Origin of the sequence: Paenibacillus sp. FSL P4-0113 (assembly GCF_038009305.1) — a bacterium.
Classification (GTDB): Bacteria; Bacillota; Bacilli; order Paenibacillales; family Paenibacillaceae; genus Paenibacillus; species Paenibacillus polymyxa_D.
The window spans coordinates 4,659,013-4,889,698 of the sequence record NZ_JBBPAZ010000001.1 but is presented as its reverse complement, the minus strand read 5'-3'; the positions used below and the strand labels follow the sequence as shown (position 1 = coordinate 4,889,698).

184 protein-coding genes, 14 tRNA genes, 3 rRNA genes, 5 pseudogenes, 1 riboswitch and 1 other annotated feature (2 of these 208 running past the window's edge) are annotated in these 230,686 nt (G+C 46.8%); of the genes and pseudogenes, 42 read left to right on the top strand and 164 right to left on the bottom strand.

Annotation, left to right across the window (positions count from 1 at the left end):
• The 4 genes from mmsA to MKX46_RS21265 all read right to left on the bottom strand — a co-directional run.
• Positions 1-1,120, bottom strand: partial view of a multiple monosaccharide ABC transporter ATP-binding protein gene (gene mmsA, locus MKX46_RS21280; RefSeq protein ID WP_029516133.1) — the 5' portion only. It extends 431 nt beyond the left edge of the window; 1,120 of the gene's 1,551 nt are visible here — the first part of the coding sequence; the start codon lies at positions 1,118-1,120; the stop codon falls past the left edge of the window.
• 32 nt (positions 1,121-1,152) lie between these two features.
• Positions 1,153-2,238: a multiple monosaccharide ABC transporter substrate-binding protein gene (chvE, locus tag MKX46_RS21275; RefSeq protein WP_029516132.1), complete on the bottom strand. Its 1,086-nt coding sequence runs from the start codon at positions 2,236-2,238 to the stop codon at positions 1,153-1,155.
• A gap of 409 nt (positions 2,239-2,647) precedes the next feature.
• Complete coding sequence (locus tag MKX46_RS21270; protein WP_340933875.1) at positions 2,648-2,980, bottom strand: nucleoside triphosphate pyrophosphohydrolase; 333 nt, start codon at positions 2,978-2,980, stop codon at positions 2,648-2,650.
• Positions 2,981-3,056: 76 nt separating this feature from the next.
• Positions 3,057-3,596, bottom strand: a complete 540-nt coding sequence (locus MKX46_RS21265) for a hypothetical protein (protein WP_318627016.1) — start codon at positions 3,594-3,596, stop codon at positions 3,057-3,059.
• Positions 3,597-3,949: 353 nt separating this feature from the next.
• Between MKX46_RS21265 and MKX46_RS21260 the strand changes: the two genes are divergently transcribed.
• Positions 3,950-4,297 (top strand): helix-turn-helix domain-containing protein, encoded by a 348-nt coding sequence (locus MKX46_RS21260; protein WP_029516129.1) that lies wholly within the window; start codon positions 3,950-3,952, stop codon positions 4,295-4,297.
• A gap of 42 nt (positions 4,298-4,339) precedes the next feature.
• On the opposite strand, the gene hcp is transcribed toward MKX46_RS21260, so the two are convergent.
• From hcp to MKX46_RS21240, 4 genes are all read right to left on the bottom strand, one after another.
• The gene (gene hcp / locus MKX46_RS21255) at positions 4,340-5,632 is read right to left on the bottom strand and encodes a hydroxylamine reductase (protein WP_028543172.1); all 1,293 of its coding nucleotides are present in this window, start codon (positions 5,630-5,632) and stop codon (positions 4,340-4,342) included.
• A 144-nt stretch (positions 5,633-5,776) separates the two neighbouring features.
• A complete protein-coding gene (locus MKX46_RS21250) occupies positions 5,777-7,078 on the bottom strand; it encodes a response regulator (RefSeq protein WP_341071762.1) in 1,302 nt (433 codons plus the stop codon).
• Positions 7,029-9,083 carry a cache domain-containing sensor histidine kinase gene (locus MKX46_RS21245; RefSeq protein ID WP_341071761.1) on the bottom strand — a complete coding sequence of 685 codons (2,055 nt, stop codon included), beginning with the start codon at positions 9,081-9,083 and terminating at the stop codon, positions 7,029-7,031. Before MKX46_RS21245 ends, MKX46_RS21250 begins: the two co-directional genes overlap by 50 nt.
• Positions 9,064-10,071, bottom strand: coding sequence for a substrate-binding domain-containing protein (locus MKX46_RS21240; protein ID WP_341071760.1), 1,008 nt, complete (start codon positions 10,069-10,071; stop codon positions 9,064-9,066). The genes MKX46_RS21245 and MKX46_RS21240 overlap by 20 nt, the downstream gene beginning before the upstream one ends.
• A gap of 218 nt (positions 10,072-10,289) precedes the next feature.
• Here MKX46_RS21240 and MKX46_RS21235 point away from each other — a divergent pair, with 218 nt between their 5' ends.
• Positions 10,290-11,516, top strand: a complete 1,227-nt coding sequence (locus MKX46_RS21235; RefSeq protein WP_165144524.1) for an acyltransferase — start codon at positions 10,290-10,292, stop codon at positions 11,514-11,516.
• A gap of 202 nt (positions 11,517-11,718) precedes the next feature.
• Here MKX46_RS21235 and MKX46_RS21230 read toward each other — a convergent pair whose 3' ends face one another.
• From MKX46_RS21230 to MKX46_RS21220, 3 genes are all read right to left on the bottom strand, one after another.
• Complete coding sequence (locus MKX46_RS21230) at positions 11,719-12,183, bottom strand: copper amine oxidase N-terminal domain-containing protein (protein WP_341071759.1); 465 nt, start codon at positions 12,181-12,183, stop codon at positions 11,719-11,721.
• Positions 12,184-12,628: 445 nt separating this feature from the next.
• Positions 12,629-12,898 (bottom strand): aspartyl-phosphate phosphatase Spo0E family protein, encoded by a 270-nt coding sequence (locus MKX46_RS21225; RefSeq protein ID WP_152526687.1) that lies wholly within the window; start codon positions 12,896-12,898, stop codon positions 12,629-12,631.
• 226 nt (positions 12,899-13,124) lie between these two features.
• Complete coding sequence (locus MKX46_RS21220; protein ID WP_318627019.1) at positions 13,125-14,522, bottom strand: helix-turn-helix domain-containing protein; 1,398 nt, start codon at positions 14,520-14,522, stop codon at positions 13,125-13,127.
• Between the two features lie 204 nt (positions 14,523-14,726).
• Between MKX46_RS21220 and MKX46_RS21215 the strand changes: the two genes are divergently transcribed.
• The 3 genes from MKX46_RS21215 to MKX46_RS21205 all read left to right on the top strand — a co-directional run bounded on the left by MKX46_RS21215 (position 14,727) and on the right by MKX46_RS21205 (position 16,440).
• Positions 14,727-15,176, top strand: a complete 450-nt coding sequence (locus tag MKX46_RS21215) for an AbrB/MazE/SpoVT family DNA-binding domain-containing protein (RefSeq protein WP_307348181.1) — start codon at positions 14,727-14,729, stop codon at positions 15,174-15,176.
• 170 nt (positions 15,177-15,346) lie between these two features.
• Positions 15,347-15,853 carry a DJ-1/PfpI family protein gene (locus tag MKX46_RS21210; protein ID WP_165144515.1) on the top strand — a complete coding sequence of 169 codons (507 nt, stop codon included), beginning with the start codon at positions 15,347-15,349 and terminating at the stop codon, positions 15,851-15,853.
• Positions 15,854-15,945: 92 nt separating this feature from the next.
• Positions 15,946-16,440, top strand: coding sequence for a hypothetical protein (locus MKX46_RS21205; RefSeq protein WP_029516121.1), 495 nt, complete (start codon positions 15,946-15,948; stop codon positions 16,438-16,440).
• 85 nt (positions 16,441-16,525) lie between these two features.
• Here MKX46_RS21205 and MKX46_RS21200 read toward each other — a convergent pair whose 3' ends face one another.
• Positions 16,526-16,996, bottom strand: coding sequence for a hypothetical protein (locus MKX46_RS21200; protein ID WP_341071758.1), 471 nt, complete (start codon positions 16,994-16,996; stop codon positions 16,526-16,528).
• 391 nt (positions 16,997-17,387) lie between these two features.
• On the opposite strand from MKX46_RS21200, the pseudogene MKX46_RS21195 reads away from it, so the two are divergent.
• From MKX46_RS21195 to MKX46_RS21180, 4 genes and pseudogenes are all read left to right on the top strand, one after another.
• Positions 17,388-17,629 (top strand): annotated as a pseudogene (locus MKX46_RS21195) (hypothetical protein); the annotation flags it as partial.
• A gap of 82 nt (positions 17,630-17,711) precedes the next feature.
• Positions 17,712-18,785, top strand: a complete 1,074-nt coding sequence (locus MKX46_RS21190) for a polysaccharide deacetylase family protein (protein ID WP_341071757.1) — start codon at positions 17,712-17,714, stop codon at positions 18,783-18,785.
• A gap of 176 nt (positions 18,786-18,961) precedes the next feature.
• A complete protein-coding gene (locus MKX46_RS21185) occupies positions 18,962-19,897 on the top strand; it encodes a hypothetical protein (protein WP_029516118.1) in 936 nt (311 codons plus the stop codon).
• 75 nt (positions 19,898-19,972) lie between these two features.
• Positions 19,973-20,209, top strand: a complete 237-nt coding sequence (locus MKX46_RS21180) for an NHLP leader peptide family RiPP precursor (protein ID WP_013309068.1) — start codon at positions 19,973-19,975, stop codon at positions 20,207-20,209.
• Between the two features lie 100 nt (positions 20,210-20,309).
• Here MKX46_RS21180 and MKX46_RS21175 read toward each other — a convergent pair whose 3' ends face one another.
• A complete protein-coding gene (locus MKX46_RS21175; RefSeq protein ID WP_029516117.1) occupies positions 20,310-22,199 on the bottom strand; it encodes a sensor histidine kinase in 1,890 nt (629 codons plus the stop codon).
• A gap of 132 nt (positions 22,200-22,331) precedes the next feature.
• The gene (locus MKX46_RS21170) at positions 22,332-22,619 is read right to left on the bottom strand and encodes a hypothetical protein (protein WP_023987328.1); all 288 of its coding nucleotides are present in this window, start codon (positions 22,617-22,619) and stop codon (positions 22,332-22,334) included.
• Between the two features lie 183 nt (positions 22,620-22,802).
• On the opposite strand from MKX46_RS21170, the gene MKX46_RS21165 reads away from it, so the two are divergent.
• From MKX46_RS21165 to MKX46_RS21150, 4 genes are all read left to right on the top strand, one after another.
• Complete coding sequence (locus MKX46_RS21165) at positions 22,803-23,063, top strand: hypothetical protein (protein ID WP_029516115.1); 261 nt, start codon at positions 22,803-22,805, stop codon at positions 23,061-23,063.
• Between the two features lie 91 nt (positions 23,064-23,154).
• Positions 23,155-23,334, top strand: a complete 180-nt coding sequence (locus tag MKX46_RS21160; RefSeq protein WP_029516114.1) for a hypothetical protein — start codon at positions 23,155-23,157, stop codon at positions 23,332-23,334.
• Between the two features lie 101 nt (positions 23,335-23,435).
• Positions 23,436-23,706, top strand: a binding site (T-box leader).
• 89 nt (positions 23,707-23,795) lie between these two features.
• Positions 23,796-24,878, top strand: coding sequence for a bifunctional 3-deoxy-7-phosphoheptulonate synthase/chorismate mutase (locus tag MKX46_RS21155; RefSeq protein ID WP_029516113.1), 1,083 nt, complete (start codon positions 23,796-23,798; stop codon positions 24,876-24,878).
• A 227-nt stretch (positions 24,879-25,105) separates the two neighbouring features.
• On the top strand, positions 25,106-26,728 hold the full coding sequence (locus MKX46_RS21150) for a DUF1593 domain-containing protein (protein ID WP_341071756.1): 1,623 nt from the start codon (positions 25,106-25,108) through the stop codon (positions 26,726-26,728).
• A gap of 86 nt (positions 26,729-26,814) precedes the next feature.
• Here the strand turns inward: MKX46_RS21150 and MKX46_RS21145 are convergent, their stop codons facing one another.
• Positions 26,815-27,675 carry a TrmB family transcriptional regulator gene (locus tag MKX46_RS21145; protein WP_165176560.1) on the bottom strand — a complete coding sequence of 287 codons (861 nt, stop codon included), beginning with the start codon at positions 27,673-27,675 and terminating at the stop codon, positions 26,815-26,817.
• A 155-nt stretch (positions 27,676-27,830) separates the two neighbouring features.
• Here MKX46_RS21145 and MKX46_RS21140 point away from each other — a divergent pair, with 155 nt between their 5' ends.
• On the top strand, positions 27,831-28,733 hold the full coding sequence (locus tag MKX46_RS21140; RefSeq protein ID WP_341071755.1) for a DMT family transporter: 903 nt from the start codon (positions 27,831-27,833) through the stop codon (positions 28,731-28,733).
• A gap of 116 nt (positions 28,734-28,849) precedes the next feature.
• On the opposite strand, the gene MKX46_RS21135 is transcribed toward MKX46_RS21140, so the two are convergent.
• Positions 28,850-29,029, bottom strand: coding sequence for an aspartyl-phosphate phosphatase Spo0E family protein (locus MKX46_RS21135; protein ID WP_023987319.1), 180 nt, complete (start codon positions 29,027-29,029; stop codon positions 28,850-28,852).
• A gap of 150 nt (positions 29,030-29,179) precedes the next feature.
• Positions 29,180-30,412, bottom strand: coding sequence for an MFS transporter (locus MKX46_RS21130; RefSeq protein ID WP_341071754.1), 1,233 nt, complete (start codon positions 30,410-30,412; stop codon positions 29,180-29,182).
• 130 nt (positions 30,413-30,542) lie between these two features.
• Between MKX46_RS21130 and MKX46_RS21125 the strand changes: the two genes are divergently transcribed.
• Complete coding sequence (locus tag MKX46_RS21125; RefSeq protein WP_023987317.1) at positions 30,543-30,800, top strand: YqkE family protein; 258 nt, start codon at positions 30,543-30,545, stop codon at positions 30,798-30,800.
• Between the two features lie 330 nt (positions 30,801-31,130).
• Complete coding sequence (locus tag MKX46_RS21120) at positions 31,131-31,808, top strand: peptidylprolyl isomerase (protein ID WP_029516108.1); 678 nt, start codon at positions 31,131-31,133, stop codon at positions 31,806-31,808.
• 228 nt (positions 31,809-32,036) lie between these two features.
• Here MKX46_RS21120 and MKX46_RS21115 read toward each other — a convergent pair whose 3' ends face one another.
• Entirely contained in the window at positions 32,037-32,708 is a 672-nt protein-coding gene (locus MKX46_RS21115; protein ID WP_069010363.1) for an MgtC/SapB family protein, read from the bottom strand.
• A gap of 120 nt (positions 32,709-32,828) precedes the next feature.
• Entirely contained in the window at positions 32,829-34,262 is a 1,434-nt protein-coding gene (locus tag MKX46_RS21110; protein ID WP_069010362.1) for an N-acyl-D-glucosamine 2-epimerase, read from the bottom strand.
• Between the two features lie 186 nt (positions 34,263-34,448).
• On the opposite strand from MKX46_RS21110, the gene MKX46_RS21105 reads away from it, so the two are divergent.
• Positions 34,449-35,240 carry an SDR family oxidoreductase gene (locus tag MKX46_RS21105; protein WP_165144479.1) on the top strand — a complete coding sequence of 264 codons (792 nt, stop codon included), beginning with the start codon at positions 34,449-34,451 and terminating at the stop codon, positions 35,238-35,240.
• Positions 35,241-35,354: 114 nt separating this feature from the next.
• Here MKX46_RS21105 and MKX46_RS21100 read toward each other — a convergent pair whose 3' ends face one another.
• Complete coding sequence (locus MKX46_RS21100; protein ID WP_029516104.1) at positions 35,355-36,149, bottom strand: YwaF family protein; 795 nt, start codon at positions 36,147-36,149, stop codon at positions 35,355-35,357.
• A gap of 152 nt (positions 36,150-36,301) precedes the next feature.
• On the opposite strand from MKX46_RS21100, the gene MKX46_RS21095 reads away from it, so the two are divergent.
• Complete coding sequence (locus MKX46_RS21095; protein WP_013309048.1) at positions 36,302-36,514, top strand: hypothetical protein; 213 nt, start codon at positions 36,302-36,304, stop codon at positions 36,512-36,514.
• 94 nt (positions 36,515-36,608) lie between these two features.
• Here MKX46_RS21095 and MKX46_RS21090 read toward each other — a convergent pair whose 3' ends face one another.
• From MKX46_RS21090 to MKX46_RS21060, 7 genes are all read right to left on the bottom strand, one after another.
• Positions 36,609-37,880, bottom strand: coding sequence for a methyl-accepting chemotaxis protein (locus MKX46_RS21090; RefSeq protein ID WP_029516103.1), 1,272 nt, complete (start codon positions 37,878-37,880; stop codon positions 36,609-36,611).
• 263 nt (positions 37,881-38,143) lie between these two features.
• Entirely contained in the window at positions 38,144-39,484 is a 1,341-nt protein-coding gene (locus MKX46_RS21085) for a hemolysin family protein (RefSeq protein WP_341071753.1), read from the bottom strand.
• A gap of 141 nt (positions 39,485-39,625) precedes the next feature.
• Positions 39,626-40,285: an SGNH/GDSL hydrolase family protein gene (locus MKX46_RS21080; protein WP_318627026.1), complete on the bottom strand. Its 660-nt coding sequence runs from the start codon at positions 40,283-40,285 to the stop codon at positions 39,626-39,628.
• A gap of 168 nt (positions 40,286-40,453) precedes the next feature.
• Positions 40,454-41,371 carry a PD-(D/E)XK nuclease family protein gene (locus tag MKX46_RS21075; RefSeq protein WP_341071752.1) on the bottom strand — a complete coding sequence of 306 codons (918 nt, stop codon included), beginning with the start codon at positions 41,369-41,371 and terminating at the stop codon, positions 40,454-40,456.
• 116 nt (positions 41,372-41,487) lie between these two features.
• Positions 41,488-42,798, bottom strand: coding sequence for a galactokinase (locus tag MKX46_RS21070; RefSeq protein WP_341071751.1), 1,311 nt, complete (start codon positions 42,796-42,798; stop codon positions 41,488-41,490).
• A 189-nt stretch (positions 42,799-42,987) separates the two neighbouring features.
• The gene (locus MKX46_RS21065; RefSeq protein ID WP_341071750.1) at positions 42,988-44,511 is read right to left on the bottom strand and encodes a copper amine oxidase N-terminal domain-containing protein; all 1,524 of its coding nucleotides are present in this window, start codon (positions 44,509-44,511) and stop codon (positions 42,988-42,990) included.
• 101 nt (positions 44,512-44,612) lie between these two features.
• Positions 44,613-46,277, bottom strand: a complete 1,665-nt coding sequence (locus MKX46_RS21060; protein WP_340884569.1) for a PucR family transcriptional regulator — start codon at positions 46,275-46,277, stop codon at positions 44,613-44,615.
• A 244-nt stretch (positions 46,278-46,521) separates the two neighbouring features.
• Between MKX46_RS21060 and ald the strand changes: the two genes are divergently transcribed.
• Entirely contained in the window at positions 46,522-47,652 is a 1,131-nt protein-coding gene (gene ald, locus MKX46_RS21055) for an alanine dehydrogenase (RefSeq protein WP_340954532.1), read from the top strand.
• 81 nt (positions 47,653-47,733) lie between these two features.
• On the opposite strand, the gene MKX46_RS21050 is transcribed toward ald, so the two are convergent.
• The 12 genes from MKX46_RS21050 to MKX46_RS20995 all read right to left on the bottom strand — a co-directional run bounded on the left by MKX46_RS21050 (position 47,734) and on the right by MKX46_RS20995 (position 64,872).
• Complete coding sequence (locus tag MKX46_RS21050; protein ID WP_029516095.1) at positions 47,734-48,279, bottom strand: mismatch-specific DNA-glycosylase; 546 nt, start codon at positions 48,277-48,279, stop codon at positions 47,734-47,736.
• A gap of 14 nt (positions 48,280-48,293) precedes the next feature.
• On the bottom strand, positions 48,294-49,157 hold the full coding sequence (locus MKX46_RS21045) for an aldo/keto reductase (RefSeq protein ID WP_341071749.1): 864 nt from the start codon (positions 49,155-49,157) through the stop codon (positions 48,294-48,296).
• A 13-nt stretch (positions 49,158-49,170) separates the two neighbouring features.
• Entirely contained in the window at positions 49,171-50,412 is a 1,242-nt protein-coding gene (locus MKX46_RS21040; RefSeq protein WP_341071748.1) for a WD40/YVTN/BNR-like repeat-containing protein, read from the bottom strand.
• 149 nt (positions 50,413-50,561) lie between these two features.
• Positions 50,562-52,016 carry a PstS family phosphate ABC transporter substrate-binding protein gene (locus tag MKX46_RS21035; RefSeq protein ID WP_341071747.1) on the bottom strand — a complete coding sequence of 485 codons (1,455 nt, stop codon included), beginning with the start codon at positions 52,014-52,016 and terminating at the stop codon, positions 50,562-50,564.
• Positions 52,017-52,212: 196 nt separating this feature from the next.
• Positions 52,213-52,977 carry a class I SAM-dependent methyltransferase gene (locus tag MKX46_RS21030; protein ID WP_340954521.1) on the bottom strand — a complete coding sequence of 255 codons (765 nt, stop codon included), beginning with the start codon at positions 52,975-52,977 and terminating at the stop codon, positions 52,213-52,215.
• A gap of 209 nt (positions 52,978-53,186) precedes the next feature.
• Complete coding sequence (locus tag MKX46_RS21025) at positions 53,187-55,283, bottom strand: DUF6449 domain-containing protein (RefSeq protein ID WP_341071746.1); 2,097 nt, start codon at positions 55,281-55,283, stop codon at positions 53,187-53,189.
• On the bottom strand, positions 55,258-56,160 hold the full coding sequence (locus MKX46_RS21020) for an ABC transporter ATP-binding protein (RefSeq protein WP_025723753.1): 903 nt from the start codon (positions 56,158-56,160) through the stop codon (positions 55,258-55,260). The genes MKX46_RS21025 and MKX46_RS21020 overlap by 26 nt, the downstream gene beginning before the upstream one ends.
• A complete protein-coding gene (locus tag MKX46_RS21015; RefSeq protein ID WP_307348096.1) occupies positions 56,153-56,542 on the bottom strand; it encodes a GntR family transcriptional regulator in 390 nt (129 codons plus the stop codon). Before MKX46_RS21015 ends, MKX46_RS21020 begins: the two co-directional genes overlap by 8 nt.
• A gap of 163 nt (positions 56,543-56,705) precedes the next feature.
• Positions 56,706-59,381 (bottom strand): PAS domain S-box protein, encoded by a 2,676-nt coding sequence (locus MKX46_RS21010; protein WP_341071745.1) that lies wholly within the window; start codon positions 59,379-59,381, stop codon positions 56,706-56,708.
• Positions 59,382-59,566: 185 nt separating this feature from the next.
• Complete coding sequence (locus tag MKX46_RS21005) at positions 59,567-60,502, bottom strand: nucleoside hydrolase (protein ID WP_029516085.1); 936 nt, start codon at positions 60,500-60,502, stop codon at positions 59,567-59,569.
• 176 nt (positions 60,503-60,678) lie between these two features.
• Positions 60,679-62,823, bottom strand: coding sequence for a glycoside hydrolase family 6 protein (locus MKX46_RS21000; RefSeq protein ID WP_029516084.1), 2,145 nt, complete (start codon positions 62,821-62,823; stop codon positions 60,679-60,681).
• A gap of 549 nt (positions 62,824-63,372) precedes the next feature.
• The gene (locus tag MKX46_RS20995; RefSeq protein ID WP_340957554.1) at positions 63,373-64,872 is read right to left on the bottom strand and encodes an alpha-glucosidase/alpha-galactosidase; all 1,500 of its coding nucleotides are present in this window, start codon (positions 64,870-64,872) and stop codon (positions 63,373-63,375) included.
• Between the two features lie 264 nt (positions 64,873-65,136).
• On the opposite strand from MKX46_RS20995, the gene MKX46_RS20990 reads away from it, so the two are divergent.
• The 5 genes from MKX46_RS20990 to MKX46_RS20970 all read left to right on the top strand — a co-directional run bounded on the left by MKX46_RS20990 (position 65,137) and on the right by MKX46_RS20970 (position 71,592).
• Positions 65,137-65,982, top strand: a complete 846-nt coding sequence (locus MKX46_RS20990; RefSeq protein ID WP_029516082.1) for a Cof-type HAD-IIB family hydrolase — start codon at positions 65,137-65,139, stop codon at positions 65,980-65,982.
• Positions 65,983-66,211: 229 nt separating this feature from the next.
• Positions 66,212-67,210 carry a substrate-binding domain-containing protein gene (locus MKX46_RS20985; protein WP_318627037.1) on the top strand — a complete coding sequence of 333 codons (999 nt, stop codon included), beginning with the start codon at positions 66,212-66,214 and terminating at the stop codon, positions 67,208-67,210.
• Positions 67,207-68,622, top strand: a complete 1,416-nt coding sequence (locus tag MKX46_RS20980; protein ID WP_318627038.1) for a sensor histidine kinase — start codon at positions 67,207-67,209, stop codon at positions 68,620-68,622. The genes MKX46_RS20985 and MKX46_RS20980 overlap by 4 nt, the downstream gene beginning before the upstream one ends.
• A gap of 4 nt (positions 68,623-68,626) precedes the next feature.
• Entirely contained in the window at positions 68,627-69,964 is a 1,338-nt protein-coding gene (locus MKX46_RS20975; protein WP_029516080.1) for a response regulator transcription factor, read from the top strand.
• 227 nt (positions 69,965-70,191) lie between these two features.
• Positions 70,192-71,592: a sugar porter family MFS transporter gene (locus MKX46_RS20970; protein ID WP_029516079.1), complete on the top strand. Its 1,401-nt coding sequence runs from the start codon at positions 70,192-70,194 to the stop codon at positions 71,590-71,592.
• 113 nt (positions 71,593-71,705) lie between these two features.
• Here MKX46_RS20970 and MKX46_RS20965 read toward each other — a convergent pair whose 3' ends face one another.
• The 3 genes from MKX46_RS20965 to MKX46_RS20955 all read right to left on the bottom strand — a co-directional run bounded on the left by MKX46_RS20965 (position 71,706) and on the right by MKX46_RS20955 (position 73,121).
• Entirely contained in the window at positions 71,706-71,987 is a 282-nt protein-coding gene (locus tag MKX46_RS20965) for a hypothetical protein (RefSeq protein ID WP_318627040.1), read from the bottom strand.
• A 512-nt stretch (positions 71,988-72,499) separates the two neighbouring features.
• Positions 72,500-72,727 (bottom strand): hypothetical protein, encoded by a 228-nt coding sequence (locus MKX46_RS20960; RefSeq protein WP_318627042.1) that lies wholly within the window; start codon positions 72,725-72,727, stop codon positions 72,500-72,502.
• A gap of 16 nt (positions 72,728-72,743) precedes the next feature.
• Positions 72,744-73,121, bottom strand: coding sequence for a hypothetical protein (locus MKX46_RS20955; protein WP_340931500.1), 378 nt, complete (start codon positions 73,119-73,121; stop codon positions 72,744-72,746).
• 524 nt (positions 73,122-73,645) lie between these two features.
• Between MKX46_RS20955 and MKX46_RS20950 the strand changes: the two genes are divergently transcribed.
• Entirely contained in the window at positions 73,646-73,981 is a 336-nt protein-coding gene (locus tag MKX46_RS20950) for an HAD hydrolase family protein (protein WP_341071744.1), read from the top strand.
• Between the two features lie 367 nt (positions 73,982-74,348).
• Here the strand turns inward: MKX46_RS20950 and MKX46_RS25625 are convergent.
• From MKX46_RS25625 to MKX46_RS20750, 41 genes and pseudogenes are all read right to left on the bottom strand, one after another.
• A pseudogene (locus MKX46_RS25625) lies at positions 74,349-74,480 on the bottom strand (hypothetical protein); the annotation flags it as partial.
• 266 nt (positions 74,481-74,746) lie between these two features.
• The gene (locus tag MKX46_RS20945; RefSeq protein WP_264454097.1) at positions 74,747-75,145 is read right to left on the bottom strand and encodes a hypothetical protein; all 399 of its coding nucleotides are present in this window, start codon (positions 75,143-75,145) and stop codon (positions 74,747-74,749) included.
• Between the two features lie 15 nt (positions 75,146-75,160).
• Positions 75,161-78,628 (bottom strand): phage baseplate assembly protein V, encoded by a 3,468-nt coding sequence (locus MKX46_RS20940; protein ID WP_341071743.1) that lies wholly within the window; start codon positions 78,626-78,628, stop codon positions 75,161-75,163.
• A gap of 20 nt (positions 78,629-78,648) precedes the next feature.
• Complete coding sequence (locus MKX46_RS20935; RefSeq protein ID WP_341071742.1) at positions 78,649-79,077, bottom strand: DUF4280 domain-containing protein; 429 nt, start codon at positions 79,075-79,077, stop codon at positions 78,649-78,651.
• Between the two features lie 15 nt (positions 79,078-79,092).
• Complete coding sequence (locus MKX46_RS20930) at positions 79,093-80,517, bottom strand: hypothetical protein (protein WP_341071741.1); 1,425 nt, start codon at positions 80,515-80,517, stop codon at positions 79,093-79,095.
• On the bottom strand, positions 80,505-81,164 hold the full coding sequence (locus tag MKX46_RS20925) for a hypothetical protein (RefSeq protein WP_029516074.1): 660 nt from the start codon (positions 81,162-81,164) through the stop codon (positions 80,505-80,507). The genes MKX46_RS20930 and MKX46_RS20925 overlap by 13 nt, the downstream gene beginning before the upstream one ends.
• A 457-nt stretch (positions 81,165-81,621) precedes the next feature.
• Positions 81,622-82,533 carry an AraC family transcriptional regulator gene (locus MKX46_RS20920; protein ID WP_069010343.1) on the bottom strand — a complete coding sequence of 304 codons (912 nt, stop codon included), beginning with the start codon at positions 82,531-82,533 and terminating at the stop codon, positions 81,622-81,624.
• Between the two features lie 146 nt (positions 82,534-82,679).
• On the bottom strand, positions 82,680-83,339 hold the full coding sequence (locus tag MKX46_RS20915) for a TetR/AcrR family transcriptional regulator (protein WP_341038886.1): 660 nt from the start codon (positions 83,337-83,339) through the stop codon (positions 82,680-82,682).
• Positions 83,332-84,531, bottom strand: a complete 1,200-nt coding sequence (locus MKX46_RS20910; RefSeq protein ID WP_341071740.1) for an MFS transporter — start codon at positions 84,529-84,531, stop codon at positions 83,332-83,334. Before MKX46_RS20910 ends, MKX46_RS20915 begins: the two co-directional genes overlap by 8 nt.
• Positions 84,532-84,674: 143 nt before the next feature.
• Entirely contained in the window at positions 84,675-85,331 is a 657-nt protein-coding gene (locus MKX46_RS20905) for a DJ-1/PfpI family protein (RefSeq protein ID WP_039269397.1), read from the bottom strand.
• A 319-nt stretch (positions 85,332-85,650) separates the two neighbouring features.
• Entirely contained in the window at positions 85,651-87,489 is a 1,839-nt protein-coding gene (locus MKX46_RS20900; RefSeq protein ID WP_341071739.1) for an ABC transporter ATP-binding protein, read from the bottom strand.
• A complete protein-coding gene (locus MKX46_RS20895) occupies positions 87,470-89,206 on the bottom strand; it encodes an ABC transporter ATP-binding protein (RefSeq protein WP_341071919.1) in 1,737 nt (578 codons plus the stop codon). Before MKX46_RS20895 ends, MKX46_RS20900 begins: the two co-directional genes overlap by 20 nt.
• 244 nt (positions 89,207-89,450) lie before the next feature.
• Positions 89,451-90,587, bottom strand: coding sequence for a homocitrate synthase/isopropylmalate synthase family protein (locus MKX46_RS20890; protein ID WP_341071738.1), 1,137 nt, complete (start codon positions 90,585-90,587; stop codon positions 89,451-89,453).
• On the bottom strand, positions 90,565-91,329 hold the full coding sequence (locus tag MKX46_RS20885) for a HesA/MoeB/ThiF family protein (RefSeq protein WP_341071737.1): 765 nt from the start codon (positions 91,327-91,329) through the stop codon (positions 90,565-90,567). The genes MKX46_RS20890 and MKX46_RS20885 overlap by 23 nt, the downstream gene beginning before the upstream one ends.
• A gap of 94 nt (positions 91,330-91,423) precedes the next feature.
• Positions 91,424-91,813 (bottom strand): NifB/NifX family molybdenum-iron cluster-binding protein, encoded by a 390-nt coding sequence (locus tag MKX46_RS20880; protein ID WP_341071736.1) that lies wholly within the window; start codon positions 91,811-91,813, stop codon positions 91,424-91,426.
• A complete protein-coding gene (gene nifN, locus MKX46_RS20875) occupies positions 91,810-93,117 on the bottom strand; it encodes a nitrogenase iron-molybdenum cofactor biosynthesis protein NifN (RefSeq protein ID WP_341071735.1) in 1,308 nt (435 codons plus the stop codon). The genes MKX46_RS20880 and nifN overlap by 4 nt, the downstream gene beginning before the upstream one ends.
• Positions 93,107-94,468, bottom strand: a complete 1,362-nt coding sequence (gene nifE, locus MKX46_RS20870) for a nitrogenase iron-molybdenum cofactor biosynthesis protein NifE (RefSeq protein WP_341071734.1) — start codon at positions 94,466-94,468, stop codon at positions 93,107-93,109. Before nifE ends, nifN begins: the two co-directional genes overlap by 11 nt.
• Positions 94,469-94,548: 80 nt before the next feature.
• On the bottom strand, positions 94,549-96,078 hold the full coding sequence (nifK, locus tag MKX46_RS20865) for a nitrogenase molybdenum-iron protein subunit beta (RefSeq protein WP_341071733.1): 1,530 nt from the start codon (positions 96,076-96,078) through the stop codon (positions 94,549-94,551).
• Complete coding sequence (gene nifD, locus MKX46_RS20860; RefSeq protein WP_341071732.1) at positions 96,075-97,523, bottom strand: nitrogenase molybdenum-iron protein alpha chain; 1,449 nt, start codon at positions 97,521-97,523, stop codon at positions 96,075-96,077. The genes nifK and nifD overlap by 4 nt, the downstream gene beginning before the upstream one ends.
• A gap of 86 nt (positions 97,524-97,609) precedes the next feature.
• The gene (nifH, locus tag MKX46_RS20855) at positions 97,610-98,476 is read right to left on the bottom strand and encodes a nitrogenase iron protein (RefSeq protein ID WP_023987270.1); all 867 of its coding nucleotides are present in this window, start codon (positions 98,474-98,476) and stop codon (positions 97,610-97,612) included.
• A gap of 6 nt (positions 98,477-98,482) precedes the next feature.
• Positions 98,483-99,982, bottom strand: a complete 1,500-nt coding sequence (gene nifB, locus MKX46_RS20850; RefSeq protein WP_341071731.1) for a nitrogenase cofactor biosynthesis protein NifB — start codon at positions 99,980-99,982, stop codon at positions 98,483-98,485.
• 313 nt (positions 99,983-100,295) lie between these two features.
• Positions 100,296-102,743 carry a rhamnogalacturonan lyase gene (locus MKX46_RS20845; protein ID WP_341071730.1) on the bottom strand — a complete coding sequence of 816 codons (2,448 nt, stop codon included), beginning with the start codon at positions 102,741-102,743 and terminating at the stop codon, positions 100,296-100,298.
• Positions 102,744-103,082: 339 nt separating this feature from the next.
• Positions 103,083-106,343, bottom strand: a complete 3,261-nt coding sequence (locus MKX46_RS20840; RefSeq protein ID WP_341071729.1) for a DUF5704 domain-containing protein — start codon at positions 106,341-106,343, stop codon at positions 103,083-103,085.
• A 4-nt stretch (positions 106,344-106,347) separates the two neighbouring features.
• Positions 106,348-107,292 (bottom strand): stalk domain-containing protein, encoded by a 945-nt coding sequence (locus MKX46_RS20835; protein ID WP_341071728.1) that lies wholly within the window; start codon positions 107,290-107,292, stop codon positions 106,348-106,350.
• 436 nt (positions 107,293-107,728) lie between these two features.
• The gene (locus MKX46_RS20830) at positions 107,729-110,029 is read right to left on the bottom strand and encodes a beta-L-arabinofuranosidase domain-containing protein (RefSeq protein ID WP_445671746.1); all 2,301 of its coding nucleotides are present in this window, start codon (positions 110,027-110,029) and stop codon (positions 107,729-107,731) included.
• Between the two features lie 86 nt (positions 110,030-110,115).
• Positions 110,116-111,339, bottom strand: coding sequence for an NAD(P)/FAD-dependent oxidoreductase (locus MKX46_RS20825; protein ID WP_341071726.1), 1,224 nt, complete (start codon positions 111,337-111,339; stop codon positions 110,116-110,118).
• The gene (locus MKX46_RS20820; RefSeq protein ID WP_029516055.1) at positions 111,336-111,671 is read right to left on the bottom strand and encodes a (2Fe-2S)-binding protein; all 336 of its coding nucleotides are present in this window, start codon (positions 111,669-111,671) and stop codon (positions 111,336-111,338) included. Before MKX46_RS20820 ends, MKX46_RS20825 begins: the two co-directional genes overlap by 4 nt.
• The gene (locus MKX46_RS20815; RefSeq protein ID WP_318627062.1) at positions 111,668-111,982 is read right to left on the bottom strand and encodes a (2Fe-2S)-binding protein; all 315 of its coding nucleotides are present in this window, start codon (positions 111,980-111,982) and stop codon (positions 111,668-111,670) included. The genes MKX46_RS20820 and MKX46_RS20815 overlap by 4 nt, the downstream gene beginning before the upstream one ends.
• Positions 111,975-113,411, bottom strand: a complete 1,437-nt coding sequence (locus tag MKX46_RS20810) for an aldehyde dehydrogenase family protein (RefSeq protein ID WP_341071725.1) — start codon at positions 113,409-113,411, stop codon at positions 111,975-111,977. The genes MKX46_RS20815 and MKX46_RS20810 overlap by 8 nt, the downstream gene beginning before the upstream one ends.
• A 15-nt stretch (positions 113,412-113,426) precedes the next feature.
• Positions 113,427-114,314 (bottom strand): dihydrodipicolinate synthase family protein, encoded by an 888-nt coding sequence (locus tag MKX46_RS20805; protein ID WP_341071724.1) that lies wholly within the window; start codon positions 114,312-114,314, stop codon positions 113,427-113,429.
• Between the two features lie 63 nt (positions 114,315-114,377).
• Complete coding sequence (locus tag MKX46_RS20800; protein WP_341071723.1) at positions 114,378-115,379, bottom strand: proline racemase family protein; 1,002 nt, start codon at positions 115,377-115,379, stop codon at positions 114,378-114,380.
• The gene (locus tag MKX46_RS20795; RefSeq protein ID WP_029516050.1) at positions 115,376-116,584 is read right to left on the bottom strand and encodes an NAD(P)/FAD-dependent oxidoreductase; all 1,209 of its coding nucleotides are present in this window, start codon (positions 116,582-116,584) and stop codon (positions 115,376-115,378) included. Before MKX46_RS20795 ends, MKX46_RS20800 begins: the two co-directional genes overlap by 4 nt.
• 46 nt (positions 116,585-116,630) lie before the next feature.
• Positions 116,631-118,154, bottom strand: a complete 1,524-nt coding sequence (locus MKX46_RS20790; RefSeq protein WP_341071721.1) for an Ig domain-containing protein — start codon at positions 118,152-118,154, stop codon at positions 116,631-116,633.
• Between the two features lie 68 nt (positions 118,155-118,222).
• Complete coding sequence (locus MKX46_RS20785; protein ID WP_341071720.1) at positions 118,223-119,332, bottom strand: M24 family metallopeptidase; 1,110 nt, start codon at positions 119,330-119,332, stop codon at positions 118,223-118,225.
• Positions 119,333-119,499: 167 nt separating this feature from the next.
• Complete coding sequence (locus MKX46_RS20780; protein ID WP_209950065.1) at positions 119,500-120,426, bottom strand: carbohydrate ABC transporter permease; 927 nt, start codon at positions 120,424-120,426, stop codon at positions 119,500-119,502.
• Positions 120,423-121,328 (bottom strand): carbohydrate ABC transporter permease, encoded by a 906-nt coding sequence (locus MKX46_RS20775; protein ID WP_341071719.1) that lies wholly within the window; start codon positions 121,326-121,328, stop codon positions 120,423-120,425. The genes MKX46_RS20780 and MKX46_RS20775 overlap by 4 nt, the downstream gene beginning before the upstream one ends.
• Before the next feature lie 33 nt (positions 121,329-121,361).
• Positions 121,362-122,717 (bottom strand): ABC transporter substrate-binding protein, encoded by a 1,356-nt coding sequence (locus MKX46_RS20770; protein ID WP_341071718.1) that lies wholly within the window; start codon positions 122,715-122,717, stop codon positions 121,362-121,364.
• A gap of 122 nt (positions 122,718-122,839) precedes the next feature.
• Positions 122,840-124,432 (bottom strand): response regulator, encoded by a 1,593-nt coding sequence (locus MKX46_RS20765; protein WP_341071717.1) that lies wholly within the window; start codon positions 124,430-124,432, stop codon positions 122,840-122,842.
• Between the two features lie 16 nt (positions 124,433-124,448).
• Entirely contained in the window at positions 124,449-126,275 is a 1,827-nt protein-coding gene (locus MKX46_RS20760; RefSeq protein WP_341071716.1) for a sensor histidine kinase, read from the bottom strand.
• A 13-nt stretch (positions 126,276-126,288) separates the two neighbouring features.
• Positions 126,289-127,587 carry an alpha-glucosidase/alpha-galactosidase gene (locus MKX46_RS20755; protein WP_029514790.1) on the bottom strand — a complete coding sequence of 433 codons (1,299 nt, stop codon included), beginning with the start codon at positions 127,585-127,587 and terminating at the stop codon, positions 126,289-126,291.
• Positions 127,588-127,721: 134 nt separating this feature from the next.
• Entirely contained in the window at positions 127,722-131,747 is a 4,026-nt protein-coding gene (locus MKX46_RS20750; RefSeq protein ID WP_341071715.1) for a DUF5695 domain-containing protein, read from the bottom strand.
• Positions 131,748-132,272: 525 nt separating this feature from the next.
• Between MKX46_RS20750 and MKX46_RS20745 the strand changes: the two genes are divergently transcribed.
• Together MKX46_RS20745 and MKX46_RS20740 are read left to right on the top strand one after the other, a co-directional pair.
• Complete coding sequence (locus tag MKX46_RS20745) at positions 132,273-132,674, top strand: VOC family protein (protein WP_029514787.1); 402 nt, start codon at positions 132,273-132,275, stop codon at positions 132,672-132,674.
• 482 nt (positions 132,675-133,156) lie between these two features.
• Positions 133,157-134,227, top strand: a complete 1,071-nt coding sequence (locus MKX46_RS20740) for an SDR family oxidoreductase (protein WP_340931464.1) — start codon at positions 133,157-133,159, stop codon at positions 134,225-134,227.
• Positions 134,228-134,273: 46 nt separating this feature from the next.
• Here MKX46_RS20740 and MKX46_RS20735 read toward each other — a convergent pair whose 3' ends face one another.
• Complete coding sequence (locus tag MKX46_RS20735; protein WP_025685981.1) at positions 134,274-134,654, bottom strand: winged helix-turn-helix transcriptional regulator; 381 nt, start codon at positions 134,652-134,654, stop codon at positions 134,274-134,276.
• 195 nt (positions 134,655-134,849) lie between these two features.
• Here MKX46_RS20735 and MKX46_RS20730 point away from each other — a divergent pair, with 195 nt between their 5' ends.
• Positions 134,850-135,701: an aldo/keto reductase gene (locus MKX46_RS20730; protein ID WP_029514784.1), complete on the top strand. Its 852-nt coding sequence runs from the start codon at positions 134,850-134,852 to the stop codon at positions 135,699-135,701.
• Between the two features lie 117 nt (positions 135,702-135,818).
• Here MKX46_RS20730 and MKX46_RS20725 read toward each other — a convergent pair whose 3' ends face one another.
• On the bottom strand, positions 135,819-136,499 hold the full coding sequence (locus tag MKX46_RS20725; RefSeq protein WP_039269369.1) for a TetR/AcrR family transcriptional regulator: 681 nt from the start codon (positions 136,497-136,499) through the stop codon (positions 135,819-135,821).
• A gap of 137 nt (positions 136,500-136,636) precedes the next feature.
• Here MKX46_RS20725 and MKX46_RS20720 point away from each other — a divergent pair, with 137 nt between their 5' ends.
• Positions 136,637-137,989, top strand: a complete 1,353-nt coding sequence (locus tag MKX46_RS20720; RefSeq protein WP_340954442.1) for an MATE family efflux transporter — start codon at positions 136,637-136,639, stop codon at positions 137,987-137,989.
• A gap of 90 nt (positions 137,990-138,079) precedes the next feature.
• Here MKX46_RS20720 and MKX46_RS20715 read toward each other — a convergent pair whose 3' ends face one another.
• On the bottom strand, positions 138,080-138,202 hold the full coding sequence (locus MKX46_RS20715) for a hypothetical protein (RefSeq protein WP_274386749.1): 123 nt from the start codon (positions 138,200-138,202) through the stop codon (positions 138,080-138,082).
• A gap of 197 nt (positions 138,203-138,399) precedes the next feature.
• Positions 138,400-138,816 (bottom strand): TetR-like C-terminal domain-containing protein, encoded by a 417-nt coding sequence (locus tag MKX46_RS20710; RefSeq protein ID WP_341071714.1) that lies wholly within the window; start codon positions 138,814-138,816, stop codon positions 138,400-138,402.
• A 59-nt stretch (positions 138,817-138,875) separates the two neighbouring features.
• Between MKX46_RS20710 and MKX46_RS20705 the strand changes: the two genes are divergently transcribed.
• Positions 138,876-139,583, top strand: a complete 708-nt coding sequence (locus tag MKX46_RS20705) for an SDR family NAD(P)-dependent oxidoreductase (protein ID WP_340933864.1) — start codon at positions 138,876-138,878, stop codon at positions 139,581-139,583.
• A 46-nt stretch (positions 139,584-139,629) separates the two neighbouring features.
• Positions 139,630-140,460, top strand: a complete 831-nt coding sequence (locus MKX46_RS20700; RefSeq protein ID WP_340933863.1) for an SDR family oxidoreductase — start codon at positions 139,630-139,632, stop codon at positions 140,458-140,460.
• 455 nt (positions 140,461-140,915) lie between these two features.
• On the opposite strand, the gene MKX46_RS20695 is transcribed toward MKX46_RS20700, so the two are convergent.
• Positions 140,916-141,380 carry a hypothetical protein gene (locus MKX46_RS20695; protein ID WP_029514777.1) on the bottom strand — a complete coding sequence of 155 codons (465 nt, stop codon included), beginning with the start codon at positions 141,378-141,380 and terminating at the stop codon, positions 140,916-140,918.
• 496 nt (positions 141,381-141,876) lie between these two features.
• Here MKX46_RS20695 and MKX46_RS20690 point away from each other — a divergent pair, with 496 nt between their 5' ends.
• From MKX46_RS20690 to MKX46_RS20680, 3 genes and pseudogenes are all read left to right on the top strand, one after another.
• On the top strand, positions 141,877-142,245 hold the full coding sequence (locus tag MKX46_RS20690; RefSeq protein WP_341071713.1) for a hypothetical protein: 369 nt from the start codon (positions 141,877-141,879) through the stop codon (positions 142,243-142,245).
• Between the two features lie 60 nt (positions 142,246-142,305).
• Positions 142,306-142,471, top strand: a pseudogene (locus MKX46_RS20685) (IS110 family transposase); the annotation flags it as partial.
• A 14-nt stretch (positions 142,472-142,485) separates the two neighbouring features.
• Positions 142,486-142,710: pseudogene (locus MKX46_RS20680) on the top strand (oxidoreductase); the annotation flags it as partial.
• Positions 142,711-143,104: 394 nt separating this feature from the next.
• On the opposite strand, the gene MKX46_RS20675 reads toward MKX46_RS20680, so the two are convergent.
• From MKX46_RS20675 to MKX46_RS20595, 17 genes are all read right to left on the bottom strand, one after another.
• Positions 143,105-143,184 (bottom strand) — tRNA-Leu (locus MKX46_RS20675).
• 12 nt (positions 143,185-143,196) lie between these two features.
• Positions 143,197-143,273: transfer RNA gene (locus tag MKX46_RS20670), tRNA-Arg, on the bottom strand.
• A 7-nt stretch (positions 143,274-143,280) separates the two neighbouring features.
• Positions 143,281-143,355, bottom strand: a tRNA-Gly gene (locus tag MKX46_RS20665).
• Positions 143,356-143,365: 10 nt separating this feature from the next.
• Positions 143,366-143,446 (bottom strand) — tRNA-Leu (locus MKX46_RS20660).
• Between the two features lie 12 nt (positions 143,447-143,458).
• Positions 143,459-143,534, bottom strand: a tRNA-Lys gene (locus MKX46_RS20655).
• A gap of 7 nt (positions 143,535-143,541) precedes the next feature.
• Positions 143,542-143,627, bottom strand: a tRNA-Tyr gene (locus tag MKX46_RS20650).
• Positions 143,628-143,631: 4 nt separating this feature from the next.
• Positions 143,632-143,707: transfer RNA gene (locus tag MKX46_RS20645), tRNA-Thr, on the bottom strand.
• A 13-nt stretch (positions 143,708-143,720) separates the two neighbouring features.
• Positions 143,721-143,797 (bottom strand) — tRNA-Asp (locus MKX46_RS20640).
• A 26-nt stretch (positions 143,798-143,823) separates the two neighbouring features.
• Positions 143,824-143,897: transfer RNA gene (locus MKX46_RS20635), tRNA-Met, on the bottom strand.
• Between the two features lie 26 nt (positions 143,898-143,923).
• Positions 143,924-143,999 (bottom strand) — tRNA-Val (locus MKX46_RS20630).
• Positions 144,000-144,009: 10 nt separating this feature from the next.
• Positions 144,010-144,081: transfer RNA gene (locus tag MKX46_RS20625), tRNA-Glu, on the bottom strand.
• A gap of 20 nt (positions 144,082-144,101) precedes the next feature.
• Positions 144,102-144,193: transfer RNA gene (locus MKX46_RS20620), tRNA-Ser, on the bottom strand.
• Positions 144,194-144,196: 3 nt separating this feature from the next.
• Positions 144,197-144,272: transfer RNA gene (locus tag MKX46_RS20615), tRNA-Asn, on the bottom strand.
• Positions 144,273-144,276: 4 nt separating this feature from the next.
• Positions 144,277-144,352 (bottom strand) — tRNA-Ala (locus MKX46_RS20610).
• Between the two features lie 70 nt (positions 144,353-144,422).
• Positions 144,423-144,539 (bottom strand): 5S ribosomal RNA (gene rrf / locus MKX46_RS20605).
• A 151-nt stretch (positions 144,540-144,690) separates the two neighbouring features.
• Positions 144,691-147,616, bottom strand: a 23S ribosomal RNA gene (locus tag MKX46_RS20600).
• A gap of 403 nt (positions 147,617-148,019) precedes the next feature.
• Positions 148,020-149,575: ribosomal RNA gene (locus MKX46_RS20595) — 16S ribosomal RNA — on the bottom strand.
• Together the 16S, 23S and 5S rRNA genes with 14 tRNA genes alongside form the textbook arrangement of a ribosomal RNA operon.
• Before the next feature lie 1,620 nt (positions 149,576-151,195).
• Between MKX46_RS20595 and MKX46_RS20590 the strand changes: the two genes are divergently transcribed.
• Positions 151,196-152,512 carry an erythromycin esterase family protein gene (locus MKX46_RS20590; protein WP_341071712.1) on the top strand — a complete coding sequence of 439 codons (1,317 nt, stop codon included), beginning with the start codon at positions 151,196-151,198 and terminating at the stop codon, positions 152,510-152,512.
• Between the two features lie 441 nt (positions 152,513-152,953).
• Here the strand turns inward: MKX46_RS20590 and MKX46_RS20585 are convergent, their stop codons facing one another.
• The 3 genes and pseudogenes from MKX46_RS20585 to MKX46_RS20575 form a co-directional block, all read right to left on the bottom strand.
• A complete protein-coding gene (locus MKX46_RS20585) occupies positions 152,954-153,706 on the bottom strand; it encodes an alpha/beta fold hydrolase (protein ID WP_341071710.1) in 753 nt (250 codons plus the stop codon).
• 409 nt (positions 153,707-154,115) lie between these two features.
• Positions 154,116-154,803: pseudogene (locus tag MKX46_RS20580) on the bottom strand (formylglycine-generating enzyme family protein); the annotation flags it as partial.
• A gap of 288 nt (positions 154,804-155,091) precedes the next feature.
• Entirely contained in the window at positions 155,092-155,730 is a 639-nt protein-coding gene (locus MKX46_RS20575; protein ID WP_025720875.1) for a glycoside hydrolase family 11 protein, read from the bottom strand.
• 763 nt (positions 155,731-156,493) lie between these two features.
• Here MKX46_RS20575 and MKX46_RS20570 point away from each other — a divergent pair.
• On the top strand, positions 156,494-156,571 hold the full coding sequence (locus MKX46_RS20570) for a hypothetical protein (protein WP_340887063.1): 78 nt from the start codon (positions 156,494-156,496) through the stop codon (positions 156,569-156,571).
• Between the two features lie 164 nt (positions 156,572-156,735).
• Here the strand turns inward: MKX46_RS20570 and MKX46_RS20565 are convergent, their stop codons facing one another.
• The 14 genes from MKX46_RS20565 to MKX46_RS20500 all read right to left on the bottom strand — a co-directional run bounded on the left by MKX46_RS20565 (position 156,736) and on the right by MKX46_RS20500 (position 171,152).
• The gene (locus tag MKX46_RS20565) at positions 156,736-157,575 is read right to left on the bottom strand and encodes a hypothetical protein (RefSeq protein ID WP_341071708.1); all 840 of its coding nucleotides are present in this window, start codon (positions 157,573-157,575) and stop codon (positions 156,736-156,738) included.
• A 1-nt stretch (position 157,576) separates the two neighbouring features.
• Positions 157,577-158,590 carry a peptidase U32 family protein gene (locus MKX46_RS20560; RefSeq protein ID WP_029517539.1) on the bottom strand — a complete coding sequence of 338 codons (1,014 nt, stop codon included), beginning with the start codon at positions 158,588-158,590 and terminating at the stop codon, positions 157,577-157,579.
• Positions 158,591-158,594: 4 nt separating this feature from the next.
• Positions 158,595-159,419: a hypothetical protein gene (locus MKX46_RS20555; protein WP_165150043.1), complete on the bottom strand. Its 825-nt coding sequence runs from the start codon at positions 159,417-159,419 to the stop codon at positions 158,595-158,597.
• 3 nt (positions 159,420-159,422) lie between these two features.
• A complete protein-coding gene (locus MKX46_RS20550) occupies positions 159,423-160,658 on the bottom strand; it encodes an MFS transporter (protein WP_165150041.1) in 1,236 nt (411 codons plus the stop codon).
• Positions 160,659-161,897 (bottom strand): ATP-grasp domain-containing protein, encoded by a 1,239-nt coding sequence (locus MKX46_RS20545; RefSeq protein ID WP_141695515.1) that lies wholly within the window; start codon positions 161,895-161,897, stop codon positions 160,659-160,661. It abuts the gene before it with no gap.
• Between the two features lie 16 nt (positions 161,898-161,913).
• Entirely contained in the window at positions 161,914-163,572 is a 1,659-nt protein-coding gene (locus tag MKX46_RS20540) for a B12-binding domain-containing radical SAM protein (RefSeq protein WP_029517543.1), read from the bottom strand.
• Complete coding sequence (locus MKX46_RS20535) at positions 163,553-164,833, bottom strand: ATP-grasp domain-containing protein (protein WP_029517544.1); 1,281 nt, start codon at positions 164,831-164,833, stop codon at positions 163,553-163,555. The genes MKX46_RS20540 and MKX46_RS20535 overlap by 20 nt, the downstream gene beginning before the upstream one ends.
• A gap of 13 nt (positions 164,834-164,846) precedes the next feature.
• Entirely contained in the window at positions 164,847-166,214 is a 1,368-nt protein-coding gene (locus tag MKX46_RS20530) for a glutamate-cysteine ligase family protein (RefSeq protein WP_069012388.1), read from the bottom strand.
• 21 nt (positions 166,215-166,235) lie between these two features.
• Entirely contained in the window at positions 166,236-166,961 is a 726-nt protein-coding gene (locus tag MKX46_RS20525) for a class I SAM-dependent methyltransferase (RefSeq protein WP_029517546.1), read from the bottom strand.
• 3 nt (positions 166,962-166,964) lie between these two features.
• Positions 166,965-167,399: a pyridoxamine 5'-phosphate oxidase family protein gene (locus tag MKX46_RS20520; protein WP_029517547.1), complete on the bottom strand. Its 435-nt coding sequence runs from the start codon at positions 167,397-167,399 to the stop codon at positions 166,965-166,967.
• 22 nt (positions 167,400-167,421) lie between these two features.
• Positions 167,422-168,636, bottom strand: a complete 1,215-nt coding sequence (locus MKX46_RS20515) for a radical SAM protein (protein WP_341071707.1) — start codon at positions 168,634-168,636, stop codon at positions 167,422-167,424.
• A gap of 281 nt (positions 168,637-168,917) precedes the next feature.
• On the bottom strand, positions 168,918-169,670 hold the full coding sequence (locus MKX46_RS20510) for an amino acid ABC transporter ATP-binding protein (RefSeq protein WP_029517549.1): 753 nt from the start codon (positions 169,668-169,670) through the stop codon (positions 168,918-168,920).
• 15 nt (positions 169,671-169,685) lie between these two features.
• Positions 169,686-170,345: an amino acid ABC transporter permease gene (locus tag MKX46_RS20505; protein ID WP_029517550.1), complete on the bottom strand. Its 660-nt coding sequence runs from the start codon at positions 170,343-170,345 to the stop codon at positions 169,686-169,688.
• A gap of 39 nt (positions 170,346-170,384) precedes the next feature.
• Positions 170,385-171,152 (bottom strand): amino acid ABC transporter substrate-binding protein, encoded by a 768-nt coding sequence (locus tag MKX46_RS20500; RefSeq protein ID WP_341071706.1) that lies wholly within the window; start codon positions 171,150-171,152, stop codon positions 170,385-170,387.
• Positions 171,153-171,470: 318 nt separating this feature from the next.
• Here MKX46_RS20500 and MKX46_RS20495 point away from each other — a divergent pair, with 318 nt between their 5' ends.
• From MKX46_RS20495 to MKX46_RS20480, 4 genes are all read left to right on the top strand, one after another.
• On the top strand, positions 171,471-172,397 hold the full coding sequence (locus tag MKX46_RS20495; RefSeq protein ID WP_029517552.1) for an ABC transporter permease: 927 nt from the start codon (positions 171,471-171,473) through the stop codon (positions 172,395-172,397).
• A 1-nt stretch (position 172,398) separates the two neighbouring features.
• Entirely contained in the window at positions 172,399-173,349 is a 951-nt protein-coding gene (locus MKX46_RS20490; RefSeq protein WP_165150033.1) for an ABC transporter permease, read from the top strand.
• Between the two features lie 196 nt (positions 173,350-173,545).
• Positions 173,546-175,189 carry a peptide ABC transporter substrate-binding protein gene (locus MKX46_RS20485; RefSeq protein WP_069012387.1) on the top strand — a complete coding sequence of 548 codons (1,644 nt, stop codon included), beginning with the start codon at positions 173,546-173,548 and terminating at the stop codon, positions 175,187-175,189.
• An 89-nt stretch (positions 175,190-175,278) separates the two neighbouring features.
• Complete coding sequence (locus MKX46_RS20480; RefSeq protein WP_238437970.1) at positions 175,279-175,569, top strand: DUF3899 domain-containing protein; 291 nt, start codon at positions 175,279-175,281, stop codon at positions 175,567-175,569.
• A 300-nt stretch (positions 175,570-175,869) separates the two neighbouring features.
• Here MKX46_RS20480 and MKX46_RS20475 read toward each other — a convergent pair whose 3' ends face one another.
• From MKX46_RS20475 to MKX46_RS20390, 18 genes are all read right to left on the bottom strand, one after another.
• Complete coding sequence (locus MKX46_RS20475; protein ID WP_029517556.1) at positions 175,870-176,547, bottom strand: vWA domain-containing protein; 678 nt, start codon at positions 176,545-176,547, stop codon at positions 175,870-175,872.
• Positions 176,548-176,599: 52 nt separating this feature from the next.
• On the bottom strand, positions 176,600-177,145 hold the full coding sequence (locus MKX46_RS20470) for a hypothetical protein (RefSeq protein ID WP_029517557.1): 546 nt from the start codon (positions 177,143-177,145) through the stop codon (positions 176,600-176,602).
• A 337-nt stretch (positions 177,146-177,482) separates the two neighbouring features.
• Positions 177,483-178,583, bottom strand: coding sequence for a toxic anion resistance protein (locus MKX46_RS20465; protein WP_029517558.1), 1,101 nt, complete (start codon positions 178,581-178,583; stop codon positions 177,483-177,485).
• Positions 178,584-178,679: 96 nt separating this feature from the next.
• On the bottom strand, positions 178,680-179,360 hold the full coding sequence (locus MKX46_RS20460; RefSeq protein WP_341071705.1) for a hypothetical protein: 681 nt from the start codon (positions 179,358-179,360) through the stop codon (positions 178,680-178,682).
• Between the two features lie 58 nt (positions 179,361-179,418).
• Positions 179,419-180,450 carry an ATP-grasp domain-containing protein gene (locus MKX46_RS20455; protein ID WP_069012937.1) on the bottom strand — a complete coding sequence of 344 codons (1,032 nt, stop codon included), beginning with the start codon at positions 180,448-180,450 and terminating at the stop codon, positions 179,419-179,421.
• A 17-nt stretch (positions 180,451-180,467) separates the two neighbouring features.
• On the bottom strand, positions 180,468-181,304 hold the full coding sequence (locus tag MKX46_RS20450; protein WP_029517561.1) for an HAD family hydrolase: 837 nt from the start codon (positions 181,302-181,304) through the stop codon (positions 180,468-180,470).
• Entirely contained in the window at positions 181,301-182,452 is a 1,152-nt protein-coding gene (locus MKX46_RS20445; protein ID WP_029517562.1) for a cysteine protease StiP family protein, read from the bottom strand. Before MKX46_RS20445 ends, MKX46_RS20450 begins: the two co-directional genes overlap by 4 nt.
• Positions 182,449-183,795 carry a phosphoribosyltransferase family protein gene (locus MKX46_RS20440; protein WP_341071918.1) on the bottom strand — a complete coding sequence of 449 codons (1,347 nt, stop codon included), beginning with the start codon at positions 183,793-183,795 and terminating at the stop codon, positions 182,449-182,451. Before MKX46_RS20440 ends, MKX46_RS20445 begins: the two co-directional genes overlap by 4 nt.
• A gap of 52 nt (positions 183,796-183,847) precedes the next feature.
• Positions 183,848-185,035, bottom strand: coding sequence for an HpcH/HpaI aldolase/citrate lyase family protein (locus MKX46_RS20435; RefSeq protein ID WP_029517564.1), 1,188 nt, complete (start codon positions 185,033-185,035; stop codon positions 183,848-183,850).
• Between the two features lie 167 nt (positions 185,036-185,202).
• The gene (locus tag MKX46_RS20430) at positions 185,203-185,937 is read right to left on the bottom strand and encodes a TerC family protein (protein ID WP_029517565.1); all 735 of its coding nucleotides are present in this window, start codon (positions 185,935-185,937) and stop codon (positions 185,203-185,205) included.
• Positions 185,938-185,963: 26 nt separating this feature from the next.
• The gene (locus MKX46_RS20425; protein ID WP_341071703.1) at positions 185,964-187,232 is read right to left on the bottom strand and encodes a TerD family protein; all 1,269 of its coding nucleotides are present in this window, start codon (positions 187,230-187,232) and stop codon (positions 185,964-185,966) included.
• Between the two features lie 224 nt (positions 187,233-187,456).
• A complete protein-coding gene (locus MKX46_RS20420) occupies positions 187,457-188,038 on the bottom strand; it encodes a TerD family protein (RefSeq protein WP_023987194.1) in 582 nt (193 codons plus the stop codon).
• A gap of 31 nt (positions 188,039-188,069) precedes the next feature.
• The gene (locus MKX46_RS20415) at positions 188,070-188,645 is read right to left on the bottom strand and encodes a TerD family protein (protein WP_013308970.1); all 576 of its coding nucleotides are present in this window, start codon (positions 188,643-188,645) and stop codon (positions 188,070-188,072) included.
• Between the two features lie 47 nt (positions 188,646-188,692).
• Entirely contained in the window at positions 188,693-189,286 is a 594-nt protein-coding gene (locus tag MKX46_RS20410; protein WP_069012933.1) for a TerD family protein, read from the bottom strand.
• 28 nt (positions 189,287-189,314) lie between these two features.
• Positions 189,315-189,761 (bottom strand): tellurite resistance TerB family protein, encoded by a 447-nt coding sequence (locus MKX46_RS20405; RefSeq protein ID WP_013369616.1) that lies wholly within the window; start codon positions 189,759-189,761, stop codon positions 189,315-189,317.
• Positions 189,762-190,034: 273 nt separating this feature from the next.
• Complete coding sequence (locus tag MKX46_RS20400) at positions 190,035-190,982, bottom strand: ATP-grasp domain-containing protein (protein ID WP_341071702.1); 948 nt, start codon at positions 190,980-190,982, stop codon at positions 190,035-190,037.
• 58 nt (positions 190,983-191,040) lie between these two features.
• Entirely contained in the window at positions 191,041-191,589 is a 549-nt protein-coding gene (locus MKX46_RS20395; protein WP_341071700.1) for a YcxB family protein, read from the bottom strand.
• A 305-nt stretch (positions 191,590-191,894) separates the two neighbouring features.
• The gene (locus MKX46_RS20390; protein ID WP_209950004.1) at positions 191,895-192,926 is read right to left on the bottom strand and encodes a WXG100 family type VII secretion target; all 1,032 of its coding nucleotides are present in this window, start codon (positions 192,924-192,926) and stop codon (positions 191,895-191,897) included.
• A 198-nt stretch (positions 192,927-193,124) separates the two neighbouring features.
• On the opposite strand from MKX46_RS20390, the gene MKX46_RS20385 reads away from it, so the two are divergent.
• Positions 193,125-193,907, top strand: coding sequence for a Cof-type HAD-IIB family hydrolase (locus MKX46_RS20385; RefSeq protein WP_029517570.1), 783 nt, complete (start codon positions 193,125-193,127; stop codon positions 193,905-193,907).
• A gap of 89 nt (positions 193,908-193,996) precedes the next feature.
• Positions 193,997-194,785: a formate/nitrite transporter family protein gene (locus MKX46_RS20380; RefSeq protein ID WP_039272492.1), complete on the top strand. Its 789-nt coding sequence runs from the start codon at positions 193,997-193,999 to the stop codon at positions 194,783-194,785.
• An 89-nt stretch (positions 194,786-194,874) separates the two neighbouring features.
• Here MKX46_RS20380 and MKX46_RS20375 read toward each other — a convergent pair whose 3' ends face one another.
• The 24 genes from MKX46_RS20375 to MKX46_RS20260 form a co-directional block, all read right to left on the bottom strand.
• Positions 194,875-195,120 (bottom strand): HPr family phosphocarrier protein, encoded by a 246-nt coding sequence (locus MKX46_RS20375; protein WP_209950003.1) that lies wholly within the window; start codon positions 195,118-195,120, stop codon positions 194,875-194,877.
• A gap of 90 nt (positions 195,121-195,210) precedes the next feature.
• Positions 195,211-196,080: a DL-endopeptidase inhibitor IseA family protein gene (locus MKX46_RS20370; RefSeq protein WP_209950002.1), complete on the bottom strand. Its 870-nt coding sequence runs from the start codon at positions 196,078-196,080 to the stop codon at positions 195,211-195,213.
• 111 nt (positions 196,081-196,191) lie between these two features.
• Positions 196,192-196,425: a hypothetical protein gene (locus tag MKX46_RS20365; RefSeq protein ID WP_039272563.1), complete on the bottom strand. Its 234-nt coding sequence runs from the start codon at positions 196,423-196,425 to the stop codon at positions 196,192-196,194.
• Positions 196,426-196,600: 175 nt separating this feature from the next.
• A complete protein-coding gene (locus MKX46_RS20360; RefSeq protein ID WP_397376031.1) occupies positions 196,601-198,466 on the bottom strand; it encodes a rhamnogalacturonan lyase in 1,866 nt (621 codons plus the stop codon).
• A 157-nt stretch (positions 198,467-198,623) separates the two neighbouring features.
• Positions 198,624-199,181: a DUF1273 domain-containing protein gene (locus tag MKX46_RS20355; RefSeq protein WP_069012927.1), complete on the bottom strand. Its 558-nt coding sequence runs from the start codon at positions 199,179-199,181 to the stop codon at positions 198,624-198,626.
• A gap of 212 nt (positions 199,182-199,393) precedes the next feature.
• A complete protein-coding gene (locus MKX46_RS20350) occupies positions 199,394-199,735 on the bottom strand; it encodes an iron-sulfur cluster biosynthesis family protein (RefSeq protein WP_029517576.1) in 342 nt (113 codons plus the stop codon).
• 255 nt (positions 199,736-199,990) lie between these two features.
• Positions 199,991-204,043, bottom strand: coding sequence for an S-layer homology domain-containing protein (locus tag MKX46_RS20345; protein WP_069012926.1), 4,053 nt, complete (start codon positions 204,041-204,043; stop codon positions 199,991-199,993).
• The gene (locus MKX46_RS20340) at positions 204,040-206,976 is read right to left on the bottom strand and encodes an S-layer homology domain-containing protein (RefSeq protein ID WP_341071699.1); all 2,937 of its coding nucleotides are present in this window, start codon (positions 206,974-206,976) and stop codon (positions 204,040-204,042) included. Before MKX46_RS20340 ends, MKX46_RS20345 begins: the two co-directional genes overlap by 4 nt.
• Positions 206,977-207,171: 195 nt before the next feature.
• Positions 207,172-208,698 carry a glycoside hydrolase family 30 protein gene (locus MKX46_RS20335; protein ID WP_341071698.1) on the bottom strand — a complete coding sequence of 509 codons (1,527 nt, stop codon included), beginning with the start codon at positions 208,696-208,698 and terminating at the stop codon, positions 207,172-207,174.
• Positions 208,699-208,875: 177 nt separating this feature from the next.
• Positions 208,876-211,605 (bottom strand): beta-glucosidase, encoded by a 2,730-nt coding sequence (locus tag MKX46_RS20330; RefSeq protein WP_069012923.1) that lies wholly within the window; start codon positions 211,603-211,605, stop codon positions 208,876-208,878.
• A gap of 489 nt (positions 211,606-212,094) precedes the next feature.
• Positions 212,095-213,078: a Gfo/Idh/MocA family protein gene (locus MKX46_RS20325; RefSeq protein ID WP_029517581.1), complete on the bottom strand. Its 984-nt coding sequence runs from the start codon at positions 213,076-213,078 to the stop codon at positions 212,095-212,097.
• 200 nt (positions 213,079-213,278) lie between these two features.
• Complete coding sequence (locus MKX46_RS20320) at positions 213,279-213,773, bottom strand: GNAT family N-acetyltransferase (protein ID WP_165150013.1); 495 nt, start codon at positions 213,771-213,773, stop codon at positions 213,279-213,281.
• A 230-nt stretch (positions 213,774-214,003) separates the two neighbouring features.
• Complete coding sequence (locus tag MKX46_RS20315; RefSeq protein ID WP_341071697.1) at positions 214,004-218,971, bottom strand: DUF4132 domain-containing protein; 4,968 nt, start codon at positions 218,969-218,971, stop codon at positions 214,004-214,006.
• A gap of 15 nt (positions 218,972-218,986) precedes the next feature.
• Positions 218,987-219,406: a hypothetical protein gene (locus MKX46_RS20310; protein WP_165150009.1), complete on the bottom strand. Its 420-nt coding sequence runs from the start codon at positions 219,404-219,406 to the stop codon at positions 218,987-218,989.
• Between the two features lie 345 nt (positions 219,407-219,751).
• Positions 219,752-220,609 carry a MetQ/NlpA family ABC transporter substrate-binding protein gene (locus tag MKX46_RS20305; protein WP_029517585.1) on the bottom strand — a complete coding sequence of 286 codons (858 nt, stop codon included), beginning with the start codon at positions 220,607-220,609 and terminating at the stop codon, positions 219,752-219,754.
• A gap of 202 nt (positions 220,610-220,811) precedes the next feature.
• Positions 220,812-221,483 carry a methionine ABC transporter permease gene (locus tag MKX46_RS20300; RefSeq protein WP_340931424.1) on the bottom strand — a complete coding sequence of 224 codons (672 nt, stop codon included), beginning with the start codon at positions 221,481-221,483 and terminating at the stop codon, positions 220,812-220,814.
• Positions 221,476-222,201 (bottom strand): methionine ABC transporter ATP-binding protein, encoded by a 726-nt coding sequence (locus MKX46_RS20295; RefSeq protein WP_165150007.1) that lies wholly within the window; start codon positions 222,199-222,201, stop codon positions 221,476-221,478. Before MKX46_RS20295 ends, MKX46_RS20300 begins: the two co-directional genes overlap by 8 nt.
• A gap of 139 nt (positions 222,202-222,340) precedes the next feature.
• Positions 222,341-223,132, bottom strand: coding sequence for an energy-coupling factor transporter transmembrane component T family protein (locus MKX46_RS20290; protein ID WP_039272469.1), 792 nt, complete (start codon positions 223,130-223,132; stop codon positions 222,341-222,343).
• On the bottom strand, positions 223,107-224,558 hold the full coding sequence (locus tag MKX46_RS20285; RefSeq protein WP_165150005.1) for an ABC transporter ATP-binding protein: 1,452 nt from the start codon (positions 224,556-224,558) through the stop codon (positions 223,107-223,109). The genes MKX46_RS20290 and MKX46_RS20285 overlap by 26 nt, the downstream gene beginning before the upstream one ends.
• Positions 224,558-225,154, bottom strand: a complete 597-nt coding sequence (locus MKX46_RS20280; RefSeq protein WP_029517589.1) for an ECF transporter S component — start codon at positions 225,152-225,154, stop codon at positions 224,558-224,560. Before MKX46_RS20280 ends, MKX46_RS20285 begins: the two co-directional genes overlap by 1 nt.
• 250 nt (positions 225,155-225,404) lie before the next feature.
• A riboswitch (TPP riboswitch) is annotated at positions 225,405-225,514 on the bottom strand.
• A 43-nt stretch (positions 225,515-225,557) separates the two neighbouring features.
• Entirely contained in the window at positions 225,558-226,355 is a 798-nt protein-coding gene (locus MKX46_RS20275) for a TatD family hydrolase (RefSeq protein WP_029517590.1), read from the bottom strand.
• A 20-nt stretch (positions 226,356-226,375) separates the two neighbouring features.
• On the bottom strand, positions 226,376-228,985 hold the full coding sequence (locus tag MKX46_RS20270; protein ID WP_029517591.1) for a polynucleotide kinase-phosphatase: 2,610 nt from the start codon (positions 228,983-228,985) through the stop codon (positions 226,376-226,378).
• Positions 228,982-230,433 carry a 3' terminal RNA ribose 2'-O-methyltransferase Hen1 gene (locus MKX46_RS20265; RefSeq protein ID WP_165150001.1) on the bottom strand — a complete coding sequence of 484 codons (1,452 nt, stop codon included), beginning with the start codon at positions 230,431-230,433 and terminating at the stop codon, positions 228,982-228,984. Before MKX46_RS20265 ends, MKX46_RS20270 begins: the two co-directional genes overlap by 4 nt.
• A 21-nt stretch (positions 230,434-230,454) precedes the next feature.
• A protein-coding gene (locus tag MKX46_RS20260) for a nucleotidyltransferase domain-containing protein (protein WP_029517593.1) crosses the window boundary here: on the bottom strand, positions 230,455-230,686 show its final stretch. It continues 587 nt past the right edge of the window; the window shows 232 of its 819 coding nt (coding positions 588-819); its start codon lies off the right edge, out of view — the gene reads right to left on this strand; its stop codon occupies positions 230,455-230,457.

The following is a 230,686-nucleotide window of genomic DNA, read 5'->3' as shown; positions in this document are numbered from 1 at the left end:
TCAGCTTGTTCAGGCCAGTCAGCGAAATATTACGCTTGATATCATCCATCAAAATGAGGCCATACTCCTTGCGATCCTCTGTCACATAGGCAAAGCCGTTGTTGATCGCGTCTGTAACCGTGTTGTTCTGGATCGGCTTGCCGTCTTTAATCAGCTGACCGGAAATGTTGCGTCCGTATGACTTGCCAAACACGCTCATCGCCAGCTCGGTCCGTCCCGCTCCCATCAGCCCGGCAATACCGACAATTTCACCGCGACGGATGTTCAAATTCACCTGATCCAGCACCTTGCGGTCTGCATGATGCTCGTGATACACCGTCCAATCCTTCACTTCCAGAACGACTTTGCCAATCTCGGCATGACGCTCTGGATAACGGCTGGTCAGATCACGTCCAACCATCCCGCTAATGATCCGATCCTCCGTGACCTCATCCTTTTTCATATCCAGTGTCTCAATCGTCTTCCCGTCCCGCAAAATCGTAATTGAATCCGACACCTTTGCGACCTCATTCAGCTTGTGGGAGATGAGAATGCAGGAAATGCCCTGTCTTTTAAATTCCAGCATCAAATTAAGCAGATTTTCACTATCATCCTCATTCAACGCCGCTGTCGGTTCATCGAGAATAAGCAACTTTACCTTTTTAGAGAGCGCTTTCGCAATTTCGACCAGTTGTTGCTTCCCGACCCCGATGTTCGTAACTAATGTATTAGGATTCTCACTCAAACCGACCTTGGACAGCAGATCGCGTGTCCCTACAAAAGTCTCTTTCCAATCAATCACGCCGCCGCTGGCGCGTTCGTTGCCCAGATAAATATTTTCCGCAATCGAGAGGTACGGGATCAGCGCCAGCTCCTGATGGATAATGACAATGCCTAGTTCCTCGCTCTGCTTGATATCCTTGAACTCACACGTTTTGCCCTGGAAAACAATATCCCCTTCATAGGTTCCATGCGGATATACACCGCTGAGTACCTTCATCAGCGTCGATTTGCCCGCACCGTTCTCACCGCACAGGGAATGGATTTCGCCTTCCTTGACCTTGAGATTTACATTTTCCAATGCCTTCACGCCGGGAAAGGTTTTGGTAATTCCCTTCATTTCCAAAATGATTCCAGTCATGGGATACGCTCCTTTCGGTTGGATTCCTACTCTTATTTCAGTCCAATTTGCTCTTTGGTGTAATAGTGACTGCCGACAATATCCTTCTCCACATTCGTCCGATCTACCGAGATCGGATCAAGCAAGTAGGCAGGAATGACCTTTTTACCGTTGTTATAGGATTTGACGTCATTCACTTCCGCTTGCTTGCCTTGTAAAATGCTATTGGCCATCACGACCGTTTGCTCAGCCAGCTTGCGAGTATCCTTAAATACAGTTTGCGTCTGCTCTCCAGCCACAATCGACTTAATGGAAGCCAGCTCCGCATCCTGTCCTGTAATGATCGGCAGGGGCTTGTTCGCTGTTCCGTATCCGACCCCTTTCAGGGATGAAATGATACCGATACTGATTCCGTCATAAGGGGATAGTACTGCGTCCAGATTGGCCCCCGAATAGTAGGCACTCAGCAAATTATCCATCCGCGACTGCGCCAATGCTCCGTCCCACCGCAGTGTAGCAATCTGCGCCATCGTCATCTGCTTGCTGCGCACGACCAGTTTGCCGGAATCCACGTACGGTTTCAGTACGGACATCGCACCATTAAAGAAGAAATAAGCGTTATTATCATCCGGTGAACCACCGAACAGCTCGATATTGAAAGGACCTTTGCCTTCCTTGAGTCCCAACTTTTTCTCAATATATGCTGCCTGTAGCACGCCCACCTTAAAGTTATCGAAGGTCGCATAATACGTCAGATACGGTGTGTTGCGAATCAGGCGGTCGTAAGAAATGACCTGAATGCCTCGGTCGTGTGCCTTCTGAATCACATCCGTAAGCGTGTTTCCGTCGACCGAAGCGATCACCATAACATTGACGCCCTTGGTGATCATATTTTCGATTTGGGAGATTTGGTTTTCCACCACGTCCTCGGCGTACTGTAAATCCGTTTTATAGCCTTGCTCCTGAAACAACCGGACCATATTTTCTCCGTCCCCTACCCAACGCTCGGACGATTTGGTCGGCATGGAAATGCCCACATAGCCTTTTTCCTTGCTGCCCGTTCCACTCTCCGCCAGATTGCAGGCCGAAAGCATCAGGGCCAAAACCAGAAGCCATACGACAACAGCTCCTTTTTTCATATGAAGTTCCCCTTTCCTCATGTGATGCGGGTCAATTTGAAGGTAAGGATTTTGCAAATCCTCAGGTTAGTGCTAATTAGAGTTGAGATGAGATAGCGCTTACATAAGTGAGGCAATGAGTGCCTCTCCTTTTTTTATGTGCAAACACATGGTATCATTCCAGGCCGGGAAAGGTCTTTGCTGGTTTTGAACTTTTTTTATAAAATTTTAACCTTTGTGATGGGGGGAGTTAGAAGTTGGAGAAGATAAAATGAAACTCGTTGACTAAATAATCATATGGCTTGTAAATAAATTAAAATAACTTCCACTTTGTAAATTTTTCGCTATACTAGGTGCTTAAAAAGAGACAAAAAAGGTAGCTCCAATTATCAAGCTCCCCTTTTGAATGTGCTATCCTTGAAATATTTAGTTAACTTTTATCTTCATCTACATCAATTAAAAACACCCGCTCCTGAAAGCCACCCCGTGCCTCGGCTTTGTCTGCCCGCAGCTTGTCCAGCTCTGCCGCATTCGTCCCATGTACTTCTGCCAGCGCCCGGATGACTTCCAGCATATCCGCCAGTTCTTCCAGCGCTTCCTGATCTTTGTCCGCTTCAAAATATTCCCCGGCTTCTTCACGAAGCTTCGTTCGCAGTTCCTGCTTATATTCCTCAGGGTCCAAAATGCGTGTCCGACATTCCTTGCCCTGAGACATAATGAGGTGCGGAATCCGATCCCGCACCAGTTTGTTGTATGTAGGCATATGAAATAACACCCTTTCTGATGTGGAGGTGTTAGCCATCATCCAACATCTTCCTTTTCGTCATTATATCATTAGCTCAGAAAGAACCGGGTATTATTGATAAAAGATCTACCGATTCATTGAACGGACTTTCTTTATAAATCGATGGATACCGCTTAGACGGATCAGCTACGATCCGCTGTGACAGAGACTCTAGAATAGAGTCCGTTTTATAAAGCAACTTGTCTACTTCCTCCTGTCTCATCGTCTCCTCGGATGCTTCATCCTCTCCCGAAACCAGATAATGTACCGTACCGATAAACAGCACCATATCTAAATTGGGCTCAGCATCTGTGTGAATTAAAGGGAATAGGTCAGTCATGGATCGAATGTACGATGGAATGATTTGGTTTCGATGAACATACATGGCCTTAGCCATAGAAAACATCGCTCGATCACAAAGAATGAGGCAGTTTTGAAACTGATGATGGTCGCGCATCATCTGTGCAAGCTTGATCTGGTATTCGGCAAGCTTTTGAAAATCCATCATGCAATTGAATATGTAGGTGTCGCTGTACTTAGGCAATTTGAAATCAGAACCATTATGTAGTTGGGGACTTAAGGAGTAATGTTTCATGGGGAATCAACTCCTGAATTAAAATTTCATAAATAAGGGTTTTGCAAAATCCTGAAACAAATGTGAGCAACGTAGCACAAATATGTAACCATCAAGATGTATAATTTTCTAGCTACCGGACAAGCTTCCTAATAAATATTACTATATAGTAGTTTTTAATTCAATTTACTTACTAACACTTATTAATTAGATGTAACTCTTTCTCTACACTTCTAACTAGAGGATTTTGCAAAATCCAACAAGCGACTTCCAATAATAATATATAGGTCGTGATGATCTAGTTCGTCTATATATTGCACTTTGGAGCGATTGAAATCGATTTTGTAGAACCCTTACTATAGAGAGGTGTATTCATGTCAGAACTTTTGGAATTAGTCGGTACACGTATTCGAGATATTCGAAAGTCTAAAGGGCTTTCCCAAGAAGCTTTAGCCGAAAAAGCAGGATTCAATTCGAGTTATATTGGATTTATTGAGCGAGCGGAGAGAAATATATCTTTGAAAAATCTGGAGAAAATAGCGAAGGCATTGAACGTGGGCGTCTATCAGTTGCTTACATATGTGAAGGACAATGATGAGCTTACCGAAGAACATTCAAGTATAAAAACCATTTTAACTCTCCTAAGAACTCGTGAATCCAAAGATACTGAACTGGCATTAAAGATTCTTACGGACATCTTTATAAGAATCGATGAACGATGAAACAAAAAAAGGAACTGCGCTTTGCAGTTCCCCACCAATCTCTTACGACAATGCCAACATCGCTTTCATATCTTCCTCTGCGGTCGTAATTAGCTTCAAGCCAAACATCTCCACTAGTACATCCAGCACGCCAGAAGAAATAAACTCAGGCGGCTTCGGCCCAATGCGAATATCCTGGATGCCAAGGCTGAACAAGCCCAGCAGGATGGCAACGGCTTTTTGCTCAAACCAGGACAACACAATGCTGACAGGCAGCTCGTTCACCGTACAACCGAATGCATCCGCTAATGCCAGAGCGATTTTCACAGTAGAACCCGAATTGTTGCATTGCCCCAAATCAATATAACGCGGAATTCCTGTATCTCCAACGGTTCCATAATCCACGTCATTGAAGCGGAATTTACCACAGGATGTGGTCAGAATGACCGTATCGTTCGGCAAGGATGTAGCCAGCTCGCGATAATAGTTGCCGCCTTTGCCTGGTGCGTCGCAGCCTGCGATCACGAAGAAACGGCGGATATGTCCGTCTTTAACGGCCTGAATAATCTCAGGAGCCAGCCCGATAACTGTCTCATGATGATATCCCGTTGTAAGCACCTGCTCTGAATCTACATCTGCGGCTGGCAGAGCCAACGCGCGCTCGATCAATGGTGAAAAGTCGTCGTCCATGATCTTGGCTACTCCCTCCAGCCCGGCTACTTCATAAGAGAAGAAGCGGTCTGCATACGTGCCTTTAATCGGCATAACACAGTTCGTCGTAGCCAGAATTGCGCCCGGGAACTCTTCGAACAGTCTACGCTGATCGTACCAGGCTTTACCGATATTCCCTTTGAGATGTGCATATTTCTTCAATGCCGGATAACCGTGAGCAGGCAGCATTTCCGAGTGAGTATAGATATTAATGCCCTTGCCCTCTGTCTGCCGCAGCAATTCCTCCAGCGCATACAGATTATGTCCGGTCACGACGATGCATTGGCCTTCGATTTTATTTTGGCTGACCGTAATCGGCTGCGGAATGCCAAAACGATCCGTATGCGCACGATCCAGCACATCCATGATCCGTACAGCCGCATTTCCGACCTTCATCGCCATTTCCAAATGCTCTTGTACATTAAAGTTAGAATTGGTTAAGGTCATATATAACGCTTCATGCGTGATGCGATCTACCTCAGGATCGGTATAGCCCAACTGGCGAGCATGTGTCGCATAGGCAGCAATCCCTTTTAATGCAAAAATCATCGTATCCTGCAAGCTCGCTATCGTCTCATCTTTCCCGCACACCCCAACTACTTTACACCCGCCACTCGGCGTCTGTTCACACTGATAACAAAACATATCGTTTTCCTCCAAATATTGATAGATATTTGTTCGTTATCCCCAGCGTAACAAACCCCTGAATGCGTAGGTGTGATTACACACACATTTTTTAGCATTTATCATAATAAGGCAGTGTAGGACAATTCCTCACTCCAATTATTCCTATTCCAACGAATTTTCCTGGATTCCCCCACCTTTACGGTACTGCACAGGAGACACGCCCATGGTCTTTTTAAAAGCGGTGCTAAAATAGTGCTGACTGTCGTATCCCGTACGTTCTGCTATATCATAGATAGACAACGTCGTGGAATCCAGCAGTTGCACCGCTTTACGGATACGGGCACGCGTGACGAGGGTCACGAAGCTGTCGTTGAGCTCCTTTTTCAGCACACGGCTGAGATATACGGCGGATACTTGTAGCCGCGAGGCAAGGGCTTCCAGCGTCAGCTCCCGGTCTGCGTAGCCTTCCTGAATAAGCTGCCGAGCACGGCGTACGATGGGAGACAGCTGCGATTCGCCATACACCCGATCCCGACACATCCGGTACGCATCCATTGCGCCTTCCAGCCCACCCGCGTTGGATTCCACATGCGTATGAACCGCTATATTCAGGTAGCGTCCAATCGCCTGCTCTATGGAAGCGCCAATCGTCTCGGGTGCCTCCTGCCACAGGCATATGCCGATCAGCCCGTTCGCATCGCGGAACAACACATGCGGTCGGTCCTCCAGCAGTTCGCCAATAATATTCTCAGCGGCAAAAAGAAACAACTGGCGGTCATTCTCGCGCATAATCGTCTGCCGGGCCTCTGCCGCTGGCCACCGTACGACACCGATCTGAGCAGGCGGCCGCGATGGAAGCCGTAAAAACGCCAACTGCTCCATGACGTCTATGCCCGTATGTTGCCCTTCCAGCCATTCCAGGCAAAACCGCTGGCGCAACAACGGAATATTCCGCTCAATCTGCCCGGCAGCTTGTTCTACATAGGCGGCACGCTTACGCTCTTCCTCGAGCCGCTGAGCGAGCCGTGACAGCGCAGTGTGAAGCTGCTCAGCATTTACCGGCTTCAAAATATAATCCTCTACGCCAAGTCGGACAGCCTCCTGCGCATAAGCAAATTCATCATGCCCGGAAATGATCAGACAACGGCATTCCGGACGCTCTTCCCGCAGCCGCCGAATCAGTTCAATGCCATCCATGAACGGCATATTCATATCGACCAGCATGATGTCGATGCTAAGCTGATTCACCAGCTCCAGCGCTTCTTCACCGTCCTCCGCCTCTGCTGCAACCTCCATGCCCAGAGCCGCCCAGTCTATGCAATCCCGTATCCCCTCTCGGATGATCGGCTCATCATCTGCAATCAATACTTGGTAACGCTGTGCTGTCCCTGTTATCACTTCCGTTATGGCCTGGTCAATCAGACTCACCGTCGTTGAGTTGTCTCTGCCCTTTGATTTCGTCATCCTGACCCTCTCCTTTTTCATGCGGCTTCTTCAGTTGCGCCATATCCAGCAGCAGCGGATGAATGATCGTCACGCAGGTGCCTGCTCCTTCTTTACTATCCAGTACAATTCCATATTCCTCACCAAAAGACAGCCGGATACGCGCTTGTACATTCAGCATGCCGTAGCTTCTACCATTTGTACTAGCCCCACTTTGCTTCTGCTGTCCTTCCATCGCCTCCAGCGGTATTTCCAGCCAGTCACGCAGTTCACGCAGACGGTCTGCCGTCATCCCTGCGCCATCGTCACGTACCGTCAGCAGCAGCTTGTCGCCCTCAGCTTTAGCTTCTATCCAAATCGTGCCTGGGCCTCGTCTGGCCTTGATGCCGTGATAAATCGCATTTTCCACTACAGGCTGAAGCATTAACTTCAACACGAACAGATCCTTTAGCTCGTCGGGTACATTCAATTCCCAGCGAAGTCGGTCACGATAGCGGGTTTGCTGGATTTGCATATAGCTCGATATATGCTCAATCTCGGAGCGCAGCGGAATAAAGTCATCTCCCTTGCTCAGCCCGAGACGGAACAATCTCGATAGCGCTCCTACCATGTCAGATACGTCGTCTGCTCCATTTCTTCGGGCCATCCAATGAATCGTATCTAGCGTATTGTATAGAAAATGGGGCTTAATATGCTCCTGAAGGCTGCGCAGCTCGGCATCCCGTTTTTGCCGTTCCCTCAGTTCGCTAAGTGACATGAGACGGCGAATTTGCTCCAGCATCCGGTTAAAGCTCCGCCCCAGCATTCCAACTTCATCCCCACGGTCACTCCATTGGCGAACTGTAAGATCCCCTGTCTCTGCTGTCCGCATATAGGACATCAGCCGGAAAATTGGCTGCGCAATGGAACTCGACAATCGCAAGGATGCCGTTAAGCCAAATAGACATACAATGAAAACAAAACAGACGACATAGAACTGAATTTGTCGCACTTCCAGTGTAGATTCGCGTGCCGGGAATACCCCCACTGTTCTCCAGCCCGTGAATTCGGAAGCCCTGAACATGAACAGCAATTCCCTGCCCCCAGCTTCACGGGTGAACATCCCGCTGTCACCTGCCCCGAACCATTGCGGCGGAATGCGCTCAATCAAAGGCATATCCGGCCTGTACACGCTGCGTCCCTCAGCATCTGTCACCATTAAATACCCGCTTTTGCCCAAGGTTACATCTCTGGCGGCCTGCGACACAGCCCGTAGCTTGAGGTCAATCATTATCACGCCTAGCACGCGTCCGGTTTCCGAATCCGTAACCGAACGAACGACGGAGACAATTTCACTGTCCTTGTACCGGACATGAGTGGTCACATTACGGTGGCTCGGCTGTCCTAGCACAGTGAATATGCCTGCATGCTGCGCCGCCTGTTGGTACCAGTCTTCTTCCGTCAGGCTACGCATGCTTCGAGCATACATTTCGTTGCTGATATAGTCGCCTTTTTCGTTCACGATCAGAATCCCTGCAATTTCAGGATATAACGTAGTATAGCCCTGCAAAAATTGCTTCATTTTATACAGTGTATCCTGCTCCTGTACAGAACTTAATGCCTGCTTGGAGCTGAGAGCCTGATTGTACACCGAGTTCTGAGTCTGCTCCCCCTGGTTTTCCGGTGTTATTACATTCGTATGACCCGCGTGGCCGTCAGCCAGCGTCCGCCCTTTCCAGAACTCCCCGATATCGGGGTTAAAAGCAATCAGATACGTCATGTTTTGCAAATTTTCCATTTTGGTGTCCAGTGCTTCATTTACCTTGCCAATCAACTGCATCGTATGGTCTTCCACCTGCCGCTCAATAATCCGTTCCACCGTCCAATTGACCAGCAGACCTAATCCCAGCGAAGGTACAATGCCAAACAACAGGAACAGCAGCATGAGCTGATAGCGTAAAGGCATATTGCGCAAGCGTAATCGAGGCATCGTTTGGCGCACCCCTAATTGGATACGCTCCCAAAATTTATTTCGCATAATAATCATCTACATTCGCCCGGGTGACCACGGAAATCCCAGTATCTACCCGCACGGGCAGCGGAGTGTTGTCTCCAGAGGAAGAAGGTGCAGGAATTGTTAAATGATGATGCAGATGGAACAGATATTGAAGCGACCAATAGCCCATATTCCATGTTCCCTGGGCAATCGTTGCCGAGATCGTCCCACCACGAATCATATCCAGTGTCGCTTTATTCGTATCAAAAGAAATAATTTTCAGCGGATGGCTGTTTTTTTGACTCAGTACCGCTTCACCCACACCTGTTCCTCCCGTTGCATCGGTCACAAAAATGCCCGCCAGTTTCGGATAAGCTCTCATCAGCCTTTGCGACTCATCCCGGGAGACCATCGCGTCTGCGCGGCCATCTGCCACTTCCACCACCTTCATGGCAGGATACTGCCGCCTAATGGTGTCGCGAAAGCCACGCGAGCGTTCCTCATGATTTTGCTGACCGGGTAGCGTCAAAACAGCGACTTGACCTTCTCGTCCCAACAGCTCTGCCATTTTATCCGCAGCGGTCACGCCCGCCTTATAATTATCCGTGCCCAAAAAAGAATACGCCCGACTCCCCGGCGCTTCGGCATCAAACAGTACCACAGGAATGCCCGCATCCAGCGCCTTATTAATTACCGGAATCAGAGAGTGAGGATCAATCGCTGATATGGCAATCCCTGCGGGCTTACGAGCAATCGCCTGCTCAATAACGGTCGTCTGCTCCTGCGCATCATAACGGGTAGCTCCCCGATACTCCACAGTCACTCCCAAAGCATCTCCTGCATCCTCGAAACCCTTGAGCCCGCTTTTCCAATACTCCAAGCCAGACTGGAAGGTAATCATCATATAGGTTTCTCCGATGCTGCCTCGTAGCCCCTTATCCTCCCAAGTGCCATTCAACGGGCCAGTTTGTTCATACCTGAACACATAGAGAGCAAAGGCCGCAATCAACAGCATATATACCAGCAGCGTTTTTTTCATCCTTCCTCTCCTCTTCCTGGGTGTATCCTTAAGTTATAAATTCACTTTAATTTATTCTGGTTTCACTTAGATTGTAAACGCAATCATATTAAATTGGAACTACTTCACTCTTCTTACTTTCAGGTGGCGTTAATCCTGCACTAATGTTTCTACGTTACAATACCTACAATTGTGCTAGGAAAACCATGTGCGTATCTTGAGAAAAAGGAGTGATATGGATGAGCAAGCCGCGTATCGCGGAGTGGACAGAACTACGGGGCCTTGCCTACCTCGCTGTCGTGCTTCAGCATTGCATTGGCGAATATATTTATCGCAGCGACATCCAACAGCCAGATTCCGTTATGCTCGCGATGCTGTATCATTTGACACGTTTTGGCACACCGACGTTCGTTTTCCTGTCTGCGGCGCTGCTTTTTTATAATGGTAACAAACCGATTGGCTACCCTCGCTATATTGGCAGGCGGTTTCGAGATATTTATGTTCCTTTCCTCTGCTGGACGGTTATTTATTGGGTATGTACTCAAAACTGGTCAACGGCGCAGTGGGGAAATATTTATTTTTACAAAGGTATGTTCGAGGAAATGATCATCCCCGTCAGCGGATATCATCTATGGTTTGTAGTGATGATCTTTCAGTTTTATATTTTGTTTCCTTTATTTTCAAAAGCAGCCGGGCAGGTTCAAGCGTTTCTACGCCGTTACAGCACGAAAAGACGCAAACAGCTTGTTTTGGCTGTTATGCTGATTGCCGCTGCGGCTTACGCTTTGTTGTTACAATGGTCCTACTATGACATGTCTGCATGGAGCACTGGGTTGCCGTCCTTTTGGCAGACTCTGTTAGATTACCGCACTTATAACTTTGTTATGTATTTTTTCTATTTTATGCTGGGCGCAGTGTGCGCCTATATGACGGACACCTGGCGGGGATTGGCCCAACAGACGTTACCGTGGAATGTATTTGTCTTTATTGGTCTATTCATGCTTATGGGTCACACAATGCTGATCCAGTCGGGTGATACGATCAATCTCAATATTTCTACTTATTTGAAACCAAGCACCTTCGTGCTGATTGTCTCGCAGTTGCTTTTGTTGTATGGACTGCTGCTTCATTTGCAAAAAGATACGCGATCCGAGCCGTTTCGCCGTATGCTGAACTGGATCGGACGCTATTCCTTCGGAGGATATCTGGCCCATGCGCTCGTGCTGTCCTTCATATCCTACTACACCCGCCCGCTTGCACTGGGTGATCATCATTTTACAGCTACGCTCATTACGTTTGTCGTCGTGGCAAGTGTTTCTCTGGGCATCAGCTGGCTCTTTGCCCATCTGCCCGGCGGCAACTGGATTGTTGGCTCCAAAGGCAGACAGCGGTTGAACTGGCATTCGTTTCGTTTCCAGTTCCTTTCCTCCAAACGTGCTTCCAAAAGCACGCAGGAGCTTGGCTAATGGAAAAGGGTTGTTACAGCACTAGAAAAGGACACTCCCGATTCATTCCGGGAATGTCCTGCTCTAAGCTAAATTAAAAACAATTATCATATTATCTAAAGCTTTTATACAACCAGGATTACTAATGCGTTTACCATTTAGTATTATTGAGTCCTCGACTAGAAACATCTTATCTAGCAACTTCAATATTAAGACGGAATGATTAATTAGCCTTGGTGATATTTACGTACAGAGTCTCATCTTTCTTACTACTGTCTACAGTAGCACCCATAACTTCGGAAACAAATCTGAGTGGCACCATAACACGGTTAGGAGATACCGGCATTACAGGAGCGCTAGGCAGTATTTTCTGCTGTTCGTTCACATAAGCAACTTTGCTTCCAATTGTCAAACGCACTGTCTTACCATCTTCCGAACGGATTGTAACCTCTTTCTTTTCTCTGTTCCAGTTTACAGTCTCCCCCAGATTTTCTGATACAAATCTAATGGGAACATAAGTAGTATTCGTCGCTCTTTCAATATAAGGATTAGCATCGGATGTAACCTCAACATTGTTGACTTTAATCACAAGATTATACAAGTATTTAGGAAGAGCTGCATTGGCCTGATCTACTATCAAAAAGAAGATTAAGGAAAAAAGTAATGTGTTAACTGCCTTTCTTAACATAACGCATCAATCCTTTTCTAATCGAATTCATTGTTTGTAAAAAGTATACTTCTCTACATGATTTGAATCCTTGACATAATCAATTCGTCCACCATGATTCCAAACATCATCACTCAAATTGGTAACATTTTCGGGGTACTTGGTTCCAGCATTATTCATAGCTATAGCAGTTACTCTTTTAATGGAACTACCCGTCGTACCCAAACCATTAAGTTTGACTACATAGATATTATAGAATAGTTAATTTGCTCTCTAATAGTTAATGTAGGTTCATCCGATTTGCCAGCACAATTTTTAGTTGCGCCTCCACCAAACTTATTCAACCGAATCAGACTGACTACTATTGTGAATGCAGAGTATGTGGCTCCCCAAACTGATTAACATTTTATGACATGAATATGTATTTTATTTTAAAATAAGTCATTATATAGAATAATAATAAACATTACGTGGGAGAAGTCACAGTTTTGCATAAAGAGAAAGGGGAGGATGGACTGAACATAACATCGTCGTTGTTAATGATCTGATCCAAAACATGGTGAGGCTGCTTTCTGGTCTGATACATACGGTTGTACTGATTAATCAGTTCATCCAAAAGCATAGACTGTTCAAGTACACAAGCATGTCCGAAGCCATGCTCTGCGTAAAGATCATGCAAGTGTTGTCTGGCGTGTTCCATTTGTTGAATTAACGTTTCCGTTTTATCCCTGTTCATCCTGCATACCTCCTATTGAATCTTATTTTAAGGAGGGATGTCCAACTACTTAAGAACCTTTTTTGAATCAAAAAATTACAAAATAATACAAAAAAAGACCAGCAATAAGCTGGTCCAGGGTAATAAATTAGTGCTTGGTCAAGATCCACCAACGTGTCCTTGTGTTTGGATTGTGTCATGGCTTAGATTTCCAGCCTGGGCTGGTACTGTGAATACCAGTAAAAAGCTAGTTACCGTCAAGCAGAAAGCCATCCTTTTGATCATTTCTCTCCCACACCTCCTCATAAATAGATTGGAACTGAGCATGTGTTTCAGGAGCCGCATGTGTTTTGAAATGAGAAAATAGTCCAAAACAATTGGCAATAAGTAGTACGTGGTTAATTGTAACAGCTTTTTCAAAAGCGTTTATTAAACAATTGAAACCATATGGATATCTGCCTTTATTTAGGCTGTACTTAGCCATCTTGTACCAAAATCGCACGTATTCTTCAGGTAAAACTTGTTGTGTATACATGTCAGAAGATAACGGCTCCTGATACGCTGCAATTTGGGATTCAAAACGCTTAAGGATATGGTCTACATCTACATTGTACCGATTAGCCACTTCAATGACGTTTATTAATTCGGAAAAAATCTCTTTTTCGGCAGCCATATGTTCTACGTAATCCGGCAGAACACTGATGTCCCCGGACATAAGTCTATTGACGTACGTATTAATTTTCGCCCATTGCAGATACTGCTTCTTCCAATAGAGAGACTCGGAATCTTGTTCCTTCACCCAACTTAGATCGGCATAACCTCGAATATGTTCTAATGCCTGTTCATGATCGCCTTTTGCATCACAAGCATTAGCACACAGCAACTCGGAGTAAACTATGTATACAAACAGCGGCCTGCTTAGCCTTTTTCGCGGCTCTGTTCCTTTACGCTTGGAGTTATGAACCAAATTATATTGGATCTGTCCTAATTGACCCATCTGATGGGCAAATTCATACACCTTGTCCCACATACTTAATGATCTGTACACGTTAGCCAAATCTTTTAATGCATCTAATTGCTCTATCTCGTCTAAACGATCCACAAAAGGGGCAAATTCAATGGCAGCTTGAAGATTTACAGCTCTATCTTGTCCAATATTGATTTGGAACAAACGATACTGGCAGACCGCCAATCGCTCTGAATGCTGCTGCTTCTCACTTTCAGCCACCTTTTTGTAAAGGTATGCCGCTGCTTCGTTGTAACCGTCTTTGTATACATTTTCGGCAACTTCAAAGAGCGATGGCGGATAATTAGGGTTATCCAATAACATAATTACAACTCGCTGCAAGCAGTCGAGTCGTCCTAGTTCAATGCATCGGTATAAGAAAGGGCTTATTTTTTTCCAGTTTAGCGGAGATTCTTCAATGCATTCTTCAATATAACGTTCGTAAAAATAATCCGGTGGTAAATTCATTCCCGCAGTAATACTATCCAGTTGATGAACAGAAATAGATCGGTTACCAGTCACAATGCTACTAACTGTACCTACATTCAAATCAATCGTGTGACCAAACTTGGTCATCGTTAAGCCTTTTCGTTTCAGATAAGTTTGAATTTCTGCCTGTATCGTAGGTGTGATTTCCATGGACAAACCACCCTTTCAGCATTTTCATAGAATTTCAATTTCAATTTCAATAAACAATGTAGTTTGGAAACTAATGGTATAATTATTGATTTTCTTTCACGATAATACCATCTTTTGGAACAAACATAAATGCTTTTACTTTATTGATTTTTATATTTTTTTTAGGAGATCATTGGATGTTGGACAATGGAAGGAGAAGATCACTTGAAAAATACAGGTATGACACGTCCCTTGGATACGTTAGGCCGGATTGTTATTCCTAAGGAGATGCGAACCTCTATGGGGATTCAAGCTGGTGAGTCTTTAGAATTTTATTTGGATGTTGAAACAGGATTATTGAGCATGCGAAAGTATATAGGAGTCTGCTGTCATTTATGCTATTCGGTTCAGGATTTAAGCTATTTCAGGGGTTCATTTTTATGTAAAAAATGCATAAACGATCTGAAGGGAAACATAGGTGTGAGTCAAATGCCTGTCCCTGTTATTAAGCAACCTGCGTGCAAAGAAAAAAATGCACATCGGTCGTCTTCACAACATTTGGTTGAGAAGCTAAGAAGACTCATGCGCGAGCATCCAAACGCCAAGCAAGGCGAATACGCTGAACGGCTCGGCGTATCCCAAGGCCGTATTTCCCAGCTTAAAAAGCTATTATAGGTATCGCTCAACTCTTATTCTAGCAAAGCTAAATAACCAGTCGCTGGTTGATTTCTTGCGACTGGTTATTTCAACTTCCAAGCCTATATTTGCTGTAAATTATGGAATTAAACCTATCAAAGTGGTATATTGACTCAAAGCTAAAAACTAATGTTGAAGTAGGTGTATATATGAAATCACACGTTTTAATTTATGATGGTTATGTGAGTTTTGAGATTATGCTAGCAACCTATTTTATGAAAACCAAAGGGGACATTGTTACGATTGGAGTAACCAAAGACCCTGTAATTTCCTATGAGGATTTTAAAGTTACGCCTTCGGTAGCCCTTGATGAAGTGTCTGCTGTGGATATTCAACTCCTAATTATACCTGGCGGAGATAACACCCCATTAAAGACGAACAAGCAGCTTCTAGCTCTAATTAATACATTGAATAATGATCATAAAGTGATAGCGACCATTTGTTCTGCCACTGAACTACTGGAGATAGCAGGTGTCTCCTATAAAAATCCTGTGAATCATCCAACGGGTCTGGAGATACACAAGAATATCATTACGGCTAAACCAAATCAGTATGTGGACTTTGCAATTGAAATAGGCAAGGTGATGAACATTTATACTGATGATGAAGATTTAAAAGAAACCATTGATTTTTTTAAGCTCTTTAAAGATAATTGACTCTTCTGCTCTCCCACAACAATCACTTTATATATGGTGATATTTAGGATACTATAGTGAGGGAATTAGCATACATAAGAGGGGTAATTAAAATGAATGACAAATTAAAGGGGCTATTAGTGGGCTTAACCATTGGTATGATGATTACTGGTGCAACCGCAATGGCTGCATCTGGAACAAGCGTAAATGCTGTTGTGAAAAAGTTTGATGTATTTTTAGAGGGGACAAAAAAGAACACTGCCGATGGCTTGATTTACAACGGAAACACGTATATCTCTGTTAAAGATATTGGGATTGCAGAAAGCAGACAAATCAGCCTCATTGATAATAAACTGTATTTAGGTAAACAGCAAAAGATGATTACAGAAAATCAAGCACTCCATATTCTTTCTGATAAAATAAAAAAGGATGCTGTTAAATATAATTTAAACTTAATGGTTGAAGGTTTGGAAGGAACTAAATATTGTATAAGAGTTTACGAAGATTTCCCTGATCACATTGCAACTTATGGATTCTATTATGTAGATAAATACACCAGTAAAGTAACTAAATATGACATAGCACAAGATAAGGAAGTGGAAATTTAAGGATGGGTTTCCCCCATCCTTTTTTTATTGTCAAACGATCTACTCCTCGACTTATTCAAGAGCAGATATACCACGGTATCCCCGGCTAACGCTTCAATTGAGCTTCATTCGAAGCGCCGGACTTACGATCGAATGTAATCGGGCCTTTACGGTTCACAAGCCGTTTCAAGTCCACGGTCATTTCATTCTTCAACTTATCAATGAGCTGTTCCTCTTTGATGCCTTTGCTTTTAGCAACCTCGGCCAACGACTTCCCTTGTCCCAGCTCTTTCTCTAACTGGACAGGAGTGATGCCCAGCAGCTTGGCTACTTTCTCGTTAAGATGGTGATTCAAGCCGCCAGGACGTTTGCCGTGTCTATGTCTGTGCACATGCCCGTGTTCGTCCTGTGGTTCAGCATTCCATTGGCGGGCTGCCCCTTGGATAGAGTCGTTGGGAGTGAGAGTTTGCAACGAATTACTCGGTTCCGTCCCGGAAGCTCCAGCTGCACCCGCAGTGCCAAACATCATCACTCCTCCATACAGAATAGCAGCGGTCAATTTCCATTGTTTTTTCATGTTGCAGACCCTTCTTTCATCCTTTTTAAAATAATATTTTCTTTTCCCGCTATTTTTATTCATATTTTCGCCTGTTAAGTAATCATAAGACGGGAAAAAGAAATTATGAACATTGCTATCACAATTATACCCAACCTTCGATCTACACGCGCTCCTTGGGAACCCTATCCTGTAGAGTGAGCAAGAATGAATAACTATACTTTCTACAATATAACTTGAAATTTTTCAAGTTATATATTAAGGAAAATATGATAAAATTAAATTGTAAACGTTTACAATTTAATTTTTGGAAAGACATGTTGCATCAAGCTACTACAGAATGCACTGCATCATAGTGAAGCTACAGGAAGAAAGTCCAATGAAACAAAAAATAAGGTTATTTTTATGGACATCCAAACGCACGAGCAAAACCATATCGATCAGCGAGCACTTCAAAAAGTGGGAAGACATGGACAATATGTATGAATATTCACTTGCTGTAGAGGGATACCAAAACAGTCGAGTGCCAATGTAACTAGTAATACAATTACGATTGGCGGCAATAATGGCACCAGAAACCAAGAGATCGAGCTCGTTGTAACAGCCGATGACGGGACATGGGATGCTTATATTAACTATTTGGAGATCGAATAAAATTTCAAATCTAGTAAAGAGTTGAATCGGTTCGGAGTATCGGAACATCCATACTATATTAAAATAACTAGGAGGTAGACCCATGTTTATAGCTAAAGCAGGAAAATGGACGGCGATTATGTCAATCACCTTGTCTTTATTCACAGGCTCGCTGGTGATCTCGAGCAACCAGGCGCTTGCGGCTGATTGCTCGAGCGGTTATGTAGCGTTAACCTTCGACGATGGTCCCAATCCCTCTAACACCAAAGCGCTTCTTAGTGCTCTGAAGCAAAACGGTTTACGCGCGACGCTCTTTAATCTTGGACAAAACGCGCAGAATAATCCTTCGCTTGTACGTGACCAGCAAGCAGCAGGCATGTGGATCGGTAATCATTCATGGTCACATCCGCATATGACACAACTGAGCACATCGCAGATGTCATCGGAAATTACACGCACGCAGCAAACGATACAGTCCATTACTGGCACGGCACCAAAGTTGTTCCGTCCTCCGTATGGCGAGACCAACGCAACCCTCAAATCCATTGAGACCCAAAACGGTCTTACCGAAGTATTGTGGAACGTTGACTCCCAAGACTGGAACGGCGCCTCCACCGCACAGATCGTAGCTGCTGCGGGCAAACTTAAAAACGGCGATGTGATCCTGATGCATGATCAGTACCAGACTACACTCCAAGCTATTCCACAAATTGCACAGAACCTCAAAAATCGTAACCTTTGCTCTGGTATGATCTCACCAAGCAATGGCCGGGCGGTAGCGCCTGATGGCGGAAACGGCGAAACGCCGCCAAACAAAGGCACAAAAGTGGAAGCAGAGAATATGACCAAAGGCGGTCAGTATACTTCAAATATCAGCTCGCCGTTCAACGGAGTGGCTTTATACTCCAACAATGATTCAGTGAAATTCACACAGAATTTTACCAGCGGCACCCATAGTTTTTCACTCCGTGGTGCTTCAAATAATTCCAACATGGCCAAAGTTGACTTGAAAATTGGTGGACAAACGAAGGGTACCTTCTACTACGGCGGGAACAGTCCTGCGGTCTATACTTTAAACAATGTCAGCCATGGAACCGGAAATCAAGAGATTGAGCTTGTTGTAACAGCCGATAATGGGACATGGGATGCTTATCTTGACTATTTAGAGATCATCTAATTTAAAAAAACAAAATCCCGGCGGGATCTTCCTGGCCGGGATTTTTGTCGATATCCTTTTTACAACATTCTCAATGTAAAAATAACAAAATCTTGAAAATTGCAATCTGTTGTATAATGGCGGGTAACAACTAGAAGTCGCTATAAAAATATTCATAAGAGATGCAGGTGATGGCGATGGAATGGTATTTTGCATACAAAGACGAATTGGAAAAAGTATTTCGTCAAGCGGAGGAACGGACGTCCACGTTTCCAGCTCCCTTTCAGCAAGAGGGTTTGGACTATCTGGCGCGTTTTAATCCGTTGCGGGAAGACAGCACGCGTAATTACATATGCTATTTGCTTCCATTTTGGCTGCAAGAACTCACAGGACTGCCCCCCGAAACATGCCGCAGGCTGTCACTTGGCAACGTGTTCGTCATGGCTCACTATTTAATTCAAGACGATGTGATGGACACAGCAGCAGACAACCGTAAAACGCAACTCGCTTTAAGTCAACTATTCTATACCGAGTGTCTAAGCGTATATCGGGACCTTTTTCCGGCAACCTCTCCTTTTTGGTCATATGCCCGAACGTATGTTGATGAATGGGCCGTTAGTGTGATATCCGAAGGAACAGAGGACTATTTTCAAGGAGAAAAAAATAAGGTCGCGCTGAAAGCAAGTCCATTAAAAATGGCCGGAACGGGTGCTTTGCTGCTCGCAGGCCGTGCTGATCTGATTCAAAACATTACAAATATGACGGACTTGGCGCTACTCGTGCTTCAAATGTCGGATGATTGGGCGGATTGGTCAGAAGATTTGGTCGAACATAGCTATAACTGTCTTTTGTCCCATATCAGTGCCGAGCAAAAGACGGCTTACTGTGAAGGATTGGGACCCAAACAGATTCAGGAAGCGATTTATGTACGCGGTGCGCTTGCCAGCTATGTGAACATTGCCGATCAAGCAGTCCAACAGTTAGAGACCCTGGAGCCTTCTATCCACGGCCTACATAGCTTTGCACATTCTATCGCAGCTGAGCTGGGCGAAGTGGCGGCAGAAATTGAAGGCGGACGCTCGCATTTGAGAAGAGGCGGACTTGACTACTGGCTCTCCAAAAATATGAAATAATGCTAGATTTTTCTGAGCCCTTCGTGGTATACTGACTAGGTAAATATAACCAATTGAATGAGAGGGTGATTTTTGATGGCTACTGAAGTTCTTCAAACACAAGTCATTCAAAAAGCTTGGGAGGATGCCAGTTTCAGAGAGAAACTGATGACTGATCCCAAATCTGCAATTCGTGATGTGTTAGGAGTCGTGATCCCCGATCATATCCAAATCAAAACATTAGAAGAAACGCCTGATCAGTTTTTTCTGGTAATTCCTCCAGACCCCTCCGGCGTGCTCGCTGCATCCCAGAAACCTCGCTCAATGTGGTAGAATGATTGTTAATGCTTATTTAATCTAGATTCCTTAACCTCATAGGGGTGGGCTCAGCAAGCTTCCCTCCGTTTTCTCCGAACGCAAAAAAAGCCGGATATTATCCGGCTACGGGGAAGCGGATGGTCGCTTCTGTTCCCACCCCTTTTGCACTTGTAAAAGTTATTTTTCCATTCATCGTTTCAATAATCCGAAAAGTCACCATCATTCCTAAACCCGTGCCTTTTGTCTTATTCGAAAAATAAGGCTCACCTAGTCTGGATAAAGTCTGAGCATCCATCCCTTCACCATTATCCCGAATATGAATGACAGCTTCTCCGTTATCCACATAAGCCCATATATGAATAAGCCCCTGGTCTCGCAGCGCTTCAATACTGTTTTTGATGATATTGATGAACGCCTGCTTGAACTTGGAGGAATTCCCGCGTACTTTGATTTCCTGGGGAATATCCAGCGAAATTTTTCCACCTTGCAAATTAGCCATTGGACTGATGATTCCTTCAATATGCTTGAATTCGTCCAATATGGTCAACGTTTTGGTTTGGTCAAATTCTGGCTTGGCAAAGGTCAGAAAATCAGTAATAATCGCGGAAGCTCGATCCAGCTCCTCCAGAGCGATATGTAGATAGTCTTTGTTCTTACCATCCTCCTGCTTGCTCATCAACTGAAGAAATCCACGTGTAACTTGAAGGGGATTACGTACCTCATGAGCTACAGATGCAGCCAGATCGCTAATAATCTCCATTTTCTCCGAACGTTGAAGCTCATTATTGAACATTTCCAGTTCTCTGGAATACCGAACCACCTGCTTGTGCTTTTCTGCCAGTCTTCTGCCCAAAATCGCGATCAACGCCAGTACAAAACCGAACACGCCCCATTTCCACAAAAACATATTGTAGTGTCCGTCCAGAATGAAAAACCAGCTCAGTTCCCCGATAGAGATGACTGCAAAAAATGCAAAGCCTGTCGATAAGATGATCGCTTCGTGATCACCCTTAAGTGCCATGCGAACCGAAGCAAATACCAGCAGTATCATTAAGGCGACGAGTAATATACCCAGAATGACTACACTAAAAAAATAATATATGTTGTTCAACCGCTCCTGTGCTCCTAAATTCACAATCATCATGGTAAAGCAGAACAAAGAGTAGGCGGTTAACAACTTTCTGAATTTGCGAATCAGTATAATCGAATTGATGTTTTGCTCAAAAAAGAAGGCTAATGAGGGCAGCAGAATAAATAGTGCCACATCAAAAAGTTGTAAGTACAGCTTGCCATAGCCGCGATAGAATGTATACAAGAATGGTGAATACGTTACGATCATCAGACCAATAGACAATACAATCGCACTTAGAGACAGCCACATGGCCATACTCGGACGGAACAGAAAAAACGAGCAGATCAGCAGCACCAGGGCGATAAAGATAAACGTACTGCCCAGTACAATATCTAAAACATCCATTCTGACCAAGGTCCCCAACAAATCACGATAATCACCGGTCATCACATTACCGATGATGCCCAGTCTTTTCTTACTGCTTTCCGTCCATATGTATAATGTTTTACCGCTGTCTTCCGGCTTCAGCGGAATCAGAATACGATTATTCTCATAATTGTACCCACGGTAGGATTCGTAAAAATTGGTCCCATCCTTATACAGCGTAATATGCCTGCCATAAATATTTTCAAAAAGTATCGCTGGCGTTTCATCATTTAGCGAAGGTAACTTAATACGAATCCAGGCGGAGCCTATATTGCCGGGCTGCCTAAGCAGTTGTGTATCATCTTCAATATGCATCCAGATCTTGCTGGGATTCTTTACCTCATCTAAAGAGCCATCCTCGTCTACCTCTCCCCATCTCATATCCCAGGAGGGTATTTTATAATCCCCTTCCGGGGTCATTTTGGCCGCATAGGCGGAGTGACCCAGCGACAACAGCATCACAATGACCGCTAGCAGGGCGGCGACAGCTTTGGGCACATGCCTCATATTAAGCACCTCAAAGTTACATAGTAGGATTTACAAGTTTGTATACGTTTTAACATTTTTTACGTCCTGAAATTATATTATTCTATACGATGATGTGCATACCTTCTTCACAAGAAGGATATCATGTTCTTTTTACTCATTTTTTGTAAAATCTTCATATTGATTAATGATCATTTCCTGTTCGCGCCGCTCTTTCTGCTCTCTAAGCCCCAACCATGGTTCACAATCTTCATCTTCATAGATCGTCCAAATATCGGAAAATAAATAATCGCGTATTTCTACTATTTTTCCGGCCTGTCCGCCATCTGTCCAGTATAAGCCTTCCGGGCGCCTAATGAGGGTGCGGGAAAATCCCGGGGTAGATGCCTTTTGTCCTACGCGGATACGACTAATCATCGGACCAAACATGTACCATTCCAATTCATATCCCTCCCTATCTTCTTTATCATATCACAGCAGTTACCAAAAAAACGCTAATTGAGAATGGGCATCTCCCTATTCGCATGATTTTAACTTCCTACAGACACACTAACTGAAGGTTTAGCCGTTCCGCTGTTTGGGTAAGGTCGGAATAAGCAACAAAAAGTAAAGGAGCTGAGCAACATGGCAAATCGTGACGATCGAACTACTGAGCTACATGACAATGATTTTGAGCCTTCTCTGCAAAATGCAGAAACCAACTGGGAGAATCTGACCGAAGGGCCGGATACTCCTCTGGAGGACGTACCAGATGCCGATGAACTGACACCGAACAGTCCCGTTGATCCTTCTGCTCCTGCCGAATTCCTGCATGGTACCGATTTGCTGAATGGTACCGATGGGGATGAAGAAGATCAACTGGAAAGCGACGATATGCTGGATTAACCACTTCATTTTATCGAGTGAAAGAAAACGGTTACCCATTCTGCTATGCGGGTAATGTAGTGTATAACAGAAAGGAGTTGACTGATCTCCTATGTATAAAGATCCGATGTCTCAGGCCGATATGGAATACAAACGGTATAAAGCCTTGAATCCTGTGGAAGCAGACGACCGTAGGACTGCGGACAAGACGAATACGGACGATACCTCGACCGAAGATAACCCACGAGGAGTCGCATCTGCGAATCCCGAACCCAGGGATCAAGGAAAATAAAAGGGCAGCAATTCAAGGGAAAAAACTTGAACCTGATAATCAGGGCTTGCCTTCTGCACCTACTTTGTTTAAAATAAGGTCAAATCTTTTGAATACCATTAACAAAGACATCGACGGAGACAAGTAAACGTCTAACGGATTCCCACAGAAAGGTACGAATTGCTGAGAGCGTACCGCAATCCCGCGTTGAAATTCACTCCCGAGTCGAGCCTTGAACCGACAGAAGGATTCATTCCTTTGTCCGAGTAGAGGTTTCCGGAAGCCCCCGTTACGGGCATCAAGCTCAGAAGTTACTGCTGTCGACTGAACGACGTTGACGATTCGTATGTATACTTCTGTAATTAGGGTGGTACCACGGCATTCGTCCCTTGCGACGAGTGCCTTTTTGTGTTATTTTCTGCAAGAAAAGTTTATGGACTGACAGAAAAAACAAATTAAATTCGGGAAGGGTGTAGTACTGTATGTCTACAAATGAAAATTCTTTGGAGCTGCTGCGTGAACAACTCGATGCTACAAATTTGCAATTGCTGGAGCTGCTGTCCCAACGCGCTGAACTGGCCGGTCAACTTGGAAAATTGAAGGAAGCTCAAGGGGTACCTGACTTTGATCCGGTACGTGAGCAACAAATGCTGGACAAGCTGATCGCGGCTAACCGTGGGCCTTTTGACGATGCTACGATTCGCCAACTGTTCAAAAATATTTTCAAGGCTTCTTTGAACTATCAAAAAGAAGAACACAAAAAACATCTGATCGTCAGCCGCAAAAATCAACCAGATAGCACAATTATTAAGGTTAAAGATACGCTGGTAGGCGGCAAAGCCTCCATCATGGTCGCAGGTCCATGCTCGGTGGAAAGCTACCAGCAAACTCGTGAAGTAGGTGCGGCTCTCAAGGAAGCCGGTGTGCCGATTCTTCGTGGTGGCGCGTTTAAACCACGTACGTCTCCGTACGATTTCCAAGGACTGGGCGTGGAAGGACTGCAAATTCTCAAACGTGTAGGCGACGAGTTCGGACTGGCTACAATCAGTGAAATCGTCGATCCAAGACATTTGGAGGAAGCGATCCAATACATCGACATTATTCAAATTGGTGCGCGTAACATGCACAACTTTGAATTGCTCAAAGCTGCGGGTGAAACCAGAACTCCGGTTCTGCTCAAACGCGGACTGGCTGCAACAATGGAAGAGTTCCTTCATGCTGCTGAATACATCGTTTCCCGTGGTAACACGCAAGTCATGCTGATTGAACGCGGTATCCGTACGTACGAAAAATGGACGCGTAACACGCTGGATATTTCCGCTGTTCCGATTTTGAAAAAGGAAAGTCATCTGCCTGTATTGGTGGACGTGACTCACTCGACAGGACGTAAGGACATCCTGGCCCCTTGCGCCAAAGCTGCCCTGGCTGCTGGAGCCGACGGTATCATGGTGGAGGTCCATCCGAACCCGGCAGTCGCTTTGTCCGATGCTCAGCAACAGCTGAACATTCCTGAGTTCCACAACTTCCTATCTGAAGTCAAAGAATCCGGTTTATTCAAAGCGTAAAACTAATTTTATGCTGGGACTTATAAACCGCTTTCATTTTCTCGGACATTGATGTAAAATTGAATCAGGATTGTGACTGATCATGCAGGCAAAACCTAAATGTATATATGCTCGACTTTTGTTGAGACATATATATGTTTAGGTTTTTTTTATGCCTAAATCTTGAATATCTACATGGTTATAATCCTAAAAAAACATCATAGGAACGTTCAGAGAGGGGAACAGAAATGAGAGAAAGAAAAGGGTTAAGCATTTTTCTATTAGCCATGATATGTATTCTGATCATCAGTGGCTGCAGTGGTAAGGCGCCCGCCGTAGTGAAAGATGAAAGCGCTGCTCCAACAGAAAAACAAACGGAAAATAAAGTAGAAAATAAAACAGTCAAGGCCAGAACAGTGATCACTACTGATGGAGAAGTAGATGATATGAACTCTGTCATTCGCTTTCTTCTCTACTCCAATGAAATGGATTTGTCAGGGATTGTACTGACTAGCTCCGTATATCATTATGCAGGTGATGAAAAGGCTGGCATCAAACCATTTAGATGGACCGGAACACAATGGGTAACGGATATGATTGATGCCTACGGAGAGATTTATCCCAACTTAATCAAACATGCAGAGGGATATCCAAAGCCTGAATATATCAAGAGCGTTACCAAAATAGGTAACATTTCAAATAAAGGTGAAATGGACAAAGAAACGGAAGGCTCCAATTTCCTTAAAACGCTTTTTCTGGACGATGACAAAAGAGATTTATACGTTCAAACTTGGGGTGGAACCAATACCACGGCCAGAGCTCTAAAGTCTATTGAAGACGAATATAAAAATACAGATCAATGGGATACGATTCAAAAAAAAGTAAGTGATAAACTCGTGCTGTACATCATTCTGGACCAGGACGATAGCTACAACAATTACATCGCTAAAAATTGGCCTGACATCAGAATTATTAATGATCAATCTAACTTCTGGCATTTCGCTTATGCTTGGAAAATGCACACAGAAGAAGTAAACAGCAAGTTGCATGGGGAATGGAACTTCAAAAATATTAAAGATGGTCATGGCAAGTTGCTCAATATGTATGCCTTGATGGGCGATGGCAATATCATCAAAGGCGAGTTGGATGAAGAACAAAGAGGCAGTGAAGCCTACTTGAAGAAAAATCCACAATACGACAAGTATGACTTTATTTCTGAAGGTGATTCTCCATCCTTCTTCTATTTAATAGATAACGGATTGCGGAGTATGGAAAACCCAACCTACGGTGGCTGGGGAGGTCGTTTCGGTGTCGTTAACGATAAATTATTTAGAAATACCGTGTTGGATTATGATGTGCATACGAAAAAATTCGAAGCAGAATATTCTCTGATGCGTTGGTTTGATGATATTCAAAATGACTTTGCTGCTCGTGCAGATTGGGCTATGGCATCCGACTACAAAGATGCCAACCATAATCCAACGTTGACCATTAAAGAAGGAATAGACCTAACCGCTAATCCAGGGGAGAAAATAACCCTGCATGCAGAAGGAGCAGATCCTGACGGTGATCAATTGACCTATAAATGGTGGAGATATTTTGAAGCAGACACGTATGAAGATTCTAAAGTAAAACCCGCACAAGTTAAACCTGAATTGCTGGGGGAAATGCAGCTTGGGCTTCATCGTGAAGTAGCTAAAGGCGAGAAAGTAAACACGATTGACTTGCAAGGTAGTGATACGAATGCAGTTAGTTTCACAGTTCCTGCAGATGCTAAGTCAGGGAATACGCTTCATATCATTGCAGAGGTACAGGACAATGGAAAACATCCTTTAAAGCATTATCAACGTGTGATTGTAACCGTAAAATAATAGAACACAACATCCAATAAAATTAGGCTCATGGAATAACACTCCATGAGCCTGTTTATTTTTGCACATCGGACCTCAGACAATCTCTATACACGTTTAATGCTTTTTTCAGTCAAAGGAATATAATATCCTTTGCCATTTGGGCCCATAGCAAATTTATTGCGAAGATGAATTAGATTAGGGCCGAATTTCTCCTCTAATTGTTCACGGAACTCATATAGGATTTCCATGATATAAATATCATGAATAATCACCTCCGTAATCGGCATCACCAGACCCGGATGCAACGTCCATGCAGCGCGGCTGTCATCACCAAGTGAAAGTATGCCAGCTACGACCTCCCGGTCGTCTATGCTAAGTACAATCCACCGACCCCCAATTTCGGACGTAATCTCTTCACTCATATCATGGCGGTAAACAGTAGCGAAATCAAAGTTAAGCTCCCCATACGCTACAATGATCACTTCAATTCCTTGTTGGGCTACTTGCTCTAAGGCATCTCGGAACACCTCGGCATCCTCTTTCCAAATTTCCAATAAAATTCGGTGTTTTGCTCCTTTTACCCCTTCATTTATGCGATTGATAATGGCTTCATACCCCGAAATATTCCAAATATTCTCTCTGTTTTGAAATGATGCCGTGTACTGCTCCAAACTCTCTTGCGCCACATTGAAAATCTGCTCTGCTTTGCGTTTTCTCTGGGCAATCAATTCATGTGGCGGAAGCGGCACATACAGAGGCGTATTTTCTTGACTGACCATGATGTCCCCACGGTTGACCATTCCAGACAAAACCTCGTAAATTTTGGATCTCGGTACCCCGGAATTCAATGAAACGGCGTATCCCGAAAGTGGAGAGCTTTCCAATAAGGTCACATAAGCCTTGGCTTCATATTCACTAAAATTCAAATCCCGTAGAATTTCTAATATATTTGGTTTTGGTTTCATGACGTCTTCTCCTCAATTCGTGTTCATCCTTACTATATCACTTCCCCTTGACAAAAACTGATATACACACTATCTTTTTAGTAACGTTTTTATAGTAGTTACTATAGTAGCGACTATTATTATTTCACAGGTGATTACCTCAGGGAGGATTTAACTTGAACAAAGTCATAGCTCATCACAGCAAAAGCAACCGGATTTACTACGGTTCTACCATTCTGGCCCTATTAATCTGGAGCACATCGTTTATTGCCACCAAAGCAGCCTACACGACGTTCCCCCCTCTTACCTTGGGTCTATCCAGATTTATTATAGCTTCCGTTGTACTAGGTATCGTTTTGCTGATTAAAAAAGAACATGTCAAAGTAAAGCCAAAAGATTTGGCTACGATTTCGTTTAGTGGTGTTTTGGGAATCACTCTCTATTTTTCAATGGAGAATATAGGGGTTAGCCTGACTACCGCTTCCAACGCAGCATTAATTGTTGCATCCTATCCCGCAATTACATCGCTGCTTGAACTTATTTTTTATAAAGTGAAAATATCCAAATATAAAATTTGCGGCATAGCACTGGCCATGATCGGGGTATATTTCTTGACTTCAGTTGGCGAAAGTTCGGATAGTAAGAATCAACTCATCGGAAATTTAATATTAATCGGGACAGGTTTTGCGTGGGCGTTTTACACTTTCATGACGCGCAAGGTTGTGGACAAATATCCACCCGTGACGTTATCTTTTTATCAAACCGTTGCAGGGAGTATCTTTTTTATACCGTTGGCTCTATTAGAAAAGGATCGTTGGCAGGTTCCAACAACAGGATCGTTTATGTTGTTAGTATATCTGGGTGTATTCTGCTCCGTTATCGCGTTTTTGCTATATAATTACGGATTAATCAAGCTGTCACCGAGCAGTTCCGTTTCTCTGATGAATTTGGTTCCGATATTTGGAGTCTTATTTTCTGTGTTGCTTTTGCAAGAAACGATTACATGGCGCCAAATCATCGGCGGTTTGGTCGTTATTATCGGTGTTTTACTAAGTGCCCATCAAACAAACCGTACCTAAAATGATAGATTGCACACTAGTTAGAAAAGTTAAGACAAGCATCGTTGTTATAATTATCCGCGCTACAATACAAGGGCGAGTGACCTTACCAAAAGTTTCTCGCCCATCGGTTACATTTATGCCGTCGGTTTTTTTTCTTTTATATAAAAAAGGTGGTTATATTGATTGATGAGGTTATCCATAATTACAGACTGTCTGAGCACACTGGCATGATTAAAACCATGTTTTGCTTGCAAAATATACAGCTTTTGACGAGCATTCTCAAGCTGTTGACGCAAAATGTCGTCTCTTATCATAATATATCCCTCCTTGTCATATTATCAGTGTAGAGGGTTATGAATAAGTATACTAAAAGTAAAGGTTTGGGATAATTATCTAATCACGCAAAAAAAGACCTGCTCTAGGAGCCTTAAGCTTATGCCATTAGACAATCTGCTGTCATTCTCCTATCCGGCAGAATGAATATCCTGATCCGTGACGTTCTTCTTGGCTGAAACCGGAAAAACGTTTTTTCCCTTGGCCCATAGCAACAACGCTGCAAGCAGCAATATGCCACCGTTTAACACAAAGATCCAGCGGATTGGCATCCAGCTGCCAAGCATGCCGCCAATCAACGGCCCCGCCATGGTCGCGAGTTGGGTGGCTGATTGATTCAAGCTAAAGGCTCGTCCGCGAAACTCCGGCTTGGTGACCTCCACAGTCATTGCGTTGATAGCAGGCATGACGGACGTATAAAACAATCCATATCCAAACCGAAGCGCACCAAAACCAACGAAGTTGGTCACATAAAATTGTAAGATGTTCCCGATTCCCGAACCGATCAGTCCAATCAGCAGCACATGTGCAAATCCGGTCCGTCCCCCAATCCGTCCCCATTGAGGAGCCATCAACACCGCCGCAATGCCTACGGCTGAGAATACAATCCCGGAACTTAGAGACGCTTGGCTGCGGTCAACTCCCATCTCAAGTACATATACCGTAATTAACGGTTCCAATATCATAACGGAAAAGGTACTTATCCCAGCCAAAATAAGCAAAAAATACAATGGCCGGTTAGCAATAGCCTCCTTGATATCATCACGAACATGCGAGCGGGTACGGGTTCCCTTGAAGCTGTCCTCTCTAGCGCCAAAGGTCGCAATTAATGCAGATACCAGTACAAGAGCTGCAGAGAAGAAAAAGGCATTCCGATTGCCATAATAATGGCTCACTACACCACCGATCAACGGGCCTATAATGCTGCCTGTCGCCCCAGCGGTCGCCATTATACCGAGCGCATAGCCCGTTTTCTCTTCTGGCGAACCCGTTCCGACCAGCGCAATCGCAGCAGGAATAAACCCGGATAGAAGGCCTTGAAACAGTCGTACTCCTACGAACACATATGGATCTGTCACAAAAGCACATATCAGGTACAACACCGCCAGGCTAAAGCCTGAACGAATCAGCATCGGCTTACGTCCATATTTATCTGCAAGCGAACCCCAAAATGGGGCAATCAGCGCACTGGCTAAAAAAGTGACTCCAAAGGCAGTCCCCGACCACAGTTCCAAATGATCATTTACGCCCATTTCCGTATTCAGAAAAATAGGTAAAAACGGAATAGACACGGAATAGGCCATGCTGCAAAACAACACGCCAATCCACAAAATGACCAGGTTTCGCTTCCAATATAGATGCATGATGCCACACGTCCCTTCTGCTCATTCCATTATTACCCCCTCAATTAGAAAAGTCTACCGCCCCCTCATCCTTCCATCGTGGAACAACCGTGAAGAAGCTGATATAATCGAATGGAATGGAGATGATGACATGGCTAAGAAGAGAAATTCGTCTTCCCCTGCTCCTGCGGCTCAGGACAAACCTGCTACGTTAAAGGATCTGTTGAGTCAGGATGTGCTGAATAAGCTTAAGGCTCAAGCCAATGAAGCCCAAGCAGAACAGGACAAGCGTAAAGAAGACGAACGGCAGCGTGCCGTCGAAGCAAAAAAAGCTGAACAGAAGAAGCTGGATAACAACTTTGAGCATCTGCTGAATAACAGCAATTTGGACTGGCACAAATACAAATAAGCCAAAACCATAACGGTTTTGGCCTATCTTTACGCTTTATGTTATAGCCAGTCACGAATATGTTGTACTGAGTACAGCACCCCTACCCAAACCGGCAGACTGAACGCCATACCCCATATGAGACCTTTTGCCAGCTTTTTGTCTACCTCCATCATGATCCTGCCCCTTTCCTTGGGAATAGCAGCAGTATGGGTCAAGAATACGGCTTTCAAACCCGTATTTCCTTATCCCCAGCAAAAAAGGTATGATAGAAAATGGAAAAGTGTTCTGCGCTGCCCCCAAACTTTAAATTAGGATGTTACACCATCCAACCTTTCAGGAGGAATATCAATGAACCGAAAAACGATACGCCCATGGTACACGCTGTGCCTACTGGCCATCATGCTCGTGCTGGTTGCTGGATGCGGTACAAAAGCGGCCGATGTGGAAGCTGCCAGCCGGACAAGCACTTCAACTCCTGCTGCGACTAAAGACAAGAACAAGGCTGTTTCCCATCCGATTGTCACGATTGTCATGAATGATGGCAAGAAAATTAAGCTTGAGCTGTATCCGGAAGTAGCACCGAACACGGTTAACAATTTCATTTCTTTGGTACAAAAGGGAGCCTATAACGGCACCATTTTCCACCGTGTGATCCCAGGCTTTATGATTCAGGGTGGTGATCCGCAAGGTAACGGTACAGGTGGCCCCGGCTACAGTATCAAAGGCGAATTCAAGAGCAATGGTGTTAACAATACACTCAAACATACACGTGGCGTATTATCCATGGCCCGCTCAGCGGATCTGGATTCGGCCGGATCGCAATTTTTCATCATGGTTGCCGATGCGGACTACCTCGACGGTCAATATGCCGCTTTCGGTAAAGTAACGTCCGGGCTGGACGTGGTCGATGCTATCGTCAATTCCAAACGGGATAGCAATGACAAACCGATCCAACCGGCTACGATGAAAAAAGTAACTGTGGATACGCTGGGTAAAAAATATCCAGCTCCAGTCAAAGTAAAGTAAGACATTCAAATTATTCTTTCAAAACGGGATAACAGCAACGACCTTGCGCATACGCGTGAGGTCGTTTTTGCTTATCCCTTGATGCTCTCTAAGCTGCTGCCTCTATGATGTAGTAAGAGTATATACACAAAAGGAAGCGTTTTCAATCATTATTTTCAAAGTTTTTTTCCGTTATAAGAGCCGCCAGCGTTCGACAAAAAAACTACTGTATGAGCAGTAAATATTCGTCTAATTGGACTTGGCCTCGACTGAACGAATACCTTCCATCTCTTGCAGCAGTGACAGCAATTCCTCCACTCCCTCTGACCGGGACAGCTTTAGAAGCATATGAATAACCAACTGTTCACCGTTATTGATGCGCTCGGCGTGAAAACTGTGAATGGTCAGCTTCTTGTGCTCCAACAGTTCTTTGATCCGATTCAGTACGCCCGGTTCATTGTCGACCTGAACAACCACTTGTCGCGTAGACGGGGTAGCCATCTGATAAAACCGACTATGGAGCAAGGACTGAGCCGCTAAAATAAACAGCGTCACACCTGCACCAAGCCCATACATCCCTGCACCTACGGCTATACCGATTCCGGCGGTAGTCCAGATGCCTGCGGCAGTGGTCAATCCTTTGATTCTATTTTTTTGTGTGAAAATCATCCCTGCGCCGATAAAGCCGACTCCACTTATAACCTGCGCTGCTATTCTGGAAGGGTCCAGCGACAGGTTAGACCAGACGGCTTGATCCTGAAACCCATATTTGGATACCACCATCATGAGCGCTGCGCCAATACCGACAATGAAATGCGTGCGAATGCCTGCCTCCTTCATCCGACTCTTCCGTTCATAGCCGATTAACGCACCGCACAAGCCAGCGAACATGACCCGAATCAGATAATCCCAATCCCACATACTTTTTTCACTCCACTATTTATTTATGTTTTGAAAAGATGTTGCCTTAATATATACAACTCAATAATGCTACGGCAAATGAGCCGTTTATACAGCTGTTATTTTGTTATTACCCAAATTTTAAGGTATCTTCACTTCATGCTCTGGCAGATTGCGATGTACCTTTCTCCCCTTAAGCAGCCACAACTCCGGTGTATCCTGTACACCATCAAGGCGCAAGCTGAACGCCCCCGCTGGTAAATTGCGTATACGCAGCAATAGACGGTTTCCGTCTGCTACGGCATCCACAAGCTCTAACAACGTTAGTGAATCCTTCCTTAGGTGGCGGCTCAGGTCACGTGTTGTACCTGCTCTGTCCTCCCGGCTCCATATACGCAGCTCATCTACAGACGGTGTAGCAATCCGCTTGCTGAAAGAAATAACCACCTCATCTTCAGCTGATCGTTCCGCCTTAAGCGGTTTGGGCGGCTCATCGTACATGTAACCACCCAAATGGTATTCATAGGCGGTCCAGGCGTCGTACCCGCCCTCCAAGGCGGCAGCGCCAAACCGCCGCGTCCACTCATGGTCCCGAACCATACGCGCGAGAGAACCGATATCCGCCTGCACCCCGAGGGGCAGGCCCGGATAAGCGGCTCGTATCGACTGCGCGATGCGGGCGTAGCCGCGAGTATACTGCGGCGGCAGACGGCGACGCATCCAGTCCGGCCAATGGGTCTGGAGCACGTGCATATCCGGGGCTACGCACCCGATCATGGCTACCGCGTCAAGACCCTGCCATTCCCGTAGCTGGCCGGGGACATCGCCGCGTCCGCTCACAGCAAGCGACCATGTCGCCACACAGATGTCCGGTCGGACATCTCGCACACCACCCGCACCGTTTACCAGCTCGCTGATCAGGCCATTCACGGCGTCCACACGCAGATCAACCCACTGCGCGTACAGCTTCGGAACCTTCCGGTAATAATTCCGCGCATGCTTGTCGCGAAAATCCGGAATGTCCTCACCGCTACGCTCGCGAAAGGCGCGCTGTGCATGTGGCCCAATATCCCCGTACACTCCACTGCGCAGCCCGTTCCATTCGGGGAAATAAGGCTCCGCCACCTCGAACCCGTCGAACGGAATGTCGGTGACGAGCCGGGCAGCAGCTTTCTTTTTCCATTCCACATACTCCTGGGCAAAATGCGAAAGCCGCTGAAACCCGTCGTTCGGTTCGCGCAGCAGCTCCATGCGCCATCCTTTCCACTCCGGCGGCAGCTGGGACACGCCAAAAGAACCGTTGCCTAGCACCATCGCCCACACCGCTATGCCTCTGCGTTGAAAAGCAGCAACAAGCGCTCCATCCACTTCATTTTCACGCACGACAAAATAATGAACGGTCTGGTAGCCCGCAAGGGCGATCTCATCTGCTATACTGTCCCGCGAACGGTTCGCGTAATAGGGAAACAACGGATCGATTTGAATACTGGGGCCGCTCAGTGCCCACGGTTTCACTTTTCCGGTCAGTGCTATAGCGTCTGTCGATTCGGGTTGGTCATTTGCGTTATAGCTCAATTCGATCCACCTCCGTCACCCGGTCTTCCCCGATACGTGTTCCTGCTATAAGTTCCTGCTGGTTCCCTATGTTACCATATTTCGCAAATGGGGTGAAATCCAGCGGTGACTGTTTCACCATCAACGTACAGAGGTATGGAATAACGAGTCAGGTTTAGTTTATGAACGGAATGGGAGGAATAGTCAATGGCAGAGCAGAGATTGCAAGGAAAGATAGCAGTGGTCAGTGGGGGAGGTTCAGGAATCGGCAAGGCGACCGCGATCCGTTTTGCAGAACAAGGCGCCAAGGTGGTCATGCTGGATCGGACACCCAAGCATGCAGAGGAGACCCAAGCAATTATTGAGCAGGCTGGCGGTGAAGCACTTGTGCTGGAATGTGACATTTCCAAGCCAGATATGATACAGCAGGGGTTCGCTAAAGTCGTGGAAACGTACGGAAAGTTGGATATCGTGTTCGCCAACGCAGGCATTAACGGCACCATGGCCCCTATCGAGACACTGGAGCTAGAGGAATGGGACCGCACGATGAACATTAATCTTCGCGGCACCTTTGCTACTGTTAAATATGCCGTTCCTTACCTGAAAGAACGCGGCGGCAGCATTATCATTACCAGCTCCATCAACGGTAATCGAACCTTTTCGGGTATTGGATTCTCAGCCTACGCCTCCACCAAGGCAGCTCAGGTTGCGTTTATGAAAATGGCAGCGCTGGAGCTGGCACGTTACAAAATTCGGGTCAACGCGATATGCCCGGGAGCCATCGACACGCAAATTGACAATAACACATACCCTTCGGAAGACTTGAAGAAGGTACAAATTCCAGTCGAATTTCCGAAGGGCGGAGAGCATCCGCTAGAGGATGCCCCTGGTGAACCAGAGCAGGTTGCCAATCTGGTCCTGTTTCTCGCCTCAGACGAGTCATCTCATGTATCGGGTACGGAAATTTATGTAGACGGAGCAGAATCACTACTGCGTTAAGTATTAGAATGGAGAACGTTATCCCCAGGCGTACTATTGTTTAGGCATTCTTAGCATTCTTAGCAGCCTTATCCTTGGTCAGATACTTGTGGAGAAGGCTGCTTTCATATGGCTTTACAACGGCTTTGATGTCGACCTATCAGCACCATGCACAGCTCCTTTGCGAAAGCGGACATACAGCCTGCCTCCCGGGAGCACCTCGAACAACAGCATCAGAAGCGAAAAGAACAGCAGTGCAATGGCTTCTTCTGCCAGAATGTACAGAGGATATGGCCCCAAAACATCCAATATCGACGGTGTCGACGGCTTTCCGGCTAGAAACATGTAGTTAGCACCGAGAGCATCGTCTACGATCCACACTATCAGCGCCAAGCCATTCAGAAAAAGCATAGCTCCCCCCACACTCTTCCATGTCGGTTTGAGTCCTTCTATCCAGGTCATATACAAGGCTGCCAAAATAATAGCACTATGAGCTACGAAAAAATGGATAAAACGATAATGCGGAAAGGCATATGCCAAATTAGGCGTGAGTACTGCTTGGAGCGCCCCTCCAATTCCGGCAAAAAGGATGATCGGATATAACCAGCGGCTTCGAAAAATGAGCATCAGGATAGACAACAGCAGTGTCACACTACACAGTTCTAATGGCAATGAAGTCTGGACATCCCAAATATGCTGCATCACATACCAAATATTCAGAGTCACCTCTGACAGAATGAGGACTGTAATTAACAACCAGCGAATTCCCTCACTTACAGGCTTGTTCGACCGAATCCATCCCCTAGTCAGCCACAGCAGCAAAGCGCAAACAATGAGTCCCAATACAGCCAACCCATGTGACGGAGAAAAAGCCTCGAACCCTTCTGGCGCGTTGGCATCAAACCAAGGCCCTGACCACGACCTATCCATAGCTAGCCCCCTTTGATCTCTTTCTCGATCTCTTTCTCGCTTCATTGCATTCTATTTTATACCCAATAGCCAATTATGTTCTAGCCGCGTTTCTTGCTTGTTCAATACCTTACCTTTATGATAAAAGATATTATATTCAAAGGAGAACCCTCATGGCCATTAATCGCCGATTAATTACAGATCAGGATTTCAATGAGGCACTGGAACGTCATCTTCGTGTCCGAGTATTTCAGGATGACCAATTGATTGGCTCTGGCGGAATCATAATCCGTTTCGACGATCAAACCATCGTCGTGCAATCCAGCGTCAGTGATCTGGCTTACCACCCTAGAAAACAATGTGAGTTTTTTGAAATTAAAAAATAGCCGCTACACACCGGGAAACCATTTTGCTGCGTTTTCCGGTGTATAGCGGCTACATTTTGTTCGTATATATCATGCCTCACATGACGATTTCTGATTATAGTTGCATTCCACGTGTTTTCATCATGAGTTTATTCGTAAGCACTTTCAAATCCTCGGAAGAAGACGAAATTTCCTGCATAATTGCTGTCTCCTCATGAGCAGCTGTATAAATTTTGTGAGCCCCTTCAGAGAAGGCCCCAGACATTTGCTGAATACGATGGATCTGCTCAAAGGTTTGATCTACCCGATTCGTCTGCTCCGTCACGGCCTCTTCCATTAAACGGATGCTCTCGACAAATTCACGTACAATAGCGTTCAAATGGTTCAGCGTCTGATCCACAGAGCTTGTCCGTTCCGCCTCGGCACTGACCAATGACGTTTGCTGATGCATCAACTGCACTGTCTCTACGATTTGTGACTGCACACGGCTAACGATGGCATTTATTTGCTGCACAGACTCCGTACTTTGGGCGGCAAGTGCGCGAATTTGGTGAGCCACTACCGCAAACCCGTTCCCTTCTTCTCCCGCACGCGCCGCTTCTATAGAAGCATTCAACGCCAGCAAATGGGTTTGTTCAGCAATATCCTTCACGGTGCTTGTAATCGCTTCAATTTGGGAAGCTTCTTTTTCCAGTCGTGCAATTACCTGCTGCGAACGACCATGTGATGCTGTCAGCTCTCCCATTCCATCCATCAGGGATGAAAATACGGTCTGCGTCGAATCTACTGAATGCTCCATATGGCCTGACAGTTCCAGCATATGTCCCGATTTGCTACGCATCATTTTAAAATCGCCCAGCATTCGGTCTGCTGTTTTAATCGATTGGGCAGATGCTTGCTTTTGCTGCTCCACGCCATTCAAAATATCTTCTACCACCGAAGACATGGACTCAATTTGTGTGGTAGCCTGTACAATAGCCAAGCTCAGATTTTCCGCACTTTGCGAAGTGGTTCTGGTGCTGTACGAGATCTCATTGAACATATCTTTAATGTTCAGCATCATGTGCCGAAATGCATCATACAGAACTTTGATTTCATCCTCCGAGCGACGTTCAGGAATCACAACAGACAGGTTCCCCGCCGAAGCTTCCTCTGCCGCCTTCGCCAACCTAACAATGGGCCGCGTGAGTAATTTTGAGATCAACCAGCCCAAAATGCCACTCCACAGGACACCCAATAACAGAATGATCGAAGTGTACACCCATTCTTGTGTACCTTGAGCAAGCCAGTCCTTGAGTACAAAAATAAAAAAAGCGCTTGTTCCATAGGTTATTGCAGAAATTGAGACAAATGCAGTAACCATTTTCGTACCTAGTGACATCTTCATGTACTGTAGCCCACCCCAAAAAACTCAAATTTGATTCCATTTTACCATAAAATTGCTACATTTCTAGTAGAATTTTTCACAGACAGATATATTTATGAGCATAAAGATACAGAGTCTTAAGTCCCCTATCCTAATTACAAAAAACAATATGTTACCAGGTAGCAGCTTGCATCTTAAGATGGACAAATTGCGTTGCCACAAGCTTTACAGGCTATTCGTCACATCTTAAGCAAGCTGTTACTCGACAAAGCCATTTTCCATTATTAAAAATCATTGTCATTTTTCTGTTCAACGACTGCTTTCTTCATCGCTTCAATTGTGTCTATTTGGTGACTGTTTTTTTCCAGTACAGTAAACTCCCATAAACCGATGGTCAGCTTGTCTCCTTGCTGGATATCAAAACGCTCTGAAAGCATCCATCCACCAATCGTATATACGTCCCCGGCCTCAATATCCGTCTCCAAGCGCCGATTGACCTCATGAATGAGCGCCTGTGATTTGAGTATGTAGCGATGATCATCTGTTTTTGTAATGAGTGGAGTTAACGCTGCGGGGGTTTCGGTGTCGGTATAGGAAGGAATGTCTCCAACAATCTCCTCCATAATATCCTCCAGTGTGACAAGTCCAGATGTTCCACCATATTCGTCCACCAGCACCGCTACTGGAATGCGTCGTTTTTGCATCTGAATCAGCAGATCCCGAGCCTGAACCGTCTCGATAACCTGAAGCACCGGATGAATATAAGAAGCCATCGTCGTATTCCCTGTGCTGTGCCCACGTGCCAAATCATGCAGGGCTTCCTTAACGCGAATCATCCCGATAATACGATCCCGGTCGCCATGTTCAGCTACAGGTAGAAAATTATAAACTTTGTCCTCGATCAGCTCCATAAACTCGGCCACTGTTGCCTGGTGGGAGATGGAGCGGATGTGGATGCGCGGTACCATAATCTCCTGCGCTGCACGGTCGTCAAAATCAAATACATTGTTCAGATATCGATATTCTGTCGGTGTAATTTCACCACTACGAAAGCCTTCAGATAACGCCAAACGAAGCTCAGCTTCACTGAGTGCTGCATCTTCTTCAGATACTTTTTTGAGCCCAAAGAGACCTGTAATGACACGCGATGAACGACTAAGAACCCAATTCAGAGGATAGGTCATTTTATAAAATATCGTGATCGGACGGGCAAAAAACAATGCCATCGGTTCCGCAATCTGTATGGCGAATGTTTTCGGTACCAGCTCCCCAATGACCACCTCAAAATAGGTCAAGATCAGAAAAGCCAGCAAAAAGGAGAGCACTCCCGTCAGGCCTGCCGGAATATGAGCCAGCACAAACAGGGGGTGTAGCAGATGTTCAACAGTAGATTCCCCTAGCCAGCCTAGCGCCATTGAGGTTAATGTCGTTCCGAGCTGACAAGCAGATAAATACTCGTCCAGCCGAGACAGAATGTTTTTAACAGCTTTCGCATTTTTGTTACCTTCTGAGGCCAATTGATTGATGCGAGATACCCGCACACGAATAATGGAATACTCCGAGGCCACAAAAAAAGCAGTTAATGCGATAAGTAATATAACCAGAATGATATTTATCATTTCCATAGCCCTCTCTTGCTCCGTTCATGATGAAGCAAGAAGCACCCCCTTTGACATTCATTTTTGGATGGAACCATAACATAAGTAATGATGTCCATAATCGTGTATTACCCAAAAATGACAAGGAGTAGACTATGTATGACCCTGTTAGCGAATCGCCAGCGGACTCTTTTGCACGATATCTATCCATTGATCAGCTATCAACTGATGCCCAACCGCTGTCGGATGAACCCCGTCATGCAGCCAATAGGAGGCGTCCGCCTGGGTAGCGGCTTCGTTCAACATGCTCTGGAGCGGCACAAATACAGCACCAAATTCGTCCGCTAGCTGACGTACAATACGCTGATACCCCGTTATTTTTTCTTGCCAAATGTTCCATCGCGCTTCGGTAGCTCCTGTTTTCAAAATAAACGGCTCGCACAGCACGAGTCCCAGATCAGGCATCACTTCACGCGTTTCCTCCAGAAGGTGGCGATACGCTCGTTCAAATCGGTCCGTCACCCCGGACGGTTCCTGCTCGACGATCCGCCAGGCGTCGTTCACTCCGATTAGAATACTGAGCAGATCCGGCTTCAGGCTAAACATGTCCTCATTCCAGCGTGCATACAAATCTGAAACTCGATCCCCCGAAATTCCCCGGTTCACAAATTCTGGCTGTGTGGTCGTCAAACGGCTCCCCAATGCACCTGCGATCAGATACACATAACTCTGACCCAGCCAATGGTTCGCATCCTCATTTCGTCCCCTTCCTCCGTCTGTTATAGAATCTCCCTGAAATAGAATACGTGCGTGTTCTGTACTCGTCATCTTCCTAACTTCCTCCTTCATATTTTCCAATAATACCCTTATCATACCTCGCGTCATCTAAATTATAAAGCGGTTTCAAAATATAGAAGAATTATAGATTTGCCATATGGCCGGATTCACTAGCTTTAATTAGGGTAGGAATCCGGTGGCAAAGGCGATCAAGTCATTTCACACCGCTCGGTACTTACACACCTCACGAAAATTACAGCCTCCGCACGCTCTGCGTGAAGGCATCGGAGTGAAGAAAGACTCGGGCTTGGGGCGGTTATAGTAATCGTCATCGAGACAGGACTTCATTTCATCGATGTATCGACCGACATTACCAACCACTTTGTCGATATCCTCTTGCGCGGGACGATATACCTCATGCTCTCCTGTCATCAAATACTCCACACGTACCTCGATCTTCTCCAAAGGAAGCTGATAGTGCTCCTGCACGTAGGAAGCATACAAAAAAAGTTGGTCGGAAAAATCGCCTTCTTTGCCTGTTTTCCAATCCACGATGACCATGTCTCCATTGTCTCTACGGTAGAGCAAATCCATTTTGACATACACTTTCGTCTCATGAAGGAGCATCGTATCCCACTTTTCCACTTCTACAATTCGGGCCTTTCCCTGTTGCAGTTCACGCCAAACCGCAGTACGGTACAAATTGTGTATCACCGCGTGCTGTCGTTCCTTAATAAGGGCGATCCGTTCCGAAAGCACCTCGTCGTCGTAATAAACCTCCGCCAGCATGACGCGATTTTTCGGATCTTGTAGCCATAGCTCACGGTGTAGCGATTCCTTGTAGCTGTTATTCAACATGTTCTTCATCGCTGTCTCGAGGTATGCTGTGCGCGGGATAGCCCCTTTTTCCATCCATCCACGTATGACGGATTCACACATTTGATGCGTAATATTCCCGAATAAAATATATAAGTTGCTCAGTTGCTTGAGCCGATACAATGTAATTTGCTCTTCAGTGCCCTGTGCCGAATTCCAGCCATTATGCGAGCCGTAATAATGATAATAGTATTTGCGTAAGCATTCATCGAACGTTTGAGCCCTCGATTGCGAATAGGACCAGGACGGGTATATAGCCATGACAAGCCCTCCTTCATTAAAACTATCATCTCTTTATTATAACGCAAACCTGAGCTGTATCGGCGATAAAAAGGACGAAGACTTTAACCCATGGGTTAAAGTCTTCTACTGACTGACTAGCTTGTAAACTCGCAATGAGTCCGTTCAACATTGATCAAATCACTAACATTAACGGCACCGTCCTCACGGACGTTGACAACAAGTACCGGAGTTCCCAGCATGCCGCTAATCCACTCCTTATAATCATCCACATGATCATTCGGAAGAATCGTCAAGATGACACCAGCAAAGCCACCACCATGTACCCTACATGCGCTGTTATCTATTGACTTTAAATACATTTCGGTTAAAGCCAGTGCAACCGATACGTCTTGTTCCCGCGCAATCCCACTTCTATATACGTTTTGGAGCCATTTCCATGAGGAATTACCAGATTCGGTAACGAGCCTCAGGAAATCAGTAAAGCGCCCTTCCTCCAGTGATTTCACCTGTTCATCCACACGTCTATTTTCTTCAAAAAAATGCAATGCCCGCAGCACTGCACGGTCTCCTGCTTTTTCCCTGACCATCTTGAGGTTGGCATATAGATCCTCCGGCAATAAGTCACGGCAAACCGTTGCGCCTAAAGATTGTGCCACTGCACGCATTTCGTTGGGCACTGCCGCGTAATCGTCCGTTAAATCAGCATGATTTCCACCTGTATTTACAATAACAAGGGAATATCCGTTTTGTTCAAAATTCCAATGAACAGGATTTATGATCGGTTCCTTGGGATTTTCAAAGTCAATGGAAATCAAGCCGCCATACGCACAAGCCATCTGATCGAGCAGCCCCGACGGCTTGTTCCAATAGCCATTTTCTGCATACTGACCAATTTTGGATTTAGCAACAGCATCTAACGCTCCCTCGTTATAAAAATGATTTAATATCGTACATATCAACATTTCAAAAGAAGCGGAAGAGCTTAAACCTGAAGCAGAGAATACATTACTTGATATATAAGCTTGGAATCCCCCAATACGGTATCCGAATTCAAGTAGACCAGCGGCAATACCACGGACCAGCAGCATCGTACTGTCATCCTCCGGTTTTGGCGACAAGTCAGTTAAATCGATGACGTACTTCGTCTTGTAGCCTTCAGAAAAGAATGTAATTACAGATTCCTCCACTTTAGAAGCTACAGCGATGGTATCAAGTGTAATACTGCCTGCCAGCACCTTCCCGTGATTGTGGTCTGTATGATTTCCACCAATTTCGCAGCGCCCCGGAGCACTAAACAGTTCAATATCCCCTACACCAAAATGCTCCCGATACGCCTGTATAAGTGATTCATATCGAGTCGTTTGCTCAGAGATTTGCTGTTGACCGTACATTCGGGCAAGCACTATTTGTCCCTCTCTGGAATTCAATAGTTCCATATCTTTCATTGTATATCCCCCTAATTGTATGTGTTTTACTATGCTGGAATGATACTATCATTATCTCAATTCTCCCTGTATAAAAGTATGGCACTTTTAAAATTTGTAAGCGCTTATTTTAATCGCTTTACTGAGCATTTTATCAATATAACTAAAAAAGAACCAGCCCCTAATTGGGCCGGTTCCTTGAATTTCTTTTTAGTCGCGTTTCAGTACATATTCTCCATCACTGTTACGAGTTACTGTGGCGCCAAGCGCCTCGGCAACTGATTTGAAAGGAACATACAATGTGCCATATTCATCCGTATATGGAGCTTGTGGCAACGTCAATGTGCTTCCTTCCAATACAGCTTGTTTAGAGCCACTTTTCAGCTTAATCGTCTTACCTGTAATATCATCAATTACAGTAGTCTGTTTGGCAGCTGCATCCCATTTTAACTCGGAGTTCAGTTCGCTCGTCAGTTCACGCAATGGAATAAAGGCAGTACCACCACGATTCTCCAAGACGTAGTAATCGTCTTTAGGATCGAAAGTTGTTTCTACTTTTGTAATTTCCAAATCATTTTTTAAAATGTTGTAGATCGGAGAATTCGCTTCAAAATTGCGCAGCGTCGCTCCCGGAGTTAATTCAGCTTGTTTATTCAAGTCAATAACACCGTTAGAAATATCCACTTTATCAGCCGTCACACTACCATTGACGTTCCAAGATTGAGTTTCGGTCAGAATTGTGAAGGACTTCACCGGAAGACCATCCACATCTGGCAAAGCAACCGTCAGGTCTGTTGCCGCTTTGCGAACATTTCCTTTTTCATCAAAATACATGTCGCTTTTCAGAACCGTGTTAGCACTCAGGACCGTTTTGATTTCAGGGGACTGTGCATACATGGTGCTAACTCCTACATCATATTGATCAACAGCTATATCCAAATATTTTTTAACTTCGGTATAAGCCTCATTGACCATTTTTTCTTTGTTAGCACTCAGTTCCGCTGTTACTTTATCACTATCTTCAATATTCATGCCGGAAGCAATCGTCTTCGTCATATCAATGGCTTGCCCGATCAGCTCTTTCAAGCCTGCTTCGTCCTTGGCCAGATTCGCCAGGAACGGTTTTACCAATGTTACCAGCTCATCACCACGAAGTTCAGCATGCAGATGGGTCAGTTTCACTTTGTCTTTTTCACCGTATACTTCCTCGGTTACAGACGTTGCAGAAATGGTCGAAGGGTTAGGCGCATGCTTGAGCATAAGTGCAGCGGCTGTTTTCGTCAGTTCTCTCACGTCTTTGGAATATACATATGGATCAAATCCAGCAGGCAGACCGCTCAAACTCTCTTGCGAGTTCATAGATATGTAATAAGGTTTTTTGGCACCTTCCAGTTGAATAGCCAAACCTTGGCGGTCTAAAGCAAGTTCAAACGGTAAATTATACTTATCGATGTGCAATGTACCTTTGGCAGAAGCAAGTTCCTCCGATTGTACTTTGGCTTCATCCACAGTAACGGAAATCGAATTAATCAAATCTACGATTTCTTTATCTCCTTGCGTGATTCCTTCTTTGGGAGTCAACTTAAGAGAGATTTTCTCCGTTGTCTGCTGGGATTTCACATCAAGTGTTCCCAATAAATTTTTACTTACATCAAATCCGCCTACTGCCTGGCAACCTGTCAAAGCTACCATTAACAGAATAAGAGGGACGGCAATCCATTTTTTTATATTCATATTAATCCCCTTTCAAGATATTTCCGTAATCTCTTCTATTATCTCAGTGTTAACACGCATTGTAAATGAGTAGAATGGAAAATAGAACTAGTTATTTAGGATCAATTTTCAGCCTGGAGCATCCGGTAAGCCAGTAGTGCCATTTCCAGGCAACGACGTTTGTCAGGGTCTGCCAGATTTCCCTCTATGATTTCATTAATTTTATCCAGCCGATTATAAAGGGTCTGTCTGTGAATGTACAAAATTCCGGCGGTATCACGCTTGGAACCATGGGATTGAAAGTAGGCATCCAGTGTATCCAAAAGCTGCATATGGTGCTCACGATCATGCGCAATCAGTCCACCCAAATGATCCTCTACGAACTCTTGTAGAAAAGGAATGCGGGGCACCGCTTTCAATAACTGATAGATTCCGATGCTGTCGTAAAATAACCGATCCTTCATGACTGGGACGCTTCGTGCCACTTCAATGACCTCATATGCCTCTTCAAAACTGCGATCCGTCCCTGTCATGCGATGCCTTACCTTACCAAAGCCTGCATGAATGCGCACCTTATCAAGCTGTCCTGCGGCATAGTTCTGAATATATTGAACTGTATGGGCAAGCACTTTTTTCATTTGCGCTGCGGAACGCAGTGTTAATTCCTCCTTGGCACAAAGGATGTAGCATTGACTCCCCTTCATCATCAGCAGATTGTGCAACGTTTCTTTTTTCAACAATGAACGAAGTAGCACTAGCACATCCTGATTGATGGACTCCTTGCGTACCTGACTGGCATCTTTGTCCTGATGTTCCACCTCAATGACCCCTGCCCAAAATAAATACTGTCCCTTCGATAACAATCGCAGGCCCATTCGGGTCTGGGCCTGTTCTTCACTGGGAAGCTGCCCGCTCAGCACATCCTGAATCAATTCATTTTGATTACGCAGCAATCGGTCTTCAAGAAACTGTGTTCTCAGCACCAATGTAGCGGCTGCCTTGGCCGTGTAATCGAGCAGCAGCGACATTTCTTCTGTCGGCATTTCACCATGCAGCACCAAACCTACTGCGGAAAACACCTGACCGAAGCATACAACGGGCTGGAACAACACGGCAGTGGATTCATTCAGGTGAAACAGCAGATGCCCCTCCCGATCGGCGGTCATACTAGATTCCACTTCATGGGCATAAAAATCTGCAATACGGTCCGCTAGATCCGGCTGGACGGAAGGTACGAATCGATTGGTATCAATGGAAGACATGTAGATGACCTGCCGGGCTGCATAGTCATGGAGCACACGCAAGAGGGCGCTCATATCAGTACTGCGCAGGGTTTCCTGCTGAAGTTGACGTGAAAATCGTTCCAGATCTTTTAGGAGTTCATGATGTCGGTTAATAAGTAGGGAATGAATATCTTGTGTAATTTCAACAAAACGTACTGGCTGCTCAAATACGATGACCGGGAAGTGATGTCGTTCCGCCAACTCCAGAATTTCAGAAGGGATTTCATGAATGCTCGTGCCCAGCTCCACACACAATCCCGCAGCTTCCGAGCGGATCAGTTGCTCCATATACTCGGCGCGCTCTTCCCCCTTCCGGGTAAGCCACAGGCCGGTCGTCAAAATCAAGTCATGACGGCTCACAAACGGAGAGACATTTGTGATTTCTAGCACATGGACCCAACCCACACGGCGATGTACGCCCTGTTCCCCCGCCGCCAGCTTCGCCCGCCGGAAAACGGGACGTTCCAGCACATCCGCAATGGTAAATGTTTTTTTACCGTTCATCGGCATTCTCCTTATGTATATGTCTTTATGTCATTTTACATGACATATATTCATCAAAAAGTCGAGCCTTTAAGTCAGATAATCCGACAAAATGTATGATGTCAAGGAGCTTCACCCCTTGTAAACTGTACCTAATCTAACATGAATTGCATTTATCGGCTTGAGTCCATGTAACTAATCAGCAGGCTGCATAAAAATGATAGTGAAATTTTCTTAACCATTATTTTTAGGAGAGGTGAATGAAATGAAAATTGGGGTTCCGAAAGAGATTAAAAACAATGAGAATCGTGTCGCTCTAACGCCCGCAGGTGCAGCTCAAATGATCCAACACGGACATCATGTGTTTGTGGAAAGCCACGCAGGTGTTGAAAGCGGCTTTACGGATGGAGATTATGCCACTGCGGGTGCGACTCTTGTGCAGCAAGCTGCGGACGTGTGGTCCCAGGCGGATCTGATCATCAAGGTAAAAGAGCCGCTCTCCTCTGAATACGGATATTTCCGACCAGGATTGACTTTATTCACCTATCTGCATTTGGCCGCCGAGCCAGCACTGGCCCGCGCTTTAACAGACAACGGTGTAGCCGCTATTTCCTATGAGACACTAGATGTTGAGGGCAGCCTCCCGCTGCTTACTCCGATGAGTGAGGTTGCCGGTCGAATGGCTGTACAAATTGGAGCACAACTGCTGGAAAAACCAAAGGGTGGCAAAGGCATCCTGCTGGCAGGTGTGCCGGGGGTCAAACGCGGTAAAGTGACCATTATTGGCGGAGGGGTGGTCGGTACCAATGCTGCCAAGGTCGCCATCGGTCTCGGGGCAGATGTGACACTAATCGACCTAAGCCTGCCAAGACTGCGCCAACTGGATGATATTTTTGGCAATCAGCTCCATACGCTAGTGTCCACCCCGTCCAACATTGCTGAAGCCGTGGCGCAAAGTGATTTGCTGATCGGCGCTGTCCTAATCACTGGTGCCAAAGCTCCGCGGCTCGTAACGGAAGCCATGGTACAGACGATGCAGCCCGGTTCTGTGATTGTGGATGTCGCCATCGACCAAGGCGGCATTGTCGAGACGATTGACCACATTACGACACACGACCAGCCTACCTATGTGAAGCATGGCGTCATTCACTATGCGGTAGCAAACATGCCGGGCGCGGTACCGCAAACCTCGACGCTGGCCCTGACGAACGCGACACTCCCCTTTGCTCTCCAGCTCGCAGATTTGGGTGTGCAGGAGGCGCTTCGCAGAAGCAAACCACTGCTTAGTGGCACCAATGTCCTGAATGGACATATTACCTACGAAGCGGTCGCACGTGATCTGGGATATCCCTATGTTCCCGTGGAACAGGCATGGCAGGCGAAAGCCTTACAATAGAAACAGCTCAAAGAACCACACGCTCTTCCCAGCAGGGACCGAAGCGTGTGGTTCTTTTTGTACTAGCTATATTCACCGTACTTACTGCATTTCAGATATTTCTGACGAAAGGAACGTTTGAAGACGGCGATAAATATCTGTGATTTCTTCCAGCGACATGCGCACCAGTCCGCTAGACGAAGGTGCCACAAATTCATGCATCTCAGGAATTAGCGGTTCAGGCTGAAATCCCCAATCTACTTTGGATCTTTTACTGTATTCGGTGTACACGCCTTTGCCGACAAAGCAAGCAACCTTCGGGCGGTATTCCTTTAGCTTCTCGTATAGCTTCAGACGTCCTTCGGCGTATTCCTCGCGTGCAATGTCCTCCATTCCCCTCGTGGGACGGGAAACAATGTTCGTAAAACCAAAGCCCAGCTTCAGCAGCTCCCGATCTTCCGATGGATTGTACAAGCGAGGTGTCAAGCCTGCTCCCTCAAGTATGCGCCAAAAGCGGTTGCGCGGATTCGCATAATGATGTCCTACCTCGCCTGATTTCAGGCTGGGATTAAAGCCGATGAATACAACGGATAATCCATAATCCAGATGATCATCTACCTCATGCAGTTCTGTCTCTCGCTCTGTCATGGGCTCCTCCTTCCTCAAACCATATCCAGCGGCTGCTTCCGCATCGGCGGAGGAAAAGCTTCGTCTATTTGTTGAAGTTGTTCAGGGGTGAGCCGAATACTTGCTGCCGCTGCATTTTCTCGTACATGCGATTCCTGTACCGCCTTCGGAATGGCCCAGACATCACCGTCTCGTATGACCCACGCAAGCGCAATTTGCGATGGAGTTACCCCGTGGCTGGCAGCAATGTCTACCATAACAGGATGCTCCAGCAGGCCCCGTCGCAGGCGACCACCTTGGGCAATCGGGCAATAGGCCATCACAGGCACTCCATTCGCATGGCTCCATGGTAGCAGATCATATTCGATGCCCCGCGAAGCCGCGTGATACAGCACTTGATTGACAGCGCAGGCTTCGCCTCCACTCAGGCTCCATAGCTCCTCCATGTCGGACTTGTCCAAGTTGGACACTCCCCAGCTGCGGATTTTACCCTGCTCACGCAGTTTTTCCATACCTTCTATTGTCTCTTCCAATAGAATATTCCCTCGCCAATGCAACAAATACATATCCATGTAATCCGTTCCCATGCGGGTTAAGCTCGCTTCGCACGCTTGAGCCAGTCCTTGGCGGTCCGCATGATGAGGGTAAGCCTTGCTGACAAGATAGACATCGTCCCGGCGCCCCTGAATGGCCTCTCCGACGATCTCTTCTGCGCCGCCCTCCGCATACATTTCAGCCGTGTCCACCAGCAACATGCCCAGCTCGAAGCCAAGTTGAAGCGCACGCACCTCCTCCTGCCGAAGTGAGGCTTTTTCGCCCATATTCCACGTGCCCTGCCCGATGAGCGGTACTTCACGACCGTCCGTCCATGTGATCACACTTTTCTTATGTTGGCTCATATGCATTCCCTCCTTATGAGCCTGGTGTCACAGGCTTATCAAATACATGGCTCTGCGTCCAATGCTGTCCACCATCCGAGGTAGTGTACATAACTGGGGCCTGCTCTGAGTCCGAAAAAATAGCCCAGCCTTCTTTGGCATTTGCCATCCCGATTTGCTGACCGCCATAACCGTCAAAGCCTTGCTTTCCATTGTTCCACGTCTTGCCGCCGTCAGTCGTCCAGCCGATCGTATTGGGCTTGTCGCATGGTGCGCAGTAACCGCCCATCCATGCGGTACTGCTATTAACCGCATAGAGCATACCTGGTGCCGCCCCTTCATTTTTGGGAACCTGATTGTCTTGCTGGCTAATACCTGGTGCCGGACCACCGCCAGCGGTGGCATTCGCCAGTACAGGACGCCAGCTTTGTCCACTATCGGCAGTATGCCAAAGCGAATACGACGTCTGATTCATCCCCGTATCTCCAACCAGCTCGATCCATGCGTTGCCACGTTCTACCGAACGAATAATGGCTCCATTTAGAGGCGCCTCCGTTGTCCGTGACATGACAGTAGTCCACTTTTGGCCCCCGTTAACGGTATGTAAAATCTGGAATGAACGGTCTGTGTCCTGCGTAACCGCCCAGCCGTTTTGCCGATCATGGTAATATGGCTGTCCTACCATGTGGCCAGGCACAGGGAGCGAAGACCAGCTTTGCCCGCCATCCTTCGTATATTGGTTGCCACTGAACCCTTCCTTGGATGATACAAAGTGTAAAAAGCCCGTTTGCCCTTGCTCAGGTACAGTCCCAACAACCTCCCAGCGTTTGCCGCCATCGCGAGTGGCCAGCAGCGATCCGCTGTCTGCCATAACAGCCCAGCCTTGCTGCCCGTTCAAGGCAAAAATCTGCTGAACCGTACCTTGGCCCTGATATTGCACATTCCACGTCGATCCGACTGAACCGGATGCAGACGCGTCCGTTCGGGCAATCCAGCCATTTCCGCCGATCCAGCCGGATTGGCCGTCGATCAAACGCAACGCGGTAATATTGTCCATGCGGACTTTCGCTATAGTAGTGTCTGTGGTTGCTTGTCCTCCTATTTTCGGTGTATCTACAGTCGCTCCCGAACCATTCGCTTGTGCCGAGACGGCACCCTTTTGCTCATTTTGAGCCGTTTGTCCTGTTTGCGAACTTGTTTGTGAGCCTGTTTCACACCCCGCTGTCACTATGGCTACGGCGAGTAAAAGCACCCAGACCGATGTTTTTTTCTTCATTTTCGTTCATCCCCTTATGTTGGTGATATACATGGCTGTGCGGGTATTGTATTCACAGCCATGTATATTCTATGTATTACCCTGCTGTCTTCGTTTCACTCTTAAGGTGAATATACGGAATGGACTGAATGCAAACCAGCGTTACAGGATTACGAGTTTACAGGAACAAAGCCGCCTTTTTCGATGGCCCGAGTTCCTTCTTCACTTTGCAGCCATTCGAGTAATCGTTGCATCGAAGGGCTTGGTTTCTCACCTTCCCGTGTGACTACAAACAGTTGAGCTGTGAATGGATATTGCTTCGAGCGGATGTGCTCTTTGTTCGGCTTCACTCCATCAATAGACAAAAATTTGACCTCTTGACGATTATGCATCACATTTGCAAAATAATAAAATGAATATCCGAGCGCGTTGTGATCCTTGTTAAAATCTGCGACTGCATTAATCATACCACCCATAATGCCAATTTGTAGTTCACGTGGCGGGTCAGCCATTTCATGGCCTGCCATCACTTTCTTTTGCATATATGTCTGACTGCCTGAATTTTCTTCTCGCTGATAAGCAATGATCGGCTGGTCCTTGCCCCCTACTTCATTCCAATTGCGGATAGCCCCTTCATAGATACGGCGAACCTGCTCCGAAGAAAGTCCTCTAACCGGATTGTCTTGATGTACGAGAAAAATAAACGCATCCCACCCAATGGGTGTGAGCTTCATTTGTATTCCCCGACTTTTCGCCAGCCGCAGTTCCTCATCGGAAGGACCAGCCACCAGAATCAGATCCGCCTTCTTTTCGATCAAATTGACATATGCCTGATGGGTCGTGTTGAATCTCAGTTCGTGCGCTGCTCGCGCCTTGCTCATTCCGGTCAGTTCATGCAGCATATCCTGCGCAAACGGAATGGCCGCTGTAGCCCCGTCAACTACCGGAAAATCTCTCTCTGCAATGTATGGGCGTTGAGGAAGCATCAGTGTAATCGTCAGCACAATGACGAGCGCAGCAGATATCGCCGCAACAATCCATTGCCATCTATGATCCACCTTACCATTCTTGTCGTTTAGCGCTGGATAACGATTCACCCCAACTCCTACTACCATGCCAACTATCGGCAGCAGTGCAGCCAGTAGAAACCAGATTTCGCCATGCTGTGTATATGGACCCAATACCTCTAACACAGGCTCCGCCCAAGCATGATAGAATGAAAAGAGCCCCCACGCCCCTCCCGACACTTCAGCAGGTTGACCACCAGACCCTTGTATTCCTACAATCCACAACCACAGCCCACATAATAATGATAATAGCCCGGTCAGCATCAGCGAAAGCTTGCCCATGCTGGACATACGCGCACTCAAGGCACCATAAGCTGCAAAGATGAGACCGATAATCCATGCATATAGAAGCAGTATTACAATCACAGTTGTATCCGTTACACCTTCATGCCTCAGTAGAAGCTGCACTTGGGGTGCCACAACCATACTCCAAACTACATTAAACATGACTGAAAACAATCCAAACATAAACGTACCGCCCAACCATGGCCAAAACCATGCTGTCCGAACAGACTCATCCTTTTCCGGCTTGGTTATAACTCCCTTTGGATCAGACATGTACATCCCCCTATAACTAATTGAATGAAATGAGACAGAAGCCATTGCTTCTTCATTGTACAATTATGGTAAAGATTAGTATACGAGAGGAGGAAAAAAAAGCCTTATCCGATCTTCCCAGCGATGAATTACTCAAGCTGCGTATGGCAAAAAAGGCCTCCCCCACGGGAAAGGCCTTTTTGTCATCGAATCTTCTTTATATTGCTCTGGCATGGATCAAAAAACGGTGCTGCTTCACGTCCCAATAGCCATCACGTTTAATATCTAAATACAGACCATATAGCTGTTCTATATATTTCTCCGGCTGAAAGTCTGTAATCTGCCATTCGATTGCTTTTAAGTAATAGACAATCGCTCCAATATCGTAAAAGCGCTGTATCGGAAACTGTTCCTGCTGCTCTAAAATTTCGAAGCCATTGCTTTTCAAACCTGCAAGTGCTTGAGAAAGGGTCCAGTCCGCATACTCGTATTCAGGTGCTCCCAAACGGTCGTTGATGCCCGCACAATCCAGGCCCCCTACCTGTTGAGTCAAGAACGTCCCACCTGGTCGCAAAATACGCCGTACCTCCGTTGGCGAAAATGACTCATGCTTATTCAGCACGAGGTCGAACCCGGCATCGCCAAACGGAAGGGAATCGTCATCCTGTATAGTCATAACGCGCACACCCAGCGGCTCCAATCTTTCCTTGGCGATAGGAACATTCGGTGCATACGCTTCTGTCGCACATACGATCTCTGGAAAAGGGCGTAGCCGAGATAATAGCTCTCCCCCGCCTGTTCCCATATCCAGCATCGCCTTGGATGAATGAATAAACTTCATAGCCTTGCTGACATAAGACCATTCCAAGGGCTCGCTCGCCACACGTCCCGTATCCGAGATGAATGAAAAATCCCATCCGGAAAATGACTGCTTATAATTCTCCAAGAACTGTAGAAATTCACGATCTTCTGTATATTTCATATTATTTTTGCTCCTCCACCATTGAGCTGTACGTTATTGAACTCTTCTCTCTGTATGTTCTACGTTCTATCTCTCTGTGCATCTATTTTATGTCATCTCTAATGTGGAGGAGCTCTTGCCCGTCGGTGAGGTTGTTATATGTCGTGTCCCAACCATCCCATGTTCATCTACCTCCGTCCATATGCCATCCAAACCAGATGCTGTCCCACTTAAGGAACTGTCGGTAATGCCTTCGCAAGCTCCGGTGTCATATCGTTCGGAGTAAAATAGCAATAGCGTGTATGGGGGTCTGAACTAAATAAAGGTTTGATCTTGACCTGAACCAGGTAAGTGCCTTTCGCCATATTTGGAGTATAGCTATAGGGTCTGCGCTTTTCCAGTACAGTGCTCCAGAGCTTCGGATCTTCAATCGTTATTGCTTTATGCTTCTGTTGGATGCTTTTAAATAGCTTATAGTCTTCAATATACTGATTGGATTGATAAGGTTCAAGCTCTTCAGCAATAATAGGAACAGCCCGTATCGAAAAAATATCCTTGGAATCAATGATCACCTTATCAGCATACCCCTTTTGCTCTAGCCAACCTGTAAGCTTGTGATAGGAAGCCGGCCATTCAAATGAAAATTCACGATGCCAGCTCGGTTCGTTATTGGTAGAGGATGACTCTTTATTTGTAATAGAAACACTCCCCAATGGATATTTCTCTGATTGCATCTCGCTATAGCTCATATTTAATACTTCTTCTCTGAGTATATCTTCAAATTCACGAGTTTCTTTTGGATTGGTTAAAACCACTCGTCTTTCACTATCATCTACGGATTGGATATTAATCGTCTCTGCTTTTCCTTGCAGCTTATCCAGCCTGTATCTTACCGTTTTATAAGGCTCTGCTTCCATCACTTTAGTCAGTTCTGTCCGGAAAGGCTTCTCCGGGAATGTATAGCGGCGAGTCATGGTGGAACCATCATCCAAACGGTAGACTATGAATGCCGATTCGACGGCCAGGTTTTTGGACAACATTTTCTCGCCAGCTGCATGTGCACGTACGAGTTCTCGATGTAAATTCAGTACAGAGGCGATATAGGCCCTGTCTTGGGAGTAATAAGTTTCTGTCTGTGCATCTCCTTCTAGAGGCTCCTCTCGCCCGACATAAACTTTTTCTACGGAGTGTGCTGTTGGAATCTGCCCCTCATAACCCAACCAACCTGAAATCGGGATATATAGTACCAGCCCCATGATCACACCGTACACGACCATTTCCACCAAAGCACGAACACGCACAATTTGCCACGTCTTGCGGATGACCATCTCTACAACGATATAGCCTAAAATAGCTCCAAGTGCATACCCAAAAATCGACCAATTAGCTCCTCTTGTACCTGCATTATAAAAATAATCGCCTAGTACAAGCATGGCGCATAGTATAACCCCTGCCTTGAACAAAGGTTGAAAGAAAGAAAACGCTATAGCCTGAGTCGCCTTTTCGACCAAGCGTTTACGATACAAACCATAACTCAAGGCAACAAACAACAGAGAGATACCTAAATAGGCAAGTAGCTCCATGTAGGAAAAGGCGCGCTGCGGCAAATTGTCCATAATGCGTACAAACGGCGATAAGTTATCCCAGACATTATTACTGCTGCGAAACTCCGAGCCGTTAATATATTGAACAATGGTTTCTCGCACTTGCACATAACCGTATAAATTACGTTCCAGAAAACGCCCTATCATCATGGATAGAAACTGAGGCAATAGCAGCAAAACATACACTACTACGATCTGTAGCAACGATTGTCCCACACAAATCCCTACAAACACAGTAAAAGTAAACAAGAAAATCGTAAGGACGGACACGACCAAAGCCCACGATCCAACATCATTAATTTGAAAAATATAAGGCAGTTCGACTGACGTGTTAACCCAAGCAGTTACTCCCGCAGTCAGCCATACAGGTACAAGTAAAAGAATAAGACCGCTAATTAAATGTGACGTTAATAGATGCTCTCTACGCAAAGGTAGGCTGTGATACAAATCGGATGGCCCCTGTCGCTGAACAAAACGAAGCAGCATCACACCTGCCAGCACCGGTACAGTCATTAAAATCAATTTTTGCAATTCATTACCTGAGCTTGTGTTATCAAACAAGCTTTTTAAAACCACTCGTGGTTGTTCATCACCAATGCTCATAAACAATGGCAGCAGTACTGTAAACAGCAATCCTACCAAGTACAATAGACCGATCCAGCCATGCTGTCTCAGGCATTGGCGAATTACGCCGCCGCTACAGAAGAATCGGTTGGATGTCATAACCTGCGTCCTCCATTTCATAAATGAAAATTTCTTCAAGCGTCAACGGCAGCAAATCAAACACATGCGGCTCATACGCCTCAATCGTCTCTGCAATCCGCTCTCGTTCCCCCCGGATAATGAGCAGCAGAACACTGCCCCTCCGCTCCTTATGTACAACTGAAAGTTGTCCACATACGGTTTCCTCATGCGTGCTTTCACGAAAGGCAACCTGCACCTTATGCGTATCAGACTTGAGGTCGTCGACCTCTTTTTCCAACAGCATCCGCCCCTGGTGCATAATGCCGACGTGATCACACATGTCTTCTATTTCACGCAAATTATGAGATGAGATCACGACGGTCATCTCGCGTGCAGCGGTTTCCTGAAACAGTAAATTTTTGATCATTCTACGCATCACCGGGTCCAGCCCATCAATCGGTTCATCCAAAATGAGCAGCTCAGGCATACAGCTCAAGGCAAGCAAAAAAGCAGCCTGACGCTTCATCCCCTTGGAAAAACGGTGAAGCTTTCGTTTAGGATCTAGCTTAAAAATCTCCGTAAGCTGTATGTAGCGTTCCTCACTCCAGCTCGGATAAATGGAGCGGTAAAACCGGGCCATCTGACGAATTGTCGCTTGCGGAAAAAAATAGGGGGTGTCTGGCATAAACAGAATGTGCTGCTTGACTTCTGGCTGCTCATATACGGACTGTCCGCCAATCAGTACCTTTCCTGCATCCGGTCGGTAAATCCCGGCGATGATTTTGAGCAGTGTTGTTTTCCCCGCCCCGTTTGAGCCCAGCAGTCCAAAAATGGAGCCCTTCTTCACTCTAAGGGCGAGCTGGTCGACAGCCTTTTCTTCTGTAAATGTCTTTGTGACTTCCCTTAATTCAATCAAGGGACATCCCCCTTTCCTTTGTTTGTATAGCTTCCACGTACATGTCGTCCACTTCCTGCTGTGTAAAACCGAAATGGACGGCTACAATCATCTGTTTTAACAACGCCGCCCGAACCTCATCTCGCTTGATTTGTTGTGGCTGATGTTGGGCAGGTGTGACAAAGCTGCCTTTGCCCTGAACGGAATAAATGTATCCTTCTCGTTCCAACTCGCGATACGCCTTCTGAATCGTATTTGGATTCACCGTTAGCTGAGCGGACAATGTCCGCACAGAAGGCAATTGCTCATCCGGCTGAAGTGATCCATATACGATCATTTCCTTTACCCTGTCCATAAGCTGTTCGTAGATCGGCTTACGGCTGCGGATATCCAGCTCGAACATGGACTTCCTCCTTTCAAGACTTAATCTGATTCATTTGTATAAGCTCAGCTGTTCTAACTGTACTATAATTAATAGTACAGTTAGAACAGTTTGTCAATCTTTTCTTTGGGGATTTCTTACAAAAAAATAGCCGTGATGCATCATGCATCACGGCTATCTCTTTTTAGCCTTCCTTTGACTCATAAGGTCCATCACGGCTTATATTCGCGAGCGTTGAACCATCCGGCAGCTTAAGATCCAACTGGAACCGGAACGTCGCTCCTCTGGCCTCATCGCTATCCACACCAATGGAACCCCCCATCAGCTTGACCAAGTTTTTACAGATGGACAATCCCAGTCCTGTCCCTCCATATTTTCGGTTCAGTGCCGGATGAAGCTGGGAAAAAGGCTGAAACAATAGATGCTGGCGGTCTGCAGGGATACCGATTCCAGTATCAGTAACACTGAACTCAATCAGGCATCTATTTTTACGACGGCTGTAAGCCTTTCTCTCCACAAAGATATTTACACGCCCTCGCTCCGTAAATTTGATCGCATTGCTCACCAAATTCACCAGCACCTGCCGGATACGCACATGATCACCGACCAGCATCCCCGGCATTTCCTGATCCACATGCCATTCCAGCTCAATGCCTTTTTCCATAGCCTGCGTCATGAATAGGTCAGCCACACTGCCGACCACGTCATCTAGCACAAAGGATTCGTGCAGCAAAGACATTTTACCAGCTTCGATTTTGCTCAAATCCAGTATCTCGTTCAATATCTGCATTAAAGCACCACTGCTACTGGTAATAATGTCTATATAGCTACGCTGCTCCTCATCCAATTCAGTATCTGCGAGTAACCCCGCCATACCTATAATGCCGTTCATCGGTGTACGGAGCTCATGACTCATCACAGAGAGAAACTCTGACTTGGCCCGATCGGCGCGTTCGGCAGACTCCTTGGCCCGAATGATCTCCTTTTCATTCGTCCTGTCTACAAAAACCATCACAGCCCCTTTTCGCTCGCCATTATCCATCAAAGGGCTGATTCGATAGGAGGCCAGAAAGCTGGACCCGCCTTTTTTCCAAAATACTGCTTCCTCTGCCTGATAAGAGGCTCCGCTTCGAATCGCTTGAAGAATAGAGGACTGTTCGTCCGGAAAATGACTGCCAATTTCGTCAGCATGGCGGATCATGTCTATGCATGCGCCATTCAGCGGTTTGGCCGATCCTACGCCGAACATCTCGACAGCTGCCGGGTTCATAAAGCGGACATGTCCTTCGGTACTTAAACCCACAATTCCTTCGGATACAGCATTCAAAATAAGCGAATGCTCATTACTGAGCTTCTCAATTTGAGCAATGTAGCTTTTAAGAGGGGTAACATTTTCTATAATCCCGTAGCAGCCTACAATTTCCTCTTGCACGAAAATCGGGATATTCGTCATCTTGATAAATAGACGCTCCCCCTCCTTATGTATAAATTCCGATTCATAGGTTTGCGTCTCACCCTGCTTGGCCAGCTCCATGTGACGCTTGATTTTATCCTGTTCCTCAGAGGAAGCCATGATAAGTATGTCAGCCCCAAGCAACTCATCCTTCGTATAACCCGTAAGCTCCTCCAAGCTCGGATTCACACTTAAGATATGACCTTCCATATTCACGGCGCATATCCCGAGTGGATTATGTTGAAATAGTGACTTATAGCGGTTTTCACTTTCACGCAGGCGCTGCTCCATTTCCCGGTGCTCTGTAACATCCTGGATCATACCCACCACTTGAACGGGCTTGCCTGCATGCTCGTCCATTTCAGCTTCCCAGATTGAACGCAGTACCTTTTGTTCCCCATTCGGCAATACAATTCGGTAAAAGGTCTCTTCGTGTATTCCCTTCAATATAACGTTGGTGATAATCTGTTTCATGCGCTCTGTATCTTCTGGATGAACAGCCGCCATGAACGCGTCAATACTTGTTTCAACCGGCTTGACACAATAGCCAAATATGCTGCGAAATTCCTTGGAAAAATGCATAACATTGTTGACCAGATCCCAGTCCCATGAGCCGAACATCGCCAACTGTTGAGCTTTTGCCAGGTTCTCCTCGCTCTTCTGGCGCTCTGTGATATTTCGTCCGATGGATAGAACTCGCTTGATTCTGCCCCGTTCATCCCGAATAATGCGGTACGATACTTCCAGCCACAAATAGTGCCCGTCCTTATGACGAACACGCCGCTTCATGATGCCTGTTTCCTTGAACATTCCATGTACACGCATGTAATCGGCATCTTCGACATGGTAAAATTGCAATCGTTTTTTCCCAAGCATCTCCTGTTTCGTATAGCCTAGGAGTTTTTCCACCGAAGGAGAGATATATTGGAGTATGCCGTCCGCCGTGCTATATGAGATAACATCCGGCGTATTTTCCGTAATCAGCATATACAAATCCTCATTATCCGAGAGCACCTGCTCCATGTCCTTTTTCTCCGTGATATCCATTGCATACGCAATCAAATAAGATTGTTCGGTAGCCACATCATCAAATATGGTTAATTCCAGCGCTAGCCAGACGGATGTTCCCCGTTTATGTTTCAAACGCAACTCAGTCTTGTAGACTTGATCCGTAGCCTGTAGCCAACCTGCATAAGCCTCCCTCAACCCTCGCTGATCCTGAGCCTCTTTATACAAGAGATGGTAATATCGGATATCCAGTAATTCCTCCTGCTCATATCCGACCATTTTGCAAAAGGCGGGATTGACGTACAGGCACTTCCCTTCCCTCGACAAAATCACGATTCCTGTCGGGGCATGATTATACATATGTTCCAGCAAAGGTAGTCGTCGAGCACCAGAAAACACAATCAATCTCCTCCTCTGTAGTCTGGTATTTTTATCCACTTGTACATATTATAACATGATGTGGGATTTTTATAGCGGTGAGTCCACCTCTAGACGAAAGCTCTTAAAAACATGTATGCACAAAAGATTGCCGATGCAGATTCATCGGCAATCTTTGAATTATTTTTTTATACCATCCGGCTAATTTATACCACCCGGCTAAGAAAATGACGCAAAAATCGTTCCGCATCGACTTTAAGTGCCACATCAACCGTAGTCAGTGATTGAGCTTCGTTCTCATTTTGCACCTCACGGGTGCGACCAACCTCGGCGGAATCGCCCACCTCAACGGCAATGTGCATTGGACGCGTCTCCACAAAATTGGAGTCAATAGCCAACCCTACGGCTAAAGGATCATGCAAAGCACAGCCTGCAATACCAGGTCTGAAATTGCGATAAGCTTCCATATAGAAGTCTGTCATATCTGCCATAAACGCGCCCAGCTCGGTCCCTTGCTCACGCCATTTATCCACATCCCGCTGTGGAAGCAGGGTTTGCATCGTGACGTCCAGCCCAACGAGCGTAAGCGGAAAGCCCGCTCCCAGCACATAGGCTGCGGCTTCTGGATCGGCGTAAATATTCGCTTCAGCCGCTGGAGTTACATTCCCTTTCACTGTGACCGCGCCGCCCATGATGATCAGGCGCTCAAGCAATTGGGGCAATTCGGGACAGCGATCCAATGCAAATGCAAGATTGGTCAGCGGTCCCACAGCTACCAGGGTAAGTTTGCCCTCATAGCGACGAGCCTGTCCGATTATAAAATCAGCGGCATCCCCAGACGCAGCCTGACGGGAGGGCGCTCCTTTCAACTGATTGCCAATACCGTCTTCACCGTGAATATGCCGAGAATAAGGTTTGAACAGCTCCCGAGCATACGGCTTGTGAGCCCCAGACACGACCGGAGCCTCTACCCCCAGTTTTTCCAGCAGAATCAGTGAGTTACGTGTTGCCTCCTCCACCGAGATATTGCCAAAGGTGGTTGTAATACCGAGTAGCTCCAATTCCGGCGAATGGGCCGCGTACGCAATAGCAAGCGCGTCGTCAATGCCCGTATCTACATCTAAGATTAACTTTTTGCTCATGATGACCCTCCACAGTAGAAACAGCATTCTTTTTTTCATTATACACAATTTCAATGCTTATTCCCTTGGTCATCAAATTCTTTATTCGAAGACGTAAAAGAAGGCTACGACAGTTATGCCGTAGCCTTCTTTTACTACTTTTCAATCACTCAAGGGGCACATGTTCTAGCCGAATCCTATGGCTCGATTCCCCACACCAGCTTATCATTGTGGAACAACGTTACTTTGTTCCATTCTGCATAAGAGGTTTTAGTTGGATCAAAGGAATAATCATTGGATTCGTTCAGGTTAGACCAGTCGCTATTGTTCATGCGGATCTGAATATCACCTGTTTGCGCTCCAGCAGCAAGCGTGCCGGCAGCAGCACTGAAACCAATTTCAATATAGTTGTCTGTAATGGTACGCAGCACGTTATCATTGCCTACTTGCGCATAGTCTACTACGGATTGCAGCTCTTGGCTGCCATCCTTCGTAAAATAGTAACGTATTTTCAGCTCACTCAGCTTCACGGGTGTTGTGCCTTTATTTTTCAGGTTAAGGAAAGGCTTAACTGCGTTATTCGCTGGGTCGGTGTCCCCGGCCCGGTACATTACAACCAGATCACCCGCTGGTTCTGTTGGATCAGTCGGTGTACCTTTAGGTTCAGCACTTACCGTTGCAGAATCCTTACTTGTTCCTTTCGCATTCGTAGCACTTACAACATAGAAGTAAGTTGTTCCGTTCGTCAGTCCCTTATCTGTGTACTCTCTTTCCGTTACAAGAGGGGCAACGGCTGTAAAAGGACCTGCTTCGCTAGTGGCACGTTTTACCGTGTAGCTATCGGCACCCGTAGATGCACTCCAAGTCAGCGTCACTTGAGCATTACCAGCTACGGCCTTTAAGCCAGACGGTACAGCTGGAGCTGTAGGCGCTGGGTCCACACCACCAGTGGAAGGCACGATTGCAGGGTACGCATTTTGTACCAACATCACAAACTGATCATGGAACCATGCTCCTGAAATAGGTGCATTCGGCAAAGCATCTGTTAATGTGCCATCCTTGGTTGTATAGGTAGGATCACACATACGGTCAAAGCCTTTACCCTCATCGTTCGGAATGAGTGAGCTGGAACCATCGGAATCACCCGGAGGTTTCGCCCAGACATAGGCATCGATATGGCCAGCTGGAGCCGTTTGTGGCGGCGTTCCCATCCCTGCTCCGCTGCTATTACACCAGTTACCACGGTGCGAACGTTTGTCCACACGACCTGAGTTTACATAGGAGTTAATATCATTGCCGACTGCGGAAGTCGGACGGTTAGGTCCTCCCCATCCATTACGGCCGGTATCAATTAACATGCCGAGCGAGCTTGGCCAGCCTGCATTGACAAAATCTCTATGCAAGGACTCAGCGAAATCCGATTCATCGAAATTAGGATTCCATTCGTAGAATTTGGACGATTTGATCGGCTGCCCGCCAATATTCAGGTTGGGATCAGGCAGATTCGGTTCTGTCAACGGTGAAGTATTGGCTGTATTCGTGATAAAGCCATCCACACTGGACAAACCTTTGCTAGTATCTTTGAAGATAGTTGTAAACAGGGATACCGTTGCTGCACGGTTGTTATCCCAACCTAACCAACCAGAGTGACCGATATCCACGTATTTGTACACATTCGGAATCTCGTTCAGCTTATTCATTGTGTATTTAACGCCAGCCTCATAAATTCCTGTAGATTTGGCTTGTCCACATTGGGGAGTATCCAGATTGGTTACCAAATTTGGCAAACTGTCCGGTTCAATGATCGCTACGATACGAATATCCTTATATTTGGGATTTGCAAAAATAGAAGCAATTTTGTCAACGTAATCCTTTTTATAGGTTTCCAAACCTGCCTGGGTCAGCGGCAATTCACCATTGGAAGCCAAGGCATGACAATCCCGTCCGGGCAGATCATACACAATAAATTCCGCCGTGATCGGTGTGCTGCCTTTCTTTTGCGCCAATACTTGGTCCAAATGCGCTTCCAGACCAAGCTTGCCTCCACCGCCATTAATAGCAGCGATACGATCAAGCCATACGGCTGTCGGGAAAGTTTTGACCGTTTGCATTTTTGCTTTCAGATTGGCATCCGTAATTTTGGCAATCGATGTGTCGACACTAGCCGCATAATCAGGGTTAATATACTTTGTCGCTCCTTGGTAAGGATTGTCCACATGGGATTCTGCATGTATTTTATCCGTAAATCCTGCACCTGGTAGAAAGCTGCTTGCGACGAGTGATAGCGCAAAAGCATACTTCATGCTTTTACGAAGCACTTGCTTTGTTTTCAATTGCTTCACCTATCTTTCCGTGGATTTTGTTGAATCTTCCTATGTCGGCACCTGATTGTTACATGATTAATTGTGAGTTACGCCTACTCTACTCTTTCCAAAAAAAGTGGCGTTCATAGTTGCGAAAGGTAAGCGCTTTCTATTTGTGCATGCGCTCACATTTTCCCCTTTTTGTCACCTCCTATGTTAGATTATAGTGAGCTGGAAATCTGCTGTAAATTGAATAAATTAAGGACTACATTATTAATTAGGCATATGAATTGCCACCCTAGTGGTTCATCACGGCCCCTCTTTTTCTGAAGTCGGTTTCTTCATTTGTTGAACATCCCTGCTATAACAAGCTTTCGGGAGATTTAGGATCGACGGCAAAAGAGCAAATTCATAAAAAGCAAGACCGTATTCTTTAATTTCCGTCAGCCTAAATCGACAATGATAAACTCCAGCACGCCAACTATGCCAAATCGTTATATCTATCGACAGCAAAAGGGTGTTTTCAGGCCCTCATGACCGTGAAAACACCCTTTTATTGTTGTGAAGTCAATCTCTGCCCTTGTTGTTCTACACTTTTTCGCGATCCTTGCCCTTGTCGGATTGTCCTGCATTTTTATTGGCGGCATCCCGATCCAGTTGCATTTCTTCAACCGTCTTCACCTTAAGTCGTGCTGCTCCCTCATAAGGCCGGGTTGGAATCAGATCGCCTGCAGCCAAACGTTGGCGCGCCTCGGCAATCGCTGCTCCGTATTGCGGCAGCCATGCTTCCTGTGCCACTAGCATCTCATCGACCATCTGCCAAATTTCTTTGGGATTACACACCGCGCCCACTAACGGGTCCATCATAAACGCTTGCCGAAGTAGCATGTCGTCACCATGTACAGCTGCTTCGACAGCCAAACGCTGGACGGAAATACTTACATTGCAGACGGCAGCAGGACCGAGCGGAAGGTCTCCTACATGTGGCATGGAGATACCATTCCGATCCACATATCCAGGCGCTTCAATAATCGCATCGTCCGGCAAATTGGAAATCACACCGTTATTAACGACATTAAAATGCCCCCGGTATACACGTCCGGTTTCCAGACCTTCGATAATGTATGAACCATGCTCTTCACCGCGATTTTCCGCCTTGTACTCCAATGGCTCTTCTTTCATCCAGTTAGGGAAATCTGTTTCAAACCAATTACGTCCTTCTGTACATACACGCAGATAGCCGCCTGTTTCTCCGTTGATCCAGCTGCCTAGATCAATCCAGTCCATAATTTCATTCGGACGCTTCCGGTACCAAGGTACATATTCACTTAGATGACCATTCGACTCTGTGCTGTAATAGCCAAAACGGCGAAGCATGTCGATGCGCACCTTTTCGGTACGGCTATATTCGGGATGTTTTTCAAAAGCCTCCAGCAGCCCGGCTGTCAGATCCTTGCCTTCATGTGACGCCTGAATGTACCACGTCTGGTGATTGATTCCGGCGCACACAATGTCCACATCCTGCTTCTCCAGACCATACACCTCGGCAATTTGGTGATGCCCATGCTGTACGCCGTGACATAGACCGATTGTACGCACACCGCTGTATTTATTACAGGCCCACGTCATCATTGCCATGGGGTTCGAGTAGTTCAGCAGCAATACATCCGGTGCACTTAGCTCGCGGATATCCTTGCAGATGGCCAGCATTTCAGCAATACCACGCTGACCGTACATAATCCCTCCTGCACACAGTGTATCGCCCACGCATTGATCCACGCCATATTTCAGTGGAATATCCACATCGGTTGCAAAGCCCTCCAGCCCGCCAACCCGGATCGTACAAATGACGTATTTGGCATCCTTTAAAGCTATCTTACGGTCCGTAGAGGACTGTATTTGTATGGACAAACCATTCTCGCGAATATCCCGCTGGCACAGCTCAGTAACCATATCCAGATTGTGCTGACTGATATCCGTAAAAGCCACTTCAATATCATTAAATTCCGGCACCGATAACAGATCTCGCAAAATTCCACGGGTAAAACCGATGCTTCCTGCTCCAATAAAAGCTACTTTAAATGACACGGCATTCAACCTCCGGTAATTAGAATGGGTATATACCGTCATTGTAGCAATAGGCCTGTGGAAAGCGTTATCAAAATCATGACCAGTTTCGTATTTAGGTGTCAAAAATCCTAACTTTCGCGTGATCAGAGGGTTTCCCATTTCCATTTTGATCCATCCCACTTCTCTCTTTCTATCTAGTGTTTTTTCAGTTCAATATGTACTTTAAGTGCGGTAAATGTAGTAACATAAAAGAAAACATTGGAGAGCAAGGAGCAGCCTAAGATGAACAAAAAGATTATCTTTTTAGATATAGATGGAACGCTAGTGAATGATGATGGTATGATTCCCGAATCTGCAAAAACAGCATGTATCGAAGCGAGAAAGAACGGACATCTGATTTATTTATGCACTGGCCGATCCAAAGCGGAGATTTATGATTTTATCATGGAGGTCGGTTTTGACGGGATCATCGGAGCTGGCGGGGGCTTTGTAGAAATCGAAGGCGAGATGTTATATCACCACAAAGTATCGGATGAAGATGTTAGACATATGGTCGATTACTTTGATGAACATGATTTGGACTTTTATTTGGAATCGAACGGGGGACTGTTTGCGAGTAAAAACTTTCTGCCCCATGTGGAACGGCTTATCTATGGAGATGTGGACAATGATCCCGTAGCCAGAGAAAAAAAAGAACAACGCCCGCATCCTTTTATCACCGGCCTAACTATAGGAGAGGACAACCTGTACCGTAGTGACGTGAACAAAGCATGTTTTTTGGAAAATAAAAATGTTCCTTTTGAACAAATCAAAAAGGAATTCGCAGGGAAATTTGAGGTTATTCAATGTACTGTATCTGCTTTCGGGCAAGACAGTGGTGAGCTAATGGTTCCCGGTATTCATAAAGCCGTAGCTATTGAAAAGCTTATTGAGCATTTGGGAAGATCCCAAGAAGACACCATTGCTATCGGAGACGGGATGAACGATGCTGAAATGATTGAATATTGTGCACTAGGAATTGCCATGGGAAATGCCAAACCGGACCTCAAAGCCATTGCAGATGACATTACGGATGCTGTGGATGAAGATGGACTGTTTCACAGCTTTAAAAAGCATGGTCTGATTTAGTGAGGTTATTTTTATATACTTAAGCCCCTGAAGCAGTTTCTGGACTTAAAAATGTCCTAATCCTACTGGTAGGGGCCTATCTCCAATGCTATCTTTCCACGGAATTCATTTAGTGCCTGCTCGACTTCCATCTCCTCAATAATCGCGCTTATGCTGGCGATAGCTGCCTACGCTTCTTTGGTTACTGTATAATGAGTTAAGTCTCTAAATATTTACAAAGGAGCAAGACATGTCAAACCGTAAATGGACATTTATCCTTATCCCAGTCTTCCTGCTATTTGCCTGGCTGCTCTTTCAGTTCACTCTGTCTTCCTTTCAAATCCACCAATTTGCAGAACAATTGAAGACGGTTTCACCAAACGACGGGGGTTCCGATACAAAAGTGGTATTGATATCGCAAGAGCTAGACAATTATTACTGGCGGTCCATTGAACAAGGAGCCCGAAAAGAAGCGGAACAGTACGGTATGCGGCTCGATTATATCGGTCCAGACCGCATTAATCCGTCCGAGCAGATCAAACTGCTGGATAAAGCGATCGCTGCCAAGGCGGATGCAATTCTGGTTCAAGGGATAAATGATCCGGAGTATCGACGATTAATCGACAAAGCAGCCGGACTTGGCATACCTGTCATCGCGATCGATACGGACGAACCGGACTCCCGAAGGCTGGCTTACGTCGGAACGGATAACGAAGGAGCAGGAAAACAGATGGGCGCGCTGTTAGCGAAAGCCTCTGGAGAGCGTGGCGACATTGGAGTTATGATCAGTAGCGAGCACGTCGAGAATCAGCGACTTAGGCTTGCCGGATTTCGCTCCGTGATCAGCCGCTATCCCAATCTCCACATTGTGGAGATTCGCTCCTCAAATATTTCACGGCTTCAGGCAGCCCAGCAAGCCCAAAACATGCTCACCCGGTATCCGCAGATCCGCTACATGGTCGGATTCAGTGCGCTGGACGGCCTTGGCATTCTGGAAGCCTCGGAGCGGCGCGGCGCGCGGAATTTGCAGATTTTTGCTTTTGACGATATGGCTGAGACGTTGAAAGCAATCAAAGATCGCAAAATCGAACTGACCCTTGTTCAACAGCCAGAGGAAATGGGGGCTAAGGCCATAAAATTGCTGAATGATTATCTAAAGGGGAATGATCCCCAGCAACTAACATACACCAGGATATATGAAGTGCATGCGGACACTCCCGACAACATGTCCGGAGATGACAGACGATGACGATCAGAACGAAGCTGCTTCTGTTCATCCCTCTTCTAGTTGTGTTCGCCAATATCATCGCTTATTTTGTATTCCAAAGCGGAAAGGTCGTACAACAGAGCTACGATGAAATGCTTGGCCGCATTCTCCTCATCGAGCAAACCTCCGAATCGGCGGAGAGCAACTTAAAGCTCCTATATGCCTATCTGCTTAATCCAAGGGACGATAAGGCTATGCAGGGTCCGACAGAATACCAATTAATGCAGTTGAAAGGCAAAATCCAAGAAGTCTCCGACTCGACCGACCCTTCCTTCGCCGAGGAGGACTACGTGAATTTGTTGACCACATTTCTTGAACAGAAACAAGCCGCAGTTCTGGATGCAAATACACAAGATCCTCAATCGGCTTTTGAACATTATATTGAAGCGGAGAAAACCGTCAGCTATATTCATGAGGAGGGACAGCGACTGATCGATGCTGAACTGGCCTATTACCGGCCGATCATCGAGAACATTCGGAACAAAAATGAGCGAATGAACGTTTTAGGAGTGGCATTGTTCGGCATGAACGCGCTGATGGGGGTTTTGCTTGCAATCTGGATCTCGCGCAGCATTACTGGCCCTGTCGGCAGACTTGTCGGACTGGCGAAGCGAATCGCTACAGGTGATCTGAATATCAAGCCCCCACCGCGACGGGATGACGAGCTAGGCGTACTGTCGGACGCCATTTCGCAAATGTCCGCCGATTTGAGTATCCTCATTGAGAAGGATAAACAGAGTCTGGAAATGCGGCGGCTTGTGAAGGAACTGGAGCTTCTGGCTCTGCAAAATCAAATTAATCCGCATTTTTTATTCAATACCTTAAATGTGCTCTCCAAGCTGGCGATCCTGGAAGGGGCGGAGAAAACCAGCGACCTGATCGTTTCGCTGTCCAATCTACTACGGTACAGTCTGCAAAAGCTGGACAAACCCGTAACTCTCCAGGAGGAACTGGATCATATTCGCGAATACGTGACCATTCAGCAGGCGCGCTTCCGGGACAGAATTCTCTTTAATCTGCACTTTGACGCTTCCGTTCTTCAGCAGCAAATTCCGGCCTTGACGATCCAGCCATTTATTGAAAACGCTTTTCTTCATGGTGTGGCAGATATGGAGGATGGAGCCATTATCACGTTGACGTTGTCGCGAGCGAACGAGGATGTACAAATTGAAATCTCGGACAACGGAAAGGGTATGACGGAGGAAACCCGACTGTCCGTGCTCCGTCTTGAAGGCGAAGTCGAAAGTGGCAGTTCAACAGGACTTGGAATGCAAAATGTGTTTAGGCGGCTGCAGTTGTTCTACGGAAAAGAAGGAATGGTTGAAATCAGTAGCAGTACCGGACGAGGTACTACCATAACCATACGAATTCCAGTCAAGAAGGAGAGTGAGTAGACTGATGTATCGGTTGTTAATCGCGGATGACGAGGCTTTAGAGAGAGAAGGACTGGAATTGACAGTGGAACGGGCGATGCCGGGGATATTCCGGTTTATTCATGCTGGCAACGGTCGCATGGCGATTGAATGTGCGGAAGAGCACCGTCCCCATATTGCGATTCTGGATATCAATATGCCCGGAATCGACGGGCTTGCAGCGCTTCGTGAATTAAAGGAGCGGCTTCCCGATACCCGATTCGTGCTCGTCACTGCCTACGATTATTTTGCCTATGCCCAGAAGGCGCTCTCTTTGGGCGTAAAAGAATATATTCTGAAGCCGGCGAAGCGAGAACTGATCATCGGCACACTGAAACGACTGATTGAAGAAATTGAGTGCGAGAAGCGAGCACGTACGGAAGAATTGGAGCTTAGGCACAAAATCTCACAGCTGATGCCGCTCGCAGAAAATGAGCTGGCTTTAATGCTTATGGTCGACCAGACAGTGGATTCGAGCGCTTCCCAGCTATCAGAATGGCTGGACTTTCCTCTTGATCAGGGAAGCGCCATCATTGCCGCCTTTGACGGATATCCGGACGAGCAGGATAAAAAGAAAATTTACGATCATTTCCGAAGCTATGTAAAAACACATGGCCCGAATGCCATTGTAAGCTCCCTGATCGACCATCATGTAGCCACTTTTTTATGCAAGCCGCCTGCCACCAGCGAAAACGACTGGCGCCAGTTGGTTAAACACCTCGTTCAGCAGCTCTCCGAGCTTGCCCACCAGCAACTTGGCATTAAGACGGCCATTGGAATCGGATCGCTGCATAGCGGCGAGGAAGGACTTCGCAAGTCCTATTTCGAAGCCGTTTTTGCCTCCACCCTACGCAAGCGGGATGGAGGTTACTGCCACTTTGACGAACTGAAGTCGTCAGAGGCTGGAAACGCTTCTGTGCTTGCCGTCAAAGCGGAGAATGGAATGCTTCAGCAGACGTACGTCATGTCAGCACTGCAACGGATACGCGAACAGCGGGAGGTTCAAACACTGACTATGCTGGGCAGAGCGAAAATGTATATCGAGGAACGATTCAACGATGAGCTTTCGCTGGAAGAAGTGGCTGATTTTGTCCATTTGAATCCCCACTACTTCAGTAAAATTTTCAAACAGGAATACGGAGAGACGTTCATCGACTTCGTAACCCGGCTACGGATTGATAAAGCTATTTCTCTGATCAAGGAGGGTAACCTTGCTCTGAAGGAAATCAGCTTTGAAGTGGGTTATAAGGACCCAAACTATTTTAGCCGTGTCTTTAAGAAGATAACGGGGGTTCCTCCCACTGAGTTCAAAAGCCAAAAATAGTAGAAATTCATCCATGCCGACCATCGGCATGGATTTTTTTAAGCTCGAATGACAAGGTAATGCTAGATTTAGCTCCTCCGTCTCCAATTCGAGAACCGAAGCCAAAATCGTGCGTGAAAAGGTCCGTTTATTGAAGACGATAACCGGCCTTTCTTTTATAAGCGCATGTTATACTTCTCCTCGAAGAACGGAATGAGGTTTTAGGAATCTGGAGGGGAGATGATTATATGGGAGTAATCATTCATAATGAAAGCGCTCAACAGAAAGCGCTTCAATCGGAAAAACCCAATATGCTTTTCGTGACACTAGTATCCATCGTAGCTGCGCTTGGAGGGATACTGTTCGGTTTTGATATCGCGGTCGTTTCGGGAGCAGTTGAATTCCTACAGCAGCGTTTTTCGCTGAGCGAATTTCAGGTTGGTTGGGCGGTGTCGAGTCTGATTGTAGGGAGTATCACGGGAGCGGCTCTCTCTGGCTACATGAGTGAAAGGATCGGTAGAAAAAAGGTATTACTGGCCGCCGGATTTTTATTCGTCGTCGGCTCGATCTGCTCTGCGCTTCAAGACTCGTTCACCGGGTATGTTATCTTTCGCATGATCGGCGGCATTGGCATAGGCATCACTTCCACCGTTTGTCCGGTGTACAATGCGGAGATCGCTCCTGCCAAATACCGCGGCCGTTTGGTTGCTTTAAATCAGCTGGCGATCGTAACGGGCATTTTCCTGGTTTATTTTCAGAATTCGTGGATCGTCAGCCTGGGGGATGAAGCCTGGGGTGTCTCAACAGCCTGGCGCTGGATGTTCGGAGTGGGAGCTGTTCCAGGACTGATCTTTATGCTCTTGATGCTCTTCATACCCGAAAGCCCGAGATGGCTTATTAAACAGAATCGGCCTTATGAAGCGTTGCCGATATTGCTGAAAATTCACGGTGAAGAAGCCGCTAAGCAGGAAGTGCTTGATATCAAGGAATCATTCAAAAATGAGAACAACTCATTGAAACAATTGTTTGCTCCCGGTATTCGGGTCGCTCTCTTTATCGGTGTCATGCTCGCCATTATGCAGCATATTACCGGCATCAATGCCATTTTGTACTACGCGCCGGTTATCTTTAAAGGAATGGGACTCGGTACAGACGCTTCTTTGACCCAGACCATCTGGATCGGGTTGATCAATGTGTTGTTTACCATCGTGTCTGTATGGCTGATCGACAAAGCGGGACGAAAAATCCTGCTGATAATCGGCACCTCGTTGATGACCTGCTGTTTGGTCATTATTGGAGCCGCATTCAAAATGGGTTTGACCACCGGACCGCTCGTACTCATCATGATATTGATCTACGTGGCCTCCTACGCTATATCGCTTGGGCCAATCGTATGGGTCATGATCTCTGAGATCTTTCCGAACCGCATTCGCGGCAAAGCTGTAGCCATCGCTTCGATGGCACTATGGGCCGGTGATTATCTGGTATCGCAGGCATTCCCTCCTCTGCTGAGTTCAGCCGGTCCGTCCAATACCTTCTGGTTATTCGGAGCCATCTCGTTATTCGTCGTAGTCTTTATATGGCGCAAGGTTCCCGAAACCAAGGGGAGATCACTTGAACAGATGGAAAATATGTGGCTTGGGAAATGACCCAACTTTAGCTCTCAAGAAGCCCCGACACATGTTATAATGCTTTAAAATACACGCCCTCTGAGTCATACCGACCTAAATCGGCAATGGTTCAGAGGCTTTTTATTGCTCATTTATAATTTACCCTCCCGTTTCTCCTTAAATCGCTTGAAATTATGAATGGGCTGTTTTTGATTAATGGATAGCGGCAGCGTATCGTTGACTAACGCCGCCTGATAAGCCTGAATTGACATCAGCGGCGGCTCCGGAACGGGCTCCAGATCTACTACGAAAACAGGGCGTTTCGTAAGTTCATCCAGCTTAACTCGGGATGCACGAATATCCGTCTCGCCATCCATCACCATACTACTGCTGCCTCTTTGCAAATAGATGACCTTGCCTGCCGTAATGTCCAATGTGTTCTCATAGGATTATTTAGAGGATAAAATCCAAGCTTCAGATGTTTGACGCTCTAAATCATCAATCCATTAAAGTCCTTGCTGACCGCATCAGGCCGTCTTTCTGATCTGCTACATCCCTCAAATGTTCCGCCTAATTCAGTAACTGTTTAATTTCAGCTCTTATTTGAAAGTCTATACGTCCTGAGCGCTGCAACTCTGCCGCCTGTTCGGGCAATTCCTTGGCTTGCTGGCAGTAACCGCCAATTTCATTCATAAGCTGTTCATATGTTTTATGTGCCTATGTAAGCAGCCTCATCTGTTGAATGAATTGTTCACGTTTTGTCATATAGTTCAGTACCTCAGCTCATTTTCTGCATGCAAAAAAGCTCATTCCTACTCATGGTTCAAGTTGGAAAGAGCTTTTGAAAGTTTATTAAGTTGTTTGTTGATTGTATTGTACGTTCTTGTTGTTGACAATATTACAATACAATTATAATAAAATATATCTATAACCAAACAATGTGATCCTATTTATTACCCTTGTTCCGTTTTGTTAAACCCAACCTGTCTAATATATCGCTTTTATTAACATTTAATCGCACATGGTAGTCTCCAGATGGACATATAATACTTGGATGCATACCACTTTCTGCTTTTTGATAAAGAAGGATTTTCCCACAATTTGGACAGGGAACTTTTTCACCATTCAAGACCTTTCTATCAATATCATTCTTATCTTTATTATTGTTATCCATATTTTCCTCCTTAAAGTCAACGATACGGTAAATTCGAATAAAGAAGTTTCACTTCTTTGAGGATAGCACGAATTTCACTATATGAAAGATCTTCTTTTATATGCTTTGCTTCTCTTAAAAACGCAATAACCTCTTCGCGTTGAGTATAAATAGGATTTTTTAATGAATTATGTGTAACTTCATGGATAATTGTTTGAGTAGTCCTAGTAACAGACTCTGTTCCTTTTATATATATTCTTATAGTGTTTGTATTGACATTTGCAAATCCCAAGATTTGATTTCCAAAGTCATCTAAAGGAATTTCACCATAATCCAGTTTGATTTTTATATTATTCCGTTTTATTAAGTCTACTGTTTCTTTTCCTACATTTGACTTATTCAGTTCTCGATACAAATTTTTAGGTGCGATCCTCTGCCCATTTGGGGCAAAGGTATCTTCTTTGAATAGGTCAGTTGGTTTAGCATAACAAGTTCCCTAAGTCCCAATTTTCCCAGACTGTTGTTTCACTGAGACACTATTGGAAGATATTTTCACGGAGATTTGTTGTTTTCCCACCTGTGAGAAATATTGTTTGAATTCTGCTATGCTAGGGCCACCACCTCCGCCCCGTCCATCGAACACACAAGGACCTTCAGTCAGGTTAGTTAATGACATCCACCTTTGCTCTACTTAGATATGCCTTCTTTATTCGATAAAATCAAAAAATCCCCCGGATAGCTATTTTTCTAGTCACATTGACAGGAGCTACTTATCCATCTTCTAATTCCCGATTCCCTCTTTTCCTTGTTATATTTTTCAAATTCAATATATACCTAATATAAACATATTAGTAACATAAGAGAAAACATTCGAGAGCATAGAACACCTGAGATGAACAAAAAGATCATCTTTTTAGATATAGAATAGATGGAACACTGGTGGATGACGACAGCATGATTCCCGAATCTGCGAAAACAGCATGTATCCAGTCCATAAAGAACGAGCAGCTCATTTATTTATACACAGGCCGATCCAAAGCGGAGATTTATGATTTTAACATGGAGGTTGGTTTCGACGGGATCATTGGCGCTGGCGGGGACTTTTTAGAAACGGAAGGCAAAATGCTATATCATCACAAAGTATCGGATGAAGATGTAAAGCATATGATCGACTACTTTGATCTGCATGGAATGGACTTTTATTTGGAATCGAACGGGGGACTCGTTGCGAGTAAAAACTTTTTCCCCCATGTGGAGCGGCCTATCTATGGGTGATGTGGACAATGTTCCCGCAGCCAGATAGAAAGGAAGAGCGTTCGCATCCTTTTATCACTGGCCTAATTGTAGGAGAAGACAATCTGTATCGTAGAGATTTGAACAAGGAGTGTTTTTGGAAATCCTTTTGAACAAAAAAAGAATTTCAGGGGAATTTTGCAGTTATTCAATATACCATATCTGCTCTCGGCAAGGACAGCGGGTCATGGTTCCCGGTATTCACAAAGCCGTCGCCAGTGAGAAGCTTATTCAGCATCTGGGAATGTCCAGGGAAGATACGATGCGACTATTGTTCTTGTCTATCAGCATGGAACCAGGGCAAAAGGGGGGAGTATTTCCTATGGATGGACCCGAGGCGAACTGCCCCCTAAAATTCGTTGCCCATTGAAATATGCTCTAAAACCCGTTCCCAGATGCCAGCGATTTTCCAGCGGCGGAACCAGGTGTATAACGAGGACCAGGAAGGATAATAGTCTAGCATATTGTGCCATGGCATTCCTGTGCGGGTGACTCACGATATCGCTTTGAGCATCACCCGATTGTCTGTTTCAGGTCGCTCTGTGTTTTTTCATTCCGGTGGTAACGCGTCTTTAATCTTTTCTCACTGATCATCTTAGATTTCGATCGTCTTTTCATATTACTAATTATTCATAAATCAACATTTTTTTCAGTTTGAATATATTTATTCTCATTAGGGGCTTTTGGACACTTTAAACACCTATATAAACCCTATTATTTTATTCGAATTCAAGGAATTCAACTTGTCTAAAATACTGCTTTGAACGGAGGATGACCTGTCTCTTGATTTTGTAATATGCTAGGTTTGCGGAATCTTAAGCTTGTTTGAATTTTAAAAATTGCTACATCATCTTTTATCTCTTCAAAAGAAATATTCAACCAAATCGGTACTAAAGGAATTAAACCAGTAAGTAGTTTTATAACTTCTTCTAATTCTAGATACCTCCCATTAGTATTCTCTTTACTCAGAAGTGTTAATTTGATCCATTCATCTGTTGAATTTAAGTTTTTGCTACGCTCCTCCACAGGTTCAACAATAAACCTAATCTCCTGATTTATTAATTCTTTTTGTATTCTGATTTCATCAACAGTCTTTAATAAGTTTTCTCTAAAAAGTTGCTTATTCATTTGTGTTATATTTTCCAATTTAACATACTCCTATTATTTTATTTTTTTGCTTACCACTTTTTCAGCTTCTGTAAGATAACCCGATTTATTTATCTCAAATTTATATAATTCAATCCATCCTCCTTTTACTTTTACTCCAGCCTTTTCAAAGAGTTCTGGATACTTTGATGCTTCAGCTACTGTCGGCCGATAATGACCTGACTTATTGTCAATTCGTCTTACTTCTCCTTGTCCATTTATTTTCAATTGCCCTGCCGCAAGAACCTCATCTCGATTGCCTAGGGTATGATGCCTTTTCCCAATTACTAATTTCCCATTTTTATCTATAACAAAATCCACTTGCGTCCTGCCGTTAATTCCTTTAATCCTTCCATTCTCTAAAGTATATGTTAGTATTTTCCCGTCTTTGGGTAACCCTTCATCAGGAAATTTATTCTTGATTGTTGAACCAATATCAGTTTCCTCTAGTATCTTAGAATTCCCCTTAATAGCCCCTGTTCCTTTTGACATGCCGCGAGAAACAATACCAAGAGTCGGGCGGGTGCTCTGTCTTGATTGGAAAATAGATGCGGTGGAAATTATGAGTTCGAACTGTGCTTGAGAAATTGCGCTCTCTAATGCTATCTTCCCACGGAATTCACTTAGTGCCTGCTCGGCTTCCATCTTATCACTACTTGTAAGATGGGCAAACCATTCTTCAAAAGTCTGTTGTTGCTTACCCTTGTATAAATTTTGATACCATCGCCTTAGATCAGCTTCAGCTTGTTCTTTTTCCGCTTTTTTGGCTCCTGCATTCATCACAGTTTCTAAACGAACATCTGGCTCTGTTTTTCCTTTTAGCTCGGGATTTACTGGCCTAGGGTACGGATCCTTTTTATTTAAAATCAGCTCTACGAAGGCCCACTGGGCTTTTGTCTCCGAGTTACTTTCTACTTTACTCGTTTGTGTTAGCCTTGCAAACCAAGTTTCAAAATCCCTATTTGGATTAAACTTATAATATCTTTCATACTCATTCCTTAATCTTTCTTTTTCTTCTAAAAAACCTGTTTCTCCTTCACGCATCACCATTACATTCTTAACATATTCCTCAAATTCAAGATTTCTATTTTGGTCATTTTGATTAATGGAACCAAATTTCTCATCAAGAATTTTCTTCGCTCCGGTGGCATCTAAGGGTTGTAACTGTTCAACTTCCTTATTCCGCCAACCTTTTCTCACTTCAAGCGGAATTTTGTGATACTCCGTGTTCAGCTTGTCCATATTATGGGCTAGATTTTTCGCTAGCTCCCCTAATGATCTGGAACTAGCGACGTTGCGGGCTGCTGTCCATACTTTGCCCCTGTAAGCGGAGGCGTAGCGTTGTCCGACGCCGTTCTTTTTATAAGCAGCTACCCGGCGGCTAAAGGCTGCGGCTTCCCGCGCCAGATTCCTTCCGCCCAGCACAGCCCAGCCTCCTGATGGCACGCCTGCCAGCATGGATAAACCAGCGGCCGCATACTTCAAGGCACGGGTTGGCCCTCCCTTGGCAACGTCACGGCGAATCGAAGTGAGCTTGCTGTTCGCCATCCGGGCAGGCGTCCCCAATACGGGAACCGTACCGATGATACTCAGCGCCTTCTGAGCTACGTTTAGTATCCCCCCAAGCAGGTTTGCCTTCGGCGATGCAGGTGTGGTGGGTGAAGCACCTGTCTTCCTCGCCTGGCCACCACTTGAGTTTCCTCCGTTAGGTGAGCCCGCTCCAGATCCGCCAGTACTTTTGGGCGCATGAGCAGCCTGATAAGCCTGAATGGACATCAGCGGCGGCTCCGGTACAGGCTCTAAATCCGCTACGAAAACAGGGCGTTTTGTAAATCCATCCAGTTTAACCCTGGATGCACGAATATCCGTCTCGCCATCCATCACCATACTGCTGCTGCCTGCTTGCAAATAAATGGCCTCGACTGCCGCTATATCCACTGTGTCCTCCGCATGGATCGTCAGCTCCCGTTTGGCCGCAATTGAAAGCATATGGTCACTGTGTACCTGTATTCCCTTTGCATCAAGTGAAATATATACGCTATTCGTTTTAGCCGATACCAGCAGCTCTTGCGCGCTTAGCTTAACCAGCTTGTCATGAGGAGTGCCCCAGTATTTAATGTCCGGATTGCCTAACTCGGGTATAGGCTTGCCACTGCGCCTCACAGACCTGGCTGCAAAACTATCCGACTCCTGCAAAGTCGGGAACTGTACCTGCACCATGTCTCCTTTTTCGGGCATCACATACCAGCCGCTATGGCCCTCTGCACTATAGCCTGTTGCATAGGGGAGCCAGCATGCCTTTTCCCGTTCCTGTACAGCATCTATGGTGAGATGTACACGTACCTGATCCCGCTCAACTTCCAGTACCTGGCCCTCTAGGGAGGCCCCTCTCACTGAATGGTTCCAGATCGGCTTTTGCCGAATTTCATCTTCAGAAACCAGTGTATAGGTATGTAAAAACAACCCCCGGTCCATCCGGGACACGATATCCGCAACGAGCAGTTCCTTGCCTTGAAAAGAGAGTACATCTCCCGGGCGGAAATATCGTGCACTCTCCACAGTATAGAACGTACCATAGGGGGTGTTGGCTTCGTTATGGCGCATACCGATTTGAATCCCCGGCTGTCTTTGCCAAAGGTCTGCTCCTCCAGGCAATGCTCTACCCATGAAGCCATCCACGCTGACAGCAGATAGTCGCTCACTGCTGCTTGAATCACTCCAAAAATATTTTATTCCGTCGTCCACATGACCCGATCCTGGAAGAGGGCCGCCAAGGATTGCTGCGGCTTCGTACACCGACGATGCTCCACATGACAAACCGTCCCCGTCAGAAAAAGCCCCATCTGCGCCGACAAAGCTTTTTCTTGAACGATACGGGACCTCATCCAGTGTTGCGGGTCGCCCCTCGGGAATACCGAACCAGAACTTGGGGGCATCTGCGGCAGCCTCAGGCACAAGCACAGCTCCAAATCTGGAAGCCATCCTTTTCAAAAATGCCCAGTCTGTTTCTCTGTACTGCAATGTCAAAGCGCCCAGTTGAGCACCCCCGCTGACCGTATCAATCACATCTGCGCCTGTATAACCAGTAAGTACCTGCTTCAGCAGCTGCCCATACGTCATGGTATGATTTTGAAAAGACCGGGTCACAGGCCTCACATCGACCCGAATCGTATGCGATATGGCCTCTAACTGTACGTAATGAATACCGTGTACCTGCTTCAGCGTGATACGCGTCATTTGTCCATGAAACAACGTACGCAGCCGCTGGCCATCCTTGTCCTTTTCGATGACTTCAACCGGTTCGGCTTCATTCTCTAACTCCATAAACCGTTCCTGATTTTCCTCCGGCACGATACCACTTACTACCAAACGCACATGGTCGCCCAATCTACGCTCAATACGAATGTCTGTCATGGTTTGCAGCGGAACTTTACTCAGTAATTCCACATGACGGTAACCGGATGTTTCCTGCACCTTGTCCATTTGATGAGAAACCCCCACTATCATTCCAGATTCTGCCCGTCATTTTCAATCGTTATTGCTCCGCAATACAGGCAGGCATTGGTACAATACTCCAGCAAGGCAGGCTGTCCCTCGACGAGCACATCCTGCTTGCCCCCAATCCAGGGTCGAAGAATGACCGGAACACAAGGCGCCTTCTTCACACCGAAAATGTCCACCATCTCGCTATTTTGAACCGCCGGATTGGCCGAGCTAAAACAGTTACCAAACCCAGATATATGAACTCCCGGTTCGTGATCCCCCACATTCATCTGGGCCTTGTCCTTGATGTAAACACCGTGGCTAAACGGACGCTTGAGCCGGGTGGGTTGTGTACCACGGTTGCATTTCAAAATAGCCCCTGCAACCACATATCCTTTTTTTGCACCTGATCCGGCCTGAATGGTCATGGATGCTTTTTCTTTTGCCATGGTCTGCTTCCTCCGTCAATTCGTTTTGACTTCGCTGCCAACGACCGATGTGTCACCACCGAGTGTAATATGGCTGCTGCGGCTGGACAGGTTGATTTCCTGACCGGCGGAAATAGTCACCTTTTGCCCCGCCTCCATGTGGATGTTACCGCCTGCCGAAAAATGAATATCTTTGTTGCTCACCATATGAATACCGTCGCCCTGATTCAGCTTGATGAAAACAGCGCCATCCTTGCCGGTAATCACCACCTCGTCCGGTGTCAAGCGGATTTCCTTACCATGTGGCGTTCGGAAAATTTTTACGTCGGGATGCTTCAAATGATTGTGGCCGCCATCCCCCCGATCCTGCCGGACCGAGCTACTCGCGATGCCCTCGTCATCATGCTGGTTCGGGAAATAAATACGCACTTTATCCCCCAGCTCAGGCATCACATACCAGCCACTATGCCCCTCTGCACTATACCCTGTTGCATATGGAAACCAGTGGGCTGTATTTTTGTCCTGCTCCGGGTCGATATCCAGATGCACTTTAACCCGATCACGTTCGACAGCGATCACTTTTCCCTCCAGAGACAGACCCGTCAACTGCTCGTTATAATACGCTTTCTGTCGCAACCCCTTATGTGTCGTCAAGGTATATGTGTGCAGCAGTACTCCCTGCGTCATACGAGTTTGTGCCTCGTATACATATAGCGTTTTGCCACGGAATTGGATTTCATTGCCCAGTTCCAGCACCTGCTCTGTTTCAACGGTATAATCGAGAAAATCCTGCTCGTCCACCGAAGCTGTATCATTGCCTGCAAAGTAGCGATATGCCGAGATTCTTTTGCTTACCGTGTAATGATAATTGTCCAGTTGAACGGCTGTTCCACTTTCCTCAATGCCAAAATAGAACTTTGGGGTATCAAATATGGCCGCGGGCATAAGGGAGGTATGGTAATAGGAAGCCAGCCGCTTGAGAAAAGCCCAATCAGTCTCGCGGTACTGCACCCACATCCGCCCGATCGACGCTCCTCCGGTGGCCGAATCCATGATGTCCAAGCTAGGATAAAGAAGCGAAATACGACGCAGCAGTTCATCCACCTTCATATTTTTGTCCTGAAAAGAACGACTTTGGGGGCGTACATCCAGCCTGTAGGTATGCGACACAGCCTCTACCTCCAGGTAGTACACATCTCGTACCGCCTTCACTTCAATCGCCAGCACTGTTCCGCTAAACAAGGGAACCTCCGTGCCATCCTCAGCCAGCTGCGAGATTCCGACAGGTGAGTCAAATTTGGTCATATCCACATAAGTATCTTTTAGTTCCTCAGGCACGACAGCGGTAAAACGCAACCGAGTGTGGTCGTTCAGCTGCTTGACCAGGTAGAACTCCTGTACATTGATAAGCTGATAAGGCGTGATTTTCAGATTAGAATAGGTGGTGCTTATCTGCTCCATGTTCCTTCTCCTTCAGCCTCACTAGGCAGGATTTTTAGTGTGGTCATCATACGTTGAGCGACCGGACGCCATGTATCCATACGTTCCTCCGTACAGTTAAATGAGCATATAAGCGCATGCCCTTCCAGAGCTGCAAAAAAGGTCAGATTATACAGACGCGTATTCAAAGCCGGAGTCATAAATTCACAGTATCCGACCCGTCGTCCGTACACCTTGCACACACCGTCTGCATACCATTCCGTCAACTTTTGCGTGTGGTGCAAAATGTAGATCATCTCGCTGGTGAACGCCTCTAGCTCCTCATCCGTCAGTTCGCTTGGTGTCAGGTTAAAAGAAAAATTGATCTCCCCTGTTGGATCGGTCAAAATGAGCGGTGGGCGATAACTCGAAGGATATTTAAGTTCAATCTCCCGCTCACCCATCTCGGTGAAAGTCCGGGGCAACCATATCGAAATTTTGTCGTTCAGCAAAGGACGTTCTGCAAAAGCGATTCGTTCTCCGTCCAGCATCTTAAGTGGATAAAGTTCCAAGCCGCTCTCAGATTCTATGTAATTGTGTAAATCCGATTTCGGGAGACCAGATGCACCCTGTTGTTCCTTCCGTGCAGTATTAATCATGTCTGCAATTTGTTCATCCATATGTCCCATCCACGGTAAAACTCCTTTATATGTTCAATCTCAATATTCATTTCATGGAACTTTATAACATAATTGAATCCAAAGAACCATTTGAATTCCAATTTATACCTTACATTATAGGTATCATACGAAGTGTTTTTGTTATTGTCAATTTATAACTCTTATAAAATAATCAAGATATAAGACCTATTATCATGCATAAAAATGAAAAATTTACTATCATTCAGATTCTTTTTACCCAAAACAAGCATCCATACTTGTGAAAATACGTCTTCATTTTCAAAGAAATAAAGTTAATTCGCCTATGAACATCTTCAATTTAAAATAATCATATGAATTTCAATTCCCAAAAAATGATTCTTTTGAACCTGAATCCAATTGCCTATTTTCAAAATCAAAAAAAGCCTACCTTTTTATCAGGTAAGCTCCACGCGAATATGAATAAATCATAAAACTTCCTATATATTCAGTCCCCTTCCTCCTCCGCATAGTTCCTCACATTGCGCTCTACAGCAGAGCGGTATTCTACAGGGGTTTGGCCTGTGTGCTTTTTGAACAGCATATGAAAATACTGCCTGCTGGCTACGCCTACATAATCGGCAATTTCTTGAATGGGAATGTCCGTTTGCTGAAGAAGCATACGGGCCTTGTCCATTCGCAGCATTGTTAAATACGCGGTGAGTGTTAGCCCCGTATGTTTTTTGAAAATACGGTGCAAATAACCTGGGTGCAGATTCACGGCCGCCGCCATGTCCTTGACCACAATCTCTCGATCATAGTTCAGATGGAGAAATTCAATGCATCGTTTGATGTACATATCCGTTTGCTGCGTGTTGCTACGCTCTGCCTCTTCCCGTAGACGTGCAATTCGTACTAGCAATTGCATAAAAAGCATCTCTGCCATTGCACCCGGCTGTTCTTTTCGTTGGTCCAGCTCCAGCACGAGACTTTTCAGCGCATAATATACCTCTTCCGGGTCCGATAGTACCAGATACGGGAACGGACGTGACATGAGAGTCGTGACCTCCTGCTCCTCCGTTGCGATTTGTCGGATAGACGGCCCTACCCTCACCCCTTCCGTAAAACCAAACTCTACATTTAGCATCCGGCACGGTTGTTCTCCTTCCACCACCAGTCGATGCGGTACACCTGCGTCCAGCATAATAAACTCGCCTTTACGCAGCGTGATGCTTTCTTCCGTGTTCTCTCCCGTTTGTACATCTACCCTGCAAAAGCCGGAAATCATGTACATAATTTCAGTGGAATGATGATCGTGGTAAGACATCGTATAGTCATGCCATTGCTTGTAATAGTAAGCAAAAAAGCGGGGAATATAATCCCCGTCACGCAGCCGTGGCTCAAACAGACTTCCGTTCATCCCCGCACCTCCGTGAAATAGATAAGGCTAATATGGCAAGTATATGTAATCGCTCTATTTTCACAGTTTAGCAGACTGAGCCGTGTACTTCTATTTCGTCCATTGGACGATCTATAATCCTTTGGAATACAGCAGGCGACTCCTACCTAAAAGGTAGGGGGTTCATCACTTTCTGGACTTAAATACTGAATCAACATTCCCACAAATCGGTTAGCGATTTGTATATCCTCAAGTTCGTTATTCCAATCGCCCCTGGACGTCAGACTCATTTTCTGGAGTATACCCATCATAGAAGTGAAAATAAAATGAGCGGTCTTCAAGGGTTCTGTGTCGGACTTTAAAGATCCATCTTGGATTCCAGCTTCCAGAGCATCCATCAGGAAATGTCGTTCCTTTTCCCGGCTAACAAAATTGTTGTACTGTTCTTTGAGTTCTTGATTTGAATCATAAGCTTCGTAATGCAGATCGAATAAAAGAATAAACTTGATGTATTCCGGATGTTGCCATGCGTAATTAATCCATGCATCAAGCATCGAAGTAAGCATCACCTTACCGCTCATTTCGGCTGAAGGTGATCTTCTAACAAATTCGGTCATGCTCTCAAGGATTTCCATCTGGACCTCAAAGATCAGTTCGTTCATGGACTGAAAGTGCTTATAGAATGTGACCCGGCTTACACCAGCCACGTTGCATACATCCTTAATATTCACTTTGAGAAAGCTTTGCTTCATAAAAAGTTCCTTCGCAGCCGCAATGAGTTCTTCCCGATTTTTGTTTTTTAAATTCTGGTGCCAGTTCTCAGTCATTCACAACCATCCGTTTCTTATTTTTCGATTTTTGTAAGGTTAAGAAAAGGGCAGATGCAAGGATAAGTGCACCAAAAATATAAGGAATATGAATGTGTTTGTCAAACAACAAGCCCGCTAAAATGGGTCCCAATATATTGCCTAGGCTGGTATACGTCGTATTCAATCCAGCGGCATATCCTTGGCGATCACCAGCTGAGTTCGCGATCATTGTACTTACCGTTGGTCTTAGGAAGGCATTAAAAGCAAAAAACAGAGCAGATACCGCCAGCAAATAACCTAGATTAATCTTAATGATCATTAACAGTAAAGCGATGGCTGTCATGATCAAAGAAAGACGTATAAGCTTTATCTCACCAAGTCTCTTGATGAGATAATCAAGTAGCCATATCTGCACAACGATGCCTATAATTGCACCAACCGTAATGATCATTGAGATTTTAGTGGCATCAAAACCATATTTTCGTTCCACAAAAAGAGCATACACTGTTTCGTAATTCATCAAACCTAATGTCATGATCAGAATGAGGAGAAGATAACGAAAATAGGATGTCCGAAATGAATTTAGGATTTGGTTGCGAATGGGTTCCCGGCGGACCCAATGGCTAGCGGGTTTTCGTTTTTCCTTGGGTAATGTCTCTGGCATATACAAGCTAAGCAGCGTAGCAACAAGTCCAAGTCCACCAGCAAAAAAATAGGGCACCCTTATGCCAAACTCAGCGATCATACCGCCTAACCCCGGACCAAGCACCATCCCCAAATTCATGGAAGCACCCAAGTACCCCATTCCTTTAGCGCGAGTTTCAGGAGTGGTAATATCAGCAACGTAGGCCATATTGGAAGGAACCATTAATCCAATACCCATCCCCCCAATAAATCGGGCAATATATAAAAGGGGCAATGTCGTAGATACAGCAAACATGAGATCCGAAATGACCGTTAAAAACAGACCGGTGATGATCATGGATTTTCGACCCCATCTATCCGAAAGCTGCCCACCTAGGGGCGAAAAAATAAACTGTGCTGCTCCAAATGCGGCAATAAGATACCCCGCAGCAGCTCCTGCCGCATTAAATTGTTTCAGATATTCAGGCAGAATGGGAATCACCATGCCTTGACCCAATAAAGCAATAAACAAATTCAGCATCAGAATGAAAAGCGGAAATGTAGCAGACTTAGGTAAGCTGCTCATGTTTGTAACCCCCTCCAACCCTTTACACTATGTAATCCTTTACTATGTGTAAACTATATTAGTTGAAATAGGGGGCATTGTAAATAAAAATACAAACCTATTGAGCCTAGCTAATACCGAAAAGAGATCTTGTTATTCTTGATTTACACATGAGGCTCCCTTTTTGCAAACTCTTGTAACATACCTCTTATTTGTTCTACCAATATAGCAGGTGCTTTCTTGGGTGAACCCGTGTCAAACGGAGGCTGAGGATCGTATTCCAAAATCAGCTGGACTCCTTTACTCATGTCTTCTCCCAATTCCCATGCTATTAGCTGGAGTGCCATATCAATACCAGAGGAGACACCGGCTGCTGTAATGATTTTGCCCTGACGAACCACTCTCTCATCTGTTGGAATGGCTCCAAGAGATTGAAGCAGGTCTAAGGAGCCCCAATGACTGGTGGCTACGGTTCCATTTAACAAGCCTGCGGCGCTCAAAATCAGAGAGCCATTACAAACCGACGTGGTCCATTTCGTAGTTTCATGTATTTGGCGAATCCAGTTTAACGTTTCTTCGTCATTCATTGGAGTTTTATAATTTGGCGGACTGCAGCCTGGAACAACAAGAATATCAGCTGAAGGTACTTCAGAAAAACTGTAATCGGCATGCAAATAACCCATATTTGAGTCCAGTTTGACTAACCCTTTTTTCTTAGCGACAAACTTCACTTCACATTTCAGTGTAGCAGCAAATACATCATATGGACCTATGGCATCTAATGCTGTGATTCCATCGAAAAGCATGATTGCGATTTTCATGATGACTCTCCTTTGAAGTGGGATTTTATTCTTGCACACCCATACTAACATACATATACGGGGTATGGGTATATTTAATTTTGTGAAAACACTGCTCGGCTTTCTTCATAGACGATATTGCCCACAACCAGAACAGTGACCTTTTGAAGTAATAATACGCTTACCAGCGTAAAAGCCTCTGCCCTCAAGGGGGTATGTTAATTTCAAACATCTCTTGTCACCAAAAGGCATACTTAAAAAGGGCTACCCCCAGGGTAGTCCTTTTTAGCATCATAAAGCTTCTACATCTTGCCTACAAATCTGTGAATCGAGAGCCGGCTTAAGAGCTTTGCTTACTCAATTGACCATAATATAAATCACTGTAAAAGCCTTTGTGAGCCAGCAGCTCATCATGAGAACCCTGCTCCTCCAGACGGCCATCCTTCAAGACCAGAATCCGGGTTGCCTGACGAATGGTATTCAGCCGATGTGCGATGACGAAACTTGTTCGACCCTGCATAAGCCGCTCCAGTCCTTCTTGTATCTTCATCTCAGTAATGGTGTCGATGCTGCTGGTTGCCTCGTCGAGTACAAGAATGGAAGGGTTGGCCAAAATAGCACGGGCAATAGCCAGCAGTTGTTTTTGCCCTTGACTGATGCCGCTGCCGTTCGCTTCCAGCACCTTGTCGTATCCGTCCTTCATCCGCATGATAAAGGAATGGGCGTTGGCCAGTTTCGATGCTTGTTCAACCTCCTCATCGGTGGCGTCCAGTCTGCCGAAGCGGATATTTTCACGAATCGTCCCCTGAAACAGGAAGGAGTCCTGTAGCACAAATGCCATGCGGGAGCGCAAGCTTTCACGCTGTATGGTGGTGATATCGCGCCCGTCCAGCGTAATCGTTCCCTTGTCGGGGCTATAAAATCTGGAAAGAAGCTGAATTAGTGTCGTTTTTCCTGCCCCGGTCGGACCAACCAGCGCGATCATTTCACCCGGTTTGGCTTCAAAAGAGATACCTTCCAGCGTAGCGCTTCCCTCATCATAACCGAAGGAAACATCCGAAAACCGTACCTTCCCCTCCACATGCTCTACCTCCACTGCGCCGCGTTCATCCTTGGACTCTTCATCTTCATCCAATATTTCAAATACACGCTCAGCTCCGGCAACAGCAGACAGCAGGGTGTTCCACTGGTTAGCCAAATCGTTCAGCGGTCTGGTGAACTGGCGGGCATATTCTACGAATACAATAATTGTACCTATAGTGATGGAACCGCGAATGGCCAAAATCCCACCGATCCCTGCTACAATAGCAAAGCTGAGATTATTCAGTCCGTTCATCAGCTTCGGTATAAAGCCTGAAATCGTTTGGGCCCAGAAGCCCGACAGCCGAATACGGTCATTGCGCTCGCCAAAACCATGGATGACTCTTTTCTCCTGCGAAAATGCTTTAATAATCTGCTGCCCAGACAGCGTTTCTTCGATATATCCGTTCAGTTCGCCCAAATTCTTCTGGCGTTCTTTATATAAGGGCCCCGTGCGACGTGTAATCCAGCGCATCCCGGCAGCCATTAGCGGCACCACGATAAAGGTCAGCAGGGTCATCAGTGGGCTTAACCACAGCATAACCGTGAGTGTACCGATTAGCGTCAATATGCTCGAAAAAATCTGAATGGCGGAGCTGTTGAGCGTAGAACTGACATTTTCGATATCATTGGTCAGACGGCTCATGATCTCGCCCTGCTGACGTTTGCCATAGAAAGGAATCGGTAATCGATGCAAATGTGAAAACAGATCAAAACGCATGCGGTACACCGTCTCTTGGGCAATCTCAATCATCCAGATATTTTGCAGCCAGGAGGTTAGTGAGTTGAGCAGATATACAGCTCCTAATCCGATGAGAAAATAAATCCACGTGCGTCCCCCCGGACCTTCGAGAAAATCATCCACCGCTACGCCGACCAGATATGGACCCAGCAGAGCCAGCCCGGAACTGAGCAGTACCATGAACAGTACCAGCATCAGCTTGGCCTTACGGCGAGCCAGATAAGCCCATATCCGTCCTAAGGTGCCGGACCAGTTTTTCGCTTTGGCCTTGCGGCGTTCTTCAGCTCCCGCCGGATTTCGCAGCACACCGGACGGCGGTGTAGGCTGACGGAACGGTTCAATGAGTTCCTTGAACATGCGACTCCTCCTTTCCATATTGTGATTCATAGATACGTCGATACAGATCCGAGCTATCCATGAGATGCTTATGGCTTCCGCTTGCCATCAGACGACCCTCATCCAGCAGTAAAATCTGATCTGCCGATGCGGTCGAGCTGATTTTCTGCGTAATGAGAAATGTCGTACAGGACAGGCCATCGAGTGCATTCAGTAATGCTGCTTCTGTCCCTACATCCAATGCACTTGTGCTGTCGTCCAAAATCAGCACTGCCGGCTGGCGTACCAGTGCGCGGGCAATCGAAAGTCGCTGTTTCTGTCCGCCAGACAGATTGACGCCACGCTGCCCAAGCATCGTGTCATAGCCTTGCGGCAAGCGTTCAATCATATTATGAATTTGCGCCATGCGTGCGGCTTCCTTAATTTGCTCCAGACTGGCATTCTCCAGCCCCCAAGCAATATTATCCCGAATCGAGCCGGTGAATAGCAGTACCTCCTGAGGGACATAGCCAATGGCCTCTCGCAATATGGACGCATCCAGTTCACGGGCGTCCTTTCCGTCAAAGCGCACATGACCTTCATCCTCTTCATAGAGACGCGTAATCAACTGCACAAGTGAGGTTTTTCCCGAGCCAGTGGCCCCCATAATAGCTATCCGCTCGCCCGATTGCGCCTTAAAAGATATATCCTTTAGGACAGCCAGATCACTGCCCGGATAATGAAAGCTCACCCGGTCCATTTCCACCTGTCCCTCAATCCGTGTATGATGTGTTGAAACAGGCTCCAGCCCTTGCCTATCTTCATTAGATGTTTCCAATACCTCTCGAATCCGACCCGTAGATGCAGTTGCCCGGGAAAACACAACAACGATACCTGATAAGGCAGATAAGGCTCCAATCGTCCGCAGTGAATAATTGACGACTGCGACCACCTGTCCTACACTGGCATCCCCAGTGGAAATTTGGCCGCGTCCGAACCAAAGTACTGCAATAATCCCTGCATTCATCGTAAACAAAATGAACGGCATCGTCGTTTCTGTCCAGCGTAGAGCGGACACCGTCCCTTTCATCAATTCGCCTCCGTAATGGGCAAAACGTTCGATTTCATGCCGCATCCGCACAAAAACCCGGATGAGACGGATACCTGTCAGATTCTCCTGAATCACTCCGTTAACGTCATCTAGGCGACGCTGGACCCCCTTAAACAAAGTGACCGTTCGCCGCATCATCACCAACACAAACACGAACAGCACCGGGGCCATAACCGCCAATAATAGTCCAAGCCTGAAATGTACAACCAGTGCCATCACAATACTGCCGATGACTACAAGCGGAACCCTTGTCATAAACCGCAGGCTCATAAACACCGTATCTTGTACTTGCGTGACATCTCCGGTCAGGCGCGTAATCAGCGACGAAGTGGCAAAACGTTTAAACACAGGATACGAAAAGGATTGCACTTTACGGTACAGCTTTTCCCGCAAATCATAGCCGAAGCCCTGACTTGCATGTGAAGCAAAAAAAGAGCTGGATATACCCGCCATAAAGGCGATAACGGCACTCCCCACCAGTACACTGCCCCATAACCAGACGACAGACAAATCCTGCTGCCGGATGCCCTCATCAATGATTTTGGAGATCAGATATGGCTGCGATAGCTCTACCGTCAATTCCAGCAACATCATCACGAGTGCCGCGATGGCTGGAACCCGATATTTTTTTAGAAAAGAGAACATCATCCCCACAAGCATTCCTCCAATTGCCCATAGCCGTTCTTCCAGATCAGCGTGTAATGGTTATAAGATTCGAACCTTCCTGCTGTAAAACCATATATACGCACTTTATACAGCACTATATTTTATTATACCCTTCTGAACGGCTTCGTTTAACCAGCAAATTGGAGACTCCGGTTGTGAAATTAAAAGATATACAAGAAAGCGTTCCAGTCACGGTCACACTTACCTGACGGGAACGCCTTTTCGGTTATTTCGGTAGCTCTGCCGGATAATACTGCAGCCAGCGCCTTAAATCCGTGCTATGGATGACACGCTTGGGATCTTCACCGACTAGGCGAAGCCGCTCCAGCAGGAAGTTGATTTCACCGGAGCCTGCCTCGATTCCTTCCTGCTCCAGCATATATTGTACTGCACTTCTGCCCGAATGCTTACCGAGTACGAACGAATGGTCCGTTCCCAGCTCAGTCGGATCAAGGGCCTGATAGGCGGCGCGCTCCTTTAGCAGACCGTTGATATGTATGCCGGATTCATGGGCGAATACCATGTCTCCCACAATTGGCTTGCCTTCGGGAATGATTCGGTTGGAGGCTTGGGACACCAGTGCAGCCAGCGGGTTCAGCAGTTCGGGACGGACGCTGCAGGTTCCTTGATATAGGTCCCTCCACGACATCACCACCTCTTCCAGCGCCGTATTACCTGCCCTTTCTCCAAGTCCCGACACCGTGGTACTGGCCCAAACAGCTCCCGCCCGCAAAGCTGCCAAAGTATTGGCAAGCGCGAGGCCATAATCATTATGACAGTGAATCTCAAGCTCCACATCCTGCGGCACGCGCGATACAAACCTGTCTATACGGGCAGCTATGGCAGCAGGATGATGAACGGACAGCGTGTCGGCATATCTGAAGCGCCGGATACCATCTCTGTAGAGCTGATTCGCCAACTGCTCAAGGAACAGGTCATCTGCCCTTGAAGCATCCTCAAAGCCTACGGAAACAGTCAATCCTTTACACTGACCGTAATCGACAGACTTGCGGATCAGTTCCGTCACCTGCTCAGGATTCATACCCAGCTTGGCCTTCATCTGCACCGTCGACACGGGAACCGAAATATGGGCCCAGCCGACACCTGTCGATTCAGCTGCATCAATATCTGTGAACACCGCGCGATTCCAGGTCATTAGCTTCATCTGAAGTCCAAGAGCAGCAATTCTGGCAATAGATCTGCACTCCGCCTTTCCCATTGCCGGAATTCCGATCTCAGCCTGCTCCACCCCCGCCGAGTCCAGCATGATGGCAATTTTAGTTTTCTCCTCGGCCGAAAAGGCAACGCCCGGAGCCTGTTCTCCGTCACGAAGTGTCGTATCACAAATATGCAACTGACTCATCTGTATCCCCTCCCGTTCCGCAACACGGACAGCGTGGGTTGCGCTTGACCGCTATGGTGCAGCTGCTCATATCCAGCACATTCATACGGTACATGCGGTCAGTGAACAGATTACCCGCATCTGTAATCCATTTGACCGCTTCCAGTGCAGCCATGCAGCCAATCAAGCCGGAGGTGGCTCCCAGGACCGGGAATCCCAGAGGTTCCCAAGGCTGTCCGCCTTCCGGGTACAGACATTCCAGGCATGCCGTCTTACCGGGATCAATGGTCATCAATGATACTTCATAGGCGTACATGGCCGCTTCTATCATCGGTCTGCCATGTCGAACACATAGTCTGTTCAGCGCATATCTTTCCGGAAAGTCATAACGTGCATCAATCACAATATCGGCTGCTTCTACCCATGGTCCAGAGGATTCTTCTGTGATTTTGTCGGCGTGGCCCTCAAGCTCCGTCTCCGGATTGATACGATGCAAATGCTGTAATGCCGTCTCCATCCGTTCCTCCCCGATTCGTCCGCTGTCCATCAGCACCTGCCGGTTCATATCGGGCAGATGGATTATGCCCTCATGGGCCAATATCAGCTTTCCCACTCCGGCAGCGGCCAGGTACATGGCCGCTGTCCCTCCCAATCCTCCGATGCCTGCAACCATAACAGTAGCCTGCTTTAGTCTGTTCTGACCTTCCACTCCCAGCAGTTTTAGCTGGCGTCCGTATCTACTGTTTTCCAGCAGTTGTACCATTCGTCCACCCCCTCCATGTGCGGCTCCCGCCTTTAAGATATTCGGTCCGCAGGATCTTGATAACTTATAGGGTTGCTCTTCCTTACAGGAGAGCTCATGATTCGGCTTTGCCGCTGCCCTCCTCAGCATGCAGGATTTTGGCAAGCCACATGGGCGGATTGCGAGCCAGCATATTCTGGAGACGCTGGACCTGCTCCTCAATGGTGCTACCGAAGGCCACCTTCACAGGCATAATGGTCCGCTTGGTAACCTGTGCGGCAGCTGAAGCGCCGATCTGTACTAGGAAGATCAGGGCACAATCCTCAATCAGGCCAATTCGGCTGGCGATCTTACCCGCCTCATTCTCATCGCCCCCCAGGGCTATCCGCCGATGCTCCAGGAACTGGACGCCTGAGTGCCGGATTTCAAATACAGTGAACATGGGACTCTGCCCAAAATGAGCATTCACAAGCACACCGTCTTCCGTCGCAAATGCAACCTTCATCCTCCCCTCCCCCTCTCGGCAAGCAATACATTGCCCACCTTATTCACCCACTCCATGGTTCCACGGTATCCGACGCTTACGGATGTGTGGGCGCCCAGCTCGTCATACACCGGCAAGCCTGCCGGTACGAACGAGGCCCCGGCCCGTGCCGCTCCCTTTCTTCCATGTGAATTGCTGATCCACAAATCAACGTCCTGCGCGCTCTCCTCTGCATCATCCAGATCACCGACCCAGACTTCCCGTTCTGTCTTTTGCAGTGCGGGCGTGCTGCAGGGTGTAATTAGCCGCTTCAGTTCCACTCCCATCTCCTCCAGCCAGGCTGCGGTCGACAGCATATGATCCGGTTCTAGCGCCACTACAGCCGAAGCACCGGAATAATAGAAATGGGCATCCAGCATGCTGTCCAACAGATTTTCACGCTGCCAGCGAAAGCGAACGGGGGCTGGCTCGCGGCTGATTTTCTGCAGAAAATGTATGAACGCATCGCTCGCGGCCAAACCAGACAGACCAGCGAACAAGTGGTAGGGAATGCCTGCAGCATGAGTCAGCCTGCGCGCCGGACGCTCCATGCTCGCGCCAATGGCAATCGTGCAGGAAGACTCCAGCATCTGGCAGGCTGAATCCAGCGGAGTCCCCCCTCTCGTCAAAGGGGAAAAGCCTGTCAGCAGGTGACCGGACAAGGAAGTGGAAATATCGGGGAGCGTAATAACCTCCAGGCCGAAGGAAGCGATAATATCCTTGATTTCCATGACATCTCCGGCAGTCAGATAAGAAGCCGGCAGCAGATTGACCTGCGTCCGGCGCTGTTTTTTGGGGGACTTGCCTCCGGCCAACCCGAGTACGGCATCCATTAGCGACTCTACTGTACTACTGTAGCCCGTCTCCAGAGAGCCGTGAAAATCAGGCAGCGATACAGAAAACAGCAAACTGTCTTTCAAGGCCCGTTCTCGCTTGAACGCCTTTACCCTGGACTGAAAATCAACGCCTGCCACCTCGGTGAGGGCCGTGCTGATAACGCCGATAACATCTGGATGGTGCTTGGACCAGATATGATCCAGCGCCTCTTCCAGATTCCGGTCTGCGTCAAATATAACGTCCATCTCTTGCAGCGCAGAGGTTTGAACGGCAATCGGCTCTCGAAAATGGCGAGTTAGCAGTGCCTTGGAGAAGGCCGAGCAGCCCTGAGCGCCGTGCAGCAAAGGCATTGAGCGATACATCCCCTGCAGAGCCAGTACGCCGCCCAAAGGCTGTCCTACCTTGAGCGGGTTGACACTGACAGGCTTCGTGGCGGATTTAATCGGCAAATTCCGTCTCCTCCTCCCATGGAGCCAACTTGGCGGTCAGCTCCCATACCGGATGCTGCAGCGTATGCACAAGCTGTTTCGCCAGAGACAACAGCCCGTCATAGCCCGCATAGGCTTTGTGCCGCTCCTGATTGATGTCCACAAAAGGAATCTGTTCCTTAAGCGCCATATACATGTTCCGGCCCCCGGCAATGACCATGTCTGCCTTGCGGCTCCGTACGGTCTTGAGAATCTGCCGGGCACCGCCTTCCGGGATGTATTCCGCATCATCCCCGATACGGTCAGCAATCCGGGATACATCCTCGGCAGTGCTCTTGTTCGTGCCTACACCAACCACCTTAATGCCCAACTCCTGCAAAGCCGTAATGACAGACCAGCTCTTTACGCCCCCGGTATAGAGCACTGCCCGCTTTCCTTTCAACTGCTTGCGGTAGGGCTCCAGCTCCAGCGATAGCCTCATTTCCTCCCGTGCGGCCAGCTTATCCACCCGTCGCTCTACATCCCGATCTCCGGTCAGGTAAGCCATCTGCTGCAAGGAATAACTCGTCTCCTTCGCTCCATAAAATGAACCTTCAAAATAAGGAATGCCGTATTTACGCTCCATTTGGACTGCTAGGCCCAGCAAAGCTCGGCTGCATACGACCATGTTGGCCTTGGCACGATGCGCCCATCCCACCTCACGGAACCGACCGTCCCCGGTAATTCGGGACAGGATAGTCATTCCCGTCTGCTGCATCAGCCGCTCGATATGCCACATCTCGCCCGCAATATTGTATTCCCCGATGAGATTGATATCATGGGAGGTTGTCTGTTCCGGCTCGGTACTGCCGATAATATGCTGGAACAATACATCTCCGGCCAGCCGGGTCCCGAGATTCTTACTGCCCACAAATCCCGGACTGTTCACCGGAATGATCGGCGTCCCCAGCCGTTCCGATTCAGCCTTGCAGACCCCCTCGATATCTTCACCAGTGAGGGCTGTGACACATGTTGTATAGACAAATACAGCGGGAGGAGCAAAACGGCTGACAATGTAGCGAATCGATTCATGCAGCTTCTGTTCACTACCAAAAATGATGTCCTGTTCTCCAAGATCCGTAGTGAAGCCATACGCCGACAGCTCCGGGCCGCTGGACAAGCTTCCTCTGCTCTCCCAGCTATTGCCGAGGCAGGCAATCGGCCCGTGCACCAGATGAGCCGCATCAGCAATGGGGATCAGTGTAATCTGGGCCCCGTCAAAGGAGCAGCCACCCGAAGCCTCCCCCGGCACAGGCCGGGGACAGGGCGTGCTTTTGGGAATTTTGTTACCGCAGGATACCTCCAGCCTTCCATTAGACACAGCCGGCTCCATCCGCACACCCCCTTATTTCAGATAGAATCCATTGAAATCACAAGCCCAAGCTGCCAACTTCCATCTACGCGGTACAGCAATTAGCGCACCAGATCAAAGCTATGATCCGGGGCCTGCTCTTCCATGACATCCAGTACGGTATTCACGAATTGGGTAAGCAGATTCAGCGCACCCTGGTAGCCGATAATCGGATAACGATGCAGATGATGCCTGTCGAAGATCGGAAAGCCCACACGGAGTAAAGGAATTTTCGCCTCTTTCGCTGCAAACTTCAGATGGGAACTGCCAATAGCCAGATCCACCGGGTCCTGGAACAGCAGCGAACGCATGTGCCACAAATCCTGACCGGAATGAACCGTGGCTTCTGCACCGTAAGGGCTGGACTTCAGCAGAAGCTCTGCTTCCTTCTCAAATTTTCGGTCCCCATTGGAGCAAACAATATGCACCGGCTCCATGCCCAGCTCCAGACAAAAGCCAATCAGGCCGATGAGCATGTCCGGGTCTCCCGCCATAGCCACTCGTTTGCCGTGCAGATAAGCATGCGAATCCATCATGGCATCCACAATTCGGGCGCGCTCTTGCTTCAATGCCTCGGGAATCTCTCTTCCTGATAGACGACTGATCTCTTCAAGTAAGCGATCTGTAGCCCGGATGCCCAGCGGTGTGGAGATGGAGAACACCTGCTGCCCCCAGGTTTGCTTCATATAGCCTAATGTTTTACGAAGAGAGTACTGTTGGATCGCCAACGTGCCGGTAGCATCTGCGGCCTTGGGCACATCCTCAAGCGGCGTTCCCCCGTAATAGTAGCTGTACTCTCCAGTAGCCCCTGAATCAAAATTACTGCTGTGGTCACCCAGAATGGTATACGGTACACCGAACAATCCGAGTATGCGCCGCATTTCGGCAAAATTGCCCGTATACCCGTCAAAACCGAGCAGTACATTCAGGTTCAATTCATGACCAGGCTGCGCCGTCCGGCCTGACTTGTTATACAGCGTCTCCAGTACAGAGCGCAGCATGGCGTCATAGCCTGTAATATGTGAACCAGAGAAGCTGGGGGTATTAGCAAAAGGAACCGGCATATCCTCAGGAAGGGCTCCCTCCTGACGGGCATTGGCCAGGAAGGCGGACAGATCATCCCCGATCACCTCTGCCATACAGGTCGTGCAAACCGCAATCATTTCCGGCTGATACAAGGCAATGCAGTTCTCTATACCGTCAATGAGGTTGCGCATGCCGCCGAATACGGCGGCATCCTCGGTCATCGAGGTGGAGACGGCAGGAACAGGCTCTTTGAAGTGGCGGGCAAGATGGCTACGGAAATAAGCCGTACAGCCCTGTGAGCCATGAATGAACGGGAGCGTTTTTTCAAAGCCCAGTGCAGCCATAACCGCTCCCAGTGGCTGACAAGCCTTGGCCGGATTCACGACTACGGCTGTACGGGCAAAATTCTTGTCTTTGTATTCCTTGGTCTTGGTGTACTCCAGGGTGTCGGTAACCTCCTCCAGCGAACATGGGGCCTCGAAGGCTCGTTTCTCCTCACGCTGGCACACATATTTATCCTGCCGAAACAGCTGATTGTGATCGACAATATTCAGACGTTCGCTCATACCGGCACCTCCGCAGTCTGCCGGGACGGCAGCAGGCTCCATACTGGACTGTTTATGGTCATATCCATATCACGTGCAAAAATCTTGAAGCCGTCAAAACCATGATAAGGCCCGCTGTAATCCCATGAGTGCATTTGACGGAAGGGAATGCCCATTTTGTGATACACGTATTTCTCCTTGACTCCGGCGCCCATTAAGTCAATATTCAGCCGCTGGGCCAGTTCCTCCAGCTCATAGGCAGTTGGATCATCGTACAGAATGGTGCCTTCTTTTACATCGGGAAACGTCTTTTCGTAATCATCCTTATGGGCAAATTCATAGCCTGTAGCCACAATTTCCATACCCAGATCCTCATAGGCACCGATGGTATGCCTTGCCCGCAGCCCGCCAATCAGAAGCATCACCTTTTTACCTTCCAGACGTGGGCGGTATTTACGGATGACCGCCTCCATCTGCGGCATATATTGGGCGATGACCTGCTCACATTTTTCCTGAATCGTCTCGTCGAAGCGGGCAGCAATCGCTCTGAGGCTCTCCATCGTCTTGGTCGGGCCAAAGAAGTTATATTCCATCCAGGGAATTCCGTATTCCTGCTCCATCGTTGTGCACATATAATTCATGGAACGATGACAATGGATCAGGTTGAGCTTGGATTTATGCGCAATCCCCAGCTCATTGATCGTACCGTCACCCGACCACTGCGCTATGACCCGCAGTCCCATTTCCTCCAGCAAAATGCGTGAGGCCCAGGCATCACCGCCGATATTGTAGTCTCCGATAATGGAGACATCATAAGGCCCGCACTCCTTCAGTTCTCGGCGCCCCATTAGAAAATCGCGGATAGCATCATTGGCAATGTGATGGCCCAGAGACTGACTCACCCCGCGAAAGCCCTCACAGCGTACAGGAATGACCGGAATGCCCAGCTCCTCTGTCATCTTCTTGGCCACGGCCCCGATATCATCACCAATCAGTCCGACCGGACATTCAGATTGCACGGAGATGCCCTTAGCCAGCGGGAACATCTCCTTAATTTCCCTGCAGATCACCTCTAGCTTCTTATCTCCGCCGAACACGATATCCTTTTCCTGAAAATTGCTTGTAATCTGCATGGCGGTAAAATTATCGATTCCCAATACCCCATTCGCATAATTGCGTCGGGTACCCCAACTGTACTGTCCGCAGCCGATGGGACCATGGCTAATGTGCACCATGTCTTTAATCGGGCCCCATACCACACCCTTGGAGCCTGCATAAGCACAGCCCCTTGCTGTCATGACGCCAGGCCGTGATTTCATGTTGGACTTGATGAAACAGGTTCCGCAGTTCACAAGCTCCTCATCCGCGATCTCAAAATGCTTGGTCCGGTCCTTCTTGGCCTTCTTGGGATATACCTCCAGTATCTCCTCTACGATCTGCTTACCCTTATCCACAATACTGCTCATTTGGCCTATTCCTCCCTCCTGCGAGCTGCGCGTTCAGCTCCTCCCATCATCACGATGGTTCCGTCATTAAGCCTTCTGGCTGCAGCCTACTGCCCGGACGCCTCAGCTTTGTTAATTGCGGTTTCTTCATCCTCAATAATGCCGAATTCCATCAATAGATCCTCCAGATCTTCCATGGAAATGGGCGTGGGAACCGTCAGCATATCGTTATTCAAAATCTTACCTGCCAGCTCTTCATACTCCGCAGCCTGCTTATGTTCCGGGTTATATTGAGTAACAGTCATACGGCGCAGCTCAGCGTGCTGCACAACATTGTCACGCGGCAAAAAGTGGATCATCTGCGTGTTCAGTCTTCTTGCAAGCTCTGTGATCAATTCCGCTTCCAGGTCCGTATTCCGGCTGTTGCAGATTAAGCCGCCCAAACGCACCCCGCCGCTGTTGGCATACTTCAAGATCCCGCGCGCAATATTGTTGGCAGCGTACATAGCCATCATCTCGCCTGAGCATACAATGTAGATTTCCTGCGCCTTCTTCTCCCGGATCGGCATGGCGAACCCCCCGCACACGACGTCCCCCAGTACATCGTAGGATACGAAATCCAGCCCTTCGTAGGCCCCCTCTTCCTCCAGAAAATTAATGGCTGTGATGATACCGCGTCCTGCACAGCCGACACCGGGCTCTGGCCCGCCGCATTCCACGTTCAGAATATCACCGAAGCCCTTCTGGACAACATCCTCCAGTTCCAAGTCCTCCACCGTACCCCTTTCAGCTGCCAGATGCAGCACAGTCTGTTGGGCCTTCGTATTCAGAATAAGACGGGTGGAGTCTGCCTTGGGATCACAGCCTACGATCATAATTTTTTGTTTGAATTTGGTCGCGAGTTGAGCCAGTGTATTCTGCGAGGTTGTCGATTTGCCGATACCGCCCTTACCGTAAAACGCAATTTGTCTCATATTTTCTCAGCCTCCAAAATATTCAATGGGTAAATCCGAATGATTGCCCTTAACTCCCTTATTACGCTTACTTTTCTTACCTGTCTGCACAGGATACATATAACGCAGAAATTTTACATATTCCAGAACGGACTCCTCAATATCCCCGCCGCACACAATAGGCAGCACGCCCGCTTCCTGCAATGCCTCTTTGGGGGCTTCGCCTATGCCGGACGACAGCAGCAATGCACAATCATGTACCATGGAAAGGATCTCCTTGATCGTCTCGGCCTTATCTCCATTGCAATCGGCTTTCCCGTGACAATAGGATTGCACCTTACGAATGCCTATGAAATTTACAATGGTCCCATCGCTTTCATAGATCATAAATTCCTTGGCACGACCGAAATGCTGATTCACCTTCCCTCCACCACGACTAGCCACAGCGATTAGGACTGGCTTTGAGGTAAAGCTCGCTTCAGGCTTATCCCCAGATAACGGGCAGCTACAACCAGCCCCGGTTGACGGTTGTTTATGGTGTGATCGTCCCTCCTTGCGTTCCATTCTCACTCTCACCTTCTCATCCAGTTCTTTCTGAAATTGTGCCCTTGCCCCTTCATCCATGGGAGGAGCAGCCGCTATGTTCTCCCATGTAAAATCCTGATTACGGTCCTCGCCCAGCAGTCCAATTGCATCCGCCCTGCACTGACGGCAATGGCGCATAATGACAGCCCCCGCTTCAGCACATTGCTCCTGCAGCTGCCGGACCAAACGGGGACGGGGGGCCTGCATCCCTGCCTGCTCATACCGACTACCAGGTGCGATGATGAGCGGCATAATATTGTGCAGCACCGCGCCATGCTCCTTGACCACCCTGGCTACCTCCGGTAGATGGGCATCATTGACTTCGGGAATTAGCACCGAGTTCACCTTGCACAATACGCCTCTCGAAGCTAGCATCTTCAAGCCTGCCAGCTGGCGGTCAATCAACAGCCGTGCGGCCTCCTCCCCTGCATAGCGTTTTCCTTCATCATAGACCCATCCATAAATGCGGCTCCCCACCACTGGATCTACAGCATTGATCGTGATCGTGACATGCGAAATGCCCAGCTCTACAATCCTGTCGATATGCCTGATCAAGGTAAGGCCATTCGTGCTGAGACAGAATATGACATCCTTAACTGTCTCACGAACCCGGCGGAAGGTATCGAAGGTCGCCTCCGCATTGGCCAGCGGATCTCCAGGTCCCGCAATGCCGACAACGGACAGCTGCATGAGCTGTGCCGCTACGCCATAGGTCTTGCTCGCCGCCTGCTCCGGCGTGAGCAGTTCACTAACAACACCGGGACGGCTTTCATTGACGCAATCGAATTTGCGGTTGCAATAATGGCACTGAATATTGCATGCCGGGGCTACTGGAAGATGAATGCGCGCAAAATAGCGATGTGCCTCTTCGTTATAACAAGGATGTCGTCTGAGGGTATCCATTGCTAAGGGGGTTTCCGAGAGATCAACTAAAGAGTCCATTCATTCCCTCCTCTCCACGTTATATTACCTTACATAAATCTCTGTTTTTGTCTGGAATATAATTACATCTTAGAGACAGGGACAAATACAGTCAATTCACTTCTCCATGAAATCCCTGACATTTATCCTCAATTCACATATGTGTCAAATTTTACGTCAAGTAATATATCGTACACTTTACATGTGCGCGGTTACATTTCATATTCTCAATAACATCAAGACGTAAAAAAAGAGAGTCCGTAAATACGGCTCTCCTTTTGAGATAAGAAACTTTAATTTTTTATTATATATTTTGGGAAATAGTCTCCGCTTATCATTCCTTCACATCTATTTTCGTCCCATCGACTATCGTTCCATCGACTTCTTTTTCATCTACCTCTGCTGCCTCTACTTCATCCGCTTCGTCACTGCTCTCTTCCTCTATTAAGGCTTTTGGCGTGTAGAGCTTGGGAATCGGCACATTCGCCCAATCCATATCGGATGCAAAATAAAAGCTCGTGTAGGACGGCTGGTTATACCCGGTATTTTGACGCGCCACATCCGTGCGATACTGCGGATCATGCATCAACGTGTACAATTTATGCGTCGTAGGTTCTGTGCTCAGATAGATACGGATGGCTGAGCTATCCGCTGTACGGACGAGCATTTCCTCCCGCCAATCTCCGAAAATGTCGGCTACCAGCGATGGAGTTCCTTTCGTATAGTTATTCGTTTTGGTTCCAGTAGCGGTCAGCAATGTACCTCGTTTCCAATCCTCAATGGTTGGGGTTACATCAATTGCGCCGTTTACGATTTGTGTGGTCATATCAGCTGCCCATTTGATACTCATATTGGTACCCGGCATCTTCGTATCCAGTTGTTTGCCCGCTGCGGTCCACAGGCCTATGGCCCAGGTCTCCAGACCTCGCTGATCCGGGTCTATGTCACCGACCATTCCCCGACCTGTATCCTTGCCGGAATATGCGCCGTAAATGATTTCACCTGTTTTGGCATCCCGCAAAGAATAGCCATATGGAGCGTAAGTGCCACCTTCATGTACCATAAAGATTTCTTTGCCGGGGCGATCCGGGTCAATATCGGTTACATGCAGTGCATCGCCGTGCCCCAATCTGGCGGTTTGACCCGGAGTTGCACTTTCAGGAGGCATGACATCAAATGAGCTGTACAACAGGCTGCCATCATGGTCAATCGTGGCGGAACCGTATACGATTTCGTCCTTGCCGTCACCGTCCACTTCCACCACGCTCAAAGAATGCGCTCCCTGTGTGGTCAAGGTGCCAAATTTCGGGTCCGTTCCATCACGCCCGTGCGGACCATCGTTAAATGGATTGGTCATTGGTGTCCAGCCACTGTCCACCATCCAATGTTTTTGGAGATGGCGACCATCCCATGTGTAGGTGGCCAAAGTGGAACGCGTATAATAGCCGCGTGCAAATACGGCATACGGCTTGCGGCCGTCCAGATAGGCCACACCTGCCAGGAAGCGGTCTACACGGTTGGCGGGTTCAATTCGGGCCATGGCGTAGTCGCCCCACATGAGGCCATGGTCATGACGCTCCGGCTCATAGCGGACGGTATCCAGCTCAGCTCCCGTTTTCCCCTTGAAAATTGTCAAATACTCTGGTCCATCGACAATAAAGCCCTCGAACTCTCTCAGCTTGTTTTTGTCGCTCCGTGATGGTGCATATACATCCATAAAGTAGTCTGTCAGGCTTTCCGCATCCTTTCGGGATAACGGATAACTGTACTTCGGAGCGATGCCAAAGCATTCCTCCAGCGTAGCAGGCCATTGTCCCTTGACCACTTCTTCATGCTTCGTCCAGTTCATGAACATGTTCACCACATGCTCATAATAATCCGAACGACTCAAACGGTAATCGTCCTCATGTGTAATCCCTGCTTTGCGATCCTCACGTGGCAGAGTAATATACTTTTCTTTTTTCGCCTTGCCCTTCTTATCAAAAGAAATCGTTTTGGTCCCTGGAGCCGTTTTGAACATCAGCTCGGCTTTACCATCGCCGTCAAAATCGTACACCATCATCTGTGTATAATGCGCACCTGATCGAATATTCACGCCTAGGTCGATCCGGTACAGCAGCTTGCCTTCGGCCGTATACGCATCAACATACGTATTTCCGGTATACCCCTTCTGAGATACATCTTTGGAGTTCGACGGGTCCCATTTTACAAAAAACTCATATTGCCCGTCTCCATCCACATCCCCCACACTCATATCGTTGGCCGAATAAATATAGGCTTCACCTGCCGGGGTTACTCCATCAGCAGGCTTTTGGAGAGGAAGTTCATAGTAACCCTGCTGCCATGGCTTCACTTTAGCGCTAAGATCCTTTTCCCGCCCATTAACGACTGAAGCTACTCTGTATACTGATTTACCATTCCCTTCCTTATCCACATAGTTGGTACTGTCGGTCACTGTCGCAATCTTCTTACCGTCACGGTATACGTTGAAGTCCGCTCCTGTCAGCCCCGTTGAACCGTAACCGTTCACTTCTTGAGCCAATAACCGCCAGCTTAAAAAGACCCCTTCCTGCGTCACCGCAGCTACCAGTCCGCGATCCAACTTTTCCAGCTGAATGCTACCGCTACGGTTCTGTTCAACTGCAATGGCTGATTCCGCCTGTAGTGTCGGTTCGGACAAATCTTCCGCAGCCACTCCTCCAGTCGTGCCCGTCATCGCCAGCATGGTTGCCAGCGCAGCGGTCAAGGTTCCCTTTCGCCATGCGCCTTTCCTTTGAGCCATTCAAGTCGTCCTCCTCAATTGTATTGTGATGACAAGCAAGTACGCCAAAATGATTGCGCTTACATAAATTAAATTCCCTATTATTATAGTTTTGCCGTTCCCTCAAACGCGTTTAAATATCCGAGGATTTCCCTACACAAATCCGTGTTGTTTACTCATTCCAAATAAAACAGCCCCCACCAAGACTGTATGAAAACGGCATGTCGAGGGCTGAAGATAGGTCTAAATATTCGCATAAACGCAAAAGGAAATAAAAAACGGACAGTGGATTGTTCCCATTGTCCGTTTTCGTATTTTTCGCGCTAGTTACGGATTAGGATTCGTCTTGATTACTGCAACCTAGTGAGGGACAAATGAACTGAAATCGTCCCTGCTCGACTGATCCGCATGATAAAATACTACATCCCCGTCCTGTAAATGAAAGGTATGCCCGTACGGGTCCTTTATCTCTCGGCGGTAACCCTCCAGTTGCCACTGGTTCAATAGCGGGCCATTTATATACTGTAAATGCGGATGCTCGGTGTCACCCTGACGCAGTGACTCCAAATTAAAGCGAACGACGATAAAGCCTGTTTTCTTAAATATATCCGTATGCTCGTTAAGCTCCTGACGGCGACTGACCTCGCGCAAATCTGTGCCTTTGGTGACTGCGTACACATCAGCAGGCAGGCTATATTCACCATACCAGCGCTGAATCGACGCATTAGCGCGATCCACATTGACCCCATCCGGCAGGTCTGTCTTCGGACCCATCAAGGTACGCACAGCCGCAGGCAGCACCAGCCAGTCGTAACGTCCAATCCAGGTCTTGCTGCGTGCAATACGGTGGGCATACAGAGAAACATAGCGTTCCAGCGTCGACTGGCTTTGCTGTGCTTCACTCAGCTCATGCTTGTATTGGTAGGCTCCCGTGTCCTGCATTTCCTCCATCGGCACATTGCGCAGCCGTTCATTCAAAATAACATATCGCTTCTCCCGGTCCTCCGCCGATCCCAAACGGATAAATTTCCGGTTGCCGGAGTGTGTATACAGATCCACCTCTCCCCGCTGTCGCCCATCTTTGCTCACCCAATAAAACGATGGCGTGATGCGAATACCGTCCTTGGCGCTAAACATATTGCCTTTGGTTTTGAGATCAAACTTGAAATGATAGCCTGTCTTGACCGACACATTTGCATAACCTTCATGTGGGTGACTGCCGGGACGAATGGGCAAGGTGAATGGCTCCTGGTTCCCTCTCGGTAACCCGTCAATATTGCCAAGCCCCGTCCAATAGGACAGGCCGCTATGCGTCGGGCTCCCTTTTCGTTGCCGAAACACCCGCTCCCAATGGTAATCGGCAATATCCGTGATATGAAAATCATACATCCGTCCGATGACCTCTATATTTACCACATCATTGGCGACATGATGGGCGATATCCGTGTTGGCATGGCGCTGTTCAGTGAACCCGTCCGGTGCATTTTCGGCAATGGTACGGAACTCAACTGTGTAGTTGCCTTCATCTACCCACACGGGAAGATAAAAGTCTGTGTTGAGCTGCAGCACTGGAATGTCGATCCAGGTACCCCGCGGATAAAAATGCGTCTTTCCTTTGTCGTACACATCGAACGGAAAGCGAACCTGCTTGGTTCGTACATATTTGGCATACTCCCGATCACCATATCCGGGAATATCCAAATGTGGTCCCGCTGTTGAAATCGTCACCCGGAAAGGTCGCTCCAAAATAAGTGCGGATCGTCCCTTCGTAGGTTGGGTTTTCTGATTATGAGCAGCATCGTCCGACACTTTAGACAGATTCACTACGGGAGTGTGGACAGTCACCGTATTAATTCCCTGTATCGGGAACGTTTTATCCGCACCTCCATTGATATTTCCTTTGAGAATAGCGTAAGTGATGTCACCGCTGCTGGGCGTATTGGGTTTATTGATCTTATGCTTTTCAATCATATGGCCCGGGCTGTACAGGATATCCAACCCGATTTTTACGGGTTCAGGGATTTTGCCAGGAGTCGGCCCCTTTTCCTTGACACGCTGGTGGTCCATGATCGTTTGACCGTTGAATTTCACAGTATCGTTTTCAACTTCCACGTCTGGTGTAGCCTTCTGGGCCACAGGCTCCAGTGATCTTTGTTCATTGGGCACCTTCGGCATACTCTTGCCGCCATAAATATAAAGTGAACCCCCATCGACGATGCCCGGAGAAGGAGCCGGATAGTATTTTCCGTTGGTCGCTGATTCTACAGACGGCGGCGTGTAATTCCTTGGTGGAATCGTAATACTACCTCCCGGCAGTGCATAGTTGCGTAGCTGCGCGTTCTTGATACCGTACACCTCAAGGTTGTCGATCACCCAGTAGGAGTACGGTTTCACAATTTCGTATTTGTAATACTCCACGACCTTCATGTGCCGGGTATCGTTGATATCTTCCCATTCCAGATCATACGTGCGCTTCAGCTTGACGTTGTAGGTGCACTCGCCTTTGAGCTGTTGGTAGGTGTTTTGAAAAAGGTAATTCCGGGCCAGCACGTTTCCGTACAGGCTTTCAGAAGTTGGAATACCCTTGGCTACATCAAAACGTGACGCGCCTCGCTGATCGGCTTTAATAACGGCAGATACTGTCGGGTCCAATTCGGCAGTTTCCAAGCGCAGACCTGGAACGGGGCGGGAGCAGACAACACCTTTCGTTGGCTGTTCATGATCTTGACAATCCGAGGGTGCTCCCTCTTGGCTTTCTCCAGGCTTAGGACAGCCCTGAGCTTCTTTGTAATACAAGTAAGCGGTAAACTGTTCAAAAGAACCGTCATAGGTAAACCCGGGTACAATTCCCGGCAAAATATCTCCGCTTGGCGGTTTACCTGTCGTGCTTTTCTTATAACCCACATACTCATATTTCGGGTTGGTTGGCGGGGTAAAATCATACGGTTGATCAGCTTTCAGTTCATCTTCTAATGGTGTAAATACGTTGTTAAGAGATTTTCCGTCAGTGGTAAAATGCTTGACGATTAGACCACTCTCCAGTTCAATCTTGAACAGGATGGGCTGGTAAATGCGGTACGCTTCAACATTAGCAGCACAATTCGGACAGGATTCATCCTTGATATTTTTAGGTCTAAAGGCATTCAATTTCATGTTTACAGTTATCGGAATAATTGTAGTATCCGTGCCGATTCCTTTCTTTTGAAAAGGACGAATATTTCCATCGGTCGTTCCAAGACTTATAGAATCACTGTATTCTGCGTAGCTATCTTGTCGCGATTCACTAAAATATTTGGATGGATCTGATGCCGTATATAGTCGAGCCTCAACGTTTTTAATCTTCCTTCCTGGAAATTGAAACTTGTATGTGAAAGTGGCCTCCCCATCCATACCTTTGTTGGGTTGTTTATGATCGGTGACCCATATATTACTGCTATTTTTCCACATGTCAAAGTACATCATACCAACAAAGTAGCGATCATTCTTATCTGCAAAATAGGAGAGCGGCGTAACTTCCGTATCTGCTGCTACTTTGTCAATGGGAAAATAAAAAGGCGGGAGTTGCAATAGCAACAGAACCCCCGCCAGCAATACGACCATAATACGTTTGGCCTTCTTCATCAGTCTAATTTCCTTTCCACGGATTGACCATCAACGGAATAAAGTCATCTGCTGCCAAGCGGAATCCGATATATTCAATATCTCGCAACTTAAAGGATTTATAGTTCTTAATCCCGTTAAAAAGCTCATCTCCTGATGAATAAATAGGGTAATATAACATTCTTGTACCATCGCCGTTGTCCGTAGTCAGTTCTTCAACAGCATAACGATAGCGTGTATCATTATTCTTTGAGATGTAGAAAAGATTCCCTGCGGTAGATTTAGTTTTGGCTCTAATTCTTAGGTAAGGCGTACCTTTTGTGTTGGTATAAGGTTCAATACTGTAAACGTCACGTACTAGCTTTAGAGGCAGGTCAGAAACTTTGAAAATCATCACTTTGTCATATACTTTTCCTTGGGCATCTTTTAAAAGATATGGGTTAGACGTGAACGCCTTCTTATACGGCTCAATACTCACCACCTGATGCCCCGTATCCTCCAGCGCAGCAATTTCCTTCTTTCCAATCCAGACCCAGCGACTGACCTTATCCCACTCCACCGTTTGCCCCAGACCCTCACTTACCAACCGCAGCGGCACAAAAGTACGGTTTTGCTTCAAAATAATCTTCGTCTCATACGTTTTGGTCTGCCCATCCACGGTAGCGGTGTTTTGACCCACTGTCATGTTAACAGCATGGGCATCATTTTTAATCGACACAGCCAATTGACCGCCTGTTTTCTCCCAGCCTACCTTAGCCCCTAGCGCTTCGGATACAAAACGAATCGGAACCATCACATAATCGTTACTATCCTGAAAAGGTTTAGCATCTGGAAACTGTATTTTTTTCGCGTTTAACAAGACTTCAATGGGCTTGGTGCTGCTTGCCGCCTCCGTCGTTGGAATCGTAATTGTCGCGCCCCATAGCAACGTGACTGCGGTCAAACTCAACATCCATTTTTTCATACTCATCTCTCTATCCCCTTTGTCGGCTTAAACTTTAAACTATGTATATCATCTCTAATTTCATAAACTTATCGCATCCCCACTTTCGGAAAATACTGGATACAACTTATATATTATAGGGTTTCCCTCTTACAAAATCTATAAGAAAAACTTCTAATACAAAGTATTCCAAACAAATAGACTCTATAAAGCAATCCCTCCCCCTCAATCATAGAACTGACTCATTAAAAAGTTTTATATTTCCGCAAAATATCAACAAAAAAGGGCTGCCTCTCCCCTATGAAGGAAGAAACAGCCCGTGTGCTTCACGCGCAAAAAACTATGAATATATCAACTCATACCACCATATGGATTATTCCAGCATCATCCAATATTTCTTATATCATAAATCATACCGGACGAAAAATCAAACGTTACTTTTTCTCACGAAACATTTCAAAGATCATTCATGTATACCTGAACTTCCAGCTTGATAGAGTTGCTCATACACGTTCTTGTTGACCATCCTCAGCCCAAAACATCTGCGGATACGCTGTCCCGGCTTGGCCTTGAAAGTCACCGTCGCTTGATCCTTACCTTCCAGATATGCAGCCGGAATAGCGGCATTCACGTTGTAAAACTTATCGGCCTCATCAAAGCCTTCACTAAAATGCTCAAGCGGATGACCGTTAATCAAAATATCAAAACCGCAGTTAGGCATTTCCAGCGTAGCTGTGTAGGTAATGACCAACAGCATCGGAGCAGATGGATCTGTATTTAAATCGAAAGAAAACCAACCGTCAATTCCCGCATTCCGATAAGGTCGGTTATTCACATATCCGGTGCGAGTCGAGGCATCTCCCTGGAAGTTATGATCCCGCTCCGGCTGCATTTCACCAGGTTGGGCAAAATCAATCGTACACTGCTCCAGAATCGCCAGTTTTTCGCGTGCCGCTGTGTATTCCTGTTCCGCCTCCTGCCACGCTTCCTTCGTAAAAATGTCCCAATATACGGAATACGTACGGTCATGCATTTTATACAGAGGAGACAATTCCACATCCCGGGGATGCCCTGCATTCAAGGTACGGAACGTATTGGTCTTGCCCTCCACGGGCTGTATCCAGGCATCCAGCTTTTCCGTTTGAGGGATAAATACCGGTGTATAGAGAAACTCCTTGGCTTTAGGATCTTCTAAGGGTCCAAGGTCGCCTGCCAGCACCAACGGTCCATACATGACAGCCGCCCGATCCGGATTATCCGGCATCTGCTCCAGCCTCAGCGACATCGGAATCGTCACCTCTACAACATCCCCGTCAATCCACGTTCTGGCGATAGAGACAAAGCTGCCCGGTTCCGATACAACCGACTGTTCTTTGCCATTTACACGAATGGTAATTCCTTTTTCAGCCCAATATGGATAGCGGATGAGTAGCGTAAATGAGGCAGGTTGATCGCATTGAATCTCCAGCGTCGTATGATCTGTATCTGGATAGGAAGTGTTTTGTTTTAGCGTAACGCCTCTGTCCTTCCATTCCAGCGTGGAAGCAATGAACTGATTGACATACAGCTTATCGTGATCGTGAAAATAAATACCGCTGCCGTAGCTCGCATGGTTTTCCATCCCTGTACCAACACAGCATGTGAAATCGTCAAATTTGCTTTCAAAATGCTTGTGCCCGCCCATCGCCAGCGACAGAAAATACGTTACGCCCCCGTGAACCGGGTCCTGCGAGGCCAAAATATGATTGAATAGACCTCGCTCATAAAAGTCGGCTTCCTTGGCGGAAACATTCCATTGAAACAGATGATTTGTCAGCTTGAGCATGTTATAGGTGTTGCACGTCTCCGTCGTATGAGGCCCGATGCGATCATTCAAGCCATCCGGCGCTCCAAAATATTCTCCAAAGCTATTCCCGCCAATGACATACGAATGATGATCCACCACCCGCTCCCAAAAAAACTCCACCGTCTTCCGGCGCTTCGTGTCATTCGTGAGCTCATATTCCTTGGCAAGCCCAATCAGCTTCGGAATCTGTGTGTTGGCGTGAATGCCCTGTAAACAGTCTTCCTGCGAGCTAAGCGGGTCCAGCACTAGCTTGTGCCAGAAGCATTCAGCCAGCCGCAAGTAGCGCTCTTCCCCGGTATCCGCATACAAATCCGCCAATACCTCATTCATGCCTCCATATTCGCAAAACATCATCTGCTGCATCTGCTCATCGCTCATCGGCTGCAAAATTCCTTCGAGCCAGTCCGCCAGTTTGCGCTCTACACCTAATGCCTTATCACAGCCTGTCAAATGATACGCATCCCGCAGGCCAGCGAATAACTTGTGTAGTGTATACAAGGGGGCCCAGGCACCGTTCAGGTCAAAGCCCTTCGAACGAATATTTCCGGCAGATACCTCTTCAAAAAGTTCCTTTCCCCCTGGAATACCGGATACATATCCGTCACCATGCGCCGTCTGACAAACGTCCAGCTCATCCGTAATGTAATGTGCAATTTCTTTGAAACGCTCATCGCCCGTTGAAGCATACATCATGGAGCAAGCGGACAAATAATGTCCCAGTGTATGACCGGAAATAGTCATCGCTTCCCAGCCCTCATATTGAGGCGCTTTGGGCGTAAGTCCGGCATATTCCCGAAAACGCGCCAGCAGACGGTCTGGTTGAAGCTCCAACAGATAAGATCGGTTCAGCTCCATCGCCTGTTTGAAGGGACCTTCAGCCAATACCACCTCGTTCAGTGCGAACGGTCTTGCTTTCATATGGGCTTTTGCTTTAAGAGTCACTTTCCGTTCCTCCTTTAAGACGAATTTGGGACAAAAAAACGCATATCAAACACAACGAGCCGTTACGCGCCGCTGCCAAAGGTTTGCCCCCACTGCTGGTACAGCTGCGTTCTCGCCTCTGTAATGCCGGAATGAAACTGAATCAGCGCATGCTTACGTGCAAAATGGACCTCACGGATCGCCTCCTGCACCCGCTGTTCCCCGCCTGCTCCGCCGAATCCAGCGGCATCGAGCATAGAAGCGGCGGCTAATCGGCCTTGGGCCATCGCGACCAGCCCGCTTTCGATGCCAGTAATATTGCCGGCAACGTACAGCCCTTTGAGCGAGGTTTCCATTCGCTCACCGTGCAGTGGAACATGCCCGCCTAGCTCAGGGCTGTACACGAATTTGCACCCAGCTACCGCCGCCAGCTCAGCGAGCGGGTACAAGCCGCCGCTGAGCGCCACGAAGTCGGCGGGTTCGACGCGCTCGCTGCCAGGGATAGGCGAGCCGTCCGGTTTGACGTGGACCAGGGTCACGGATTCGACCCGGTCCTGCCCGTTGACGGACAGCACCGCCGTCCGCAACCGGATCGGGATATCCCACAGACGGAAGCCTCTATGGGGATAGCAGCACGCGATGAGTTTCTCCATCCGCATCGCAGCTGCCAGCCTGCCGCCTGCACGCATCCAGGCGGCAGGAGCTAGCCCCGATAGCTGAAGCAGCAGCTTCGCGGAGGCTGTCGGATCTGCCGCCGCACCAGCCAGCGGATTAGCGCACGGCAGTGTAATTGCCGCCACCTTCACCCCGGCGACAGACAGCTCGCGGGCAATCGCCATCGACAATACATTCATGCCTACGATGATGCCGCGTTCTCCTGGCTTGACGTAATGAACGTTGGTCATCACCTGCGCGGCCCCGATAGACATGACGCCCGGTAACGTCCAGCCATCCAGCGGAACGGGAATTTCGGCAGCTCCAGTCGCTAGCAATACGTAATCCGCAGTGAACAATCCACAGGAAGTGGAAATTTCCCACGTTGTTGTATATTCCATACCATGCACGGAAACGCCGCAGCGAATGTCCACCCCAAGCTCCCCGCAACGGGTAATCAGCTCATCCGAAACATGTTTTCCAACCCACCAGCCTTGACTCCCCTCCTCATGATATTGCCCGGGCATACGTCCACCCGGCTCTGTAAACTCATCCAGTACCGTGACTGGCAATCCATGCTCAGCAGCCGATACCGCTGCGGACAATCCGGCGGGACCCGCTCCAATGACGATGAGATGCGCCATTTCATTCATGTCACAATTCTCCCTGTGATTTCATTCGAAAGCTGCCGCCCGGTTTCCACCACCATACCTTCCTCCAGCTTGGTCAGGCAGGAACGGACAGTACCGAACGGATGAACCGTCAGGCGGCATTCGTTACAATGCCCAATGGCGCAGTATACACCTCTGGCCGTACCGGATTCCTCATGTCTTCTCAGCAAACGGACACCGCTGGCCAGCAGTGCTGCTGCCAATGGCTCTCCAGCCAATCCCTGCATGGGACGACCGTCAAAAAAGAAAGATACCTGCCGACGCTCCGGCTTTGGTCCCAAAATAGGATGATTTACAATGCGCGTGCGGCTCATAAAGAACCTCCTTCTGCCAGCTGCCCGAACGTTACGGGACGCACGGGAGGCCTTTGGGATAACAGCTCCGCCTCCCGGCGGGCAGCAGGAACCTGATTGTAAAACCATGACTCCACCAATTGTCGGCATACCCTACCCTGACATGCCCCCATCGTCACCCGCGTAGCCATTTTAAGCTGGCGCACGGTGTCCACACCCATGCGGCAAGCCTGCTCCATCTGTGCGATACTCACTTCTTCACAGCGACATACGAGCAAATGACCTGATGCGCTCCCAATCGTCTCACTTCGTCCCGTCGCCCGCTTACTCATAGCTGATCGCGCAGGTCTTAATCGCTGAATAAAAATCCAGCGCCGCCTGGCCCTGTTCCCGGGTATGTGAGCTGGATTGCTTCAGACCGCCGAACGGAGCCTGGTATTCCACACCAGCCGTCTCCTGATTAACCCGGACCATACCGGCGTTCGCCTCATCCAGAAACCGATGAGCCAACCGCAAATCGCGGGTGAATAGAGAGGCGCTTAATCCATAAATAGAATCATTGCACAGTCGAATCGCATCCTCGAAGTCGTCCGCCTGCACGACCCCCATCACAGGTCCAAAAATCTCCTCCTGAATCAACGGATGGGACGAATTGAGTCCAGTCGCCACCAGTGGACGCACATAATACCCGTTCTCTGTCCCGGCGGCGGCTCCACCTTCGGCCAAAATCTCGGCTTCCCGGCGGGCCAGCGATATATAGGACATGACCTTCTCGTATTGACCTGCGGATGCCACAGGTCCAAGATACGCACCGGGGTCAAGCGCCGGAGCGATCTGTATTTGTTCCACCGCTTGGCGTAAGGCTTCCGTGAACGTCTCATAGACAGACTGTTCCACGATCACCCGACTGGTGGCCGTGCATTTTTGCCCGGCTGAACGGAAAGCTCCGCTGACAATCATCGCCACCGCCTGTGCTACATCCGCGTCTTTCAGCACAATGGCGGCATTTTTACCGCCCATCTCGGTCTGGTACTTCATGTTACGGCGCGCGCATCGCTCGGCAATGCCCAAACCTGTAGCGGTAGAACCTGTGAAGCTGACCGCATCCAGTACCGGATGCTCCAATAAGGCATCGCCAATACGGTTACCCTGCCCAATGACTAAGTTCAGTACGCCGGGCGGAAGCTGCACCGCCTCGAATAGCTCGGCGACCCGTACTGCAGTTAACGAAGCATGTTCGGCAGGCTTCCAGATGACCGTGTTTCCGCACAAAAGTGCAGGAGCGATTTTCCATAGCGGAATAGCTACCGGAAAATTCCACGGCGTAATGACAGCCGTTACACCTAGCGGAATGCGCTTTGTGAATTGGAGCACTCCCGGCTCATTCGAAGGAATGACTGTACCGATGGAACGTACGCCCTCGGCCGCATAGTACCGAAGCAGATGGACACCTCGCATGACCTCTCCGCGCATCTCGGTAATCGGCTTGCCCATCTCACGGCTGGCCAGTTCAGCCAATTCAGGTAATGCTGCCTCTAGTAACCCGGCTGCTTTGAACAGATAAACTCCCCGCGCTGCGGGACTCAAAGCGGCCCATCCCGCCTGAGCCAGCCGTGCCGCATGCCCGGCCTGTGTAATATCGCTCGTTTCTGAAAAATGGACGACTCCCACCTCCTCCTTCAAGTCCGAAGGATTGTGAACCACCATTTCCTCGCCGGAAGGGCTCAGCCACTCACCGCCGATCCAATTTCGGCTCTCCATCGTCTTCACCTCCATTCAGGATGATACTTCGCTCGGACGAACCGCCACCTCAAATGCTTCGCGAATGCGGTCATAATCCGCCTGCGGCAGCGCAAGTCTGGGCGGACGTGTCGGACCGACCGGAAATCCAGCCAGCTCCATCATATATTTGATGGACTGTACCAATTGCGGGCTGGCATCATAGTGGAACAGTGGCAGCAGCCTGCGATACAACGCGGACGCTTCCGCCATATTTCCCGCCTGCGCAAGTCGGAACAACTCTACCCCTTCCTTGGGCAACGCATTAGGCACCCCCGAAATCCAGCCTGTCGCGCCGAACAATGCCCCCTCCATCGCCAGATTATCTACTCCGACCATGACCTCCAGCTCTGTCTGATCCAAAATAGCGTGAATACGCCGTACATCACCGGAAAATTCCTTGACTGCTACGATATTTTCAATTCGCGATAAGTCCGCAAGAATATCTGGAGTCAAATCAACCTTGTAATCATGGGGGTTGTTGTACGCAATGATCGGCAAGCCTACCTCCGACAATGCTTCATAGTGGGCCGTTACCTCGTGAGGCAGTGGATTGTAATTAATGGGCGGCAGTGCCATGACACCCGCAGCCCCAGCATCCTTCGCATGCTGAATCCAATGCACCGCCTGTTTGGTGGACGGAGCTGCCGAGCCGACAACAACCGGGACACGCCCTGCCGCAGCGTCAATTACGATATGCACAACCTGCGACCGTTCCTCCGGGGACAAAGCCGCATATTCTCCCAGCGATCCCGTAGGAACTAGTCCGCTAATGCCGCTTGCAATCAGATGCTCGCACAGCTCGGTCAGACGCTTATGGTCTACCTCCAGCTCTGCCGTGAACGGTGTAACCAAGGCCACATATACACCTTCAAAACGTGCCATATGCTTACCAACCCTTTCCCATCTTTATTTTCATATTCAGCATTCGGGAATGATGCAAAATGCTCACATCAGCAAAAATCCTTCTCTAAGCGGGTCCTCGGGGTCCAACACAAATTGATGATGTCCCGTCACCCAAGCCGAACCTGTAATTTGTGGAATGACTGCTGGATAAGGACCTATCTGCGTCTCGCCCACAATTTCAGCCCGAAACATGGAACCTGTGATGCTTTCATGTACAAACGGCTCATTTAAGCCCAGTTTTCCCTTGGCGTGCAACACCGCTACCTTGGCCGAGGTTCCTGTGCCACAAGGAGAACGATCGATACCTCCCGGTGGGATGACAACGACATTGCGGCAATCGGCCTGTGGAGCCACAGGCTCCCCGTAAAATTCAATATGTGTCAATCCTTGAATAACCGGATTTTCAGGATGTACGACCTCAACAACCGCATTCACTGCCTCCCGAATCTGCACCGCTGTTCGTACAATTTTTGCCCCATGGCTCTGCTCCAGTGCAAGACCGATGGAAGCCGCCTCTACAATGCCGTAAAAGTTGCCTCCATACGCAATATCCAGCGTGACTTGCCCGATGCCCTCTACCTGAATCTCCACTTCACGGCGGTACACAAAAGAAGGGATGTTTGTGAACGTTACTTGTCGCACCTTGCCCGCATCCACCTCCAGTTGCACTTGAACCGGGCCTGCCGGAGTGTCCAGCAATATTGCTTTTTTATCCGCAGCAATCAGTCCGCCCTCCATCAGCGCCGTACATACTCCAATCGTATCGTGACCGCACATCGGTAAATAGCCACCGGTCTCTATAAAGACCACACCAATATCTGCATCAGGATGACAAGGTTCTGTTAAAATGCAGCCTGACATCACCTCATGACCACGCGGCTCGAACATCAGCAAACGGCGAAAATCATCATGATGTGCTGCCATATAAGTCATTTTTTCCAGCATCGTACGACCTACCAGTTTAGGCGCGCCGTGGATGACTGTCCGCGTCGGATTGCCTCCCGTATGGGTATCAATCGTAGTAATTCTGCCCGCTACGCTCATCCGGTTACCTCCCCGTGAACCTCGTGGTTGGTAAAAACCTCTCCAAATCGGTCATATCGCAGCGGCTCCACCGGAATGCAAGTGGGTTCGCCGCGTACCATTTCGGTCACCAGCTTACCCGTAACCGCCGCAAGACTAATGCCATCCCCCTCATGGCCAGAAGCGATAAACAGCCCCGGTACTTCGTCCACCGCTGATACAATTGGCAAATGATCAGGTGTCCATGGACGTAAGCCAGTATACGCCCGCATCAGCGGTACATTGGCTAAAGCAGGAAAAAAACGAATGGCTCTGCGGGCGATTAAGCGAATCACCTGCTGATCGACACGTGTGTCCATACCGACAAACTGACGGCTGCTGCCGATCAGAATGTTTTGAGATGCGGTTGGCTCGAATACCAACGCGACACCGTATTTTTCATAAAGCTCATCCACACACCGCTGACCGCCAAACTTGCTCATCAGATAGCCGAACTCCATTACCTTGCGGTTCCCAATGGAAGGCATTCGGGCAGACACCAGTATATGTCCTTTGCGCGGCATGATCGGAAGGTCCAAACCGAGTGAATGACCGATGCTGCGTGTCCACACACCTGCCGCCAATACCACTGCACCTGCATGGATAACGCCATTAGGCGTCTCCACCCCGCGGACGTTCCCCCTTTCGTCCTGAAGGATGGACTGTATCGGCATGCGCGGTAATAACTTGGCTCCCATTCGACGCGCGGCCTCGGCCAGTGCATACGTCATCAACACCGGATTCACAGTGGAATCTGTCGCGCACTCCAGTCCGCCCGGCAAATCTTTCGCTAAATGCGGCCATTCCTGTCGCAAATCCTGCTGATCCAGCATGCGAAACGGAAGTCCTTCCTGCTGCTGACGGGTTACCCACTGCTCAGCCGCTTGCATCTCCTGATCGTTTTCACAGACCAGAATACTGCCAGGCGCACGATACTCAAACTCATCCTCCAGTTCCCTAGCCAGCTCTGCCACGAGTTCCTGCGATACCAACGACATTCGACTGTCAAACCCGGGCTCTTTATCAATTGCCAATATATTGCCATCACAACGGGACGAAGTGCCTCCAGCAATCTCCCCTCGCTCAGCCAGCACGACCTTCATACCGGACTTAGCCGCATAATAAGCAATGGCTGTACCGATGATTCCGCCGCCTACAATGACCAGATCCGCGGCATCATGTTTCATTCGCTTCCCTCCCTTCGACCGTTTTAATCTGCTTGTGAGGTATTATTTACAGCTTGAGCGTAAAGCTTTGTGTCACAGGCTTGCTCAGCTCATCATAATCCCGCAGCTGTACGGTGAACGTATACGTCTTGTTGCCTGCTCCGCTGTCTGCTGTTCCGCTAATCGTTCCTGTAAAACGGTCCAGTGTCAACCCTGCGGGCAGTTGACCGCCTGTCACCGTCCAATCGTAAAACGGAACCCCTCCCTTGGCCTCCAGCTTAGCCGTGTACGCTTTGCCTTTGACGGGTGCTGGCAATTCCTTCGTCATGATTTCTGGCGCGAGGAAAGGAGTCAGGTCCTTACGCAGCGGCCAGCCCGCTTTTTCTGCTACCAGTAGCGAAAGCTTCGTGTTCATCCAGCGCCGGGTCGGGAACAGATGGCGCCAGCCTCCATTTTGTCCACTCAATCTGTCGACTTCTGCAAGCTCTCCAGATAGATGATAGCTGTCATCCAATGCAGCCGGTCTGTGCTGATAAGCCATAATATCAGGGTCATTGCCCGCCGCTTCCTTCAACGCTCTGACACCCGGGAATGTGTCGCTGAACACAATCGCATGACCGAATTCATGCATGATCAGCCCATGCACATCCGTCACCTTGGACAGATCGGATTGATACCATTCTTCATCGTCCACGGATGTGAATGGAATCGCATCATCATAGAAATCCAGAATCAAGCTATAGGAACGGTTCAGGTTCCCCGGGACGGTCACACCGTTACGTGTATGATAATTGCCGTTTGTGGCCGGAAAGCCCGTAGAATACGGCCCGTTCAGCCCTCTCATAAACACCCACATGCCTTTGTAGGGCTTATCATTTGTCACCTGTATTTCATTTTGCCAGTCGTCTCCTGGCAGATGGTTTACCTCCGCTTTGGCAGGAACCTCATCGAAAGGAGCCAGATCAAAGAAATAGAACCAGTCCTTTACCGCCAGCTCTGCGGCTTTTTTGGTAGCTGCATCATTGAAATAAGGCTTGATCGTATCGAATCTGTAGTCAAAATGGAGAGGAACTGTGGGCTCTTTATTATCGTCCTGATCCAACACGCGAATCGGAATGGACTGAGCGGTCGTGTGACCATCATTTCCAGCAACAGACATAGACAGCGTGTAATTCTCTATTTCACCGTTTCCTCCAATCCGGTCAGGATGGATGGCTAGCCGAAAATCTTTTTCCTCCTGTGCATTGGCAAAAGTCAACGTTTTGCTTGCTCCTTGTGCCGACAACGTACTTGGCAGATCCATCATCAGCCGGGACGTGCCCCGCGCAGTCAGCGTAACCGTCACCGGAAAAGCAGCATCCACTGGCGGCTTCACTTTTAGCTTTACATACGGGTTCGCCAGATATCCTTGCCAATCAACCAGATCTATACCATAATCGTTCACCGTCCGGCTAAAAATGTCGACGACTTTTACACCCGATTTTGCCTCGGCATAAGCCTGTTGACCCGGAATAGCTGGTGTCAAAGCCACAATGAGAGAAGCCGCTAGCGCAGTCAGCCATATTTTGGTGTGTCTTTTATGCGTGTTCATTTGATTCCCTCCATCTCATTTTTGAATGACTTGCAAACGATGATAGTTACCTATAGCGCGACTGCGTTTTATAACAAAAGCAGCTCCTTAGGCGAAGAGGTCAGTACCTTGACACCGTCATCTGTGATCAGCACATCGTCCTCAATCCGAACCCCACCGAAGCCTGGAATATAAATGCCTGGTTCCACGGTAATGACATGACCCGGTACGAGCACCGACTTACTTTCGCGGGACAGCCGTACCTGCTCATGAATCTCGAGACCAAAGCCGTGGCCCAGCCCGTGACCAAACTGCTCCCCATAGCCGTAAGAGGCAATCACATCCCGCCCCAGACTATCTCCCTCCCGACCGCTTAAGCCGGGACGAAGTCCTGCAATCGTCTTCATATTTGCTTCCAGCACAATGGCATACAATTTCTCATGTCGTTCTGAGGGCTGGCCTACGATTACGGTACGCGTGATATCGGATAGGTAACCCCGCACATTTGCGCCAAAATCCATCGTGACAAACTCGTTCTGACCAATTTCCTTATCACTGGCCAGTCCGTGCGGCAACGCCGAGCGCTCACCCGAAGCGACAATGAACGCAAAACCGCCTGATTCCGCGCCTGCGAGCCGAAGCTGATACTCCAGCTCTGCCGCGATTCGTCGCTCTGTGACCCCAGGCTGAATATAATTCAGCACCTCCGAGAAGGCAGCATCGGTAATACGCGCAGCTTCGCTAATGGTGCGAATCTCTTCTTCGTCTTTCACATCGCGCAGCCGTTCAATGACATCCTCCGTTTGCACGTACTCCAACGAGCCCAGCGCGGCTTGAAGCTGTCCCGACTGTTGAAGTGAGACATGCCTGCTCTCCAAACCCAGTCTACGAACCCCCAACTTACTTGTGAGATCAGCGATGGTCTGGAAGATTTGCGCCTCATGCCGAATCACTGAATATTCCGTTGCCTGATCTGTTGCCTGCATCATATAGCGGAAATCCGTCACTAAAAAGGCCTCTTCCTGTGTAACAAGCGCAATTCCAGCGGAGCCTGTAAATCCGGTCATATATCTTCGATTAGGCCCATGTGTAATAAGTAGTGCATCTATCCCAAGAGCCGATAATTCCGAGCGTAACCGGGCCAGTCTGCCAGGAACACCCTGTAACGGTTTTGTCTTTTGACTGTCTTCCTCTTTCACTCGTACGCCTCCTTATTCCACATCTCTTTTCAAGGCATATGTCTTAGCCCACACTCTCCACTTGCTTTTGAACACATGTATACTCTTCTCGCTGCCGTCGTTCCCGTAAGTCCTGCGTCCAATTCTCCGTCTCTTTTTCAAATACACCAACGCGTCACGGCTTCCTTTTAGCCTTTAATCCCTGTCAATGTGATGCCTTCAATAAAATAACGCTGCCCTATAAAAAATATCACGACGATCGGAGCCAAAATCGTGCTGGAAGCCGCCATCAGGTAAGGCCAGTTGGTATTGTTCAATCCCCGGAAAGTCGCTAGCCCCAGCGCGAGCGTAAAATGCTTTTCGTCACTTAAGTAAATAATCGGGCCCAAAAAATCGTTCCACACATCAATAAATGTAAATATTCCGATCACGATCAATGCAGGCGAAGATAAAGGAATAATGACACGCCAGAGTACAGTCAGAGGCGTACCTCCGTCCATATAAGCCGCTTCGTCTAGATCGCGCGGGATCGTCAGCATGAATTGTCGCATCAAGAAGATGTTAAACGCCCCTCCACCAAACCATGCAGGAACAATCAGTGGCAAAAATGTATTCAGCCCGCCCAGCTCACGCCACATCACGAAAGTGGGAATCAACGTCACCGCGTAAGGCAACATCATCGACCCGATTAGCAGGGAAAAAATCAGATTACGTCCAGGCCAGCGCAGGCGGGCAAAGGTAAACGCCGACACAATCGAGGTCAACATCACTCCTGCCAGCACACACACCTCAATCATGAACGTATTCATAAAATACCTGCCGAACGGTACTGAAGTCAGCGCTTCCGGGTAATTGCTCCATTGAAAAGGAGAGGGTATCCACTCTGGCGGGAACACGAAAATTTGCGATGTCCCCATCAGAGAGCTACGAATGAGCCATACAAATGGCAACAGCATTAACGCACTGCCTATCATTAAAACGATATACAGTACAACACGGCTGATTGAGAATGGTTTGGAACGGGTGGGGGTAGCAGGACTACGGGAGCGTTCAGGCTGTGGAAGCGGATGATGTGGTGTTTCTGAAGAATTGACAGAAGAAGTGACCTGATTCATGAACGTTCCCCTCCTTCATAGTGAACCCACTTTTTGGACGTGGAGAAAATCAGGACGGTAAGCACCATGATGACGAAAAATAAGATCCAAGCCAGAGCTGAGGCGTAGCCGATTTTAGTCTCCGTAAAGGCCGTACGCCACAAGTAGAACACATAGAACAACGTTGAATTGTTAGGTCCCCCGTTGGTCATAACATACGCCTGATTGAAGGCCTGAAAGGTGCTGATTAAAGACATGACCAGATTGAAGAAAATGGTTGGTGTCATCGAAGGAATGGTAATGTGAAAAAATTTATGCCACCTATTGCCGCCGTCTACCTCAGCTGCTTCATACAGATGAGTGGGAACCGACTGAAGTCCCGCCAAAAAGATAATGACCGTGTTCCCGATCCCCCAGGTGCTCATCATGATCAGCGAGGGTATTGCAGTGTTCTCGTCATAAATCCATTTGCTCCCCGGCAGTCCAACGCCCTCCAGCAGCGAATTTAACAGTCCAAAATCCGGGTTGAACATCCATAGCCACAGCATCGTGTTGGCAATACTCGGTACAATGGTAGGTAGATAATAAATCGTACGGAACACCGACAAACCCTTCACCTTTTGATTTAATAACAGCGCAATGATAAAAGCCGCCGCCAAGCCGAGAGGTACGCTGCCCAGTGCATAATAAGTAGTCACGAACATGGATTGGAAAAAGGTATTATCCTCGGTCAAAATGGTTCGGTAATTATCCAATCCTATAAAGGTCATCTGTCCACCAATCGTCCAATCGGTTAAGCTGAATACGAATGAGGCCGCAATCGGTCCAATTGTAAAAATCATTAATCCGAGGATGGCAGGAAGCGCGAAAAGCAGACCCCAGTTTCGCTCCATGCGCATCATTCCTGATTTTGGTCGCTTCATGGGCTGTTCTCCTTTCGCAGCTGTCCCGCCGCATTATTCATCCGGGTATACGCCTTGAAGCAATGGCTGAATGATAGGTTCCAGTTCATCCAGCGCCTGCTGCGGCGTCTTCTTGTTCGTCCAGATCAGATCCAGCCCCGGGGTCAGTTTGGAACCGATATCAGGCCAGTTGCGAAGGGTCGAAGTTGACGGCTTGATCGCATAATCTCTGGCATACTCAATGCCAGCCTTTTGAAATTCCGGTGGATGTGCGGCATTGTTCGTCCATGACTGGATAGCCTGCTCATCGGTATAGTATTTTTCCTCGATAGGCATCCAAAGACCGGACTTGAACAGATCCACCTTTTCGGGATTGTTATGGTACAAATAAAATTCGAGCGCTTCCTTCGGGTGCTTGGTGCTCTGGAAAATGACCGTGGCTCCCGCAACAATCATCGTTTTGGGCTCTTTTAGCTTCGGCAGAACGCCGATACTCCATTGCAGCTGCTTGTTGTTCGAAAAATCAAGCAGGGACCAGGTTCCGTCCACCACCATCGCGACCTTCCTCGTCTGAAGACGAATCGTATTAGACGGCATGTCCTGCTGCTGGATCAAATCAGGAGAAACATGCTCCTTGAACACCAGATCCTGCAGCTTCTGAAAAACCTCCACCGACTCAGGACTGTTCAGGGTGTACTTCTTGCCCGTTTTGTCAGTCAAACCTCCGCCGTTGCTCGCCAAAAGCGGTCCCCAGGAGCTGCGGTCATTGCCGAAGGCAAAGCCGTACTGCACAATATTTTTCGGATCAAATCCACTGTCCCCCGGATGCTTGCCGTTCTGATCCTTGGTCAGCTTTTTGGCAATTTCCAGGAATTCATCCCATGTCCACGCTTTTTCAGGATCAGCCGGAGGGACGGGTACCCCTGCTTCTGTAAACAACTCCTTGTTGTAAAATAACTGCATCACTTCCAATGCGGTGTAATTTCCGATCGACTTGCCGGGTTCGCTGTAGAGATAGGAGGATTTGAGCTTGTTTTTTAATTCGGGATATTCGTCATAATAAGAGGATAAATCCAGGAGTCTGCCTTCACTTGCCCATTTCATTGTGAGGGAATCGCCCAGGTAGGCGATATCAGGAAGCTGATTGGCAGCCATTAACGTATTAATTTTCGTCGTGTAGTCACCAGGGACATGCTCGCCCTTCATCCGGATGTTCGGGTGGGATGCATTAAAGCTTTGAATCATTTTTTCCATCGCCTGCTTCTCGTCATTGCTTCCCCAGTACATGAACTTGAGTTCGACCGCATTGGGATTTGCCGGTTCGCCAGCGTTACCACTGCAAGCCGTCAGCCCTGTCAACATCACCGTCATCACGAGAGCCATCCATGTCCGTAACCTTCGTTTCAGCAAATCAACCGGCCCCTTCCTGAACTGGTTTCTCCTTACAAGCCTATTATGCGCTGAGAGCCCAGAGCCGACCACCCAACGACTCCAGACTCTCTTTGTTTTGGTATGATTTTTTAACAGCGCGTTTACAAAAATGTTTTACGAAACTCCGTCGGGGTCAGTCCAGTATGCTTTTTAAAGGCAATGCTAAAATAGTTCGTATCTGTGAATCCCACAAGCTCCGCTACCTCCGCCACCTTGCGACTCGGGTCCAGCAGCAGTTCTCGGGCCCGCTCAAAGCGAACACGTGTCTGGTAGTCTGCGAAGCTTTCACCTGTAACTTGCTTGAAACGGGCACTCAAATATTTGGGGCTCATATTCATGTACTCTGCCAGACGGTTCAGCCCTCCATCCTCCTGAAGATGCTCGCGAATCCATTCCTTGGCCCGTTGGAATTTGCGGGGAATACCCTTCTCGCGTGATTCTCGGACATGACGACCCACCCGAACAAAATAGCGCGATACATAATCAACCATCTCGGGCCCATGTCGTAATCGGGACAGCTCCAACAACGGGTCATGCTCCTGCATGGACGTTTGTCCTACAGATGCATCACTCTGAACGATCCGCATGACGAACAGCACGAGCTGGGTGACGATCATTTTCACCTGCTTGAATGGCAACCCTGCCAACTGTCCTGACCATTCCTGTAAAATCGCATGTACGGCAGCATCATTACCGGCTCGAATTTCCGTAATCATCAGCAGTTCCTTCTCCAGTAATTGACTGCTGTTTGGCTCGGCCGCCTGAATGCTCTCGTAGGGGATGATCTGGCTATAGCCCACCCACCCCCGATGCTCCGCCGCTTGCACGGCTTCCTCATACGCCTCGGGAAGTTGCTCCATCCGTTGTACAGGACGGCTAATCCCGATGGACACGCCCTGACTCAATCGTTCCTGCACGGCCTGCCGAATCTGCTGTGCCGCCCGCTCCGCCGCCCTGCAAGATGCCGTCGCCAGCAGCACAACACGCCGATCGCGGGAAACCGCTGCACTGTGTGCCTTCGCCCCGGCTGCTGCCGCAGCCTCCCCAGCCAGCTCGGCGAATACATGGCTGCTTTTATGCATGGAACCGTATGGCTTGCTAGTGGCGGCTGCCTCCTGCTGCGACGCCTCCTCCAGCTCGCAGCACAGCACGGTATAAGGTGGCCCGCTCGTCTCGCCGAAAAATCTCAGCCCGTCCATCTCCCGAATGACCTCGGCTGCAGGACGCCGCTGCTGGAGCAAATCCAGCAGTAGATGCTCCCTGTACAATGGCTCCAATGAACGATGGCGGTGAATCGCTTCCTCCTCGCTTCTTCGCCATTGCGCAATACGATCCTCAGCCCGGCTCAATGCCGCTTCGAAATCCTCGCTGGTCACCGGCTTGAGCAAATAATCGACCGCTTGAAGCGAGACTGCCTGACGAATATACGTCATAGATTCGTACCCTGTCAGGAATAATAACGGGGTCTGCTGATCCTTGTCCCGAATGGTTTTGGCTACATCCAGTCCACTCATATCCGGTAAATTAATATCCAGTAAAACCATGTCCGGTCGCTGCTCCGTATACAAACGTAATGCCGTTTCGCCGTCCCCCGCCACATCACTGACTTCCACTGACAGGCCACTTTCCGCCACCATCAGCTTCAGTCCTTCCCGAATATGATATTCGTCGTCCACAATCAGCAGCCGGTACATGCCCTTCTCCCCTTTCTTATTCAGTTCGAATGGGTGCCAGTAAGGTAACCGAGGTGTACTGACCCGGCTCGCTTGTCACGGACAGTCCATATTGCGGACCATAATGCCGAAGCCGTTCATGTACATTGCGCAGTCCAAAGCCAATAGCACTTCCCCGCTCGGCATCTAGCGACTTCCGAATATCGTCCAGACGCTCGGCTCCAATACCGCCCCCATCATCACTGACCGTCAAACGCAACATATCCCCTTCCCTTGTGCCGGATAACATGATATAGCCATGGTCGGTGCGCCCTTTTAAACCGTGGTAAATAGCATTTTCGACGAGCGGCTGGAGGATTAGTTTGGGTACATAAAATCCGCAAATATCCTCCTCTACCTCGCAAATCCACTCGAACGAATTCCTAAACCTGAACTGCTGCACCTTCACATAGGCGCTTACATGCTCAACTTCCTGTCCCAAACTGATTTGCTCTCGGCCATAACTTAGTGAAATGCGAAAACATTTACCGAAGGCACCGATTACTTCTGCCATATCCCGTTGCCCATTCGCCAATGCCATTCCCTTCAGTGACTCCAGCGTGTTGTACAAAAAATGCGGATTAATCTGCGCCTGAAGCGCGCGGAACTCAGCCTGCTTACGCGACAGCAACGCTTCGTAGACCTGATCGTACAGTTCATGATTTTTTTGCATCATATGAAGAAAACGCTCCCCGATCTGCCCTACCTCATCCTTAGGATTAAAAACAACGGAAGTAGGAGCTTCGAAAGCTTGGGCTGAGCCTGTAGCATTCACACTCCCATCGACCGCCATTAATCGGCTCAATTGAAGCAGGGGGCGACGAATCGTGTCACTCAGCCGATAAGACAGCATCCAGCCCAGCATCAGTGCAACCAGAAAAGTCCAGATGGTCCAGGCACCAATTTTCCGCGCATCCTCGAACAGCACAGACTGATCGACTTTTTGCAGCAGCGTCCATTGTCCTTCATTTAACGGGCCGTAAGAGATCATCGTTTGGCGACCGTTCCATGTTCTCCAGTCCTTCGTAAGCACTGGCCTATCCACAGCCGATTTAGCAATCTGCCGCAATAGCGCTTGATCCGCAACGCTTTGCTCCGGCAATCGGTATACAGGCTCGCCCTCCTGATCCAGCACCCACATCTGGGTATTGCCGTCTGTCTCATGAAAAGCAAGCCCCCGAAACAGACTAGCCTTGTCGATTTCCAGCAGCAAAAATCCGAGGGGTGCGTAATCTCCAGTCGTTTTTCGAAGTAGCTTCCCCACATAGATGCGATCCCTCGCCATCCCGCGTCCTGATTCAAACGGCGAATGAGCCATCCACATCATGGGCCGCTCGGCGAGCAGGCGGCGATAGTACACACGTGCTTCCTCTAATGTAGGAAGGCCGCCAAAACGGACCGAAACATTCCCCTGATAGAGAGAATGCTTGAGCCCGCCATTGGCGGCATATATGAGAGAGGACGTGATATACGGCTTGGTCTGGGTTTGCGTACGGACAACCATACTGAGTGTTTCATCGTTCCGTAAATATTCATAATCATCTTCCGGCTTGGTCTCCAGCATGGACTGCACATCAGGATTGCTGAGAATGGCATTGGTCAGGTCATTCAAATCGGAAAGCGTCGCATTGACGTAATTTTCACTCATTTGCCGAGACTGCATAGCTAATGCTTCTGATTTCTCACCGATGGAATGGGCCGCGATCCGGTAAAAGGTAAAGGTCAATACCACCATCGGAATGACGGTGAGTACCAGCGTCAGTACAATAAATTTCCCACGGATTGTAGGAATCCCGGCGAACTTTTGACGACCCCGGCCTCCCATTCATCTGTCTCCCTTACACATAGGGTGGGAGCCATTCCCCGTGCGCTGCGATCAGGTCATCACACAGAGAAACGATATCATCTATGGACAGCTCTGCGGACGTGTGCGGGTCCAACATAGCAGCATGATAAATGTGCTCCTTTTTCCCGGTGATTGCAGCTTCAATCGTTAACAGCTGGGTATTAATATTCGTCCGGTTCAGTGCAGCACATTGGGGTGGCAAATCCCCGACAAAGGTTGGCGTAACCCCGTTACGATTCACCAGACAAGGTACCTCTACACAGGCTTCCTTCGGCAGATTGGTAATTAAGCCTGTGTTCATCACATTGCCACCAATGGCAAAAGGCTGATTCGTTTCGATCGCCTCAAATATATAAGAGGCATACTCGTTTGACCGTTCATGACGCAAATCCTGATCGCCCAAAAGCTCCTCACGCATCGTTTCCCATCGTGCAATCTGGTTCACACAGCGGCGCGGGTATTCATCCAAAGGAATATTGAAGCGCTCGATCAGCTCAGGGTATGCCCGTTTGATAAAATACGGATGATATTCCGCATTATGCTCGGACGATTCTGTAATGTAATAGCCGAATTTTAGCATCATTTCAAAGCGTACCATATCATGATGCTTTTCCTGCTGTTTAGCGGCGGCTCGTTTTTTAATCTCAGGATATAAATCTACACCATCCTTGCTCACTTCGAGCAGCCACGCCATATGATTGATGCCTGCGATTTTTGCCTTTACACCTTCCTGCTCCAGCCCAAGGCTTTTGAACAGCTCCGGTATACACGCCTGCACGCTATGACACAGCCCTACCGTACGGACACCGCCATAAACGTTCATTACATTCGTCAGCACTGCCATCGGATTGGTGTAGTTGAGAAACCAAGCATCCGGGCACACCTCACGCACGTCTGCCGCAAAATCGAGCATTACCGGAATCGTGCGTAAATTGCGGAAAATGCCACCAATGCCGACCGTATCGGCAATCGTTTGGCGCAGACCGTATTTTTTGGGAATTTCAAAATCCGTAATTGTACACGGATCATAGCCACCCACCTGGATGGCATTTACCACATAAGTTGCTCCACGCAGTGCTTCCTTGCGGTCAGTGTAGGAGCGGATCACACAGGTGCTCCCTGTTGTTTTTTTCAAATTGGATAAAATATTTTCTGAATCTTTCAGCCTTACTGGGTCAATATCGAACAACGCTAGTTCAAAGCCCTGCAAAGCAGGCGTCAACATACAATCGCCAAGCACATTTTTAGCAAATACCGTACTGCCTGCACCCAGAAATGTAATCTTGCTCATACTTTATCCCCCATTCACATTTTGTTCGCAGCTTTGCACTCCAAATGCAAGGATACCCACCGCCACTCTCCCCTTTATAGGAGGAAAGTGACGATGGGAAAAATTAGTCATGACTATGCGTTGTTGCCGCCCATTCAGAATACCCCCGCTGATTTAGCGGAGCTGACAGGTCGAGGCGGTAAGGCAGATGTTACCGGGGATGTCGTAGTTGGCGGGGTTACTGAATTCTCCGGGCCAACCGGTGTTACCGATGGAACCGCAGCCCCTGCCTCAATCACGGTTACCTTCGCCATTGCCTTTAACTCTGTCCCTTCTACTTTGCCCTTCAACTCAAACGAACCTGGAGCAGCATATTGTGCAGGGTCTATATCCTCCCATTCCACAGCCACCCATTTAGTGGAGCCTTCGCCATACGTAGCTTCCACTACGCTTGGCAGTTCGGGTTTTTCACCCGTACGAGTCGTCACGTTTACTTCTTTTAAAGCCGTAATTTTCTCGACTCCCGTTAGGCTTTGTGCTGTACCGGAGACCAAACCTGCTACCTCAGAAGCATTCAAAGCACGGCTGTAGATCCGGAATTCATCCACCAGACCATTGAAATAAGGATCAGGGTATTGAGATTTGCCGATAAAATTATTTTTGGTCTGTCCCAGACTGGTAGGATTCAGGGTCAAGTTGGTATTGCGTCCCACTTCTTTTCCATCCACGTATAAAATACCTGTGGAACCTGAAAGCGTGACCGCAACATGCTTCCATACGCCTGTCGGCAGTACAGGGCCTTCAATCGTCTGCTCCTGTCCCTGCCCGTTGCCTTGATTGGTAATGGCAAACAGCATGGTATTTCCTGCTTTAGGCGTCAGGAACATATATTCATTCGTCCCGGAGCCGAAGTCAAAAATCCGTACATAATCGCTCAGGCTGTTCGCTTTGACCCACCCGGATACGGTCAATTGCTGTGCACGACTGACAATACCCGCCGGAAGCTGCACGTAGCTGTCCTTGCCGTTCAGGCTGACAGCATTGCCTGTTTTACCCGCAGCCCATGCAGCCGTTCCCTTCACGGCAGCATCATTGCCACTGTCCGAAGAATCCGCAACTACAGAACCGCTGGTTTCATCAAACTTGTAAACGGCAAGCTGTTCAAGTAACGGAGCGGCCGGTTCAGCTACCACCGTTACTTTAGCCTCCGCTGACAACTGAGAATCGCTGGCTGTCAGCTTGAACACATACGTTCCTGGCTCGGAAACGTCCACCTTCGTGCGAAGCGATGTTTTGCTGCTGAATGTGACCTTCGCGTCCTGTGGTCCTTCGACCAGACTCCACTCGCTCGTCACCTTTCCTTGCGGAAGTCCATCATCCGTAGCTGTGCCTTTCAAAATAATTTGATCCGGCAGCTTCACCTTCGAATCTTTGCCAGCGTCTACAACAGGTGCCTTGTTCGGATCAGGTGTGGTTGGTGTCAGCTCTACCGTGTAGGAGGATGCTGTACCAATCTCCAATTTAAGCTTGTTGGAAGGCGCATATGCATTAAACTTCCCTTGTGATTGACCGCCTACTTTAACCAAATACGTTCCTTTCTTCAAACCGTCAAATGTAATGTACGTGGAATGAGCTTGGCCTGGCGTTTGATTTTTCAACTGAAGCCATACATAATCCTTGGAAGTTGCCAGCTTGGCTTCTGTATACTGATCCTTTTCCAGCTCGATATACATCTTTTCCGTAATCAGATTGATTCGCTTGAACAAACCGTCCAGCGGCTTGATCGTATACACGTTGCCACTTTTGCTCACCTCTGCACCATAGCCTGTCAATCCAAAAATCGGATCCATCGCGATATCAGCGCTTAAGGTTTTGAGCGCACCGAACAATCCGAGATCAGCCTCACCACTCATGCCGCGCCAGCCGTTAAAGAGCGAAACATTTTTACCGCCGCCAGTGCCGTTCGTGCCGTTATTGCCTTTTTCCGCTTGATACGTCCATGCGACCGCCCCGATGTTTTCAGGGTCCGAGCTGATTTGCCCGGAGTTAATCGCTCCGACATTGGCAATTTTAGCTGCATAGGACAACCGTTGTTGTTCCTCACGGTGATTGTCCTCATGATGGCGAATCCAGTCATCCATCGCATATCCAGCAAGCGAAGTCGTGTACTGGAAGTTAAACCAGTTCTCCCCGGTAATCGTCACCGGATCGGTGTAGTAGTACCATACAGGCATGTGACCGCGTGCCGCACGGGTTTTGGCATTGATTTTACCCATCATTTCCAGGGCTTTACTTTGCTCGCCCTCTGTATCTATATTCTGCTTGGCTAACGTATATACAGCTTCTTCCCCTGTATTGTCATAGCTATATTCAGAACCATAAGGATACTTTGTATTTTTAAAATTGTTATATTTACGATCCATTTTTTCCTTAAGATCATTCGCTTCATCATCATAGCCTTCATCATGAAGTGCCTGAATAATATCCGGTGTGGTCAGTTCGCCCATCAAACCTGTTTCCCAGTTGTACGCGACTGGCCCTTCATACAATGCTTTGAAAATGTTATACGCCCGCAGCAAATACGTTTCCTTTGGATGCTTGTAAGTAACAAGATCCGGGTATTCCTTGGCAATCTTGTACATGCTGAAATACGTGTTGTATACATGCGGATACGCATACCCTCGATAGGTCGGTGTATCATTCGGCTCTGGCATCAAGAAATCATGAATTAAATAATCCTCATGGTGTCCGCTCATCAGATTCGTCCAGATCGCCGTTTCCAAATAATCGTCTACTGCCCGCACCTCTTTGGCGACCGGAGACAGTGTGTTTTTCTCAGCCAGGAACTGTCCATGCGTCAGACCCCAATCGTCTCCCCAGCCCCAATAGCCGTTGAAAATGTTCCGTTTGGATTTGGTATGCATCATCCAATCGTCAAATACCTTGTCGCGCAGATCACCCGGTACATTCCATTGGGTTTTGTCGACCATAAATGTAGCGTGCCGTTGCAGTGCTTGATCAATCGGCTCGATGGCATAGAACTGTAACACCGTTTTATTACCGTTGCCGTATTCTACCGTGATGAAGTTCGGTCCCAGCTTAGTAAATTTCAATTCATAAATGTGGTGTCCTCCAGCCTTGCTATCCGTCTCTGGAATAACGGTTCCGTCGGGATAGGTTACTTTGCTGATCGCCTGCTTGGAGCGCAGGTCCACCTTCGCCTTTTGATTCGTAGGCACGATCATGCCGGGTACGACTGTTGTATCCACCAAGTTTTCTTGGTACAACGTATCTTTTACATCATGCTCGTCCTTCACAGCCAGAAACTTGAAGCCATAGTTTTTGCTTTGACCGGGATTCAGGATCAGGCTTGTATTGGGCAAATAGCCCCGGTTAGTGGACTTGATGACATTGGAATGAATATAAAATACATTCAGCCCTTCCAGCCATTTACCTTCGTTGGCCGGATTCCAGGCCCATTTGCTGCCCGGATGCTCCTCATCCCGCCAGTGATCCTGATATTCAAAACCCGCACCTGTTGTCGAATCAGGAATCAGCAAAAGGGAAGAGCCAATGCCGCTGGGACGCCCAGCTGTAATATAGGAGCTGTTATTGCCGACAAAGGAATGCGTCACCACTCTAGTTTCGTAGATCGCATCACCATTAGTCCATTGCTCATTGAAAGGCAGAGGCAAACCGAAATCGCCAATCTCCAATTTTTTCCCACTTGTATTCTGTACCTGTATATTCCACAACACCGAACCATTCGACTCTGCCGAATACGTTTCGATGACTTTAAAATTGCGTATGCCTTCTGCATTAGTAGAGTTCTCGTACGTGACAGTGACACGGTTACCACTGGTTGTGATCTTGCGTGCGTCTGCCGACTTGTTCGTCCATGCTTTCGTCCAGCTGCCTCCATCCAATCGATACGTGAACATCAGCTCCCCTAGCCACTGATGATCTGCGGTGTTCTGTTCAGGTGTTACCGTTGCGTTCATGACATACTCTGTCGGAAAAGCATCTCCCTTGATACGTATGGATGAAATTTCGCCATGCTCGCCTGTCTGAATCGTCAGCTTGTCATTGGATAGTTCATGGGCCTCTGCCGTATGCACTCCAAACAACACAGACGCTGTGGTTAAAAATAAAAACGCCGCCAATATTCCCTTAAATTTCATCAACACGGCCTCCTTTTGGATTTCGGGGTCCTGATTTGCTTGCCAATCACCTGAAGTCTCTTCATTTCGCCGCAACCTCCTTGGAAATGTAAGCGTTACAACTCTATTGTACAAATCCTTGTCCACTGGTGAAATCAACATTTTCAACCGATTTTTATAGGATTTCAACCTTTCGAGACCACCACTTTATCATTGAACTATCGTTTCTCGTTAGTTCAATGTTTTAATTCTACTTTAGTCCCAAAAATTTAATTTCAGTAATTATATGTTTCGCGCTGAGGGTGCTTATCTATAGACTGGATTACAAAACGCATTTCTACTTTGATGCGAAATCCATTTCTTGGCTAGATCGATACCTTGACGGAGACGATGCTGGAACAGAGAAGTAAATAAGTTTACTAAGGAAACCGCAGAATGCATGACAGGAATGTCATACCTTGCAGTTTCTTTTATAAGATTCGCTTCTGCTGCCAGAAGTAGAGTATAGTAGGAGTAGTTGAAAAAATATTCCAGGAGGCTACAGCCATGTCACAGGATATCTGGATTAACCTGCCGGTCAAAGATGTTGAGAGGTCAACTGCCTTTTTCAATGAGATTGGATTCCATGCGGTGAGCGTTGGTAACGAGAGATCCAAGCTTGCCATAGGCCAAACAACGATTCTGCTGTTCCCGGATGCGGCGTTTGAGCAATTCACAGGTTCAAAAACCGCAGATACTTCCAATACCGCAGAAGTAATATTTTCCATTGGCGCTGAAAGCAGAGAAGAAGTAGATGCCTTTATTCAAAAAGTAGAGTTTGCCGGAGGAAACATCTTTGGCAAGCCGAGTGAAATTGACGGCTGGATGTACGGCGCAGGATTTGCCGACCTGGATGGTCACCGCTGGAACCTGCTGTACATGGATGAGAGCAAAATGCCGAAACGCTAATATGAAAACGCCGGTCACCTGCTTAAGGTGACCGGCGTTTTTTACACCCTTATAATCTCATATCAGTAATTCAAATCAAAATGGTTGCTTAGAAGGAAAAATTCGTGGGTTAAACTTATACAAATCACCTGGGTTAGCCCGTATTAATTTATTGGTCTTACATAAATAATCAATATTAACGCATATTTGAACTAACCTGCCCGTTAGCTGAATAGACTGCCGAATCATGCCAGCAGTCTATATTATTTGAACTATCGTCTTCCGTTAACTTAAACTACCTTTGAAAGCTAGCGCCGAGTATCCCATCTACCATAATGATTAAGAAAGCAAAGAGAGAGTTGACTGCCTTCTTTTCGTCTGAATATACCTCGATTACTTTAAAGTGCTTATGTCACTTTAATGTGCGTACTTCCTATGTATGGTTAGTTGATGCAAAATAATGTTGTACAAAGAAAGAATAGTACAGAGGGAGCTGAAACACTATGAATAATGAATCTACAACAACACGCAAAGTCGCCTTGGTCGTAGGTGCGAATGGTGTTATCGGTCGCAACCTCATTGATCACCTCATCTCTCTTCCTGATTGGGACGTGATCGGTGTATCGCGTCGCGGTGGAGAATCTAGCAACCATGTTCGATATGTGGCTGCGGATCTACTCAATATAGACGATCTTCACGAGAAGTTAAGCGATTTAACTGGGGTAACACACATTTTTTATGCTGCTTACCAAGACCGTCAAACTTGGGCTGAACTTGTTCCACCGAACCTCGCCATGTTAGTGAACATCGTAGAAGTGATCGAACCAATCGCGCCGGGCTTGAAACATGTCAGTCTGATGCAGGGATATAAGGTATACGGCGCACATCTCGGCCCGTTCAAAACTCCTGCTCGTGAGACAGACGCTAACCACATGCCTCCTGAGTTCAATATTGATCAGCAAGATTTTTTAGAACAACGGCAAAAAGGTAAGGCTTGGACTTGGTCTGCACTCCGTCCTTCTGTAGTCTGCGGCTTCTCGCTTGGAAATCCGATGAACCTCGCAATGGTCATAGCGATTTACGCTTCAATTTCGAAGGAACTTGGAATACCTTTGCGGTTTCCAGGTAAGTCAGGAGCTTACAACAGCCTCTTGGAGATGACAGACGCTGGGCTTCTCGCAAAGGCAACAGTATGGGCGGCGACCGACGAGCGCTGTGCGAATCAGGCATTCAACATTACGAACGGCGATCTGTTCCGTTGGAATGAGTTATGGCCGAAGATCGCTCAATACTTTGGTATGGAAACAGCCCCTCCGTTGCAAATGTCTCTGGACGTTGTCATGGAGGACAAGGAGCAGCTTTGGAACAAAATGGTTGAGAAGCATGGTCTTGCTCGGAATTCCTATAAAGAGGTTTCCTCTTGGCTATTCGGCGATTTCGTGTTTGCATGGGATTACGATTTTTTTGCCGACGGAACTAAGGCTCGTCGTTTAGGCTTTCACGAATTCGTCGATACCGAAGCAATGTTTATGAACATCTTCAACGACTTCCGCAAGCGTAAAGTCATCCCGTAAACTACCGTATAAAATAAGAAAGCCGACCTTGTATTGGGTCGGTTTCTTAACTGTTATTCACGTCTGTAAGCATTGGATTAGCCAGAACAGTAGCCTTTCCCTCGTACTTTCTCTCTATATGCGAATCCCCCCAACGGCACATCAGATGTAGGAGTTCCTTTAGACTCCAGCCGTAGTCTGTCAACTCATACTCAACTCTAGGTGGTACCTGATTATAAGAAATACGTAAGATGACGCCCTCTTCTTCAAGCTCCCGAAGGTGCTGCGTTAACATCTTTTGAGTAATTGCGGGAATCAAGCTCTTAAATTCATTATTACGTTTCTTACCGAATGTCAAATGAAAGAGAATAACAGGTTTCCATTTCCCACCAATTACCTCTAAAGTTGCCTCAACTGCGGTGTTGTAAATTTTTTCAGTCTTTTTCACACAACTTGCCCCTTTTCGAATATTTCGAAACAGGTCATTGGTAACTCCTGATGAATTGGAGATATTAAATGTCCCTATTAAACATTATAACGACAACCAAATTATTAGGCTATCCTGCCCGTTAGTTGAACCCCGAATTAAATTAAGTTTTGCTTACATTCCGTAAAAGTATTTCCCTAATACTAAGGATTTTATATGCAAAAAGTAACTTTGAACAATGGGATTGAGATGCCTATACTCGGTTTTGGTGTTTATCAGATCCAAGATGCAAATGAATGTGAACAAAGCGTTTATGACGCTATTATGGCAGGCTATCGGCTGATTGATACCGCTGCCTCTTATCTAAATGAAGAAGCAGTTGGCAGAGCGATCAAACGTAGTGGCGTGGCAAGAGAGGAGTTATTTATCACTACGAAACTTTGGGTTCAGGATACTGGTTATGAGCGTACAAAAAAGGCATTTGAAAAATCACTGGAAAGATTGCAGTTGGATTATTTGGATTTGTATTTAATTCACCAGCCATATGGAGATGTGTTTGGTTCTTGGCGCGCTATGGAGGAATTGTATCGTGATGGAAAGGTCCGTGCAATCGGCGTTAGTAACTTCCATGAGGATCGCCTGATCGATTTGATTATTCATAATGAAGTAGTTCCTGCCGTAAATCAGGTTGAAACTCACCCATTCAACCAGCAAATTGAAAATGCAAAATTTATGAAAGAGAATAATGTTCAGATCGAATCCTGGGCGCCTTTTGCTGAAGGGAAAAACAACTTGTTCCAGCATGAAATATTGGTATCCATAGCTGAAAAATATAATAAATCCGTTGCTCAGGTGGTTTTACGCTGGTTGGCACAAAGAGAAGTTGTTGTGATTCCAAAGTCTGTTCGTAAAGAGAGAATTATCAAAAACTTCGATATCTTTGACTTCGAGTTAAGCCAGGAGGATATGGAGTCGATTACTACGTTAGATACGAAACAGAGCCTGTTCTTTTCACATCGCGATCCTGACATGGTGAAATGGATCAGTACCCGTAAACTCGATATCTAACCCTCTTTCAAAAGATCCCCGTAGGTTTTAATTACGCCAAAAGAACCAACAATTTAGGGTAAACGTAAACCTAATTGAAACCGCCCATCCAATAACCGGATGGGCGGTTTTTACATACTACTTCTCCTGCTCCTTTATCACCTGCTCAATCCCCAACAGAATCAGCTTCAAGCCGAACTCAAACGCCCCGTCGGTTCCCATCAGATTGAACAGCCCGTTCGTGAACATCCTCCGAAACAGTCCCACATCCGTCTCGCTCATGGAGTCCAGAAGGCGAATCATCTCCTCACCCGGATGCGCTTTCTGGTCCTTAAAGATAGCGGAGACATTGCGCTCATGCTGATAATCGTCTAGAACGAAATAGAAGACATAGTTCACAAGCGTAGTAACCACTTGCATTTTCTGCTCTTGCTCAAGCGGCGTCGATTCCACGCAGAGCAGCATACGGTTGGTGAACCGGATGATGTCCGGTTCGTGGGGCAGCGTCATCATCATGAGCTGCGTGGAGCAGGGATATCGGCTGAGCACGTTCCGTACCGTTACCGCAAGCCCCGTCAGCTGCTCCTTCCATTCCCCCTCGGAGTGGAACTCTTCCAGAATCATTTTCGATACCTGGTTGGCCAGACGCTGGTAGAGATGCTGTTTGCTCTTGAAGTACCAGTACAGAGAGGGAGCCTGAATCCCTAACCTGTCGGCCAATCGTCTCATGCTTAATTTCTCGATGCCCTCCTCTCCAAGAAGCTCCCACGAGGTTTCCAAAATCTTATCCTCCGAAATCTGAGGTTGCTGCTTTTTCATGTCATCCGCCCTTTTATCTAACAGTGTAAGTTTATGCTTTACAGGTTCATTGGTTCATGATACCATCTAACACTGTAAGGCACAACCTAACAATGTTAGACTGGAAGGCAAAATAAATAGAGAAAGTAGTGATCCGCATGGATGCAGAAAACCTCCATTACTTTGAAAAAGCACCGGTCGCAAAAGCCGTAGCTCACTTCGCTATACCAATGATGCTAGGCACGTCAATGAGTGTCATTTATTCCATCTTGAATGCCTATTTCCTTGGTACACTTCACAATACTGCCATGTTAACCGTACTCGCACTGACCCTGCCGTTATTCGCAATCATTATGGCGCTAGGCAATTTGATTGGCATGGGTAGCGGTACATTCATCTCCCGTTTGCTAGGAGAGAAAAAATATGATGAGGTAAAGCATGTGTCTTCATTTGCCTTTTACAGCAGTTTAGTTCTCGGTCTTATCGTGATGGCCGTGGGTCTCCCGTTGATCAATCCAATCGTTCATGGCCTGGGAGCAACGTCTGACTCCTTCGGATTCACGAAGGACTATGTCACGATTATGCTTATTGGCTCACCATTCGTCGTATTATTCTTCACACTGGAGAATATCGTGCGTTCGGAGGGCGCAGCAATCACGTCGATGATCGGTATGATTCTCAGTGTTGTTATAAATATTATTCTCGACGCGTTAGTCATCTTCGTGCTCCATTGGGATGTGATCGGCGTTGCGTCTGCTACGGTCATTTCTAACTTGGTTGCGAGTGCATTCTACGCCTTCCATATGGGATATAAGAGCCAATTCTTAACCGTCTCCGTAAAATGGTTCAAGGCTACCAAGGACATTCTGAGCAATGTATTCAAAATCGGAGTTCCTGTCTTTATTATGAGTATCTTTTTGGGTGCAATGTCGCTCATCTTTAACCATTTTCTTGTCGAATACGGGGATCAGGCAGTAGCGGCTTACGGAATTTCATCACGTTTATTGCAATTTCCTGAGTTTATTCTGATGGGCTTATGCGAGGGAGTCGTGCCGTTGATTGCCTTCTCATTCACAGCGAATAAATTACGCATGAAGAATACCATTGGATTTACGATCAAAGTGATTGTGGCGTTAGCAGTCGTATTTGGCATCATCGTCTATTTGATTTCCGACCACTTAATTGGTTTATTTACAAATGACTCGCAATTAATTGGAATGGGCAGCTACATTCTACATGTGACATTCCTATCCTTGTTCATTACAGGAATGACCACATTGTTTACCGGGATCTTCCAAGCATCAGCACAAGGAACTGCCGCGTTTATTATGTCAATTATTCAAGGAATTACTCTGATTCCTGTGTTGTTTATCGCCAATCAAATGAACGGCTTCCACGGGGTGGTCTGGTCGCTTGTCATTGCGGATGCGGTCGCATTCCTTGTTGGTGCCATCATGTTGTATGTTTTGCGGACCAAATTGCAGCCAGAATTGGATAAGTTAGTACAGTAGAAAACATATAACACCCAAGAAGGCAGGATAGGACACTCCCCGACCCTGCCTTTTTTAGGTATATGGACGGGGAATAGGGCAATTGTCATTTTAAAAAGGAAAATGCCCCCTACCTACACGATCTTGCTTATTCAGCGCCCCCATCGCCACACTCATCGGAAAGTTCTTACCTCTGAAGATCATCGTTCCCAGCGCAAACTTCGAGACGAGCAAATCCGTGCCTCCTAATCCCTTATATTTCATTTTTCAACGCTACTGTATTAACCTGTACTGCCCGTTACTTCCATGAAAGAGGGAGCATTTGCCACGGCAGTGTGCTCCCTGTTCTAAATTCAAATATCGTTTCCCGTTAGTTGAATCATTTCTGTGATTGATCCACCTTGTAGATTCTTCTGGTAAGCGCCTGGCCATCATCGGTCCATGATATTTGGAGCTGTTTGCGGGTTTTTGAGTGCAGGCAGCAGAATGCCATCGATTAGCGCTGTGAAGAAAGGCTTGTCGAACGGTTTGCGCTGGATGAGTCCGCGAAAAGAAGCCATTGAAGTAATGACCTGGCAAGCCATCTCAATGTCTGCGTGAGCGGGAATTTCACCGCGGACGACGGCTCGGTTCATAAGCTCACGGTTCACAACAACCCATGGCTCGAAAATCCCGACTGTTCCTGCTTCGGCAAATTCCGGATGCTGCAAAAAGGAGCCTAGGCCCGCTAGGACTCGAAATTTGCGTTCTTCTTCCGCGATCGATTGCGGCTTCAAAAGCACGAGGAGATCTTCGCGCAAGGTTCCTGTATCAGGCAAGCTTTCGAGCTTAAGATGATTCCGATTCATCCAGGCCAAGGCGTCTCGGACTAACTCCGCCTTGGAAGACCACCGGTGCCAATAAAGGAATAGGTTTACAAATTGCGAAGGATCTAGCGGAACACGGCTTCACCGTGCTCATCGGATCACGCAGCCTCGAAAATGGAGAAACTGCTTCCAAAAGCATCGGTTCGGATGCGCACGCTCTCCAGCTCGACGTTACCGATCAGGACTCCATTGTTGCTGCAGCAGAGCGTATTCGGAACGAATTTGGTCATCTCGATGTACTTGTGAACAATGCGGCCATATCACACGCAGGTAAACCGGGCGATCCGTTTCCGAGCATTGGCGCGACGAGCGGTCTTTTGACCGTTGCTTCGCTCGAAGACATTCGTTCGGTTTATGAAACTAATGTTTTTGGTGTCATTGCTGTCACCCAGGCCATGTTACCACTTTTACGTGAGGCTCCGGCAGCACGCATCGTCAACATGGGCAGCACCGGCGGCTCTCTTAGCTGGAACTCCATTCCAGGAAACTCACATCGTGCGATGTTTGGGGCCTATTCGGCGTCAAAATCGGCTGTTCATGCGGTGACTCTTGCCTTTGCCTTTGCGCTTGAATCGACAAACATCAAGGTCAATGCGGCATGTCCAGGTTTTACATCGACTGCGCTCAATAATTTTGCTGGCACTCGTAGTGTTGAACAAGGGTCGCGTGAAGCAGTCCGGCTTGCGATGATTGGTGCGGACGCTCCAACAGGAACGTTTTCAGATGAGGATGGACCCATCGCGTGGTAATTATAATTTATACAACAATAGTTAGAAGCTTAAGGGGGATTTCATGATGCGTGTTTTCGTAACAGGAGCAACAGGTTACATCGGTTCCGCTGTCGTCCGCGAACTCATGGATGCGGGTCATCAAGTCGTCGGTCTTGTGCGCTCAGACAATAGCGCTGCGAAACTAAAAGAGGTCGGGGCTGAAGTGCACCGCGGTGACATCGACGATCTCGACAGCCTTCGTAGTGGTGCGGCTGCTGCGGATGGCATTATTCATCTGGCATTCAATCACGACTTCTCGAACTTCGCCAGGGCACTCACAGCAGATCTGCACGCCGTTGAAGCGATGGGGGCGGCGCTGGAAGGGTCTGGTAAGCCATTCGTGATCACCACGCACGCCAATGGAGTGACAGCAGAAAACGTAGCGTTATTGCTGGCTGAGCGCGGAGTGCGGACATCAATCGTAGAGCTTTGTCCTTCGGTACACGGTGAGGGTGACACAGGATTTGTGCCGAGACTGATCAACATTGCCAAAACGAAGGGCTTCTCAGCCTATGTGGAAGGGGGGACCAACCGCTGGCCAGCTGTGCACCGCCTTGACGCCGCACATCTATACCGCCTTGCGTTAGAAAAGGCACCCGCCGGTTCACGACTGAATGGGGTCGCAGATGAAGGCGTACCATTTCGCGACATCGCAAGTGTTATCGGTAAACACCTGAACGTGCCTGTAGTCAGCATTTCACGTGAAGAAGCAGACACCCACTTCGGCTTCCTCAGCACACTTGCAGCGCTCGATATCCCGAGATCAAGCGTTGCAACTCAGGAACTTCTGGGATGGCGGCCTGTGCAACCTGCACTGATCCTCGACCTCGAACAGTCTCACTACTTCAACAACTGATTGGAGACGAGACCGAGAACCGATCATGGACCGCTTAATAAAGCACTTGAGAAAAGCGAAGCAAGACATGGACTAACAACAACATGTATGAAATAGAAGTTTGGATATTAAAACAAGATCAACACGAGTGCATACCACACTAAGTGTTGTTACCTTCATTCGCAGCAAACTATCCTGGCTAATCGTATTGTTAGGTCACTTCCCACAAGGAAATTTTTCATCTTCACTTATGGTATGGTTCACCGCGTTGGCTGAAAGGGCAATTTCTCAAAAAAATAGTCTCCTTATCAGAGACTACCCGCGATCTTCCTGTTTGATAATCATACGATAAGCGGTAGCTTTTCATCATTCTTTCAAAAAAGGGCAATCCTTTTACGGGATAGCCCTTTCTTTAATTTCACTTTTTTGCAAAGAGAATAAGGGGCTGGATTCCTCCATTTGCGCTTTTGCTTACTTTAATATTGTCCTTTAATTACAAAAAACGAACCCCGAATTGTTCCAGCTAGTTTAGACTTCTGCCTAGCAAACTTAAACTTCCCTTCTAGCTCCTTTGGTACCTCCATCCCCTCAGAAAGCTTAAAACCAACAGCCCGCTTTTTAGGGTCATCCACCGTATACATGACATTGATTGCAAGACCATCCTCATAAAAAACGTAGGTAAATCGGATATTTTCCACTTGAAAACGCGACGTTTCTAAAGGTTTAGCCGCAAACGCAATATCACGTTCTTCTCTCAAAATTCGGTTCACATAATCAAGGCTCTCCTGGCTTTCGCTAGCTGGTACAACCGTAAATTCATACTTGTACTTGTTCATAAAATAACGGGCTTCATTAGCACGTAAACCAGCAAGCGCTTCTGCTACAGGTGAAGACTCTAAACCAACCGTAGATACATCTTTAAAATCAACGAGATACGACATTTCCATTCCTCCTCTTCTCTCTTTACGCCCTAACAGCTTCCGCATTTCACCAAAATCAAATTCATTTCTCAAGTTGTTGTAGAAACATCTTTATACCCAGACTTCAAATTAATTCTCTTATCTACCACATAGTATACCAAAATTGATTCAAGAGAAGATTTTGAATGGCGAATTTGTTAGTTTGTTAAATAGTGTTCACATAGACTGGTATTCACAAACACCGCTTTAAATATTCGATCAGCGAGATAATACGATGCTGCCTATAGTTCCTCGAAGTCGGGAAATTAAGGACTCAGAGTATGTCCTACCAAAAAAATATCGGCCTGTGCCCTGAACCTCCATTAAGGAGGTTCAGATTCACAAGCCAAGACATTTTCATTCATGATGGTGGCCGTTAGGCCATGTTTGTTTGGAAAAATCCTCTGCATGGAAGGGGAGCACCCGCATACGTAAACCAAATGAGTATGATGCCTATCTATCATGAATATATAGATGCATGGCTGAAGAATCATATCGTGCCTGTAATTGCGCTAAACTTTATAACGGTTACACACGAGCGCCAAATGAAAAAAATCGCTGGGACGACAAGTTGTTGCGGCAGATGATCGCGGCTATGGACGAAGGCTTTCGCGTGTTAGAGGCCTTACGATATCCGCTAACGCCGGCCGCGCATGCTTCACTAATCCGCAAACGACCGGCGTTGATGCGCCTTTTTACGAAAATTTATCATAGGATGCCGATCAGCCGACTGGTTGACGGATCCGTAGGGGAAATCGTAGCTTTGAGCCGTGTGTTTCACCTTTGGAAGGAACAGACACGGGTCCCTCCCCCCCCCCAACTGGGACGAGTTGGAAAAGCCTTTTGAAGCCAAGGTCAACCGTTCATAACTTTTACCCTAGGAGTAATCAACCGAGGATGATCCTAGTTCTACAAAGAAGACTTTGAGCATTATAAAACAAGGGGCGTTTAGTTGCTTGAATCTTTGAAACTTAACACGACAGCATAACACGTTTACCGGTCTATATATTCAAATTAAGCTGCAGTTCCAAACCGCATTGGATCAGATATCCCCTGAATACAAGGGTGTTTATCGGGGATCTTCATTGAAGGTACGAACACCCGTACAGCAACTATTTATCCAGCAGCAATAAATACAGAATTGTTGACTACCATCACAGATAAGAATACTTTAAAAGGTGCAACTGCATTGTATGAACAACACGGTATTTCACCTGATCGAGTTGCCAATGTTGTTGCGTTCGCGATTGATCAGCCAGAAGATACGAACGTTAATGAGTTTACAATTGGACCAACAAGTCAACCTTGGTAAATTCATCTTCTAAAGCGCAAAAGTCTGTCGAGTTTCCCAACAGACTTTTGCGCTTTCTGTGTTGAGTTGGTGAAGTAAACTTAAAACTAACTTGCCCGTTAGTTTAATAAAAAGAGCAGACTTGAAGCGCCTGCTCAACATTGTGTGTTATTTAACTATCGTTCCTCGTTAGTTGTACGCCCTATCTTAATAACGCAAAAGAACGGAGGAGATTGCCTTGGGGTTTCTACTGCTTGTGATGTCGATAGAAATAGTTTAAAAGTAAAAAAGGAGAGATGGCATAAAAATAAGCCATCTCTCCTTTTTCATCTATATAAAGCGGGTAATGGGAATCGGACCCACGCTACCAGCTTGGAAGGCTGAGTTTTACCATTGAGCTACATCCCGAAATAGATGCCGGTGAGAGGACTCGAACCTCCACGGTTTCCCTCACGATTTTGAGTCGCGCGCGTCTGCCAATTCCGCCACACCGGCTTATGAAGTTAATGGCGTCCCCTGAGAGATTCGAACTCCCGACCTTTTGATTCGTAGTCAAACGCTCTATCCAGCTGAGCTAAGGGGACTAATAAATGGAGCGGACGACGGGAATCGAACCCGCGACCCTCGCCTTGGCAAGGCGATGCTCTACCGCTGAGCCACGTCCGCAAAAACAAGATGCGCGTGGAGGGACTTGAACCCCCACGTCAAAGACGCTAGATCCTAAGTCTAGTGCGTCTGCCAATTCCGCCACACGCGCATACAATGATAATGGTGAGCCATGAAGGACTCGAACCTTCGACACCCTGATTAAAAGTCAGGTGCTCTACCAACTGAGCTAATGGCTCGTAAAACTGGTGGAGGATGATGGATTCGAACCACCGAACCCGTAAGGGAGCAGATTTACAGTCTGATGCGTTTGGCCACTTCGCTAATCCTCCAATATGGTGCCGGCGAGAGGACTTGAACCCCCAACCTACTGATTACAAGTCAGTTGCTCTACCAGTTGAGCTACACCGGCGTATTAAGTTAAATGGCGGAACCGACGGGATTCGAACCCGCGATCTCCTGCGTGACAGGCAGGCATGTTAGGCCTCTACACCACGGTTCCAGAGGAAACTTCCTTAGTTGAAGTAATTGCGGGGGCAGGATTTGAACCTGCGACCTTCGGGTTATGAGCCCGACGAGCTACCGAACTGCTCCACCCCGCGACAGTAATAAATATTTATTTTTCAAATGGTGGAGGCTGAGGGGCTCGAACCCCCGACCCTCTGCTTGTAAGGCAGATGCTCTCCCAGCTGAGCTAAGCCTCCATACTGCTTATGACCCGTAGGGGATTCGAACCCCTGTTACCTCCGTGAAAGGGAGGTGTCTTAACCCCTTGACCAACGGGCCATATATCTATTATTAAGAGCTGGCGGAGAGAGAGGGATTCGAACCCTCGAGACGCTTTTGGCGCCTACACGATTTCCAATCGTGCTCCTTCGGCCAACTCGGACACCTCTCCACATGGCTCCCCGAACAGGACTCGAACCTGTGACAACTCGATTAACAGTCGAGTGCTCTACCAACTGAGCTATCAGGGAATATTGGTGGAGCCAAGGGGGATCGAACCCCTGACCTCCTGCGTGCAAGGCAGGCGCTCTCCCAGCTGAGCTATAGCCCCATCTAAAAAACCATTTTTGTATGTATAATCAATAGCCTGATAGGCGAAAAAAAATCCCCATTATGGGGTTGCTTGGCGACGTCCTACTCTCCCAGGACCCTGCGGTCCAAGTACCATCGGCGCTGGAGGGCTTAACGGTCGTGTTCGGGATGGGTACGTGTGGAACCCCTCCGCTATCGCCACCAAACATGAATTTGCTATGCAAATTCTATCGTACGGTTATTCGCTTCATCACTTATCGTGTGAATGAATAGCCATGCGCTTGTTGTATGTCACTTGTACATACGTTCAAGGTTACACCCTGAAAACTGGATCCGAAACTCTTTTGCGTTTTATCTTAGGATAAGCCCTCGACCGATTAGTATTGGTCAGCTCCATGCATTACTGCACTTCCACCCCCAACCTATCTACCTCGTCGTCTTCAAGGGGTCTTACTAATTGGGAAATCTCATCTTGAGGGGGCTTCACGCTTAGATGCTTTCAGCGCTTATCCCTTCCGTACATAGCTACCCAGCGGTGCTCCTGGCGGAACAACTGGTACACCAGCGGTACGTCCATCCCGGTCCTCTCGTACTAAGGACAGCTCCTCTCAAATTTCCTACGCCCACGACAGATAGGGACCGAACTGTCTCACGACGTTCTGAACCCAGCTCGCGTACCGCTTTAATGGGCGAACAGCCCAACCCTTGGGACCTACTTCAGCCCCAGGATGCGATGAGCCGACATCGAGGTGCCAAACCTCCCCGTCGATGTGGACTCTTGGGGGAGATAAGCCTGTTATCCCCAGGGTAGCTTTTATCCGTTGAGCGATGGCCCTTCCATGCGGTACCACCGGATCACTAAGCCCGACTTTCGTCCCTGCTCGACTTGTAGGTCTCGCAGTCAAGCTCCCTTCTGCCTTTGCACTCTTCGAATGATTTCCAACCATTCTGAGGGAACCTTGGGGCGCCTCCGTTACTCTTTAGGAGGCGACCGCCCCAGTCAAACTGCCCACCTGACACTGTCCTCGCACCGGTTTACGGTACCAAGTTAGAACCTAGATACGATCAGGGTGGTATCCCAAGGATGCCTCCCTTCAAGCTGGCGCTCAAAGTTCGACGGCTCCCACCTATCCTGTACAGATCGTACCCAAATTCAATATCAAGCTGCAGTAAAGCTCCATGGGGTCTTTCCGTCTTGTCGCGGGTAACCTGCATCTTCACAGGTATTAAAATTTCACCGGATCTCTCGTTGAGACAGCGCCCAAGTCGTTACGCCATTCGTGCGGGTCAGAATTTACCTGACAAGGAATTTCGCTACCTTAGGACCGTTATAGTTACGGCCGCCGTTTACTGGGGCTTCGGTTCATAGCTTCGCTCTTGCGAGCTTACCACTCCCCTTAACCTTCCAGCACCGGGCAGGCGTCAGCCCGTATACTTCGCCTTGCGGCTTCGCACAGACCTGTGTTTTTGCTAAACAGTCGCTTGGGCCTTTTCACTGCGGCCCCCTCGGGCTATTCACCCTACCGAGGCACCCCTTCTCCCGAAGTTACGGGGTCATTTTGCCGAGTTCCTTAACGAGAGTTCTTCCGCGCGCCTTAGAATTCTCTTCTCGCCTACCTGTGTCGGTTTGCGGTACGGGCACCTTCTCCTGGCTAGAGGCTTTTCTTGGCAGTCTGAGATCATGACCTTCGCTACTATAATTTTCGCTCCCCATCACAGCCCAGCCTTAATGATGTGCGGATTTGCCTACACATCAGCCTCACTGCTTAGACGGACATCCATCCGTCCGCGTCACTACCCTACTGCGTCACCCCATCGCTCATAACGGATTACGGTGGTACAGGAATTTCGACCTGTTGTCCTTCGACTACGCCTATCGGCCTCGCCTTAGGTCCCGACTTACCCTGAGCGGACGAACCTTCCTCAGGAACCCTTAGGCTTTCGGCGGATCTGATTCTCACAGATCTTTTCGTTACTCATACCGGCATTCTCACTTGAATGCAGTCCAGCGCTCCTTACGGTACACCTTCAACCCGCATTCAACGCTCCCCTACCCCTGATGCAAGCATCAAGCCATAGCTTCGGTGGTGTGTTTAGCCCCGTTACATTTTCGGCGCAGAGTCACTCGACCAGTGAGCTATTACGCACTCTTTCAATGGTGGCTGCTTCTAAGCCAACATCCTGGTTGTCTGTGCAACTCCACATCCTTTCCCACTTAACACACACTTGGGGACCTTAGCTGATGGTCTGGGCTGTTTCCCTTTCGACAATGGATCTTAGCACTCACTGTCTGACTCCCGGAACTAAATCTATGGCATTCGGAGTTTGACTGAGCTTGGTAACCCTTGCGGGCCCCGCACCCAATCAGTGCTCTACCTCCACGATTCTTCTTTCCGAGGCTAGCCCTAAAGCTATTTCGGGGAGAACCAGCTATCTCCGGGTTCGATTGGAATTTCTCCGCTACCCCCACCTCATCCCCGCATTTTTCAACATGCGTGGGTTCGGGCCTCCAGTGCGTGTTACCGCACCTTCACCCTGGACAGGGGTAGATCACCCGGTTTCGGGTCTACGTCCACGTACTCATTCGCCCTATTCAGACTCGCTTTCGCTGCGGCTTCAGCTCTTCACCTTAACCTTGCACGGGAACGTAACTCGCCGGTTCATTCTACAAAGGCACGCCATCACCCATAAATAGGGCTCTGACTTCTTGTAAGCACACGGTTTCAGGATCTATTTCACTCCCCTTCCGGGGTGCTTTTCACCTTTCCCTCACGGTACTGCTTCACTATCGGTCGCCAGGGAGTATTTAGCCTTGGCAGATGGTCCTGCCGGATTCATACGGGGTTTCACGTGCCCCGCACTACTCGGGATCCGTCTCGGAGAGAACAAGTTTTGAACTACAGGGCTTTTACCTTCTCTGGCGGGCCTTTCCAGACCTCTTCATCTAACCGGTTCCTTTGTAACTCCATGTGAGACGTCCCACAACCCCAAGGAGCAAGCTCCTTGGTTTGGGCTAATCCGCGTTCGCTCGCCGCTACTGACGGAATCACTATTGTTTTCTCTTCCTCAGGGTACTTAGATGTTTCAGTTCCCCTGGTCTGCCTCTATTCTGCCTATGTATTCAGCAGAAAGTGACTGTCGATGAAGACAGCCGGGTTCCCCCATTCGGACATCCCCGGATCAAAGCTTGCTTACAGCTCCCCGAGGCTTTATCGTTGTTCGCCACGTCCTTCGTCGGCTCCTGGCGCCTAGGCATCCTCCGTGTGCTCTTTGTAGCTTAACCTAGTATTTACATCGTAAATACGATTTGCTTTGAATTTCGGTTCAACACTTACGTGTGAATGAAATTCAAGGCAGCTACCTTTATTTCACTTGTTTACACAAGATCAGCTTAAAGGAATATTCTAAAACGCAATTTCGTTTCGGTATCCAGTTTTCAAGGTGCAATATTCTCCCCGGCTTTAACCCCGGAAAAATATCATATCAAATTCCTCAATACTTGAATACAAGTATATTTTGGAAATCCAATGTGAGAGTTTGAGCTCTCAAAACTGAGCAACGAGTGAGTAAGTTCAGGATATTCATTTCATTCACACGAATGTGATGAACCGAATTGAATATCCGGTCGCAGGTACATGTACCTGCTAATTTGAATGTTTCCGCTCTCCGGAAACGATTCTCCATAGAAAGGAGGTGATCCAGCCGCACCTTCCGATACGGCTACCTTGTTACGACTTCACCCCAATCATCTACCCCACCTTCGGCGGCTGGCTCCCTTGCGGGTTACCCCACCGACTTCGGGTGTTGTAAACTCTCGTGGTGTGACGGGCGGTGTGTACAAGACCCGGGAACGTATTCACCGCGGCATGCTGATCCGCGATTACTAGCAATTCCGACTTCATGTAGGCGAGTTGCAGCCTACAATCCGAACTGAGACCGGCTTTTCTAGGATTGGCTCCACCTCGCGATTTCGCTTCCCGTTGTACCGGCCATTGTAGTACGTGTGTAGCCCAGGTCATAAGGGGCATGATGATTTGACGTCATCCCCACCTTCCTCCGGTTTGTCACCGGCAGTCTGCTTAGAGTGCCCAGCTTGACCTGCTGGCAACTAAGCATAAGGGTTGCGCTCGTTGCGGGACTTAACCCAACATCTCACGACACGAGCTGACGACAACCATGCACCACCTGTCTCCTCTGTCCCGAAGGAAAGCCATATCTCTACAGCGGTCAGAGGGATGTCAAGACCTGGTAAGGTTCTTCGCGTTGCTTCGAATTAAACCACATACTCCACTGCTTGTGCGGGTCCCCGTCAATTCCTTTGAGTTTCAGTCTTGCGACCGTACTCCCCAGGCGGAATGCTTAATGTGTTAACTTCGGCACCAAGGGTATCGAAACCCCTAACACCTAGCATTCATCGTTTACGGCGTGGACTACCAGGGTATCTAATCCTGTTTGCTCCCCACGCTTTCGCGCCTCAGCGTCAGTTACAGCCCAGAGAGTCGCCTTCGCCACTGGTGTTCCTCCACATCTCTACGCATTTCACCGCTACACGTGGAATTCCACTCTCCTCTTCTGCACTCAAGCTCCCCAGTTTCCAGTGCGACCCGAAGTTGAGCCTCGGGATTAAACACCAGACTTAAAGAGCCGCCTGCGCGCGCTTTACGCCCAATAATTCCGGACAACGCTTGCCCCCTACGTATTACCGCGGCTGCTGGCACGTAGTTAGCCGGGGCTTTCTTCTCAGGTACCGTCACTCTTGTAGCAGTTACTCTACAAGACGTTCTTCCCTGGCAACAGAGCTTTACGATCCGAAAACCTTCATCACTCACGCGGCGTTGCTCCGTCAGGCTTTCGCCCATTGCGGAAGATTCCCTACTGCTGCCTCCCGTAGGAGTCTGGGCCGTGTCTCAGTCCCAGTGTGGCCGATCACCCTCTCAGGTCGGCTACGCATCGTCGCCTTGGTAGGCCTTTACCCCACCAACTAGCTAATGCGCCGCAGGCCCATCCACAAGTGACAGATTGCTCCGTCTTTCCTCCCTCTCCCATGCAGGAAAAGGATATATCGGGTATTAGCTACCGTTTCCGGTAGTTATCCCTGTCTTGTGGGCAGGTTGCCTACGTGTTACTCACCCGTCCGCCGCTAGGTTATGTAGAAGCAAGCTTCTACATAACCCCGCTCGACTTGCATGTATTAGGCACGCCGCCAGCGTTCGTCCTGAGCCAGGATCAAACTCTCCATTAAAGACCAACCGAAGTTGGTTTATAGAAAGAGCGATAAGCTCATGATGAAACTGACGAGATAAAAAATATCTCTTGTTTGATTTTGCGAACAAAATCGTTTTACTCACTCGTTGTTCAGTTTTCAAAGATCAATCATTTCCGGACATATCAACACCCGGAATAATAATATATCATACTTCAACGATTCACGCTACTGGTAAATAATACCTCATAGGTAATCCTTTGAATTTTTGAAGTCCATCTAACTATTACATCACAGCCTATCTTACGGCCGGATACATAATATATCATTTAAGTTTGCTGATTACTACATGTAAATCATACCAATTAATAACCGAGTTATCAAAATCAGTTCTATTACTGTACTGCTTATACTTTCGAATTTGTTTTTCTTCATTAAAAGGTACCGTGAATCTTTGACCATATCTACTGCATCCGATAAATGCTTTTCATGAATAGCAGTTAGATATCTTGTGACGACTTTTTGGGCATCATACTATTGATCAACAGTAGCGTCGAAAGTAGCTTGGTATTTGGCCGACCGACACACAAATTATAAGCCATATCTACTATATGATGCATCCCCCTTTCAGTTCCAAAAAAGGGACCATTAATACTGAAACGTTCCAATAATTATTTATACACATTTGGGGACGTGAAATAGACTAATTCATTCTCGTTCCTAAAAGCATGCTTTTAGGAACGAGAATGAATCGTAATTTTTTACAATATTGACGTATCGCCAGTAAACGCGGATTTACAACGTTAAGGAGCCTTATATTGAATTTCGTGATTCCTCCTTTAATAATGGATACTAACCCACATCATTTAAGGCAGATTTATTGATCCAATCGGCCTCAACTGGTAAGTTGGTCCTACTTGGACTAATTCTTAATAGCATTCGAATAAAAGATTTTATCCATAGCTTTTTCATCAACCAAACGCTGAATCAATTGGATGTTCGTACATACTCAAAAGGCCTTTTCGCTCTTGAATAATTATTCTAAGGTATCTGCTCCATCATAAACACTCACTATTCCACTCTATAAGGCTTGTAGAAGGCACGAATTTCTTGGGCTTAAAGCTCTGGCTCTTCCATGGCCGTAAAATGTCCACCACGAGCCATGATAGTCCAGCGAGTTATATTTAAATTTCGCACTGCCCAGTCTTTTGGTGGTAATACTATATCTGCTGGGAATAATGCAACCCCAGTTGGTACTTTTATATAGCCTAATGGCGGCAGCGAATGTGAATTTTCGTAATACATCCGCGTTGACGACCCGATTGTGTTAGTAAGCCAATAAACCATGATATGTAATGAGTTCATCTTCGCTAAATCTTTGACGGAGGTCACCTCCACAATCACTCCAAGCTGAGTTTTCCAATTGATCCGGCCAGCGGTCTTCTCTTTAAATCAGCAAGGACTTCATCTACTATGTGAATATGAAAACGTTCAGCGGACATTATATTTCTCCTCCTTTTTTGTGCACATCTTAATCAATTCAAATTTTGCCCCCACCAGACTTACCCTGGCTTATCACTAAGGGAGGCCTGTTTTGGGTTAATGAATGGACAATTCGGAAATAATCCACTCATACCGTCTAAAGGAGGGAACAAATTCATGAATTCTAATGATAATCTATCAGAGCAGAACGCATATCTAAAAGAGCTGAATGCCTTATTTATCCCATTGGACGGAATGGAGAATCTGGACAGCATGGTTAAGGCCATCGGAGATGCAGATATTGTGCTGCTTGGCGAGGCGAGCCATGGGACGTCTGATTTTTACCAAGTTCGGGCCGAACTTTCGAAGAAGCTAATTACAAGCAAGGGATTTAACATTATCGGCGTGGAAGGAGACTGGCCCTCTGCTTATCGGTTAAACCGGTATGTTAAAGGGATGGAGGGGTCCGATTCTTCGGCAGCCGATGCACTGGGTGATTTTACCCGCTGGCCGACCTGGATGTGGGCGAATACGGATATTCGTGATTTCGCGGAGTGGCTGAAGGAGTACAATGAGATGAATCAAGGGGACGGAAGTGATTGTCCCAAGGTTGGATTTTATGGCATCGATATGTACTCGTTATGGGAATCGATGGAGGCAATCATCGCTTATTTGGAGGAGACCAAGTCTCCCCACCTGGAACAGGCCCGCAGGACATATGCTTGTTTTGATCCATATAGCAGGGACCATCAAAATTATGGCATTGCGGCAGGATTGCTCTCGGAGAGCTGTGAGAAAGAAGTGGTTGAGCTACTAAAGCAGATTCAGAGCAGGCGCATGGCGTATCCGGGAAGTGAGGAAGAACTGAATGCGGAGGTGAACATGCTCGTCACTTCCAGTTCGGAGGCCTATTATCGTACGATGGTCCGGGGCGGTCCGCAGTCCTGGAATATACGGGACAGACATATGGTTGAATCGCTGAAGCGAATCATGTCCTATTACGGCGCCTCGGCAAAAGCCATTGTCTGGGAGCATAATACGCATATCGGTGATGCGCGGGCAACGGATATGATGGCTGACGGCATGGTCAATGTGGGTCAGCTACTGCGGGAAGATCCGGAACATCGTGTGTTTGCCGTTGGCTTCGGAACCTATCAGGGCGAGGTACTGGCGGGAAGAGCTTGGGGAGCTCCGGTTGAGAAAATGACCGTGCCGCCCGGACAGCCAGGAAGCTGGGAGTATTGCATGCACCGGGCGGGAGACGGCCGGAATGGCATGGTAATGCTCTCCGATGCATCTTCCATACTGCATACGGTCATTGGCCACCGAGCCATCGGTGTGGTATATGAGCCTGCTCATGAACGATTCGGCAATTACGTGCCTTCCAGCATGGCGGATCGTTATGATGCGTTTGTTCATCTCGACCGGACCACCGCCCTTCAGCCACTGCCTATCCTTCAACCAGTTGCAACGGATGCTTTATTTTCAGAATAACAGCTCGTAAGAACCGTCTGTGGGATGCAGGGTAGCTGGTATAGTTTACCGTCAAGGCTCCGGATTATAATTATAAAACTGGCTCCAATATAAAACAGCGGCAGGGTCGGACTTGTTTTTATCAGTCTGAGCCTGCCGCTGTTTTATTGAGCTAACGTATCCCGTTAGTTCAATTAAACACTTTCTGATTTTTGGTGGAAAGCGTTAATCTTCTTTTGATGGTCGGTACGTCAATTCAACTGCTCCCTAATGTAAGGTCTTGGTATAGACATGCTTGAGAGACATCGTGTTGATGTTATCTGTAAACATCCGCTTTCCACTCATCCGCCGCTTCCAAGCACCAAGATGTTTCTTCCGGGTTGCCCTTTAAGTTTCAAAACTTCTTATCATCCATTATAATACTTTGATTCAAGAGATGCCCAATCTATTCACGTATGGTCCTCACCTGTGACAAAACTGTCGGATGCTATTAGCTAGTTCCTCCGCATGAGTAAGGACAAGCATATGATCGGCTCCTTTGATTTCGGCAAACCTAATTGCAGGTACACGCTTGAAGTGCTCGGCGATATTGTACATATCCGGCCATTCTATGGTTCCTTGTATAAATAACGTACTCGCTGCAACCTTTTCTAAACGTTCAATCGAAGGCGCCTCTGGCCAAAGGACCTCAAAGCTTCTCCACTCGGTGAATACCCTTGTCATGTAGTGATTATGCATTTCAGTCAAAAAACTCCGATGGTGGCTAGCCATCGTAGCCCGATAGATCGGTGCGGCTAAGGACAACTCTACAAGTTTTGAAATATCGGGAGCGACCGCATTCACCGATGTCATATAATTGGTAAATTCTTGCGAATATGCAAATCCCGTTAATGAAGGGGCAATTACCACTAGACGCTCAACCATAGAAGGATATGATAACGCAAAATCAGTCGCGACTTGCCCACCGATGGAATGGCCAACAAGTGTGACAAGATCCAGTCCGAGATGTTCAAGAAGTTTGAGCAAATCCTCCACAAGTGAAGTCGGCTCTTGCATAGCAGGTGAGCGGCCGGTTCCTCGACCATCGAAGGTAATGATCTTGAATGATTTTGCCAGTCCAGGCACCATATATCTCCATACCCTTGAGTCGACACCTCCCGAGTGAATCATGACTATAGGGACTCCATTCCCTTCGATTTCGTAAAAAAGTTCCACCTTGTCCCCCTCCACAATGTGGTAATATTTTCTTGGCTACCATTTTAGTCATGACTGAACATACAGTCTATATTAAAAAAGATATCCACTATGAAGTCACTTTGAATAACTGCCCGTCGCTTAATTAATGCCTCGTCATCTTGTGTATAGAGAACGAGAGCTGCTGGGATTATGCGAAAAGTGATGAACAAACATAGCGGAGACATATCCTGGACCATCTTCTACTCAACATGCCCAAAATATTTTTTATGCCTCTAAATCCCTCTTTTGTCAGCAGAAAATAAAGTATTAGACTGGCTCTATAAATTGAACAGCGACAGCCGAGGACAAAAAATATAGTCCTAGACGGTCGCTGTCCGCCACCCTTCACAACCCGGTAGAAACCGCTTTCGCTATCCAAGTCTCCCTACCAGTCCCAACACCATTCTCTTACGTTGCCAGACATATCGTAGTAAATTCCTAACTCGTTGGGTTTCCGGGTATCGATTGATTTTGTTTTATTATTGTTGCTCTCTATAATAGGCCAGTTCCAGTCTCCAGATAAGTATTTGGCTCCGGCGTTTTTCCAATACCATTCACCTCGTCAGCATTATTGCTTCCGCTGTATGTGTAGCCCTTGCTCGCCTGACCTCCGTCTGCAGCATATTCCCACTCCAATTCTGTAGGCAATCGGCAACCGTTAGCTCCCTCATTAATCGTTACTGTCCATTTTATATTATCGTTATCATTCTTATTTAGTCGGGTCTTTTATTATCCTTGTCTATGTTGTAATACGGTTTTAAGCCCTCTCGTATACCTCTTTGATTACAGTACTCCACAACGTCATACCAACTCACCATTTCTACTGGCAAACTGTCGCCTATGAATACCGAGGGATTACTTCCCATGACTTCAACCCACTCTTTTTGAACTACTTCATATTTGTTGATATAAAAGTTCGATAGGGCCACGCTTTTTCCAGAGTTGTTGTACTTGTTGTTCTGAAAAGTCCCACCTTCCACGAATACAAGGTTATCCCTTTTCTCAGGCTTATCTTGCGAACAAGCGCTGATCACAACCATTGGTGCTATTAAAAGGAAAATTAATAGCTTTCTCATTGATATATCCCCTTTAAGCTGATAGGGAAAATGATAGGCCATGACGGCCCGCAATTCGCCTCCAGCAGCGTCGAAGGCCGTTCGTCTAGCAGGTAACGGCCTGCAACGCATCCGCACTGACGGATAGACTGGAGGAGAACGGCCATCGGCCTGTCTACAATGCTTAGAGATCGTTGTTTCCTCCATGGACCAATTCGTGTAAATCCTATCAGACAGCTTTCGGAACCCGTTTATCCCGTGAGACAGCCCCAACCGCGCCTGTTCGTTGAACAGCTTGCAGTTAAGTGGTTACCACACCGTTACGTTAGAGCTCCCGCTACTCTGATACCCCTCTGTCGCCAACACCTGGTAAGACCAGTTACTTCCCAGATTCATTCCTTTGCTCGCCCATGCTTTCACGTGGTTGCTGAAAGTGATCGTGGAGTTGCCCCCGGTCGGTCTCTTCGACTGTCGAACACTCCAGTACTGAATAAACGTCGTTTTTTGGCCTTCAATGGAAGGTGCGTCGTATCGCATTGTTGTGTAGATGTCATATGTGCCCCCATCACTGGTCACCGTACCTTTATACGTTCCGGTAGGTCGATAAGTCCCCCAGCTATCAACGACGTAATATTCGATGAGTGAGTTTCTCGTCCACCCGTAGAGAGCCAAATATCCATTACCGGACGGCGCCCAGACACCGGCATTGTAGTTAATCGTTCTGTTTGGCGATCCAGTAGTCCAGCCTTTGCCGACAACAAAATTCCCGGTATCCTTCCATGTTACGCTGTAATTACCACCTGATCCATTTACAGCATTGACCGTCCCGCCGCCATCGGTCCAATTTTGCCAATAGTCTGTCGCTGCACTTGAGGTTGTTGCAAACAACCCAAAACTCATGGAAGCTGCAAGAACTACCGTCATCATTTTCTTACTAAACTTAAACATACTCTACCTCCTAAAATTTTGTATTTGTCCCATACACTTGCTTGTTGGTTGATTCTCTTTGCAGTATATCACCTATCCGTGCCATATTCCGTATTTTTTTACTTTAACCTCCTTTCTGAGTGAAATTATAGAATAATAGCGTTTGCATATAAACCTAGCAAATTAAAGCTTTAACTCTATTATGTTTAGCTTTCTTTGAAATTTTAGAACCCGTCGAGGGTAACAATAGATACCGAGTCCCGTAACGTTGAAAGAAGGGCTTGGCTGCTTTTAATTAATTCGAGCAATATGCGAATCCATTTTTTATGTTTTCCTTTTTAGCTATTCACCTAATCAGCAACGATACCAAGTTCTTGTCCCTTTCGGCAATGGAATCAAGTCTTGTACTCCGACACCTTTGTAGTCTTTTGTTGTTGAGGATTTTCCATTGGTTCAAAATCGGGTCAGTCCCATCACCGCGGGAGCTTTATTTCTGGAATTATTCATTTTACCTTTAACGTTTAGGATTACCTGTCTGACCAAGAATAAATTCAATGCTCACCTTATATGTAGCTTCCACATGTAGTGAACTTTGGCTTGGGTGATGGATTTACGTGAGGATAAAGACTTAGCAAAACAGAATTTATAGAGAGGAAATGGCGTCCCAGTGAACGAATAAAGTCAACCGACCCTGAGTCTCAAAAAGTGAATTAAAAAATTAGTGATCTTATGGAGATGCTAAAAAAATAAACTACCAGCAGTCGATTTTGAACAAATTGAAGTCATGCTTGATTTACTAAGCGAATCAACTTCCCTACACTCGGCAGCAGCGTTCATCCACGGCTATCGAACGGGGCATTAACGATGATTGAAGTGTTTAGCGGGGAACACGAGTTTATACCAAAACGAGTGTGAAGGAACCAGTAATAGATAGGAAGATTTAACGAATGAGTTCAGAAAAGAGCAGCGAGGTTAGACCACCTGCTCTTTCAAAATAAAAGCGGGCAAACCACTCCGATCTAGTATTTATAGTACCTGAGTTATAATTCGTGAATACTCCGCTAAATTGACGGGAAGCTTGGCATTTTCGTAATAAAGAGAGTTTCCTTTTAATATAATATCTTTTTTCATCACATCATTATAGAGGACTGTTTGACAAGTCTTGCAGCTCTTATTGCATAATGATGACGTTTTCCACTCAGACATAGATGACTTGCTATACAGGATGCTGGAAAAACATCTTCGGGCAGTTGTAATGTGTACGTAAGGGTATACTAATTCCCTGCTAAAAGGGAGCACATCAGTATCAGCATCATCAATATCATTATTATTTACCAGATCATGATTGTCTTTGATATCCAGCTTATTACCTTGTATTCTATTATCATATTGAATAGCAGAAATTTTATATTTACGCATGAACCTAATATTGGGGACAAACCCTCCCGCAGTATTCTGTAAGGCACTTTTCGAATCATCATCAAGCTTGGGAAAATAGTTTGCAATAGAAGGACTTTTTTTAGCTTTATTCAGTAGTCTACCTAAAATAAGTTTAAAGCGGCCGGGATAATGATTTTCAATAAAATACAACATTCCGAAATCATTAACCACCAACTCATCAAAAATAGATGCTTCACTTACTTCCTTTAAGATGTTCACAATCGTGTTCATACTTTCATCCGTCATATAAGGAGTAATCAAGGTTAGCTTCATGTCGTGCTGCTCACAAAAGCTGATAACTGATTTTAGCTCCCTTACTGTTAAGAAAGCACGCGGGCAAAACTCCTGTCCATAATACAGACGCTGATACTGGTTCTCCACATTCGTTAATTTACGCAGGTCGTCAACCATCATCGCTTTTTCCATATTATACACTCCCCTGAACATTATGAATGCCATTTACATGGTCCAGAATTTCCGGGTAGTAGCAATGTGTAATCAATTGATCGTTTTTCCAGCTATTCTGACATATTTGCGAAGAAATCATGTGATGGTACTCTTCGAAGTTTGCCACCTCGCCGCATAAATCTATCGCTGATTTTATCATCCTGATATCACTTAAAACCTGACTTCTGTCTGAAGCTCTCCCGACCAATTTCAAGCTATCAACCGATAATTGGTTCAGATAATATAAGCTGCAAACACCACAGTCACCCTTATTGTCTAAAATCCAGTTTAGCTTTTTCTCCAGCAGTGGTACATCATACGGTATGGGCGTAATACTCTCAATAACCTGATATCTCAAAACACATGGAGGATTAAAAATGACCCCATCATTGTTATTCATAAATCGAGTCCCATGCACAAAATTACAAAAGCCATCTATATAAGTACAGCCTTCATTTTTGATAAAAACCTCAAACTCTGTATTTGGTGAGCTTTCAATTATGATTTTCATTTCTGCCATGGACAAGGAACGGGGCAAAATAAGCCGATCCGCATGAAATTCTTTGGTGTACATTTCTGCTGTGTAACAGTTAAAAATCGTGCCGCCTGTACTGATATGCACATCCACATTCGTTTTCTTATCCGCAAAATAACCGGCCAAGCCCAAATCAGCAAAAATAATAGCATCCACTTCACAACGAACAGCTTGCTCCAAATAGTAATCCAGGATACCAAGCTGCTGGTTGTTATAGCAGTGTTCGTTCATCGTAAAAAATACCTGGCACCCATGAGCATGCGCTATATTCACGACCTCCGCAAGTTCAGCAAAACTGGAAAAGTTCGCATCAGGCCAAGGTCTGCGATTCAAGGCAACGATATAGTTATACCGATCCAACCATTGTTCATCAATGACGCCACAATAAAATTCTTCGGCTCCGGCCTGAATAAAAGGCACTAAATCATCAATGGTCACTAATCCTGTACAAATTCGCATATGTCTACTCCTTTACCAGAATTCCAGCCGATTTTTCAGCCAGATGATGACTAATGATCGCTTTCAACAAAACAATTGTAAACTCCCGAAACAGGACACATGCATTGCTCTGAAGCTGATTAATCAATAAATTGCAACGTCCTCCGCACATATATCTTGAAAAACAACTTTTACAAGGTGCCAAATCGTCCACAGAATCAATACATCCTATCTCGTCGCTTGATTTCTCCAAGCCCGCCTTAGCATATCTATTGCAGCGAAAAAGCGCTCCATCACCATTTACTTGAAAAGAATGTACTCCAGCTTCGCAGGGAAACAATTGGGTTTGATTCGAGTCCAACATACTCAGCATTTTTGCAATATACTCATACTCATTTAATTCACCATAAGAAGGATGGGTATGACGCAAGTTTTTAATGTGGTTTTCTCCCTCTTGCAATTCCTCCTCCGAATACAAGGGACTACAGCCCCTGTGCCATTTTTGTAGAAAAAAATCCAGGTAAGCTGTTGGGCTACTAGGTCTGTAGTCTGCAACGAATTCAGGACGTTCCAGCGGTCCTTCAATTACATTGAAATCAGTCAGATGTAACCTGCGCGCAAGCTGGGCAATTTCGGCCTGAGCCTTGTCCGTGTTTTCCAGTTGATAAACACGCTCTATTTTCACAAAATTAGAAAGGTCATTTGCTCTTTTATGATGTTTAAATTCCGAGCTATAACTGTAATCCGTGACTTCTGAGTAGGGGTTCTCCCTATGAAAATGACCATTTTCGATATCATAGCTAAAAACAGCTTTTGGGGAAACGCGAATTAAGATGACCTCGGTATTCATCCACTACAACTCCTTCGAATCCATCATTAAAGTGCTTTTGGAGGGTACCTCTGTGTTGTTGTAGCTTCTACGGAAAATGAAGACATACAAGCAAAATAAAAGGCTAAACAAGGAATAGATAATCAGGAGTACAGCAATACTGTAGCTTTCAATAAGATGCCCACTGATGATAAGCATCATAGATAGGAGAAGATTATGTACACTGTACACAGTAGATACGGTTGTCGCCCTGCTAGTTTCGCTCGTGATGCTGGTATCAATGTGACTTTGTATTTTTGGAATAATGATCCCCCAGTTAAACCGAAACAAACAAATCAATACGATCCCAAGCCAAATGGACTTGGTTAACGCCATCCCTAAAAAAACAACGGCAAGGATCAAAGGATTAAGTATATATATATACTTCCCTTTGATTAAATGTGATAACTGAGCAGAGATGAGTGGAATAATGCCGAAAAGAGCATAAATAACTCCAAAAAAAGTCGGTGAAATTTTTAAATGCTGTAGATAGGGTTGATATTGAAAGAATACTGAGGTTAGAATGATAGCTGTGAATATATAGTAAATAGAAAATAATAGTAGTTGCCTGTTGACTCTGATTTCCTGAAAGGATTCCTTCATTATTTGTAGAGGGCGAACTCGTTGAAACGCTTTTTTACCTGTTTTGTCTTCATAAACTCTCTCCTCATGAACCAGACACACAAAAAACACCGCTAAAAAATTAGAGAATGCCGAAATGTAAAAAGTAACCGAATAGCTATATTGAATAACTACTGAGCTTAGAAGAGCAGCAGCAATCGTAGACAAAATACTTGCTGAAAAAATTTTTCCGTAGCTACGGTTCAAGACATCAAGCTTGTCATGCTTTTCATGAAGCTTATAAATCAAGCCTTGTTCCGAACCTGATATGAAGGATGAGCCCAATGCAAAAATGATATGAGCTATAATAAGTAGCATATAAGTTTGTAATGATCCCATAAGAAAGATACCAATACATTGAAAAACCGCTCCGATAAGGATAGCCTTTTTCTTCCCAATCAGGTCTCCGATCATTCCCGTGGGTATGTCAAATAGTATGGATGCCGTATAGTAACTGGCCATTACAATCCCAATTTGGGTATAGTTAAGCTTAATCATATTACTAAAATAGAAAACCAAAATGGAATTATATACATAGAATGTGTTCAGAAACCTCAATAAACCAAATAATCTGACCTGACTTTCAAACTTTTTAACCACCTACGCTTCCCCTTCCTCATCAAACAGGCTTACTTCCATTTCAAGTTCCCATAAATGCTCAATCTCATTACGAATACGCTCATTTTCCTCAAAAGAATCAACTGACCAAGTCACAACTCCAGCCACATCACCGGAACTGCCGCTAAAAGACAAGCAGTCACCCACTTGTGGTAAAATATCAGCCCGCTTCACACCTTGTATCTGAAGAAAGTCAGAGCTTGGGGTGACGTGTTTAACCCTTCCTTTCTTCTTATAGAGCAGCAGATACCCGCCATTCGTCTGTGGATAATATTGATTGAAAAGCGGCTGTTCGCCAACAAAAGCGCGAGCCCCCTCCAGTAGCGGGTTTACTCCACATGTATCCTCTATACCAAAAATAATTCCTCCGCCTGCAATTCGTGCCGCTGTTTCGCAAAATAAGATCTCCTGCTGCTTAGTGACTAATAGTTCAGTATGAGCTACTCCACTTGTGATCGGCATTGCACTCAATACTTTGTTATTTGCCGCGATAAGCTGTTGGACCAAGGGCATCTCATGGTCAGGGTAAAAATACCCGCACAGTGGCTTCCCCTCCCTGCATTCCAAAGTGCTATGCGTATAGCAGGCAACTGAAGTGAATGCAACTTGGTTATTATATACAACGCTATCCATATGGAACATTTTTCCATCAATATATTGTTCAATCTCAAATTTTCCGGCATGGTCGTTAAGCAATTGTTCATATTCGTGGATGTTATCCAAATGAACCCGAAACGTATGAAGGGACCCCGCTCCGTCAATTGGTTTAATAATGGCCTCGGGAGCATGTTTAGATAAAAAGTCGATTGCATCAGCAAAGTGGTGAACGGTTCGATATTCAGGAATAAGAATAACTTTCTCTTGAGCAAGATGATTTTTCATTTTTACCTTATCTCTAAAAAAATCACCATCTCTCCCGATGACTCCACACGTAAGACCCAATCGCTCTCTAAGCAAAGCGGTAAACTGCACCAAATCCTCACTCTCGGAAAAAATACCGTTCACGGGCTTTTCATCATGCAGTGTTAGTATAAACTCAACAACTTGAGGTGATGTTAAATCTTCGACACACAAGAAATGGTGATAATGATCACTACAACGCTCAATCAAACGTTGATTATTAGTAATCAACGTTTTTTCATACCTTAAAGAGCTCAAGCCTTCATTCACAATACGAGAAAAGTTTTCGAATTTCGCGAAAATTACATAATGTTTATCCATCCCTAATCCTTTCGTTTTATTGATAGAGAGACCTGGCATTTACAAGATTCATACAAAAAGAAAGTCCCCATTTTTTCAAATATAAAAGCAAATGTTCTTCTGACAGAAAAAAAGCATAAGTTTGTTTAATTTCCTGTTCAAACTCAGCAGCCTGTATATCTGCTTGCACCTGTGTCATCCCACTTTCCCTGCTAAACTCACTATAAAATCGTAAATGCTGGCGATTGTTAAAAGGTATTTTTTGAATGGAATACATAGCAGGATCGGCAGCAATAGGAGAATTTTCAAATAGAATAAAACGGTTATATCGGATATCTATACAATAGGGAAACAGTTCCCGTAGCCGTGCTTGATTAGCAAGAGCTTCTTCACTGGTTTCACCTGGAAACCCGATCATCGCTGTTAATTTCACCGCAATCCCAGCCTCATAGCAACTCTTAATCAGCACAGGCGCATATTCAAGATCTATTCCTTTGTTCATCAGTCTGGATACCCTTGTTTCAAAGGTCTCTACTCCAAAAGAGATCATGATGCATCCTGCACGGTTTAACAGTTCAAACAATCGGGAATTAAAACCCTTTTCCAGTCTGGCACGACAGGCCCAGGATAATATAAGCTTCCTTTCTACAATTTGAGTTGCTATTTTCTCTAAATCTGTGGGTGAAATACAGCAGTCTCTGAATCGTAATACCGAAAATGTCTGTTGTTTTGAAAAATTCTCCATTAATTGCAGGATACTCTCAATACTCTCTTTCTGATAAGTACCATGCTCTTTAATAGAACAATAAGTACATCCCTTCCAGTAACAACTTACAGACGCAGCTACATTTAAAACCTCTTCCGGCATTAGAGCACTTGCAGGAAGAGAAGATAAAACGGGTAATGTTATTTTATTGGTGTAATAGTGTTTATTAGTTTCTTCAATATAAGGTTGAAGTTCTTTTTGAGTAAGTAACCAAGATAGTTCTTCCAACTTAGATGAATCCTCAACAGCTCTAACCAGTTCGCTCAATCGATAATGCTCATTTCCCAAGCCAAACGAATCCACATGAGAAAACAACAAATGATACTCCTTATCTGGAAGATTTCGCACTAATATTTTTGTATTAATCTGATCCTCCAGATTGCCGAACAGATGAATGTGTAGATTAGAGTTATATTCTTTTAACAATGAAGTCAACGAAAATAAGGGAATAACCTGATCTGGATGAAAAATTGAAATAGCAACCACCTTGACGCCTTCAGGGACAAGATCCGGTAAAATTTCTTTGAAAAAATCAAAATATGGATTGTGTTCCTTCTGTTCGGCAATCCTTAGTACCTCATCAATATTACGTAGATCCACTCCCGGATCATATAAATTCCATCGCAGCACCGCGGGTGAAATCTGTTCACTAATACGATCATAAATCTCAGCGATTTTTTGGCAGGTTTCTTCTAAATGTTCAAAATTATAAAACAGTTCAGTGTCCGTAAGATGAGTGATGATGTCCGAACGTCCCCGAAAAAAGTAATGAAATGATTCCAAATTTAAATCACGGATTTTGGTACCCACTCCTTGGTGATGTAATAAAGCAGCCGCAGCCGTAATATCGGGTGGCACAGACTGGTAGTACCATAAGGGTGGATTAATCAGCAAAATTTCGAATTGATTTTCATCCTTTTTGCTTTTCATAAGTAGTCTCTCTTTCCATCACAAATTGGATCGTATCTTCAACTTGGTGGCTCACTTTCTCTAATTCATCATAAGTATCAGCTTTAAGAACAAAAAAACCATATCTGTCCATACTGCTAGTCATCTCATCCGGTACTGTATCTCCCTCCTTCTTTTCTATAACAATCTCTATGACACCCGGCAAACGTCTGGCTTCTTCCACCCCTGATATTTGTTTGATTTTTCCACTTTTTTGATGGAAATAACGGATTCTTGAAATATCGTTTCGGGTTTCATGCAGGTACTCATCCGGTCTTTCTCCCAAAGCGCACAAAATCGAAGCCTTATGCAGATTTACTCCGTAACTCAAGCTATACAAATCAGTTATACGGTCCCCTGCAAGACGAGTAGAATATTCGATAATATAAATATGTCCCCTGGACAGCACAAATTCCAAATGACAGGGTCCTTCTGTAATTCCAAGCTCAGCCATAAGATTTATGAAGCTGTTTAATAATTGGGTGTATTTTGAAGATTCCATAGATGCTGGAAGGGTATGCTGTAGCTCAACAAAATAAGGAAGGGGAGTTTTCATTTTTTCAGTAATATGGGCAAATTTACAAGCACCTTTAAACATAAAAGCCTCGAAGCTATATTCCTGGCCTCTGATATATTCTTCTACTAGAAATGAAAGATTCGATGGATAACCGAAGTTATCCTCATTCTGAATAATCTTTTCGGCCTGCCTAATTAATTGTTCAGATGTTTGCACACATTTGACTAACATACTACTTGTCATATCAACGGGTTTAACAATAGCGGGGAATTGGATCTGGTCCAACTGCTCCTTTAGTTCGGATACGCTGTGATACAAATGGTAATCTGGATTGGATACATACTGAGAACCTTTTAGCCCGTTTCTCATACACTCTTTGCTGCGGGCATTATGGGCTACATCTGGGCGAATGGAATTCCAGCCAAACTTTTGGGAGATAATCGCGGCGACCGGTACTGCATAGTCGTGACCAGGTACAATACCCGAGTTGCGGGATATATCCGGATGCTGACTGAAAAAATACTCCATTTTCAAGTAAGTAGACTCGGCATCTGTAATGTCACTGATGATTTCAAAATGTACCAGATGCGCCTTCTCCACCTTGGGGCCGCCTTCTCTTCGAATGACAATTACAATCAACTCAAGTTCAGCGGCAAATTCAATATATTTTTCTCCAAAAAAACAAGGCTCCAGTAAAAATATAGCCCTTGAACTATTAGCAGACATACCAAAGTCCTCCTTACGATCCCTCATTGACAGGAATACAATTTTGCGACACTATTCGCTTTATTTCTTGGGTTCCAAGAAGTGTATTTTTCGAGTTCCCCCTGATATTGTTTATTAGTGATAAGGCTGGAGGGCCTACTCTAAGTCGCTTGCTTAGTACCTCCTCCACAAGTGTTGCAGTTGAAGAAGATTTTCTTTTCCAATAATCACAAATACGCTCGCCAGCTCTATTTATTAATTCCGTGGCTGCATACTCAGTGATTCTTTTACCGTCGGATGTAAAATAGTAAAGCTCACAGTCAATTCCGTAGCATGAAGCCCTCCTGAAGTTTTCCTTCACAAAAGTAACGGGAAGAAGTCTTTCTCCGCCTTTGCTTAGGCTTAAATCCAAAAGCGCATAGACTCCGAGATGCAACGCAATATCTTCCCGAAGTGTTGGCTGGATCGGTATAAATCGCGTTTCAAGCAAGCATGCTGTGGGCTTACCGCTGCCACCTACCAGTTTTAATCTCGCAATTTTCCAATTCATTTTTTGATTGAGGCTAAATGCATACCGTGGATCGGATTTCATATGTTTTTGTTGATACAAAGTTGCCCAATAATTATGGAAATTTGCATAATATTGATGAGGAAATGAAACGCGAGTAGACAGAGCTGCCAAAAATTCAGAATAGGTCCGCAAATCATAACCAATCTCCCAAATCAGGTTACGAGTTTCGAGCAATCCGGTTAATCGCCTGTCCAAAATCGGAGAATTGGCCCCAATGGCAATAAAGAGAGGTGAGATCTCAATCGTCTTGTTCAAAAGATCAATAGCAGCCTGATTATAGTTAACCTGTACATTCATTTGTGTCGACTGACACCCGCTAATTAGCTCATGAACACGACTTGATAGATCAACTTCTCCCAAATGAAGCTCAAGGTGATGTTTTCTTGAACTTTTAAACTGGTCGAGTATCATTTGATAATTTTCCCGGTCATCTGTAATTTCCAAGTCAGTAAATGAACCAGGATAGGTACCAAGACGCGCCAGTCTATTATTTTGGGCATGTGCTATGGCTGCCGCCTCTTGCTCCATTTCCTGCATTTCATTTATAAGATTTTCAAGTCCCTCTGCAAGTGTGAAAGGACGGGATACCAATTCAATTTGGCTGGCACCTATTTCCCGTTTTATAAATGTTGCATTTTCAATTACACGATTCCGGACCTTTTCATCTACCAAATTAAACTCAAAATCAAAAAGAAGGTATTCGGTTTCAAAACCCATAATTCCGGATAAATTATTTTTAGTAACCAAAATATTTTTTTCAAGCTGTCTAAGTTGTCGTAAAAAAGCCCTGTTCATTAACGCCGTTGGATTCAATGAAACGGTTTTGGACATACCCTTATTCTCCCATTTGCTCTATTGATTGAGTTGCAATAGGTAATAGTAAGAATCGTTTCCCCGTTTAAGTTTCTGTTGTTTAACTTGCACTATTTTTAGTCCAGCAGCCTTTGCCATCTCCTCTATTTCATGTTTCAATAACATCCGACATCGACAGGTACAACGGCTGGTTTCATTTTCATTTTTATAAACTGTGAAATACATCATTAAGATCTGATTAAAAACATCGATTTTGACTTCTCCATATACTTCAAATGCTTCCCCGTCGATAGTCAGTGATTTAATCACTTTAGGTGCCCCGCCATATTCCATGATTTGATGTTCCGTCACTGGCGTAACATTAACCATTCCAACCCCTTCGGCTGATAAACTTGAAGCAATTACTCTAAAAATATCAAATTGGTTTTTATACGCAGGGAACATTTGGATAGAATTATCCCCAATGTGTACGATGTCAAATTTTTGAGGGCAAGACCAATCATTTAAGTCAGAGCATACCGTATTAATCATATTTCCATGATCGTTATGCTTGTTGAGCAACAATTGCAACGATTCCGGCGAACGATCAACTACAGTTACAGATTCAATAGACTTGTTTATAAAACCAAATAAGTGTTCACCACTCCCTGAAGCCAGGTCCAAAACCCTTGCATGTATCTTCTCAGGCCAGACATCACCAATAAACTTTTGCATTTCAATCGTATCCGGACCTAGAAAATCAAAAATCAGTTCGTCTGTCTCCATGAGTCACATGCCTATCCGGTCCGTCTGCTTCCAATCTACAGGAGAGTATTGATGATCTTCCTCGCCCATAAACCTTACTGCATGGGGTGTGACTTGAAACAATACAAACTGATTTCTTTTCTCATTGCTAAAGGTTTCTTTTATCATAGGGTTGTTTTCCAAAAATAGATCTTCTTCCTTCTTTTCACTCACCCGTTTGGCCTTACCTGCCATTCTGAGCTGAGCCCCGTCTCCAAAATAAGTAAGCTCCACATTCTCACACGTCCGGATTTGTTCAACCTTATCTGTATTGCTGAAGGTAGAGAAATATATATATCCGTTGTGAACAGTCCCCGCATCTACAGGTCTTACATGAGGTTGATTATTGAATGAATCATACGTTGCCAGATAGGCAATAGAAACGTTTTTAATCCATTTTGAATATTCTTCTTGATTCATTGTATTCACCTTCACTTTACTCTTAGTTTTTAATTTCATCCGGGGCAGTCATGAGCTTGTATCCCCAGCCATCCCTTATATAATGCATTAGTACAATCGCGCGATTTAGACTTTCTGGTTTTAATATGTAAGCCGAGTCTTGTTGTTCCACCAGATTTTCTTGAATTAAAACGGACAAAAGAATATTAACATCTTTCTCCATTTCCATTACTTTTTCAAAATTAACTCCTAGATACTGCTCTAACGTTCGTTCCTCGATTTTTCCATAGGCATTCAAATGCCCCCATACAATCGTAAACGCATAATTATCGACTGTAATTTCTTCTTCGACTGAATGTGGAAGTTCTATATAATTTTTAATATAAGGAGGTGTGAAGCGTACACGATTATTATCCCAATATCCCGCAGATCCGGGTCCAAAAGCCAACACCGGCTCTGTTTCACTTATAGCATCTTTTTCATAAGGAAATATATAATCTGGTAAAGAAAAAACAGTATTATCTACTCTTATATATCCGTTTTGTTGTAAAAATCCGCACACTTCTTCATAAACTGAGATTTTATCGGACAATGCTAAAATATGCTTTCCTCTTTTCTCGCATCGCTCGACAAATTCCTTTCCCCCTGGATAAGAGGAGTAGAAAAGACTAACCGAAATATGTTCCGGTCGTATATTCACTGTATCCCTTATGCTTTCCATGACCGTGCTCTGCGTCTGCCCCGGGATTCCGATTAGCAGATCAATATTTAACATGTCGTAATCAATTTCTCGGATCAGGCTTGCAGCCTTTATAATTTTTTCTCGTGAATAGGGCCGTCCCAGCAATTTGAGCTCTTCATTATTAAAAGACTGGGCACCGACACTTACACGATTAAATCCTTTTCTCCTGAAAATAGACAAGGTTTCTTTGGATGCGGTATCTGGGGAAACTTCGTACGCCATAAATTTCATGTGGGTAAATTGTTCTGGGGTAATCCTATTTCGAATGGAATTTATAATAGTGTCTAGCTGACTTTCATTTAGGAGGGATGGGGTTCCTCCACCAAAAACTATCGAGGTGATTGCTGATTTTGGAAATTCAGTGCATTCAATGTCCACTTTCAAGGCTTTAACATACTCATCCATTACATCGAGGTTAATCATCTCCTCTTCCGAAAATTTGGCTGTAAAGTAGCAGTATGGACAGCGCTTCTTGCAAAACGGAATGTGACAATAAATGTGAAAACGATCAATCATTCAAATCCCAACCTTCCACTTTTAAATTGTGGAGCTAGTAACAGAATTTGTTTAAATCGTGGTAGCATGTTTTACATGTTAAACCCCATTTCTTACACAATCATATGAAATAGATCACATTTACTGGAATAAGAACCATTTCAAAAAAAAAAGCATTCTTCGTTCGCTTAACAGAGCTCAAATAGCCTGCTTCAGCTTACATCAGAATACTTCTTTAAAGTCGCTTTTGGGAGATATAAAACACATATACACAAGTATGCAAAGATGATATGCATCTTGGGCTAAGCTTCCACCCGATTCAAAAACACCTTCGTCCGCTCCAACTGCGGATTGCCAAAAATCTGCTCCGGTGTACCGGATTCTGCAATTTCGCCATTATCCATAAAAATGACACGATCCGCCACATCTCGCGCAAAATTCATCTCGTGGGTCACGATGACCATCGTCATATTCTCCTCAGCCAGCTTTTTGATGACCCGCAGCACCTCGCCTGTCAGCTCGGGATCAAGGGCCGAGGTCGGCTCGTCGAACAGCAAAATATCTGGATTCATCATCATTGCCCGGGCAATCGCCACGCGCTGCTTCTGTCCACCCGACAATCGGGACGGATACGCGTCAGCTTTATCCGCCAAGCCGACTTTGGCCAGCAGTTCGGCGCTTTGGCGGCGCAGTTCAGCCTTACTCACCTTTTTCACCAGCTTCGGAGCCAGCTCCAGATTATCCTGCACCGTCAAGTGAGGGAACAGATTAAAATGCTGAAACACCATGCCCATACCGGTGGTAATGCCTTTAATGTCACCTGCCGGAGCGTACTGACCGTTTTCCACCAGTGCTTTATCATGAATGCGGATCGTCCCGCCCGTCACATCTTCCAGGTGTACTAAACTACGGAGCATGGTACTTTTCCCTGAACCTGAAGGACCGATGACAGCTACAACCTCGCCCGCTTTAACGTTAAAGCTCACTCTTTTCAGAACGTCGAGCTTGCCGAACGATTTTTTCAAATCGATAACTTCTATTGCATTAGTATTCATATCCCGACATTCCTTTTACTCGAATTTAAAACGTTTTTCCAGCGCCCTGAAGAATAGCGTCAGCACCAAAGCTAACAACAAATAAATAACCGCTGCTACAACATAAGGTACAATCGAAAAATCGCGGTTTACAGCCGTATTGGCAAAATGCAGCAGTTCCGGTACCGCTACTGCATACAGTAGTGCCGTATCTTTTACTAATGTTGTCGCCTCATTGGTTACCGCAGGCAAAGCGATCCGTACCATTTGCGGCACAATGACTCTTATCAGCGTCTGCGACTTGCTCAAGCCCAGCACTTGCGAAGCCTCGTATTGCCCTTTATCAATCGACAACATTCCGCCTCTAAAAATTTCTGCAAAATAAGCCGCATAATTCAATACAAATGCCAGCACGGCAGCCGTTGTTCGATCCATTACCAGATACTCCCCAATGACAGGCAACATCGGCAGACCAAAACAAAAGAACAATAATTGCAGCAAAAGCGGCGTGCCGCGTATAACATAAATGTACGTGTGCATCAGCCAAGCGATTGGCTTAATCCGGCTTTTGGCCAGCAACGTAACGACAAAACCCAATGGAATAGACAAGATGAGCGTGATGAAAAATAAAATAACCGTCATCTGTGCCCCTTCAAGCATAGGCTTCATAATTCGTAAAATATATTCCATACTCATGACCTTCGACTCCTAAACCTTAGTTCAATACACTACGTATTAATTTAATACTTTATCTTCACCAAACCACTTTTTCGAAATTTCAGCAGCTTTTCCGTTCTTGTGCAGCTCATCCAAAGCGGATTGCAGCTGCGTCAACAGCTCTTCATTCCCTTTTTTCACACCGATGCCGTATTCCTCAGGGGCCAATGATTCATCAAGCAGCTTATACGTCCCTTGTTCCTTCGACATATAATACTTGGCAACGACTTCATCAATGACAACCGCATCCAGACGCCCGGTTTTCAGATCTGTCAAAGCAAGAACGTTATCCGGGTACTCAGACACTGACTTCAATTTACTTTTGATCGGATTCGCATCCAATGCATCGGCTGCTGAAGACAGCGTCTGGAGTCCCACCGTTTTGCCCGCCAGATCAGCCAGCTTGGAAAGACTGGAGGTAGCTGGAACGACAATGACCTGACTGTTTTTCAGATATGGCTTCGTGAACAGCACTTTTTCCTTACGCTCATCCGTAATGGTGTATCCATTCCAAATGAGATCAATACGTCCGCTGTTCAGCTCGGATTCTTTGGCAGACCAGTCAATCGGCTGAAATTTCACCTGTTTACCCATTTGTTCCCCGGCCGCTTTCGCATAATCAATATCAAAGCCGGTCAGCTCATTATTTTCATCTCTAAAGCCCATCGGGGCGAATTTATCATCAATGCCAATAATCAATTTACTGTCGTCCTTACCGCCGGAACACCCGGCCAACACGATCATCATCAATCCAATTAACATCGTAAACATGGCTGCTTTTCTCATCTTATTCCCCTCCAACAATGGTGACCCCCGTATCCAAGAACAGGTGGCAAACGCTTTAGTTCGTTAACACGTTATCAGAGTATCATCATAACACACCGCAGGATACTCGTCGAGAGGAATGAGCGGAATCTTAGCCTTATATAAATGGAAAACCTGTGACGAAAATTTGACCTGTGTTCTATAATGTAAAACCTTACCTTGACATGTCACCTAAACCGTCTTATTATTTCCTAGTATTCTTATATACTTTTACTTATATTAAATTTTTAGCAGCAATAGTATGTAAATCAGCTTGATAGACAGGAGAAATTAAGCCCCATGTACATTTTAAAGCGTCTTTTTACGATGTTCATTACACTGTGGATTATCGTCACTTTAACGTTTATCATCATGCACATCATTCCGGGTGACCCATTCTCGAACGATTCCAAAACCATTCCGGAAGCGGTATTGCAAAACATGCGTGCCAGGTACAATCTGGACAAGCCGCTCGCTGTGCAGTATGTGCTGTATCTCAAAAATCTGCTAGTGCTGGATATGGGCCCGTCTATTCAATCGAAAACGACGGACGTCAATATGCTCATCGCCCGAGGTTTTCCACCTTCTGCATTGCTCGGTATTCAATCCATCGTGGTCGCGATTATTGCCGGAATTTCGCTTGGAACACTGGCTGCTCTACACCATAATCGACCACTGGATTATATCTCGATGTTTATCGCCATTGTTGGTATTTCCGTACCCAGCTTCATATTGGCACCGTTGCTAATCAAGTATGTTGCCGTTCAATGGCACCTTCTTCCGGTCGCCTCATGGGGAACCTGGCAGCATACGGTGCTCCCATCGCTGGCTCTCGCTGTTTCACCTCTTGCTGTTATCGCACGCTTTATGCGGACGAGTATGCTGGAAGTCATGCATGAGGAGTACATACGCACTGCCAAAGCGAAAGGGTTGTCTTCTTGGGCAGTAGTTCTGCGTCACGGATTACGCAACGCGTTGGTTCCGGTGCTTTCTTTTATCGGACCGCTATTCGCTTCCGTCATTACAGGTACCTTTGTCGTTGAAAAAATATTCGCCATTCCCGGCATCGGTAAATACTTCGTAGATAGTATCTTTAACCGGGATTATCCAGTGATTATGGGGACGACCATTTTCTACAGTTCCATTCTAGTCGTTACTTTATTTTTAATTGATATTTCCTATCGCCTTGTCGATCCACGAATCAAATTAGTCAGTAAAGGAGATTAACATGAAAGCAGCACCTACTGTCGAAAAGGACAGTCTGTTCAGTCTTGTAGACCGCAGCCAGATCCCCACCGCCACGTTGACCAGACCCAAAGAATCACTCTGGCGGGATCGGCTACGCAGACTTTTCAACAACAAGCTTGCTCTTTTGGGGCTTTCCCTACTAATCATTATTATTGCGCTGGCGATTGTTGGACCTTCCATGGTTTCTTATGCACCGAGTGATCAATCTCTTTTGAAGACGAATCTCTCTCCTTCCAAAGAGCATTGGTTTGGCACGGATGATCTGGGGAGGGACGTATGGGCACGGACATGGGCCGGGGCTAGAATTTCACTCATGATCGGCTTTGCCGCTGCCGCCATTGATTTGGTACTTGGCATTCTCGTCGGCTGTGTTGCTGGCTATTGTGCTGGGCAGGGTAAAACGGGCGACCGGATCGACAGCATTCTCATGCGTATTATTGAAATTTTGTATAGTATTCCTTATCTGCTAGTCATCATTCTGCTGCTCGTCATTATGAAGCCCGGTCTGCTCACGATGATTATTGCATTATCTATTACTGGCTGGGTCGGTATGGCACGTGTAGTACGTGGGCAAATCTTACAGCTGAAGCAGCAGGAATATGTGTTGGCAGCCCGTAGCTTGGGGACATCTCATTCGCGTATTATCTTCAGACATTTGCTACCAAACGCAGCGGCAATCATTATCGTGAATTTAACGTTCACTATTCCGTCGGCTATTTTTGCCGAATCGTTCCTGAGCTTTCTCGGTTTGGGGATTCAGTCTCCTTCGGCCAGCTGGGGGACGATGGCTAACGATTCACTTGGCGTTATTTTAAGCGGTCAATGGTGGCGCCTATTTTTCCCCGGGCTGATGATATCGCTCACCATGCTAGCGTTCAATACGCTTGGAGATGGGCTTCAGGATGCACTTGACCCGCGTTCACAGCATTAACAACAGAAAGATCCCAATTGGACAAGGAGGGATGTCACCATGATCCGCAGCTTCTCGCCTAACCGCAGGAAGAACGGCAGTTCCTTTATCGAAGTGCGCACACGCGGCATACCTGCGGGAAAGGAGGATGAATAAACCCCGGTACGGTGTACTTTATTTTTTGCATAACTAACCACAATAATGGAGGAAAACCACGATGAAAAAAATGCATTGGATGACGATCATCTTACTTTTGGCCGTAACGGCTTTGGCTGGATGCTCTGGTACTACAGACAAAACAGCAAGCAACGACCCGTCCGCTGCGCCTCAAGCAGATATCCCGCAAGAAATTACTGCCAATCTGGCAGGTGGAGAACCTTATACGCTAGACCCTGCTTTCGCATCAGATACAACGTCCTATTTTGTAATTGATAACTTGTACGAAGGGCTGTATACATACGATAAGGCCGGTAAAATCGTAGAAGGCGCTGCTAGCAAAGTAGACGTATCTCCTGACGGCAAAACCTACACTTTTACTATTCGTGACGGTGCAAAATGGTCGAATGGTGACCCACTGACAGCTAAGGATTTTGAGTACTCCTGGAAACGGGTACTAAATCCAAAAACAGCTGCCTACGATCCTTCTGCCCTCTACTACATCAAAGGTGCCGAAGCGTACAACACAGGCAAAGGTAAAATTGAAGACGTGGGTGTTACTGCCAAAGATGATAAAACTCTTGTAGTTGAGCTGAAATCACCGCTGAGCTTCTTCCCCACGATCGCCGTGGGTCATGCTTATCTGCCAGTAAACCAATCAGTTGTTGAGAAAAATGACAAATGGGCAGCAGAAGCGGGCACAATTGTCGGCAACGGTGCGTATGTAGCCAAGGAATGGAAACATAACGAACAAATTACGCTGACGAAAAACGATCAATTCTGGAACAAAGATGCCATTACAATGGCAACGATTAATTTTAAAATGGTGCAAGACTCCACAACGTATTATCAAATGTACAAAACGGGCGATCTGGACCTGATTTTGAGCCTTCCCGTAGATACATTGGATCAGGAAAAGAGCAACAAGGAATTCCTGTCGCATCCGTCTTTCAGTGTGTACACCTATTCTTTTAACGTAAAACAAAAGCCGTTTGACAATAAAAAAATCAGACAAGCCATTGCCTATGCTATTGACCGCGAAGCACTGGCTACCAGCGTAACCAAAGGTGGCGAAACTCCGGCTTACGGTTATGTTCCATACGGAACAACAACACCATCCGGCAAGGACTTCCGTGATGAAGCACCGAAAAAATACTATGAGTTTGACGCTGCAAAAGCGAAACAATTGCTGGCCGAAGGTCTGAAAGAAGAAGGTTTGACCAAGCTGCCACCAGTCACCTTCAAATACAACACTTCGGACAAGCATAAAAAAGTAGCTGAAGCGATTCAGGAAATGCTGAAAACAAACCTGGGTGTTGAAGTGACGCTGGAGAATCAGGAATGGAAAACGTACATTGATACCTTTAAACAGAAGAACTTCCAGATCGCCCGTATGGGCTGGGAAGGAAACTTCCTGGATCCGCTCGGCGTATTGGGGCATTATACTTCCAAAAACTCGAACAACTTTACCAACTGGAGCAACCCGGAGTATGACAAACTGATTGAATCCTCAACCTTTGAGCTTGATCCGGCAAAACGCTTTGAACAGCTCCATCAGGCAGAAGACGTATTGATGGAAGATCTGCCGATTATTCCGATCCAGTTCTCTGCGGACACTGCATTAATCAGCCCTAAGATTCAAGGTATCGTATTTGATGCTCGTTCGAACCCAGACCTGCGCTTTGCGAAACGGGTCGAAAAATAATGATTTTACGTTTTGGGATCATCGCCCTGATTGTCAGTACCTTAGGGTTTCTGTACGCCACCCCCCATCTCTTGAATGGTCGTGAACACATGGCTACTGCAAATCTGTTATTCCTGTTGGGGTTGCTGGGCTTGGTGATCGGTGCAATCTTCCACGTTCTGCAAAGCGGTTTTCTAACCCTCTTCCTGCGGGGATTTGCCGACATCGGACAGTTATTCATTCGTCAATCCAAGGCATTACGAGAGGAAAATGAGCGTTTGCGTTCCGATGAATCTTTGTCAGCCTGGAAAACATCCATGTTCCGCCACCTCAAGGTATATACTTCGGGGTGCGGAGCAGGGCTTATCCTTTGCTCGATGATACTAATGGGGATAAGTTAGGGTGGTATGAGAAGCTTTCTTGCGGTTGGTGAGCGCTGCGCGTGCAGATTGTTCTTCCGATCGCTGTTATCCCCGGATTTCTATTGAATAGAACCTGTAAGGGTAAAATCCGGGGATAAAGGCGAACGCTTCGCTTCTTCAGAACAATTCTGCCCGCTCCGCTGGCAACCGCCGTAGAGCTTCTATACGTTTTAGAGGTGTGTAAAGAAAGAGAGAGTTTCGCATTGCTAGCGGAACTCTCTCTTTTTGTATTTTTTATATGAAGCTTTGTAGGATCGCATATTACAACACTTAGTATCCTTAATAAATATGCTTTTCTTTCGCTTCTTGCAACCATGACGGGAACTCGTTAAGCAATAGTTCGTACAATTCATTATCTTCCATAGATTCGATATCTTGTATTTGAAAAAAATTAGCGTTATCTACCACACGGCCTTGTATGTTGTCGAGCTTCTTTAATACACCAAAATCGGACTCACCCACACCTATAAATTGCCAGAAAATCGGCTCTCCTGACGAATCAATGACCGCGTTGTCGATGTTGTCTCCTTTTCCACGCTTCACACCGCCATCATTAATAAAAATAACAAAGGCCGGATCAGAAGAGGGTTCTTCCTTGGTGTATTTGGCGATGACATCGCGCATCACAGGCGGCTCATCATTACGACCGAACTTGGGCAAATAATCATTGGACAGAATATGTCTTTCAACATAGTTGTCAACATCATTTTCGGTAACGGAAGGCAACCGTGAAAAACGGTGATCATACACCCATACGTCCAGTACACCATCATCATCCAAAGCACTCGCTACTGCAACAATTCGTTCCAACACCTTTTGAACGGTACCATTTTTGTACAAACTTCTCATAGATCCTGAAATATCGAGCACCAATCCAACTCTCGCAGTCACATTCGTTAGATTCTTTTTAGTCAGTACCAGTTGCGCATTCTTTTTAAGTAAAGAAATACTGCTCATGTTCCCCACGCTCCTCTATGATGTTTGCGTTTGTACGTCTAGTACGTCTACTCTACCATCTGCGTCGTTCGTCGCCTCTCAGGGGAAAGTCGCTTAATTCTCCGAGTTGGTCATGTGCAGCCTTATAAATACGGAGGATAGCTTGCACTTTGTTAAAATCATTGTCTTCCGGGCCGAATCCTTCCATATACATTTTTTGAATGATGTTTTGGAAAAAGTCCATACGTTCGCGGACGGAATCCTGCTCGATTTGCAGTACCTCTTCAAAGCTGTGTGTCTCGGCAAAATCAGACAGTTCATCAAATTCCTGTTCCTGATATCGATCTCCCCGAGTTTCGGGATTGAGATCAATAGAGGTACGCAGGGTTGATAATAAAATATTTTCGCGTGCCAGCATGACATGAAAATCTTTGTTCTTAAACAGATCCGTAACGATCAGACGGCACATTTCCTTGTTCTGCAGTAGAATCCCGTCAAAAGGATGCAGCGTCCACACACCGTAGTTAAAAAATAAATTAAAATTGAAGCTGCTGCTTCCATACTGATATACAATGTTAATTTTCGATTCGTCGATGATTTCAAATGAAAATTCCAGCATGCATTCTCCTTTTGGATTCCAATATTTAACTCTATCCTATCAGAAAATGCATGATTTTCAATAAAAAATTTTATTTCACAGAATCATTTAACTCCACAATTGAATCTACTTTTTCGCTACTGGCAGCCACAAGTAAATAGACAATGACACAACCCAAAATAAAGGACATCATACGCTCGCTCTCTCCTTTTGTCATTCGCTTTTTAAGAGTTTATGCACGAGAATGCTATGTATGTTCATCATGTCCTTTATTAGCTGCTGGCAAACCAAAAAAAGACGCCCTTCGGAGTCATCCCGGCGTCTTTTTCATAGATTGGTCTATTATTCTACATTGTCATCAGTTCAAAAACGAGCTTAAACCCTCAGAAGAATTACTATCCTTCAGCGGTTTGGAAGGTTCTTTCCCTTCGATCCCCAAACGTTGGCTAAGGTTGGCATTGATTGCTGTCATTTTACTTGTATAATCATGGCAGCTTTCAATAATCCGACGGTTTGATTTTTCAGACAGATCCAAAGCAGATACCAAATCACCAATCGCCTGATTCACAGCCTCCAGTGACATAGAAGGCTTGCTAAGCAGATCTGTCGTTCTCTCGGTCGTCGTTTTGAGAAGCTTCGCATTTTCCTTGAATTGATTTTCAATGGTACGGTTGGTCGCATCGACGGCTGAAATGATTTTGTCCTGATCCGCCAGCGCCATCGCGATCATAGCCGATACAGTAATCAGATTCGATGTTTTATCAATCGCATTATTTACAGAATCAATCAGTTTATCATTGTTATCATTAATAATATCCGTTGCCGCAATCGCCTGATTGTATAACAAAATCATTTCGGTCATAGACTGCGTACGAGTAACCACCTTGCGCAATCCCCGCTCCAGATGAGGCTTGCGGTTTTCATTTTCCGGCTTGGCAATCTCGGTCTCAAACAGTTCTTTCAGGCGATTACCAAAGGCGATCTTCGTCTGTAAATTGTAGATTTCTTCAATGGAGGCTTTCTTCAACTGTCTCATGCTGACGATGTTTTCTTCCAGATTATCCTTACCATCTCTCAAGGCAGTAATGATTTTCTCGATGTTCGTCTTCACCGACTGATACTTGTAAATGTAGTTTTTTAACGGGCTTTTACGCAGAAGCTTGCCAAAAAAACTCACATTTTTGCTCTGCTGGAGCGTTTCACATTCATCACGCAGCTTTAAGATCATATTGGATACCTCAGCCCGATCACCGGACATGAGGTCGTTTACCGGACGATCCAGCATTTTAAGGGTCTGCCCCGCACGTTCCTGCGTTTTAACCCCCAACTTACCGATATCATCCATTAAGGTATCCAAGCTCATGACATCGCTTTGTGATACCTTCTGAATCAGCTGTGAAGCCTCCTCAGTCACCTTCTGTTCATCTTCTTTTTTCAACTCAGCCCATGGGGTCGCCATACGCTACCTCCTATTCTAAAAAACAACTGTTCCCAAGTATAATCGTTGTTTTTCAGAGCAGCTAATTTGCTACTTTTTTATTTTCTTACAAATCGCCTACAATTCGGAACTGCTATAACGCTGGTGAATAAGCTCCGCTTTGCTCTGTAATTCCATGAGATCCTTATGCTCCACCGTGGATACAATTACTGATATTTTATTATCCACATCCCGTAATCCGTTTAACAACGTCCTCCGGTTGGTACGCTTCGCATCGCCGCTGAGCCGAAGAAACGGATTAATTAGCCCATTCAAATCCTTCAAAATCAATCTCCGAACCGTATGATTCACTTCGCTGTTGTTCAGTTCATGCAAAAGCGGAATGACCCGCTGCAAACGTGCAAATAGAGCCAGCGCCTTCTCGACAATCTCGTTATCAAGCGCATCCTTCTGTCCCTCGGAGATCACCATATCCTCCAGTACCTCCAAATACTCCATCACCTGAGCAAATTCACTGCTCACCTGATCTGGTTGACGTACTTGTCCTGTCATAGACTGCGGTCGAACGGCAGCTTCCTTTTCATGCTGCTGTGTCTCACCGACCTGCTCCTGCACCACCGGAATCACGGAACCGGTCAGATTGGGGCGAGGATGGCGAACAGCCATGATGGCGCTGTATCCTCCCAAACCAAGGATCGGAATCGCCAAACACACAAACAGTGGCAACCAAAAACTTAGTAAAAGCGCAATCAGGTAGCTAACCACAGCAATCGTGGCACCCCACATTTTTGACGTCATAGCTTGTACCTCCTGACGTAAACCCTTACCATATTGTAGAAAACAATATTTGTGTGTGTCAATGTACGGATTTACGTATGGTGATTGGCTGCTCGATATGACTGGCTAAAATGTCGTATTGCGGATGAAGTGAACCGATCTCATGACCCAAAGCCGATTTCACCGCTAGATAAGGAAAGTTGATACCTGACAAACATGATACATGAAGTCCTCCGGACATCCGCGGATTGATCTCTAGCAGCTTGGCATGCTCGCCGTTATATTTTACCTGAATGTTATAATTGTACGGAATATGATACGCCTCAGCGACCTTCTGTGCCACCTCCAACAGCTCGGGATGCTGCTCCAGCAGCCGTAATCGTCCTCCTGCCTTCCTACGCGGAACTGCTGCTAGCAGCTTTCCGTTCCGGTCAGCCAGGCAGTCAATACTGTATTCGTATCCCTCCAGCAACTCCATCACCATCAGATTGGGAAATGATTCTGTGGATGACAATACGCGGTGTGCTTCCTCGAATGAAATATGATTCAGCGCATGGCCGAACAGTTCCTCCAGCGGATTACGTTCATTGTCGATGATACGAAAGCCCATTCCGCCTTCCGCATTACATGGCTTGAAGCATACCTTATGCCCAAGTGCTATTAACGACTCATAAGCCTGTTTAAACTGCTCAGCATTGCTGGCAATGGCATAATCGGGAATCGTGACAATGTCCTTTTGACGGATGGATTCATAAAACAGATCCTTTTCCATCAGTTGCTCCAGCAGTTCGGTATCTTGGCATACCATCACTTTTGTCCCAATATCATCGAACAAATAAAGATGCTTGCTAATATCGAGCATATTCCACCGTGGGATAAAGACATCAATTCCGTGCCGCCTGCAAAAATCAGCGCAAAACCGTGCGTACTCCACACCACTGGTGCGAGGCTCTACTTCAGCTACATCACTGGCCTGTAACGCCATATGCTGCGGATCAGAGTGCGTCGCATAGATCTCGAACGGAATACCGTCCTCATTGTTACGAATAGCATTCATATAATGATACGCCACTGAAAACCAGCGGTTAAAATACACTTTAACCTTCTTCACAGAGCCACGTCCCCTATCTATTCTGAAAATGAAGTTTGAGCTGCGAACACACTCCGGTGTATTTCATGAACATACGCCATGATTTCGTTCGCTGCATAAACCCCCGACACTTCTGTAAAACGATAATTGACCTCCAGCTTATCCCGCAGTTGTTCCCGATACAATTCACCATGACGCGGAGCAATCGCATAATCGGCATAGTCCAGCAGACAACGGTCTAGCAAAGAGTCACCGGACGCAACCACGGTCCCTCCATTCGTGAGGTTACGGATATGCTCCACGGCTGCCTGTTTATTCACGGCTGCAGGTACCAAATACACCTTACGACCTTGAATGGATACCTCCCAGCCCATTTCACGCATGATTCGCGCCTTCTCCAGCACCTGTTCCAGCGGCATACGATCCCGTTCAATCATGAAAGCATAGAATAACTCGTCGCAAAAGCGTTCGTTTACCACCCAATCTTCATGCAGCACCTGCCCGAACACCTGACGTGCTTCTTCCGCGTGAGCACCATCACGGCGCACTTGTTCATGAATACGTCGATTCCACTCTCGATCCACCTCGCCTCCAACGATGATGTTTCCGCCATTACTCGTCACGGCATATGCGGGAACCAACTCCGTCTGAAACACGGTGATTCGTCGATACTGTTCCATCGTCCGAGTCGTCACGGGCATAAACATCACATCTTCAGGCAGTGTCTTTAGCCATTGCAGGGCTTGTTCAGAAATAAAAGCCGATGTCGCCCCGTTTATCTGTTCCGCAGGCAACAGACCAGGGGACTCCAGCGGTACGCCAAGCGAACGTTTGGAGTAAATCAGTGTCTGATCCAGATCACTTGCGTAGATCATTCTTGTCCCCCCTTGAGCGGCTTGATAATTCCGCAGCAGGAATAAGTCAATCCTTCAAATACCTCTACGGGCACTCCACGATCCTTTGCCAGCAGCATAATATGCTGGAGATTCGGATTATCTTCGCGATCAATCAGAATTTTCCACGGCACTCTGCGCAGCAGTACACGAGTCGTCTCCCCCACTCCGGGCTTGACCAGATTGATATCCCGAATGCCAAATGCCTGCTGAATCGCCTCAATATCCCGTAAGCCCTGCCATGTCACCGCAGGCGGATTCAATGTCATTAGTTCAGCATATGCAACGGCCGCTTCAGCCACGTCTTGAAAATACCCGGATACCGTATCCACAAACGTATTGGACTGATCCACTGACCGCCAGGATTCATAAAATTTGGCCCCATGGAAATCGTCAGGGCCTATGAGATCGTCGCGTAATACCGTCCGACTCATTAAACCTGATACAGTCGAATTCAGACAAGCACTTGGAATCAAATAATCTTCTCGTGTACCAAAGGTTTCTGAACATCTGCCCGGATCGGCCAGCACCGCCAGATCATCATTTAGGCGCAACCCGTAATCCGCATTCATCTCACGGCAGGCCTCAATCAATACCTGGCGAATTGCCCCTTTCCCCGTCCAGCCATCGACAAACTGAAGTTCAATCCCCAGCCCATGCTGCTGTAAAATGTATAATATCGCATTCCGGTCAATGCCTTTGCCACGAATAATAGAAATGCTGTAATGCGGCAAGGATACGCTATACTTCCAGTCAATATAACGCTTGATCAGGATACCAATGGGCGTCCCTGCTCTAGCCAGAGAAACAATCGCCGTATTTAAGCCTCTTTTTCTCACAATCATCTCAGCCACAGAAGCTGCCGCTAATGCAACCTTTTGGGCAGATTGGGCAAGCGTTTCGTGAAACAATGCAATATACTCTGCGGTGGGCTCGTATTCCACTGGCAGCATTTCTGAATAATGGACGCCCGACTGAATCGCCTCTTCACGATCCTCCGTCCCTTTTTCCAACGTAACCCTACTCAAATCCTTCAATAAAAATGTGACATCCGAGGCAGGATAACTGCCTAGAGGTTTGGGCGGATGAATGTTCTTCTGTTGTATTTGCTCCATGAGTGCTTGCTTCATATCCGCGCTCCTTTACTCTCCTGTCTAGTTAAACCGTTAAAATAAACGACATGCACTTTATCGCAGCCCAGACGGTTCAAAGCCTCCAGCATGGGGTTCATCCGCTCTAGGTCCGACTCCCTTTCCATCAAAACGAATATTTCGTCATACTGACCAGGGTCTACATTATAAATAAAATTGCGTATCGTACTGTCCTCAGGCGATCGATATGTCACACCACAAGCGACTCCATACCCTTCTTCTCGGTGGGGATATACCGGGCTGCGTGTCGTCGATTGAAAATACACATCCGGGCCTAACTCTGCTGCAATCCGCATTGGAATGTACATGAATTCTCCCGTGCCCATAACCAGCGTGCGTTGCCCAGAACGAAGTTGCTTCAGTCGTTCGGCTGTACGCGTGATTTCTGCATCCAACGCTGAATTGTCAATGGATTGTAGACCAAAACGGCCTGTATATTTTAGATAAGGAGCTGTATTGGTGTACCCGTCCGTTGACATGGAGCTGTGTACTACCCGCTCAAAACCGGAAGCCTCCTGTTCAAAACAGTGGTCAATTATTCCAGAAGCATCTTTATTAACCTCTGCCATGCTAGTGGCTGCATGTTCTGGGTTCCCAGCCTGTCCAGCATATTCTGCGTGATCCAGTATTGGTACTCCCTGTACCTCAATCTTTCCTTTGAGCAAGCTTAAAGGCGTAATCGTAATGCCTAGCTCTACCTCCAGATCAGCGAAAGCCTGCTCGTCGCTGTCTGTCCGCCAATCCAATAACGAAGCAATCACATACTGTTTACGCGGAAAATGCTCCTGAATATCCCGTATGATATTAAGCGTTGTTTTCCCCGTCGTAATTTCATCATCTACCAGCACAATCGGGCCATCACCCGCAAAAGCACCTTCATCCAGTGCATAGCAACGATGATCAACAGCGTGCGAATGCTCTTCTTCAAACCGAATAATAGGCCGAAGGCCCGGGATATCCTCGCGCGTCGTATGAATATACGAGGCCCCGTCGTCAAACAACCGATACATACTGTGTCCCAGTGCTGTAGCCGTCTCGGCAAAACCAACAAACTTGATCGGCTCCGTAAAAGCAAAAGCTAAACGCTCATCCATCAGCTTTCGATAGGCCTCTTTCGCATAGTCTGGGTTAAGTAGTCCTCTCACGGCCTCTCCAATCAGTTCATCCATCTGTTGTCCCGCTTGTGGGACAAGCTCCTTATATAGCAGGATCGCCAGCGCCGCACCACTGAGCAGAGAGGTGTATGGGTTTACCGGAATATGCTTGCCCAGCACCTTGCTGACAAATAAAAATGAACGCTTTTTATTGACCCGTGCCGCCATCGCAAACAGCTTGTCCACAGGAAGACGGAATGGATTATGAGTCTCCGTAATTTTAACGCTGAACTGCTCCAGGATTGGCAGCAGATGTGTTTTCGTGGTTGGGTAAGAGACTGACAAAATGTTGTTGTTCATGTAACACCCCGTATACTTTTGATCTATTGATAATTCGATGAGCCCAATTCAAATGCGGCTTAATTTCATTCATTTTGTTGGCATAGGTACTTTTGAATACACCCAGACTACCGTCGTTACGCTCAACAATTTCAAGTGCATCCATATACTCTTCATGTGTCACCGCATACATGGCCTGTACCGGCTTAATATGGGAGGGATGAATAATCGTTTTGCCGATAATCCCATTCTCTTTGTCCATCATGACTTCTCGGATCAGTCCGTCTACGGCATCTGAGATGAAGTCCATCCGCAAGTGTCGGCCCGGCTTCCCAAGTGCATCTTCGAAAGGAGATACTCTTAATTGAGGTTTAAAGACACGTTCTCGGTGAGAGAAATATTCCCATACAGGACCGGAAATGACGTAATTTGAGCCCACGCGTCCAAACAAGTTAATAATATCTGCGATGCAATCCCGAATGACGGCAATTTCATAAATCGTAATATCCGGGCTGCGTCTCAAGCCATACAGACTGGAAAAATCGGTTGCTCCAATGCGTACATTCAACACATATTCCTGGTACTCGTCTAAGATTTCTTTAATCGACAATAGCTCTTTCCAGCGGGTTTCCCGATAAATGATTTTGGAGCTTTCAAGAATCGGTAGCCCGTACAGCACAGGCATGTTGTTTTCGTTTCCTGCCCCTGTATGCATACTCCGGTTATATTCTGCAATGAGTGCAAAATACGCTCGTCCATTATCAGAAGAGAACTTGGGTAAGACAAAGCCCGTGAGCAGTGACAAAGATTCACCCAAACCGTTCAGTAGTCGTTCCAACTGCTCCACAGAGCGCACACGCACAAATAACAAAGGTAATTGCTGTTCACTCATCATCCCCGTCCGTACATAAGACAATAGTTGAAACAGCTGCTGCGCCAGCGATTGTTCCGCCTGCCCGACCTGCTGATCCCCTATCGCATCCTCCAAATCCAAAATGACCGTTGTTAACCCTTCATGTTTTCCATTTTTGATCTCTTCCGCTACTTCCGAGCGGGTCGCTGGCATGTACAAAGCCGCTCCTATCGCATAAGCCAATATACTTTTGGGAGAACGGTTATGAAACTCCAACGGTGGAGTATAAAAGATCGCTTCTACTTCCTCAGAGGTTAAATCATTAAAATATTTCAGGGCTCTTCCCCTCCTCTTGCTCTTTCTTGCCTGACTGAAGCCCTGTGCTCCGGGTATAAAAGAAATCCCCCCTTAGTTTCAGGAGGGATTTCGCTATACTTTGTACATTAAGCCTCTTTGTCGGCCTTTTTCTTTCTTTTCGCCGAGCTGATAACCATTGTGCCTACAAAGACAGCAATCAAAATGCCGAAAAATAAAATCTGCGACATATGAAAGCCAAAAGCAGCAGCCAGCATTTTACCCCCGATAATGGCGATCATAATAAAGGCTGTCTGTTCCAGTTCCGGAAATTTATCAATGAGCTTGAGGAACACTTGAGCAACGCCACGCATCATCAGAACGCCGAGAATACCACCCAGGAACAGAACCCATACTTTCTCGCTCACACCGAAAGCTGCAATGACGCTGTCAATACTGAAGGCAATATCCATCAGTTCGACCATTAATACCGTTTTCCAAAAAGAAGTAGGTTTGTTTTTCACTTCTCCATCACCTTCGGACTTGAATAAGCCCTTATAAGCGATATAGAGCAGATAAGCTGCACCCAGTACCTTAATCAGGGTGAACTTAATCAGGAATGTACCCAAGCCGATAGCCAGGAACCTGAATATATACGCACCCAAAATCCCGTAAAATAAGGCTCTCTTCTGTTGTTCCTTAGGTAAGTGTTTAACCATAACTGCGAGAACCAAGGCGTTATCCGCCGATAAAAGTCCTTCCAGCAAAATGAGAGTTCCTATAATCCCCCAACTCACTGGATCAGTAAGCGTACCTACAACATCACTCCATGAAAAGAAATGGCCGTAGTTTTCGCTGATATTTTTAAACAAATCATTCAACATGAAAAGAGTGCCTCCGATAATTCAATTTATTTGCTACCCTGCGACCAGCGCATGCCCCAGTTATAGGCCCGATCCAACTCACGATGACCGCCATAGAACTGCACGAGTCTTTCAATGCTAAACGTTTCATCGTTTACATTTTGGATCATGGCAATTGCACACATCCCTTTGCGATTGTCATGTTCATTCATGTGAACGATAATGTCCGGCCCATCCTTCTGGTACAGCGTGACTACCCCGTCCGCTTGTGACCAGTTCGTGACTCCTTCATAGATGAAGGTAAACACCAAAATTCGCTTAATTTCAGAAATTTTAGCACCGTTGATGCGAAGATTTTCCCCTGTTTTCACAGAGCCTGTTCGGTCGTCGCCATCCAGAGCAATGTACGGAAAGCGATTTAGAGAACCGAAAACTTCCCCAAGCGCCTGTACAACGCCTTTATCTCCATTCTTCATCTCATATAAGCAGCCCAGATCCAGATCGACACCCTTAGAGCCGCGATTAAAAAATCCCTTGCTTTGCTGCACCTGATTCCAGTTCAGATTGATCAGGATTTCACCCAATCCGCCTGAGCCCTTTTTCAGATTAATGGTGTCGCCCTTCTTCTTCAGCTCAATTTTCCGCAGATTCAGATTCACCGGTGTTGCAGATGGCTCTGGCTTCGGAGCAGGTGGTACGGGTGGCGGCGTTGGTGCTGGTCGAGGCGCTGGAGACGGAGGTGTAGGCACTGGCGTGGGAGGAGCCGGATTATTTTCCACTTCAATCCCAAAATTAACGCACAACGCATCCAATCCACCGGAAAAACCTGCGCCAATCGCGTTGAATTTCCATTCCCCGTTATGACGATACAGTTCACCAATAACAATCGCAGTTTCCACTGTAAATCCACTGTCCAAATTAAACCGCAAAACCTCTCCGCTAACCGGATGAGCAAAACGAATGAACCCACCTTGAACCTGTCCAAAATTTTGCCGTTTCTGATCCGCATCATAAATCGTCAGCGTAAACGCAATCTTCTCGATGTTTGCAGGAATTCGCGTCAGATCAAGGGCAAATTGCTTTTTGTCACCGGACTGTTGTCCGTCTGAATAGGTGATAAAGGGCGTGGTCGGATTGTTATAAAAAATTAAATCCTCATCGCCCGATACTTTTCCTCCAGGACCTAGCAAAAATACCGAAGTATCCAGCTCCAGAGACGCTGGGGACTCCCAGCCAATCCCTACGTTGACATGGGTCAGGCCCGGATTTGTTTTCGTCAAATCCGCCTTCTGTCCCTTTACTACGATAACAGCCATGATTGTGTCACCTTTCTGTCGGTTTGTCATGTGTCAGCGTACGCTAATGTAGCATTTTGCATCATTCGATTCCCAACGCTCATAAGTACAATATATAGACGAACTAAAGCGTTTCGATCTATATATTGCTGATTTAAAAATGCTCTTGGGATTTATGCAAAATGCTCAATGTAATAGCTTAAAAAGAAAGGGTAGCGCCCTATGGACACCACCCCAAGTGGATATTATTGAGCGTCCAAGCCATAGTTTTTAGCAAGCGCACCCAATCCACCAGCAAAGCCACTACCGATAGCCTGGAATTTCCAGTCTGCATTCTGACGGTAAAATTCACAGAATACGACGGCCGTTTCGGTGGAAAAATCTTCTCCCAAATCGTAGCGCAGCACTTCACGATCCGTTGCTGCATCTACCACACGCACAAAAGCATTGGACACTTGACCAAAGTTTTGCGCGCGTGCCTCGTAATCATAAATGGTAACCGTGATCCCGATACGGTGGATGTTCGCAGGAATCTTCGAGAAATCAACGATGATTTGCTCGTCATCCCCATCGCCCTCACCTGTGCGGTTATCGCCTGTATGGGTAACCGATCCTGCTCCACCTGTCGGGTTGTTGTAAAATACAAAATCATCCGCAGCTTTGGCTTTGCCGTCTTCATAAAGTAGGAAAGCTGAAGCATCCAGGTCAAAGTCCGCGCCACCACTGTATTTATTCGTATCCCATCCAAGACCTACAACGACACGAGTCAAGCCAGGATTCGTTTTGGTCAGATCAATACGTTGTCCTTTGGAAAGGCTAATGGTCATTCCGCATACCTGCTTTCTTTGTATAGATTTTTTATGCCAAACCGTAATCGCGCGTCAATCCTGCAAGACCATCTTGGTAGCCACTACCAATGGCATTGAACTTCCATTCACCGCTATGACGATACAGTTCGCCTACAACAACGCCTGTTTCGATTGAGAAATCTTCTCCCAGATCAAAGCGGACCAATTCTTCATTGTTTGCTTCGTTTACGATACGAGCGTAAGCACGGGACACTTGTCCAAAGTTTTGGCTGCGTTCTTGTGCTTCATAGATTGTAATCGTAAAAGCGATCTTTTCAACGTTAGCTGGCACGCTACCCAGATCAATTTTAATTTGCTCGTCATCTCCGTCGCCATCACCTGTGCGGTTATCCCCTGTATGAACGACAGAGCCGTTCTCATTTTGTGGGTTATTAAAAAAGACAAAGTTCTTATCGGACTCTACTTTACCTTCCGCATTAGCCAAAAATACGGATACGTCCAGGTCAAAATCTTTACCGCCATCGTATTTGTTTGTGTCCCAACCGAGACCCACTGTGATTTTGGACAAACCTGGATTTGTTTTCGTCAAATCAATTTTTTGACCTTTGGATAAGTTAATTGCCATGAGTAAGAACCCCTTTTCACATTAAGTTTTGTATGAGCAACCTAAAATTACATATAACGCTGAGCCAGCACATCAATATGTACGGCATGGGTTCCTTCACCGATTGCAGCAAACTTCCATTCGTTGTTATGACGATAGAGTTCTCCACAGACCAGTGCGGTCAGCCCCTCATAATTATCAGATAAATTAAACGTCACCAGTTCCTTGGAATTAGCACCATCCAGAATGCGGATATACGCTTTCTCGATCATCCCGAAATCCTGTTTCCGGTTAACGCAATCATATATATTCACAACAACAAGCACTTTGTCGACATTGGCAGGAATACGTGCCAGGTCAATTTCAATTTGTTCATCATCGCCGTCACCTTGTCCGGTCAGGTTATCACCGGAATGCACGACAGAGCCACATGGACTTTTTTTATTGTGGAAACACACTACGTTATCTGACTGAGTCAGTTTTCCGTTGGCATCCAGCAAAATGGCAGAAGCGTCACAATCAATATTGGGTTGCTTCTTGAAGCCAAAAAATCCTTTGGACTGTACAGGGTCCCATCCCAATCCTGCTATAACCTTGGTCAGTCCTGTGTTTCCCTTGGTCAAATCAATTTTCTGGCCCTTGACCAGATTAATTACAGCCACTGATTAACACACCTCCCTTCCGTAAAATTTACAGACTAAATTCAGACGGATTCAAACCAAGCGCGCCGCAAATCTCAGCCACAATTCGCTGCTCATTGGCATCAAAGTCACCATCAGCTGCGCCAATAGCGCTACATACGCCAACGACGAGTCGGCCTACTTCTGGCTTACCTTTCAATTTACCAATCGCCTTCAGTGCTTCCTGTTTACCGATTTCAGGTGAAAACTCAAAGTTCGCTACATAGTGATTGAAACGGTTGATGACCTCACCCATATCAAACACTTTCAATTCTTCACTGATATTTATGTATCCGGCCATTTTTGTTTTCTCTTCCGGACTAATCGTACCGTCAGCAAATGCTACTAATGCACAGCCTGCAACAACAGCTTCCATAAAATCTTTATTCTTAAACTTCTTAACTTGGTCTCCAAGTCCTTTTTTAGTTGTATTCAACCAATTTTTAAATGTACTCATGTTTCCCTCCACAATTACGTATTTGGGTAAAGGTATCCTAGTTAATTTCTTCCTTTACTATAACCTGAATTACGATCTTTTTCTACAATAATATACAAAAATACGGTAAATCCGATCTATTTATTATTAGTATCCTCTCTATCTTTAGCCCTATTTTCTACATAAAAGGCCCTCTTCTATCATCCATCATTTGCTACCCCAATTGCAAGTCTGTGAAATGTCAAAATTGATAGAAAGGCACAGCCTTCCAATTCAACAGAAGCACTGTGCCTTTTACCATAATCCACGGTTCACCACCGCTTTTTTTAAATTGGTATAGAACGCTTCAAGATCCGTGTGCTCAGGCAGTCCCGAAACTTGCCCATCTCCCAATTCTATAATAATCCATTGTCCTGCTTGTGTACGAGCAATATCCATTGTGAAAAATGGACTTTGGATTTGACGTGCAATCTGAATAAATTCATCCAGATCTGTAGGAACGGTCTCATATGCAGCCTCATCCCAGTAATTAACTGTAAAAACAGGCTCTCCGAACATGAAGAATAGACGATATTCTTTAGACAAGGGCATGCCACTTTTGGGGTGAAGGGTAAGAAATTCTAAAGGTACGAACTCCCTTAACACAACTCCTCCATTCAATTCTGTCCCCTGAAGTTCAACAAAACGACGAATCACCCGTTCCACATGCACCTGATCTGACGCATCCGGGATATAACAGGCGTCCAGCCAATCATGTTTCCGTGATTTAACGAAGTCCTTGACCATTATTGCTGTCGTTCCAAAAGGCATGACCGCCTCTCGAATATGCTCCGCATCCAATTGGTCCCGCTCCATCCATACACTCCGAGGCGTAAAATTTTGAATTAACGAGTATGAATCAGGAAAATAGTGACAGTTCCTATAACTTTCAGCACTTGTCAGCATCCTGATTCGCTTTGCCTCCAAGTTCGCAGTCCAAGCACCATATACTTTGGGCCTTAACATCCATCCACGGTATAGCGCGTTCACGTACTCGCTTCCCTGTTTAGCAACATACTCTCGCATATTCTTAGAAACAATATATGGGTTAGACCCTGATCCTTCCCGTTCATCCTCGATCAGATTATCAAAATTGACCAACCCTGTATCAAAACCAAGACTCTGTGCAACCTCGCACTCTTCACGGTAATCCATATCTACACTTTTAGAATTCAGAGGATCGCTACAAAATAGAAGATACATATGAGTTCCTCCTTTTAACATATGTATTACCCTTTAATTTTATTTACTAAAAATACAATTATTCTCTATTTAATTTGCTCATTTTGTCTATAAATTTATAATCCCATCTCTCTGATCCGATCTGGGTCTTCAACATTTCTTTGAATTGTCGGCGCTCCAGTCTACTAGAAAAAATCCGCTTAGGGACCAATATAAATTTATGATTAGGCAGCAATATATAAAAGGCAGTCAGCGTATTAATGACCCCCTTTACTTCATCCCAGTTGTAACCCGCAGAGTACGTAAAATGAAGACCCTCCTTTGAAAACTCATAATCTTTTTCAATAGGCCATTGTGGGTGATTTAGGTAGTTAGCTTTCACTTCTTTAATAGTAAAGAAAGGAATAATTACAAAAACTAAGAATGGAAAGAAGAACATCGCTATCGTATTAGGATCTACTTCATTATCTACTATAAGCTTGTATGTAGCCATAATGACCAACAGAAACTGGATTGATGCCATCAACTTAAGCCCAGTAGACTTCTGATACTTCAAACAAAAATTAAATAACATGATATCTTTCAATGTTAGCCTGTACGTGTACAGTAATGTCTCTGATTGTTGCATATCGTAACTCCTCTCCCTACCCTCTCAAAACAACACGACTACTAATGGATGGTTTTTTCATTTACTATTTCTCCCTCTAAAACTAGTACTTTAATCTTTTTCGAATATTCAATTAAATTACCTTGGATATGTATTCTATCTATTTAATATATCGGAATTCAGAAAAAAATGGTAAACAAAAAACCCACAGACCTCTCCAGCTAGTGAGTTTACAGTTTCCACCTGCCGCTCACCTATTCCAGAAAAAAAGACTGTAGATTTTATGGGTACTCCTAAACACGTTATTATCGTTCACTGCTCAAGATCTAGTTATAATCTTCCCAATAGCGATACTCCATTTCATTCTCACCTTTGGTGACGATGATCATGTTCTCAATATGTCCAGTTTCTTTATTCGTTCGGTAGATCATGGTACGGGTTTCGCCCTCATCGGGTACAGAGAAAAGTACTTTGTCACTGAGCATGCCGCCACCAATGCCGACGACGTGTTCCCCCCAGCCGGAGGCTGCGCCAGTACCGATGCCCGAACCTCCCCCACTAACACCAGCCCCGCGCGACAAAATAAGACCTATTCCATATCCGGTGACGGTCTGGGCCGTTTTACCTAGAGCATGCTCTCCGGCTGATTGGGTATGCTTTTGGACCCAGTAATCGTATTTATCCGTATTTTGCTCATAACTCACAACATTCCCTTTTTTATCTATAGATATATCCGTTTTGCTTCCGTCTTTACCTGTCAGTTCAGTGACGGCGACAAGGGAATCGGATGTGATCTTGGAGGTCTCTCCTGTATTGTAATCTGTACGGGTAACGGAGTCCTCATATTGCAGCTGCAGGACATTCATCTGGTCGTGAATTTTCTGCATAACCTGCTTGTCGCCGATGGCCTCGGCGTTTTTCAGTAGTTCCTCATATTGATGATATTTAACCGCGTCTGCCTGCTCCCATTCGTCTATGTTTTTGGGCTGCTTGGCAATTTCACCACCATGATCTCCAGCCTCTCCACTGCCTGCCAGCGCTGCGCTAGCGCTCATTGCCGCAGCTAGGGCTGTCCAGAAGCCACGTGTGCTTTCACCATCCGCATTTCTAAATTTCGAAGCGATGCTTTTCAGCTCAATTTCAATGGATTGAACCTTATTTAATACAGAAGATAGTGTATATTTAGCCGTTCGATAGTCATTATAAAAACGATTCCTCTCCATACCATCCCACTGGTTGTGAAGGTAGTTCATTGTGCTATCCAGGCCATTTAACTGGTTATACAGTGTGCCGTGGGCATTGGCAAATTGGGAGGCCACGCTGTCCAGCTGCTCCGGTGTGACTTGGATTTTTGTCATGGTGATCACATCCCATCTATGAAATAGGAGATAGAAATTATATTTTACAGTAAGCCTTATTTCATATTGTAAGCTATAGAGGTCGGACATTCATGAGGATTTATACGTATTTGTGTATTCAGAAGCAGTTCCTTTGATATAATGAATCCATATGAGTTCATTTCGACAAATACATTATTGAAAGTCAGGTGTAGGGACATGTCAGACAAAAAAATTATCTTTTTCGATATCGACGGTACATTGCTGGACGATGACAAGAAAATGCCGTTAACGGCAGAAAAGGCCGTCTTTGCTTTGAAAGAGCTGGGACATGAGGTGGCCATTGCAACAGGACGTGCGCCTTTTATGTTCAAAGATATCCGCGAGCAGTTGGAAATTGACTCCTACGTCAGCTTTAATGGGCAATATGTCGTGCTCCGCGGGGAAGTGGTCGCTACCAATCCGTTGAACAGAGAAGCCTTGCAAACGATGACCGATCTGGCCCTCACACATAATCATGCCCTTGTATATATGGATCATATGGACATGAAGGCCAATATTCCTAACGATGAGCTTGTAGAGAAATCGGTCCAAACGCTTAAGGCCAAGATTTCAGTTGGATACGATCCGCTCTATTTCCAAGGAAGAGATATTTATCAGACGCTGTTGATGTGTACAGCAGAAGAAGAGCCTTTCTATGAAACGGTATTCAAGGCGTTTGACTTTGTGCGCTGGCATCCGAGTTCTGTGGACGTTGTTCCTCATGCTGGCTCCAAAGCGAAGGGTATTCGCGAAATTACGTCCAGACTGGGCATTGCCGCTGAAAATCAATACGCCTTTGGCGATGGCTTAAATGATGTGGAGATGCTGACAGCTATACATAACAGCGTCGCGATGGGCAACGGCTGTGATGAAGCCAAAGCCGCAGCTAAAATGGTCACAAAACGCGCAGATGAAGACGGTATTTTGTACGGACTGCAAAAGCTTGGTTTGTTAAGCTAACAGAATTGCTGATAGACTGGACATGTTTCGGGAAAAATAAAGTCTGTTTAAAGACTTACATATGAGAAAATAGGAGGTTGTCCTTAAATATGGAGACGGAAGGCTTACGCAATGTCGAACAGCTAGCCATGAAGAAGTACAAAATTTACAAGCAGAGCCTACTCCGGTATTTGGCACGTTCCATGCTGGCGAGTATGTTCATCGGGTTCGGCGTTATTGTAGCCTTCAAGACGGGCAACTTTTTTTACATGGAGCATTCTCCATTCACTTATCCCATGGCGGCGCTCACATTCGGAGCGGCTATCATTCTGATCGCTTACGGCGGCGGGGATTTGTTTACAGGTAACACCTTCTATTACACTTATGCTGCGCTCCGTAAAAAGCTACGCTGGGGACAGGTGCTTCGATTATGGGCTGCCAGCTATGGCGGTAATTTGCTGGGTGCGGGGGTATTTGCACTCCTTATTTACTTGACCGGGCTGTTTGACTCCTCCAGCGTGAACAGCTTTCTACTGAGCGTGGTTGAGCATAAAATGGAAGCGCCTGCAATGCAGCTATTCTTCCGAGCTATTTTGTGTAATTGGCTGGTCTGTCTTGCCTTTTTTGTTCCCATGTTTATGAAGGAAAATGGTGCAAAGATGTTTGCCATGATGCTGTTTGTGTTCTGCTTTTTCATTTCGGGATATGAACATAGTGTGGCTAATATGTGTACTTTCGCCATTGCGCTCGTGCTGGATCATCCGGGTACGGTTTCTGTCGCTGGTGTGATCCATAATCTCGTTCCGGTCACGCTCGGAAATCTGGTTGGCGGCGTGCTGCTTATGGGGGTTATGTACTATTCGGTGAATCTCCCGTTTTTAGACGAGGAAGAACACTAAAAAAAGAAGCCGTGGGACTTAGGTTCCACGGCTTCTTTGCGTTATTTTAGTAATAGATCATCCAGTGTTTACAAGTGCCTGCTTGCCTTTTATCCTTCTTGAGCAGGAAAATGGATAAACTCCTCCAACTCCTTGAACAACTTCTTGGGATTAACATTGTCAGGTACAACCAGAGTTAGCGGCTCATCCAGCTTCAGCACGTACATGCCTAAAATGGATTTGGCATCTGCCATGCCGCTTTTGCCATGAATCCAGATGTCATACGTAAAATTGGATACGATTTGATTGATTTTTTCAATATCCTTAACGTCTTTTACCTTGATGGGTGTCATCATTGCACAGCACTCCCCTGCATTGAATTGGGGCTTACGAAACAAGCCTTAACATCACTTTACCCCATATGAAGCCTGTTGCAAAATCTTAATTTAGAAAATGACATGCGGCGCAGAGCTGATTTTCCAGTAGCTGCCGACCTTTTCAAAATTCACGGTGATTTTCTCATTCGCCTGCTTGGTTTCTGCCGGATAAGGCACGGTCAGCAGGTAGCTGCGCTTCACCGGAGTCATGGTTACCATTTTCGCCGTAGCCCGGTTGAACTCTAACAAATTGCCACCATCTGCGTTCAACTGAGCTAATCTGCCATTAACTTCGACGAAAAATTTACCGACAAATTGCTCACTCGCCTGCTTTGTGTAGGCCTGCGTCAGATAGCTGATCAATTTGGTCTTTGTACCGATGTCCTCGGACAGATAGCGGTAGCTTTTACCGTTCAACTGGAACGACTTACCCACCGGGCTGCCACCACTGATTGCATATTGATAACGAGACTGCGCCTCCAACACAAGCGGAACCGCACTCTCGTGGTTCAGCTTGTCCAGTTGCGTCGGTTTCACGTTGGTAGCCGCTGCTGCTGGCGCTGAAGTGGACGGCTGTTGCGGCTTAGACGGCTTCACAGTCGAAGGTACGATCGGAGCAGCCGCGGGTGCTACCGATGTAGATGGACGCTGTGCTGGTGCAGACGGAGCTACTGGTGTAGCGGCTTTGGCAGAACCTGCGGCTGCAGCCGGGGGCGAGCTTGCTGGAGCCGACGGCGCTTGCGCCGGGGCTGGAGTCGTAGCCGGTGCAGACGCTGCTGGTGCTGGCACCTGACCCGGGGCGGATGCGGCCGGACTGGCAACGCTCGGTTGCGTCGCTTCCGCTGGAGCGGTCACAGCGGGCGCGGCAGCGGCGGCCTGTGCCACGCTCATAAGTGTGGCCGCAATGCATAGTGCGGATAGCTTCGTATTTAATTTCATACTTATATACACCTCCATAATCATATGTCTGCATAAACTGCAGACATTTCTATTATAAGAATTTCGCTTCTCGATTGGGTTGCTAAATTGTTTCTATTTGCCTTTTTTTGTTCATTCTGCACGAAGTTTGTCCGTATTTGCCGGGGACGGTTGCTCTGACTGTTTCACTTGCTTTGCCTCCATCTCTTCCAAAGATAGCGACAGTTGCTTAACAGATCGGTCCAGCTCCTCTAATCTGCGGCTCAAAGTGACGAGGATGTATTTTAACAGAATCAGACTTAATGCAGCAGGGAATCCGACATTAGTTACGAGCTCGATCATACCTTCAGTCGTTAAAGAACTCACAGATTCCGCCTCCTTTTTCATACATATATTCCACCGATAAGAACTAATGTTCCCATTTTTATGGAAAGCATACGTTATCTCTTGGGCTCTCATGACAAAAAGAGCTCCAATTCGCTTGGAGCCCTCTCTGTTTTTGTTCATTCTATTTGTTTTCAAACCACTGTCTAACGACATATCAAGGAGTATATATATTCGGCTGCTGGGGCTTGGACATCCCTTCTCCCAGATAAAACCCGGTGTGCGGCGGCTGATTATAAGCTACGTTTTGCCAGGCAACACTCAAGCGATACACTGGATCATGCATAAGCGTGTAAAATCGATGTTCTGACTCGTATGGTGTTGTGTAGATACGCAGCGCTGAATTATCACTTTTACGCCAAATGACTTCCTCACGCCAGTCACCGAACAGATCGGCCTGCAAGGACGGCGTTCCTTTGGTTCCGTTATTGGAACTCGTTCCTGTTGCCGTAAGCAAGTTGGAAGTAGTCGAGTTCGTGTAGTTCCACTTGTCTATCTTTCCAGCGCTTGATGAGGTATGATCCAGCAGTTCACGGAGGAGATCCCCATCCCACCAGATGCCAAAATTAATGGAAGACGGTAGCGTGTTGGTGATGAGCTGTCCCTTGGCTGAACGCAACCCAATACCCGGTGCCCACTGCTCGTTCCCTTTGGTCCGCGGGTCAATGTCTGCTGACATGCCTCTTCCGGTATCCTTGCCTGTATTTACGCCCCATAAAATATTTCCATTACGCGGATCGTACATGGCAGCTCCGTAGGTGGCATTTTTGTCCTCGTTCACCTTGAACACTTCATAGCCCGAACGGTCGGGGTCTAGATCGCCAACATGAAGTGCATCACCATGTCCCATCCCGGTGTTAACCAGCTTCGCTCCGTTATCGTCTACAACCAGCGAGCCATACACAATCTCATCCTTATCATCTCCATCCACATCCGCTACACTCAAGCTGTGGTTCCCCTGTCCAGCCGTTCCGGCATTGGTGGAGCTGTTGCTGTCAAAGGTCCAGCGTCGGCTCAGGTTACCATTCCGCCAATCATATGCGACCAGAACGGTGCGAGTGTAATACCCACGTGCCATCACTATGCTGGGTCTCACGCCATCCAGATAAGCAACCCCGGCGAGAAAACGATCTACACGGTTACCATAATTATCTCCCCAGCTCGATACCGTTCCGCGTGGTGGCACATAGTCAATCGTACTAAGAGCCTTGCCTGTATCACCTGAGAACACAGTGAGAAACTCGGGACCTTTCAAAATATATCCACTCGTGTTTCGATGATCAGCCGAAGCGTCCCCGATCTTTACACCTGTACCATCTACCGTGCCGTCTGCTGTTTTACATACGATCTCTGCTTTGCCGTCTCCGTCAAAATCATAGACGAGAAATTGCGTATAGTGGGCTCCAGCCCGTATGTTCCGTCCCAGGTCGATCCGCCATTTGCGCGTTCCATCCAGTTCGTAGCCATCCAAAAATACATTTCCCGTATAACCGGATTGCGAATTATCCTTGGCATTGGAAGGGTCCCATTTTAACACAATCTCATACTCGCCATCCCCATCGAGATCCCCTACGCTGGCATCATTGGCATGGTACGTGTAGCTCACATTATCCGGAGTTGTGCCTCCCGCGGGCTGCTGGATCGGAACATCCAGATAGTTGTTGTTCCATACCTTCACCGCAGGAGAAGCGGCCTGCTCTGCTCCATTGACCACGGCACGAACGGTATACGAAGATGAGGTCGAACCTGCCTTGTCCAAAAAGTTGGTTCTCGATGGTATCGGCGCATCATTCACCTTGCTTGTCCCTCTGTACAAATTAAAGCCGACCGAATCCGCTTCTGTGCCCAGCAAGCGCCAGCTCACCAGTACACCCTCAGGCACCTTAACAGCGACGGCTCCCCGGTTCAGCTTTTCCATTTGTCTCGTAGAGGCAGCAGAGACCTGGCTATCCATCGGGGTGACCACTCCACACAACATGACACCGAGACAGAGTAACGCAGTATACCGAAACCTTTTGTTCATCTGAATCATTAGCTCCTTTCATAGTTTGTATTTTCAATAAATTTATTTTATGTGACTGATAAGTTATTGTTGTTTAAATTCTATGATAGCGCTTACATCAATGTAAAGGGACGAATACGTCCTTTTTGTTCAAAAATCCGGGCTAATGCTTTAAAAATCAGAGGTCCATGAATAATCGTTCTTCATCCGCGATGCTCTGGATATCCTCCGAGCTGATGCTGATATACTGATAGCCCTCTGCCTGTTGTTTTTTCAATGCCAGTTCCTTCATAAAACGCGGGCTGCCCTCTCCGGCATCCTCATCGTAAACAAGCAATAAACCGTCTGTTTTGCGGAAAAGAAGTTCATCCCGTGCCCTAAGTTGCCATATCCCCTGATAAGGCTGGCGGCTGACTACTCCTACATAGTCAACTTCGGCACAAATCTGCTGAAAATATTCCTTTTTGTCCTCCTTCCATTTTTCGTCCATATTTTGATAAGCCATCATAATAGAGCATTTGAGGTGGGGATATTGCTGTTTTAGTGCAGTAACGACCTCACAGGCCCACAAGTCCACCCCATATTGGCCTGGGGTAATCACCCATTCCAGCCCTTCTTCAATCAGGGGAATAAGCCTGCCTGCAATCGCCTTTTTAATATATGGAATGCCTTCGTGCTTCTGACTGAAAATATTCAGCTCATGGGCACGATAGCCCGAAACGAGCAAGTTTTTCATCTTCTCAACGTCCTTCTCCGATTATCATAAAGGTTATTGTACCACTTCAGAGCAGGCCACTAAACACTTCATTTTTTGGAGGAACGAATGGAATATAACACAAAAAAAACGAACCTCTGCCATATAGGCTAAACAAGGTTCGTCTTTTGGAAACTTGGTGTAAATCAGAATTGCTTTTTTGGTGCTTAATGAATTCCTATTACCTCCGCACATCACTCCTCGGACGAGTTCGCGCGCCGATCTTGAATTCTAACATTGCTACTAAATATACCGGCATCACTACTTAGCTTGAACGACGGGTAACTAGGGTCTGCCTCAAGCCGCATTCTGCTATCGAACTGCTGTTCCTGCTGCTGATCTACCCAAAAAGAATAAGGCTCAGACTGTACTGCTTTATCAGTTGCATTGGGCGCGGTGACAACCAAAATGACGAGTACGCCATTGCATCCACAATCCTCGGTGTCATAAAACAGCTTGAACATTCCCGGTCGTCCTGAAAGGGCCATTTCTAGCCTTTCAACGGATAAGGAATCCAATTCCAAATGTATGCTCATGAGATGAACCCTCTCCTTTGTGAGTAAAGTGTGTGGAACCGTCAGCCCCAAAAAGACTAAATTTAAACTATATGTACATTATAGTCATGTTTTTGTATATGTCTATGTGACTGCACTCACTGCTATAAATGATCTCTTTTATCATTACCTCTTTGTACATAAAAAGGTGTAACCCTCCATAGTTGATGGGTTACACCTTTTTAAGAATTCATGACCTGTCTTCAAAAAACAGGCGATCGCAGACAAACATACCGTTTATGGTGTATGAATGCCGACAAATTGAAAGGTCCCTTTCGGGAACGCATTCCACTCATCTGGCTGATTATAGGCAGACGATCCATAGGATATTCCTGACTTGCGGACGAACGTTCCTCCTTGTGGAGTAAACTGTTCATGTGAATTTGGATTTCCTAATACATCCACCACTTGTCCTTGGTATTTTAAAACGTATGCAACAGTGTTAAATTCGTTCGGGTTGTAGAAATCGCCCTCATCATTGAAATACCAAGCATTCGTAATATCCATGAAATCATAGAAAATAGTGTCGATGATTATATAGGGCATGGCAGGATAAACCGGATTAATCGGTAGAGTGGTAACTTTCATTTGGTTTGTTTTCTTCATCCATTGATGAAACTCCAGTGAGTAACCGTCTGCCCGATGGGAAGGATCTCCATTCCCGTTATAATACAATTGCAAAACAATTCTTCCATCCCCGCCATCCACATATTGCGAGAAATATACAGCAGGCGCTTGCTGTGGTTCCTGTTGGACCTGAAATACGACAGCTCTTCCATCCGCTCCTACCACCCATACCAGTAAAGGTTCGGGGGAAAGGGGAATGGAGGTGCCCATGAGTTCTACAGGACCGATGAATGTCGATGATGGCGTTCCTCTATATACCAGGAATTTAGATTGTCCTGGGAAATAACTGGACAGATCCACGGTTCTGTGCGGCAAGCCGTATTTAACCCCTATCGGAGTGATCCCGCCGGAAACCAGTTCGGCATTGCGTGTATTCAACGTGTATTGCACAGAACCTCCCCGACCATCCGTGGCTGTAATGGTAACAGCGGCAAGACCGCTACCTGTTCCAGAAGCCACCGTTAAGATACTGCCATTAATTGATGCACTCACCAATGTCGGATCACTGGAGCTGACCGTAAACTGAAGCACATCTCCATCCTCATCGCTGAACAGCTGTTGCAAATCATAATCTCTTTGCTGTGTAACTCCGGGAGTCAATACCTGCTCGTTTATAGCCGCTACGACTTGAGGAGCTTGATTTAGCTGAGGCATGCTGACGGTAACCGGGAACGTCGCTCCCTCTGCACGTCCGTACTGATCATACACACTGAGTGTTACACTCGTGGTCCCTACACTTACTGGGTTTAACTGTAGTTTCTGACCATTCATATGGGCCGTAGCAATTCCTGGATCATACGTGTCTGCTGTCACTGACAGGGATGCTAGATCCCAGTTCAATAAGAACGGTGAGAGATCCAGTTCTGATGCAGCATCTCCCAATTGAAGCAACTGCTCAGGGATCGCTGTAATAACCGCATTTTCCAATAGATGAACCTGTAGGTCTGCGCTAATCTCTCCGCCTCTATCGTCTTTAGCCGTGATGGTAATCACGGTATTGCCGCTAGTCAACCCATGAATAACAAGCTGATCATTTTGAACTGTAGCATCTGCCACGGCTGGATCAGACGCACTGATCTCATAACGAATCGGGTCATGGTCCGGGTCAGCAAAGATGGTGGACAGATCCACAGTTCCGTCAGCCTTGCCTAAAATCAGATGTACAGCGTCTGGTGCACGGGTTACTACCGGGCTACTGTTAGGTATGGGCAAAACCGTTACAATCAAGGTAACTGTATCTGTTCCACCCTTGCTGTCATCTGCCGTCAAGGTAATACTTACACTCCCCGCTTGCAGCGACTGCAAAGAAAGCTGAGCTCTCATTATGGTAGTCTGCACGATGGAAGCATCCGAACTGATCGCTGTGAACACCAGTGGGTCGCCATCTGCATCCGTAAATATTGTTGAAAGATCCAGTGTCATATCCGGCTGGCCCAATGTGACGGTTAACGGCTGAGGGGCTTGTCCATGTGGAGCATGGTTAGGAGCGCCCTGAACCGTTAGCTTGAAATCAATCTGCTTTTGGCCTGTGCTGCCATCCTCTCCTTGCTGTCCGTCATTGGCAGTGACATGAACGCTTGTACTGCCCGCTCGAAGCGGACTCAGACGCAATTCATCCTCCGCAAGCACCACCGACGCTACAGCAGGATCATCAACCGTAACCTGATACGTTAAGCTTGCATTTTCCGGGTCCTGAACATAATCATTCAAATGCAGTACCGAGTCCGATTGTCCTACAGTAAGCGCCTGATCTGGTATACCTGCAGATACTGGCTGGCCATTCACGGTAATTTTGAAGGTAGACGACACCCTTTTTCCCCGTCCATCATTAGCCGATACACTGATGGATGCTTTTCCGACACTGACTGGCGTAAGCTTTAATATATTGCCCGATACGGACGCCCGTACGATGCCGGATTGAAGAGAAGCTGCCGAAAAGGTCAAGGTATCCCCATCAGGATCGGTAAAGAATTGGCGTAAATCGTACAACTGTTCACCAGCGCCTTCTGTAATTACACGCTCTACTGAAGCATTTACGACTTCCGGTGAACGGTTAGCGCTGCTGGTTGAACTGGATGAGCTTCCAGAAGATGAGGACGTACCTGTTACACTTGCCGCAGCTAGACCCGTAACAGCGTTGGAAGCTACTCCGGTACCCAGTGTGACCGCAGAAACCTGTACATTTCCACTCACATTTACCTTAGCTGCCGGGTTGCTGACTTGAATATTTTCAATACTGCCTGTCGTTTTCAATTCCAAAGCCCCCGTCCCTGTGACGGTCAGCTGTTGGATTGTACTATTACCTGTCATCTCGACGGACTGGCTGCCATTTACCTGAACGCTCTGAACCGTTCCCTGAAGATTGACTTTGTTCGCCCCTTCATTAACATTTAGCTGCGGCAAGGAAGCATTCGCGCTAACCTCAATGCTTGCGCTGGATTGGACGTTCATGATCGTCGCGCTTGCGGTACCACTAAGTACAACGTGAACTTCTGGCTTTGTGACATCCATTTGCGTCAACGTTGAGCTATCAAATACAACTGTATTGTTATCTCCGCCATTAATATGGGTCTGTCCCTGCACCTGTACATCCTGTGCATAAAAATCCTGCTGTACCCGGGCATCCACCGTTAACTGCTGTTCCACATTCAAGTGCAGTACGGATGTAAAATCACCAGCGATCACCAAATCTCCGTTTAGCGTGGAGCCGTGTCCGTTCAGCACAATGTTTCCACTGAACTCTGCTTCGCCGTCACGAGCCGAAGTCCCGCTGCTGCGAAGCTCCAACCAAGTCACCTTGTCCACTGTTCGGCCTGTGGCATGGAAACGAATGCCCGCGTTGCGCAGCGCGGTCTGATTATCCGCGTGAAAAATGCCGCGCAGCGGCTCTGCCACGTCATACGCGATGCCATTGATCCGTATCTGCTTGCCGTCCATTTCCTCGAGCTGCGAAGCACGCTCCTGTGGAAACAAAGCAGATACGAGTAGGCTGGCCGCATCTACGCGGCTTACCGAGTCTTTGGCGTGTAGATTTCCGCCAAATTCACTCATCAGCCCGTTATTCAGCGCCGCCCGAATCATCGGGGCCGCCCACGGGCTGGCGTCCTTCCACGCCGTCGGCAGCGTCTGTGCCGACGGCGAGTCGGTTGTGCTAGCGGGCGTGCCCGCAGACGTCCCCGTCCCAGCGGACCTGACCAACAGCGCGACCAGTTCCTGGGCGCTGATCAGGTCATTCGGACGGAAGCGTCCGTTGGCGTCGCCCTGCATCAGCCCGGCCTTACGGGCTGCCTCTATAGCCGGGCGCCCCCAACTATCGGCGGGCACGTCCGTGAAGGAGGCAGCGCCGTCCAGGTTGCCCGTCGGAAGCTGCAACGCTTTGACCAGCAGTGCGGCTAGCTCCTGACGTGTGAGCTTCTGCCCAGGTCGGAGCGTTCCGGCGGGGTCGCCTTGGATAATCCCGAGTTCACGGGCTTTTTGCAGTTGTTCCAATTGCTGTGTTGTAAGCTGCTGTACGTCCGTCCAGGTGGCAGTATTGTTCCCTGTCGGCCCATTGGCTACGGAAGCCGCATCTATCACGGTAGCTTGCTCTGCTCCGGCAGGAAGCGAGGGGCTCAGCAGCAGCAATGCAGCTGCCAGCTGAGCGGTTAACTTCTTATTTTTCATGGTGTCATTCTCTCCCTACCGATAAAGTCACCTAAATTAACAGGGGAGTTCGTCCCCTCAACATTCCATTCGCCAGCTTGATATGGATCTGTATTACCAATGACCGTACCACTGTTCCGTCCCAAGGCCTGCCCTTGACCAATAACTGCCATATCAATGAGCACGTTGTTGTAGTACAGCTTAAGCGTAACGGGTTCCGAATTGTTATGTTGTAACTGCAGGAAGGTATAATACCAATCTTCCGATCCGAACGAACTCAAATCATTCGCAATTACAAAGGTTTGCCCAGGCATAATGACATCTCCGTCATTGGCATTTATGATAATCGGGTCTGGTTGGTCGGATCGCTCAATCCAGATTTTATTTTTCTCCAACGGTCTGTTGGTCGGATTGTACAATTCAATCGCCTGGTCCAGATAATCCGGTTCGCCTTGCCACACGACTTCGGAAATGAACAAATCTCTTTTCTCCACAATCACTGGAATCGTAAAAGATGTCGTTTCACCACGATTATCATTTGCTGTCATCGTAAGGAACGTCACACCATTACGCAACGGTTGTATGAAAAGTGTATTCCCTTCTACCTGCCCCCCTGCCACCAATGGATCAGAAGACACCACAGTATAGGTCAACGTGTCGCCATCCTCATCAGAGAACATATCATTCAGCTTCAGTATTTGCTGACCATCTCCCGGGTCCAAATATTGAGGTTCAGGCACACGGGTCACTACCGGACGATGATTTACGGGTTGAGGAGCTTCAACTTGGAGCATAAATGAAGTGAAAGAAACGCCCCCACGGCCATCATTCGCCGAAATCTCAATCATCGTAATACCAGCGTTATGCAGTGCTACAAATGAATCTTCTCCATTCTCCACCACACTGCCTACTTGGGGATTGGAGGAAGTGAGGGTATACGTCAAGGTGTCACCATCCTGGTCCATAAATAACGAACCTGGATACAGCATCAGCTTGTCCTGTAACACATTAGTAACTACGATAGGTAAATGAGGCAAAGCCACAGGTATGTGATTCTCAGGCTGCGGATCAGGCAAAGGCGCATTCACCATAGCAGCAAACTGAAGCGAGGCTGTGCCTCCCTTGCCGTCATGGGCTGTTATCGTCATTAGACTAGTGCCGGCTTGAAGCGGCGTAAGTATAAGCTGATCGCCTGTAACTTCTCCTGTGGCCACTTCTGGCGAAGCCGATTCCACCGTGTAGGTCAGTGCATCGCCATCCTCGTCATTAAACAAGTCAGACAGACTAATCTGCTTGCCACCTTCATTTAAGAGCAAAGGAATGTCATTTAGGCTGTTGCTCGCGACAGGACTGTGATTAATGTCCTCCTCATAAGTAGAGCTGGTCACTGTATAGTTGAAAAACACGCTCGCTTTGCCGCCTTTTCCATCCTCTGCCGTAACAAATACCTGTGTGCTTCCTACTGATTTAGGTTTTAAAGTAAGCTGTTTATTTGCCACTTCTGCTTCTGCTACATATACATCCGAAGTGACCGCATGATACGACAACTCATCCTGATCGGCATCGTAAAACACATTTTTCAAATCCACTAGCGTATCTCCGGAACCCATAATGGCATATTGATCGGAAGGAACTATAGCTGAGACAGGTACATGATTAGGTGTTGGTATTGGTGTTGGCGTTGGATTCGTTGTAGAACTGCCACCGCCACCACCGGATGAACTTTTTTTAGTGCTTGTTGAGGATGTATCCGAAGATGCATCCAACGTGGTATCACGTATAATTTGAGTCTCTGTTCCCCGCTCCGCAAGACGGGTCTGTACAGTCTGTATCCCATTGGCGAGACGTACCTGTGTATCGGCAAAATTCAGTTTAAGCTGCTGCCATACACCACTTCCCTGGATCTGAATAGGCTCATGCGTATCTACGATCATTTCGTTTACGTCTGCATGAATCTCTACATTTTTGGCGCCCTGCATCAAGGTTACCTGAGGTAACGTAGCTCCTTGAATTCGCACAAAATCCGCTGCAATAGCTAACTTGCCTTTAAATTCTGACCCTTTGCTATACAAAGTCACCGGATGTTGGGCTGTACCACTTTGCACAATTTGAAGCGCCGACAGATCAGCTACGTTTCGGTTCGATGCCTGATAGGTCAGGGTAGCCCCTTGAAGCGCCGGCACATTGTCCGCTCCGAACAGTTGCTTCAATTGCTGGCCGATCAAATAGGGCTTTCCATCCATATAAGCGATATCCCCGTCGATACGAGAAAGGATTCCCGTCCGTTCACCCGATTGGAACACATTCACCAGAAAGGCTGCGATATCTTGACGTTTTACCTGTACTTTAGAGTCAAACCGATTATCCGGCGTATCCATTAACCCCAGTTTGAGAGCTGCTTCTACGTTGTTTTTGGCCCATGAACTCACCTGATCCCCATCAGAAAAGTCTTGAACATCTCCGCCTTGAACATGGGTTCCTCCAATCGCTCTCACCAGAATTGCTGCCAATTCCTCACGGCTCACCGCAGCATTCGGGCGGAAAGCACCTGATTCATCTCCGGTCATTAGACCTGCCGCACGTACAGCTTCTATATAAGAAGCGGCCCAACTCCCCTGCGTATCCTTAAAAGTTACTGCTTGCTCCGTAGCGTCAAGCTTAAGTGCATTAGCCAGCAAAGCTGCCATTTCCTTGCGCGTTAACGGTTGATCTGGACGGAAGGAACCATCTGGATAACCCGTGATTAGTCCTTGCTTCACAGCCTCCTGCACCGCCTGTAATGCCTGGGATGACATAGTGGATTGATCTGTAAAAGAGACTGTACTGGCTTTAGTCACAATCGCAGACGTCTCCCCTTTCGTTTCCGCATGAACAAGCTGGGGCCCCCATGCCATACCTGCCAGCAACGTCACCATCAGCACTTTTTGCCATTCTTTATTTGTTTCTTGATTCATCAGACTCTCCCCCGTAAACGGTTCATTCTTGTTATTAGTGAAAAGATCTTATCATCCGCCTCTGAACCAATTCTGAACAATATTAAAATTTTATTTTTTTCGCAGTCTGGATTTTGTAGCAAATGAAAAAAGAGCGCTCAGCCAGATGGGCTAAGCGCTCTAAAACTTCTATAAAACGTTGATGTACAGGCCGTGTCAGAAAGCCGTAGGATTCCATTGAAAGGTAGCCGCGGACTTGGATGGAAGGGTAGATTTGAAAACCTTATTTCCCTGCCGAACCTTAAATGTCTTTGTGCTCTCTCCTGTATTGGCGGCAATCAGGACAAGCGTACCGTCCGGATTGCAGTAGGCGACCGTTTCGATACTTCCACTATAATGTGTAGAATCAATACGTACCGCACCTGGACGGACAAATTTGCTGGCGTGCCCAATCGCATAGTACTCCACATTTTTCGTAACTGCACCGCTTAACGGGTCGATGGTCACTACACCTCTACAGTTGGTGCACCCCCCATTGGTCGGCCCCCCGGACGGGTCAAGTGCGATATTCCAAAAGAGGACATTTTGCGACCAGTTTCGGGGTGCACCAATGATCAGCTTGGACATATCCCAGCTCAAATCATCTCCAAAGCCCGGACTCCACGCTCCCCCACTACATTCTGTCATATATACAGGCTTATCTGGAAAAGCATGATGCACATCTTTCATCGCCGTAGGTTCTCCTTTGTAGCAATGAAAGGCTGTTCCATGCGTATAGTTTCGAGCTTGTTCATCTCCTAACACGGTCTTGGCATATTCACTCCCTGTATCCCAGTTATGGTCAAAGGCAATAATCTGAGTAGATAAATGGTTTCGATTTAGGGTTGGGCCCAGATATTGTTTAATAAAATTCGCCTGTTCTGCTGCCCCCATACTCATGCTGGGATACTTGGACGTCGTGAATTCTGGCTCATTTTGAATGGAAATCGCCTGAATCGGAATCCCTTCGTTCGCATAAGCCTGTAGGTAACGAACAAAATAGTTAGCATAAGCCTGGTAGACGCGCGGATCGGTATAGTCCAAATACCAGCCGTTATAAATCTGCTCCCCATATTTCATCCAGGGTGGAGCTGTCCACGGGGTCCCCATAATCTTTAAATCCTGGTTTCTTCTCAAGATTTGCTTCAGCACGTCGATTACATCCCGATCCTTAGCGATGGAGAAATGATTCAGCTCATAGTCCTTGCCTGTTTCCACATCGTCATAGGTATAGCTGCCAGGCTGTCCCTGTTCATCTACGGAATAATCTGAGGCTCCAATGGTATGGCGAATATAACTGAGTTGAATGCCACCGGCTGTAAACAAATCATTTAGCAGCTGATCGCGCTGATTGGCAGACATGCCATGATTCATCAGGTAAGCGGACGAACCGGACACCGCTGCGCCAAACCCTTCCATCGTCTGGTAACGAATATCTGGCTTAATCTCAATCGTCAGTGTATCCGCATTCGCAGCCTTTTCTTTACTGCTATCCTTATCATTCTTATCCCAACGGATCGGGGCTTGTTGGGTTAGACGATTCGCCGGATCGGGTGTTGTTAGCCACATGTTGACGTTATTTTCTGCTTTCGGCCCCGGAACATTCCGTATAGCCATACTGGCCAGGACTGCACAGATCAAAATGGCTACTACAGCTATAAGCAACCAGATGTCAGTACGTCGTTGCTTTTGGAGTTTCTTCATCTAATATCCTCCTCTCCCCATCACTAGCCTGTCCCCACTCTCTCTACTATTTCAGCTTTCACTTGGGTTTCCCTTTGCATACCTGTTGGACGTTTACATACCGATAGCAAAAAGAGAGCCGGTGCTTGTGCCCGCGCTCTCTTGAATATAACCATTTTAAAACAAATGTAACGGGATTTACTTTTTTGCCTTTGCTGTAGAGGTAGCCGGAATCGTAACACTTCCTGTCAGTCGTAAATCCTGTGAGGAGCTGCCCACATAAATGGGCACTTCACCCGCCGGCATAACCCATGCTTTGGACTTTTCATCCCAATAAGAGAAAGCTTTCGGGTCGAGCTCAATGCGAACCTTCTTCTCTTGACCCGGCTTTAATTCTACCTTGGACCAGCCTGCCAGTTGACGGGATGGAGTCTCTACGTTTGTCGGAAGCTTACCGCTGTACACTTGTACAACCTCAGCTCCGGCTGTTTTGCCAGTGTTCTTCAATTTGAACGAAACTTCGACGGAACTCATACGATCGGATTTTTTTCCACTCGCATGCTGTTTGGTTTTCAGATCGCTATATCCGAATGTTGTATAGGATAAACCGTGTCCAAAGGAGAACGCCGGTTGAATACCCGATTTCTCATACCCACGATAGCCTACAAAAATACCATCTGAATAGTCACCTATACCGTTCACACCCGGAAACTTCTCTGGTGAGGATACAGGTGTAGACTGCTCGTTAACTGGGAAGGTTACCGGCAACTTACCCGAAGGATTTACATCTCCAAATAAGACGCGCGCTATAGCATTCCCTTGCTCTTGTCCAGCAAACCATGCTTGTACGATGGAAGGGACTTTGTCCTGCCATGTATCCATTTGCACGGCTCTGCCGCTCATTTGTACGACAATGGTTTTCGGATTTACAGCCGCAACCGCACGGATCAGCCGATCCTGATTATTCGGGAGCTCCATATCGGAACGCTCAACATATCCCTCACTCTCATACGTGCGCGTAACAACAATCGCAACATCCGATTTTTTCGCCAATTTCACAGCGTTGTCAATCAGCTTATCTGACGTATCTGCCGGAGGTTCCCAGCCCAGACGAACCATACCACCGGAATCCCGACCATTGGTCGGATAATCAGCGCGGTATTCAATACGTATCTTGTGCTTTTCACCCGCTTTAAGGGAGATATTTTTCTTCGTAGTGCCCAGCTTTTCACCTTGATTATCCACGAAAAGCTTATCGTCGAGATACAGCTTGCTTGATCCCAAACTGGTTAATGACAATGCATAGTCACCATCCTTGGGAGCTGCAATTGCCCCTGTCCAGCGTGCAGATATCAAGCCGTTCAGTGTCGTTGGTGTATTTGGAACTTTAGGGGACTTCGCATTGAAGCCCTGATAATTATAAAATCCAAGGTTCATATTGACTTGGTCATCATTGCGTACAAGAATCGGATTGCCTTCCATCTTGTTATTCTTCCAGTATTCGCCTCGAAGTCCCTGTTCGCCATCTCCATAAGTCGCATATCCAACACTGATATCCTCTTTCTCATCAGATGTAGTCAACAGTGAAGACGGAACAGCAGATGGCCCTGGCATAATGTCTCCTGCAGAGATCGGGTCTGTGCCCGGTGCATATTGGACGGTAACTCCTTTGCCGACACGATTGCGGATGCCCTCTAACGGACTCACGGTATACGTCGGATTCACCAGCGAACTGCCTCCGCCTGCCACAGTGCCGTTATCTGCATCGGGGCCAATCACAGCAATAGACTTGAGTTTATCTTTAGACAATGGCAATGCATTGTTTTTATTTTGAAGCAGTACCATACTTTCCTCAGCCAATTGACGGGCTGTCTTGCCATGGTCATGGGCATCAATTTGGTTATTTTGAGCCGGGTGATCAAATAAACCTTTGCTGAACATTTGCACCAGAATGCGCCCAGCCTTATCATCAATCGTTTTTTCACTTACCTTACCATTCTTGACAGCAGCCAGCAGCTGATCTCCCCATTTTCCATAAGGAGTCCCCGGTGTTTCCAGATCCAAGCCACTATTTGCCGATTCGACTGTACTCAGGTTCGCGCCGTAATCACTCATCACGAAGCCCTTGAATTGCATTTCCTTTTTCAAGAGATCTGTCATGATGGTCTTGTTCTCACATGCCGATTCGCCATTGACCTTGTTAAAGGAGCACATAGCTCCGCCCAAGTCTGCCTTGGCAATAGCCTCCTGAAACGGACGTATGTAAATTTCATGCAGCGCACGGTCACTGACTTTGACATTTGTTGTGAAACGCTCTGTCTCCTGATTATTCATAAGGTAATGTTTGGCAGTCGCCAGAACAGGATGACTTTGTATACCTTTGACATAAGCGGTCGCCATTTGAGATTGCAGCAGCGGGTCCTCGCCCATAGATTCAAAGTTTCGCGATCCCCATGGAATTCGGGCAATATCCATCCCGGGTCCAAGCACCACATTATGAGTTGTATTAAAAGCCTCGTCTCCGAGCAAATCCCCATACTGTTTGGCAGCTTGGATATCCCACGTTGCAGCCAGCGCAATTGGAGCAGGCAACGCAGTCGATTGCTTGTCCTGCACATCCGGATTAGCGATACGTACACCTGCAGGTCCATCTGCCATCGTCAGCGCCGGAATGCCCAACCGCTCCATCGAATTATTATAGAATCCATAGTAATTGTTGACCTTGCCAGTCACCAAATCTATTTTTTCTTCCAGCGTCATTTCCTGTAACAGCAACGCTGTCCGTTTCTCAGCCGACAGGGCAGTGTTCATCCAAGGTCGATCTGTCCGACTTCCTGCTGCTCCTGCAATATTCATAGGTCCGATCACGACAGCCGCGATCACTGTCATCATCACCATACGGAACAACCATGTTGATTTCACTTTCACGTTTGTAATTCCTCCTTGATGTTAGGTCATGAGGTGAATGCCTATTCAACGCTCACAGGCTTGCAAAGGCTCTCGATCCTGCGAGCTCCGACAAGAATCCAGAGCCACGGGATAAGCAAGCAAGTCAGCAAAAGCCGCAATGGCTCAAGTGACACGTTAACCACCCTACCGCACATTTTCGGAAATTTCATTGAAAGTTTTTGGAAATTCAATACTAGGACCTTCATTCTTTTTCATAAAAAGAGAGCGTTCACAATTCAGTTAACCGATGAATAAATTACACTTTTGTAACTTTTTAATGACGGTTTTTTAACTAATTTAAATCACAAAAAATGATTCATATGTCCCACTCTTGACTTACTCATATGGCGTTACCTAGCATGCGACCAAAGTCGCTATTTGGGAATTGGAAAGACTTATGTATACAAAAATAACGCTCACAAACAAAAAAATTCCAGAGAACCTGAAAGGTCCCTGGAATGAATATGATTATTCAAACGGATACCGAAGTCCCCACTGTGAACGAATCTGATCCATCAGTTTCATAATTCCTAATGATTCATCTAAAGAAATAGTAGAACTTTCGAGCAAACCTTCGTTCAAGCAACGCCCGACTTCTTCTGCTTCAAAGGCATAGCCTGTAGAGGATCGGTCATCCTGAAAGTGTTGTGCCTCTTCACCGTCCACAACTAAAGTAGCCGATGTGCTGTTTAGGAATGACGGAATGTGAATATAGCCCTTGGTTCCATGGATGTATGCCTCATTCGTCAATCCGAGACGGACTGCCCCGTTAAGCATAGCCGTGCGTCCTTGCCCATAATCCAGCAAGATCGAAAATGTCTCGTCAACGCCTGTCTCCCCGATATGAGCAGTGCTCCATACATGCTCAGGTTCAGGACCGAAGACCATTGAAGCAAAAGAAACCGGATAAATTCCTGCATCTAACAGAGCACCTCCGCCCAGCTCAAGGTTCAAAAGCCGGCCCTCCGGGTTCCAATCTACCCGAAAACCAAATTCTGCCTTAACCAGCTTTACCTCGCCAATGTGTCCCGCATGTATCCACTCCTGCACTTGGCGAATCGGAGGCAAAAAACGTGTCCACATTGCTTCCATCAGGAATAGCTTACGCTCACGTGCAAAGCCGATTAGTTCCTCCAATTCTTTACTATTGACGGTGAAGGGTTTCTCACACAAGACCGCTTTGCCCGCCCGAAGAGCCGTCAGAACATTTTCTTTATGAAAAGGATGAGGAGTCCCTACGTAAATAGCATCTACCTCGGGATCTTGTGCTAATTCCTCATAGCTCCCGTAAGCTCGTGATATTTGATGCTTAGCTGCAAATTCGGTAGCGCTTTCAATAGTACGTGATCCAACGGCATACCCTTCTCCATTCGTAACATGCGCCAAATCCGCCACAAATTGATCTGAGATCCAGCCTGTGCCGACAATTCCCCATTTAATCTTTTTGCTCATACTTGTGTCCCTCCCAGCAATTTGGTTAACGTTGACTTACAACATACCCTTTTATTCTAGCAAACGCCTGTCCTAAACAAAAGAAATTCCTGCTCAGCGATAGTTTATATTGCGGCTTGGCAGCAAGACGACACGGCGGCCACTAAGTCACACATTTTGAACTGGAATTTCCCTCAGCATTGTTTTGGTTCAGGATCATTTTATTGAATAATGTATCTGTAAAACTTTTTATCCACTTTCATGACTGGAAAACTAATCGGCAATTCTCCTGGATCTACACTAACAAATCCATTCTTCTCATAAAATCGATGAGCTGTTACGAATTGTGGTGTTGTTCCAAGATAGATTTCTTCAATAGACCTTTCCTTAGCCCATCCTATGGCATGATGCAATAATTGATTCGAAACATTGAATGTTTTACCTCTATAATTTTGTTTTACAAACATCTTTCTGAGTGCTGCCTTACGGTCCCCAATATCTAACAAAGCTACAGTCCCCACTACGGTTCCTTCACGAAGAGCCACCCAGAAGTTGCCGTTACCACGCTGATAAAAGTTTTCAATATCAAGCAAATCTGGCTGATCCTCTTTGGTTATGGCGATATTATATTCATCTTTTTGAATATGTAAAATTAAATCGACAACTTGTGATTGAGACTCAGTTGAGTACTCTTTTAGAAAGATACTTTTAAACATCGTTATGTTCTCCTATGATCGTCAATTGTTATACTGTTAGATTTCCATCAAACCACAGAACCTAAAATATTACCCATATCTCCTTATTCGTGCTTGATAAACGCTCAATATTAAATAACTCAACCTCCGCAACTAAACTAAGTTTCCACCTACACAGTCGAGGATTTGAAACCATTGTCTAGATGCGAACGTTGAGTTCATTATAAATCTATATACATCAGAATTCTATTCTACGCTTGAAGCTGTGTAAGAATTTGCGGGTCCTTGATCTTCTGATCCTCGGCCAACAACACTATTTTGGATAAAATCTCGGCTGTTCTTGGGTCTTCGTCCAGAAACGGCAGGAAGATGCGTCCACGATGCTGCGAATGCACCGGAATAATATGCAGCGCTCCCTTCGCTTGCTTATAGACACCCCCGCTTCCCAAATGCACAGCATATTCGCCAAGAGTCCCATCTACACGTGCATAATTCCCATCCACGCGTACATTGCTAATTTTCAGCAGGCTAAGTGATTCCTGCACAATGACCCTACGCATTTCAATCGTCGTCAGACTGGCCTCTGGATCAACGCCGCCTACATGGGCAACACTGACGACCAGATCCACGTCCCGCATAACTTCGGAGAACAGAACAGGAGGAACTTCGTCCAACGGTACGCTCTTATACGTTGTCCGATCAAAGAACTGCACGGTCTCCAGCGTAGGAGCCTCGGTATCTGCTGGTGAGAACCAGTCCGCCATGGCATACAGGTTGGCAATCAGATTCTCAGCATAGTACACCTTCTGGAGTCCATCCTCATAGCTGACCGTCCATTGGCGACCTTTCAATAGGGATACCGTCTTATTCGGCTGTACCTGGTGTCCCGCATATCGACGGGAAACGGTCGCGTTGGCACGTTCATCAGCATTCAGCAGGTACAGCTCACGGAACACCTGCTTAAATGGCTGGCGTATCTGACGGTCGAATAAGTCCTTCTGGAAGTCGCTCCAACGACCACTTTCGAACAAGTGAAGGGGGTGAGCGATAATCAGCTTATCCTCTTCTCCTATAGAATGCTGTTCAGCAGAAGGATCAGTCAACACCAACGTATCCCCATTAAAATATCCGAGGTGCTCGCCAGCCTTGAAAACCAGTGTCCGCACCAACGGAGCAAGCACAGGATTACCCAGCAATCCTCTCAATTCCTTCACCATAAAGGTCGTGCCAGACTCCATAGAGCGCTCCAATTCCTTCCGAGCTCTGCGATACTGATCCACCAGATCTCCTTTAAGCTCCTTCAATGCCGTGATATACTCATCCTTCTTGAAACGAGCCGGAATGGATTTCAGCGTCTTGCCTTTGCTTACAATTTCAATATCTGCCGCTCCTTCATCATCAATGACGAGCTGCACCGTTGTAGCCTCGTCCAAAGCATGTGGCTCAAAATAAGACCGGAGATCATCCAGCTTGCGAGCCTCCATGTCCCAGACGAGACGGGTTACGTCATCATAACCTGCGTTACGCGCCAAATTCCCGAGCGCAATCCGCGAAACCAGTGCCTCACTGGCCTTACGCTGTGCCCCAAATTTTTTGCTTTGTTCCAGAAACCTTTGGATAAAATCATAACGTTCGCGTACATCTGGTTCAGGTGGCTGAGCAAGTGGAATCAAACTGTAGGTCAGCAAATGGTCTTTGTTTCGCTTGTCTTCCACTGATTTTTCCATTTCACTCCGTTTGAGCTTACCCAGCGTCGCATCCGCAAACAACTGGGATCGACGATGATTGGCTCCAGCCGAAATATACTTGGCACAATCGTACAGCAGATCAAAACGTTCCTCGCCCAACGTCTCATAAGCCTCATGAAACCAGTGAATATCGAAGGCACCATCATTAAAATCTTGCGGAGCAATCGGCGAGTAATGAGCTACAATCGTTTCCTTCTCGGCCGAAAAACCTTCATTGATATGCGCATGGAAATACCATGCCGCACTGCGAAGTCCTTCCCATCCGAGATAACCCGCTACAATCTCAATCCACTGCGGGGCATACATTGCCGCCTCCAGCAGACGTTTATCTGTAATTTTAGTGTCCTTTAACTTTTCCTTGAGCAACGTGGCATCCTCGCCATCATTCGGATAACATGCCTTGAGCAAGTGACTGAACGATTCCTTTTTGGTAATACGATCACCGTAACCGTACACATAACCACGCACGAATGTTTCCTTGTCGAGACCCTCCAGAATACGGATAAAATAATCCATGCCTTCAATCCGGTTCAAGCCCATAACCTTTGGCGTAGCCTCGGTAGGCAAATCGCCTCGAACCAATTCAACCTCTAACAGTCGATCAATAACCGTACGGCGTATCTCCAAAAATTCTGGGTTGCTAGAAATCCATGTATTGCGGACATTGGTTAAGGTACTCATATGTCTTCTGCTTTCACTACCGGCCAGCAGTTCCCGATATACTTCCCCTACACCGATCAACCCTTTTTCATAGGCTTTGAAATAATCCTCCAGATCCAGCGGAGAATAAAAACGATTTTCCGCTCCTGGCAGTTCTGCGTAGTTCACAAAAGTATGGAAAAAGCGCTTAAAGGACTCATTATCATGAACCTGCCCCTTCTCCAGCGCCACCCACGGGCCGGACAATAGATGGAGCATTCCCAAATCCTCTGCTGGTCTGTCCTTAGGCACGCACTGCATTAGTGAATTTAAAGCAAGGTCAATTACGTCAAATGTTTGGTCACCGGATGTGTCCATAAAATAAGCATTAACTAATGTGCTTACCTGATCGGAGTAGGTCAGCTCTGCCATCCATCTTTGAACCTCGTTAATCCGATCCACAGGATACATTTGCTCAGCGAAGTCTTTACGCCATCCTTCCAGCAGCATGTGCTTGCTTAGCTCTGAATAGTCCATTTTAAAAGAAAAGTATCGATAGTAGCGATCCAGCGTTCGGTCCATAGGCTCCAATCGGTCATAAAAAACAAGCTCCAGCAGTTCACGTGCTTCTATGCCGCTTTCCTGCAAATAACGGTCCCACTCCTCATAAAGAGGATATAAAGACAGCCTGGAATCTACTTCTTCATCGACCTGAACCAGCCGTAGAGGGCGAAGGTTCGTCCCAATAAGCGATGTATCTTTGTAGCCTGAATAATATTCCGCTGTATATTCCACATCACGATGATGATGAACAAGCTCATCCAGTCCAGTCAAAAACTGCTTGAGCTTCTCCAATGGACTAACAAAAACATCGGCCAATCTAAAATCATCCAGATCCACTTTCTCTTCCAACCAAGCTTCCTTGACATTCGGATCGTACAGGCCAAAACCGTTAGCCCCTGTATAAGCATCCTCCTGTCCCAGTTTGGACAGCAGTTGCTCCTCTTTGGCGGTAGGTTGCTGTATGATATCCGCCAAAGCCCGCAGGTTTTCATACTGTTCGGCACGATCCGGGTCTGCATATATCTTCGTCAATACCTCCAGTCCACCCAATCGTTGCAGCTCCGCCTTAGCACGCAGCAAGCGTTCCAATGAGCCAGCGAGCGGCTCTTCCGATTGTGAGAGCAACACACCAATGACACTTTGTCGCAATGAGCCCGTCTTGAGCTTTAGTAAGGCTTCCATTTGTTGCATTTCTGGTTCCGACAGCGTCAGCTTACGCGCCTTGGCCACAGCGAACTCACGGATACTCATACTTTTGTCCGACAAACTGGAAAAAATAAAATCACGCTGTACCGTATCCTCAGGATTTTGCACAAAATGGTTCAACAGTTCGCCACGCAGATTAGGGCTAATCTGTTCCTTTAAGGCTATGATTTCCCCAATCCAAGAAGCGTCCATATCATAGCCAGCGAGATATAGCATTTTTTGAATAGGTGCATCTGAGCGGTGATATAGATTTACAAAATCTAGCACCTTGGAGGGCTCGGTGGACTCACCCTTTTTTATATGTACAAACAGGTTATGAAGTCGTTCAAAATCCTTACGCCGCTCCTCTTTGCTCTCCAGCAAAGGAGTGCGCACCACTTTAACGATCCGATCCGCGACTGTCCCGCCTTCTATCCATTCATAAAAATAATTGCTTGTATAGTTCGTCAGAATCCAATATTGAAGCTCCGGATCTGTTTCATCCAGATATTCTCTCGCAATTCCGAGGCGCACATCCTTGTTGTCACTGTTAGACAGTACATACAGTGCTACGATCTTCTGGTAAGTTGCTCCCTGCTCCATGAGTTTCCGAACCTGTCCATACAGATCACGTTCCTCATGTACTGCGGTAGCCCACAAACTCATATACACTTCATTAGCATTTGAGCTGGTCAGCCATTCCTGGCGCAGTTCACTACGAGTCAATGCTTCATATGCCTGCTCGATCAGTTGGCGAACGACCCGTTGATTGGCGGATTCCAAGCCCATTCCCGTCCATACTGCAAGCGCCCGCACTACCGAGCTGTAACGAATGAAGCCTTGGTCGATGATCAACTTTAACAGATATATTAGAGCCTCCGGGGTTCCTTCATCCATTTGTTCCACAATACTTTGGCGCAATCCCTCTTGGAGTTTGGCAGCTGCCAGGAGCTCTCCGATCATGCGATAATTCTCCTCCTGATGACTCAGGAGCATGCCTTTAATCATATTGCGTGTAAGTAACGCCGCCTGATTATCCCCATAAATAATAGCTTTTAGCGCCTCAAGCACCTGTGAATTGCCGTTGTCTAGCTCGTAAGCAATCCAATCACCAATCGTTTCCTGAATCCGGTAATCCCTACCTGATTCATAATCTTTTTTCGTTAAATAATCCATTATAGAGAATCCGATACAGTCCATTCGGATCAACTGCACCATTCTTTTATAAACTCGGGAAGTATGGGCCGTAATATCTGAAGTGCGGAACGGTTTTCGCGCATACCCGGTGCTGTATGGATATTCAGTCACATGCTCTGTTAGATGTGCGAATACATCGCCCGCTGTTTGTCCAATTAGAGCACGTAATACCTCTGTTAGTGGCTTAAACAGCGGTTCTCCGCTTTCTGTCGCCCGTTCTTTTAATATTCGCTGACATTCGTTAAATGGCTCCTCGTTCTCCTGTATGTAATGAAGCTTACTCAGTTCCACAACATACTGAGCCAACTCCTGTTGTTGTCCCTCCAGTTGCGCCGCGCGCTCCTTCAGTGTGGTGAAATATTCTTGCTCATTGTTCTCTCGATGCATATTTCATTTCCCCCTCTACCATAGGCCTCCAGCCAGCATTGTGAAGCGTATAAATACAATTTCATTCCCATCCTTAAGTGCCAAAGGAGCATCCAGTTCAATAGTTTCCTCGTCACACACAAAAACTCTGTATAAACCATCTTCAAAAGCCTGCATCGCTGTGTTCACAGCATCCTTAATATCCGGGACACCATCATTATATACGGAACCGAATCCTACTTTGCCTATCTCGCCTTGTGCCTCAACTTCCTCTCCCGTGAGGAATGGAATCAGCGCGACACTCTCCTGCTTATCCCGCAGCTTTTGAACATTCAAAGCAACGGTTGCAGTAATCAAATCTCGCAATGTTTTTGGAGCAGGACTCAGTTCTATTTCCTGTCGTGCGAGTGCGGGCTTGCGTTTTCCCAGACTTTTTACAGTTACAAGCAGCTTCATGTCGTTCCCCTTCCTTTTTATTCACGCTTTTGACCCGTTGTCAGCTGAATTTTTTGACCCATTTAAAACACCGTTAACGAAATCGAAAACGAATGTTTGTTCGTATATTTATTTTAATAGGTTCCTTATCATTACTCCATCACCCTTTATGACCAAAATTCATAATGCTGTAATACACTAAAATCTTAAAAAATAAGACTTTGTACCCTGATTTCGATGAATTTTATCCATATTAAGGATGAAAAAGAAAAAAACCTGCACAAGGGAGACCATCTGCTCTTCACAGACTTCACTCCATTATACAGGTCAAATATCATCATAAATAATGTTTCAATACTTATTTAATTAAAATGCTGGAACAACGCTATCCTTGTAATTGTCCTCAAAAAATTTACGCACTTCCGGTCCGGTCATTCGCTTTGCCAGCTTTTGAATGGCATCGGAATCTGCATTATCCTTACGCGCTACCAGATTAATGGCAAAGTGCGTATCGTCTTTTTCGGTAATCAGCGCGTCCTTCTTCGGTGTCAGACCGAGCGGCTTGGCATATGCGGGATACATGGCAGCCATGTCCACATCATCCAGTGAGCGCGCCAGCATCAACAAATCCACTTCTTTAAACACAAACTTTTTCTTATTCTCAATAATATCAGCCTGTGTAGCATTATAGCCTACACCTTCTTTAAGCTTGATCAAACCGTTTTGCTCCATCATTACCAAAGAACGTCCTGTATTGGCCGGGTCATTGGCAATGGCAATAGTCGCACCTTCGGGCAGGTCTTTAACGTTCTTGTATTTTTTGGAGTACGCACCATAAATGGCGTTGTAAATTGGTTTTATCGCTACCAAATCAGACTTGTTGCTTTCATTATATTGTTGCATAAAAGGAGCATGCTGAAAGAAGTTAGCATCCACTTCATGGCTTGCCAATGCGTTGTTCGGTTGGATATTGTCTGAAAGCACGACGATTTCCAGATTGACTCCGTCCTGTTTAAGCAGCGGCTTCACGATATCCAGCACATCTGTCATCGGTGGGATGAGCGTCGCTATTTTCAGGGTCACTTCTTTTTGGGAAGTCGCTTCTTTGGACTGTGTTTCTTGTGCAGCCTGCTTTTGACCACCGCATCCGGCAACCAGTAGCATAACGACAGCAAATAGTGTAAGTAATTTCAAGTTCGTTTTCATGTTGTTTTTCCGACTCATTCGATGTGGAACCTCCAAAATTAGTTGTGATCGGGAAGATAAAAATGAGTTACAGCATAGCCGCTTCGCGTGCAGATTGTTCTTCCGATCGCTGACGCTTCTCCAGAACAATTCTGCCCGCTCCGCTTTGGAGGCACTGTAAAGTCATTTTTATTTCCCATAGTGGGCGGTGCAAGTGTTAATGAAGAGATTCATAAACCATTTACCGCTTGTCGATCCGGCGGGATATGGTGCTTCCGGTGAACTGGATCGTTTGTACGAAAATAATCATGACGACGATGGTGAACGCCATCAAGCCTGTTTCAAAACGCTGGTAACCGTAGCGGATGGCAAAATCGCCTACCCCGCCGCCACCCACAATGCCCATCACCGTGGAGTAGGAGATGAAGCTAATGGTGGACGTGGTCAAACCCAGTACAAGCCCAGAACGAGCTTCCACGTACAGAAATTTGAAGATAAGCTGAAGAGTGGATGCCCCCATAGAAGTAGCGGCTTCAATTACACCCTTCGGCACCTCAAGCAATGATTGCTCCACCAGCCTCGAATAATAGGCGATGGCCACCACTGACAAGGGAACCGTAGCAGCCATCGTACCCAGCGCCGTCCCTACGACCAGACGTGTAAATGGAATCATAAACACGACGAGCAGCAAAAACGGGAACGAGCGGATGACATTGACCACACTGTTCAATAGGGTGAACAGCAGTCGATTTTCATATTTTTGCCCTTTGCCGCACAAATACAAAATCGTTCCTGCCGGAAGCCCTAACAGTACAGCTGCTGCGATAGAAATCCCCACCATAATAAACGTCTCTGCGATGGCTTTCCATATCTCAGACTGATATTGCGCAATGATGTTCAGCATTTCATTCATCAGCTTCACCTGCTTTCGCTGTTGAACCTACCGCAGCGTCAGCTACACGTTGCGTGGAAAGCAGCTGTCCATCCCGCATTTCTGATACATGGGTACAAATGTTGCGTACCACGTCCATATCGTGCGTTACAATTACAATGGTAACTCCCAGTTCACGGTTGATCTCCCGTAACACGCCCAGAATATCCGCGGTCGTCTGCGGATCAAGCGCCGAGGTCGGCTCATCACACAGCAGCACCGCAGGTCGATTCGCCAGCGCTCTGGCTATCGCTACACGTTGCTTTTGGCCTCCGCTCAATTGTGCCGGATACTGTTCTGCTTTATCAGCTAAACCGACGAATTGCAGGCATTCGCGCACACGTTCTGCTCTCTCTTTTTTCGCGACACCTGCCAGCTCCAACGGCATTGCTACATTTCCACTGACCGTCCGATTGTGAACAAGATGATAATGCTGAAAAATCATCCCTATGGATCGCCGCGCTTCACGGAGACGTTTTTCCGGCATGCGAGTCAGATCTTCCCCGTTCACAACCACGTTTCCCTCATCCGGCCTTTCCAATACATTCATCAACCGGAGCAAGGTAGACTTACCGGCACCGCTGGCACCTATAATACCGTGGATTTCCCCCTCCTCCACTTGAAGGGACACGGATTGAACCGCATGAAATTGGCCGCTTGAGGTGGTATAATGCTTGTTTACCTGATGCAGCGTAATCATGAAACCTGGCCTCCTGATGATCCATTTCTCAGGGAAAATGTAATAAGCCCGCCAGCCCAGGCGGGTCTGTACGAGCCGTCAATTCCCATTGCATTAATATACCACAGAGCAGAAAACGGGCAAAGCCTTTTGACAACAATTAACGTACATCCCACACCCCTACATAAGGAAAGCAAATCCCAAGTCCCCAAGCCAGCGTAAGCATGACGACAAAATAGAATATGAATACAATATCTATAGCCGAATAGCCGATCGCATAATAATACGTTCGCTTGGTTTCATTGGTAAAACCCTTGGCTTCCATAGCAATAGCAATGCGCTGGGCACGCCGAATACTTTGAGCGAGTAGCGGAATCGCATACCTGCGAAGCGTGGCATACATATTCCATTTGGACACATGCTGATGTAAACCTCGAATACGGTGGGCTTGTCTCAATGCCTGGAATTCCTCCACCATCATAGGCATCAACCGCATGGCTGCCAAAAAGCTGTATGCATACTTCGGAGGGAGCTTCCATTGCTGCATCAGTGAATAAAAAAGGTCCACTGGACGAGTCGTTAAACCAAACAACAAACCTACCGCAGCCATACTCAGCGCACGAAAGCCCAGATGCATGCCTCGGTAAAAGCTTTCCTGCGTCACATGGATCAAGCCCCATGTCCACCAGGTCGTCACCCCTTTGCCGAACATCATCATGCCCGTTGAAGTTGAAATAAACACCAATATAAAGGGAGACCCGTATAGCAGCAGCCTCTTCCATGGATGGCCTGACCAGACAAGCAGCAACAGCATAGCACACGCAACATTAAACATGACATTCGGATCATGAATGACTATAACGACCACAAACAGGATGGAAAACATCACGAGCTTTAGGCCCGGATTCACGCGATGCAGCCATGTTTTATGATGGGGAAAGGACAGGTTCATACTGTAGTTCCCCTTTCTGAATCCGCCATGTATCGGTACAATATCGACGGACAATTTCCGGGTCATGGGTGACCATCACAATGGCCGTGCCTGCCGCTCTCAGCTGCTCCAACATATCCAGCATGACAAAGGTATTACGCGCATCCTGCCCAAAGGTCGGTTCATCGAGCAGCAGCACTTCCGGCTCACGAATCATAGCCGTAGCAATACTCAACCGCCTTTTTTGGCCTAACGAAAGCTGATACGGATGCCGCTCGTCCAGCCGCTCCAGTCCGAACTGTACGAGCATCCGATCGACCCGTTCCCGGCACTGTTCAACAGTATACAAGCTCTTGGGTAACGAATACTCTAGTTCCTTTCGTACGGTATGCGCTACAAATTGCAGCTCGGGATTTTGAAACGCGAACCCGATACGCTCTGCCAGTTGTTCTGTACTGCCTGCCTCAATTCCGCGCACGCTATAACGTCCCTGTGTGCGAAGTAAGCGCATCATGGAGAGCAGTAGCGAGCTTTTGCCAGCCCCGTTTTCACCAACCACGCCAATCCAGTCGCCAGGCTTCACCTGCGCATGCTCCACATAAATCACTGAACTTAAACCGCGGAGGCCGCTAAAATGTTCCAGCTCCAGCACATCAGTCCCCGCACCATTCTGTTGCGTCACTGCTTCACTCCAACGTGGCGAAGACGCTTCATTCCATACTCCCGGATACCACACGCCGTACTCGGACAATGCCTGCCGGTGCACATGAAATACTTCTTGGGCCCTTCCATCTGCAATGATCTCCCCTTGAGCAGAAAGCACCACAATCCGATCCACATCATGGACAATTTCATTAATTTTATGCTCCACAATCACCAGTGTCTGGTCTACCGAAATGTTGCGAATGGTATCCCACACCTGTGTAGTGCCTTCCTCGTCCAACAAAGCCGTGGGCTCATCCAGAAAAAGCACTTCTGGCTCCATAGCCAGCACAGACGCAATCGCCAGCCGCTGCTTCATTCCCTGTGACATGCTGCCAATGGGCATATGTATATCATCCGTCGATAGACCCACCTGTATCAGCAGCTCGCGAATACGGGATCGCATCTGCTCCCGGGGAACCTGATTATTTTCCAACACAAAAGCCAGTTCCTCATCTGCATATGACATACAGAACTGCGTATCAGGATCTTGAAATACAATACCTGAGACACTTGGGATTACAGCAGCATCGCATTTCATAGGCACTTCTATCGTGCGTGGAATCAGACCGCTTAACACTTGGAGCAGTGTTGATTTACCGCATCCACTCGGTCCCAGTAGCAGCAGCTTTTCCCCCTTGCGGACAGACAAAGACATATTGTGAAAAAGCAGCTCTTGCTCACCGGGGAATTTCAACCGTAGCCGGGTGATCGAAGCCACCACATCTTCGGTTGCCCGGCTCATCAATCCAGCCCCTTATAATCTTGTTCCGTTGCAGGCCTCAAACTTCGCGTGACTCCGGTTACCTCCAATGCCTTAGCCAGATAGAACGCGAATACCCCGGCAATCACAATACTGCCAATCATCCGAAATCCAATATACAAAACATAGTTCCAAGTCGATAGCTGATCAATATACCCGTAGCTGAAGTCTAAAATCAGAGAAGTGACAGCCGCCCCAGCCGCAGCTAGCGAAGCAACCCACAGGTTTGCGTTCCGATACAGAAAAGCCGCAAAAAACAGCTCCGCTCCCAAGCCTTGCAGCAGGCCATAGTACAAGGTGGACATACCCCATTCGCTTCCCAAAAAAGCACTGACCGTTGCCGCTGCCACCTCTGCCAAAATCGCAACACCCGGCTTGCGAATGATGAGATAAGCAAACGTACCTGCCATAAACCACATGCCATACATCAGTTGCTCGGCGTGTAGACCCAATGGTTTCATCAAATCATAGGCAGGTCCCCATATTTTGTAGATCAACCCGAACACAACAGCGATCACAATCGTGACCAAAATATCCGTCAGTTTCAACCCTTTGGACGCTCTTACAGCAGTATTCATTATTGCGTGCTCCCCTTTTTCCTTATAGTTGGCCTCTTGGCCATGAAAAAAAGCTTGTCTGGAGCTGAATCTCCAGGCAAGCTTTATGCGCAGTAAAAGGTGAAGCACCATACAAAACATCATTCGTCGATATGCCTTATATAACCAGTAGTCTAAACTACTACACTGATACCCAGCCAAGTCAGGATCAAGGTAAAATGCTAGGACATACATTGAATCTATCGACAACCGCAAAAAAAAGCGGCATTCCTGTATAGTGTTCTTGGTTTCTCTACGCTGGCATTACCCAGATCAGATTTCACGGTCAGTGGCAAGGGCCACCCTCTCAGCCTGACTTTCTCAAGCTCCCGACAATGCTTTTTAATTCACTATAATATATACCACATCTATGGCTTTGACAATCCTATAATCCGAAGAAACGTTTAGCCGTTTCCGTCGTCGCGATTTCGATCTCCATCATGCTTCGACCTGTACATTCGGCTATCGTAGCAGCAATGTGAGCGAGATACATGGGCTCATTACGCCCTTCTTTAGGCTTCACAGGCAAATTACGCGGGGTCAAAAATGGAGCATCCGTTTCAATCATCAGACGGTCCAAGGGAATATCTCTGACCAGTTCACGCAGATGCTTCCCCCGCCGTTCGTCGCAAATCCAGCCGGTGATTCCGATATACAGTCCCATTTCTACATACGTACGCAATTCCTGTTCCGTGCCGGTAAAACAATGCACTACCGCTTTATCGACAAGCCCTTGATACTCCCGAAGCATAGCGACAAAGTCCTCATGTGCATCTCGTTCATGCAGAAATAACGGCATTTTCAGCTCACCCGCCAGTTGGATTTGCTCGCCAAACCATCGGCGCTGCACATCACGTGGCGAAAAATCACGGTTATAGTCCAATCCGCATTCCCCTATGGATACGACCTGCGGCTGACCCGCCAACTGGCGGAGCTGCTGAATCGTGTCTGCACTGCAGTCTTTGGCATCATGGGGATGCACGCCAGCTGTCGCATACAGCTTGCCCGGATAACGCGCTGCATACTGAGAAGCTTCCCGACTGCTGCGGACACTGGTCCCGGTAATAATCAGCGGTGAAATCCCTACAGCCGCGGCTCTCTCTACCACCTGTTCCCGATCTGCATGAAACGAACGATGCATCAAGTTCACACCAATATCAATTAACGGTGTACCCCTTTCCATCTCAATCCCTCCCTCGCAAACTACAATCTTGGATCAATCGGCTCTGATTCCAGAGATAGTGCGGCAAGGACGCATTCATGAATACGATCTACCGTATCCTTGCGGACAAAACGTTCCACGCCTTCCATACCAAGCGCTCCTTCCATCAGGGCATGACGCTCCTTTTTGTTCGTTCGACGCTGCTTCAGACGCTTTAAATTCTCAGGGGCAAGATAATCCATACCGTAAATGATGTGCAAATACTTCCGGCCTCTCACCTTGATTGCAGGCTGAATCATCTTGTCCCGATTTTTCATCAAAAAGCGTTCCGGCTTGATCACAATCCCCTCATGACCATCCTCTGTCATCTCGTTCCACCAACGAATGACCTCTTCCTCGCTTGCTTCGTCCGTGATCACGCGATACTCTGTCTCCATAAACAGGGAAGACAGCCCAGCCAGCTCCCGGTTTTGCTCCATATGCCAAATATGAGAATGGTCGAAAAAAGTCTTTCCGCTGTGTGCCAGCGTATGAAACGGTGCGATACGAATCTCATCCAGACCGTCCACATCCCAGCAATATTTTTGAAAAGCCTCTTGAAACGTCACGGCATTCGCGTACTTCTGTTCCATTTCCTCCAACCAGTCTCCAACCTCTCGGCCCGCAACCTTCGCCTGCTTCAGCTTGTCTACCAGCTTACTGCGATCCAGCAGAGCTGCTTCACCCACATGCGCATACTGTGCAGCAATCAATTCCCGAGCCTTGAGATTCCACGGTACAATTTCCGCATCCAGCAACACAAAATCCGTCTGGTTCCGTTCAAAATATCCGGCAGTCCGTAGATCCACATTCAGCTTTTCCAGCACTTGCTTCCCAAGGCTTTGTTCAAAGAAAGCTCTCCCGCTCCGACTGTAGATCGTGCCCAATGTCGGGTAGCCTACATACTCGACAGCGGCCTGTTCGTTTTTGAATAATAGCAAAATAGCCCGGCTACCCATATGTTTTTTCTCAGCCACCATCGTTTGTACCCCTTGCCCGCGATAATAAGCCAGCGCTTCACGCGGATGCTCCAGATAACCTTCCTCTGCAGACACCGCTGGAGCAGGACTCATGGTCGGTGGAATATACACCAGTTCCTCTATCGGTACTGTCACATGTGACACGGCATCTATAGCGGTTTTGACCGATTCTCCTTGAACGCGCACTTCGCCATACGATTCCGTCAGTACACTGTAACCAGCGATGAGCTTGCGTAAATTCGGCGGGGAAAACCGTTTTCTCTGCCACCGGACAAGTGGGCTATCGGGATCATTCGCATAATTCTCATGTGCCGGAACGCTGACAAATTCCTTTTCCGGAAAACGATAAGCGGTCAGCATACCGCCAAATACCACACCCTGATCAATATTCACCGTCTGATTCACAAGGGTAGGCTGCGGTCTAGGATCATGTCCCCATACTACTATTTCTCCCGATTCATGGTCTACGAACCAATCTTTGCGGATTGGTTTTCCGTCTGCATCCTGTCCTTCCGTATCTCCATAACGGCAATAATCAGAAATACGTGCCGACTGTTTGCCGATAAAATGATCCTTAATCCCCGCATGAGCCACGACCACGTGTCGCAATCCATTCCTGCCAAAAATAAGATGTGAGGGTGCATGTAGCAGAAAATCCCTTAACTCGCTTCTAAGCTGTTCCGCCGCTGCCTTGCCCGCTTTTTGTTCATACTGGGCCAGTTCCTCTGCAAATCGTTCATCCCCATGACTGAGAGTCACCTTTCTTCCATCAAGGTAACGGCCGATTTTCCAGCCATGATTGCTGTCAATCATATACGCTAGTCCAGCATCCACGTGCTTTTTCCAGAACTGCACCGCTTGTAACGATTTGGGGCCACGGCTCATCACATCCCCGACAGATACCAGTCTTCTGCCATCTGGATGATGGTATAGTCCTTCCGTATCTTCCGTATATCCTAGCCGCTCTATCACTTCCAGCATCTCACGGTAGCACCCATGGATATCACCAATGATGTCAATACCTGAGCCAATCTCATGAAACAGTGGCTGCGCACGGCGAACAAAATTCATTTCTTCTATATCCTTAAGGATATAGCAAGCGTTAAAGCCTTCCTCACGGATCCCACGCAGGTTCCGCTTTAACAGCTGTGCCTGCTGCTTGACCCGTTGGCGGCCACGCGGATGCTCCCTGCCTAAATCACGTTCCAGCAGCACAGCTTCGGATACATCCAGTACCAAAGCCATTACAGGAACATGCGCCTTGGCTGCCAACTGTACATATTTTTGACGGTCCTCAGCATACAAATGGGTGGCATCCACAACCGTCAGCTTATTCAAGCGACAGCGCATAGCCAGAATCGTATCCATCGCCTCAAACGCCTTGGCTGACATTTGCTGATACTCATAGAACAGTACGTCCGATTCCAGTCTTGGAAGTCCACTCCAGTCTATAAATTCCGTATCTCCGACCAGCTTGCGAAAATGATCCGAGGATACCACTTCTGTCTCCAGCAGAATCCCTTCGCTCACCAGCTTGTCTAATAATGTGGTTTTCCCACTGTTGGAGGCCCCCACCAACACAACCAGTCCAGCATGCGGTAAATGAATCGTACGTTTGGATGAATTGCTCATGCTTCCTTCTGCTCCTTTCTGCGCGTAAATATAGCCATTTGGGTCGGTTGTCCAAAGCCTTCGACCTCTTCTCCGATCCCCTTCAGCGCTACCGAATAAGGAGCTTCCACAATCCACTGCTCACATCGTTCCTGAAACTCGCTTCTACTCCATTCAAAACGGTGATCGCCATGCCGCATCTCTTGCTGATTCATACGATACACTTCATTATATTCACGATTGGGAGTCGTCACGATCAGCACGCCCGGCTGATACTCCGTTACAATCGTCTTCATCACCCGGTTCAGACGATGCTCATCCACATGCTCAATGACCTCACATAGGATCATCACATCTTTTCCCCGCAATTGTTCATCATAATAAAAGAGAGAGCCCATCATGGGTGTAGGACTGATCGCATCGGCATGCCTTTCCAGCTTGTTAAAACGCTCCACGGCTCTCAACTGTGCATACGCAGACGGCTCCACCGCCCAAATCTCTTCAACGCCCGTCATTCGGGCCATCCGAGCCGATAGCTTCCCTTCCCCTGAACCCAAATCTACGATTTTCTGTCTGCGAGGCAGCTTGCGAATTACGTCCATAATAGCTTGATACCGCAGCTCATTTAGCCGTACTGTAGGCTGTTGCTTCCCTTCCTCATGTGGCTGTTCTGGCTGTTGAATCTGTTCGTGCTTATCCTTTTGAGCTTGGACAGTATCCTTTTCAATATGTTTTTTAATACCTATTTCATCACAATCAGATTGCTCAAATTGCTCAATCAGATTGGTAAAACGAAGCGTGCGTCGAATGATAAGCTCGCGTAGCGGATGCGCTGACAGCCAGCCTTCACCGTAACGTCTCAGCTTGTCAAACTCTTCTTCACTGATATAGTAGTGCTTATAGTTATCCAACACCGGAATCAACAGCAATAACTGACGTAGCGCATACTGCACCGTCTGATGGCCACTTAACGTGACATATCTGACAGTGCTTCGATTTTTCAGCTGAAAAGAATAGTCTGCTTCCCCTCGTTCTATGTCCACTTGATAGCCCAGCGGAGCAAATAGTCCCTCCACCACAGAATCCGGTAAATCCGAAGCAACAGGCCCAAACGATAACTCCAGCGCGAAAGGATGCGTCACCCATTCTGCATACTCTTCTTTGGGTTTGCCGTTCAGTGCCGTACCAAGCGAGCCACGAATATAGGTGCAAAATAAGCTGCTGGTTACAAACTCCCGGTCATTAATATATTGTGTAATATCATAGCTATCTGGACTGTTTTTGACCAAATCTATCGAATCTGGCGAAGCCTGAATGACGATTTCTGCCTCTTCCTCGGTAAACACGGTGTACACCATGCGTACACGCGCACCCTTTTCCGTGCGATCATACGTATTGTAGGGATTTTTGGCAAGCAAGTGCGAAATCATCCCAGCATTGTTTCCGGTTGCTTTTAGCGTGATGTGCATACTCTACTTCTCCTTCCCAGCTTATACTTTCCATACTTCATTCACCGCAGCGCGGAACATATCATCCAACTGCTGATCACGTCCACTCTCCATATGCTGAAGCAAGGGCGCCTTTTGTTCAAAATAAGCAATTTGCTGCTGGATAAAATCATTCACCACCGAAAGCTGTGGCTCCACATCCAGCTCCTCGCCCGCTTTTTTACGATCAAGCAAATGTTCGATCACCTGATAAAGTTCGGTATGTGCCGGAATG

Excerpts from the sequence above, each read along its gene's own strand:
- chvE (WP_029516132.1), bottom strand. The coding sequence starts at position 2,238 with ATGAAAAAAGGAGCTGTTGTCGTATGGCTTCTGGTTTTGGCCCTGATG.
- MKX46_RS21270 (WP_340933875.1), bottom strand. The coding sequence starts at position 2,980 with ATGCCTACATACAACAAACTGGTGCGGGATCGGATTCCGCACCTCATT.
- MKX46_RS21265 (WP_318627016.1), bottom strand. The coding sequence starts at position 3,596 with ATGAAACATTACTCCTTAAGTCCCCAACTACATAATGGTTCTGATTTC.
- MKX46_RS21260 (WP_029516129.1), top strand. The coding sequence starts at position 3,950 with ATGTCAGAACTTTTGGAATTAGTCGGTACACGTATTCGAGATATTCGA.
- hcp (WP_028543172.1), bottom strand. The coding sequence starts at position 5,632 with ATGTTTTGTTATCAGTGTGAACAGACGCCGAGTGGCGGGTGTAAAGTA.
- MKX46_RS21250 (WP_341071762.1), bottom strand. The coding sequence starts at position 7,078 with ATGACGAAATCAAAGGGCAGAGACAACTCAACGACGGTGAGTCTGATT.
- MKX46_RS21245 (WP_341071761.1), bottom strand. The coding sequence starts at position 9,083 with ATGATTATTATGCGAAATAAATTTTGGGAGCGTATCCAATTAGGGGTG.
- MKX46_RS21240 (WP_341071760.1), bottom strand. The coding sequence starts at position 10,071 with ATGAAAAAAACGCTGCTGGTATATATGCTGTTGATTGCGGCCTTTGCT.
- MKX46_RS21235 (WP_165144524.1), top strand. The coding sequence starts at position 10,290 with ATGAGCAAGCCGCGTATCGCGGAGTGGACAGAACTACGGGGCCTTGCC.
- MKX46_RS21230 (WP_341071759.1), bottom strand. The coding sequence starts at position 12,183 with ATGTTAAGAAAGGCAGTTAACACATTACTTTTTTCCTTAATCTTCTTT.
- MKX46_RS21225 (WP_152526687.1), bottom strand. The coding sequence starts at position 12,898 with ATGAACAGGGATAAAACGGAAACGTTAATTCAACAAATGGAACACGCC.
- MKX46_RS21220 (WP_318627019.1), bottom strand. The coding sequence starts at position 14,522 with ATGGAAATCACACCTACGATACAGGCAGAAATTCAAACTTATCTGAAA.
- MKX46_RS21210 (WP_165144515.1), top strand. The coding sequence starts at position 15,347 with ATGAAATCACACGTTTTAATTTATGATGGTTATGTGAGTTTTGAGATT.
- MKX46_RS21205 (WP_029516121.1), top strand. The coding sequence starts at position 15,946 with ATGAATGACAAATTAAAGGGGCTATTAGTGGGCTTAACCATTGGTATG.
- MKX46_RS21200 (WP_341071758.1), bottom strand. The coding sequence starts at position 16,996 with ATGAAAAAACAATGGAAATTGACCGCTGCTATTCTGTATGGAGGAGTG.
- MKX46_RS21190 (WP_341071757.1), top strand. The coding sequence starts at position 17,712 with ATGTTTATAGCTAAAGCAGGAAAATGGACGGCGATTATGTCAATCACC.
- MKX46_RS21185 (WP_029516118.1), top strand. The coding sequence starts at position 18,962 with ATGGAATGGTATTTTGCATACAAAGACGAATTGGAAAAAGTATTTCGT.
- MKX46_RS21180 (WP_013309068.1), top strand. The coding sequence starts at position 19,973 with ATGGCTACTGAAGTTCTTCAAACACAAGTCATTCAAAAAGCTTGGGAG.
- MKX46_RS21175 (WP_029516117.1), bottom strand. The coding sequence starts at position 22,199 with ATGAGGCATGTGCCCAAAGCTGTCGCCGCCCTGCTAGCGGTCATTGTG.
- MKX46_RS21165 (WP_029516115.1), top strand. The coding sequence starts at position 22,803 with ATGGCAAATCGTGACGATCGAACTACTGAGCTACATGACAATGATTTT.
- MKX46_RS21160 (WP_029516114.1), top strand. The coding sequence starts at position 23,155 with ATGTATAAAGATCCGATGTCTCAGGCCGATATGGAATACAAACGGTAT.
- MKX46_RS21155 (WP_029516113.1), top strand. The coding sequence starts at position 23,796 with ATGTCTACAAATGAAAATTCTTTGGAGCTGCTGCGTGAACAACTCGAT.
- MKX46_RS21150 (WP_341071756.1), top strand. The coding sequence starts at position 25,106 with ATGAGAGAAAGAAAAGGGTTAAGCATTTTTCTATTAGCCATGATATGT.
- MKX46_RS21145 (WP_165176560.1), bottom strand. The coding sequence starts at position 27,675 with ATGAAACCAAAACCAAATATATTAGAAATTCTACGGGATTTGAATTTT.
- MKX46_RS21135 (WP_023987319.1), bottom strand. The coding sequence starts at position 29,029 with ATGATAAGAGACGACATTTTGCGTCAACAGCTTGAGAATGCTCGTCAA.
- MKX46_RS21130 (WP_341071754.1), bottom strand. The coding sequence starts at position 30,412 with ATGCATCTATATTGGAAGCGAAACCTGGTCATTTTGTGGATTGGCGTG.
- MKX46_RS21125 (WP_023987317.1), top strand. The coding sequence starts at position 30,543 with ATGGCTAAGAAGAGAAATTCGTCTTCCCCTGCTCCTGCGGCTCAGGAC.
- MKX46_RS21120 (WP_029516108.1), top strand. The coding sequence starts at position 31,131 with ATGAACCGAAAAACGATACGCCCATGGTACACGCTGTGCCTACTGGCC.
- MKX46_RS21115 (WP_069010363.1), bottom strand. The coding sequence starts at position 32,708 with ATGTGGGATTGGGATTATCTGATTCGGGTCATGTTCGCTGGCTTGTGC.
- MKX46_RS21105 (WP_165144479.1), top strand. The coding sequence starts at position 34,449 with ATGGCAGAGCAGAGATTGCAAGGAAAGATAGCAGTGGTCAGTGGGGGA.
- MKX46_RS21100 (WP_029516104.1), bottom strand. The coding sequence starts at position 36,149 with ATGGATAGGTCGTGGTCAGGGCCTTGGTTTGATGCCAACGCGCCAGAA.
- MKX46_RS21095 (WP_013309048.1), top strand. The coding sequence starts at position 36,302 with ATGGCCATTAATCGCCGATTAATTACAGATCAGGATTTCAATGAGGCA.
- MKX46_RS21090 (WP_029516103.1), bottom strand. The coding sequence starts at position 37,880 with ATGAAGATGTCACTAGGTACGAAAATGGTTACTGCATTTGTCTCAATT.
- MKX46_RS21085 (WP_341071753.1), bottom strand. The coding sequence starts at position 39,484 with ATGGAAATGATAAATATCATTCTGGTTATATTACTTATCGCATTAACT.
- MKX46_RS21080 (WP_318627026.1), bottom strand. The coding sequence starts at position 40,285 with ATGACGAGTACAGAACACGCACGTATTCTATTTCAGGGAGATTCTATA.
- MKX46_RS21075 (WP_341071752.1), bottom strand. The coding sequence starts at position 41,371 with ATGGCTATATACCCGTCCTGGTCCTATTCGCAATCGAGGGCTCAAACG.
- MKX46_RS21070 (WP_341071751.1), bottom strand. The coding sequence starts at position 42,798 with ATGAAAGATATGGAACTATTGAATTCCAGAGAGGGACAAATAGTGCTT.
- MKX46_RS21065 (WP_341071750.1), bottom strand. The coding sequence starts at position 44,511 with ATGAATATAAAAAAATGGATTGCCGTCCCTCTTATTCTGTTAATGGTA.
- MKX46_RS21060 (WP_340884569.1), bottom strand. The coding sequence starts at position 46,277 with ATGAACGGTAAAAAAACATTTACCATTGCGGATGTGCTGGAACGTCCC.
- ald (WP_340954532.1), top strand. The coding sequence starts at position 46,522 with ATGAAAATTGGGGTTCCGAAAGAGATTAAAAACAATGAGAATCGTGTC.
- MKX46_RS21050 (WP_029516095.1), bottom strand. The coding sequence starts at position 48,279 with ATGACAGAGCGAGAGACAGAACTGCATGAGGTAGATGATCATCTGGAT.
- MKX46_RS21045 (WP_341071749.1), bottom strand. The coding sequence starts at position 49,157 with ATGAGCCAACATAAGAAAAGTGTGATCACATGGACGGACGGTCGTGAA.
- MKX46_RS21040 (WP_341071748.1), bottom strand. The coding sequence starts at position 50,412 with ATGAAGAAAAAAACATCGGTCTGGGTGCTTTTACTCGCCGTAGCCATA.
- MKX46_RS21035 (WP_341071747.1), bottom strand. The coding sequence starts at position 52,016 with ATGTCTGATCCAAAGGGAGTTATAACCAAGCCGGAAAAGGATGAGTCT.
- MKX46_RS21030 (WP_340954521.1), bottom strand. The coding sequence starts at position 52,977 with ATGAAATATACAGAAGATCGTGAATTTCTACAGTTCTTGGAGAATTAT.
- MKX46_RS21025 (WP_341071746.1), bottom strand. The coding sequence starts at position 55,283 with ATGACATCCAACCGATTCTTCTGTAGCGGCGGCGTAATTCGCCAATGC.
- MKX46_RS21015 (WP_307348096.1), bottom strand. The coding sequence starts at position 56,542 with ATGTTCGAGCTGGATATCCGCAGCCGTAAGCCGATCTACGAACAGCTT.
- MKX46_RS21005 (WP_029516085.1), bottom strand. The coding sequence starts at position 60,502 with ATGAGCAAAAAGTTAATCTTAGATGTAGATACGGGCATTGACGACGCG.
- MKX46_RS20990 (WP_029516082.1), top strand. The coding sequence starts at position 65,137 with ATGAACAAAAAGATTATCTTTTTAGATATAGATGGAACGCTAGTGAAT.
- MKX46_RS20985 (WP_318627037.1), top strand. The coding sequence starts at position 66,212 with ATGTCAAACCGTAAATGGACATTTATCCTTATCCCAGTCTTCCTGCTA.
- MKX46_RS20980 (WP_318627038.1), top strand. The coding sequence starts at position 67,207 with ATGACGATCAGAACGAAGCTGCTTCTGTTCATCCCTCTTCTAGTTGTG.
- MKX46_RS20975 (WP_029516080.1), top strand. The coding sequence starts at position 68,627 with ATGTATCGGTTGTTAATCGCGGATGACGAGGCTTTAGAGAGAGAAGGA.
- MKX46_RS20970 (WP_029516079.1), top strand. The coding sequence starts at position 70,192 with ATGGGAGTAATCATTCATAATGAAAGCGCTCAACAGAAAGCGCTTCAA.
- MKX46_RS20960 (WP_318627042.1), bottom strand. The coding sequence starts at position 72,727 with ATGGATAACAATAATAAAGATAAGAATGATATTGATAGAAAGGTCTTG.
- MKX46_RS20940 (WP_341071743.1), bottom strand. The coding sequence starts at position 78,628 with ATGGACAAGGTGCAGGAAACATCCGGTTACCGTCATGTGGAATTACTG.
- MKX46_RS20935 (WP_341071742.1), bottom strand. The coding sequence starts at position 79,077 with ATGGCAAAAGAAAAAGCATCCATGACCATTCAGGCCGGATCAGGTGCA.
- MKX46_RS20930 (WP_341071741.1), bottom strand. The coding sequence starts at position 80,517 with ATGGAGCAGATAAGCACCACCTATTCTAATCTGAAAATCACGCCTTAT.
- MKX46_RS20925 (WP_029516074.1), bottom strand. The coding sequence starts at position 81,164 with ATGGGACATATGGATGAACAAATTGCAGACATGATTAATACTGCACGG.
- MKX46_RS20920 (WP_069010343.1), bottom strand. The coding sequence starts at position 82,533 with ATGAACGGAAGTCTGTTTGAGCCACGGCTGCGTGACGGGGATTATATT.
- MKX46_RS20915 (WP_341038886.1), bottom strand. The coding sequence starts at position 83,339 with ATGACTGAGAACTGGCACCAGAATTTAAAAAACAAAAATCGGGAAGAA.
- MKX46_RS20910 (WP_341071740.1), bottom strand. The coding sequence starts at position 84,531 with ATGAGCAGCTTACCTAAGTCTGCTACATTTCCGCTTTTCATTCTGATG.
- MKX46_RS20905 (WP_039269397.1), bottom strand. The coding sequence starts at position 85,331 with ATGAAAATCGCAATCATGCTTTTCGATGGAATCACAGCATTAGATGCC.
- MKX46_RS20900 (WP_341071739.1), bottom strand. The coding sequence starts at position 87,489 with ATGTTCAAGGAACTCATTGAACCGTTCCGTCAGCCTACACCGCCGTCC.
- MKX46_RS20895 (WP_341071919.1), bottom strand. The coding sequence starts at position 89,206 with ATGATGTTCTCTTTTCTAAAAAAATATCGGGTTCCAGCCATCGCGGCA.
- MKX46_RS20890 (WP_341071738.1), bottom strand. The coding sequence starts at position 90,587 with ATGAGTCAGTTGCATATTTGTGATACGACACTTCGTGACGGAGAACAG.
- MKX46_RS20885 (WP_341071737.1), bottom strand. The coding sequence starts at position 91,329 with ATGGTACAACTGCTGGAAAACAGTAGATACGGACGCCAGCTAAAACTG.
- MKX46_RS20880 (WP_341071736.1), bottom strand. The coding sequence starts at position 91,813 with ATGAAGGTTGCATTTGCGACGGAAGACGGTGTGCTTGTGAATGCTCAT.
- nifE (WP_341071734.1), bottom strand. The coding sequence starts at position 94,468 with ATGGAGCCGGCTGTGTCTAATGGAAGGCTGGAGGTATCCTGCGGTAAC.
- nifK (WP_341071733.1), bottom strand. The coding sequence starts at position 96,078 with ATGAGCGAACGTCTGAATATTGTCGATCACAATCAGCTGTTTCGGCAG.
- nifD (WP_341071732.1), bottom strand. The coding sequence starts at position 97,523 with ATGAGCAGTATTGTGGATAAGGGTAAGCAGATCGTAGAGGAGATACTG.
- nifH (WP_023987270.1), bottom strand. The coding sequence starts at position 98,476 with ATGAGACAAATTGCGTTTTACGGTAAGGGCGGTATCGGCAAATCGACA.
- nifB (WP_341071731.1), bottom strand. The coding sequence starts at position 99,982 with ATGGACTCTTTAGTTGATCTCTCGGAAACCCCCTTAGCAATGGATACC.
- MKX46_RS20845 (WP_341071730.1), bottom strand. The coding sequence starts at position 102,743 with ATGGCTCAAAGGAAAGGCGCATGGCGAAAGGGAACCTTGACCGCTGCG.
- MKX46_RS20840 (WP_341071729.1), bottom strand. The coding sequence starts at position 106,343 with ATGAAGAAGGCCAAACGTATTATGGTCGTATTGCTGGCGGGGGTTCTG.
- MKX46_RS20835 (WP_341071728.1), bottom strand. The coding sequence starts at position 107,292 with ATGAGTATGAAAAAATGGATGTTGAGTTTGACCGCAGTCACGTTGCTA.
- MKX46_RS20830 (WP_445671746.1), bottom strand. The coding sequence starts at position 110,029 with ATGAAAGCAAGACCGTTCGCACTGAACGAGGTGGTATTGGCTGAAGGT.
- MKX46_RS20825 (WP_341071726.1), bottom strand. The coding sequence starts at position 111,339 with ATGAATGAAATGGCGCATCTCATCGTCATTGGAGCGGGTCCCGCCGGA.
- MKX46_RS20820 (WP_029516055.1), bottom strand. The coding sequence starts at position 111,671 with ATGAGCCGCACGCGCATTGTAAATCATCCTATTTTGGGACCAAAGCCG.
- MKX46_RS20815 (WP_318627062.1), bottom strand. The coding sequence starts at position 111,982 with ATGAGTAAGCGGGCGACGGGACGAAGTGAGACGATTGGGAGCGCATCA.
- MKX46_RS20810 (WP_341071725.1), bottom strand. The coding sequence starts at position 113,411 with ATGGAGAGCCGAAATTGGATCGGCGGTGAGTGGCTGAGCCCTTCCGGC.
- MKX46_RS20805 (WP_341071724.1), bottom strand. The coding sequence starts at position 114,314 with ATGGCACGTTTTGAAGGTGTATATGTGGCCTTGGTTACACCGTTCACG.
- MKX46_RS20800 (WP_341071723.1), bottom strand. The coding sequence starts at position 115,379 with ATGAGCGTAGCGGGCAGAATTACTACGATTGATACCCATACGGGAGGC.
- MKX46_RS20795 (WP_029516050.1), bottom strand. The coding sequence starts at position 116,584 with ATGAAACATGATGCCGCGGATCTGGTCATTGTAGGCGGCGGAATCATC.
- MKX46_RS20790 (WP_341071721.1), bottom strand. The coding sequence starts at position 118,154 with ATGAACACGCATAAAAGACACACCAAAATATGGCTGACTGCGCTAGCG.
- MKX46_RS20780 (WP_209950065.1), bottom strand. The coding sequence starts at position 120,426 with ATGAATCAGGTCACTTCTTCTGTCAATTCTTCAGAAACACCACATCAT.
- MKX46_RS20775 (WP_341071719.1), bottom strand. The coding sequence starts at position 121,328 with ATGAAGCGACCAAAATCAGGAATGATGCGCATGGAGCGAAACTGGGGT.
- MKX46_RS20765 (WP_341071717.1), bottom strand. The coding sequence starts at position 124,432 with ATGTACCGGCTGCTGATTGTGGACGACGAATATCATATTCGGGAAGGA.
- MKX46_RS20760 (WP_341071716.1), bottom strand. The coding sequence starts at position 126,275 with ATGGGAGGCCGGGGTCGTCAAAAGTTCGCCGGGATTCCTACAATCCGT.
- MKX46_RS20755 (WP_029514790.1), bottom strand. The coding sequence starts at position 127,587 with ATGAGCAAGATTACATTTCTGGGTGCAGGCAGTACGGTATTTGCTAAA.
- MKX46_RS20750 (WP_341071715.1), bottom strand. The coding sequence starts at position 131,747 with ATGAAATTTAAGGGAATATTGGCGGCGTTTTTATTTTTAACCACAGCG.
- MKX46_RS20745 (WP_029514787.1), top strand. The coding sequence starts at position 132,273 with ATGTCACAGGATATCTGGATTAACCTGCCGGTCAAAGATGTTGAGAGG.
- MKX46_RS20740 (WP_340931464.1), top strand. The coding sequence starts at position 133,157 with ATGAATAATGAATCTACAACAACACGCAAAGTCGCCTTGGTCGTAGGT.
- MKX46_RS20730 (WP_029514784.1), top strand. The coding sequence starts at position 134,850 with ATGCAAAAAGTAACTTTGAACAATGGGATTGAGATGCCTATACTCGGT.
- MKX46_RS20725 (WP_039269369.1), bottom strand. The coding sequence starts at position 136,499 with ATGAAAAAGCAGCAACCTCAGATTTCGGAGGATAAGATTTTGGAAACC.
- MKX46_RS20720 (WP_340954442.1), top strand. The coding sequence starts at position 136,637 with ATGGATGCAGAAAACCTCCATTACTTTGAAAAAGCACCGGTCGCAAAA.
- MKX46_RS20710 (WP_341071714.1), bottom strand. The coding sequence starts at position 138,816 with ATGAATCGGAATCATCTTAAGCTCGAAAGCTTGCCTGATACAGGAACC.
- MKX46_RS20700 (WP_340933863.1), top strand. The coding sequence starts at position 139,630 with ATGCGTGTTTTCGTAACAGGAGCAACAGGTTACATCGGTTCCGCTGTC.
- MKX46_RS20695 (WP_029514777.1), bottom strand. The coding sequence starts at position 141,380 with ATGTCGTATCTCGTTGATTTTAAAGATGTATCTACGGTTGGTTTAGAG.
- MKX46_RS20690 (WP_341071713.1), top strand. The coding sequence starts at position 141,877 with ATGGCTGAAGAATCATATCGTGCCTGTAATTGCGCTAAACTTTATAAC.
- MKX46_RS20590 (WP_341071712.1), top strand. The coding sequence starts at position 151,196 with ATGAATTCTAATGATAATCTATCAGAGCAGAACGCATATCTAAAAGAG.
- MKX46_RS20575 (WP_025720875.1), bottom strand. The coding sequence starts at position 155,730 with ATGTTTAAGTTTAGTAAGAAAATGATGACGGTAGTTCTTGCAGCTTCC.
- MKX46_RS20570 (WP_340887063.1), top strand. The coding sequence starts at position 156,494 with ATGCTTGATTTACTAAGCGAATCAACTTCCCTACACTCGGCAGCAGCG.
- MKX46_RS20565 (WP_341071708.1), bottom strand. The coding sequence starts at position 157,575 with ATGGAAAAAGCGATGATGGTTGACGACCTGCGTAAATTAACGAATGTG.
- MKX46_RS20560 (WP_029517539.1), bottom strand. The coding sequence starts at position 158,590 with ATGCGAATTTGTACAGGATTAGTGACCATTGATGATTTAGTGCCTTTT.
- MKX46_RS20555 (WP_165150043.1), bottom strand. The coding sequence starts at position 159,419 with ATGAATACCGAGGTCATCTTAATTCGCGTTTCCCCAAAAGCTGTTTTT.
- MKX46_RS20545 (WP_141695515.1), bottom strand. The coding sequence starts at position 161,897 with ATGGATAAACATTATGTAATTTTCGCGAAATTCGAAAACTTTTCTCGT.
- MKX46_RS20540 (WP_029517543.1), bottom strand. The coding sequence starts at position 163,572 with ATGAAAAGCAAAAAGGATGAAAATCAATTCGAAATTTTGCTGATTAAT.
- MKX46_RS20535 (WP_029517544.1), bottom strand. The coding sequence starts at position 164,833 with ATGTCTGCTAATAGTTCAAGGGCTATATTTTTACTGGAGCCTTGTTTT.
- MKX46_RS20530 (WP_069012388.1), bottom strand. The coding sequence starts at position 166,214 with ATGTCCAAAACCGTTTCATTGAATCCAACGGCGTTAATGAACAGGGCT.
- MKX46_RS20525 (WP_029517546.1), bottom strand. The coding sequence starts at position 166,961 with ATGGAGACAGACGAACTGATTTTTGATTTTCTAGGTCCGGATACGATT.
- MKX46_RS20520 (WP_029517547.1), bottom strand. The coding sequence starts at position 167,399 with ATGAATCAAGAAGAATATTCAAAATGGATTAAAAACGTTTCTATTGCC.
- MKX46_RS20515 (WP_341071707.1), bottom strand. The coding sequence starts at position 168,636 with ATGATTGATCGTTTTCACATTTATTGTCACATTCCGTTTTGCAAGAAG.
- MKX46_RS20510 (WP_029517549.1), bottom strand. The coding sequence starts at position 169,670 with ATGAATACTAATGCAATAGAAGTTATCGATTTGAAAAAATCGTTCGGC.
- MKX46_RS20505 (WP_029517550.1), bottom strand. The coding sequence starts at position 170,345 with ATGAGTATGGAATATATTTTACGAATTATGAAGCCTATGCTTGAAGGG.
- MKX46_RS20500 (WP_341071706.1), bottom strand. The coding sequence starts at position 171,152 with ATGAGAAAAGCAGCCATGTTTACGATGTTAATTGGATTGATGATGATC.
- MKX46_RS20495 (WP_029517552.1), top strand. The coding sequence starts at position 171,471 with ATGTACATTTTAAAGCGTCTTTTTACGATGTTCATTACACTGTGGATT.
- MKX46_RS20490 (WP_165150033.1), top strand. The coding sequence starts at position 172,399 with ATGAAAGCAGCACCTACTGTCGAAAAGGACAGTCTGTTCAGTCTTGTA.
- MKX46_RS20485 (WP_069012387.1), top strand. The coding sequence starts at position 173,546 with ATGAAAAAAATGCATTGGATGACGATCATCTTACTTTTGGCCGTAACG.
- MKX46_RS20480 (WP_238437970.1), top strand. The coding sequence starts at position 175,279 with ATGGCTACTGCAAATCTGTTATTCCTGTTGGGGTTGCTGGGCTTGGTG.
- MKX46_RS20475 (WP_029517556.1), bottom strand. The coding sequence starts at position 176,547 with ATGAGCAGTATTTCTTTACTTAAAAAGAATGCGCAACTGGTACTGACT.
- MKX46_RS20470 (WP_029517557.1), bottom strand. The coding sequence starts at position 177,145 with ATGCTGGAATTTTCATTTGAAATCATCGACGAATCGAAAATTAACATT.
- MKX46_RS20465 (WP_029517558.1), bottom strand. The coding sequence starts at position 178,583 with ATGGCGACCCCATGGGCTGAGTTGAAAAAAGAAGATGAACAGAAGGTG.
- MKX46_RS20460 (WP_341071705.1), bottom strand. The coding sequence starts at position 179,360 with ATGACGTCAAAAATGTGGGGTGCCACGATTGCTGTGGTTAGCTACCTG.
- MKX46_RS20450 (WP_029517561.1), bottom strand. The coding sequence starts at position 181,304 with ATGATCTACGCAAGTGATCTGGATCAGACACTGATTTACTCCAAACGT.
- MKX46_RS20445 (WP_029517562.1), bottom strand. The coding sequence starts at position 182,452 with ATGAAGCAAGCACTCATGGAGCAAATACAACAGAAGAACATTCATCCG.
- MKX46_RS20440 (WP_341071918.1), bottom strand. The coding sequence starts at position 183,795 with ATGGCGGCACGGGTCAATAAAAAGCGTTCATTTTTATTTGTCAGCAAG.
- MKX46_RS20430 (WP_029517565.1), bottom strand. The coding sequence starts at position 185,937 with ATGTTGAATGATTTGTTTAAAAATATCAGCGAAAACTACGGCCATTTC.
- MKX46_RS20425 (WP_341071703.1), bottom strand. The coding sequence starts at position 187,232 with ATGGCTGTTATCGTAGTAAAGGGACAGAAGGCGGATTTGACGAAAACA.
- MKX46_RS20420 (WP_023987194.1), bottom strand. The coding sequence starts at position 188,038 with ATGACCATTAGCCTTTCCAAAGGACAACGTATTGATCTGACCAAAACG.
- MKX46_RS20415 (WP_013308970.1), bottom strand. The coding sequence starts at position 188,645 with ATGGCAATTAACTTATCCAAAGGTCAAAAAATTGATTTGACGAAAACA.
- MKX46_RS20405 (WP_013369616.1), bottom strand. The coding sequence starts at position 189,761 with ATGAGTACATTTAAAAATTGGTTGAATACAACTAAAAAAGGACTTGGA.
- MKX46_RS20400 (WP_341071702.1), bottom strand. The coding sequence starts at position 190,982 with ATGTATCTTCTATTTTGTAGCGATCCTCTGAATTCTAAAAGTGTAGAT.
- MKX46_RS20395 (WP_341071700.1), bottom strand. The coding sequence starts at position 191,589 with ATGCAACAATCAGAGACATTACTGTACACGTACAGGCTAACATTGAAA.
- MKX46_RS20390 (WP_209950004.1), bottom strand. The coding sequence starts at position 192,926 with ATGACAAAAATCCAAGTCACACCGGAGCAGCTGGACAGCGTGGCCTCC.
- MKX46_RS20385 (WP_029517570.1), top strand. The coding sequence starts at position 193,125 with ATGTCAGACAAAAAAATTATCTTTTTCGATATCGACGGTACATTGCTG.
- MKX46_RS20380 (WP_039272492.1), top strand. The coding sequence starts at position 193,997 with ATGGAGACGGAAGGCTTACGCAATGTCGAACAGCTAGCCATGAAGAAG.
- MKX46_RS20375 (WP_209950003.1), bottom strand. The coding sequence starts at position 195,120 with ATGATGACACCCATCAAGGTAAAAGACGTTAAGGATATTGAAAAAATC.
- MKX46_RS20370 (WP_209950002.1), bottom strand. The coding sequence starts at position 196,080 with ATGAAATTAAATACGAAGCTATCCGCACTATGCATTGCGGCCACACTT.
- MKX46_RS20360 (WP_397376031.1), bottom strand. The coding sequence starts at position 198,466 with ATGAACAAAAGGTTTCGGTATACTGCGTTACTCTGTCTCGGTGTCATG.
- MKX46_RS20355 (WP_069012927.1), bottom strand. The coding sequence starts at position 199,181 with ATGAAAAACTTGCTCGTTTCGGGCTATCGTGCCCATGAGCTGAATATT.
- MKX46_RS20350 (WP_029517576.1), bottom strand. The coding sequence starts at position 199,735 with ATGAGCATACATTTGGAATTGGATTCCTTATCCGTTGAAAGGCTAGAA.
- MKX46_RS20345 (WP_069012926.1), bottom strand. The coding sequence starts at position 204,043 with ATGAAAAATAAGAAGTTAACCGCTCAGCTGGCAGCTGCATTGCTGCTG.
- MKX46_RS20340 (WP_341071699.1), bottom strand. The coding sequence starts at position 206,976 with ATGAATCAAGAAACAAATAAAGAATGGCAAAAAGTGCTGATGGTGACG.
- MKX46_RS20335 (WP_341071698.1), bottom strand. The coding sequence starts at position 208,698 with ATGAAGAAACTCCAAAAGCAACGACGTACTGACATCTGGTTGCTTATA.
- MKX46_RS20325 (WP_029517581.1), bottom strand. The coding sequence starts at position 213,078 with ATGAGCAAAAAGATTAAATGGGGAATTGTCGGCACAGGCTGGATCTCA.
- MKX46_RS20320 (WP_165150013.1), bottom strand. The coding sequence starts at position 213,773 with ATGTTTAAAAGTATCTTTCTAAAAGAGTACTCAACTGAGTCTCAATCA.
- MKX46_RS20315 (WP_341071697.1), bottom strand. The coding sequence starts at position 218,971 with ATGCATCGAGAGAACAATGAGCAAGAATATTTCACCACACTGAAGGAG.
- MKX46_RS20310 (WP_165150009.1), bottom strand. The coding sequence starts at position 219,406 with ATGAAGCTGCTTGTAACTGTAAAAAGTCTGGGAAAACGCAAGCCCGCA.
- MKX46_RS20305 (WP_029517585.1), bottom strand. The coding sequence starts at position 220,609 with ATGAGTCGGAAAAACAACATGAAAACGAACTTGAAATTACTTACACTA.
- MKX46_RS20300 (WP_340931424.1), bottom strand. The coding sequence starts at position 221,483 with ATGAATGAAATGCTGAACATCATTGCGCAATATCAGTCTGAGATATGG.
- MKX46_RS20295 (WP_165150007.1), bottom strand. The coding sequence starts at position 222,201 with ATGATTACGCTGCATCAGGTAAACAAGCATTATACCACCTCAAGCGGC.
- MKX46_RS20290 (WP_039272469.1), bottom strand. The coding sequence starts at position 223,132 with ATGAACCTGTCCTTTCCCCATCATAAAACATGGCTGCATCGCGTGAAT.
- MKX46_RS20285 (WP_165150005.1), bottom strand. The coding sequence starts at position 224,558 with ATGAGCCGGGCAACCGAAGATGTGGTGGCTTCGATCACCCGGCTACGG.
- MKX46_RS20280 (WP_029517589.1), bottom strand. The coding sequence starts at position 225,154 with ATGAATACTGCTGTAAGAGCGTCCAAAGGGTTGAAACTGACGGATATT.
- MKX46_RS20275 (WP_029517590.1), bottom strand. The coding sequence starts at position 226,355 with ATGGAAAGGGGTACACCGTTAATTGATATTGGTGTGAACTTGATGCAT.
- MKX46_RS20270 (WP_029517591.1), bottom strand. The coding sequence starts at position 228,985 with ATGAGCAATTCATCCAAACGTACGATTCATTTACCGCATGCTGGACTG.
- MKX46_RS20265 (WP_165150001.1), bottom strand. The coding sequence starts at position 230,433 with ATGCACATCACGCTAAAAGCAACCGGAAACAATGCTGGGATGATTTCG.